148 protein-coding genes, 1 tRNA gene and 2 pseudogenes are annotated in these 180,123 nt (G+C 61.2%); 86 read left to right on the top strand and 65 right to left on the bottom strand.

The genetic code is table 11. The features are described 5' to 3' along the window. The 3 genes from BDB13_RS27400 to BDB13_RS27390 all read right to left on the bottom strand — a co-directional run. Positions 1-193, bottom strand: a 193-nt coding sequence (locus BDB13_RS27400; protein ID WP_141210702.1) for a PepSY domain-containing protein, incomplete at its 3' end; no start/stop codon positions are given. 111 nt (positions 194-304) lie between these two features. After that, positions 305-835, bottom strand: coding sequence for a hypothetical protein (locus BDB13_RS27395; RefSeq protein WP_094274550.1), 531 nt, complete (start codon positions 833-835; stop codon positions 305-307). A 59-nt stretch (positions 836-894) separates the two neighbouring features. Then, on the bottom strand, positions 895-1,104 hold the full coding sequence (locus tag BDB13_RS27390; protein WP_094274549.1) for a hypothetical protein: 210 nt from the start codon (positions 1,102-1,104) through the stop codon (positions 895-897). 332 nt (positions 1,105-1,436) lie between these two features. On the opposite strand from BDB13_RS27390, the gene BDB13_RS27385 reads away from it, so the two are divergent. Further along, the gene (locus BDB13_RS27385) at positions 1,437-2,372 is read left to right on the top strand and encodes a MinD/ParA family ATP-binding protein (RefSeq protein ID WP_206041287.1); all 936 of its coding nucleotides are present in this window, start codon (positions 1,437-1,439) and stop codon (positions 2,370-2,372) included. A gap of 20 nt (positions 2,373-2,392) precedes the next feature. Here BDB13_RS27385 and BDB13_RS27380 read toward each other — a convergent pair whose 3' ends face one another. Next, positions 2,393-3,427: a baeRF2 domain-containing protein gene (locus BDB13_RS27380; RefSeq protein WP_094275251.1), complete on the bottom strand. Its 1,035-nt coding sequence runs from the start codon at positions 3,425-3,427 to the stop codon at positions 2,393-2,395. Positions 3,428-3,539: 112 nt separating this feature from the next. Between BDB13_RS27380 and BDB13_RS27375 the strand changes: the two genes are divergently transcribed. After that, a complete protein-coding gene (locus BDB13_RS27375; protein WP_094274547.1) occupies positions 3,540-3,920 on the top strand; it encodes a hypothetical protein in 381 nt (126 codons plus the stop codon). A 171-nt stretch (positions 3,921-4,091) separates the two neighbouring features. Here BDB13_RS27375 and BDB13_RS27370 read toward each other — a convergent pair whose 3' ends face one another. After that, positions 4,092-5,177 carry a M48 family metallopeptidase gene (locus BDB13_RS27370; RefSeq protein WP_094274546.1) on the bottom strand — a complete coding sequence of 362 codons (1,086 nt, stop codon included), beginning with the start codon at positions 5,175-5,177 and terminating at the stop codon, positions 4,092-4,094. Between the two features lie 203 nt (positions 5,178-5,380). On the opposite strand from BDB13_RS27370, the gene BDB13_RS32300 reads away from it, so the two are divergent. From BDB13_RS32300 to BDB13_RS27355, 3 genes are all read left to right on the top strand, one after another. Beyond that, positions 5,381-5,536, top strand: a complete 156-nt coding sequence (locus BDB13_RS32300) for a DUF6131 family protein (RefSeq protein WP_094274545.1) — start codon at positions 5,381-5,383, stop codon at positions 5,534-5,536. Between the two features lie 270 nt (positions 5,537-5,806). Then, positions 5,807-6,592, top strand: a complete 786-nt coding sequence (locus BDB13_RS27360) for an oxidoreductase (RefSeq protein WP_094274544.1) — start codon at positions 5,807-5,809, stop codon at positions 6,590-6,592. Between the two features lie 154 nt (positions 6,593-6,746). Further along, positions 6,747-7,187 carry a hypothetical protein gene (locus BDB13_RS27355; protein WP_094274543.1) on the top strand — a complete coding sequence of 147 codons (441 nt, stop codon included), beginning with the start codon at positions 6,747-6,749 and terminating at the stop codon, positions 7,185-7,187. On the opposite strand, the gene BDB13_RS27350 is transcribed toward BDB13_RS27355, so the two are convergent. After that, positions 7,171-8,076, bottom strand: a complete 906-nt coding sequence (locus BDB13_RS27350) for a class I SAM-dependent methyltransferase (protein WP_094274542.1) — start codon at positions 8,074-8,076, stop codon at positions 7,171-7,173. The genes BDB13_RS27355 and BDB13_RS27350 overlap by 17 nt on opposite strands. Positions 8,077-8,341: 265 nt before the next feature. Here BDB13_RS27350 and BDB13_RS27345 point away from each other — a divergent pair, with 265 nt between their 5' ends. Then, complete coding sequence (locus BDB13_RS27345) at positions 8,342-8,800, top strand: hypothetical protein (RefSeq protein WP_094274541.1); 459 nt, start codon at positions 8,342-8,344, stop codon at positions 8,798-8,800. Here the strand turns inward: BDB13_RS27345 and BDB13_RS27340 are convergent. Then, positions 8,797-9,378 (bottom strand): hypothetical protein, encoded by a 582-nt coding sequence (locus tag BDB13_RS27340; RefSeq protein ID WP_094274540.1) that lies wholly within the window; start codon positions 9,376-9,378, stop codon positions 8,797-8,799. The genes BDB13_RS27345 and BDB13_RS27340 overlap by 4 nt on opposite strands. A 53-nt stretch (positions 9,379-9,431) precedes the next feature. Here BDB13_RS27340 and BDB13_RS27335 point away from each other — a divergent pair, with 53 nt between their 5' ends. Continuing rightward, positions 9,432-10,865 carry a cellulase family glycosylhydrolase gene (locus tag BDB13_RS27335; protein ID WP_254922982.1) on the top strand — a complete coding sequence of 478 codons (1,434 nt, stop codon included), beginning with the start codon at positions 9,432-9,434 and terminating at the stop codon, positions 10,863-10,865. Between the two features lie 279 nt (positions 10,866-11,144). Beyond that, positions 11,145-11,333, top strand: coding sequence for a hypothetical protein (locus BDB13_RS27330; protein WP_094274539.1), 189 nt, complete (start codon positions 11,145-11,147; stop codon positions 11,331-11,333). Positions 11,334-11,533: 200 nt separating this feature from the next. Here BDB13_RS27330 and BDB13_RS27325 read toward each other — a convergent pair whose 3' ends face one another. Next, positions 11,534-12,496: an HAD family hydrolase gene (locus BDB13_RS27325; RefSeq protein ID WP_094274538.1), complete on the bottom strand. Its 963-nt coding sequence runs from the start codon at positions 12,494-12,496 to the stop codon at positions 11,534-11,536. Positions 12,497-12,673: 177 nt separating this feature from the next. Here BDB13_RS27325 and BDB13_RS27320 point away from each other — a divergent pair, with 177 nt between their 5' ends. Beyond that, positions 12,674-15,034, top strand: a complete 2,361-nt coding sequence (locus tag BDB13_RS27320) for an arylsulfatase (protein WP_094274537.1) — start codon at positions 12,674-12,676, stop codon at positions 15,032-15,034. Positions 15,035-15,049: 15 nt separating this feature from the next. Here BDB13_RS27320 and BDB13_RS27315 read toward each other — a convergent pair whose 3' ends face one another. Continuing rightward, positions 15,050-15,397 (bottom strand): enoyl-CoA hydratase-related protein, encoded by a 348-nt coding sequence (locus tag BDB13_RS27315; RefSeq protein WP_254922981.1) that lies wholly within the window; start codon positions 15,395-15,397, stop codon positions 15,050-15,052. A gap of 142 nt (positions 15,398-15,539) precedes the next feature. Beyond that, positions 15,540-17,009: an MFS transporter gene (locus BDB13_RS27310; protein WP_094274535.1), complete on the bottom strand. Its 1,470-nt coding sequence runs from the start codon at positions 17,007-17,009 to the stop codon at positions 15,540-15,542. Between the two features lie 161 nt (positions 17,010-17,170). Between BDB13_RS27310 and BDB13_RS27305 the strand changes: the two genes are divergently transcribed. The 5 genes from BDB13_RS27305 to BDB13_RS27285 all read left to right on the top strand — a co-directional run bounded on the left by BDB13_RS27305 (position 17,171) and on the right by BDB13_RS27285 (position 22,703). After that, entirely contained in the window at positions 17,171-17,845 is a 675-nt protein-coding gene (locus tag BDB13_RS27305; protein WP_094274534.1) for a TetR family transcriptional regulator, read from the top strand. 147 nt (positions 17,846-17,992) lie between these two features. Continuing rightward, positions 17,993-19,384 (top strand): HNH endonuclease signature motif containing protein, encoded by a 1,392-nt coding sequence (locus BDB13_RS27300; RefSeq protein ID WP_094275249.1) that lies wholly within the window; start codon positions 17,993-17,995, stop codon positions 19,382-19,384. 272 nt (positions 19,385-19,656) lie between these two features. Beyond that, a complete protein-coding gene (locus BDB13_RS27295) occupies positions 19,657-20,448 on the top strand; it encodes a methyltransferase domain-containing protein (protein WP_094274533.1) in 792 nt (263 codons plus the stop codon). A gap of 11 nt (positions 20,449-20,459) precedes the next feature. Continuing rightward, positions 20,460-21,239, top strand: coding sequence for a class I SAM-dependent methyltransferase (locus tag BDB13_RS27290; protein WP_094274532.1), 780 nt, complete (start codon positions 20,460-20,462; stop codon positions 21,237-21,239). A gap of 558 nt (positions 21,240-21,797) precedes the next feature. Then, positions 21,798-22,703 carry a hypothetical protein gene (locus BDB13_RS27285; protein ID WP_094274531.1) on the top strand — a complete coding sequence of 302 codons (906 nt, stop codon included), beginning with the start codon at positions 21,798-21,800 and terminating at the stop codon, positions 22,701-22,703. 10 nt (positions 22,704-22,713) lie between these two features. Here the strand turns inward: BDB13_RS27285 and BDB13_RS27280 are convergent, their stop codons facing one another. From BDB13_RS27280 to BDB13_RS27265, 4 genes are read right to left on the bottom strand one after another with little or no spacing between them, the layout of a single operon-like run. Continuing rightward, positions 22,714-24,324, bottom strand: a complete 1,611-nt coding sequence (locus tag BDB13_RS27280) for an amidohydrolase (protein WP_094274530.1) — start codon at positions 24,322-24,324, stop codon at positions 22,714-22,716. A 46-nt stretch (positions 24,325-24,370) separates the two neighbouring features. Continuing rightward, positions 24,371-25,501, bottom strand: a complete 1,131-nt coding sequence (locus tag BDB13_RS27275; protein ID WP_094274529.1) for a thiolase family protein — start codon at positions 25,499-25,501, stop codon at positions 24,371-24,373. Next, positions 25,494-25,880: a Zn-ribbon domain-containing OB-fold protein gene (locus tag BDB13_RS27270; protein ID WP_169635138.1), complete on the bottom strand. Its 387-nt coding sequence runs from the start codon at positions 25,878-25,880 to the stop codon at positions 25,494-25,496. Before BDB13_RS27270 ends, BDB13_RS27275 begins: the two co-directional genes overlap by 8 nt. Before the next feature lie 46 nt (positions 25,881-25,926). Then, a complete protein-coding gene (locus tag BDB13_RS27265) occupies positions 25,927-27,495 on the bottom strand; it encodes a class I adenylate-forming enzyme family protein (protein WP_094274527.1) in 1,569 nt (522 codons plus the stop codon). A gap of 435 nt (positions 27,496-27,930) precedes the next feature. Here BDB13_RS27265 and BDB13_RS27260 point away from each other — a divergent pair, with 435 nt between their 5' ends. After that, positions 27,931-29,262: an MFS transporter gene (locus BDB13_RS27260; protein WP_094274526.1), complete on the top strand. Its 1,332-nt coding sequence runs from the start codon at positions 27,931-27,933 to the stop codon at positions 29,260-29,262. Here BDB13_RS27260 and BDB13_RS27255 read toward each other — a convergent pair whose 3' ends face one another. The 6 genes from BDB13_RS27255 to BDB13_RS27225 all read right to left on the bottom strand — a co-directional run bounded on the left by BDB13_RS27255 (position 29,263) and on the right by BDB13_RS27225 (position 34,988). Then, the gene (locus BDB13_RS27255) at positions 29,263-29,898 is read right to left on the bottom strand and encodes a TetR family transcriptional regulator (protein WP_094274525.1); all 636 of its coding nucleotides are present in this window, start codon (positions 29,896-29,898) and stop codon (positions 29,263-29,265) included. Positions 29,899-30,564: 666 nt separating this feature from the next. Continuing rightward, positions 30,565-30,819 (bottom strand): hypothetical protein, encoded by a 255-nt coding sequence (locus BDB13_RS31795; RefSeq protein WP_141210701.1) that lies wholly within the window; start codon positions 30,817-30,819, stop codon positions 30,565-30,567. 373 nt (positions 30,820-31,192) lie between these two features. Further along, entirely contained in the window at positions 31,193-32,050 is an 858-nt protein-coding gene (locus BDB13_RS27240) for an alpha/beta fold hydrolase (RefSeq protein ID WP_094274522.1), read from the bottom strand. After that, positions 32,047-33,081: an NADP-dependent oxidoreductase gene (locus BDB13_RS27235; RefSeq protein ID WP_094274521.1), complete on the bottom strand. Its 1,035-nt coding sequence runs from the start codon at positions 33,079-33,081 to the stop codon at positions 32,047-32,049. Before BDB13_RS27235 ends, BDB13_RS27240 begins: the two co-directional genes overlap by 4 nt. A gap of 86 nt (positions 33,082-33,167) precedes the next feature. Continuing rightward, positions 33,168-33,881, bottom strand: coding sequence for an SDR family oxidoreductase (locus BDB13_RS27230; protein WP_094274520.1), 714 nt, complete (start codon positions 33,879-33,881; stop codon positions 33,168-33,170). A gap of 30 nt (positions 33,882-33,911) precedes the next feature. Next, positions 33,912-34,988, bottom strand: coding sequence for an alkene reductase (locus BDB13_RS27225; RefSeq protein ID WP_094274519.1), 1,077 nt, complete (start codon positions 34,986-34,988; stop codon positions 33,912-33,914). Between the two features lie 158 nt (positions 34,989-35,146). Here BDB13_RS27225 and BDB13_RS27220 point away from each other — a divergent pair, with 158 nt between their 5' ends. From BDB13_RS27220 to BDB13_RS32295, 4 genes are all read left to right on the top strand, one after another. After that, complete coding sequence (locus BDB13_RS27220; RefSeq protein ID WP_094274518.1) at positions 35,147-35,749, top strand: TetR/AcrR family transcriptional regulator; 603 nt, start codon at positions 35,147-35,149, stop codon at positions 35,747-35,749. Between the two features lie 220 nt (positions 35,750-35,969). Next, positions 35,970-36,371 (top strand): MmcQ/YjbR family DNA-binding protein, encoded by a 402-nt coding sequence (locus BDB13_RS27215; protein ID WP_254922980.1) that lies wholly within the window; start codon positions 35,970-35,972, stop codon positions 36,369-36,371. Next, positions 36,368-36,766 carry an MmcQ/YjbR family DNA-binding protein gene (locus tag BDB13_RS27210; RefSeq protein ID WP_094274517.1) on the top strand — a complete coding sequence of 133 codons (399 nt, stop codon included), beginning with the start codon at positions 36,368-36,370 and terminating at the stop codon, positions 36,764-36,766. Before BDB13_RS27215 ends, BDB13_RS27210 begins: the two co-directional genes overlap by 4 nt. Positions 36,767-37,044: 278 nt before the next feature. Further along, positions 37,045-37,422, top strand: coding sequence for a hypothetical protein (locus tag BDB13_RS32295; RefSeq protein ID WP_176459683.1), 378 nt, complete (start codon positions 37,045-37,047; stop codon positions 37,420-37,422). An 8-nt stretch (positions 37,423-37,430) separates the two neighbouring features. On the opposite strand, the gene BDB13_RS27195 is transcribed toward BDB13_RS32295, so the two are convergent. Then, positions 37,431-37,504 (bottom strand) — tRNA-Gly (locus BDB13_RS27195). Positions 37,505-37,561: 57 nt separating this feature from the next. Beyond that, positions 37,562-38,521 carry an alpha/beta hydrolase fold domain-containing protein gene (locus tag BDB13_RS27190; RefSeq protein WP_254922979.1) on the bottom strand — a complete coding sequence of 320 codons (960 nt, stop codon included), beginning with the start codon at positions 38,519-38,521 and terminating at the stop codon, positions 37,562-37,564. A gap of 85 nt (positions 38,522-38,606) precedes the next feature. Between BDB13_RS27190 and BDB13_RS27185 the strand changes: the two genes are divergently transcribed. From BDB13_RS27185 to BDB13_RS27160, 6 genes are all read left to right on the top strand, one after another. Continuing rightward, entirely contained in the window at positions 38,607-39,227 is a 621-nt protein-coding gene (locus tag BDB13_RS27185; RefSeq protein WP_094274515.1) for a TetR/AcrR family transcriptional regulator, read from the top strand. A gap of 156 nt (positions 39,228-39,383) precedes the next feature. Next, positions 39,384-40,910, top strand: coding sequence for a flavin-containing monooxygenase (locus tag BDB13_RS27180; protein ID WP_094274514.1), 1,527 nt, complete (start codon positions 39,384-39,386; stop codon positions 40,908-40,910). Positions 40,911-40,976: 66 nt separating this feature from the next. Next, on the top strand, positions 40,977-41,546 hold the full coding sequence (gene dcd, locus BDB13_RS27175; RefSeq protein ID WP_094274513.1) for a dCTP deaminase: 570 nt from the start codon (positions 40,977-40,979) through the stop codon (positions 41,544-41,546). Positions 41,547-41,561: 15 nt separating this feature from the next. Next, positions 41,562-41,843 carry a hypothetical protein gene (locus BDB13_RS27170; RefSeq protein WP_094274512.1) on the top strand — a complete coding sequence of 94 codons (282 nt, stop codon included), beginning with the start codon at positions 41,562-41,564 and terminating at the stop codon, positions 41,841-41,843. A gap of 83 nt (positions 41,844-41,926) precedes the next feature. After that, positions 41,927-42,139, top strand: coding sequence for a hypothetical protein (locus BDB13_RS27165; protein WP_094274511.1), 213 nt, complete (start codon positions 41,927-41,929; stop codon positions 42,137-42,139). A 31-nt stretch (positions 42,140-42,170) separates the two neighbouring features. Next, entirely contained in the window at positions 42,171-43,694 is a 1,524-nt protein-coding gene (locus BDB13_RS27160; protein WP_094274510.1) for a hypothetical protein, read from the top strand. Positions 43,695-43,697: 3 nt separating this feature from the next. Here the strand turns inward: BDB13_RS27160 and BDB13_RS27155 are convergent, their stop codons facing one another. Beyond that, the gene (locus BDB13_RS27155) at positions 43,698-44,450 is read right to left on the bottom strand and encodes an IclR family transcriptional regulator (protein ID WP_094274509.1); all 753 of its coding nucleotides are present in this window, start codon (positions 44,448-44,450) and stop codon (positions 43,698-43,700) included. Further along, positions 44,450-45,976: an APC family permease gene (locus BDB13_RS27150; protein ID WP_094274508.1), complete on the bottom strand. Its 1,527-nt coding sequence runs from the start codon at positions 45,974-45,976 to the stop codon at positions 44,450-44,452. Before BDB13_RS27150 ends, BDB13_RS27155 begins: the two co-directional genes overlap by 1 nt. A 239-nt stretch (positions 45,977-46,215) precedes the next feature. Between BDB13_RS27150 and BDB13_RS27145 the strand changes: the two genes are divergently transcribed. From BDB13_RS27145 to tatA, 3 genes are read left to right on the top strand one after another with little or no spacing between them, the layout of a single operon-like run. Next, the gene (locus tag BDB13_RS27145; RefSeq protein WP_094275246.1) at positions 46,216-47,796 is read left to right on the top strand and encodes a flavin monoamine oxidase family protein; all 1,581 of its coding nucleotides are present in this window, start codon (positions 46,216-46,218) and stop codon (positions 47,794-47,796) included. Positions 47,797-47,850: 54 nt separating this feature from the next. Further along, positions 47,851-48,522, top strand: coding sequence for a Rid family hydrolase (locus BDB13_RS27140; protein ID WP_094274507.1), 672 nt, complete (start codon positions 47,851-47,853; stop codon positions 48,520-48,522). Further along, a complete protein-coding gene (tatA, locus tag BDB13_RS27135; RefSeq protein ID WP_094274506.1) occupies positions 48,522-48,719 on the top strand; it encodes a Sec-independent protein translocase subunit TatA in 198 nt (65 codons plus the stop codon). The genes BDB13_RS27140 and tatA overlap by 1 nt, the downstream gene beginning before the upstream one ends. A 104-nt stretch (positions 48,720-48,823) precedes the next feature. On the opposite strand, the gene BDB13_RS27130 is transcribed toward tatA, so the two are convergent. The 4 genes from BDB13_RS27130 to BDB13_RS27115 form a co-directional block, all read right to left on the bottom strand. Further along, positions 48,824-49,027 carry a cold-shock protein gene (locus BDB13_RS27130; protein ID WP_003943666.1) on the bottom strand — a complete coding sequence of 68 codons (204 nt, stop codon included), beginning with the start codon at positions 49,025-49,027 and terminating at the stop codon, positions 48,824-48,826. Between the two features lie 289 nt (positions 49,028-49,316). Then, positions 49,317-49,769, bottom strand: a complete 453-nt coding sequence (locus BDB13_RS27125; protein ID WP_141210700.1) for an ATP-binding protein — start codon at positions 49,767-49,769, stop codon at positions 49,317-49,319. 211 nt (positions 49,770-49,980) lie between these two features. Further along, the gene (locus tag BDB13_RS27120; RefSeq protein WP_094274504.1) at positions 49,981-50,769 is read right to left on the bottom strand and encodes an ANTAR domain-containing response regulator; all 789 of its coding nucleotides are present in this window, start codon (positions 50,767-50,769) and stop codon (positions 49,981-49,983) included. 23 nt (positions 50,770-50,792) lie between these two features. After that, positions 50,793-51,482 carry a GAF and ANTAR domain-containing protein gene (locus BDB13_RS27115; protein WP_176459682.1) on the bottom strand — a complete coding sequence of 230 codons (690 nt, stop codon included), beginning with the start codon at positions 51,480-51,482 and terminating at the stop codon, positions 50,793-50,795. A gap of 309 nt (positions 51,483-51,791) precedes the next feature. On the opposite strand from BDB13_RS27115, the gene BDB13_RS27110 reads away from it, so the two are divergent. The 4 genes from BDB13_RS27110 to manA all read left to right on the top strand — a co-directional run bounded on the left by BDB13_RS27110 (position 51,792) and on the right by manA (position 55,695). Then, positions 51,792-52,550 carry a GAF and ANTAR domain-containing protein gene (locus BDB13_RS27110; protein WP_094274502.1) on the top strand — a complete coding sequence of 253 codons (759 nt, stop codon included), beginning with the start codon at positions 51,792-51,794 and terminating at the stop codon, positions 52,548-52,550. Positions 52,551-52,608: 58 nt separating this feature from the next. After that, positions 52,609-53,307 (top strand): GAF domain-containing protein, encoded by a 699-nt coding sequence (locus BDB13_RS27105; protein WP_176459681.1) that lies wholly within the window; start codon positions 52,609-52,611, stop codon positions 53,305-53,307. A 231-nt stretch (positions 53,308-53,538) separates the two neighbouring features. After that, entirely contained in the window at positions 53,539-54,462 is a 924-nt protein-coding gene (locus BDB13_RS27100) for a UTP--glucose-1-phosphate uridylyltransferase (RefSeq protein WP_094274500.1), read from the top strand. Between the two features lie 30 nt (positions 54,463-54,492). Then, positions 54,493-55,695, top strand: coding sequence for a mannose-6-phosphate isomerase, class I (gene manA / locus BDB13_RS27095; protein ID WP_254922978.1), 1,203 nt, complete (start codon positions 54,493-54,495; stop codon positions 55,693-55,695). Positions 55,696-55,709: 14 nt separating this feature from the next. On the opposite strand, the gene BDB13_RS27090 is transcribed toward manA, so the two are convergent. Continuing rightward, a complete protein-coding gene (locus BDB13_RS27090) occupies positions 55,710-56,081 on the bottom strand; it encodes a helix-turn-helix domain-containing protein (protein WP_254922977.1) in 372 nt (123 codons plus the stop codon). 1,215 nt (positions 56,082-57,296) lie between these two features. On the opposite strand from BDB13_RS27090, the gene BDB13_RS27085 reads away from it, so the two are divergent. The 7 genes from BDB13_RS27085 to BDB13_RS27060 all read left to right on the top strand — a co-directional run bounded on the left by BDB13_RS27085 (position 57,297) and on the right by BDB13_RS27060 (position 65,757). After that, entirely contained in the window at positions 57,297-58,817 is a 1,521-nt protein-coding gene (locus tag BDB13_RS27085; protein WP_094274497.1) for a sugar transferase, read from the top strand. A 22-nt stretch (positions 58,818-58,839) separates the two neighbouring features. Next, positions 58,840-59,826 (top strand): glycosyltransferase, encoded by a 987-nt coding sequence (locus BDB13_RS27080; RefSeq protein WP_094274496.1) that lies wholly within the window; start codon positions 58,840-58,842, stop codon positions 59,824-59,826. A 4-nt stretch (positions 59,827-59,830) separates the two neighbouring features. Continuing rightward, the gene (locus BDB13_RS27075; protein ID WP_094274495.1) at positions 59,831-60,769 is read left to right on the top strand and encodes a glycosyltransferase; all 939 of its coding nucleotides are present in this window, start codon (positions 59,831-59,833) and stop codon (positions 60,767-60,769) included. 74 nt (positions 60,770-60,843) lie between these two features. Further along, positions 60,844-61,902 (top strand): nitroreductase family protein, encoded by a 1,059-nt coding sequence (locus tag BDB13_RS27070; RefSeq protein ID WP_176459680.1) that lies wholly within the window; start codon positions 60,844-60,846, stop codon positions 61,900-61,902. Beyond that, complete coding sequence (locus tag BDB13_RS32290) at positions 61,899-63,266, top strand: O-antigen ligase family protein (protein ID WP_176459679.1); 1,368 nt, start codon at positions 61,899-61,901, stop codon at positions 63,264-63,266. Before BDB13_RS27070 ends, BDB13_RS32290 begins: the two co-directional genes overlap by 4 nt. After that, positions 63,263-64,516, top strand: a complete 1,254-nt coding sequence (locus BDB13_RS27065) for an oligosaccharide flippase family protein (RefSeq protein ID WP_176459678.1) — start codon at positions 63,263-63,265, stop codon at positions 64,514-64,516. The genes BDB13_RS32290 and BDB13_RS27065 overlap by 4 nt, the downstream gene beginning before the upstream one ends. Before the next feature lie 65 nt (positions 64,517-64,581). Next, positions 64,582-65,757 carry a polysaccharide pyruvyl transferase family protein gene (locus BDB13_RS27060; protein WP_141210699.1) on the top strand — a complete coding sequence of 392 codons (1,176 nt, stop codon included), beginning with the start codon at positions 64,582-64,584 and terminating at the stop codon, positions 65,755-65,757. Positions 65,758-65,814: 57 nt separating this feature from the next. Here the strand turns inward: BDB13_RS27060 and BDB13_RS27055 are convergent, their stop codons facing one another. Continuing rightward, a complete protein-coding gene (locus tag BDB13_RS27055) occupies positions 65,815-67,674 on the bottom strand; it encodes a DUF4012 domain-containing protein (protein WP_094274491.1) in 1,860 nt (619 codons plus the stop codon). A gap of 193 nt (positions 67,675-67,867) precedes the next feature. On the opposite strand from BDB13_RS27055, the gene BDB13_RS27050 reads away from it, so the two are divergent. Together BDB13_RS27050 and BDB13_RS27045 are read left to right on the top strand one after the other, a co-directional pair. Further along, on the top strand, positions 67,868-83,866 hold the full coding sequence (locus BDB13_RS27050; protein WP_094274490.1) for a non-ribosomal peptide synthetase: 15,999 nt from the start codon (positions 67,868-67,870) through the stop codon (positions 83,864-83,866). A 91-nt stretch (positions 83,867-83,957) separates the two neighbouring features. Beyond that, positions 83,958-85,403 carry a polysaccharide biosynthesis tyrosine autokinase gene (locus BDB13_RS27045; protein ID WP_094274489.1) on the top strand — a complete coding sequence of 482 codons (1,446 nt, stop codon included), beginning with the start codon at positions 83,958-83,960 and terminating at the stop codon, positions 85,401-85,403. A gap of 341 nt (positions 85,404-85,744) precedes the next feature. On the opposite strand, the gene BDB13_RS27040 is transcribed toward BDB13_RS27045, so the two are convergent. Then, complete coding sequence (locus tag BDB13_RS27040; protein WP_094274488.1) at positions 85,745-86,263, bottom strand: arsenate reductase/protein-tyrosine-phosphatase family protein; 519 nt, start codon at positions 86,261-86,263, stop codon at positions 85,745-85,747. A 97-nt stretch (positions 86,264-86,360) separates the two neighbouring features. Here BDB13_RS27040 and BDB13_RS27035 point away from each other — a divergent pair, with 97 nt between their 5' ends. Next, entirely contained in the window at positions 86,361-87,680 is a 1,320-nt protein-coding gene (locus BDB13_RS27035; protein ID WP_094274487.1) for a UDP-glucose dehydrogenase family protein, read from the top strand. A gap of 148 nt (positions 87,681-87,828) precedes the next feature. Then, a complete protein-coding gene (locus BDB13_RS27030; protein ID WP_094274486.1) occupies positions 87,829-89,493 on the top strand; it encodes an Hsp70 family protein in 1,665 nt (554 codons plus the stop codon). Positions 89,494-89,498: 5 nt separating this feature from the next. Here BDB13_RS27030 and BDB13_RS27025 read toward each other — a convergent pair whose 3' ends face one another. Next, entirely contained in the window at positions 89,499-90,764 is a 1,266-nt protein-coding gene (locus BDB13_RS27025) for a YibE/F family protein (protein ID WP_094274485.1), read from the bottom strand. Between the two features lie 451 nt (positions 90,765-91,215). Beyond that, a complete protein-coding gene (locus tag BDB13_RS27020; RefSeq protein ID WP_094274484.1) occupies positions 91,216-92,469 on the bottom strand; it encodes a pyridoxal phosphate-dependent aminotransferase in 1,254 nt (417 codons plus the stop codon). Between the two features lie 71 nt (positions 92,470-92,540). Between BDB13_RS27020 and BDB13_RS27015 the strand changes: the two genes are divergently transcribed. After that, positions 92,541-94,478: a prolyl oligopeptidase family serine peptidase gene (locus BDB13_RS27015; RefSeq protein WP_094274483.1), complete on the top strand. Its 1,938-nt coding sequence runs from the start codon at positions 92,541-92,543 to the stop codon at positions 94,476-94,478. Between the two features lie 174 nt (positions 94,479-94,652). On the opposite strand, the gene BDB13_RS27010 is transcribed toward BDB13_RS27015, so the two are convergent. The 6 genes from BDB13_RS27010 to BDB13_RS26985 form a co-directional block, all read right to left on the bottom strand. Next, complete coding sequence (locus BDB13_RS27010) at positions 94,653-97,799, bottom strand: (Fe-S)-binding protein (RefSeq protein WP_094275245.1); 3,147 nt, start codon at positions 97,797-97,799, stop codon at positions 94,653-94,655. 503 nt (positions 97,800-98,302) lie between these two features. Next, the gene (locus BDB13_RS27005) at positions 98,303-99,613 is read right to left on the bottom strand and encodes a S1 family peptidase (protein WP_094275244.1); all 1,311 of its coding nucleotides are present in this window, start codon (positions 99,611-99,613) and stop codon (positions 98,303-98,305) included. A gap of 150 nt (positions 99,614-99,763) precedes the next feature. Beyond that, positions 99,764-101,116, bottom strand: coding sequence for a S1 family peptidase (locus BDB13_RS27000; RefSeq protein ID WP_094274482.1), 1,353 nt, complete (start codon positions 101,114-101,116; stop codon positions 99,764-99,766). Positions 101,117-101,225: 109 nt separating this feature from the next. Then, entirely contained in the window at positions 101,226-102,449 is a 1,224-nt protein-coding gene (locus BDB13_RS26995) for a hypothetical protein (RefSeq protein WP_094274481.1), read from the bottom strand. Between the two features lie 101 nt (positions 102,450-102,550). Further along, positions 102,551-105,034 carry a helix-turn-helix transcriptional regulator gene (locus tag BDB13_RS26990; protein WP_094274480.1) on the bottom strand — a complete coding sequence of 828 codons (2,484 nt, stop codon included), beginning with the start codon at positions 105,032-105,034 and terminating at the stop codon, positions 102,551-102,553. 11 nt (positions 105,035-105,045) lie between these two features. Then, positions 105,046-106,794 (bottom strand): Hsp70 family protein, encoded by a 1,749-nt coding sequence (locus BDB13_RS26985; RefSeq protein WP_094274479.1) that lies wholly within the window; start codon positions 106,792-106,794, stop codon positions 105,046-105,048. A gap of 303 nt (positions 106,795-107,097) precedes the next feature. On the opposite strand from BDB13_RS26985, the gene BDB13_RS26980 reads away from it, so the two are divergent. From BDB13_RS26980 to BDB13_RS26965, 4 genes are all read left to right on the top strand, one after another. Further along, positions 107,098-109,101, top strand: coding sequence for an IniB N-terminal domain-containing protein (locus BDB13_RS26980; RefSeq protein ID WP_094274478.1), 2,004 nt, complete (start codon positions 107,098-107,100; stop codon positions 109,099-109,101). A gap of 115 nt (positions 109,102-109,216) precedes the next feature. Next, a complete protein-coding gene (locus BDB13_RS26975) occupies positions 109,217-111,076 on the top strand; it encodes a dynamin family protein (RefSeq protein ID WP_094274477.1) in 1,860 nt (619 codons plus the stop codon). After that, complete coding sequence (locus BDB13_RS26970; protein WP_094274476.1) at positions 111,073-112,548, top strand: dynamin family protein; 1,476 nt, start codon at positions 111,073-111,075, stop codon at positions 112,546-112,548. Before BDB13_RS26975 ends, BDB13_RS26970 begins: the two co-directional genes overlap by 4 nt. Before the next feature lie 104 nt (positions 112,549-112,652). Then, positions 112,653-114,236, top strand: coding sequence for an MFS transporter (locus tag BDB13_RS26965; protein WP_094274475.1), 1,584 nt, complete (start codon positions 112,653-112,655; stop codon positions 114,234-114,236). A gap of 1 nt (position 114,237) precedes the next feature. Here the strand turns inward: BDB13_RS26965 and BDB13_RS26960 are convergent, their stop codons facing one another. Both BDB13_RS26960 and BDB13_RS26955 read right to left on the bottom strand, forming a co-directional pair. Then, on the bottom strand, positions 114,238-115,242 hold the full coding sequence (locus tag BDB13_RS26960) for a TIGR03617 family F420-dependent LLM class oxidoreductase (RefSeq protein ID WP_094274474.1): 1,005 nt from the start codon (positions 115,240-115,242) through the stop codon (positions 114,238-114,240). Next, complete coding sequence (locus BDB13_RS26955) at positions 115,239-115,799, bottom strand: hypothetical protein (RefSeq protein ID WP_254922976.1); 561 nt, start codon at positions 115,797-115,799, stop codon at positions 115,239-115,241. Before BDB13_RS26955 ends, BDB13_RS26960 begins: the two co-directional genes overlap by 4 nt. Positions 115,800-116,061: 262 nt before the next feature. On the opposite strand from BDB13_RS26955, the gene dnaK reads away from it, so the two are divergent. The 4 genes from dnaK to BDB13_RS26935 are packed head-to-tail and all read left to right on the top strand — an operon-like array spanning position 116,062 to position 120,116. Continuing rightward, positions 116,062-117,915, top strand: coding sequence for a molecular chaperone DnaK (dnaK, locus tag BDB13_RS26950; protein ID WP_094274473.1), 1,854 nt, complete (start codon positions 116,062-116,064; stop codon positions 117,913-117,915). Continuing rightward, entirely contained in the window at positions 117,912-118,520 is a 609-nt protein-coding gene (gene grpE, locus BDB13_RS26945) for a nucleotide exchange factor GrpE (RefSeq protein WP_094274472.1), read from the top strand. The genes dnaK and grpE overlap by 4 nt, the downstream gene beginning before the upstream one ends. 22 nt (positions 118,521-118,542) lie before the next feature. Next, complete coding sequence (gene dnaJ / locus BDB13_RS26940) at positions 118,543-119,709, top strand: molecular chaperone DnaJ (protein ID WP_094274471.1); 1,167 nt, start codon at positions 118,543-118,545, stop codon at positions 119,707-119,709. Continuing rightward, on the top strand, positions 119,709-120,116 hold the full coding sequence (locus BDB13_RS26935; protein ID WP_094274470.1) for a heat shock protein transcriptional repressor HspR: 408 nt from the start codon (positions 119,709-119,711) through the stop codon (positions 120,114-120,116). Before dnaJ ends, BDB13_RS26935 begins: the two co-directional genes overlap by 1 nt. An 82-nt stretch (positions 120,117-120,198) precedes the next feature. Here the strand turns inward: BDB13_RS26935 and BDB13_RS32285 are convergent, their stop codons facing one another. Beyond that, the gene (locus BDB13_RS32285; protein ID WP_176459677.1) at positions 120,199-120,372 is read right to left on the bottom strand and encodes a hypothetical protein; all 174 of its coding nucleotides are present in this window, start codon (positions 120,370-120,372) and stop codon (positions 120,199-120,201) included. Positions 120,373-120,794: 422 nt separating this feature from the next. On the opposite strand from BDB13_RS32285, the pseudogene BDB13_RS26925 reads away from it, so the two are divergent. The 4 genes and pseudogenes from BDB13_RS26925 to BDB13_RS26910 all read left to right on the top strand — a co-directional run bounded on the left by BDB13_RS26925 (position 120,795) and on the right by BDB13_RS26910 (position 125,427). Further along, positions 120,795-122,008, top strand: a pseudogene (locus BDB13_RS26925) (ABC transporter substrate-binding protein). Beyond that, positions 122,005-122,862: a branched-chain amino acid ABC transporter permease gene (locus tag BDB13_RS26920; protein WP_094274468.1), complete on the top strand. Its 858-nt coding sequence runs from the start codon at positions 122,005-122,007 to the stop codon at positions 122,860-122,862. Before BDB13_RS26925 ends, BDB13_RS26920 begins: the two are co-directional and overlap by 4 nt. A gap of 1 nt (position 122,863) precedes the next feature. Next, entirely contained in the window at positions 122,864-124,708 is a 1,845-nt protein-coding gene (locus BDB13_RS26915; protein WP_094274467.1) for a branched-chain amino acid ABC transporter ATP-binding protein/permease, read from the top strand. After that, entirely contained in the window at positions 124,708-125,427 is a 720-nt protein-coding gene (locus BDB13_RS26910) for an ABC transporter ATP-binding protein (protein WP_094274466.1), read from the top strand. The genes BDB13_RS26915 and BDB13_RS26910 overlap by 1 nt, the downstream gene beginning before the upstream one ends. Positions 125,428-125,509: 82 nt before the next feature. Here the strand turns inward: BDB13_RS26910 and BDB13_RS26905 are convergent, their stop codons facing one another. Then, positions 125,510-125,971: a hypothetical protein gene (locus BDB13_RS26905; RefSeq protein WP_094274465.1), complete on the bottom strand. Its 462-nt coding sequence runs from the start codon at positions 125,969-125,971 to the stop codon at positions 125,510-125,512. Between the two features lie 53 nt (positions 125,972-126,024). On the opposite strand from BDB13_RS26905, the gene BDB13_RS26900 reads away from it, so the two are divergent. Beyond that, positions 126,025-126,684, top strand: coding sequence for a response regulator (locus BDB13_RS26900; RefSeq protein ID WP_094274464.1), 660 nt, complete (start codon positions 126,025-126,027; stop codon positions 126,682-126,684). A 7-nt stretch (positions 126,685-126,691) separates the two neighbouring features. On the opposite strand, the gene BDB13_RS26895 is transcribed toward BDB13_RS26900, so the two are convergent. After that, positions 126,692-127,057: a hypothetical protein gene (locus BDB13_RS26895; RefSeq protein ID WP_094274463.1), complete on the bottom strand. Its 366-nt coding sequence runs from the start codon at positions 127,055-127,057 to the stop codon at positions 126,692-126,694. Positions 127,058-127,275: 218 nt separating this feature from the next. Here BDB13_RS26895 and BDB13_RS26890 point away from each other — a divergent pair, with 218 nt between their 5' ends. The 4 genes from BDB13_RS26890 to BDB13_RS26875 all read left to right on the top strand — a co-directional run bounded on the left by BDB13_RS26890 (position 127,276) and on the right by BDB13_RS26875 (position 132,027). Continuing rightward, on the top strand, positions 127,276-128,901 hold the full coding sequence (locus BDB13_RS26890; protein WP_094274462.1) for a flavin-containing monooxygenase: 1,626 nt from the start codon (positions 127,276-127,278) through the stop codon (positions 128,899-128,901). After that, entirely contained in the window at positions 128,898-129,695 is a 798-nt protein-coding gene (locus BDB13_RS26885; RefSeq protein WP_094274461.1) for a mycofactocin-coupled SDR family oxidoreductase, read from the top strand. The genes BDB13_RS26890 and BDB13_RS26885 overlap by 4 nt, the downstream gene beginning before the upstream one ends. 4 nt (positions 129,696-129,699) lie before the next feature. Beyond that, entirely contained in the window at positions 129,700-130,524 is an 825-nt protein-coding gene (locus BDB13_RS26880; RefSeq protein ID WP_176459676.1) for a mycofactocin-coupled SDR family oxidoreductase, read from the top strand. Between the two features lie 111 nt (positions 130,525-130,635). Next, positions 130,636-132,027, top strand: a complete 1,392-nt coding sequence (locus BDB13_RS26875; RefSeq protein WP_094274459.1) for an HNH endonuclease signature motif containing protein — start codon at positions 130,636-130,638, stop codon at positions 132,025-132,027. Between the two features lie 111 nt (positions 132,028-132,138). Here the strand turns inward: BDB13_RS26875 and BDB13_RS26870 are convergent, their stop codons facing one another. From BDB13_RS26870 to BDB13_RS26860, 3 genes are all read right to left on the bottom strand, one after another. Next, positions 132,139-132,639, bottom strand: a complete 501-nt coding sequence (locus BDB13_RS26870; protein ID WP_094274458.1) for a nitroreductase/quinone reductase family protein — start codon at positions 132,637-132,639, stop codon at positions 132,139-132,141. A 229-nt stretch (positions 132,640-132,868) separates the two neighbouring features. Continuing rightward, positions 132,869-134,578 (bottom strand): DEAD/DEAH box helicase family protein, encoded by a 1,710-nt coding sequence (locus tag BDB13_RS26865; RefSeq protein ID WP_094274457.1) that lies wholly within the window; start codon positions 134,576-134,578, stop codon positions 132,869-132,871. After that, positions 134,578-135,414, bottom strand: a complete 837-nt coding sequence (locus BDB13_RS26860; protein WP_441347248.1) for an SDR family oxidoreductase — start codon at positions 135,412-135,414, stop codon at positions 134,578-134,580. The genes BDB13_RS26865 and BDB13_RS26860 overlap by 1 nt, the downstream gene beginning before the upstream one ends. A 506-nt stretch (positions 135,415-135,920) precedes the next feature. Here BDB13_RS26860 and BDB13_RS26855 point away from each other — a divergent pair. Next, positions 135,921-136,664, top strand: coding sequence for an ABC transporter ATP-binding protein (locus BDB13_RS26855; protein WP_094274455.1), 744 nt, complete (start codon positions 135,921-135,923; stop codon positions 136,662-136,664). 28 nt (positions 136,665-136,692) lie between these two features. On the opposite strand, the gene BDB13_RS26850 is transcribed toward BDB13_RS26855, so the two are convergent. The 3 genes from BDB13_RS26850 to BDB13_RS26840 are packed head-to-tail and all read right to left on the bottom strand — an operon-like array spanning position 136,693 to position 141,183. Further along, entirely contained in the window at positions 136,693-138,174 is a 1,482-nt protein-coding gene (locus tag BDB13_RS26850) for a carboxylesterase/lipase family protein (RefSeq protein ID WP_176459751.1), read from the bottom strand. Positions 138,175-138,187: 13 nt separating this feature from the next. Further along, the gene (locus BDB13_RS26845; RefSeq protein ID WP_176459675.1) at positions 138,188-139,735 is read right to left on the bottom strand and encodes a carboxylesterase/lipase family protein; all 1,548 of its coding nucleotides are present in this window, start codon (positions 139,733-139,735) and stop codon (positions 138,188-138,190) included. A 23-nt stretch (positions 139,736-139,758) separates the two neighbouring features. Then, positions 139,759-141,183, bottom strand: a complete 1,425-nt coding sequence (locus tag BDB13_RS26840) for a dihydrolipoyl dehydrogenase family protein (RefSeq protein WP_094274453.1) — start codon at positions 141,181-141,183, stop codon at positions 139,759-139,761. A gap of 82 nt (positions 141,184-141,265) precedes the next feature. Here BDB13_RS26840 and BDB13_RS26835 point away from each other — a divergent pair, with 82 nt between their 5' ends. Beyond that, positions 141,266-142,018 carry an SDR family oxidoreductase gene (locus BDB13_RS26835; RefSeq protein WP_094275241.1) on the top strand — a complete coding sequence of 251 codons (753 nt, stop codon included), beginning with the start codon at positions 141,266-141,268 and terminating at the stop codon, positions 142,016-142,018. Beyond that, positions 142,018-143,340, top strand: a complete 1,323-nt coding sequence (locus tag BDB13_RS26830; protein ID WP_094274452.1) for an NAD(P)/FAD-dependent oxidoreductase — start codon at positions 142,018-142,020, stop codon at positions 143,338-143,340. Before BDB13_RS26835 ends, BDB13_RS26830 begins: the two co-directional genes overlap by 1 nt. A gap of 4 nt (positions 143,341-143,344) precedes the next feature. Here the strand turns inward: BDB13_RS26830 and BDB13_RS26825 are convergent, their stop codons facing one another. After that, entirely contained in the window at positions 143,345-143,848 is a 504-nt protein-coding gene (locus BDB13_RS26825) for a COG4315 family predicted lipoprotein (protein WP_094274451.1), read from the bottom strand. 116 nt (positions 143,849-143,964) lie between these two features. On the opposite strand from BDB13_RS26825, the gene BDB13_RS26820 reads away from it, so the two are divergent. The 3 genes from BDB13_RS26820 to BDB13_RS26810 are packed head-to-tail and all read left to right on the top strand — an operon-like array spanning position 143,965 to position 146,093. After that, complete coding sequence (locus tag BDB13_RS26820; RefSeq protein ID WP_094274450.1) at positions 143,965-144,444, top strand: MarR family winged helix-turn-helix transcriptional regulator; 480 nt, start codon at positions 143,965-143,967, stop codon at positions 144,442-144,444. A 1-nt stretch (position 144,445) separates the two neighbouring features. Then, positions 144,446-145,315, top strand: a complete 870-nt coding sequence (locus tag BDB13_RS26815; protein ID WP_094274449.1) for an ABC transporter ATP-binding protein — start codon at positions 144,446-144,448, stop codon at positions 145,313-145,315. Continuing rightward, positions 145,275-146,093, top strand: coding sequence for an ABC transporter permease (locus BDB13_RS26810; protein WP_094274448.1), 819 nt, complete (start codon positions 145,275-145,277; stop codon positions 146,091-146,093). Before BDB13_RS26815 ends, BDB13_RS26810 begins: the two co-directional genes overlap by 41 nt. Here BDB13_RS26810 and BDB13_RS26805 read toward each other — a convergent pair. Next, entirely contained in the window at positions 146,083-146,547 is a 465-nt protein-coding gene (locus BDB13_RS26805; RefSeq protein ID WP_094275240.1) for a helix-turn-helix domain-containing protein, read from the bottom strand. The genes BDB13_RS26810 and BDB13_RS26805 overlap by 11 nt on opposite strands. A 404-nt stretch (positions 146,548-146,951) precedes the next feature. Further along, on the bottom strand, positions 146,952-148,229 hold the full coding sequence (locus tag BDB13_RS26800; RefSeq protein ID WP_094274447.1) for a hypothetical protein: 1,278 nt from the start codon (positions 148,227-148,229) through the stop codon (positions 146,952-146,954). A gap of 136 nt (positions 148,230-148,365) precedes the next feature. Between BDB13_RS26800 and BDB13_RS26795 the strand changes: the two genes are divergently transcribed. Then, positions 148,366-149,178, top strand: a complete 813-nt coding sequence (locus BDB13_RS26795) for an FAD:protein FMN transferase (RefSeq protein WP_094274446.1) — start codon at positions 148,366-148,368, stop codon at positions 149,176-149,178. Positions 149,179-149,194: 16 nt separating this feature from the next. Here BDB13_RS26795 and pgi read toward each other — a convergent pair whose 3' ends face one another. Both pgi and BDB13_RS26785 read right to left on the bottom strand, forming a co-directional pair. Next, on the bottom strand, positions 149,195-150,850 hold the full coding sequence (pgi, locus tag BDB13_RS26790; RefSeq protein WP_094274445.1) for a glucose-6-phosphate isomerase: 1,656 nt from the start codon (positions 150,848-150,850) through the stop codon (positions 149,195-149,197). 65 nt (positions 150,851-150,915) lie between these two features. Further along, entirely contained in the window at positions 150,916-151,224 is a 309-nt protein-coding gene (locus tag BDB13_RS26785) for a chorismate mutase (protein ID WP_094274444.1), read from the bottom strand. Between the two features lie 374 nt (positions 151,225-151,598). On the opposite strand from BDB13_RS26785, the gene pcrA reads away from it, so the two are divergent. Beyond that, a complete protein-coding gene (pcrA, locus tag BDB13_RS26780; RefSeq protein ID WP_169634962.1) occupies positions 151,599-154,142 on the top strand; it encodes a DNA helicase PcrA in 2,544 nt (847 codons plus the stop codon). A gap of 84 nt (positions 154,143-154,226) precedes the next feature. On the opposite strand, the gene BDB13_RS26775 is transcribed toward pcrA, so the two are convergent. Continuing rightward, complete coding sequence (locus BDB13_RS26775; RefSeq protein WP_441347219.1) at positions 154,227-155,138, bottom strand: M23 family metallopeptidase; 912 nt, start codon at positions 155,136-155,138, stop codon at positions 154,227-154,229. Positions 155,139-155,497: 359 nt separating this feature from the next. Here BDB13_RS26775 and BDB13_RS26770 point away from each other — a divergent pair, with 359 nt between their 5' ends. The 4 genes from BDB13_RS26770 (at position 155,498) to BDB13_RS26755 (ending at position 160,413) form a co-directional block, all read left to right on the top strand. Next, entirely contained in the window at positions 155,498-157,360 is a 1,863-nt protein-coding gene (locus BDB13_RS26770; RefSeq protein ID WP_254922975.1) for a hypothetical protein, read from the top strand. Between the two features lie 193 nt (positions 157,361-157,553). After that, positions 157,554-158,723, top strand: a complete 1,170-nt coding sequence (sucC, locus tag BDB13_RS26765; protein ID WP_094274442.1) for an ADP-forming succinate--CoA ligase subunit beta — start codon at positions 157,554-157,556, stop codon at positions 158,721-158,723. Between the two features lie 15 nt (positions 158,724-158,738). Next, complete coding sequence (sucD, locus tag BDB13_RS26760) at positions 158,739-159,641, top strand: succinate--CoA ligase subunit alpha (RefSeq protein WP_094274441.1); 903 nt, start codon at positions 158,739-158,741, stop codon at positions 159,639-159,641. 130 nt (positions 159,642-159,771) lie between these two features. Beyond that, a complete protein-coding gene (locus tag BDB13_RS26755; RefSeq protein WP_094274440.1) occupies positions 159,772-160,413 on the top strand; it encodes a DUF5336 domain-containing protein in 642 nt (213 codons plus the stop codon). A 24-nt stretch (positions 160,414-160,437) separates the two neighbouring features. On the opposite strand, the gene BDB13_RS26750 is transcribed toward BDB13_RS26755, so the two are convergent. Beyond that, positions 160,438-161,061, bottom strand: coding sequence for an IMPACT family protein (locus tag BDB13_RS26750; RefSeq protein WP_094274439.1), 624 nt, complete (start codon positions 161,059-161,061; stop codon positions 160,438-160,440). 86 nt (positions 161,062-161,147) lie between these two features. Here BDB13_RS26750 and BDB13_RS26745 point away from each other — a divergent pair, with 86 nt between their 5' ends. From BDB13_RS26745 to purH, 4 genes are all read left to right on the top strand, one after another. Next, the gene (locus BDB13_RS26745) at positions 161,148-162,170 is read left to right on the top strand and encodes a DUF5336 domain-containing protein (RefSeq protein WP_176459674.1); all 1,023 of its coding nucleotides are present in this window, start codon (positions 161,148-161,150) and stop codon (positions 162,168-162,170) included. Between the two features lie 108 nt (positions 162,171-162,278). Then, the gene (locus BDB13_RS26740; protein WP_094274438.1) at positions 162,279-163,796 is read left to right on the top strand and encodes a cell division protein PerM; all 1,518 of its coding nucleotides are present in this window, start codon (positions 162,279-162,281) and stop codon (positions 163,794-163,796) included. A 6-nt stretch (positions 163,797-163,802) separates the two neighbouring features. Then, positions 163,803-164,495 carry a phosphoribosylglycinamide formyltransferase gene (purN, locus tag BDB13_RS26735; protein WP_094274437.1) on the top strand — a complete coding sequence of 231 codons (693 nt, stop codon included), beginning with the start codon at positions 163,803-163,805 and terminating at the stop codon, positions 164,493-164,495. Then, positions 164,488-166,047, top strand: a complete 1,560-nt coding sequence (gene purH / locus BDB13_RS26730; RefSeq protein WP_094274436.1) for a bifunctional phosphoribosylaminoimidazolecarboxamide formyltransferase/IMP cyclohydrolase — start codon at positions 164,488-164,490, stop codon at positions 166,045-166,047. Before purN ends, purH begins: the two co-directional genes overlap by 8 nt. Positions 166,048-166,122: 75 nt before the next feature. Here purH and BDB13_RS26725 read toward each other — a convergent pair whose 3' ends face one another. The 3 genes from BDB13_RS26725 to BDB13_RS26715 all read right to left on the bottom strand — a co-directional run bounded on the left by BDB13_RS26725 (position 166,123) and on the right by BDB13_RS26715 (position 168,378). Next, a complete protein-coding gene (locus BDB13_RS26725; RefSeq protein WP_094274435.1) occupies positions 166,123-166,344 on the bottom strand; it encodes a hypothetical protein in 222 nt (73 codons plus the stop codon). A gap of 465 nt (positions 166,345-166,809) precedes the next feature. After that, positions 166,810-167,778: an alpha/beta hydrolase gene (locus BDB13_RS26720; protein WP_094274434.1), complete on the bottom strand. Its 969-nt coding sequence runs from the start codon at positions 167,776-167,778 to the stop codon at positions 166,810-166,812. Positions 167,779-167,805: 27 nt separating this feature from the next. Further along, on the bottom strand, positions 167,806-168,378 hold the full coding sequence (locus tag BDB13_RS26715) for a DUF4126 domain-containing protein (protein ID WP_094274433.1): 573 nt from the start codon (positions 168,376-168,378) through the stop codon (positions 167,806-167,808). A gap of 74 nt (positions 168,379-168,452) precedes the next feature. Here BDB13_RS26715 and BDB13_RS26710 point away from each other — a divergent pair, with 74 nt between their 5' ends. The 3 genes from BDB13_RS26710 to BDB13_RS26700 are packed head-to-tail and all read left to right on the top strand — an operon-like array spanning position 168,453 to position 172,231. Then, complete coding sequence (locus BDB13_RS26710; protein WP_094274432.1) at positions 168,453-168,863, top strand: VOC family protein; 411 nt, start codon at positions 168,453-168,455, stop codon at positions 168,861-168,863. A 55-nt stretch (positions 168,864-168,918) separates the two neighbouring features. Then, positions 168,919-170,292 carry an ATP-binding protein gene (locus BDB13_RS26705; RefSeq protein WP_094274431.1) on the top strand — a complete coding sequence of 458 codons (1,374 nt, stop codon included), beginning with the start codon at positions 168,919-168,921 and terminating at the stop codon, positions 170,290-170,292. A 1-nt stretch (position 170,293) separates the two neighbouring features. After that, on the top strand, positions 170,294-172,231 hold the full coding sequence (locus tag BDB13_RS26700; RefSeq protein ID WP_094274430.1) for a vWA domain-containing protein: 1,938 nt from the start codon (positions 170,294-170,296) through the stop codon (positions 172,229-172,231). A gap of 10 nt (positions 172,232-172,241) precedes the next feature. On the opposite strand, the gene BDB13_RS26695 is transcribed toward BDB13_RS26700, so the two are convergent. The 4 genes and pseudogenes from BDB13_RS26695 to BDB13_RS31790 all read right to left on the bottom strand — a co-directional run. Next, positions 172,242-172,706, bottom strand: a complete 465-nt coding sequence (locus BDB13_RS26695) for a hypothetical protein (protein WP_094274429.1) — start codon at positions 172,704-172,706, stop codon at positions 172,242-172,244. A 19-nt stretch (positions 172,707-172,725) separates the two neighbouring features. Continuing rightward, complete coding sequence (locus tag BDB13_RS26690; RefSeq protein WP_094274428.1) at positions 172,726-173,664, bottom strand: AEC family transporter; 939 nt, start codon at positions 173,662-173,664, stop codon at positions 172,726-172,728. An 83-nt stretch (positions 173,665-173,747) separates the two neighbouring features. Continuing rightward, complete coding sequence (gene rpsR, locus BDB13_RS26685) at positions 173,748-174,005, bottom strand: 30S ribosomal protein S18 (protein ID WP_003946414.1); 258 nt, start codon at positions 174,003-174,005, stop codon at positions 173,748-173,750. A gap of 9 nt (positions 174,006-174,014) precedes the next feature. Then, a pseudogene (locus BDB13_RS31790) lies at positions 174,015-174,117 on the bottom strand (30S ribosomal protein S14); the annotation flags it as partial. 200 nt (positions 174,118-174,317) lie between these two features. On the opposite strand from BDB13_RS31790, the gene BDB13_RS26675 reads away from it, so the two are divergent. From BDB13_RS26675 to BDB13_RS32280, 6 genes are all read left to right on the top strand, one after another. Then, positions 174,318-174,929, top strand: coding sequence for a trimeric intracellular cation channel family protein (locus BDB13_RS26675; RefSeq protein WP_094274427.1), 612 nt, complete (start codon positions 174,318-174,320; stop codon positions 174,927-174,929). Positions 174,930-174,999: 70 nt separating this feature from the next. Further along, positions 175,000-175,686, top strand: coding sequence for a response regulator transcription factor (locus BDB13_RS26670; RefSeq protein ID WP_094275239.1), 687 nt, complete (start codon positions 175,000-175,002; stop codon positions 175,684-175,686). 68 nt (positions 175,687-175,754) lie between these two features. Further along, the gene (locus tag BDB13_RS26665; protein ID WP_254923065.1) at positions 175,755-177,134 is read left to right on the top strand and encodes a HAMP domain-containing sensor histidine kinase; all 1,380 of its coding nucleotides are present in this window, start codon (positions 175,755-175,757) and stop codon (positions 177,132-177,134) included. A 209-nt stretch (positions 177,135-177,343) separates the two neighbouring features. Next, a complete protein-coding gene (locus tag BDB13_RS26660) occupies positions 177,344-178,819 on the top strand; it encodes a S1C family serine protease (RefSeq protein WP_094274425.1) in 1,476 nt (491 codons plus the stop codon). 80 nt (positions 178,820-178,899) lie between these two features. Next, the gene (locus BDB13_RS26655) at positions 178,900-179,397 is read left to right on the top strand and encodes a MogA/MoaB family molybdenum cofactor biosynthesis protein (protein WP_185564609.1); all 498 of its coding nucleotides are present in this window, start codon (positions 178,900-178,902) and stop codon (positions 179,395-179,397) included. Between the two features lie 6 nt (positions 179,398-179,403). Then, positions 179,404-179,577, top strand: a complete 174-nt coding sequence (locus tag BDB13_RS32280) for a hypothetical protein (RefSeq protein WP_169634954.1) — start codon at positions 179,404-179,406, stop codon at positions 179,575-179,577. A 92-nt stretch (positions 179,578-179,669) separates the two neighbouring features. Here BDB13_RS32280 and mscL read toward each other — a convergent pair whose 3' ends face one another. After that, entirely contained in the window at positions 179,670-180,092 is a 423-nt protein-coding gene (gene mscL / locus BDB13_RS26650) for a large-conductance mechanosensitive channel protein MscL (protein ID WP_094274423.1), read from the bottom strand. Between the last annotated feature and the right edge of the window lie 31 nt (positions 180,093-180,123).

Raw genomic sequence — 180,123 nt, 5'->3', positions numbered from 1 at the left:
TTTTCTCGATACTGGGTGCGATTGCATAGAGGCCACCGCTCAATGCTGCGATGAGGATGAAGGGGCCGATCAGGATGCCGGCGTAGAAGTGCAGACGCAGGATCAAGGGCCTGGCGGAGCGAGGTTTTTTCGTCGGGGGAGAACTGTCGTTGGAAGCGCGTTCGGGTGCGCGTTCCAATTCGGGTGCGGACATGCGTGTACTCGATCCCGCTGTGCGCCTTTGTCAACCGCCCAGGGTTAATAAAGGCGCACAGCAAAGTGGCGCACGGGTTTTCGTGCGTGAAGTAATAGGGGAATAGGTGAGTTACACGATTGCCGGCGGACCGCGCGTACCAGTGCCCGAAGTGACAAGTTGTCGCAGAACAACTTTGGCGCGGTAGCGCGTGCGCATCGAGGCGGATGCGGGTTCGGGGGTCTGCGGACTCAGAAGGACGGCAACGATGACAGCGACTGTCGATGCGGCGACAACGTAGCCGTGCTCTGCTGCACGAATCAGCAAGGCGCAGACGCCGATGGCGACAATGTGTGCCGCGAGCATCGGGAAGGACAAGAGAAGCCCGTGCTGATGTTCCGAAGCGATGGTCAGCGTTGTATGGCCGATTGCCTGACCCGCGGCAAGCATGAGTGCAAGTGCGACCGCTGGGGAGCGGCGGATGTCGATGGACGACACAACCGCTCCGACGCTCGCGCACGCGAAGATCAACAAAGCCACTGCACTTTCCGAGGGAGCAGTACCGCCGCCACCGAGTGCGTGGGCAGCGATGCTGACGGCGCCGGATGTGCCGCCCACGAAGGCCCCGCGCAACTGCGCGACGTCTGCGGGCCCTGGGGTCATGGACCACAGGATACGGCATCTACTACGAGAGTTAGTAGTTGCCGTGAGTTTCCGGACCATTACCCGGCGTCGACCCCGGCGTCGACCCCGGCGTCGGCGCTGCCGGAGGTGACGGCGAATTCCTTCCGCGGCGTTGTGTCGTTCGGGGCAACGAATTTGCCTGTCGATTGCGGAACAAGAATTTCCGTACCGTACGAACGGATAAGTGCAGCAGATAGTTCGAATTCTCGAATTGCTGAGTCCTGGACGGCCGATGGGACCAAAGTCATCGAATTGCGGGTGTAACGGACTGGCGCTCGATCACGGTATCGACAGCAGAGAAACAAGGCCGCAGAGTGATAGCGTCCGAAACATTACGTCCGAATGATTCCGAACTCGAACTGGGAAAACGGTGCGCAGCGATAACAACGGCTCGAATGGCGGATTTCTACGAAGCGGTTCAGGGTCGGTCGGGACGGACGATTCCTATGCCAACACGATTCGAACGGTCACCTTCACTCCGCAGTTCGACGAGGTTCCTCCCCGGCCGTTGCCCAGTCAGAGAATGCGGCAGACGCGGCGCGAAGAACCGACCGATTTCCGGACCGCAACACCTGCGGAAATGACATCTGTCGACGATCTGGACATCATCAAGCGCGCGAAGCGTCCTCCCGAACGAGGTTTGGGCAGTGTGTTGTTCAAGCTCTCGGGCGGACGGATCAACACTGGGCAGTCGGCGGCCGAACTCGAACATCAAGCGTTGGTTCGTCGCGCAAATCAGACCGTGCGTGGTGTCTACAAGATTGCGTTCATCTCACTCAAGGGCGGCGTGGGGAAGACAACGGCAGCCAAGACCGTCGGCTCGACATTTGCGTCGATTCGGGGCGATCGGATTGTCGCGATCGATGCCAATCCGGATCTGGGTACCCTGGCTGATCGGGAACGACGTGAACATCACCTGACCGTCCGTGATCTGTTGGCCGACGGAGATATTCGCACCTACAGTGACGTGCGTTATTACACCTCACAAGGGGACAGTCGGCTGGAAATCCTTGCCAGCGAAGCGGATCCGGAGACGTCGGAGTCGTTCAACGAGCAGGACTATCTCGATACCCTCCGCATCCTCGAGGTGCACTACAACATCGTCATCACCGACTGCGGAACTGGCATCATGCACTCGGCAATGTACGGAATCCTCGATGAGGCAGACGCTTTGGTTGTCGTCAGTCCGACAGCGCAGGACGGTGCGCGCAGCGCCGCGGCCACTTTGAGTTGGCTGACCAAGCACGGCTACGGCGATTTGGTGAGTCGGTCGGTGGTTGCGATCAACTCGACCCGGCCCGGGTCTTCTTCACTCGATCTCGATCAACTCGAGGATGTGTTCTCGCAGCGAGGAGTTCGCGCGGTACGCACGTTGCCGTACGACGATCATCTCGGCGAAGGCGGTCCGATCGACTTGAAGTTGTTGAACAAACGCACCGCGCGCGCCTACCTCGAATTGGTTGCCGCCATTGCCGACGGATTTCCCGAGTCTCCGGGTAAGCACGCGTCCAGATGACCGGTGCGTGTAGTTGAGTGTCAGATATGCCTCAGTATTGCCCCGTATCCGTCTGCGAGAGTGAGACGTTCGTCGATTTGTACCAGCTCTGCGCCGGTCCGGATCGCTAAATACGGCAGTAGGCGATCGGCGGGGGCGAAGAGGGAATCGCTGGACACCTCTTTGTCATCGGGATCGGTGAAGAGCAAGGTCTCGACCTTTCCCTGTTCCAAAGCGTCCAGCACGCGGGCGGTACCGTCCACGGACAGGTCGCTGTCTCGGCCCTGTTCTGCCACAAAGCGTTCGGTCTCCACATCCATTCGGCGGAGCCGTTCCGTATCGATGAGTTCGCGGATTTCCTTGGCAACCTCCGTGGGTGAGGAACCCGCCGCACGCGATCCCCTCTCGATTTCGACAGCCCGCAACGACGACGGAAGGTGCTGGGCGAATGCGTTCCGCGACTGTACTTCTCCGATGATCACCACCAGTTGAACGTTGTGCTCGCGCGCTAATGTTGCAGTGCGAGTTGCGGCCTGAGTCAGGTTCTTTCGTACATTCTCCTCGGCCAGGGATTGAGTGTCGATATAGCGGTCCGGGCCACCGACTCGGGCCTTGTGTACCGGAAATCCGTCACCGTCCACGGACTCCCCGTACACGTCACGTCCCCGCGAGTCGCGGACACAGAGATCAGCTCCGGTGTGATCGACCTTCGCGATGATGAACGGTTCGGTGTCGTGACCGTGCGCAATCAGCGGAATCAGATAGGGCAGTGATCCGACCGTCACGATGGTCGACGTCGTGGGCTCGAGCAGAATGTCGTCGACCAGAACAGCGTCGGGCGTCACGATGATTGCTCGGCCGGCGCGACCGGAAATTCCGTGGTGGTTGTCTTTCACGCTGTCGAACTGTTCGATCAACGACGCTGGAGCCTCCTGCTTGGACAGTTGGCTTCGCATCGACCGCCATTCCTGCTCGAAGCGCTCACGTGAATCTTCACGGTTTCTGACGTCCTCGAAGTACACGGAGGCAAATGGTCCTTCGCTCGAACCGACCTTCTTCAGTCGCCCAGCATGCATGGCGACTCCTCTCTTGTCGTCGTATCTGTAGTTGTCTTGCCAGGCGTACCCGCTCGAGGTTGATCCGACACGAGGACGGGGTACCCAATCTGATTGGCGAAGGGAGTGCCCGATGTCTGCTGCGCGGCGCAACGGACGGGACACCGAGAAGCGGTGGTCGGATCCCGAAGAATTCCGTCGGGCTGCGATTTTCACGATCGTGGTGGTCGGCACGGCACTTGCGGTCCTGTTGCTCGACGCGCTCGCAGTAAACCGGCAGTCGGGAGACAGTGAATCCGGAGGCGGCGAATCGGGAATGTCCGGGATCGGCATTCTCGCATTTGCGCCGTCGGCGGTCTTTCTGATCGGAGGATTGGCTGCGTTTGTTCAGACGTATCGGGTCTGGCGACGCAGCGGCACTTGGCCGATCTGGCAGGGTGCGGGCTGGTTTCTGATGGTATTGATGCTGTTCAGCCTGGGGTTGGCAGCCTCAGACTACGGTGGCTCGGAGTAGGTTTCCCGTTCGAGTCGCACATTTGTTCGATAGTTGCTAGTGTCGGTGATCGTGAGGGTGGTGCAGAGGGAAGCCTGCACCACCCACACGCCAAAATCTGGTGCCTGACGCTGACTGCCTTCAGTGTCAGGCACCGATTTACGTCAGGCACCGATTTGCGGGATTCAGCGTTCAGTTGCCTTTGTTGGATTCGTCATTCTTGGTTTCCGAACTCCGACGCCAGTGCGTGAAGCGTTCCTTGATGTCGGACGCGACGTCGCCGACGCCGTTGCCCACGGCCCCCACAGCGCCCCCGAGTCCGCTGCCGATATCGCGGACCATCCGGATCAGTGGATCGTCGGATTCGTCGAAGTTCTGCTTGTACGTCTTGGCGGCGTTTTTGAATTCGTCGCTGATCTTTGCGTCGTCATCGTCGACGCGGCGCGGGTAGTTGCCGCGCAGAACGTCGGAGTACGCTCCACTGTCCACCCACTTCTTCAGTTCGGCGGCCCGCAGTACCGAAAATGGGTGTGTCAGTAGTTCGATGTTGAGAAGTTTGAGCACGCCGTCCCGGAGGTCTCCGCTGGAGTCGTACTCGGCGGCCTGGCCGAGGAAGGCTTCGATGTCGATCTCACTCACTCGCGACCCGCCGGCCAACTTCATCTGCACACGAATAGCGGCGTGAACGTCCTGGCCGCAGAGGAGGCCGGCACGATCGCCCGAGAGTTCGGATTTGCGTTGCCATTCCAATAATGCTGCGATGATCGCACGTAGCGCCCAGCCTCCGACGGGTAGCCAACCGATGGTCCCGGCCAAACGCATCAGATGCATCAGGATCGTGCGATAGACGGCGTGACCGGACAACGCATGTCCGAGTTCGTGCCCGATGACAAATCGCTGTTCCTCGTAATTCATTATGTCGAGAAGGCCCGTTGTCACCACCATGAACGGCCGGTCCATGCCGATGGTGAAGGCATTGACCATCGGAGTCTGCAGAACGAAGAGTTCAGGAGTTTCGTCCGCTCCCAAGATGTCGACACAATCGCGTCGTAGGTCGTGAAGGTCGCGGAACTGGCGTTCGTCCACGCGGACAGCGGTGGCCAGATACATCAGCCGGTGTTGGCGCTCCTGGAGTAGTCCCGACAGTGTGCGCAGCACAGTGTCGAATCCGCGAAGGGTGCGGAGCGTGACCAAAGCTGCGCGGTCTGCCGGATGCTCCCAAGCGCGGGAACTGATGTCGGGAAACTCGATCCTGGTGCGGTCTGGTGCTGTAGTCACGTGCGCCTCGCTTCGGTGTTGTCGAATCACCTCCAGCCTATCGACTAGTTGGTTTGGTACATCGAGAGTTGTGGTTCCGGACTGTGCCGACCGGGAAAATAGCCGGTCAGAGCGAGTATGGAAGGCGAACAGTTCGGGTACTCGAGATTCAGTGCCTTGGTATCGAGCGCACGTAACCGGCCAGTCGACTGAAAAGAACTGCCATGATTGTTCTCGGAATTATCTTGCTGATTATCGGATTCCTGGTGAACATTCCGATTCTGTGGACAATCGGCGTTGTCCTCTTGGTGATCGGATTGATTCTGTTCGTGCTGGGTTCGACGGGACGAGCGGTTGGCGGGAGGCGGCACTATTACTGAAGTGCCTGGTACGCCTATTGCAGTACCGGATCGAGGACAGACCCCGCGCCCCATGGGAGTGCGGGGCCTGTCTTCGATCGGTCTTGCCAACATCTCTTAGAGCGTCAACGAGTCCGAGCACACCGAAGCGCGCGTCAACGAGACTACGACGGACTGCGTCGGTTTGCCCGCGATTTACAGAGAAATCACCCTGGAATTCATCCTTTGGGATTCTGCTCAGCGTTGGTGACCGGCTCAATGCTTGATCCGGTCGGGTAAATCGGAGGTTCCATGGATCTGCATCTGAAAGGTAAGACTGCCGTCGTCACGGGGGCCGGCAAAGGCATCGGGCTTGCGATAACTCGGGCGTTGGCCGAAGAAGGTGCCTACGTGATTGCGGGTTCGCGGACTCGCACGGCAGACATCGATTCGCTCGAGGCCGCCGGCGCCATCACCTTCGTCGAGGTTGATCTGTCGAGTACGGAGGGGGCGGAGACGCTCGTCGCGGTTGCGGCAGAACAGGGCGGAATCGATGTACTGATCAACAACGTCGGTGCCGTGACGCCGCGGACCGGAGGATTTGTCAGTGTCGCGGATGCGGACTGGGAGTCATCACTGAATCTGACCTTCATGTCCGCGGTACGAACTATCAGGGCGGCCCTACCTGAGATGGAGCGTCGCGGCGGCGGAAGCATTGTCACGGTCAGTTCGGTAAACGCATTCCTTCCCGACCCTGCCGTAATTGATTACAGTGCGGCAAAGGCTGCACTGACAAATCTTTGCAAGTCGTTGTCGAAAGAATTGGCTCCGAAGGGGATTCGTGTGAATACCGTCAGTCCGGGTCCGGTTCGAACCGCACTCTGGCTGGCAGAGGGTGGAGTTGCATCGACGCTTGCCGAGGTCAGCGGTGTCAGTGCGCAGGAAGTGGTGGACAGTGCGGCAGCGGGTTCGGAGACGGGTCGATTTACGCTTCCCGAGGAAGTCGCGGATCTGGTGCTGTTTCTCGCTGGGGATCGGGCGGCGAATGTGACAGGTGCGGATTTTGTGATCGACGGCGGATTGATCAAGACGCTCTGAGTGCTGTAGGCGTAAATACAGTGTCAGGATGAGCCTTTGGGCGTCAAGACGACGTCAGTGAGCCGTACGGATCAACGTTTTCGGGGTAGTCCTGAAAGTGAGCTGCTGAAGTACCGGTGTACTCGCAGCTCCGGAGATCCATGAAAGGTCGGTCATGACTATTCTTCGTTTTCTCGCTTCGGAACGTGCAACGACGCGATGCGTCCTGGCCCGCGTCGAGTTGACCGATATCGAATCGGCGGAAACTTACGCCGTGCTGGAATCGATGATTGCGCGGCCGCATCTGAAATTGGTCGGACTGTGCGTCAATCTGGGCGTCGGTCATCGTGACGAAATCGACCTGCGGAAGGCCGCTGACCGCGCCGTAGGGTTGATGGAACGAGTCCATCGTGAACATCGAATCCTGATGTCGGAGTTGATTATCGAGACCGTGGCGCTGACACCGCCAGACCTACTTGTGCAGGTCCGAGACGAAGACGCGTTGTCGAGGGCCTTCGATGACCTTCTCGACGATGCGTGCGCTCGCAATCGATATCCACGGCCGACGTTGATCGTGATGGAGGACCTGGGTGTTCAAGCTAGCTCGCGGTCTTGATCGCCGTGAGATATCCCGATTGTTCGGACAGGTCGGCGAGTTCCGGTGGGAGATCCGGGATCGGTTCGCCGTAGATGTTTGCCAATTCGATGGAATTGAGGCACTCGACCGACCAGTCGTGCTCGGTCAACCACTGCTTCGGATCGGCACGCTCGTCCTCGTAGAACAGCGCAGCCATGTCGAAGTCTCCGAACGGATCCTTGCTGAAATACTTTGCCCGGATGTCCGCGAATCGTTGCGCATCTATACCAGATGGAAAGTAGTTCAACGCAAGTCGGCTACCGGACGACGACAGGTTGTCGATTCTTTCGAACAGTGCGTCGTGTGCGGGGCCAGGGAGGTAGGCCAAGAGTCCCTCCGCGGACCACGCGGAGGGTGTGCTCGGTTCGAACCCCGCAGCTTTGAGCGCAGTGGGCCAGTCATCTCGTAGATCGACTGCGACAGTGCGACGGTCTGCTTTCGGTTCTGCGCCGTGTTCGGTGAGTACCCGCTCCTTGAATTCCAACACCTTTGGTTGGTCGACCTCGAAAACCGTAGTGCCGGTTGGCCAATCCAGTCGGTAGGCCCGCGCATCCAAACCGGACGCCAGGATCGTCGATTGAGATACTCCGGATCGGGCAGCAGTGAGGAAAAAGTCGTCGAAAAATTTGGTTCTGATGCCCATGCCCATCCCCATGAAGCCGGAGAAGGGTAGGTCGTCCAACGACGACGGGCTGGCTAGTAGTGCGGAGAAATGTGGTTCACCGGCGGACTCTACGAACCAGGGCGCGTACGGATCCTCGATCAACGCATTGGGGCGCAGTGATTCGATCGCTCGAAATGTTGCCACTCCCAACGCAGTCAGGCCGACACTGCTGACAATGTCCCAAGTATCTCCATCTGTGCGCATCGTTGAGTTTCCTCCCGATTTTGGTGCACGCCTGTTTCGGTGCACGAGTGTTGTGGGTGCACATCTGCTCTTGCCGTCCGACCATTCTTGATCCTACGCTCGTCGAGAAACGAGGGCAGGCCCGTGGATTTGGCGGAAGTAGGCGAGAATTAATCATATGTTGAAATTGTTGTAGTGCAACACTTTTCGAGTTGAAAACAATATTGTCAGGGACTTGCCAGGGCTGTCCCAGCGGGCAGTCAGGTTGATCGCATTGACTGACTACATGCGTTCACCGCAACATGATTCGCTTGACCGCCTGGCAGCAGCGGCACGCAGTGGAAACGCTGCGTCGATGGCGGGGCTGTATCTCGCTATCCGGCCGATGGTGGTGCAACGTGCACGAGCCGAACTCGATCCCGCCGCGGTAGAGTCCGTCGCCGACGCTGCCTGTTGTGCGGTAGTGAACTCGGTCCCTGACAGGTCTGCGCCGGACGAACCGTTGTTGCACTTGGTGTATTCCACGACAAGCCGGATGATCGCGCGTACGGGAGCGGAGTCTCGGACTCGACTTCCAGCCGGGATCGATGTACTGCCGGAGCGTGAACGTGAGGTGCTGATCTTGCGGGTGATTGTCGGACTCGATGCGGACGACACCGCGATCGCACTCGGAAACACACGAAGTCAGGTATTGCTGGCCCAGTACCGGGCACTGCGAACGCTTGGTGTTTCCCGCGGAGGCTAGGGCGTTGCGCCGTGACGACCGGCGTCCTCGGTTTCCCTTACCGGCGGTGGTCGAATCGCGGCGTGCACTACCCCGGTGAGGATTCCGAGGATCGCACCCCAGATCAACGTGACAAGAATCGTTGCTGTCACCGCAACAATGTACGTGGCCAGATTGTGGTGAGAATCAAAGCTGAGGAACACAATTCGAATGACGTTGCCGATCACTGCCCCGGCGACGGTGGCGGTTATACCGGCAAGGAAGGCGCGAGCGCGACCAGACTGTGGGTGCCGGTTCGCCCACGAATTCAGATACAGCAACACGATCCCGATCATCACGAATGCGGCAAGAACATCGACTGCCCAGTACAGCCAGGTGGTCTCGCCCAACGGGAACAATCGCAGTGGCGGTACTGCGAAGGGTAACCCGATGGCACTCGGAACGAGGGCTTCCGGCATCGACGTCAGCCAACGTCCGGTGAGAGGCCAGAAGCCGAGAAGCGCGGAGATTGCTGCGACCGTCGCTGCGGCCGATACGGCAGGCAGGCGGAGGCTCCGGACCTGCGTCGTTTGTGAAAACGCCACCTCGTTTGCTGACATGGCGCAACATTAACCCAATTGGTAGGACGATCGTCCAACTTTGGAGGGTATTGATGGCACTCGGAATGCGCCGGGGCACGCTGGTCACGTTGGCCACTGTCGGTGCCTTGGTTCTCGCCGGCGGGATCGGTGCCGCTGTGCGTTCGGATCCGGTGTCGCCTGCTTCATACGTCACCGATGACGCCGGTCGCGCTCTGATCTTGCGGGGATTCAATACCGCTTCGAGTTCCAAGAGTGCCCCGGACGGCATGCCCGAATTCACCGAGGCCGACCTCGACCGTGAACATACGGATATGGGGACCAACTTCGTCCGATTCCTGATTTCATGGCGGGCGGTAGAACCGTCGCCCGGTCAGTACGACGACGCATATCTCGATCGAGTTGCCGAGCGGGTCAGCTGGTTCTCCGAGCGTGGATACTCGGTGATGCTCGACATGCACCAGGATCTGTACTCGAGCGCAATCACTCCCAGCGGGCAATCGGGTAACGGTGCGCCGCCGTGGGCCACCTACATGGACGGACTTCCCGTGGGGGAGCACGACATGTGGGAGATGTACTACCTCGATGCCGGAGTGATTCGTGCTTTCGACAATTTCTGGAACACAACCGGGCAACATCCGGAACTGTCCGATCACTATGCCAACGCCTGGAAGGTTGTCGCGCAACGGTTTGCGGACAATCCTGCCGTGGTGGCGTATGACCTGATGAACGAACCGTACGGCGGCACGCTCCAAGGCCCGGCGTTCGAAGCCGGACCACTCACCTCTCTGTACCAAAAGACCGCCGACGCGATCCGAACCGTCGATCAGGACACGTGGGTATGCGTGGCTCCTCAGGCCATGGGTACCAACTGGGGCACGCCGAGCGGACTCGGTGCGGTCGATGATCGACGTGACGGAGATGCGCGAATTGCTTACTGCCCGCACATCTATCCGCTACCGATGGACCTCGGCGGTGGATACGTCGGCAGTTCGCAGAGCGCAGTCGATATCACTGTCGACGCGTGGCGTGACAACGCCCTGAGGACAGCGGCAGCGTTGGGTGACGTGCCGATTATCCTGGGTGAGTTCGGGTTGGATACAACATTGCCCGGAGCGCTCGACTACGTCGACAAGGTGTATTCCACAGCTGCAGACATGGGTGCCGGGGTGGCCTACTGGTCACGCGATCCAGGTTCTTGGGGTCCGTACGAGGAGGACGGAACCGAACGTAATCTGGTTGCGGCGCTGGATAATCCGTACCCACGTGCAATCGCGGGCCAGCCGCTTTCCTTGACCGTCGAGAGTGATCGGCTCGAATTCTCCTACACCCCGGACCGGTCGATCACGGCGCCGACGGAAATCTACTTACCGGCCCGGACCTTCCCGAACGGCGGCGCCGTAGTCGGCGCAGATGTCGGCCGTTGGAGCCCCGAAACCCGCATCCTCGAACTGAAAGCGCCTACCGGCAAGGGGGATAGGACCGTGCTGATCACTCCCACGGCGTGATATTCGCCGAGATGTGACAAGCTCCGGCCTTGATCAGTGTGCGCCGCCGAGTTCGATGAACAGAACGCCGACGAGGATCAAGGCCAAGCCGCCACCAGCAGTATCCACTTCCGCATCAATGTGTCGCGTCTTTCAATAGTGAGCAGCCGGGCAGCGATGATCTGCCTTGGCGAGTGCATGGTCGCTGCGAGCGCGTAACCGAAATTCGTTGGCCGGACCATCGGGTCACATTGCATACTTCGATGTACCTTCGAGAATCGTTACGCCAGGAGAACATTGATGAGAAGCCCGGACCGGATCGACCCGATACTGACCAAGCTCGGCGCCCTCTGGCGCGCAAACCCCGACTTGCGGCTGACACAGTTGGTTGTGGCCCTCGCCGATACCGGCGAAACGATGCCGGGGTTCTTCTACACCGAAGATTCGGCGATCGACGAGGCGCTCGATCGCCGTATCGCGGATCGTTAGCACTCAGAGAATTCTCAGCAAGATTGCGTACGTTAGATTTCGGCTCGTTGACGCCTTCGGGATGTTGCCGTGCCGCGGTATACGGAAGCCGTCGGCACCGATAGGCGTCTGCGGCTTCCGTGTTCCCGTGCTGTGTTCCCGTGCCATTGCCCTCGATACTGGTTGCTGGTCGACTCGACTCAGCGTGAATCTGGACGCAGCTAGAACACTGTGGTCCAGTCGTCTTTGACACTGACCACCGTCCAGTTGTTGTCGCGGGCTAGTTTGAGTGCTTCTTCGGCACCTGCCACATAGTCGAACTCACGGTCGGGATCGTCATGGAGTACTAGAAGACGCAGAGCGGGGCGGTTCGGTTGCTCGGAAAACTTCAGCATGGGAATGTCGCCGTTGCTGTTGCCGGCTGCCATGAGAGGCCGTCGGCCGGTTCTGTTCCAGATCCGAATCGGCTTTTCCGGACCGTCATCGACTACATCTGCCTCTGGCTTGCGCCAGATACTGCCGCTGGTGCCGTCGTCCCGCCAGTCCAGTGACACGCCGCTGCCAATGACTCGCTGTCGCGGGATACCGTACATCTCTTCGCTGATGGGCCGCATGAAGTCACGTCCGCCGCCGGAGACGATGTAGTTTCGGAAACCGTTGTCTCTCAGGTATTTCAGCAACTCGACCATAGGTGCGTAGCTGCACGTCAAGTAGCTGCGGTCAAGGGTGGGATGACGGGCGGCACGTAGAAATGTGTCGGCCGGGGCCTCGAATTCCTCGACGGTTACTTCGGCGAACCCGGTCAACACACCGGCAGCAATGACCTTCAAGGTGGTGTCGTCGCCGCGGTAGTGAGCGGTGATCACGTCGTTCAACCACACATAGTCCCGGGTGTACGCGGCCCGCCAGGGTTGGCGGGTACGGAGTTGCGGGTCGTGTTCGGCCATCTCCACCAGACGGCGCAGGATGAAGTCGAGTTGGATCGGCATCGGCTTCTCACACCACAAGGTGCCGTCGTTGTCGAAAACTGCGATGCGGTCTTCCGGTGGGACTTCGTCAGGATCGCCTCGGGTGGTCACCCGCTCGACGAAGTTCACAATGGCTCGTTTACTCTCGCCGGCTTGCCAGGTCAGGAGGGGATCGTGCGCATCCGAGTTCGCGTCACCGCCGAGAGGATTGCTCATGATGTCGGCTTCCTACTGAACGGGTCGTGACGCCCAGCCATCTCATCATCTGATCCGGCGGCGGATATGGCATCGCCCGTTTCGGGCGAGCTGGGTTTCGGTCACCCGTTTCGGGGGATGCCACCGACTATGCGGCCGCAGAGGCTGGAAGTGAGACCACACACAAGGAGCCAGGTTATGGCCAAAACATTCAACGGCGTCGTCAATCTCGATATTCGTGACTCGGTCCCCGACTGGGGTCCGTACGAGCAACCGAAAGCGGAGCCCGGGACACCGAACATTCTCTACATCGTGCTCGACGACGTTGGCTTCGGCGCACTCGGCTGCTACGGCGGGCCGATCGAGACTCCCAACATCGACCGGATCGCCGCGAACGGATTGCGGTACGGCCAATGGCACACCACTGCGCTGTGTTCCCCGACGCGATCGTGCTTGCTGACCGGCCGCAACCACACCACAAACGGCATGGCCTGTATCAGCGAGTGTGCAGTCGGTTTTCCCGGCGGAAACGGTCACATCCCTCCGGAATGCGCCACACTCGCCGAGGTTCTGGTCGGGCAGGGGTTTAGTACCGCGATGGTCGGAAAATGGCACCTGTGCGCCGAGGACGAGATGAATCTTGCCTCCACTAAACGGAATTGGCCGGTCGGTCGAGGTTTCGAGCGCTTCTACGGATTCCTCGGCGCCGAGACAAACCAGTGGTATCCAGATTTGGTTCACGACAACCACCCCGTCGAACAACCGTCGACGCCGGAAGAGGGGTATCACTTCAGCGTCGACATCACCGACAGGGCCCTCGAGTACATCGGGGATGTGAAGGCGATCGCTCCGGAGCGGCCGGTATTCCTGTACTACGCACCAGGGTGTGCGCACGCCCCGCATCACGCGCCGCGCGAATGGGCTGATCGGTACGCCGGCAGATTCGACGCAGGCTACGAAGCGATGAGGGACGAGATTTTGGCTAGGCAGAAGGCGATGGGCCTGGTCCCACCGAACACCGTGCTGCCGTCGCTCAACCCGATCGGAACCCCGGAGACGAGAACAGGACCCGGCGGCGAGCAGTTTCCGCCGTTGGATTTCACGCGTCCCTGGGACACGCTCTCGGCGGACGAGCAGCGATTATTCGCTCGGATGGCCGAGGTGTACGCGGGCTTTCTCTCCCACTGCGACGATCAGATCGGACGACTCCTCGCCTACCTCGAGGAGATCGAACAACTCGACAACACCATCATCGTGGTGGTCTCCGACAACGGTGCCAGCGGCGAGGGTGGGCCCAACGGTTCGGTCAACGAGAACAAGATCGCCAACGGAGTGCCGGACGACCTGGCCGAGAACCTGGCAATGTTGGACCAATTGGGCAGCACCGAGACCTACAACCATTACCCGAACGGGTGGGCGATGGCTTTCAACACCCCGTTCAAGATGTGGAAGCGGTACTCGTTCAACGGCGGCACCTGCGACCCGTGCGTCATTTCCTGGCCTGACGGAATCGCGGCTCGTGGTGAAATTCGGGACCAGTACCACCACGCCATCGACGTAGTCCCGACATTGCTCGACTGTGTCGGTCTGGAACTCCCCGACACAGTGAAGGGATATACCCAGCATCCGATCCAGGGCGTGAGTATGCGCTACAGCTTCGACGCCGGAAACATTCCGACGGCCAAGCACACTCAGTTCTACTCGATGCTCGGAGGTCGCGGAATCTGGCACGACGGTTGGAAGGCCGTCACGACACACCCGACGCTGAGCGGGTGGGGTCACTTCTCGGAAGATACCTGGGAGCTCTACCATACCGAGGTGGACCGGGCTGAACTCCATGACAGAGCAGCAGACGAACCTGGTCGGCTCGCCGAACTCGTCGGGTTGTGGTTTTACGAGGCAGGTGCCAATCAGGCTCTGCCGCTGGATGATCGCTCCGGCGTCGAACTTCTCACCACGCCTCGGCCCCAACTCGCGCCTCCCCGCAACCGCTACGTCTACCGACCCGGTGGAGCTGAAGTGCCTGAGGCCGTCGCGGTCAATCTTCGCAACCGCTCCTTCTCGATCGGCGCCGTCGTAGATCTACCGGAACCGGACGCGGAAGGAGTTCTGTTCTCGCACGGTGGGAGGTTCGGTGGGCACTCCCTGTATGTCAAGGACAACCGCCTGCACTATGTGTACAACTTCCTCGGTAGCGAACAGGAGAAAATCGACGCCACCGAAGATCTTCCGATCGGTGAAAACCTTTTACTGGCAGCTTCTTTCGACAAGGAGGGTGAGGACCCGCCAGGAACTGCCCACGGGTTGCTGAGCCTCTACTACGGAGACAAGAAGGTCGGTGAGGGCCGGATCCGAACTCAGCCAGGCAAATTCAGTATCGGAGGCGGGGAAGGACTCAACGCGGGCCGAGACAGCGGTGAGCCCGTCACCGACGACTACTCGGGGACGTCTCCATGGGCATTCACAGGTGGGACGCTCAACCGGGTAGCCGTCGATGTCAGCGGTGAACCGTATGTTGATCTGGAACGTGAGGCCGTCGCCATGCTGTCGCGCGAATAGCTGGTGACGGTGTATTCAGTTCTCTTGCAGGATCTTCTGATCGGAGATGCCTGCCGCCGGCCTGCGTAGCAGTGCAAGGGGAGCGGCATACAACTGTTTCTCGATTTCTCCGAGAGTGTGGCCCCGGGTGGTGGTCAGTGTGCGAGCGCGTTCGACTGCCTTGGTCAGAACTTCGGCTTCGGAGGCAATTTTATCGACGAGTCCTGCTGTCAGCGCATCGATTCCGCCGTATCGTCGACCGGTGGCAAGTGCAGTGTGCGCTGTGCGCGTAGGTAGCCGCGACGCGAGCAACGCAATGCTGCCGGGCGTGTAACTTGCCCCGATGGTGATACCGGGTAGACAGCAGTATCCGAGTCTCGGCACCGACGGCATTGGCGACGGTATGAACGTAGATCCGGCGGTGCTGGAGCGGCATCACCGCGATGCACCGGGTCGCTGACGGAATTCTCGCCAGCGACCCGGTCAAGCAAAATGCCCGGAACGTCTATCCGTCCGCGGTTGGAATTCAGTTCGCGTTGGCAGGTTCCCTCACGGCCGAGTTGTCGTGAGTCTCTGTGGCGGAGTTCGGTTTCTGGAACTTGGGGATGAAGGAGGTCAGGATGAGCGCGATAATCGCGGATCCGGCGGCCAGGGCCATGATCACCCGGAAAGCATTTTCGGAGGGCAGCGTTGCGCCGCCGAGCGACATCGTCATCTGGGCGATGACAACGCCGGCAATGGCGCTGGCGAACGACGTTCCCAGTGAGCGCATCAGTGTGTTGAAACTGTTGGCTGCTCCGGTTTCCGACAGTGGGACGGCGCCCATGATGAGGGCAGGCATTGCGCCGTAGGCCATTCCGGTGCCGGCACCGGTGATGATCGCGATCATGATCAGCTGCCAGATCGAATGCATAGCGAAGATGCCGATTGCATAACCGACCGCGACTACAACGGCACCGATCATGAGGGTGATTTTGGCACCGTACAAGTTGGTGATGCGGGAGGAGACGGGTGCGATCAGCATCATGACGATGCCGGACGGCGCCATAACCAGACCCGCGGTGAGCATGGACCCGCCGAGTCCGAAGCCGGTGGCTTCGGGCAGTTGAACAACTTGCGGGAAAACCATGCTCAGGGCGAACATCGCAAACCCGAATACGATGGATGCGAGGTTGGTGAACAGTACCTGTGGACGTACGGATACCCGCAGGTTGACCAGCGGCTGAGGGGTTCGTAGTTCCCACCATCCCCAGATGACAAACGCGACCAGCGAGATGCCGAGCATCGTGAGGGTCTCGGTACTTGTCCAGCCCCAGGAGTTGCCCTTGGATATCGCCAGGAGGAGGGCGATCAGAGCGGCCGAGAGTGATACGGCGCCGACGAAGTCGAACTTGCCACCGGTGCGAACCGTGGATTCGGGAACATTCACGACGACCAACGCTGTCACGAGGATGCCGAGGGCAGCCGATGTCCAGAACAGAACATGCCAGTTGGCATATTCGGCAATAAGAGCTGCAAGTGGGAGACCAAGTGCGCCACCGACTCCCATTGATGCACCCATCGCTGCGACCGCGCCCGCAAGCTTCTTCGGGGGAAGTACGTCGCGCATGATGCTGATGCCCAGTGGGATGACACCGGCGGCCAGTCCCTGTAATACGCGTCCGAAGATAAGCGGTACCAGGCTCGAACTCAGCGCTCCGATAACCGAGCCGGCTACGAGAAGCGCCAGGCTGATCAGAAGTAGTCGGCGTTTGCCGAACATGTCGCCCAACCGGCCCATCGTCGGGACAGCTACGGACGCGGCCAACAATGTGGCCGTCACGGCCCACACGGTGTCCGACGCGGGTGCGTTCAAGTATTCGGGCAGATGCGGAATGATCGGGATGACAAGTGTTTGCATCAGGGAGACGACGATGCCGGCGAACGCCAGAACTGCGACTACAGCGGTAGTGGACGGTGGCTTGGTCCCTGCGGGTGCAGCAGTAGGTATCGACATTGAGGAGGCTCCATCGGAGAAAAGGGGAGATTTCGTGAATTAAGTCAATTGCTTGAACTAAAGTTAAAGCAATTGACTGACTTGATGCAAGGGTGTGATGTTGATGGTGACCAAGATCTCGGGCGCAGGACTGCGCTGGGCTAGCGACTGCGACGGTAGAAATGACGACAAAATCTGAAGACGTAGCGAGCATTCGGAACGCTCCGGCGAATGCCGCTCGGTCCGTTGCGACCCGCGAACGAATACTTGATGCTGCCGAGCAGTTGTTTGCAGAGCATGGCGTCTTCGCGGTATCGAATCGGCAGGTGAGCGAGGCTGCCGGGCAGGGCAACAATGCTGCGGTCGGGTATCACTTCGGTACAAAAACTGATTTGGTGCGAGCGATCGTGAACAGACGTGCCACGCAGATTGAGCAAAATCGCCTCGAACTGTTGGCTGAGATCAAAGGGTCGACCGATGTACGTGACTGGATTACCTGCCTGGTTCGAGCGTCCACTGACTATTACCGAGAGTTGGGGACGCCCACCTGGTATGCGCGGTTCAGTGCCCAGGTATTGACGGATCCGGGTCTTCGTTCCGTTGTCTACATCGAGGCGCTGTCCGCGCCATCGCTGCAGGAGACGCTTGTTTCGCTCGCTGCCTGCCTACCTGACATGCCGACTGAAGTCCGGCATGCCCGTGCCGAGATGGCGCGGCAGGTGATGGTGCACATGTGCGCCGAGCGCGAAAAGATGCTTGCCGATGGGGAGGGGCTAGAGGTCTCCGGGTGGAATGATTTTTCAACGGATCTTGTCGACGCGCTTGTCGGCCTGTGGTGCGCACCGGTTACGCGATAACGGGGAGAGTCTGCTTTTCTGTCGTAGAAGTCTGAAAGTTGGGTGCTGCAACGGCATTCGATGCGCTGTAGAGATTTTCCTATCTGAAACTTTCCCTTGACTCGAATGGATGTTCGAGTATAATTGGGGGCAAGGATGGGGGATCCGATGAGCGTCGATACCGTAGTTGCCGATGTCGTGGCCGGTTCTGCTGTGAATGTGCGCGGCAGGCTGTGGCGGTTGCGGCCGTGCGACGTGCGGGACGTCGCAGTCAAGGCATCGGCGGAAATTCTTCGGCTGGAAGCGATTCGGGTTGCCGCGGTCGACGAGTTGGCGCTTCATCCGGACGAGTCGGTGCTGTGTTACCGCGGCGTCGGCCGCTGGCTGGCCGCCAATACGATGCTGCAGAATGCGGCCGGAATCAAGATCGCCGCCCTCGGGGTGGCCTTGCGAGCGTTCCCGGCTATCGCGGCGCAGTTCGATGCCGGGGACCTCACTGTCGATCATGCCGCGCTGATCATCGCGTTCTGCGAGTCCCCACCCAAAGGGATGCCCGAGCAGGCGCTGCCGCACTGCATCAAAACCTTGCTCGCGGCAGCCTCCGGGGTGGAGGCGACCACCACGAAGTTGCGGTACGCCATCGCGGTGTTGGAGCGGATCTTCGAATCCGAGGACATCCCGGCTGGGGAGGACGAGGACCGCAACGAACTACGCATCGCGCCGACGTTGAACGGTCGGGTGGTGATCAAGGGTGAGTTCGATGCGTTGACCGGCGAAATGCTCTTGTCGGCGTTGTCGGGGTTGTCGATGCCCGTCCCGGCGGCGGACGGAACTCCCGATGCTCGGTCGGCTGCGAAGCGGTCGGCGGATGCGTTGACGGAGTTGATTCGTCGGTATCTCGACAATGCTGCGACGGGGGTGGATGGTGGTCAGCGTCCGCATGTGAATGTGCATGTGACGGCGAAAGATCTTGCGGAGCATCGGGACTGCGCCTCGACCCGGACGACAGCTTCCGGCTCAGACAGTGGAGACGGTGACGTCGAAGACGGGGCCGATGAGGATGCACCGGTGTGGGGCTTCGACGACCTGGAGGACTTCGACGATCTTGATGTCGGGCACATGCCGTGGATGGGCCCGTTGAGTATCACCCGCACCCGGATGTTGGCGTGCGATTGCATGCTCTCGACGGTCCTCCTCGACGAACACGGTGCCCCGCTCGATGTGAGTCCGTTGAAGCGGTTGGTGTCGGCGGCGCAGCGGACGGCGTTGATCGCCCGCGACAAGGGATGTGCCTTCCCCTCCTGTGATGCGGTGCCGGCGTGGTGCGACGCGCACCATATTCGGCCGTGGTCTCAGGGCGGGCCGACGGTGATGGACAACCTCACCCTGCTCTGCCGAGCGCATCACACTTTGATTCACCGCAAGGCCGGGTTTGCCGGGCAGTGGGAGATCAAGATGGGATCCGATCGCAGGCCCTGGTTCGTTCCGCCGGCGGGGATCGATCCGGAGCAGCGGCCGCGGCGGTCAACGCTGCCGCCCGGTCCGGTGCTGCGCACGTGAATTGTGTTGCGGCAGAATCATATGCTTGCCAAAACTGCAGACAGTGTCAAGCTTCGCGTCGGGGATACTCCGCCGCGAAGTTTGTCGTGGGGATTGCCGCCGACCATCAGGATCACTCCGGTCGGGTTTAGGTGCAATTACTACTGGCTACCCAATCGACTTGGTCTACAACGCCGACGGCATGATCATGCCCAGTCGATCCATCAGTCTTGATCAGAGCCTCTCGGGACACACTGGCATATCGGGCCAGACAACGAAGGAGATGGTTCGCGGTGAATCGCAAGTCGGAGTCGAAACCGATCTCGACGATCGCGACTGCTCCGCGGATCGAGGAACTGTTGCGCCCGGAGACCAACTGGGTACCGACGTCGGACGGGTTTATGGACACCCTGCCCGGAGAGACGGTTCCGCCCCCGGGGCGAGCGCAGGCAGCATGGCAAACGCAGCTCGGGTCCTCGATATATCAACGGATGCAACGGTTTATGGCTCTTTTGGCGCCCGGATATGGGACGGTCGCCGCGGAGATCCGGTTGCGGCCAGGGGAGACGGTGGTTGATGTGGGCTGCGGACCAGGCAATGTCACGATCGGTTTGGCTGACGCGGTCGGGCCCCACGGATTGGCCGTCGGAGTGGATCTTTCCGCGCCGATGTTGGCGCGAGCCGCACATCAGGCCCGACCCAACATGGGGCTGATCCGCGCCGACGCCACCCGGCTTCCGATCCGCGACGACAGCGTCGACGCGGCCTGCGCCACCGCGGTAATCATGCTTGTGCCCGAACCAGTTGATGCCCTGACCGAGATGATTCGGATCGTCAAACCGGGCGGGTGGTTGCTGGTGATGGTCCCGTGCAGACCGACCGGACTCACTGCGCCGGTCACCGGTCCGATGATCGACGCTGTCGGACGGCTCGCCGGTGCTCGCATGTTCAACGCGGATGACGTGGCAATCCTACTCGAGTACCTGGATTGCGAGCGTATCTACAGCCGTCAGCAGTTGAACATGCTCACCGTACGAGCTCGAACACCGCGCTCTACGCAGGATCCGAAATCCGCGTCATCCTGAAGGAGTGACTCGTGACCACCGACGACATACAACCTCAACCGCCAGGCCAGCCGCGCCCCGCTGACTTCGATGCCCTCTATCGCGGCGATTTCGACGCTTTCAGGCGCAACGTCGAACTTCCTGATGCCGCCGAGTCCGCCGACTTCGAGTTCGACCGAGTGCCCTGGGATATCGGCGAAGCTCAGCCGGTGGTCCGCGCCTTGGAGGCTGACGGTCGATTCAGCAGCGAGGTGCTCGACATCGGTTGTGGGCTAGGCGAAAACGCACTGTTCCTCGCCGACCGTGGGTACGAGGTGTGCGGACTCGACGCTTCGCCCACCGCAATCGACATCGCCCGCGAACGTGCCCGCCGCCGTGGGCTGGAAAAAGCCGTCGACTTCGGCGTCGCCGATGCCACCGACCTGTCCGGTTACGCCGGTCGGTTCTCCACCGTCATCGACAGTGCCCTCTACCACTGCTTTCCCGAGGACCAGCGTCAGCGGTACGCCGAGTCGGTGCTGCAGGCCTGCCGACCTCAGGCCAGGCTCCACCTGGTGTGTTTTTCGGACCAGGTTCCCGAACAGTTTCCGGGTCCATACCGCATCAGCGAGGACAACCTCCGTCGCACACTAGGTGACGCGGGATGGATAGTTCGACGGCTGGAAAGGGTCACGTATACCACCGCATTCACGCGGGATGATCTTGCGGGTCAGCCAAATTCGCCCTTGGCTGCGATTGTTGACGGCCTTGGCTTCGACTCGAACAACCGACTCCTCGCCCCGGCCTGGCTAGCCACGGCCGAGCATCCTTGAGCGCGGTGAACTGTCCGTGACGGCCATGACTACTGCCAGATCTCCAGACATGAATACTGTGCCCATGAATACTGTGGTCATGAATACCGTGGCCTTGGAGCTGGTTCCGCCCGAGTTGTAGGAGGCCAGTGGGCATTGGCGACAGTCATCTACTGCGTACGCAGTATCGCGGGCACTGTCACGTTGCGCGAAAAGCGCAGCGGTGCGACTGGTTTTGGAGCTCCCGCTACGAATTTCCGGTGCACGGTCCTCGCCGACTGGAAACGAGCTCCGGACAGGTCATGTTCGATGATCAACCGAAAGATGCACTGCACGAATCGTTTACGGTTCTAATTCACAAATACTGTTGGGGGCAATGTAAGAGAGTTCGCCACTGGGTATCCATTCTCGTTCGAGCATCGTTTATTTCCGCTGTGGCAGTTCCGGAATCGTTTGCCTTGTCCCGCCCACGGATAGTGCGCGGGTCAACGCCAGGTCTTGACACGGCATCAGTCGCGGCGTTTGACTGATGTACTTGCTTGTGTTGAATCGCCCGACTGTGTTCTGGGAGGTTGACGTATGCGCGACAAAGGGTTAGCGGGTCCGGTAGATCGACGCGGAGCACCCCACCGCAGGGCCATCTCGGTACTGACATTGGTTGGAGCGTGCCTTCTTGCTCTGGCAGTTCCTCAGACCGTCAGCGCCGAATCAGTAGAGATGATGGGCGACACGGGGTTTGCGATGCCCTTTGTCGGGGCGCCCGGCTACGAGCGATTGGGGCCGACGCAGATGACCAGTCCGGATCAGCTCAACGCGCCACTCGGTCAGCAAGCGGCGGACCAGATCGCCAGTCAGATCGGGCTCAAGCCGGCTGACGCACTATCGGATCAGCAGTATCGAGATCTCATCACCGGAGGTGGAGTCGGTGGCGACCGCGACGCTGCCAAGATGATCGAGGAAAGCATTCTCATTCTCACCAATACGAACGGCCGTCCATTCTTTTCCAACGCTGACGGTCACCTCACGCCGTCGGTTCTGGCCAGCTATGGGCTCTACGTGAACACAAATGGGATGTTGCAAAGTCCGGCTAACGCGGATGCGCCTACCCGGCAGGTGAACGCTTTGATTGCTCCCGGCGGGTATGTCGGAACCTGGTTGCGGAACAACGATGCGACAGACACCCTGATAGCGCTCTATCGGTCGGCCTACACGGTGCAGTTGCCCTTTGGTATTGCATCGCAACAAATTTCGGGCAACGCTCAACTGGTGACGAACACCAAGGGTGGAGTGAGTTCGGAGGTGGGCATGTCAATGGCACCGCCGCTCTGGATAGTGAACTTTGCGTTGCTCTACATTGTGAAGCCCTCCCTTGCGGCCGCGATGCCGGCGCACTGGGCTCCCATTCCTTCAGTGGTTGCCGACGCCGTGAAGTCGAGTCCTACCGGCCAGGTTCCTTTCAGCGACTATGCGTCGTACTTCGAATGATTCGATACCGTCAGGCTTGGTAGACCGTCTCGCCGCCCACCACTGTCCGCAGGACGCCCAGTGTGGACAGGTCAGCCGGCCCCGCGGAGTGGGACTCGTCGGCGAGGGGGTCCGCGTCGAGCACAACGAAGTCCGCCCACAGTCCCGGCTCGATCCGCCCTTTGACGTTGTCCTCGCGGGTGACGCGGGCGGCCTCGCTGGTGTAGCCGGCCAGCGCCTGGCGGGTGCTGGCGCGTTCTTGCGGCCCCAGTACATGGCCGTCGCGGGTGATGCGGTGTACCGCTGTGTTCATTGTGAACAGGGGATCGACGGGAGTCACGGGGCAATCGCAGTGCAGCGCGTACGGCAGGCCCGCAGCAGCGACCGACGCGACAGGGCTGATGCGCTCGCCACGGCCGGGGCCGAGGTAGCGGTCGCGGTGCCGATCGCCCCAGTAGTAAACGTGATTGACGAAGATCGAGGCGAACACGCCGAGTTCGGTCATACGCCGGATCTGGTCGTTGCGCAGGGTCTGCACGTGCTCGAGGCGGTGCGCGACATCCTGTTCCGGGTATGCGGCTTGGGCCCTCTCGATGGCGTCGAGAGAGAGGTCGATGGCTCTGTCGCCGTTGGTGTGGATCGCGACCGAACGACCGGCGGCGTGATTCTCGGCGACGAGTTGTGCGAGATTGCCGGTCGGGATCGCCATCTCGCCGCAGTGGCAGCCGCCGAGGTCGTGGTACGGCTCCGTCAGCGCCGCGGTGTGTAGCTGGATTGACCCGTCGGAGACGATTTTCACTCCGCCGACCTCGAGATAATCAGTGGTGCAAGGTATTTCACCAAGCTGATCGGGTGCATCGCTGCGGAGGTACAGGCGGGCGCGCAGTCGCAGATCGCCGTCCTGGTCCATTTGTCGGTAGGCGGCGTACAGGTTCGCGGGGACCAGCAGGTCGTGGAAACTCGTCACGCCGACCCGGGCCATCTCGTCCTGTGCACGGAGCATCGCGCGGCGAGCGGCGTCGAGGTCGGCCGCGGGCATCAGGCCGCTGAACATCGCCATCGCCGGGATCTCGCGGAGTTCGCCGGTGGGCGTGCCATCCGGGAAGCGGACGATGATGCCGCCCTCCGGTTCCGGCGTGTCCGCATTGATCCCGGCCTCTGCCAGCGCCACCGAGTTGAGGTAGATCCCGTGGTTGGAAGTGTGCCGCACCATGATCGGATGCAGGGTGGAGGCCCGGTCGAGGTCGTTGACGGTCAGTCCCCGGTCCTCCGCGACCAGCGAGTCGTCGAACCCCCAAGCCTCGACGAGTGTGCCCTCGGGAGTCTGTGAGGCTCGCGCCGCCAGGGCCTCGACGACCGATTCGGTAGTCGGGCAGGCGTTTGTCGTCGCGTCGACGCCGGCCAGCATCAGGCCCCACATCAGTGGGTGCAGGTGAGTCTCGATGAACCCTGGTACGACGGCGGCTCCACCGAGGTCCACGACCTCGGTGGCCGGTCCGGCCAGCGCCAGGACTTCCGTGTCGGAGCCGACTGCCGTGAATGTCCCTGCCGCGCAAGCCATCGCGGTCGGCAGAGTGGTTGTACGCTCTTCGGACATAGTCTGGATTGCTCCGTTGACGAACACGCGGTCAGGGACAGTCATCGGCAATTCTCCGTTTGTCGGGGGGGGGGTGAGGACGGCGGACTGGCTAGTCCTCGCCCACCATGATGTGTGCGTAGTTCACGCCGCCGGCCCCGATCATGTGTGCGAAGCCGATGCGGGCGCCCAGCTGCTGGCGGACGCCGGACTGCCCGCGCAGCTGCTGGACGATCTCGACAAACTGCGACATACCGGTCGCGCCGCCCGGGTGTCCGCGGCCGATGAGCCCGCCGCTGGGGCTTACCGCGACGCGGCCGCCGATGTGGAAGTCCCCGTCAGCCATCGCGACGGACGCCTTGCCCTCGGGGGCCAGCCCCAGGTCCTCGATGTACTGCAGCTCCTCGACGCTGAACGCCTCGTGCACCTCCACAATGTCGAGCTGCTCCGGCGTGATGCCGGACTGCGCGAAGGCCTTCGACGAGGTCCTCCGGGTGACGGTGAGGTCCGGCATGAATGCGCCGGCCTTGTGCCACTTGTCGCTCTCCGCGACCGCGGCGGCGATCCGAACCGCGCGGGCGCCGTTCGACGGCTTGCGGCTGGTGATGATCGCGGCGGCGGCGCCGTCGCCGATCGGGCAGGACTCGACGCGCCGCAGCGGGTCCACCAGCATGGGGGCGGCCTTGAGCTCGTCCATGGTGAGGGCCTTGTTGCGCTGGGCCATCGGGTTGCGGCTGGCGTTATAGAGGTTCTTCTCCACCACGAGCAGGCTGGCGTCGGCAGACTCGCCGTACCGGTGCATGCGGGCCTGCTTCATCAGCGCGAACGGCACTGCGGGGACGGACATGCCCGACACGGAGATCAGGTCCGGGGGCCGTGCCTCCTCGGCTGCGCGACTCATCAGGAGGGCGCCGAGGCTGCCGATGCCGACCACCGCCGCGGTCTCGACCATGCCGGAGGCGACAGCGAAGCGCGCCTGCTCGAACGCGGCAGTTCCTGTGGCAGAGGCATTTTCGACGGCATAGGTCGGGATTCCGGTCCAGCCCATCTCATGGAGTACCGAGGGTGCGGCCGACATGTCGGTGCCGATGGCGCCGACGACGAGCACGCCGACCTCGCCCCAGTCGAGACCCGAATCGGTGAGCGCGATCGTAAGCGCCTGCCCGCCCTGGACAGGGGCAGGGGTCGTGGTGCGCGAGACGATGGGAGTCATCCCGACCCCCGCGATGTAGGTTTCACGCATCGGAGGACTCCTTGCCGAAGCCGTAGGTGGTGAATAGGTTGTCGTCGGCGCCCACGACGCGGGGGATTACGGCGACCCGGTCGCCGATGTGCACCGGACCGTCGCTGACGCCGAGCAGTTCGACGCCGCTGTTCTCAAGGCTGACTTGCGCAATGGTGACGGGCGGCTGCGCGCCGGCGATGGGGAACATCGCGGTGGAGTGGGACACGACGGTCCCGGTTCCGGCAAGGTCGATGAGGTTGGCAGGGGCGTAGCAGCTCGCGCAACGCTCGCGGGAGGGGAAGCTCACGGTGTCGCAGCGGGAGCAGCGGGCGCCGCGGAGGGTGACGGCGTCGTCGTCTACGCGCAGCGCGGCGTTGTCAAAGGAGGGATGGCTCACGGGGTTCATCTCTTGTTAGTTCGGTTGAAGGGCAGTCGATTCGGGGCTAGACGCGCCGGTCTTCGTTCGTCCAGTACAGCTCGCGGAGGTCCTTCTTCAGTACTTTGCCGTTGACGCTGCGGGGGAGGCGCTCGATGATGTCGACCCGCTTCGGGGTGCGCACCGAGCCGAGCTTTTCCCGGCAGAGCTCGAGCAACTCGGCGATGTCGATGTCCGCGTCGGGCTTGAGCTCGACGACGGCGGTGACCGCTTCGCCCCACGTGGCGTCGGGCACGCCGATGACGGCGCAGTCCTGGACAGCGGGGTGGGTCCAGATGATCTGCTCGACCTCGGCGGGGAAGACGTTGAAGCCCCCCGAGATGATCATGTCCTTCTTGCGGTCGGTCAGAGTCAGGAAGCCGCGGTCGTCGAGGAAACCGATGTCGCCGGTGTACAGCCAGCCGTCGCGCACGGCCTCGGCCGTGGCCTCGGGGTTTTTGTAGTAGCCCCTCATCACGAGGTCGCCGCGCACACAGATCTCGCCGTGCGTGCCCGTGGGCACCGGGTTGTGCTCGTCGTCGCGGATCTCGATTTTGACCAGCGGGAACGGGCGTCCGCAGCTGAGCAGGCGCTTGTCGTCGGCGATCTCACCGTTGACGAAGTGCTCCTCGGGGCGCAGGAACGCGATGGAGCCGGGGGCCTCGGTCTGGCCGAAGCACTCGATCATGACGGGGCCGAACAGGCCGATGGCCTGGCGCAGCTTCTCCACGGACATGGGCGCCGAGCCGTAGAGGAAGTACCGCAGCGAACTCAAGTCGTAGTTGCCGAGATCGGGGGTCTCGATGAGGCGGTAGATCACTGTGGGCGGCAGGAACACGTCGGTGACGTGGTGCCGGTCGATGGCATCGAGCAGGGAGGTCGGGTCGGGGCGGGCCAGCACGACGACGCTGCCGCCGCGGGCACTGGCCGGCAGGGTGAGGATGCCCGCAGAGTGGGTCATGGGGGCCGCGGCCAGGTTCACCACGGGCTCGTCGGCCCGGTACGGCATGGCCATCATCAGCTGGGTGATGCACATGCCGAAGCTGCGGTGGGTGTTCATGACACCCTTGGGCAGGCCCGTGGTGCCGCCGGTGGGCGAGATGATCGCGAGGGAGTCCTGCGGGATGTCCACGCGGGGGCGGGTGGCTGGTACGTCGCCCAGCCATTCCTGCAGCGGGGTGGCGTACGGGCGGTGTCCGTCGCTGTCGCCGTCCAGGCAGACATACCTGACGGCGTCGCCCACTGCCGCGTGGATCTCGTCGACGGACGCGGCCTTGGACGGGTGGTAGAACAGCACTTCACAGTCGAACCGCTGGACAAAGCCGATGCTGTCGCTGACCGGGCTGTTGGGGTTCAAGGGCACCCAGGCCCCACCGGCGCGCCAGGCGCCGATGACGCACAGCCACGCTGCCGGGTCGTTCGGCGAGAGCACCGCGATCTTCGTCTCGAGCTGGATGCCGTCGCGGAGCAGTGCATTGGTGACTCGGCAGGACAGTTCGCCCGCCTCGTCGAAGGTCCAGGTGGTATCGCCGTGGCGATAGGCGACGGCCTTCGGATTGATGTTCCAACCCTGATCGAAGAAATCAGACAAAGCCAAGGGGTCGTCCTTCCATCGTGTCCACTGTGGCAAATCCAGGACGTGGTTTTTACGGTCCGGGGAGGCAATTGACGCCCGGCGGCGCTGTAGTTTCGTCGGGCATCGCCGACCGCCACTATTCACGTTAAACCGTACGACGTTAGATTAAATCATCATGTGCGAGACATCACAAGTGAACCCAAAGTGGCAGCTCCAGTCAATTTATCGATTGACCAATTAACCGACATGGGTTAGGTTTCCGATGTGATTCAAGGCACAAGCGGACGTGTTTCTGCTGCTGTGTCGCCCCGGTGTGCAGGCCGAACAGGCCGTGCCGCCGCAGCCCTCATCACGTTCCAATGAGGTAGCCCGGACGCGTTCGCGCACTAGGCCTGGCCCCCGATCCCAGTCTCACTGATCTCAGTCTCACGATCCCAGTCTCACGTAAGGAATTCGATGCTCACAGCACGCGAACTGATCGACTCCTCGTCGATCAGCAAACTCCAGATCCGGGTGATCCTCCTCTGCGGACTTGCCGCGATGGCTGAGGGTTACGACATCATTTCCATCTCGCTCGCGGTGCTGCCGATCACCGATGACTGGGGTATCACCGGCACCGAATCCGGGCTGCTGTTCAGCGCCGGGCTGGTGGGCATGGCGGTGGGCTCCATCGCGCTAGGCCCGGTGGGCGACCGCTACGGTCGCCGGCCGCTGTTGGTGGCCTCGCTGCTCATCATTACCCTCGGCATGGCACTTTCGGCGGTAGCCGGGGACGTCACCCAGCTCGCGCTGCTCCGTCTGCTCACAGGGCTCGGCATGGGCGGCATCATCCCCAGCTTGCCGGTGATCGTGGGCGAGTACGCGCCGGCACGCAAGCGCCCGACACTAATTGCGCTGTTCGCCATCGGCATCCCGCTCGGCGGCCTACTGGGTGGGGCCGTCGCGGCCGTGTTGATGAACCACTTCAGCTGGCGGTCCGCGTTCTGGCTCGGTGCGGTTATGACCGGTGTCATCGCGCTCGTTGCCTACTTGGCCATCCCCGAATCGCCGGATTACCTCGAGTCCCGGGGAACCGCCGCCGCGCGTAAGAAGCTCGACGAGCTGGTCCGGAAGATGAACTTGAAGCCCTCCACTGTCGTCGAGGCCGCGGGCGTCGTTCCCAAGGTCGCCGCCGGTTCCGGCAACGCGGCGCTGAAGTCCTGGGCGCTCGTCATCACGTGCCTGGTGTTCTTCCTGGTCAACTCTGTCTACTTCTTCGGGAACTCGTGGACGCCCAAGCTCCTGACGCTCGCGGGCATGTCCCAGAACGAGGGGATCAGCGGCGGGCTGCTGTTCTCCCTCGGCGGCGTGATCGGAACGCTGATTTTCGCTGCGCTCGCAATTCGATTCTCCGCAATGTGGGTGACCTGTGGATTCGCACTCGGAGGTGCGGTGCTGTTCGGCTTCATGTCGATCATCTCGACCCAGCTCAACCCGGTTCTGGTCTCCACCGCACTGCTCGGTGTCTGCCTGATGGCGACCTTCACCGGCCTGTACGTCATGGTGCCCATCCTGTTCCGTCCGGAGGCCCGAGTCTCGGCCATGGGCATCGCTGCAGGTCTCGGCCGGGTCGGCAGCATTGCGACCCCGATGATCGTGGGCGCGATGGTGGACCTCGGCTGGCCGACCAGTTCGATCTTCCTCACGTTTGTCCTCCCGGCCCTGCTCGCAGCGCTCGGGATCGCCTACGCACAGATCCGCAACAGTCGGACGACCGGCGCCGCGACCAAGGAGCTCGCGGCCGTCTAGTCAGTGAGCTATCTCGTCCCGGTCCTCGTGCGTCACGCCGTAGAGAAAACTGCGCAGCATCTGCTCGTGGCGCTGCCGTGGTGTGGCCGTATGCGCTGCCTCTGCCGCGCTGAGGACCGGGTGCGCGGTGGCCTTGACGTTGGCGAAGACCACTGCGCGCTTGGACTCCGGCCGCATCGCCTCGGTGAGCGTGATACCCATCGTCAGCTTTTCCGTGCCGTCGAGGATTGGGACGTGCAGCTGGATCGGGACCCCGGACTCTTCCAGATAGACGGCAGCCTGCTCCCAGACATCGGTAACCATGTCGCGGGGTAGGAACTGCAACAGCACTGGGGCCGCGTTCCGGTGGCGCAGAATCACGTCTCGAAAGTTCAAGTTGTAGGCGATGAGCCAGTCCTGCCATTGGTCCGAGGGCCGGTCGCGGGGGATACGGGTCTCATAGACGATTGCTTTCGCGACCTCGGACAGGATCTCCGACTTGTCGGCGAAGTGGTGGTAGAGCGACGGGGCCTTGACGCCGAGCGCCCGCGCGAGCCGCGGCAGGCTGAATGCCTCCAGGCCCTCGTTGTCGATGATCTCAATTGCCGCGGCAACGGCGGCGGCGCGGCTGATCAACGGCTTTGACGGTCGGGCCATGGCCCTCGGACTCCTCTGGTCAGCTTGAGCGGTCGGGTTGCTGCCGAAGGTAATCCGGCAACGAGCGTTGTGGGTGCTACCGCGACGGCGGTGTCTGGCGATCGTACAAGTCTCGAGCGTTGGCAGGCTTTAACTTAGGGTAGGCGGGGCGTTTCGGGTGTTGCCGGCGGGCGGCGAGGGTGGTGGTGACGTCGTCATGGCCCTGCTCGCCTCGATGTGGCGCGGCTACGCCCGGCAGGCATTGGAATGCTGTCCGAGCAACTCCTCACGCAGGATTCCAATGAAGGCTCGCCAGGCGCCTGAGAAATGGTCCTGCAGCACATCACCCGAAGCGAACAAAGAACTTTCGACGGAGCGCTTACTGTGTAGCCGGAGGAACTCGAATCCCATCTGACACCTGAGTGTTCGATCGTAGCCAGCCAAGAATATGCTGAGCGAATTTTCGGCGGTGGAACCGCGGGCAGGTCTTAGTGGACTGGTCACACGCGCAGTGCGGATCGCCGCATCGAGGGATGTCGACGATCCACCTTGGCGGTCGGCCGGAATCTGCCCCATGTTCGGACGGTGGATGGAGGGGGTGTTCGCAAATGGTGGGTCACCTTGGGGTGCATGCGAATTGGTCGAGGCGAAGGGTCGGCTTCCGGCACGGCAACTGCGCCGTCAGTCCTACGGCCAGTCGGGAAGCTCACCACAGACTGCGACGAAGAAGCACAGCACTCTGATCGGGCCCTGGATCGAACTGTTGGCGAGATCGGTCGATCCGGAGTTGCCGCCGCCAGGGGGCCCGTAGAAGAAGTCGACGCTGCCGGAGCTGCCGCCAGCGGTCGGAGCTGCGAGGTTAGAGGGCGCGGCCGATGCCGAAGCGACGGTGCCGAGAGCGATGGTTGCGCTGGCCAGCGCAACGATGATTGAACGCTTCAAGTCGATCCTCTTCGCTAGTGCTGTTCGACGCCGAACGACGCCTAGAAGACCATATATGTCGCTCGTCCAGTTGGTGCCTGCTTTGATCGCATCGGGTGCATCGAGAATCCGGTTGTGCCGGTGTCGATTTCTCTGAACAGAATGATCGATTTCGCGAGCCCTTGGCAGTTCAGTCACCGAGAGATTGTGGGAGAAGGCATGCGGCGGAGGCGGAGATGGAGGGGTTGTCGCAGCACATTACTTCGGGTCGGCGTCGGGTGAGCTCAATTGCGCGCGAACTGCCTTCTCGTCCTCGCTCCATTGAGCAAGGATCTGGTCAATCGTCACCGGCGGTTCCTTTCGGTTATCTTGGCCTGGAGGTACTTTCGCGCATTCAGTGTGAGAGGAACTCGACGGCAGCCGGGGCGAACGTGTCGTGGTATTGAAATATGCCGCCGTGCCCGGAATCGGGGTAGATGATCAGCTTGCTACCGGGGATTCGGCGGTGTAGGTCGTCGGAGAGGTTCGATGGCACCATGCGGTCGTGGTCGCCGTTGGCGATCAGGGTGGGTGCGGTGATTCTCGAGAGGTCTGCCGGTGTGGAGCGGCCCCATCGTTTGATCGCTTTGAGTTGGGTCAGGAAGGCCTTGACCGAGACGGGTGTATCTCGGTCTTCGGTGCGCTCCTCGAGTCGTTTGACGAATGCGGCAGCGGCACGTTTTCCGGTGGTGTTGCGGTTGAAGAACAGGAATTCCTTCGGGTCGGACCGGGTCAGGGTAGCCCGCAGTATGTCGTAATAGGTTGTGCCGGCGACCTTGTCGATGTTCTTTCCTCCTGCGGGGCCGGTGCCGGTGAGGACGAGCCTGCGGACAAGTTCGGGGTGTTGGACCGTAAGTTCTTGGGCAACCATTCCGCCGAGAGAAAATGAGAAGATGTCGATCTTGTCGAAGCCCAGAGCTTTGATGAAGGTGACGGCGTCGGCAGCCATTGCTTCGATGGTGTCGGGAACTGTTCCGGTGGAGGCCCCGACGCCACGGTTGTCGAAGGTGATGACGTGGTGGTCCTGGGCGATGGGATCAACGATGCGAGGATCCCAGTTGTCCAGGTTCGCGGCGAGATGGACGAAGAAGACGACAGGGATACCGCCCTTCGGGCCCACTTCGCGGTACGCGTAGGTGACGCCGCCGGCGGTGACGGTGCGGGTCGGAGCTTTCGCATAAGACGTGACGACGGAGTCGCTGTCGGTACTCATGGTGATGTCCTTGTGTCGGTTGCGGATTCGGAGTGTCGGGTGTTACTGATGACAGCTTTGCCTCGGATGCCGCCCTTGCTCAGCGCCTGGAGCGCCTGCGGGGTTTGGTCGAACGGGAAGACCTTTCCGACGACGGGACGGAGCACACCGTCGTCGACGAGTTGTGCGATCTTGCGGAGTTGATCGCCGTCGGCACGCATGAAGAGGAACTCGTAGCTCACCCCCAGCTTGCGGGCCCGGCGGCGGACGCCAAAGCTGAGGCCGGTGATCGCCAGTCGCAGTAGCGGATTGAGGCCGTTCTCGCGGGCGAAAGCCGGATCCGGGGGACCGGAGATCCCGATCGCCTTGCCACCGCGCCGCAACACGCGCAGGGATTTTTCGAGGTTCTTCCCGCCGAGGCTGTCGAGCACCAGGTCGTAGCCGTGTAGGAGTTCGGCGAAGTCCTCGTTGCGGTAGTCGATGACGACGTCAGCGCCGAGTTCACGAACGAAGTCGGCGTTGGCGGCGCTTGCGGTGGTTGCCACGGTTGCTCCGAGGTGTTTCGCGATCTGTATCGCAACGGATCCGACACCACCGGCGCCGGCATGGATGAGGACCTTCTGCCCGGGCTGCACGTTGCCGCGCTCGACAAGTGCCTGCCACGCCGTCAGCGCCACCAATGGCATGGATGCCGCTTCTACGAGACTGATCGATGCCGGCCTGAGCGCCAGGTCCGACTCTGCGACGGCGATGCGCTCCGCGAATGTGCCGATGCGGTCTTTGTCAGGTCGGGCAAATACTTCGTCGCCGGGTTTGAACGACTGAACCTTCGGCCCGACCTCGATGACAACGCCGGCGAGATCGTTGCCGAGGATCAAGGGAAGTTGATACGGGAGTATCTGTTTGAATTCGCCGACGCGAATCTTCTCGTCGAGTTGATTGAGTCCCGCCGCGTCAACCCGAACGAGTACGTCGTGGTCTCCGACAGCCGGCTCGGGGACGTCGGTTTCTTGGAGTGGCCCTGTGTATTTGGTGACGACGAACGCTCTCATGACTTTGATTCCTTCTGATACGAGGACGGGTAGCTAGCGGAGGCGTCGCGGCTATTTGTGTTCCGTGACGCCTCCGCGATGGCTTGTCAGGCGTCGGTGGCCTTGAGTTGGGGGTAGAGCGCTTCGACGGGTGCACTGAGTCCCGCTTTGACCTGGACGGTGGCTTCGTCGGCGAGCACTTCGTACTCGCCGGCCTCGACGGCGTCGAACACGATGCGTACGAGGTCCGCGGGATCAGTTTTGGGGTCGGTGGAGTGCGCGGCCATGGGGGTGTCGACCCAGCCGACGTGCACGCCCACGACGTGGACGCCCTGGGGAGCGAGTTCGAGGCGCAGGGAATTGGTTGCCGACCATAAGGCTGCCTTGGTGGCGCTGTAGATACCCGCGACGGCGTACCAGCTCAGTAGCGAGTGGATGTCGATGATGGCCGACTCGTCTTTGCTGCTCAGGATGGGTGCGAAGGCTCGGGCGAGAAAGAGGGGGCCGAGGAAGTTGGTTTCGACGTTGGCGCGGATTTCCTCGTCGGTATGGGTGAGGATCCCGGCACTGGAGGTGGAAGTGCCCGCGTTGTTGATGAGCACCGTCACGTCCGGTGCGGCGGCGACCGCCTCTCGGATAGACGTGGGATCGGTTACGTCGAGGGTCAGAGGGACGATCCGCTTGTCGTCCCACGTGCGAGGGGTGCGGGCGGTCGCATACACCTTGGTGGCACCGCGAGCGAGGGCTTGGTGGACGAAGTGGGTTCCGATGCCGCCGTTCGCTCCGGTGACGAGAACGACGGATCCGTTGAGTGAGGGCATGTCAGGCTCCTTGGGTTGCGTGGCGGGTGGTCAGACGCGTGCGAGGGTCGGGTAGTCGGTGTACCCCGATTCACCGCCGCCGTACAGGGTGGCCGGATCCACAGCGTTGAGTGCGGCATCGGTGCGCAGGCGCTCGACGACATCGGGGTTCGCCAGTGCGAACTGTCCCAGCGGCGCGATATCCGCCAGGCCGGCATCGATGTCGCCGGCGATCTGCTCACGCGTGCGTCCGTACCGCACTACGAGTACTGCGGTCGGCCACACGTCGCGGAAAGTGCGGAGCAGCTCGTCGTCACCGACGTGGTGGAGGTGGAGGTAAGCAAGGTTCAGCGCCGCGAGTTCTCCGACCAGGTGCGTGTACTGGGCGCGGACACTCTCGGTATCGCCCTCGTCGATACCGCCGAGTGGCATCGACGGTGACAGCCGGATTCCTACCCGGTCGGCTCCGATCTCCTCGGCTACTGCGGCGGCAACCTCGATCACGAATCGGGACCGGTTTTCCACCGATCCGCCGTACAGATCAGCGCGGTGGTTTGAATTGGGGGAGAGGAATTGGTGCAGCAGATACCCGTTCGCGCCGTGGATCTCCACGCCGTCGGCGCCGGACGCGATTGCGGATGCGGCGGCGTGGCGGAAATCGGCGATCGTGGTCTCGATGTCCGAGATGCTCAGCTCCTGCGGCACCGGAGTCTTCTGCGGACCGGTCGCGGTGAACATGTCCTGATCGGCCGAGATCGCCGACGGCGCTACCGGCTGGCGGTGGTGGGTTGTGTTGTCGGGGTGCGACATCCGGCCGACGTGCATCAGCTGGATGAACAGTGCCCCACCTCCAGCGTGGACTGCGTCGGCGACGTGCGACCAGCCCTCGATATGTGCCGGGGTGTAAATCCCAGGCGTGTTCGGGTAACCCTGGCCGTCGTCGGAGGGCTGTGTGCCCTCGGTGATGACCAGTCCGAGCGAGGCGCGTTGGCCGTAATAGGTCGCTACGAGCGGGCCCGGGGTGCCGTCCGGGTGTGCCCGGTTGCGGGTCATCGGGGCCAAGGCGAGTCTGTGCTGGAGTTCGACGCGTCCGAGGGTGAACGGCTGCCAGAGTGAAGGTGAGGTCATGAGCTGGGTGTTCCTTAGGTTGATCGGCCAGGGAGGTCACCGGTCCGGAGCAGATGTGTCTTCTCGTGGGACGATCGAGAGGAACGTCTGAACTGCATCAATAGTGACTATACTCAAAACTGAGTCTACTCAGAAATTATTCCCGAAGGATATCCGTCATGTCATCCGTTCCCCAGCCGTCCGGACGGCGCGAGCGAAACAAGCAGCAGAAACTCGACCGCATCACCGCCGCCGCCCGAGAACTTTTTGTCGAACACGGCGTGGACGAGGTCACAACCCAACAGATCGCCGACAAAGCCGACGTTGGCACCGGAACACTGTTTCTGTACGTCAAGACGAAAGGCGAACTACTCCTGCTCGTTCAGAACTCCGCCTACACCGAGGCGCTCGCCCGCGGCCGGGAGGCAGCCGAGATCGTCCCTGACGCACTCGGCGCGATCATGGCGATTGTCCGACAGATAGTCGAATGCAACCGGACGCAGATCGAGAACGGCCGCACCTATCTCAAGGAAATGGTCTTCGGCGATCCGAGCGAACCGCACCATGCCGAGGCCCTCGACCTGACCGTCCAGACGGAGCAGGCGATCGCTGCGGTGTTGCAACGCGACCAGAGCGTGCGGCCCGATTACGCAGCCACCCTGGCGCACATAGTCTCCGCGGTCATGTTCCTGAGCATGTCGCTGACGATCAACATTGCTCGCAGTGTCGACGAGATCGTGGAGGACATCAGGGGCCAGGTGTCCGTCCTCCTGCCGCAGTGACCGCACAGCTGACCTCTGCGACGTCGCTCGGTCGGCCGAACCGGAAGAGCCCCAGTGACGTTTCGAGGCACAACCATGGCGACGACGCGTAGGTGTCGTTCCGCAATGGCGTTGGAAAACAATTGTTCACACGAACATCGGAGCGTCTCGGGACTCAGAAGTTAACCTGTGAAAGTCCATCACCGGTCGCGTGTGACGCAAGGCTACCCAGGACAGCGACATGGCGGGAGCAATTATGAATGGGACGAAGCTTCAGCAGCGAGCGGCCGAGCGAGCGGCGGAACTACCAGGAGCAGGGTTGGAGCACCCGTTCGGGGAGGGCTGGGAGGTTTTCAAAGTCCGTGGAAAGGTCTTTATGCTGCTCACCCAAGTCACGGGTGAACCAATGGTGATCTTGAAAGCGGACCCGGAAGATGCAAAATCGCTACAGGCTTCGCACGAGCACATCACGCCGGGCTATCACATGAACAAACAGCACTGGATCACGCTGACTCCTGGTGGTGGGATCGACGAGAAACTAGTCGACGAACTGGTGACGGAGTCGTACCTCCTGGTACTGGAAAAGCTTCCCAAGAGTCAGAGGCCTGTCGACCCGAAAACATTCGGACAGAGCCGATCATGACGTTGCCTGACACCGACGTTCAACTGGTCGGTCGACGTACAGCGATGCGTCTTCCCGGAGTCAGTCACGGATACCCCTTGACGGAGTTTTTGGATGTCTACAAGGTCGCCGACAAGGTGTTCCTGATCGTCACCGACGACCCCGCCAATCTCATCGTGACCGTGAAAGTGCCACCAGAACGTGGGCGTGCACTTCAAAGAAACCACGAAACCATAACGCCCGGACGCTACTTCGACAAACGACATTGGGTATCCGTCGGCACAGGACCCGGTATTACGGAGGATTTGGTCGAAAGCCTCGTCATCGACTCGTATGACGCCGTCGTCGAGAACGTCCCTCTGTGGAAACGACCGAAGTACCCGGCCAAATCGATCAACAGCCATTTCCAACGCTAGACGCGAACCACGACTGCACATCTGGTTTTGATTTTCCGTCGCTAAGAATGATCGTCGATGTCGGGAGAGTGACCGCGGTGCGGGTCGGTTCCGGAGCTGTTCGTGTGGTCCGGTGCGGGCGCAGTGGGTCGAACGGCTGGAGAAGGATGTTGCTGGTGCGGGGTCGGGTCCGTTGGTGGCCTCGCACCGGACGAGCCGGGATCAGGCGGCGGCGCTGATAGCCACGTTCGAGTACCCGGCGAGACTGCCGCGGTTGGTGGCGGTGCGTTGAGGTCGACGTGGCTGACAGGTGTGTTGACCGACGTTGGTGTGGCGGAGATCTTCTCGGCCGCCGGGATCGTGAGCAGGAAGGCATTCTCGGATCCTCTCCCGTATCTTCCGTCCGGCAGGGCTTCGCGCCTACCCAGCGGTCGCAGGTGGTGATGGACAGAATCGCGACGGTGACAGGGCTGGTGGCGTGGGCTCGAGAGCAAGGGCTACCGCTCGACGTCGGGCAGATCTTTCATCCGGCCACGGTGAACCGCTATGCCGTCACCCCGCGTCTCGGTGTCTCGGTGTCTCGGTGTCTCGGATGCGACGCGTCGCTCCCGCCGCGCGACGGTGACGACGCTCTCGCGGCGGATTACCCGGACGGCGCCGTGAGAGCCGCGTGGTGAACACCCTATGGAGCCGGTGACGGGAATCGAACCCGCAACTCGACCTTGGGAAGGTCACGTGATACCACTTCACCACACCGGCACAACCAGGGATCGGGGACGTTCACATCCCACCCGAAACCCTGCGTTGCGAACATTATCAGACGACCTGCCCATTGTGTGCGAAGCCTGACTGGCGTTGTTGCCGCGGGTGTTTTGCATACGCAGCCAGTCGTTGACCCAAGTGCGTGAGGGCATCATCCGCATCGCGGAGAAATCCGACCTGCAGGTGATAGACATGCCACCGATGCGGATTGTGGAAGTGCTCGACAATGGCGCCAGAGTTGTTGTCGTGGAACAATTTTTCGAGCAGATGGGCATCTGCTGAGATCGGATCTTGCCCGGCTGAATGAAGTACGACGGGCGGTAGGCCGCTCATGTCGCCGTACACGGGGGAGATCATCGGATCTGCCGCGTCGGCACTCCCGACGTAGGCGGGCGCCCAATCGGAGATGAGTGAAGGAATGATTAAGGGGTCGGTTCCGGCTTTCCGACGGTGTTCGACGTCGGCAGCCAGGTTGGCCCACGGGCAGATCAATCCGAGGGCCGCCGGTAGGTGATCTCCGTTGTCACGCAAGGCCATCGCGAGTGCCAGAGCCAAACCGCCGCCAGCAGAATCGCCGGCGATCACCACCTTCGATGCATCTTCCGCGCTGGAGACGAGTGCCCGGTACACGGCCAGTGCGTCGTCGAGGGCGTGCGGAAACGGATGTTCGGGGGCACGTCTGTACTCGACCAGGACGACGTTCATGCCCGCTGCAGCTCCGAGGTTGGCCGCAAATCCGGTGTAGCCGCGGGCACTTCCCAGGGCGTAGCCACCGCCGTGCAGGTACAGGAGTGTGTGGGAGTCCGAAGAATTGGGTGGCCGTACCCGCTCGACTTCGACGCCGCCGATGTGGTCGGTGCCTTGGATTCGGGTTCCTCGGGGTGGCCGCGCACCTTGCGACAGCAGGTCGACGAGTGTGCGTTTGGTCGAAATCGGTAGGCGAGATGAGGTGAAGAGGGGGCGGGCACCGCGAAGTCCCATTCGGAGGAGTGCGGGAGGCATTCGTAGTTTCATGAGATTTCTTTCTGGGAGACGGGCGGTAGGGTCGGATGGTGCAGAACCGGACTAGAACAGTGTCAGTGCGATGGGAGCGTGAACGGTGACCGCGCCGCGCAAGCGTTTGAGCGCCGACGACCGTCGCGAACAAATTGTTCGTTCTGCTCGAACTGTCTTCTCGCGCACCGGGCTCGCCGGAGCCAGAACCCGCGATATCGCTGTGGAAGCCGGCGTCAACGAGGCGTTGCTGTACCGGCACTTCGCATCCAAGGAAGAGTTGTTCGAGGCTGCGGTGGCGGCGCCCCTCGAGGCTGCGGTGATGCGATTGGTCGATGCGTCCGGTGCCCCACCCGAAGAGTTCGACGTGACTGCGGAGGTCATGCGCGCTCGTACATCTGCATTCATTGCCGAACTCCTCGATGTGATGGGGGAGGTTGCGCCCCTACTGGGTGTGATGCTGTTCGGTCAGTCGGAAGCGTCGACCGACTATTTTCGAACTCGAATCATGCCGTCGCTGGACAAGATTCAAGAAGTTGTGGAAATCAATCTGAAAGCCTGGGCGCACAAGAAATTTGATGCCGAGCTGGTTGTTCAGATGATCTTCGGAGCGGCATGGTTTCTCACTGTCTCGGATCAGCTCAATCAACGCTCGCGTGATCGGGTGACCTTGGCGGAACAGATCACCGCGATCGTGATCGACGGTTTGGTCGAGCGAAACCCCTGATCTCAAGTAAGTGTTTGCATACTTATCCCTTTTGCATCCCTTGTCAAGGGCTCTGACGTGCCCAAATTGGCTCTAGACAAGTAAGTGGTTACTGACTAACGTGTGGTGTGCGTCACTTCAATGGCCAGTTTCGGCCGATCGGGAAGGTGAATACACATGCCTACACAGGACCTGAGAATCGCGGAGTCGACTCCCACTGTCGAAGGGCAAGGCGAGCGCGTCGTCGACGTGCTGATTCTGGGCGGGGGACTCTGCGGAATCTCGGCCGCGATCGGCTGCCTACGAAAAGGGATCGACGACATCGTGATCGTCGAACGAGCGCACAGCGTCGGCGGGACCTGGCACCACAACACGTATCCCGGTTGCGCCGTAGATATTCCGTCGCATGTCTATTCATTTTCGTTCGAGCTCAATCCCGATTGGAGCGCCGGATTCTCACCCCAGAGTGAAGTCGAGACTTACCTGAATCGTGTGTGCGAGAAGTACCAGTTGGCGGAGAAATTCGAACTGGGAACGGAAGTGCTCGACGCAACGTGGGACGACGGTCTCCAGCGTTGGCAAATTACGACGAATCAAGGTGTCTACCAAGCTCGTTCGTTCATCGCCGCCGCAGGTCCACTCCACGAGCCGATCATCCCGTCGTTGCCGGGCCTGGAGGATTTCACGGGTGAAGTCTTCCACTCGTCGAACTGGCCGAAAGACTTCGATCCGACGGGCAAGAACGTCGTAGTCATCGGCACGGGCGCGTCGGCAATTCAGTTTGTACCGGCCATCCAACCAGCGGTGAAGCAGATGACGGTTCTGCAGCGAACTCCGTCGTGGGTGATGGCCAAACCAAATTGGAAGACAACAGCATTCGAGCGTCGAATGCTACGCAGATTCCCGGCTTTGATGAAGGCAATGCGACTGGGAATCTGGATTCCGATGGACATCTTCTTTGTTCTCGCGACGAAGTTTCCGCGTTTCGCGCGTGCGATGTCGACCGTGGCGAAGGCACACATCCGGAAGTCGATTACCGACCCGCAGATGATTGCCGATCTCACTCCTGACTACGCGCCGGCGTGCAAGCGATTGGGGTTCTCCAACGACTTCTACCCGGCGTTGGCGAGCGACAATGTCGACCTCTGGACGTCCCCGGCAGCTCGGATAACCGAAAACTCCGTCATTACGGCGGACGGCCGAGAAGCTGTCGCCGATGCCATCGTTCTGGGCACCGGATTTCATACTCTGCAAAATCATCCGGTGGCTGAACGCATTCACGGAAAAGACGGCCGGAGCCTCGCCGACGTGTGGGACGGCAACCCGACGGCCTACATGGGAACCACCATGGCGGGATTCCCCAACGCGTACATCATGTTCGGACCCAACGCGGGAACCTTGTCGGGTTTCGTGATGGCGGAGGCGCAAACCGACTACATTCTCGGGGCGCTCGAATCCTTACGTTCGCACGGACTGACCAGCATCGAGGTTCGGGAGGAAGAGCAGCAGGCTTTTGTCGACGCCGTGGACAAGACAATGAAATCATCGACTTTTGCGCTGGGTGGATGCGCGAGTTACTACCTTGCCGATAACGGCCGGGTGGCGCTGCCGTGGCCGGGATCGATGAGCAACTTGCGTCGTAAGCTCTCACGCTTCGACCTCTCGGCCTACAAGACCAGGGCGGTGCGGCACGTCACGGTGTGATGGCCCTGACCCCTACGGCTGTGACGATTGGTCGGCTCGGAGGGCCTGAACCGGTAACCTCTACGTGTGCTGCTCTCCGATCGTGACCTCCGTGCCGAAATTTCCGTTGGACGCCTGGGCATCGACCCCTTCGACGACACGATGGTTCAGCCGTCCAGTGTCGACGTGCGACTGGACGGTCTGTTTCGGGTCTTCAACAACACGCGATACACGCACATCGACCCGGCGCAGCGTCAGGACGAACTGACCAGCCTCGTCGAGCGGGCGGAGGGCGAGCCGTTCGTTCTGCACCCTGGAGAGTTTGTCCTCGGTTCGACGCTCGAGGTGTGCTCACTGCCCGACGATTTGGCGGGACGCCTCGAAGGTAAGTCCAGCTTGGGGCGTCTGGGCCTGCTGACGCACTCCACCGCAGGTTTCATCGATCCGGGCTTCAGCGGCCACATCACGCTGGAGTTGTCCAACGTCGCGAATCTCCCGATCATCTTGTGGCCGGGAATGAAAATCGGTCAGCTGTGCCTGCTGAGACTTTCGAGCGCAGCCGAGTTCCCGTACGGAAGTTCCGAGGCAGGTTCCAAGTACCAGGGCCAGCGCGGACCGACCCCGTCGAAGGCGTACCTGAACTTCAACCGCGGCTGACGGTGGATCACGGTGATGATCAGTCTCTTTTACGGCCTGATCTTCATGAATTTGCTGTTTGTCACCACCGCTGTGTGTCTGCTCAAGCCTTCGATGGGCAGTGCCGTGGCCACTGCAGTTGCGGCAGTGGCGTGGCTGCTGTTCAACGGACCACTCGAGGGACAAGTGTTGTGGTCGCTCAACTCGCAGCACGGACTAACCATGTCTGATTTGCTGGGTTTTGCGGCATTCGGCATTGCAGTTCGTGAATGGATTCGGATCCGTAGACGCCGAGAATCCAACAATTCGGCCGACTGATGAGTGGCATCTCAGATGTCACATTGTGGACTCATGGGATAGCTGTCGGGATCTTCTCCACTATTCGGGCATAATGGCGTGTTATGTGGTGGATTGTGGGCGGCGTACTGCTCGTGTGGGTGGTGTGTGCCATTCCGATCGCCATTCTTTTCGGTCGGGCCATTGCGAGGCGCGACCGTGCCGAATTCGAAAGCCGCAATCAAGCCTGGGCGGATCGGACTGCCGCGTCCTTCGAAGCGGACGCATCATCCGAACGTCCGCACAATGATCGTCGTAATCCACCGCTGATCGGCTGACATTGCGGGACCTCGCTGGAGGTGAACGTGCATGGAACTGCCTTCTGATACTCCGGCCGACGTCGTGGCCGCAGCAGCTGCCGGGCCGCGTGTTCCACAATTCGATTCCACACTCGGAATCTCGGTAGTCCCGTCTGCCGGCTCCGCCCGCCATCGGTTGGTGGCAATCGGGGACTCCCTGAGCCAGGGATTTCAGAGCGGGGCGGTGTTCAATACCGATCTGTCGTATCCGGCGATCATCGCGTATCAACTGGGCTGGTTCGACCAATTTCGATTCCCTCGATACGGCGGCCCTGGTGGTCTTCCGCTCAACATCGAACTGCTGCTACGAACATTGGAAGAGCGTTTCGGTACCACGACTGACTTGTGGGAGATTCCACTGGCATTGTTCGCGGCACGCGGATTCATGGATCAGGTCGAGGACTATTGGGAACGTGGCGCGGGCAGCTTCGCACCGACATTCTCGGCGATCAATCACAATCTCTCGGTTTACGGTTGGGATTTGCGGGATGCGCTCACCAAAACCGCAGCATCCTGCGAAGCTGCGATGCATCAACCTCACGACGATGTGCTCAGTCAGATCGTCGAGAACAACGGCGAGCGCGCCGCACTGCGGGTACTCCCGCGCGGTACGGATGCCGAGAAACACATGACGGCATTCGACGCGGCAGCAGAACTGGGCAAGGAGGGAATCGAAACTCTGATTGTCTTTCTCGGCGCGAACAATGCGCTTCGGACGGTGACAGAGCTTCGGGTGCAGTGGAGCGGCAACAACTTTCGTGACCAAGATGCCAAGCGTGACTACACGGTGTGGCAGCCGAGTCACTTCGCGTCGGAGTACGCCGACGTACTCACTGCGATTCGGCGAATCAATGCGCAACACGTGATCCTCTGCACGGTTCCGCACGTCACGATTGCCCCGATAGCGCGCGGTCTGGGTGGCAAGGTCGAAACCGGTTCGCGGTACTTCCCGTTTTATGCCCGGCCTTGGGTGCGCGACGCCGACTTCGATCCCCGACGTGATCAGCACATCACCGGAGCGCAGGCCTGGGCAGTCGACACGGCGATCGACCTGTACAACAAGGGGATCGAGCAGGCCGTGGCCAACGCTCGGCGGGTGGGCAAAGACTGGCACCTCTTCGATGTCGCGGGACTTCTCGAGCGCGTGGCATCGCGAAGATACATCGCTGACGTCAACGCGAGGCCGTCGTGGTGGACGCCCTATCCGTTGCCCAAGGCGATCACTGATCTTGCGCCGGTACCGGATTCACGGTTCCTGTCCGCCGACGGGAGGGGAGGTCGAGCGTCCGGCGGCCTGTTCTCGCTGGACGGAGTGCATCCGACCACGGTGGCCTACGGAGTTCTGGCACAGGAACTGGTGAAGATCATGTCGGTTGCGGGGGTGCAGTTCGATTCCGCGACTGTGGATTTTGATCGGCTGGTCAGGCGGGACACACTGGTACGGAACCCGCCGCAGAATCTCGACGACACTCTCGGGCTTATCGGATGGGCTGACGAACATCTCGGTCTTCTCAAACGAATATTCGGGCTGTGACGCTCAGCTTGCGCGGGAGAGTTCCGGAGACACCATTTTGTCGGCATATTCACGGAGCAAACCTGACAGTTCGGTGTCCTCGGTAGATAGTCTGCCAGTCGGTCCGATCGCCGCGAGCGCTCCGACGACGCTGTGTTGCGCATCGTGAATCGGTACGGCGACGGCTGAGCGGCCCACTCGAATTTCGTCGACTTCACGAGCCGGCTCCCCGCGCCTGATTCGCGAGAGCTCCAATTCGAGGCGATCCGCATCAATGATGGTGTATGCGGTAACTTTCCGAAGCGGCAAAACTGCCGGCTCGGCCAGCGAAGCAAGCAAAAGCTTGCCGATGGCAGACGCATGCAGCACGCTCACCAGAGTGCGTTCACCGCTGAGTTCGTGATCAGGATCGCGGTCGACGAGTCTGATCTTTCCGTCGGTATACGACACGAGGTAGATCCCGTAGCGGAGTTGCTCCCGGAGTTCTTCGAGAATCGCGGCGTTGTCCACAGTCGTGGGTTCTCCTGCTGCTCCAGCCAATTCGCGGGTGCGTCGGCCGAGCGCAAATCCGGAAAGGTCCGCGATCCGAACCAGGTATCCATCGGCGACGAGGATGTTGAGCAGCCGATATGCGGTTGCCGGTGGAATTTCGGCAAGTGCGGCAATGTCTTTGGCTCGTGCGCCGGATCCCAGACGGGCAACCGATTCGAGGAGCGCCAGCGCACGCTGCACGGCTCGCGGTTCATGGCCGCCCAGATCTCGAGGTCTACCGACCATCAGCGGGCACCCGTCGCCGATTCGCCCACAACCGATTCGCGTACCAGCACGATGTTTCCGGCTGCATCGGTGGTGAATACCCCCGCGCCCGGAAGTACGTCCTCGGTCTCGGGCCTGTCGAAGGCTCCGATGTGGAGAAGGCTTTTCGGGCTGCGCTGAGCAAGATAGAGCTGCCAGAATGTGCCTGACATCAGGATCGACAGCACGGCAATGGGTGTGACATAGGAATGGTCGATCATGTTGACATACACCAGATAACCGAGAGTCACGCCACCTGCGCCGCTACCGCACGATGCAGCGGCAAGAATGCCGGGAGTGTGTTCGCTGATGCGCGTGAGGAATACGAGGGACGCGATTGCCACCAGAGTGTAGGCGAGGATGACTGCGCCGCGCACCGTCAGACGCAGATCGTCGAAAATCTCACCTCGTCCGAGAACCGCAAATGCGCCGCCACCCAGCAGGACTGCGGTGATGACAGCACTCAATGCGATGTGGGGAGTGCGGAAGACGCTGTGTACGGAGGCGAATCGGCGGGGGATAAGACGTTCGATCCCGAACGAATAGATCAGGCGCGAAGCAGCATTCGACGATGCCATCGACGAAGCCAGCCACGAGCACCCCAACCCGATGTTGAGCGCGATCACCACTGCTGGGCTCACGCCGGTTGCGGTGCCGTGAAGATATGCGTTGACCAGAGTATCGCTGCGTCCGGACCACGCTGCCCATCCGGCAAAGACGAACAGTCCACCACAGATCAAGGGCGTGAGAAGTACTGTGCGCGTGACGGTCACCAGGGGTCTCCGGGCTTCGGGACCGAAGAATGCGGCGCTCTCGAAGCCGGCGAGTGCAAATACGGCAGCCAACGCCGTAAGCAACAGTCCGTGACTTGATGTCGGAGGAACAATCTGTGCTTGTTGACTTCCCGACCGGCCGATCAGCATGAGCGCGATGATGAAGAGCAGTGAACAGGCCTCGACGATCAGGATTGCCCAGGCCGCAAATCTGACGCTGCGGACCAGGGCGCCGAGTATCAGCGCGGAGATGCCCGCATACAGAGCGGTCACCTGAAATGTGTTGTGCAGGTGTATGCCGGCAAACCCGAGTAGCGCAATGGCTGCTTGTCCACCGTGATACAAGGTCATAGCCGCGCTGCCGAGGTACTTGACCAGCATGGCTACGCCAGTTGTGAGGGCGGCTCGGGTGCCGAGTCCTCGGAACACAAAACTGTGAAGTCCGCCCGACGCTGCCATTCGCCTGGTGAATTGAGATACGCAGAACGCGATCAGAGTCACCAACACTGTTGCGACGATGATCGTGATCATTCCGCCGAGCAGGTGTCCATGTGTCAGCATGGTGACGGGCAGGACGACCATCGAGACCGCGGGCGCCGTCGTCGCCACCGATTGCGCGAGTACTTCGGCACCCGAAAGTTGCCGACGCCCAAGAGCGCGCAGCGGCGAGCGAGCCGGTGGCTGCTTGGCGCGCGTCGCGAAGGACTTCGCGATGGCTTCGGTGAGAGCGGACATGTCGCGTCACGCTAGTCGGACTCTGTAACAGCGATATTTCGAACATGCTTCCGCTGATCGCACTCGCCTGAGACAAGGTGGCAACGAAAGCAGAAGAATTCTCACTCGAACATCACGGACCGTTTCCTGCGCGACAAGTTCTCGACCCATCGACCGACCATGCTGGGTTCCGAACCAACCACCCGGGTCGCCGGGCGCACACTTGGGAGCTTGAATTGGCATACACACGTAGATCTTTCATGCGCAGTCTCGGTATCACCGGCGGCGCGGGCCTTGCGCTCGGGGCGATGTCCTCCATCGGTTTGGCACCGGCAGCATCGGCGACCCCGCGTCGTTTTCAAGCGCCGGCGGCAGGCGACCTCATCGGGCAAGTCAAGGGCAGCCACTCCGTCGTCATCCTCGGCGGCGGCCCCGCCGGATTGTGCTCGGCCTACGAATTGCAGAAGGCCGGATACAAGGTCACCGTCCTCGAAGCGCGCACTCGACCGGGCGGGCGAGTCTGGTCCATCCGCAACGGAACCCAGGAGACGGACCTGGGCGGTGAGACCCAAACCTGCACGTTCTCCGAGGGGCATTTCTACAATCTCGGGGCCACCCGAATTCCACAGAACCACATCACCGTCGACTACTGCCGTGAACTGGGCGTCGAACTCCAGATGTTCGGCAACCAGAATGCCAACACGATGGTCAACTACACCGGCACCAAACCTCTTGCCAACCAGTCGATCACCTACCGTGCAGCCAAGGCCGACACCTACGGGTACATGTCGGAACTGCTGCAGAAGGCCACCAATCAGGGTGCTCTCGACCAAGTCCTGAGCAAGGACGACAAGGAAGCGCTGTCGTCGTTCCTCAAGGACTTCGGTGACCTGTCCAGTGACGGACGCTACGTCGGATCGTCGCGCCGTGGCCATTCTGCCGAGCCCGGTGCCGGCCTGAACTTCGGCACTCAAATCGAACCGTTCGGCATGAGTGATGTCATCCAGGGTGGAATCGGACGGGCCTTCTCCTTCGAATTCGGCTACGACCAAGCCATGACGATGATGACTCCTGTCGGCGGAATGGACCGGATCTACTACAAGTTCCAAGACGCAATCGGTATGGAGAACATCGAATTCGGTGCCGAGGTAAGCGGAATGAAGAACGTGCCCGAGGGAGTAACCGTCGACTACGTCGTAGACGGCAAGGCCAAGTCGATCACGGCCGAGTTCGCAATCTGCACCATTCCGCCACACCTGATCAAGCGGCTGGACAACAATCTGCCGGCCGATATTCTGCTGGCATTGGATGCAGCCAAGCCGAGTTCGTCAGGCAAACTTGGCATAGAGTACTCGCGTCGTTGGTGGGAGACGGAAGACCGCATCTACGGCGGTGCGTCCAACACCGACCGCGATATTTCTCAGATCATGTTCCCCTACGACCATTTCAATTCCGACCGGGGAATTGTTGTCGCCTACTACAGTTCGGGCAAGCGTCAGCAGGCATTCGAATCACTGACTCACCGCCAAAGGCTGGCCAAGGCTATTGCCGAGGGGTCGGAGATCCACGGAGAGAAGTACACCCGCGATATTTCTTCTTCCTTCTCGGGCAGTTGGCGACGTACCAAGTACTCGGAGTCGGCCTGGGCGTCCTGGGCCGGTGCGGGAGATTCCCACGGTGGCGTCGCAACTCCCGAATACACGAAGTTGCTTGAACCTGTCGATCGAATCTACTTCGCCGGCGATCACCTCTCGAACGCAATCGCTTGGCAGCACGGGGCTTTCACGTCGGCGCAGGACGTCGTCACTCACCTCCACCAGCGTGTTGCGCAAGACGCATAGCGCGGACCGCGCAGCAGGCCGTCTCCATCAATCACCTTTTCCGAGGAGCACACCATGAAATCTCGCACCACCAAAATTGTCGCTGCTGCATTCGCTGCCACAGTCGTGCTCAGCACGGCCACCGCCTGCACAACGGACACAGCTGAAGCAGATACCGTCAAGAGTTCCTTCGTCTCGAAGTCGGTACTCGAAGCCGGACAAGCGAATCCGATGATCGCACAGGGTGTGGCAATCGGTAGTGACACCGCGATGTACAAGACCAGTGGTATCGGACCGTCGGCCGGAAACAAGACCGCACCCGAAGGCTCTCCCGAGTCGTATATCGACTCTCAGTTCTCGGGCGGAGTTCTGCCGGCCGGAGTGAGCGTCACCGAGGCTCAAGGCATCAACGTACTCAAGAAGATTCGCGACAATCTCGAAGCCCAAGGTCTGAGTCTTGAAGACGTCGTCACTATGCGAGTATTCCTCGACAACGCACCGGGTGCGGACAAAGCCGACTACGCGGGATGGAATCGCGCCTACCGGCAGTTCTTCGCTAACACGAACCTCGATACCGGGGACACGGAGTTGGTTCCGATGGGGACGGCGGCACCAATTGCACCGATCGAACGGAACAGCGCCCGACCCACTCGCTTCGCGCTCGAAGTTGCCGGACTACCGGTAGCGGGGTGGCTCGTCGAGGTCGAGGTCGACGCCGTGTACCCCGAAGGTAAGGAACCCGCCTGATGGGTGCGCTCAGCCCAACCCACTGGGCAATCGTTGCCGTTGTGCTGCTGGTGTTGTTCGGTTCGAAGAAGCTGCCCGACGCAGCCCGGGGATTGGGCAGGTCGATGCGGATCCTCAAAACCGAAGTCGGTGAACTGCACTCCGGTAGCGACCTCGCGCTCGATCTCGAAGAACCACTGAGTCAGAGCCGTAGATAAAACAAATCCCTCGAGGCATGAGACTCGAGACATAAAAAGGCTGGATGCTTGCACTTAGTGCGAGCGTCCAGCCTTTTCAGTCTGAAGTCAGACGGGGATCGAACTCAGATGGCGCGAACGTTCTGAGCCTGGGGGCCCTTCTGGCCCTGTCCGATCTCGAACTCGACCTTCTGGCCCTCGTCGAGGGACTTGTAGCCGCTGCCCTGGATCTCCGAGTAGTGAACGAACACATCCGGTCCGCCACCTTCCTGCTCGATGAATCCGAAGCCCTTTTCACCGTTGAACCACTTGACACTGCCCTGAGCCATAACCAAATTCTCCTGGATCCATCGAGCCGAGCCCTCCCATCGAGAGTTCGGTCTCACCCTTGATCCTGCCATGCTCTTCTTTTTCTGTCTTCGATAACTTGCACTAAACCCTAACGAGTATGGACATTCGGGACCTTGGTGTTGGCGTCCCGCGCTCGCAATATTGCATCTGACCTGCATTAATGATGCTTTTTTGGGGTGTAGTGCTGGCAGGGTGTCGGTAAAGATTTTTTGCTCCCGACGAGTTATCGAAGGCCTTCGATCATGTAGAAAGTGGCCGAGGTCTGTGTTACTCGCCTCGTTGAAGAAGGTTCTTCAGCAGTGTCACTGTCACCGTCGAGCTGTTACTTGCATCACCCGATGGGCTCTTGTCGAGGGGAGATTGTTCGAGTACTGCGTTATCGGTGAGTGCCTCGAGTACAAACCATCCGAACGAGTGTTGAGAAGAAGCCACGCTGGAACTGGTCGTCACGGACATGACTATCCGGAGTGCGTCGACAGGGGCTTCGAAAGTGCAGACAATATCGGTGCCCGGCGTTGCCAGGGGTATCAACATGCCGGCGGTTTCGTCGATGGCAAGTTCGAGATCGGCGACGGCATCGACGTCGAAACCGTGGTTGAGGGCGATAGTGCCGGTAAATCCGCGGAGGGTGCTCAATTGTTCCGCTGCGGCGCGTACGCGAACAGTTGCGATTGTGGGGATGGAAGATCCTGCGTCCACTTCGGTCGGGAAGATGGTCACGGGCATTGGTCTCCTGAGTCGAGTTTTTCGGGGTCCAACCTCTTGGTGAGTCGGCTGGTGGTTAGGTGTCCGCAGGGTGTCGGGCGAGTGTCGGCCGACCCCTACGACTGAGCAATACCCCGTCGAGACTCGGGGTAAACCGATGGTTATGAAAAATGGCGAAAGACGGACTTTCAGTCCGTTTAATGACAAATACTTGTTTTGTCCCAATTTAACGTGCCGCTTCAGCGCGCTTCAGGATCTGCTCGGCGATCACACTCAACTTCTGTTGCGATCGTTGAGACTCCTCCACAAGGACCCGGAACGCCGATTCGGAATCGAACCCGCGTATTGCCATCAGTATCCCTTTGGCCTGCTCGATCGTCGCCCGGGATTTCATAGCGGCGTTGAGGCCGGCGATCTCGTTCCGGGCGAACTCGACTTCACGCGCGATACGAAGCAGGCCTTCGATCGACGTTGTATAGACACGCACGATCAATACGTCGACTTCACTGAATCCATGAGGGCCGCGACCATAGATATTGAGGGCGCCTGCATGTCGCTCGTCGACCCACAACGGCGCAGAAAGGAAACTCTGTACGCCGGCATTACCGAGATGCGCACTGAAAGTTGGCCAGCGCGATTCGGATTCGGCGACGGTGGCACTCACGACGGACCGAGTTCGTGCAGCTTCGAGACATGGCCCCTCGCGGGAGGCGTACTGATCGAAATCGACGTCGATCACGGCGCTGTCGGTATTTGCCGCAGTACGAGGAGAACCAGTTTCGGACAGGAGAGTTACCCCGGCCATATCGGCGCCGGGGATGGTATCGACAATGAGGGTACAGACGTGATGCAAAAGCTCATCGGTCGTGATGTTGCTGCCCAGTCCTGCTGCGATATCGGCCAACGCGCTTGCAAGGGCATCGAGTTGGTCGACTACCTTGCCGTCGACCTTATTACCGTGGATTACGCTGCCGTACTCGGCATCGAGTAGTTCGACTTCAGTTCGTTCAGTCATGGCTACCTCGCACGTGTGTTCTCTCAGATGGACTCATCCTCGGTCGCTCCGAGGATCTTGCGGGCTACCTTGAGTATATTGTCCGATTTTAGATCGGAAAGTGCTTCGAGTTCGCGAAATGCGGTTGCCGCATCACAATCGTGGCGGTACATCAAAACGCCGACTGCGCGTTCGATGTCGACTCGCGCCCCGACGGCATGGCGCAATGTGGCAGCTGCCTGACCCCGCCGCTGATCCTGCGACGCAGCTTCGAGCGCCTGTCCCAGATAGTCGGCTAGTACGGTCACCAGATCTCGGTCGCGAGTGGAGTGGTCGATGCTGGCCTGCGAGTAGAGATTGAGTGAACCCACCGGTGATCGTTCGGAAAAGAGCGGTACTGCCATAAAATCGGTGAGATGCGCGGCGCGGGCGGTTACTCCCAGCGCCGGCCAACGTTCCTCGAGTTCGCCGACAGACATGCGCACGAATTGGCCTGATCGTGATGCGTGCAGGCATGGTCCTTCGTCGAACGAGTATTGGGCGCGGTCGAATGCCTCGACCAGGGGATCTGTCGGCGCGACGGTAAACGGTGTCTTGTCCAACGTCGCTGTCACACCGGCATGGTGAACGCCCGAAATAAGATCAACGGCGGCGCCGGTGCATCGAGTCATCAGCTCGATCACACGATCCGGTGTGTCGGCGGAGATGTCCAGGTAACGCTGGAGTCGTTCCATAGCGATCGGGTCCACGCGATGAGCGCGTCGAAACGAATCGGACCTGTCCGGAGACGAGCGAGGCTCACGGGAAATAACCATTGGAATCGGAACCCGATCTGCGCGCCAGATGACCGCCACCTAATTTTTTCTGTGGCATCGACACGTCCAACCCGGTCGCGCGCCGGAGATGTCCCGATATTCGGTAATCTCGACAGTACGCTTGTTCGGCGTCGTCGCGGGCCTCGTGACGATGTCACCTTGATAGCGCACGCAATGTGGTCATGGTGATCTGAAATTTCGACGTCGGATGCGCGAGGAGGTGAACCCGTGGACACGCATTCTCGCGGCAACGGGCAAGGTAGTCCCGAATCGTACGGGGATGACGCCTCGAACCCGACTTTCAGCCGAAGTGCGCGGGCGGCCGTCGAACTCCCGGTGACAGCGGATCTGTGCAAAAAGTGTGTTTCGCTCGCTTCTGTCGACGGAGCCGCAGTCACGGTACTGAGTAGTTCTTCAGCGCGCGAACTGATGTACGCGACCGATGCGCTTGCCCAACATCTCGACGAACTTCAGTTCACCAGCGGCGACGGGCCGTGCGTCGACGCCTTTCTTTCCGGTCGACCGGTTCTGTGCAACGACACTTCGGATGCCCCGTCAGTTTCTGCGTGGCCCGGATTCTCCAACGAAGCTGAACGTGCCGGCGTCGGCGGGGTGTATGCGTTTCCTCTCCGTGGTGGACGAAGAGTCTTCGGAGTGTTGGAACTGTACCGGCGAGTTCCCGGCGCACTGACTGGCAGTCAGATGACGGTGGCTGCGGTGTCCGCGGAGGCTATCGCCGCAGCGCTGTTGGACGAGTTGTTGCTTGATGATCATCCGGAGGGTGGGGGAGTGACCAACGCTTTTCACCGTCCGGAAGTCAATCAGGCGGTCGGGATGATCGCGGTGCAGCTGAAAGTTTCTGTGGCCGAAGCATTGTCGAGGTTGCGAGCAACTGCATTTTCAACCGGCCAGCCGATTTGGGAGGTGGCCGCCGACGTTGTTCATCGGCGTATCCGCTTTTCCGACCGCGGAGGTGAGGGCGAGTGACGAATCGACCCAGCGAAGTGCAAGTATGGCGAACAGCGACGAGGGAGGAAGTATGCCGATGAACACGCCCTTGGCACAGGTAGCGATAGCCGAGATCACTCATCTGTTGACTACCGATTTCGACTCCCAGCATCTTCTTTCGACCATCACCGAGCGAACGCGTCGTGCCTTCGGTGCAACGTGGTGTGTGCTCGTACTGAAGTCGGTCGACGCGCCCGGAATCGAGCTCGTGTGCGAGTCCATCGAATTGGGCTTCGAACCGCCCCGTGATTTGGTTCATCGTGTTCCGGTTGCACTGAGCGCACTCAACGGATCTGTTGTGATGATCGACGATTTCGATATCGCGAGTCCGCGATGGGCAGCGTTCGCGGAAAGCGCCGCGCTCCACGGACTCGGGGGGTGCCGTGTATTTCCCCTGAAACTGGCGCAGGCCACGCTGGGGTCGTTGGCCGTGTTCACCGTCGACCCGTGGAACTCTCGCGAGCGAAGCAACGCCTACGGGCAATCGATGGCCGATTTGGCGGCGATTGCGCTTTCTATGCGGGGGATAGACAACCGGACCGAGGCCGCGACGGTGGCTGCGCAACAAATTCTGTTGTCTCGATCCACGATCGAACTGGCAGCGGGAATGATCGCCGAACTCGACGACCTCGATATCGGTTCTGCGACGGACACGATGGTCGCGGCAGCGAAGGCGCAGGGAATATCACTGACGCAGTACGCCCGGAAAATGGTCGAGGACCCAGGGTTTCGGTGAGGCAAAGGGCCCGGGACCTACGTCTGCGTGTGGAGTGGACGTAGTGCGCGAGTGTGGTTGCTGCTCTCGCGAGGACCGGTGTGTGTGCGGTAGGTTCGCGGTCTAGTGCTTCTCCAGGCGGCAACATTTGCGGCCGGCTCGCACAAAACGTGCGAATGGTGGGAATCCACACGCTGTTTCGGTCGCGGTACGCAGTAGGACTGTGCGTAGTGCTGCCCTGAAAGGTGATTGATGACTTCGACTTACAGGTGCTCGGTCAAGACTGCCGTCGTACCGGCCGCAGGCCTCGGCACGCGCTTTCTTCCGGCAACCAAGACCGTTCCGAAAGAGCTACTGCCCGTGGTGGATACACCCGGCATCGAACTGGTAGCCGGTGAAGCCGCGCGTGCGGGTGCGAGCCGTCTGGTGATCGTCACGGCGCCCGGTAAAGCCGGGGTGACCGGGCATTTTCTCGAAGATCTTGTCCTCGAAGGGAAGTTGCAGGAGTCGGGCAAGCTTCATCTGCTCGAGAAGGTCCGCAAAGCACCCGCGTTAATTTCGGTGGAATCAGTGGTGCAGGAATCGCCCTTGGGTCTTGGGCACGCGGTGGGACTCGCCGAAACAGTTCTCGGTGACGACGAGGATGCCTTCGCGGTCCTCCTGCCTGATGATCTGGTTCATCCCAGTGGTGTCTTGGACCGGATGGCGAAGGTCAGGTCCGAATACGGTGGATCGGTTCTGTGTGCCTTCGATGTTGCACCTGACGAGGTCAGCGCCTACGGAATTTTCGATGTGGTACCTGCCCACGGAAGCAATGACCGTGACGTGTTGAAGGTTGTCGGTATGGTCGAGAAGCCGGAAACATCTTCAGCTCCTTCCACATTGGCGGCTGTCGGTCGTTATCTCCTCGATCGTGAGATCTTCGATGCGCTGCGCAGGATCGAACCGGGCAAGGGTGGGGAGTTGCAGTTGACGGATGCCATCGCCCTCATGATCGCCGAAGGGCACCCGGTTCACGTGGTCGTTCATCACGGCACTCGGCATGACCTCGGAAACCCGGGCGGCTTCATTCGGGCGTCGTTGGATCATGCGCTTGGTAGAGACGACTACGGCCCGGCCTTACGTGTGTGGCTGGAAGAGCGTCTGCGTCAACCTGATCCGCAACTTACCTACTGATCGGGCACCGCAGTGGAATTGATCGCAGGCGTGATCAAATCGTACGATTGGGGTTCACGGACGGCGCTGGCCGAGCTCACCGGTCGGCCCGTCCCGTCAGCACACACCGAAGCTGAAATGTGGTTCGGTGCACATGAATCAGCACCGTCGCCGCTCCTGGAGAGTTCCGATCCCGCTACGCTCTTCGGCCGGATCGGAGTTGACCCTGCGGCAGGACTGGGTGAGGAATGCAGTGATGCATTCGGTGGAAAGCTTCCGTTTCTACTCAAAGTTCTTGCAGCGCAGAAACCTCTTTCACTTCAAGCGCATCCCACGGAAGAGCAGGCACGTACCGGATTCGATGCCGAGAACCGTGCCGGAATTCCGCTGGATGCAGCGCATCGCAACTATCGAGATGATCGCCACAAGCCGGAATTAGTTGTTGCCCTCGAACAGTTCGAGGTTCTGGCAGGGTTTCGTGGTATATCGGAAACCGTGGATTTCCTGACCGCGATCGACGTTCCGGATCTGGCGGAAGATGTTGCGGCCCTGACGTCCACTCCCACGCCGAAACAGCTGGAACAGGTGGCTATCCGCTGGCTGGGCATGTCGAGTGAACATCATGCGCGCGCGAGCGACGTGGTCCTGGAGCGAATCACCGCTCTGTTAGCTTCCGGGGGAAGCGTCGTGGACCGGTACCGCGCCGAGTTGTCGACTGCGTCGGAGCTTGCGCGAAACTATCGTGGGGACCGTGGGGTCTTGATGTCCTTGCTGCTCAATCGAGTTACCCTCGCTCCCGGAGAAGGTCTGTATCTCCCGGCGGGCAACCTGCACGCGTATTTGAGCGGCACTGCTGTCGAGATCATGGCCAATTCCGACAACGTGCTTCGCGGCGGGTTGACCACTAAACATGTCGATGTCGCCGAGTTGTCGAAAATTCTCGATTTCAATCCGATCTCGGCTGATGTTATTCGGCCCCATCCCACCGCAACGGAATTCACGTATCCCACTCCCGCTCGTGAATTCACGCTCACCCGGTGGGAGCTCGACGACAGTGCCGAGCGCGTAGTGAAAAGTCCCGGACCCTCGATAGTGCTGTGCACGTCGGGGCGAGCGACAATCCGGTGTGGATCGAAGGCACGCAGAATCGGCAGCGGTGAGGCAATCTGGGTTCCGGCCGGCGAGAGTCAACTGAGCGTCGCGGCAGACGGCCCGCATGGGCAACTCTTTGTCGGATCCGTCGGCGGGTTCTGACCGCAGTGGTGGTGTCAGTCGGCAGCGGTCCCAGTGCTGACCGTGGGAAACCTGCTGCCCGGTTGTAGATCCATCCGTCGGGACAGTTCGTTCCTCAGCTTTGGTGTGCTGAGACCTTTGGCGCGGGGCGTCGACGTCGGGACGGTGCGCAGGTCCAACCGTGCCTCCTCTGCCGTCAGGTACTCCGCGGCGATGAGGATCTCCAGGATCGGCACATCGAAGATGCGGCTGGCAGTCCGCATGGTGTCTTGTGTCGGTGGACGTTTGGATGCGAGCCATCGACCCAATTCGGATGGTCGGATTTTCAGCGCACGTGCAGCATCCTGGATATCCCCATGCTGGCGAAGTTCCAGTTGATTCTTGACCCATTCGGAAAAACCACTCATAACGGCCATATTGCCTGAGTATGTCCGCTTATGCCAGTTTGCCCTGTCGGGCTTGTCCGAAATAATGTCGCTTCTGTCACGTTGTGGCAATCTCTTTATACATTTCGCGCATCGCTGCAGTTACAAAACAACTCCGACTATCGGGGCATTTCGCCCAGCGGTTAGTCATGCATGTCATCAGTTTCCAAGTCCATGGAATGTTTATTCCCGATATGGGCGATTGCGAAACAATGGGTACGCGCCCTGGGTTGCGCGATGCTCATCAGAGCCCGCTATCTGGCCGTGCTTTATGTACGCGATCAGATTCGTGTGCAGTCGCTGTCTGTGCGGCACCGTTGCCCGTAGAGCACTATTGTCGCGCCGAGGATGAACGATGCCAATGCCGGAAACTGACGAGGCGACCCTACTCGGGGTGAGATCGCCGGCGTTTCCGATCTTAGGAGCGTAAAAGCGCGGGAAGGTTGTGTACTCGATATTCCGGCCCGCTGCCTGCGGTGAGATTCGCACTGGAAGTTCGATCTGTGCGTACTCGCGCGACGAAACCACTTACGTTCCACATGGTGGGATGACCGCAAACTTTTTTGACCATAATTTCGGTGATCACCTGGACGGCTGACCAGATTGATTTGCCGGCGTCCGCCGTATTGTGAAGTGCCTGAGCGCGATTCGCCTTCAAGTTGCGGGTTCCGGGACCAAATTCCCTGCGTAGGACGTAGGTCCCCGCTCCGCCTGGTCGTTGTCCCACGAAAAATGCTGGGGCGCAGTTACGTTGCCGATCTGTCACTTGTACTGCAGGTTCGGTGACGCCGGTCCGGCTGAGCTATCGCGTACCTGTCGGTAACGTCCCGTCGATCCGAGGTTTTGGGCTTGGTTAACGAACAAATTACTTGAAACCCTCTCTTGGGCCTGGATAGTTGAACGTTCAGTCGGTCTGCGAAAACTGGACAAGTCCGGCAAAGTGTGGCTGGGTTCGACTTTGTGCAACTAGAACCCTCAGCGGGTCTGAACTGCACGATCATCGCATTTGATCCTTCGCTGAGACAGTGTTGAAATGAAGTCCATTCGACTTGCATGTGCGACTCGATCGATCTGAATTCCCTTGGTGAGTACGGGATGCGAACAATTTGCTCCGATCCGTATTGATCGCATGCCGGGGAACATTTCGCTACGAGTCGTCCCCACCCCTGGGTCCACGATGAAGAAGGGACTGATTCCGTGACGGCGCTCGACGTATCCACGCTGCACAACTCCGAGCACAGGCGACCTCGAGCGGTTCCGGATGCGACTCACGATTCCGCGCCTCGGAGTCAATGGGAAGCCGTGTACCGCCGCCGGTTGGTGTGTGGTGATGTGGTTATCGTTCTTGCTTCCGTGTTCCTCGCGCAGTGGTTCCGATTCGGTGGTGACGCAACCTCGATGACATCGGGAGTGCTCGGCCACCTCAGTTACACCGGTGTGTCCCTGGCTCTTGCCGGAATGTGGTTGGCCTCCCTCGACATTTTCCGGACACGTTCTATTCGTGTGATCGGTAGTGGTCCCGAGGAATATCGCCGCATATTCATTGCGACAGTTCGACTTTTCGGGTTGATCGCAATCGTGAGTCTCCTACTTCAGCTCGATATCGCACGCCTCTATTTGGCTTTTGCCTTCCCTCTCGGTTTGGGTGCGCTGATGGTCAGTCGCATGGTGAGTCGAAAGTTGATTGCGCGCAGGCGTGCTCGCGGCGAGTTCCAGACTTCGGTGCTTGTGGTCGGAAGTCGAAGCGCGGTATTGAATCTGGCGGAGAACTTCGAACGTGGAACGGCCGACGGTTTTCGTGTTGTCGGAGTTTGCGTCCCCGGGCATATCGGCGCCAAAGACAAGGTCATTACCGTCGGTGGCCGGGAGATACCCATCCTCGGCGACGAGCACGATGTCATCGGCGCCCTCGATCTTGTCCAGGCCGACACTGTTGCGGTGACCGCAACGGAACGGCTCGGGTGTGACGGCATGCGGAAACTTGCCTGGGATCTCGAAACCAAAGATGTGGATCTTGTTGTTGCGCCGAGCATCCTGGATGTGGCCGGCCCGCGCTTGTCAATGCGACCGGTGGCAGGTCTACCGCTCATTCACGTCGAACGGCCGCGTTATCACGGTGCGCAGCGTTTCGCGAAGACGTCGTTCGACTTTCTCTTCGCTTCGCTGATTCTGCTTGCCATCAGCCCTGTACTCCTTGCTACAGCTATTGCGGTCAAGGCGACAAGCAAGGGCCCGATCTTCTACAAGTCCGAACGTATGGGCCTCGACGGACAGCCGTTCCCCATGCTCAAGTTCCGGTCGATGGTTCAGAATGCAGACAAGCACGTCGAGGCGCTGATGAAAAACAACGAAGGCGCCGGCGTCCTGTTCAAGATGCGTGAAGATCCCCGAGTGACCAAGGTGGGGAAGATTATTCGCCGGTATTCCATCGACGAGCTTCCTCAGTTCGTCAATGTCCTGCGGCGCGAGATGAGTGTGGTGGGACCGCGGCCGCCGCTGCGACGCGAAGTAGAAGCCTACGACGGGACCGTGAAGCGGCGCCTGCTGGTCAAGCCCGGAATCACCGGGCTGTGGCAGGTCAGTGGACGATCGGACCTTTCATGGGAAGAGACTGTGCGACTTGATCTTTCCTACGTCGACAACTGGTCCATGATGGGCGATGTCCTGATCGTCGCCAAAACGCTGAAGGCTGTTGTCGGCAGCGACGGCGCGTACTAGAACGAGGACCGGAGTTAACACCATGCGGCACAACAGGGCAGCCAAGTCAGCTGTTGATGCAGGTTTAGCCAACTCGAACGCGTGCCGCAAACTTGTGCTCGCTGCGTCAACCGGTGGACATCTCTCCGAGCTGGCAAGGTTAGCGCCGCAGTTGCGGGCATCCGACGACTCGCTCTGGATCACGTTCGATACAGATCAGAGTCGATCGCTCTTAGCGGGACGACGCACCATGTTCGTTCCATACATCGCACCGCGTGACTTCAAAGGAGTATTCGGTGCGTACTCGCAGATCCGGAAGATTCTCCGAAACAGCGGTGAAACCTTTGACGAGGCCGTCAGTACAGGCGCCGCTCTCGCTCTGGCGGCACTCCCGGCGGCGCGCTCGGTTCAGATCCCAGCTCGATACATCGAGAGTGTCTGTCGGACAGACGGTCCGTCTCTGACCGGAAATCTCCTGGCGGCATCGAGGATCGCCGCTCTGCGTACCCAACATCAGAGTTGGGCTACCGGTAGGTGGAAGTTCGACGGGAACGTGCTCGGTTCGTACTGCGCGGTTGACAGGCCACCGCTCTCGCGGCCCCTGAAGCTCTTCGTGACTTTGGGGACGATACAGCCGTATCGCTTTGATTCGATGATCGACGCAGTCATCGGTACCGGCCTGGCAGATGGTGACACGGTATGGCAGGTGGGCGCGACGGATCGGTCCGATCTGCCGGGCACCGTGGTGTCGACTATGCGGGACGCTCAGTTCGAGTCGGCGATCCGCGACAGCGACGTAGTGATCACTCACAGCGGAGTGGGCACGATCATCCGGGCCCTCGAGTGCGGTAAGAGCCCAGTAGTGGTCGCACGCCGTAAACACCGCGATGAGCACGTCGACGATCACCAGAGTCAAATTGCGAAGTGGATCAGCGAATCCGGACTGGCTGTATCGGTCGAGTCCGAGCACTTGTCGCGGGACGACATCCACCGTGCCCACATGAAGAAAATCGAGCAGACAGATTGGTAACAACATGTTTCTGAGCTGGATCAGTTATCACGGCCGCAGCCAGGAGTTGGCCGAGCGACTCGGGATCGAAGCCGAGTTCCTGGAACCGGCTGATACACAAGGTAATCTACTGCGCCGGTACAGTTCGGCCATTCGGTGGACCGTCGGAAAACTGCGTGAGTCGGACAGTGCGAGCATCTACCTCATGATGCCCCCCGCTCCGGCGCTGTTGACCGTCCTTATGTTCAAGGGACGGAAGCGTCAACTCGTTGCGGATTTGCATACCGGATTCTTCCTGGATCCGAAATGGAAGTGGTTCACACCGATCGGGCTTCGACTGCTGCGCAATTCGACTGCAATCGTCACCAACGAACCATTGCGCCAGCGGTGCGAGAAGGCCGGGGTTAGGTCCGTCGTTCTTCATGACATCCTTGCGGACCGTTCGAAGGCCCGTCGTAGCGCTGCGGAGCCGACAACGAATATTGTTCTGTGCCCTCTGAGTTACGCGAGCGATGAGCCGATCGACGAACTCCTCGAGGCGGCACGTTTGTGTCCGGAATTGACCTTTGCGTTTACCGGACGCGCACCACAGAAGATCAAGGACCGTGCTCCGAACAACATCGAATTCACCGGATTTCTGGAGACCGAAGAGTATCTCGATCTTCTCGGTAGCTCGATTGCAGTGGTGGCGTTGACTACCCGGGACTTCACGATGCAGCGTGCTGGCTACGAAGCGCTCATGTACGGAAAGCCTCAGGTTACTTCGGATTTCGGTGTCCTTCGGGAATTTCTCGGCGAGGCGGCACACTACGTGGATCCGATGCAGTCGGAAGAGATCGCGAACGCGTTGCGCACGGTGTCGCAGGACAGCGCAGCGCAAATGCGAGTGGCCACCGGCGTGCTCAACGACCGGATACGCGAGCAGTCGCGGTCGATCGACGAGTTGAAGTCCGTTACCTGTTGAGAGTGACTCTGATGCGATCACAGTGATCAACGATCACGACGAAGAACGATCTCGAATGAATGTGGAGTAGTGCAGTGCACAGTGTGAAGTCGTGGGTCGTGAACGGTCTCAAGACCAAGCCTGCAGTGAGAAAAACGAGATCGCTGACGCATCTCGCAGTGTCGTACGTCGCTGATGCACGGCGGTTCTCCCGCCGCTCGGGAGTCGTTTTTTCCGAGCGCCGGGAAATCGTCGAAGCCGAGATCACCATGGACTATCACCGTGTGGAGAAAGGTTTGAGTCTTCCTCAGCCCAAACCGTGGTTCGGACGGGACGTGGTCGAGCGGCTGGTATCGAACCTGGCGCTGTATATGGATACCGACGATTTCGACGTGTCGATTGCAGGCGCTTCGATGGGAGCACTGCTCACTTACGAGAAGACCTTCGGTGACATTGAATGTGATTGGTGGAAAGAGGTTTCCGCTGTCCTTGTTCAGCTCGAAGGCGCTCTCGTCGACGCCGAGGAACACTATGGTGGGGTCAAGAGTCCGCGGGAGGATTCTTCCGATTCGACGGGCAGTTGGAGCTTCGAGCATCTTGCCGAGAGCAGAAGTAGCATTCGAAACTTCTCGGACGAACTTGTGGACCGCGCGCGTCTCGAGCACGCGATTGTCATTGCGCAAAAGACGCCGAGCGTCTGTAACAGACAGTCGTCGAGGGTCCGGATCTATCCGCGCGGCGTGGCTGCGGATTCAGTCTTGGCGCTGCAGAACGGAAATCGAGGATTCGGGCACACTGCGAGTCATGTTCTCGTCGTGACGTCGGATCTGACGGCATTCGTCTCGGCGGGCGAGAGGAACCAGCCATTTGTGGACGGTGGCATGTTCGCGATGAGCTTGGTGTATGCACTGCAGGATCAAGGGATTTCGAGCTGCTGCTTGAACTGGAGCACAGTAAAGGCGCAGGACGCGAAGATTCGGCGGTTGTTGTCGATCGAGGACGACGAGGCGGTTGTCATGTTGATCGCTGTGGGGTTTGCCGCAGACAACGCCAAGGCCACGATCTCGCGAAAGCGATTGCTCAGTCGCGTGATCCTGGAGTCGGGGCCACCGGAGTTCCGCGCGTTGACGACTTCCGGTGAGTCCCGGGGATGAACACCGTTGGGGGTTCGGCTGTTGTTGTTCGTGATGGTGACCTCGAGGCTGATCGCGCTGACGGCTCCGTTCGTTTCATCGCGTTCGCTTTTGTGCTGATTCCGACTCTCGCCGGAACCGCACGCGGGTTGATAGTCCCGGGCTTTCGGATTTCGGAGGTACTTGCCGTAGCACTCGTCGGCATCATGGTGCTTCGACTACACCGGCGAATGATGATCGGTGGTGCGGTGTTCTGGGCGCTTGTCGCGTACGCCGGCACCGTCGCTGCTATCTGCGCCTACCACATCATGGTCTCCAGTTCGCTCTATTCATCGGACTTCATCAACTACGGACTTGGGCCGACGATCCTGCTGTTGATCTACCTGGGTGCGTTCGCCGCCGGTGGATTGCCCGGAATCCTCACCCTCACAGTGAAGTACCTACTCGTGCTCAGCGCAGCGATGGGATTGGTGGGACTTCTCCAGGCGTTCGGCGTCCACTTCGCGAGGGCGCTCGGTTCGGCGATGACGAACAACATGTCCATTCTGAACCCGATTTCGTGGAAAGTCCCGAGAAGCGTCGGAATCTTCAACTCCTGGCACGCCTATGCCGGGTACATGGCGCTCTGTCTGATCATCGCAGGGGCCTGCCTTTCCCGAAACGTGAAGCTGTTCAAGCGCCCCGCGTCCATGTTGGTCGTAACTGCTTGCATCGGTGGGGGATTGCTGTCGAGCCTGACCTTCGGCACTATTGCCTTCGGGTTCATCGGATTCGCCTTCTTCGTTCTCCGGAGTAGACAAAGGTTCGCCCTGCTGCCGGCCGCCCTTTTTGTTCTTGTGGTGGTCAAGTTCAGTCCGGTATCCGACTACCTCGATCGTCGAGTCGAAATGCAGGAAACGTCGACGGTCTCGAGCGGAATTCTGCCGCAGACCATCCAGTTTCGGCTGAACGTCTGGATGCGCGACTACCTCCCGCTGGTCCAAGAGAATCTACTCATCGGATACGGTCCGGTTCGCTCGACGGATCGAGTCTTCTCGTACTTCGAGTCCATGTACATCTATCTGCTGGTGATCGCCGGTGTGCCGGCTTTGCTTCTGTTCCTCGTTCTGATGTGGGCCCTCATCTCTTCATTGCGTAAGGCCGGGCGATCCTTTTCCATGTCCGGTGAGTCGCTCGGCGCGAGTGTGTGTGGTGCGTTGGGATTCGCCATACTCGGGCTGATGGTGCTGATGTTCATTCATCCGTACATGAACGACGCTGGAGCATCTCAGTTGCTGATGATGTTGAGCGGGTTGGCAATCGGAAAATATGTGAACGCTCGATCATCAGGCGAGGACACCGCGTCGGAGACTGCCTCGGCGCGTCGACTCGAGCCTGCATTGTGAAAAATCCACTCGCAGCGGGATCCGGGATTCGTAGAGTCGGATGGTCACTGTCCTCTCAAATCGCCTCCAACGGATCGAATTTCCTGCTCACTGTCCTTGTTGCCAGAGCCGTTTCCGCTGCCGACCTCGGTCTCTTCGCGATCCTCATGGCTGTGAACGGCTTGGTGGTCGGGATCGTTCGGGGTTTCACCTCCGAACCTATGACGTTCGGTGAGGAGTCTGTCTCCCACTACGAAGGGGTCAGACGCCACAACGCCGTTGTGGGATCGTCGGCGTTGCTTGCCGGCGCAGTGTCCTTGCTGTTGTTACCGGTGATCGGACTGATTACAGGCAACTGGATCCTCGCGGCGACATTCACAGTTGCCGGTGCACTGGTGGGAGCGCAGGACGCCATCCGGTTCGTCCTCGTATCAACGCAGCGATCACGCAATGCTCTTGTGCTGGAGTGCGTCTGGATTGCAGTGCAGTTGCCGTTGATCTGGCTGACATACGACCGACATTCGGTGGCCTGGTTGGTTCTGTGCTGGACGATCGGAGCGCTGTGCAGCGTCGTCTACGGTATCTGGTGCCTGCGACTGTCCTTTTCGTGGCGAGACTGTGTTTCGTGGATTCGTGACAGCTTCAGGATCGGTCTCGTGTACGCCTTCGACTACCTGCTCGGCGGGGGAATTGCACAACTGGTGACATTCCTTGTGGCGGCGATTGCCGGATTGGGGGCGGCCGGCGAGTATCGCGGCGCGCAGATGTTGCTGATGCCACTGTCCATTCTCACACTCGGACTGACATTTGCGCTCTCACCAGAAGTGGCACGGATGGCGGGACGCTCGGAGTTCCGACGGCTGAGATCCGTTCCTGCAATGTACGCGACTCTCATCGCAGTGTCCGGGCTGGTCTGTGTCGGGACGCTCAGTTTGCTCCCCAGCAGTGTTATGACGGGACTGCTGGGTGATGCGGCGCCCGGTGCATCCGCGTTGCTCCCCTCTGTGGCTTTGGCGACGTGTCTGGTGTCGATGGGAGTGGGTCCAGGTCTGGTACTTCGAGCGATCGGCAAGGTTAAGGAGGCGTTTGTACTGAAGTCCGTGACAGCGCCGATGTCGATCGGAGCAGTCATTGTCGGTTGTATCTATTTCGGCGTGATCGGTTCACAGATCGGCTTGGCGATAGTTGCCTGTGGCCGGGCAGTAGGGATGTGGGTCTTGATGAATCGGCGTATGCAAACGAAGTTCGATGTGTTGAAGGGTGCGTTGTGATCAGATCGCTCAGGGCGAGAATTTCCGAACTTCTCGGTAGCAAGATTGCTGCGAGGACAATATTTGTGCTGGACGGGATTCTGGTCCGCATTGTGTCCCTGTCAATGAGGGTTTCCGTTCCGCAACGAACCGTCGAATGCCTCATAATTGCACCTCCCGGTCGAGGAAACATCGGTGACCAGGCGCTCCTGGAATCCGCTCTGGACAACACTCCGGGAAGTGCTGTCGTGATGGTGATGGACCGGGAGGACTTTGCGCTGCCGGCGCGCTACCGCGGGCGTGTGGAATTTGTCGAATCACGAAATCTCTTGTCCGGAAACCCAGTTCTTCGGTGGATCGACTACTTCCGATTTTTGCTGGCGGCTCGCGCGGCAAAAAATGTCTGGCTGATCGGTGCAGACATCATGGATGGTGGATACAGCAGTTTGTCGTCCATTGTGCGGTTCTCGGCAGTTCGGGGGGCAGCGAAGGTCGGCGCCCGCACCCGCGTCCTCGGATTCAGTTGGAACGCACACCCGAAGCCGTCTGCGGTGTGGTCTGCGCAACGCGCAAGCGCCGACGTGGAACTCTGGGTTCGAGATCCCGTGTCCTACGATCGTCTGACGAAGGACGGCGTCGAAGGCGTGCAGCTTTGTGCAGACATCGTTTTCGCGCGGGACTGCACGTCCGGTGAAGACAGTGACGCCTCGGCGTGGATCGATGCGCGAAGAAGTCAGGGCAAGAAGGTTGTTGTCGTCAATTGCAGCGGACTCATCGGAGAAGATGATGGGAAACTGGCGCAGTACTCGCATCTTCTCGACTGGTTGATCGAGCATTCGTGGTCGATAGTCTTTGTGCCGCATGTGATGCGGCCGGGCAACGACGACCTCGAACTGATTCGCGTGGTATCGCGTGGCCGGGACGATGACGAGATTTTTGTTGTCGCGCGCTTGCTTTCACCAGACGCGATTCACTCACTGGTCTCGAGGGTCGACGCGGTCGTGACAGGCAGGATGCACCTGGCTGTGCTGTCGGTCTTAGGTGGAGTCATTCCGATTACCTTGACCACGCAGGGGAAGGTTGAAGGGCTCTATCGGCTACTTGGGTGCGAAAACCTTTGCATAGAACCGGTTTCCGACTTCGGGCAACGCATCACCGACGTGTTCGACGACGCGCTTGTCGTCAACCGAAATTTTGGCCGGGACGCTGCATTGCTGACGGAACTTCAGGATCTAGCACGAGTAGGTCTCGTTACCGCCTGACGAATACAGACGAATGGGCACCCAACCCGGGGGGTTGGGTGCCCATTCGTCTACCTGTCAGCAGGTGGGTACGTTCACCGTGATCTTCGGATCGTCTACCAACGGTTGAACCGGAACGCGGGCCGTACCATCCGAACTGGGTTCGGTGAGTTTGAATTCCACCACACTCGTCGCACCTCGAGGTATGGCTGCTCGGATCATATATGCCGGGTGTCCCTGCTCTTTTCCACTGGCGGCAAACGTCATTCGTCCGTCGACGGATACCTTGTCAAGTTTGGCGCCGCGGGTGGCGAGAAGAGTGAGCGCTGCGACGTTCGTGCCCTCCCTCGCATTGATTCGGTTGTCGACCATACCGTCCACGTAGTTCGGTAGATCGCCTTCCGGAGCGTTGTTCGTGAGCCGGATCGTGACGGTCGAGGCGCGAGTTCCGTCCGTGCAACTGCCTGCCGTGTAGTCGATTTCTCGGCTGAGATAATAGTCGAGCTTGTTTCCGGCCTGGTTGTTGACGACAACACCCGCGTAGGGGGCCGCATCGTCCGGAACGGTGTGTCCCAACGGCGTTCCGGCGAGAACACTCTGCTCGTCGGCCTGTGCGCTCCATACCGCGATGCGACCCTCGCTCGCGGCGCGGCCCAACGCGTCGAGCAACGAGGCCGGCGAACGGATCTGCCCCGTCATCTTTGACACGACGCGTGCGGCGATCTCCTGCAGATACTGCTTGCGGGCAGCGTTGTCCTCGGCAAACCGGACGTACGCGGTGGACTCCGTAAGTTCGACGACGTTGTCCGCCGAGACCACTTCACCGTCAGGCATCGTGATGGGACCCAATGCTTTCAGGATGTAGCTCAGCGCGATCGGATCGGTGGCGATGGCGCCGTTCACAACCTCGCCTCCCGATTCCTGGGCCCACAGCGATTGCCAGATCTGCGCGGCATGGGGAAAGTGGGCGCTGAGGTTACTGTTGCGTAGATCTGTGGTCGGTCGACTCTGTCCATAGAGTGCGTTGAAGTCAGGACCAAGGTCTATTGGTCGATTGTCCAGCGAGAGTGCGGAGTTGGAGTTCAGTGTGTTGACGCGAGCCGCGCCGTCCTCGACTCGAATGATCCCGTAGCCGCCGAGAAGGCCACCGGTGCCGCGGGCCTCGGCGTTGGTCTGAAACCCCATGAAGTAGCTACGAGGACCGTCGGCGCCGAGCAGGGCGGGGGCGATGTGCGCTGCGACAGCGGTGTTGTCGAGTAAGTTTGCCAGTTCGCTCGTCTGGGCCTGTAGTTGCGTGCGAGCATCGTTAACTGCCGCGATGTACTCGGAGGTAGAAATTTCCTGGGCCTGCGCAGCAAGGGCCTGCGCAGCGGTAGCTGTCTCGGCCAGTAGAGGAGCGGCGGAACGTAGCGGTGTAAGTGCTATCTTCCCGTTGGGCTGAATCAATGTGCTTGGAGCAAGCGAGGTTCCAGCCTTCACGGCAGGGCCGAGTACATCGTGTGTCAAGCCCGACGCCACGTCGGCCATCTCTTCGGTGGTACGGAAGGGGCTGCCCAGAAACGGTACGGCCGAGGCGATTCTCCACTGTGGTGAACGGGTTTTCGCGTAGGCAGCCGAAGAATAGCGATTGGCATCGGCTGCAGCCTGCTCCGCAGTCTCGGTGTCACCGTCGAGCAAAGCGTCCTTGGCGGCGAGGGCATGGTCTTTTGCGGATTCGAGATCGGACTTCGCCTCGAGAGCGGTGTAGCCGAGGATTGCCCCGAAAGCGGTGACGACCAGTGCTGATATGCCGAGTCCGATCGCGATTTTATGCCGGGATCGCGTGGCCTTGACTCGTACGCGCCGCCTCGTCGAGGGACGCACCTCATCGGTAGATCGGACTGATTCGGAGGTGTGTGATTGATCGTCGGACTTTGGTCCCGACGTATTACCGGTCATGCGTAACGCTCCTGACTTTCGGGTTGGGCAGAGGCTACCGTGAGGCCTTTTCGAGTGGGAGGCGAGTGGTGAAAGGCAGACTGAGACAGTAGGGTTCAGAGTGTTCGTGCGTGGCGTGTGCTCTCGCGATCCCGGGTGATGAGCCGCCATTCTGCAGACACAAATCGAAGGCGACGGAAGAGAGGTGACGGGTATGGATTCGATCCCGTTGTCTCGCGCGCAAGTCGCTCTGTGGCTTGCCCAGCAACTCGAGCCTCAGATTCCGTTCGTGGTTGCGCAGTATGTCGAACTTCGCGGATACGTCGATGTGAGTGCACTCGTCGAGGCGACCGATATCGGTAGCCACGAATTCGATGCGGCGTACACCCGACTCGTACCCACGGATGACGTTCCCCGGCAAGTTGTCGATCACGCCATTGTCGACGGTCTCGATTACCAGGACTTGCGGACCGTCGACGACCCCGTCGGGCAAGCACATCGGTGGATGGTGGAAGCGCATTCGCGCCCGCTCGACGTCATGGCAGACAGGATGATCAGTTCGACGTTGCTTCATCTCGGCGAGGCCCACTACTTCTGGTACACGCACGCCCATCATCTTGTGTTCGACGGTCACGGTGCCATGTCGTTGACGACTCGCATTGCAGAAATCTATTCACATCTGCGCTCGGGTACAGAGATTCCGTATCCGACTCGTCTGAGCGCGCACGAACTTCATCAACTCGACGCCACGTATCGATCATCGACGAGGTTCGAGTCCGATCGGAAGTACTGGTCACAGGTTACGTCGGAGCTTGAAGAATCGGTACGGCTCACAGATCGGCGTGCTTCGACTTCGATGCCGCAGCGGATGTTGACGCGCAGTATGGAACCCGCATTGGTGGAACGCATCACTACCGTTGCGCAACAGTGGAATACCAGCGAAGTCCCGATCATTGCGGGCGCATATGCGGTCTACCTCGCGCGGATGTCCGACACGACCGAGGTGAACTTGAGTCTGCCGGTTTCGGGGCGGACAACGGCTGCAATGCGGCGCTCCGGCGGTACTCTGGCCAACATTGTTCCGCTGTTTGCGAGCGTCAATCCGACGATGACGTCGAAGGAGTTGACGCAGCAACTCGCAGTGCAGATTGTGGGAGCGCTGCGCCATCAACGGTTCCGCTACGAGGACATGGCGGCCGGAAGTCGCGATACCGCCGGACCTTCGGTCAACGTCATGATGTTTCACGACACCATTCGACTCGGCGAGGTTGTCGGCGAGTTTCACGTATTGACCTCGGGGCCTGTCGAGGATCTTTTCTTCAGTATCTATCCGTCGGTCGTCGGCTCGGATCTACGGGTGGGTTTCGAAGCGAACCCGAACGTGTACAGCGAGCACGATCTGGTTGTTCACCACCGTCAGTTCTTGCGCGTACTGCACGAGTTCGTTCACGCGCCCGAGGAGACACCGATCCGCGCACTCGCGGTCCTGTCACCGGCGGAGTCTCGGAATCTGGTGCCCTGTGCGGGAGTGGCCGCGTCCGCACCCCAGACTCTCGGAGACGTGTTCGCGGCCGGGCGCGGGGGCAGTCGCACCGCCGCACTGCGCTTCGCCGGGGTGACACTCACCTATGGAGAGCTGGAAGTTCGTTCGAACTATCTGTGCCGCAGTCTGATCGAGCTCGGTATCGGACCGGGTGATGTCGTGGCGATCTCGGCCGAGAGATCGTTCGACTCCGTGATCGCACTACATGCCGTCGTGCAATGCGGCGCAGCATTCCTGTTCGTGGATCCCGACTACCCGGACGAGCGCATCCGATTCATTCTCGAGGATTCCGTTTCGGCCGCGATGATCGGTTCACAGTTCAGAACGGTGGTAGCGGGGGTTCGATGTGTTGACATCGATACCGCGGGAGCGATTCTGGACTCGAACCAGGGGCACCCGAACGCACGTACTCCGAACATCGACGACGTGGCGTACGTCGTGTACACGTCAGGGTCGACCGGATTTCCGAAAGGCGTGGCAGTCACCCATCGCGGTATGACGTCGCTTCTCCGATCGCACTCGCGGCGTCTCGCCGTCGATGCGTCGGCGAGAGTCGCACATCTCGCGTCCCCTGCCTTCGACGTTGCGGTTCTCGAGATTCTGCTTGCGCACGGCACGGGCGCAACCTGCGTCGTCGTGCCCCGTGATCTGGTCGGTGGTGTGCCGCTGGCCGATTACCTGCGTGACGAGAAAGTGACACATCTTATTGCCACCCCGGCGATTCCGGCGTCGATGGACCCGGCATCGCTTCCCGATCTGCGTATGGTCAATGTCGGAGGCGAGCGCCCGACGCCCGCACTTGTCGAGCGTTGGTCACAGCGCGCCGGAGTGGTGAACTCGTACGGACCCACCGAAGCGAGCGTAGCCGTATTCATGAGTGACCCGATGGTCGACGGCACATCGATCACGATTGGCCGGCCTGTCGACGGTGTGACGGCCGTGGTCCTCGACTCGGGATTGCAGCCGGTGCCTGTCGGGGCGACCGGTGAACTGTATGTCATGGGGCCAGGATTGGCGCGAGGATACCAACGCAGAGAGGCGTTGACCTCGGAGCGCTTCGTCGCGGCGCCGTTCGGGAATGTGGGCGCTCGTATGTATCGAACCGGCGATCTTGTTCGTTGGTCCGATTCGTATCAACTGGAGTTTGTCGGTCGCGTGGACAATCAGGTGAAGATCCGCGGCGTTCGGGTGGAGTTGGGCGAGGTCGAGGCAGCGCTCGAGTCGGTGAGCGGTGTCAGCTCTTCGATCGCACTCGAGTTCAATGGCGGCATTGCCGCCTACGTCGTCTTACCATTGGAAACTGTTGGTGTTTCACTAGTTTCGTCGGAAATCGCGTCGCGGGTCGCCGAGATTCTGCCCCGTGCGCTCACTCCGGCCTCGATCACCGTACTTCCCGAATGGCCGTTGACAGCCAACGGAAAGATTGATCGCCGTGCGCTACCGGCACCGGTCGTCCAGCTTCCCTCGGATCTCCCGGGCTCGGATCAGGTCGAGCGAGTCATTGCGACGGTCATGGGTGATGTGCTCGGTGTCGGAGTATGTGGGTCAGATTCCGACTTCTTTGCGCTAGGTGGCAATTCGTTGGCCGCGGTGCACGTAGTCGGTAGGCTGCGGGAAACGTTGCGCGTCGACATCGGCGTTCGGGATGTGTTCGACGCGCCCACTCCGGCGCTTCTGCGCAAACGCGTCAGAGTGATGCTCGGGACCGCTGCGGAACTCGAACCTACTAGAGTTGCTCGGGAAATTGCGGTGGAACCTGCACTGCCACAGCAGAGAATGTGGCTGATCAACCGGAGAGACCCACAGTCGTCGGCGTACAACATTGCCTTCGAAGTGGCCCTCGGTGGTGCGCTGGACATTGCGCGGTTGGATCGAGCGTTCGCAGAGCTGTCGCGGCGGCACCGGGTGCTCCGTACAATATTTCCGCTCGCTGAGCACGGTGCGCCAATCCAATACTATTCGGACACAGCGTATTTGAAGGAGGTTTCGGCAGACGATTACGGGAAGGCCTCCGCACTGGCGGTGGGTACCGGGTTTGACTTGACGTGCGAAGTGCCACTGCGACTTGTGGTTACCTCGCTGGGAGAAGCCGATCATCGGCTTACCGTTGTAGCTCACCACATCGCGATGGATGGGTTGTCATTCAAGACGATCATTGCCGATCTTGTTCAGTTCTACGAGGACGACACGTCGTCGTCGCGGAGCGATGCAGCCTTGGACTATCGAGACTTCTCCGTCTGGCAGCGGAATGTGCTCGGCGACCCGTCCGATTCACTGTCCCTCGCTTCTCGGCAGTTGCAGTTTTGGACGGAGACGCTGAGTGGGTTGCCCCCGGCCTTGGAACTTCCCACCGACAGAGATCGTTTGTCGGACAAGGGTATCCGGGCTGGTGTGATCGAGTTCGACTTGCCGGCCCCGTTGCACGCTGCATTGGAAGTAGTTGCGCGGAAGAATGATTGCACTCTCTTCATGGCGCTGCATGCAGCCTTGGCGATAATGCTTCACCGAGTCGCCGGGGTGGATGACGTGACGGTCGGTACACCGACGTCGGGGCGTACCCATTCGGCATTCGAGTCCACTGTCGGGATGTTCGTCGGGACGGTGGCGCTGCGTACCTCGGTTGAACCGGACGAGTCGTACTCGGAATTTCTCACCCGTGTTCGAGACGTCGACCTCGCGGCGTTCGCGAATGCCGACGTTCCGTTCGACTGGGTCGTGGATCGACTGAGTTCTGCGGGTAGCGACGTTCGGCAGCCGCTCTTTCGCGTTCTGCTGGCGCTCGATGCTGTCGGTCCCGTCCCGGCGCTGGTGATGGGGTCGATCACTCTGCAGGGCAAGTCGATACCGCCGATTCAAGCTCGATTCGACCTCGAGATCTCGGTTGCCGAACAGCGTTCGGCCGAAGGCACGCCCAGCGGGATTACGGGGACGGTCACCTTTGCATCCGACATTTTTGACGGCGCAACTGTTTCCGTACTGATGGATCGATGGCGGCGGGTCTGTGAAACGGTGGCGAATGACCCCGCGATTTCGGTGCGCGGCGTCGACGTGCTGAGTAATTCCGAACGGCAGGAATTGCTGCCCGGTAATTCCTTACCTGACTGCAGCGCACTGTCTTTGGATCAATTGTTCATGAATCAGGTTGCGCGACGTGGCGAGAAGACGGCGGTGACCTTCGGTGCCGACGCGCTGACCTACGCCGAATTGGAGTGGCGTTCAGCCGAATTGGCGGGCGCGTTGATGGAAGGTGGAGTCCGGCCCGGCTGCAGGGTTGCTGTGGCGATTCCCCGTTCGCTAGACCTCGTCGTGGCATTGATCGCTGTCGTGCGATGCGGCGCCGTGTATGTCCCGATCGACCTCGACTATCCCGAGGCGCGCATTGCGTACCTTCTCCAGGACTCGGTACCGGCCGCCATCGTGTGCGAGGCAGACCAGATGCGCGGATTCCGCAACATGGTCCGGACTGTTGTCGACGTGAAATCTGTGGGAGATCCGGCGCCGGCTCGTACACGGGTCGGTTTTTGTGAACAGCAGGCGTATCTGATCTATACCTCCGGTTCGAGTGGAACGCCCAAGGGTGTGGTCGTTTCTCACGGAAATGTGCTGGCGCTCTTGGCAGCGACGAGTCAAGACTTTGATCTGGGGCCGGCCGATGTGTGGACGATGTTCCACTCGTACGCATTCGACTTCTCGGTGTGGGAACTGTGGGGGCCTCTGACGACCGGCGGGAGTCTGGTCATCGTAGATTCCATGGTGGCCAAGTCTGCCAAAGCTTTTGCCGAACTCTTGGTGCGCGAGCAGGTCTCGGTTCTCAATCAGACCCCGGCTGCGTTCCGGGCGTTGGCTGAAGTCACCACGGACGCCGAACTTTCCGTGCGACTCCTGATCTTGGGAGGCGAACGCGTCGACATTTCGCAGGTGACGCCGTGGCTCGACCAGCATCGGAATATTCGCGCCGTCAACATGTTCGGTATCACCGAGACCACGGTTCACGCTACAGCCTTCGAGATCGAGCACTCGAACAGTCCGGTGCCAGGCGGTCGCGGCTCACCCATCGGCTCCGGGATTCCCGGAATGCGGACGTATCTACTGGACTCGTCGTTGAATCCGGTGCCGCCGGGAACTATCGGTGAGTTGTACCTAGCCGGACCACAGATTGCGTCGGGCTATTTCCAGCGGCCGGCCCTGAGTGCCGTTCGATTCGTTCCCGAGCCGGGATTCGACGGTTCGGTCATGTATCGCAGTGGTGACCTGGCCCGAATGCGACAGGGAAACTTGCTCTACGTCGGCAGAGCGGATGCACAAGTTCAACTGCGGGGGTACCGCATCGAACTGGCCGAGGTCGAAAGTGCACTGCTCACACACCCCGACATCGACCAGGCAGTGGTAGTTCTGCGGGAGTTGGCAAGCGGTCCCGCGCTGGTGGGCTATGTCGCACCGGACAAGAACCTCGACAGCGAACAGTTGATTCGTGACCTTCGAAATCGATTGCCGGGGCATCTGGTTCCGGGGTTTGTCGTGAGCCTGGAGAATTTTCCGGTCACTGTGAACGGGAAGCTGGATCGAGCCGCGCTACCGGATCCGCAACCACTTGTATCCGGGGGGCGTGATGCCCGGAATCCCGTGGAACTTGCCGTAGCCGGAGTGTTTCGTGAACTGTTGAATGCGGAAAAGATCGATTTCACCCGTAGCTTCTTCGATGCGGGCGGAAGCTCCTTGGCGGCAGGTCGGCTGTCTACGCGGCTGAGCGCCGTACTGGACCTCGACGTGGATGTTCGCGACATTTTCGATCATCCGACGGTGGAGGAGTTGTCGGAGTGGATTGGTTCGAGGGCAGGTTCGGGGCGATCACGACCACGGTTGGTTGCGTCCGATGCCGGCACGGATTCCGTGCTTTCACCCGCTCAGCAACGTATGTGGACGCTCAATCAATTGAACTCCGCTGCAGCGAATTACAACATTCCCGTCGTCCTGCGCATTGACGGAGATCTGAACATGGATGCGCTCGAGGCTGCATTCACCGATGTTGTCGAGCGTCATCGCACGCTTCGAACCGTATATCCGATTGTCGACGGCATTGTCCGGCAACAGGTCTTGGCGACCACCGAGGCTGCTCCGCGGTTGGAAGCCGTGGAATTCGGCGACGCTGCGTACGAGAGTCGCGTAGCAGAGTGGGCCGAAGCCGAATTCGACGTGCGGACCGACGCGCCACTGCGAGCCGAGTTGTTGCGGATCGATGCGCAGACTCACATTCTGGTGCTGGTCGTTCACCACATTGCCGCTGACGCCTGGTCGCTGGACACCCTCATTCGAGACACCTCGAGTGCGTACGCGGCGCACATGATCGGGCGCCTACCGATGTGGGCACCAATACCCGTTCACTACACGGATTACGCCCACTGGCAGCAGAATTCCGGATCGACCGAGGTCGACGCGGAGTACTGGGCATCAGCGTTGGCTGGTCTGTCAGAGCAGGTAACGCTTCCGACGGATCGTGGCCGAGCGATGCAGGCATCCGGCCACGGGGCGTCGATTCGTCTCGAGGTTCCGCCGGCGTTGCGCACCCGACTCGGTGACCTCGCAGTTGCACACTCGTCCACCATGTTCATGGTTCTCCACGCCGGGTTGGCCGCACTGCTCGCGCGGTATACCGGGGGCCGGGACATTCCGATCGGAACCGTGGTTGCCGGACGTTCGGATCCGCAGCTGGACAACGTGGTCGGCATGTTCGCGAGTACTGTCGTCCTGCGAACAACGGTGGAACCCGCGCAGTCGTTCTCCCACTTCCTTCGCGACATCCGGGAACAGGACCTGGCCGCCTACGCTCACGCCGAGTTCCCCTTCGAAGCTGTTGTGGACCTGATCAAGCCGACTCGGTCGACGTCGTATCATCCGTTGTTCCAAGTGGCGCTGTCCTTTCAGGAGTCGCAGCGCAGTGAATTGTCCTGGCCAGGTCTGTCCCTGACGCATCTGGACGCCGGCTTCGTGCGTTCGAACTTCGACCTCCAGCTCACGGTGACCGACGGTGAACGGACGGCACTCGACTTTGTCTACAACACAGATCTGTACGACGCCTCGACGATCGCACGATTTGCCGAACGCTATCTCTCTCTCTTGGATCAGGTCTCGATCGATTCGCACATCCGTGTCGGTCGGATCGACCTTCTGGAGGCGTCCGAGCGTGCTGCAACAGCCCCGGCGCGTGGTGCCGTATCGGCGGAAGGTATCTCGCTCGCCCAGATGCTGACCAGGGGCTGCAGTATTGCCCCCGAGGGTGTTGCCGTCCGGTTCGGCTCGGAGCAGTTGACGTACCGCGAACTCGATGTTCGCTCCGATACGGTCGCATCGGCGCTCAGAGCTCGCGGGGCCGGGCCGGAACAACTGATTGCCTGGGCATCCGACCGCACTGTCGAATCCATTGTCGATTTGTGGGCCATCGCGAAAACCGGTGCAGCACCGGTACTGGTCGATCCCGACCAGCCTGCCGCTCGCACTGCAACTGTCCTGGAAGACCTCAGAGGAACCGGACGGGGGTCGAGCACGCTCGAGCTTGCTTCGGCTGCCTACGTGGTCTTCACCTCCGGGACGTCGGGAACACCGAAAGCTGTTGTGGTCACCCATGCCGGTCTTGGTTCCCTCGATTCGGATCTGTTCTCACGGTTCGGGGCGCGTGTGGGCTCGCGAGTACTGCATCGAGGTGCTGCGGGATTCGACATGACGCTGCTCGAAGTGTTGTCGGCGGGGGCGGCGGGGGCGACGCTCGTTATCGCCCCCGTATCGGAGTCTGTGGGCAGTTCACTAGCGGAACTTATTCGGCGAGAAGGCATTACCCATATCTGTGCAACTCCGACGGTCATGGCTACGGTACCGGCGGACGACGTACCGAGCCTTCGGGCGCTGTTGTTCGGCGGTGAAGCGCTCGGCGGCGATCTGGTTGATCGTTGGACGGGTGGTGGAAGGCATGTTGTCAATGCCTACGGACCAGCCGAGGCGACGATGTATGCCATTTCGACCGGGCGACTTGACGGTAACCTGTCCGAAGTGCCGATCGGACAACCGATTGTGGGCGTCGACGCGTTGGTTCTCGACGAATTTCTCGAGCCGGTAGCGACTGGAGTGATCGGGGAGTTGTACCTGTGCGGTAAGTCGCTTGCACGGGGGTATGCCGGGCGTCCAGCGCTCACAGCGGAGAGATTTGTCGCGAGCGCCGGTGGACGCAGAATGTATCGGACCGGTGACTTGGCGGAGTGGAAGGTGTGCGCCGGCGCCTACACCCTTCACTATCGCGGTCGTAGTGACGCGCAGCTCAAGGTCAACGGGGTTCGGATCGAGCCGGGTGAGATCAATTCCGCGATAAGGCGTTTAGCGGACGCCGAATTCTGTGCGACTGTCTTTCGCAGCGGTAGATCCGGATCCGGTGCGCTGGTCAGCTACGTTCGCCCGCGGCTGGGGACGGTGCTCGACACTGACTGTGTTCGTCGTAGTCTGGTCGAGGTTCTCCCGTCGTACATGGTTCCGTCGGCGGTGATCGCAGTGGAACACGAGCTGCCGATGCGAAACGGAAAGCTCGACGTCGATGCCCTGCCTCTACCCGTCTCGGCGGCGGACGAATTGCCGCGTACCGCAACCGAGCGGGTACTGGCGGGGGCATACGCCAGCGTGCTCGGTACTGATGAAATTTATCGGGGTACAAGCTTTTTCGAACTCGGTGGAAACTCGTTGTCGGCCACGATGGTCACGTCGAGGGCGTCTGCGGAGTTGGAGCGCGACGTTCCCCTGAGGCTGCTGTTCTTGTATCCCCGGGTAGAAGAGCTGGCAGCGGTGCTTGACGAGACTGATGGACCCGGTGCTGTTCGGTCCGCTACCGCGGCGGTGCTCGGCCCGCGTCCCGACATCGTCCCCCTCTCTCGCAATCAGCACCGTCTGTGGGCCCTCAACCGGCGCGATATGTCGAGCAGCGCGTACAACATCCCCGTGGCGATCGAAATTCGAGGGAAACTCGAGGTGTCTGCCCTTGCGTCCGCGGCGCTGGATCTGATGGACCGGTACGAAGTGCTTCGTACCCGGTACCCCGGTAATCCTCCGGTGCAGGAGGTACTTCCGGCGCCCGGCCACGTCCTCGAGAAGTGCCGCATCAGCGAGGCTTCGCTGGCAGCGTCTCTGTTGGCATTCGCCTGCGAAGGTTTCGACCTTGCACTCGAACTGCCGATTCGGTGGAGACTCTTCGAATTGTCTGCCACACATCACGTGCTTGCTGTGAGCGTGCACCACATTTCTGCTGACGGGCAATCATTGACTCCCGTTGTCACTGATCTGCTCACGGCCTACCGTGCTCGCTGCGCCGGACAGGCTCCCCGATGGCTGTCGACGCCCGTTCAGTATGCGGACTATGCAGTACTGGAACAGAATTCAGGCGCACCGACTGACAGTGTGGCCACAGACTATTGGCGAACTGCACTGTCGGACGTAACGTCCGTGACGCCACTTGTCTCTGATCACGGACCAGTTCAGGTTCCGTCGACGGCCGGTCGAGTGAAATTCTCGATCGAACCCCGGATCGTGTCCGCGCTGAATGAATTGGCTGCTGAACTGCAGGTGACGCTGTTCATGGTTCTGCATGCCGCGCTGTCGGTGGCGCTGTCGAGGCTGAGCGGCAGCGAGGACGTTGTGATTGCCACAGCCGTCGACGGCCGACGGCACCCGGTTTCCGATGGTGCGGTCGGGATGTTCGTCAATACCGTTCTGCTGCGGGTACAGGTTCGGTCCGGTGAAACGGTCGGCGAACTGATCCGTCGTGTGCGTGATGCCGATGTCGCGGCGTTCCAATACAGCGATGTCGCGTCCGAACTGCTCGTAGAACTGCTCGGTGGATCGACGCCTCAGGTCGCACTGGCCTTCCAGAACTTCGCAGTACCTTCGCTCGATTTCGATGGATTGGTGGTAACGACGGCCGAAATCGATACTCGTGAAGCAAAGTTCCCGCTGCAGGTGGCGTTCGCGCCGGCTACCGACGGCGCTCTCGACGGCACCGTCACGTACGCGGTCGGAACTTTCGACGAAGATACCGCTCGCTCGGTGGCAACACTGCTGGACAGCATCCTTGGGGTGGGTTTCCGGAATCCCGCTGGAGCAGTGGGGGACATCGCAATCGAACGGTCGCCGGCTTGGGTAGCTGCGCCCGTTGATACTTCGCGCACGCTAGCCGAGATATTCACTAGCACGGCAATTCTCCACCCTGACAGGGTCGCGCTCGTTGATGGCAAGCGTTCGCTGACGTATGCAGAACTGGACGCACACTCGGATGCTCACTCGCGTGAACTGGTCGCAGCCGGAGCCGGACCCGGTGCGGTCCTCGAACTGCCGGCCGTACGGGGGATCGACTACGTAATCGAATTGTGGGCAATTACCAAGGCAGGTGCAGCTTTTGCGCCCATCGACCCGGCATTTCCCGAAAGTCGTCTACGGGAGATGCGGTCTGTACTACACGCGCACAGTCCGATAGCCGGATCCCGGATTGCCGACGCGGTCGCCTACGTCATTCACACGTCCGGATCCACCGGTACACCCAAGGGGGTGGCCGTCACACATCGTGGGCTCGGCCCGTTGACCGACGAAGCTGTGCGGAGATACCGAGTATCCTCGAATTCTGTTGTACTGCAAAGCTATAATCCGAGCTTTGATGCGGCGCTCCTCGAGATGTTGCTTGCATTCGGATCGGGAGCCACGTTGGCGGTCGCTCCCTCCGACGTGTACGGAGGCGTTGATCTGGAGCACTTCATCGCGGAACAACGTGTGACGCACCTCTTGTCGACGCCGGCGGTACTCGAGACGATGGACCCGGACCGACTACCGATGGTCGAGGTAGTCGGAGTGGGCGGTGACGTTCTGGCGCCCGAGACGGCCCGCAAGTGGAGCGATCGCGCCACCTTGCTCAATGCCTACGGACCCACCGAGGCCAGCGTCGTCGCCACTCTCGGCGACGTGCGGGAAGTAGTGACGATCGGGGAACCCATTGTCGGTGTCGGCGTCGACGTGCTGGATACGTGGATGCGAAACGTCCCGTGCGCCGGGACGGGCGAGTTGTACATCAGCGGTCCAGGGTTGGCGATCGGGTATGTCGGCGATCCCGCGGCGACAGCCGGTGCCTTTGTTGCGGCACCCGGCGGTACCAGACGCTACCGAACTGGAGATCTTGTGCACCGCCGCGCAGACGGCGCGCTGGGATTTGTCGGACGTACCGATCGCCAGGTGAAGGTCCGGGGCATACGCGTCGAATTGGCCGAGATCGAGTCGGTCCTGCGTCGGTGTGACGGCGTTCGAGCTGCGGTAGTGGTGACGCTCGGGGACAGCTTGGCTGCCTGTGTTGTGGCCAGCGACGAGGGCGACGAGAAGCTTCGCTCCGAGTTGGCGAAATCCTTGCCGCGATACCTGGTACCCAGTCGGATCGCGATCGTCGACGCACTTCCGGTGACGGGAAACGGCAAGGTGGATACCGATGCCGTGTACGAATACTTCCGCGAAACGGCCGATGGTGATACCGCGCTCAACGCCTCGGAAGAGTTGGTCGCAGCTGTGATGGCCGAGCATGCAACGGGCAGTTTCGGTGCACGGCACAACTTCTTCCATTCCGGCGGAGATTCGTTGGCAGCAACCTCGGTAGCCGCAAGACTGTCGTCGATCTTCGGAACTGACGTGCCGGTACGTGCGGTCTTCGACCATCCGACGCCTCGCGAGTTGTCCGGTTGGTTGGAAGCCGGTAACGGCGCACTGGCTCGCCCGGAACTGGTACCGCGCAAAGCCGGGTCGAGGGTGCCGTTGGCGCCCGCTCAACAACGGATGTGGCTGTCGCACCAACTCAATCGGGAATCGGCTGCACACAACCTCGTATTTGCGACGCGACTGGGCGATGACGTAGACCTGACGTTCTTGACCGCGGCAATCGAAGACGTGTTTGTCCGACACGCTGCACTTCGTACGATGTTTCCGTCCGACGAGTACGGTCCTTTTCAGCGCGAGATCCGCTCTGTATCAGTTGATCTTGACACCGTTGAGGTAGTAGACGTAGATCAGGCGATCGCAGATTATGCAGCCACGCCATTTCGGTTGGAGACTGAGGTACCGGTCAGAGTCCAACTTGTGGGCGACGGCTCCGGCGCGAGGACACTGGTGGCGGTTGCTCACCACATCGCGCTGGACGGAAGCTCGGTGGACACTCTCGTCGAAGATCTGGCTACTGCCTATGCGGCGCGGAGCAAAGGGCGCCAACCACAGTGGAGACCCGCTCCAGTCGATTACGCCGATTACAGTTGCTGGATCCAGTCGATTCTCGGCATCGTCGATGATCCGTCGAGCCTGGCGCATCGCCAGTTGAATTACTGGGAAGGGGCTTTGGGCGGAGTGGGCGAGGTTCTGGCTCTGCCCACCGACAAGGCTCGACGGGGAGTCGCGTCCGGCCGAGGCAGCGTGATTTCGGCTTCGGTGAGTAAAGAACTGTACGCGCGATTGGCGGATCTGGCGCGGTCCCGAGGCGTGACGCTATTCATGCTGGTGCACAGCGCAATTGCGGTGTTGGCAGCCCGGGGATGTGCCACCGAGGATGTCGTGATCGGTGCTGCCGTCAGTGTGCGCAACGATCCGGCCCTGCGCGAAACCGTCGGGATGATGGTGGGCACCGTTGCACTGCGCACGGCCGTCAAACCAGGAGACTCGTTCACCGCAGTACTCGACGAGGTTCGTCGGGTCGATCTCGGTGCCCTGGCTAATGCAGACGTGTCCTTCGATCAAGTGGTAGCGCGAGTTTCGCCACCACGACGAGACAACGTGCATCCGCTGTTCACCACGATGCTGGCGTACCGGCGTGGTTCGGCGACGACGATTCCAGGCTTCGCGGCAGCTGAGTTCGAGGGCGCCGGCACGGGACTGAAAAGCGTTGCGGCTGAGTATGACCTGACTTGGGATTTCTCCGACACCGGTGAGTCGATGGCGCTGCGCCTGATCTTCGCCACGGACATCTTCGAAGCAGCGACTGCGGAAGCGTTGGTACGTAGACTATTTCGTTTGCTCGACGCTGTTGTTGTCGAACCCTACAGTCTGGTGGGCGATATCGATCTTCTGGAGTCCGACGAGCGTAGAGATTTGGTTCGGTGCAATCCAAACCTGACCGAGCCCAAGACTTTCGGGCAGATTCTCGAGGCAGCGGCGGCAAGAGTTCCCGAAGCCTGCGCAGTGGAAATCGGCGACGAACTCTGGACTTATCGCGATCTTTTCGAAGCCTCTACACGGCTGGCTGATCATTTGGTGACGCGCGGAATCGGTCCGGATGATGTTGTCGCAGTTGCGACAGCGCGTAGCTACTACTGGATCGTTGCAGTATGGGCGGTTGCGCGGGCGGGCGCCGCCTGGGTTCCGCTTGATCCGGATCAACCGTCGGCGCGACTCGACTGGATACTTGAGGACAGCGGCGCAGTACTCGGTCTCTCTCTGAGCGACACCATTGAGGATCTGCCGCCACGGGTGGAGTGGATTGCCGTCGACGCAGACCTTGCGGCGGTCACCGAGTTGACCGGTGTCAGAACACCTCGAGTCGATAATTTGGCGTATGTCATCTATACGTCGGGATCCACCGGAATTCCCAAAGGCGTTGCCGTTTCGCATCGTGGTCTGATGAATGTGTATTCGTCCCACGCCGAACTGTCAGCCGCGCCGGCGCGAGTTCTACAGTCGGCTTCCCCGACCTTCGACGCATCCGTTATCGAAATCCTCATTGCAGCAGCGGGATTTGGAACTCTCGTGCTCAGACCCGAATTTGTCTTTGCCGGCAGTGAACTCACCGACTTCATCCGGCGCACCGGCGTCACTCACATCACGCTCACCCCGACGGTGCTTGCGACGATGGACCCCACTGCACTACCTCCCGTCTCAGTGGAGTCGATGGGTGAGTCGCTACCCGGTGAACTAGCCGCGGCTTGGTCCAGGCATCACCGGATCTTCAACGGCTACGGACCGACTGAAACCACTGTTGCTGCAACGGTGTCGAAGCTGATCACGGGCTCCGAACGCCCAATCGGAGCAGCGTCAATCGGCACCGAAGTTCTCGGGACGACGGCGCGCGTACTCGACAATCGTCTGCACCCCGTGCCGGCGGGAGTTACCGGTGAGTTGTATCTGGCCGGTGAAAACCTCGCTCGTGGATACGTGGGCCGCGCGGGTCTCACCGCGGAGCGATTTGTGGCCGATCCATTCGGTTGCGGAACCCGGATTTACCGCACCGGCGATGTCGCACGAAGGGCACGGGGCAACGGCGACTTGGATTTCCTCGGACGAATCGACCGCCAAGTGCAGGTGCAGGGGATCCGGGTCGAGCCCGCGGAAGTGGATGCTGTACTCGGAATGCACCGCGCAGTATCGTCTTCGGTCACTGTCGGTTCGACTGACGACCTCGGTAGGACTGACCTACATTCGTACATCTCGTTGATACCGGGGAATGACGATGTCAGCAGTGGAAGTCTCTTGACATTCGTGCGTGGCCGGTTACCACGGCATCTGGTACCGGCTTCTGTCACGATCATGGCGGGCATGCCGTTGCTGGCTTCCGGCAAGATCGATGTGTCGGAGCTTCCGGAGCCTCAGCGCGGATGCAGCGGTGGTGGCGAGCTACCAGCGTCGGACCTCGAGCGGGAAGTCGCCGAGGCATTCGCGGCGACGACGGGCACAGAGAGCGTGTTCCGTGCTGATAGCTTCTTCGCGCTCGGCGGGACTTCGCTGGGCGCCGTCGAGGTCGCCGGACAACTTCGTGAACTGACCGGGCGCGAGATTGCAGTTCAGTGGTTGTTCAGCGATCCGACGGTAGCTGCGTTGGCTGCTCGTATCGAATCCGGAAGCAGAACCGATCCACTCGATACGATCATCCTGCTTGGTGGAGATCCGGATGATCGCCGTGAACCCTTGTTCTGTATTCATCCTGTCAGCGGGATTTCGTGGTGCTACGCCGGTCTCGCATCGCAACTCGGCGGACGGCGTGTGTATGGGGTGCAAGCTACTGGTGTGGGTGAATTGCCCGGCACGGTAACGGCATTGGCGCAGAGATATGTCGACGCAGTTCGCGCGGCGCAGCCGACGGGGAACTACCACTTGCTGGGCTGGTCTGCAGGCGGGACGATCGCACTCGAGATGGCGGTGCAGTTGGAGTGCTCAGGCGCTGGTGTCGACTCGTTGGTCTTACTCGACACTCTGCTTCCCGAGATGCTCCCGGCATCGCAGAAGGCGCCGACACCGTCCGAACTGTATTCGCAGATCGGACTGGGATGCCCTGACAGCGGTTCGAAAGCACTGACTTTCGTAGAAGTTGCCGACGAGATCCGGAATCGAACGAGACTCGACTTCGTCACTCCTGCCGTGCTCGAGTCTGCCGCGTCGAGGGTAGAGAAGCTCGCTCGTATCGTCAAAGATCACGAGAGCGTGCCCTACTGCGGACGGGCGGATATTTTTGTCGCACAAAGGGATTTATGTCGCCATCCGAAACTGATCGATCGCTGGTCCGAGTACGTGAGGGCAGTTCGCCCGCACTTCGTGGACTGCGTGCATTCCGATATGACCACAGCCGGCCCACTGTCGGCTGTCGCACATGTACTACTGGAGCGGGAGGGTATCGATTTCGTCGTGGGGAACTAAAGCGTCAAGAAGTGAAAACGACTCGCTGCGGATGACTGGTGATAACTACTCGGATGCGTTGAGATGTGTTCGAGCCGAAGGAGATTCGAAGATGGAAGTACAGGAATACCTGAAGATTCTGCAGGCGCGGTGGAGGATCATCGCTGTCGTCACCGTAGTTGCAGCGCTGGGCGCTCTTGGTGCGTCGTTGATCTCGACGCCCGTCTATCAATCGTCGACACGACTGTTCGTCTCCACGTCGGTGGGAACGTCGGTGGACGAGGCATTCAGGGGAAATCAATTGTCACAGCAGTTGGTGACGTCGTACACCAAGCTGTTGACCGGTGAAACTCTCGCTCAGCGAACAGTTGATGTTCTCGGTCCGGACAAGGTCGGTGGGATGTCCGGGAAAGAACTCGCAACGAAGGTGAGCGCTACGTCTGCACCCGATACCGTGCTGATCGATGTGAATGTGCAGGACACGTCGCCGGAGCAGGCTCGGGATATCGCCAATGCATTGTCGGATGAATTTGTTGTGATGGCAAAGGAACTCGGTACTCCGGACAACGGTGGGACGCCGCCGGCGCGCGTAGTGGTAGAACAGCGGGCGCAAGCACCCAGTGAACCGGTGTCGCCCAAGACGGAGCGCAACGTGGCACTCGGTATCGCTGTCGGCCTCCTTCTGGGTATTGCGTTGGCTGTCCTCCGAGATCGCCTGGACAACACGGTGAAGGACAGACGGGCAGTAGAAGAGATCGCCGGTTCCGCGATGGTAGGCACGATCCCGTTCGACAAGGATCGGCAGGTCAGTCAAGCGATCGACTTCAACGTCGGAAATTCGACGAGCGCCGAGGCGTACCGCGAACTGCGTACCAATCTGCAATTTCTTGCGGTTGACAACCCTCCACGGGTGATCGTGGTGACGAGTTCATTACCAGCAGAAGGTAAGACGACGACTGCGCTCAACATCGCGTTGGTACTTACTGAAGGTGGAAAGAACGTTTGCCTCGTCGAAGGTGACCTTCGGAAGCCTCGCATTTCGAAGTATCTCGGGATCATCGGGAGTGTGGGGATGAGTTCGGTCCTGTCCGGACAGGCCGAATTGGACGACGTGCTCCAGCAGGACGGCGCTACTGGCTTGACAGTGCTCGCATCAGGTCCGATTCCGCCCAATCCCAGCGAACTGTTGGGAACTGATACTGCACGAACAATTTTGACAGAGCTGAGGTCTCGTTTCGACTACGTCATCATCGACGCGTCGCCACTCTTGCCGGTTACCGATGCGGCTGTGCTGTCGGCGATGTCGGACGGTGCATTGCTGATTGCACGCCACGGGGAGACCAAGCGTGATCAGTTCTCGCGGGCAGTCGGCAACCTGCGCAGTGTCGGTGCTGTCATTCTCGGTACCGTGATCACGATGACGCCGGAACGAGGCCGTGGAGTCTACGAGTACAAGTACTACTACGACTCGGATCCGGTGGTGAACAAGGACTCTGCGGACATCCAGGCACCTGCTACGCCTAGGTCTGATGTGGCGTTGGCGTCAAATACGCACTGAGTGAAAAGATTCGGAGAGAGCGTGGGACTTTGGTCCGGGATCGTCCTCGACTTGTCGAAGTTGCGTGACGTGAGCCATACACAGTTGTTACCATTTTCGCAGTGGCAGTGAGCCATTCAGATCCCACAACTTTCGGAGGAATAGAATGCTAGGTTCTCTCATGGGCATCAGTGAAGCAGTAGGCGCTCCTTCGGTTGACCAGTTGTTCGAATTCGCACGTGTTCTCGTCACAGCACTGTTCGCGTTGAGCTGATCCGTCTTCGTTCACGCTCCACATACAGCGTCGTCTGCGAAACAGCCCCCGCACTCCCTCCCCTGGAGTGAGGGGGCTGTTGTGTGCTTCAGCGTGTAGTCATTCGGAGTATCAATGGCTTGAGGAGCGTTGCAATCTCGTTTCCCACCGCGTGAAAAGTGTTCGAGTCCTTACCTATCGGATCGACGACGTCTTCGATGTCAGTGGTTCGGTGGAGCGGACGGGCCGCAGCGAGATCCGAAACACCCCTCGCATCCGCAGCCCTGGCCAAGCGGGCTGCCTCGCGCAGGGTGAAGGTCCGTTTGAACTGTGCCGGAGCCAGCGTCAGGACCTGGTCACGGTGGCGCTCGGTCATCGTCAGGATCAAATCTGCTTCGGCTGCAATCGACTTCGTGAACAATCGTGCGCGGAACTCGGTCGGATCGCCGCCCAGCCCCTCGAGAACGTCGGCGGCCGTGGGCTCGATCGGGTGCCCGACAACGGCTCTGGTTCCGGCGCTCGATGCGCGAAAATCGGGGATGAGCGCTTCGCCGGCAAACGCAAGCGCCAGCCGTTCGGCGGTAGGGGAGCGGCAGATGTTTCCGGTACATACGAATAGGACGTGCATGGAGTCATCATAGGCGGCACGGTCTCGACTCGAACTGTTCGCCAGTTACCCACTCGGGGTTTCTGTTTCGTCTGCGCACGAGATGTAACAAGTGTTCATGCGACTAACCGTGTTCGGAACCGGGTATCTGGGTGTGACCCATTCTGTGTGTCTGGCGGAGCTGGGACACGAAGTCCTGGGGATCGACATCGACGCCGCGAAGATCGAGATGTTGAGGGAAGGTCGGGTTCCGTTCTATGAGCCTGGGCTGGAGCAACTCTTGCTTCAGAATCTCGAATCGGGACGACTGCGTTTCAGTACGTCGTACGCAGATGCTGCGGAATTCGCCGACCTTCATTTCTTGTGTGTGGGCACTCCACAGAAGCGGGGCGAGAATGCGGCGGATCTGAGCCATGTCGACGCTGTCATCGACACCTTGGCGCCGTTGTTGACGAGGCCGACGGTGATCGTCGGAAAATCGACCGTCCCGGTGGGTACGGCAGCACGGTTGGCATCCCGAGTTCGTGGCGCTGCTCCGGCGGGTGAAGGCGTCGAAGTTGCGTGGAATCCGGAATTCCTGCGTGAAGGATTTGCTGTAGCCGACACCTTGCGTCCGGATCGGCTGGTGTTCGGAATCGAGCGTGATCGGCCGGGGACCGCGGAAGGGGCGCTACGGGATGTCTATGAGTCGCTCCTGGCCAACGGTGTCGCGCTTGTTGTCACCGATCTGGCGACGTCGGAACTGGTCAAGAGCTCTGCCAACGCCTTTCTGGCTACCAAGATTTCCTTCATCAATGCGATCGCAGAAATTTGTGAGGCCACCGGAGCCGATGTGACCGTGCTTGCCGACGCGCTCGGCTACGACGCGCGTATCGGTCGCAGCTTCCTCAATGCAGGGTTGGGGTTCGGGGGAGGTTGCCTGCCGAAGGACATCCGTGCGTTCGCGGCCCGGGCCGGGGAGTTGGGTGTGGATCAGGCGCTGTCATTTCTCCGGGAGGTCGACAGCATCAATATGCGAAGGCGCACAAAAGTCGTTGAACTTGTTGCCGAGGCTTGTGGTGGAAGTTTGCTGGGAATGAACGTGGCCGTACTGGGGGCCGCATTCAAGCCGGAATCGGACGATGTTCGTGATTCGCCCGCGCTGAATGTCGCGGGCATGATGCAACTTCATGGTGCTGCAGTGTCGGTCTACGACCCGAAGGCGATGGCGAATTCGCGCAATCTCTTTCCTACCCTCGATTACGCAACTTCGACGTCGGGAGCCTGTAATAACGCTGATGTCGTGCTTGTTGCAACAGAATGGGCCGAGTTTGTCGCTCTGGATCCCGGTGAACTCGATTCGGCAGTTCGGACTCGGGTGATCGTCGACGGGCGAAATTGTCTCGATCCCTCGGTCTGGCGGTCGGCGGGATGGATCTATCGCGGACTAGGTCGATGATAGCTAAGCTGACATTAGCTGATAGATTGCCGAGAAGTTGGTTCGGCGCGACTCGACACATTTCCTCGATGCAATCGAATGGGTAGACTTCGCGCCGGGGAGTGACGGATCTGATCATGGATTTGTCTGCGGTCGACGAAGGTGGCTCATGAACTTGGTGCTGGGTGTAACAGTGGGGGCGAGTGCTGTCCGCTTGGCGCGCCCGGGTACGCCCGACAACGGTGGTCCGGTGTTCCGCTCGAGAGCGATCGAGCGCGGACGCGAGATACCTGAAGACATAGCGGCCGACTCGATTCGTGTGGCTCTCGCGGAGTTTACCGGGCAGGACAACGTCGTCGCAGTCGTCTACCGCGATCAGAATCAGGCCGGTGCATTGACCAATGCGCTCGATCGCGGTCTGATCGACCACTACCAACTTGTTCCCGAATCGACCGCGATACTGCGAATGCTCGAGGAACCGGGAACACTCGGGACGCAGAACACCCTGGTCATCGTCGACCTGGGTAGCACCGGATCAACTGTGGACGTGATTGATCGGGCGAGCGGTTCGACAGTGGTCACGGCGCGATCGAGCCAGGTCGCCGGAGATCGTTTCGACGCGCTCGTCTACCGCGATCAGACCGAACGACGTCGGATCGTGCCCCCGACAGATCCGGAGAGCATCGCTGAACTTCAGTCCCGGTGCAGGCTCGCCAAGGAACAGCTTTCGACACGCAGCGCAGTCTGCCTTCCGGGACCGGGCGGATTGCTTCTGCTCTCCCGTGAAGTATTCGATTCCTTGGTCGCGCCCTTCGTCGAGGCACTGGCCCGTGAGGTCCGGGAGGTTGTCGCGACTTCCGGCAGGCACCCGGACGCAGTTGTACTGATCGGCGGCGGTGCAAGAATTCCTATCATCCGCACGGTTCTGGAAATGTGGCTCGAAGTCCCGGTTATCGCGCCGGAACAACCCGACCTGTTGGCCGCCCAAGGTGCAGCCTTGCTCGCCGAGGGGCCTACGGACCGGACAGTTGCCGTGGCACCGGTTGCGCAGACTGTTTCGGCGTCGGCCGTCGCACCGATCTTTGCTCCCTATCCGATACACACGCCGGCGGCTGTGCCCGAACCCGTTGAAGCATTCGCCCACGGTGGACTGGCGAGGACCAGTCGCGTGAACACGCACCATCGACGGCCGAGTGTCGAGCCGACGGTTCCTTCGGTGCCCGATGCGCCCGCTGTTGTCGAAGTAGCCTCCGAAACCGAATCTGCGGTTGTGGCCGTCGCACCTCTCCGCGGAGCCGTCGACGAACACGCCGGACAGGCTCCCGTCGAAGTCGAATCGGTCATGGTCGACGCCCCCGCTTACTCGGCTATGCCTCCGGACGCGATGCCTCCCGAGTCCATAGCTGCGGATGCCAGCGGTGGACAACCGTCGTGGGTGGCGTCAACCATCCGTGAGGAAACAACGACCGAAGATTCCAGAAAACCTTTCCGGTTTGCCGGGCTGGGTGCCGGCGTGGTGGCTGCAATTGTCATTGTCGGACTGGGAATGGGATATGGCGGAAAGGTCTTCGGAGATTCGGGTGAAGCCAATCCCGTCGTGACCGAGGTGACCACCACCGTCGCGCCGTCGACCACTGTGCCCCCGCCGACCACAACGACACCACCGCCGTCGACTACGACGGTGGAACCGCCGCCGGTCGTGGAGCAGCAGCCCGAGGCTGAGGCCCCGTACGTAGCGCCGTACGTTCCGCCGCCACCGCCTCCGCCGGCGGTGTACATCCCCGGGTTGCCGCCGATCTTGCTGCCCGTGTTGCCCCGCATCCCAGGTTTCTGAGCCGTTCAGCGTTTGGAATGCCGGCCCCCGGTGGCGGTGGATGCCGTCGACGCTCCCGGTGGCCGGGCCAGAAGGACGGCAATGGCGGTTGTGAGGGGCACTGACAACGCAAGAGCGATACCGCCGACGGCTGATCGCACGATTTCGATGGCCACGGCGTCGCCGACCAGTACGTCGCCGAGCGGTCGTCCGCTGACGCTGAAGAGCAGAAGTAGCGGTAAGGCGCCGCCGGCATATGCCAGTACCAGGGTGTAGACGGTGCTGGCGATGTGATCGCGACCGACGCGCATCGAACTAGCGAAGATCTGGCGCCGGGTGGCAATTTTGTCGAGTTCCGCCAGTTCGAACGCCGACGACGCCTGAGTGATCGTGACGTCGTTGAGCACACCGAGCGAGCCGATGATGAATCCGGCGAGAAGTAGCCCGGTGATGTCGACGTGCTGAATGTAGGTCTGCACGTTGGTGTTCTGCTCTTCGGAGAGCCCGGTGAGGTGTGTCAGTTGAATTGCCAGATACGACAGCAGTGCGGCCAGGACCATTGCGGCGAGCGTTCCGAGGAGCGCGGAACTTGTCCGCAGCGAGACTCCGTGCGCCAGGTACAGGACGGCATACAAGATGACTGCGCCGGAGACCAGCGCAAGCGGTATCGCAGGTTTTCCGTCCAGCAGTGCGGGCAGAAGGAACCCGACTACAACACCGAAGGCAACCACCAATCCGAGCAGAGCCCGCAATCCTCGCCACCGGGCTACAGCGATGACTACCACTGCGAACATCGTGACGATCAGCGCCAGCGGCAACCCTCGGGAGTAGTCCTCGAATGAATATTGGGTCGCACCAGTCGGATCGGTCTGACGGACCAGTCGTATGTGATCGCCGACGCGTAGATCGGGCTGGCCCGGGCCGGGAATGATCTCCAGGAGAGTCTGGGTCCCGGAATTCGGCCCCGATTCGATATCGACAATGCTGCGCTGGCATTGATAACTCGTGTTGGCCGGAGGCGCGGGCTCGCCGACGAATGGTCTTCCCGCCGAGAGGCTTCCGCAGGCGCCGATGTTCTGGTTTGTCACGGTACCGGCTTCTGTCACCACGGATCCGCCGTCGGCATTCTGGAACGGCATGGGGATTGCAGTGGTGGATTTGTCAGGCCACAGTGCAATCAGACCGATGACCACCGCCAGTCCGACGACGGCGAGAATTCCTATGACAATCCGGGATGCAGCGGCTCCGATGCGAAGCGGACCGTCGTGATTGTGGCCGTGACCGTGGCTCATCGGAAACTGTGTGTCGGACTGTGGATTTGCACCGCTGCCATGCTAGCGGTTGTCGCGGTGAATCGGCCTCTTGAAGCAGTGATGTCGAGCGATGATGCGGAAGCGGATGGTCAGCTTCGCGAAAGTTTTCGAGCTGGGTGGCGGGGAACAGGGGGGTTGTCCCCGCCACCAACCTGGTATCCACAGGGGGGGGAGGGATACCAGGTGCTCGCGGCACCGAAGTGCTTTAACCAATGTACCCAATTCCAAACCGATGTGGTGCATTGTCCAACTACCAATTTGGCAACGATCACGCAGACCGATTGGCCCTTTTTGTCATCGTGGCAGGTCACTAATTAGTTAAATGCTCAACCAAACCAAGCGGTTTGCGAAATGTGTGACGAAGGTCGCACAAATGCCCCGCAACTTTACGTTTGCGGGGCATCTGTATATCAAGAAATTTATCCGATTTTCACTGCTTGTAGCTGGTGAGGAAGTTGCCGAACCGTTCGATGGCCACCGCGAGGTCTCGAGCCCACGGCAAAGTCACGATGCGTAGATGATCATGATTGGGCCAATTGAAACCGGTTCCCTGGACCATGAGTATCTTTTCCTGAAGAAGAAGATCCTGAACCAACTTCTCGTCGTTGTGAATTTCGTGCACATTCGGATCCAGGCGAGGGAACGCGTACAGCGCACCGCGCGGCTTCACACAGGAGACGCCCGGAATCATATTCAGACGTTCCCAGGCGACATCGCGCTGTTCGAGTAGGCGCCCTCCCGGGAGAATCAGATCCTCGATGCTCTGATGGCCACCCAGCGCGACCTGGATGGCGTGCTGCCCCGGAACATTCGGGCACAAGCGCGTCGACGCCAGGAGGTCGAGACCCTCCAGGAAGCCTGCCGCGTGGTCCTTGGGGCCGGTGATGGCAACCCAGCCCGAACGGTAGCCGGCGACGCGGTACGCCTTCGAGAGGCCGTTGAACGTCAAGCACAACAGATCGGGAGCCAGCGTAGCGAGCGAGATGTGCTTCGCGTCGTCGTAAAGGATCTTGTCGTAAATCTCGTCTGCCAGCAGCAACAGTTGATGCTTGCGTGCCAGATCGACCAATTGCTGGAGAATTTCCATCGAGTACACCGCACCCGTGGGGTTATTCGGGTTGATGACCAGCAGCGCCTTGGTCTTGTCGGTGATCTTGGATTCGATATCCGCGATATCGGGATTCCAATCATTGCCCTCGTCGCACAGGTAGTGGACCGGGGTGCCACCGGACAGGCTGGTCATGGCGGTCCACAGCGGGTAGTCGGGAGCTGGGATCAGCACCTCGTCGCCGTTGTTGAGCAATGCCTGCATGGTCATCGTGATCAACTCGGACACGCCGTTGCCGAGGTAGATGTCATCGACATCGAGCTCGGGGAATCCCGGTACCAATTCGTAACGCGTCACGATCGCGCGCCTGGCTGACAAGATTCCCTTGGACTCCGAATATCCCTGTGCGTAGGGGAGGGCGGCAATCATGTCGCGCATGATCACATCGGGGGCATCAAAACCGAACGGTGCCGGGTTGCCGATGTTGAGCTTGAGGATCCGGTGCCCTTCCGCCTCCAACCGGGCGGCATGCGCATGCACCGGTCCACGGATTTCGTACAGGACGTTCTGGAGCTTCGACGACTGCTCCAGCTCGCGCGGCGGCTGACGATGGCGGACGGGTTCTGGTGTGCTCACGACTTACATGATTCCACTTCTGCGCAAGTGGATTGTTCGGGGCACGGCCGACGTGTCCTATCCTCGACAAGATGACGCAGACCGACGTGATCGCAGCACCGTACGGATCGTGGACTTCGCCCATCATCGCAGCGGATCTTGCCGCTGGTGGTCATCCCGTCGAAGGCGGCCGCTACGTGGGCGGCGACGTCTGGTGGTCGGAGTTGCGGCCGACCGAGGGCGGACGCGTCGCCGTCCGCCGCATCGCAGTAGACGGCCTGCCCATCGATGTCCTGCCTGCGCCGTGGAACGCCCGAACACGGGTCCATGAATACGGCGGCGGTGCGTGGACAGTCACGGATACGAGGCAACTCGTGTTCAGTGAATTCTCGGACCAGCGGGTGTACATCCTCGAAGGCCACACTCCACGGGCCTTGACGCCGGAGCCCACTGCGCCCGCAGCGTTGCGCTACGCGGACCTGTCGATTGTCGGCGACGAAGTATGGGCGGTGCGGGAGTCACATGCGGCGGACGGTTCGATTACACGAGATATCTGCGCCATCCCGCTCGACGGCAGCGGCGATATTCGCTCCATCGTCGGAGGCTCGGATTTCCTGGCGTATCCACGTCTCTCGCCGGGTGGATCCAAGATCGCCTGGATTGCTTGGAACCATCCGCAGATGCCCTGGGACGGAACGGAACTGCGAATCGCAGATCTGGTCGACGGAGTTGCCGGGCCGTCTCGAGTTGTCATCGGTGGCGCCGAAGAGTCTGTGCTGCAACCTGAATGGATCAACGAAGACGAACTGTACGTAGTCAGTGACCGCAGTGGCTGGTGGAATATCTATCGAGTCGGGGCCGGGGTTACTTCACTCTGTGCCGCGGACGCCGATTTTGGTGGACCGTTGTGGCAGTTCGGTGCTCGCTGGTACGAGGTGCTCGAGGACGGGAAACTGTTGACGGTCCGGACCGTCGGCACGGACACCCTTGCCGTGCTCGACCCGGAGTCGGGGAAGTTGCGAGATCTCGAAATTTCCGGAGTTACGAGCATCAGCATTCTGCAGGTTCGCGGGGATCGTCTCCTGCTCAAGTGCGGTGGCGCCAAGGTTGCTACCGGAGTGCGCGAATTCGATTCGAGGACAGGAGATCCCAGAGTAATTCGGTTGTCTGTCGAATCGTTGCCCGACGACGCCTATCTTCCGGAAGCGCAGACGGTCGTCGCGCATGGTCAGGGCCGTGAGGTTCATGCGGTTGCGTATCCGCCGCGCAATCCCCGATACGTTGGTCTCGACGGGGAGTTGCCGCCGTACGTCGCGTTTGTCCACGGCGGGCCCACCGCGCACGTGGCGCCGGCACTCAACCTCGTCTACGCGTACTTCACCAGTCGCGGAATCGGTGTGGTGGACGTCAACTACGGCGGATCCACCGGCTACGGCCGCGAGTACCGCAATCGCCTTCGGGGGCAGTGGGGTGTCGTCGACGTCCAAGATGTGATCACCGCGGTGACCGGACTGGCTGAACAGGGCCTCGCCGACGCGAACCGTCTGGCCATCGAAGGTGGTTCTGCCGGCGGATGGACAGTTTTGGCGGCACTGACAACTTCAGAGGTCTTTGCTTGTGGCACTTCCTACTACGGAGTCGCGGAGCTCGACGGATTTGTCAAGGAAACCCACGATTTCGAATCGCGGTACATCGACGGACTGATCGGTCCACTGCCGGAATCTGCAGCACTGTATGCAGAACGTGCGCCACTGAACAATGTCGGCGGACTGAACTGCCCTGTCCTATTGCTTCAGGGTCTCGACGATCCCATCGTTCCGCCCTCGCAAGCTGAACGCTTCCGGGATGCGCTGGTAGCCAAGGGTATTCCGCACGCATATCTGGATTTTGCCGGTGAGTCGCATGGCTTCCGTCAACTGTCCACGATTATCAGTGCCCGGAACGCCGAACTGTCCTTCTACGGCCAGGTTATGGGATTCACACCGCCGGGCATTCCGGAGCTGAAACTGTGGACTGCTTCAGGTTCCTGAACGCTGTAGGGCTCAGGCGCGAAGCGGGGGGAGTGAGCACCGCCTGTGCATAGTGAGCACCGGTTTCAGCATGCTGGAAAGGGTGCTCACTACGCAGAAACGGTGCTCACTAGCCGGGGCCGGGAAATACGAACGCCCCCACCGTTGAGGTGGGGGCGTTCGCGAGCGGAACTGTTACTTCTTGCGGCCGGGAGCCTTGGCGCCCGACTTGAATCCGAGTCCACCGGGCTTGGCAGCCGGGGGAGCCGGAGTCTCGGTAGCAGCAGCCTTCGGTGCCTCAGCAGGTGCTTCAACAGCGGGTGCTTCGACGACCGGTGTTTCGACGACCGGTGTTTCGACGACCGGTGTTTCGATGGCCGGTGTTTCCGCGACGGGTGCAGCAGCAGCCGGAGCTGCCTTACGTGCACCGGGAGCCTTTGCGCCCGACTTGAATCCGAGACCACCGGCCTTGGCAACCGGAGCTGCCTTGGGTGCTTCGACAACAGGTGCCTCAGCGACGGGTGCTTCGACAACAGGAGCAGCAACAGGAGCAGCGGCAGCCGGAGCGGCCTTTGCGCCCGGAGCCTTCGCGCCGCCCTTCATCTGCAGACCCTTACCGCCGGGAGCCTTCGCGCCGGACGCAAGGCCCAGGCCCTTCGGCTTGGCAGCGGGAGCCGCAGTTTCCGGTGCAGCAGCAGCCTCTGCGGCCGGTGCAGCGGCAGCCGGAGCGGCCTTTGCGCCCGGAGCCTTGGCAGCGCCCTTCATCTGCAGACCCTTACCGCCGGGAGCCTTCGCGCCGCCGGCCAGGCCGAGACCCTTGGGCTTTGCGACCGGAGCGACCGGAGCCGCCGGTGCAGACTCAGCAGCTTCGGCGGATGCAGCCGGAGCCGCAGCCTTCTTGGCGCCCGGAGCCTTTGCTCCGCCTGCCATTCCGAGTCCCTTGCCGGGAGCCTTGGCGCCGGGAGCCTTGGCCAGACCCTTCATTGCGAGACCCTTGCCGGCAGCCGGTGCAGCAGCTGCAGCCGGAGCAGCGGTCTCTTCGACTACTGGTGCGGCTTCCTCCACGACAGGCGCCGGCGCAGCAGCAACCGGTGCCTTCTCCCGCGGGATCACCTTGATGTTCTCGGTGAGCTGTGCGGATTCGAGGCGGGTGACGGAATTGAGCATCAGCTGAGCGACGTCCACAACCTCGACGCCTTCACCCTTGCCCTCTTCCTGACGAGCGGTGACGCCGTCGGTAAGCATGACGCGGCAGAACGGGCAACCCGTGGCGATCTTCTTGGGGTTGGTCGAGAGTGCCTCGTCGACGCGGTCGACGTTGATGCGCTTGCCGATGTTCTCTTCCATCCACATGCGGGCGCCACCGGCACCACAGCACATGGAACGTTCGCCGTGACGCGGCATTTCGATCAGCTTGGCGCCGGATGCTTCCATGAGTTCACGGGGAGCGTCGTACACCTTGTTGTGGCGGCCGAGGAAGCACGGGTCGTGGTACGTGATGTCTTCGCTCACGGACGCGACGGGGATCAGCTTCTTCTGGCGAACCAGGCGGTTGAGCAACTGGGTGTGGTGAACGACCTCGTAGTCGCCGCCCACCTCCGGGTACTCGTTGCCGAGGGCGTTGAAGCAGTGCGCACAGGTGACGACGATCTTGCGCTTCTTCTGCTCGACGCCTTCGAAGACCGAGTTCAGCATCTCGATGTTCTGCATCGCGAGCTGCTGGAACAGGAACTCGTTGCCGGCGCGGCGAGCGGAGTCACCGGTGCAGGTTTCGTCGGCACCGAGGACCATGAACTTGACGCCCGCGGTGGCGAGCAGTTCGGCGACGGCCTTCGTGGTCTTCTTGGCACGGTCCTCGTAGGCGCCGGCGCAACCGACCCAGAAGAGGTACTCGTAGTCCTCGAAGGTGTCGGCGTCCTGGCCGTAAACCGGGATCTCGAAGTCCATCTCGTTGATCCAGTTGAGGCGATCCTTGGAGTTCTGACCCCAGGGGTTGCCCTTGTTCTCGAGGTTCTTGAACAGGCCGGCGAGCTCGGACGGGAATTCCGATTCGATCAGGACCTGGTAGCGGCGCATGTCGATGATGTGGTCGACGTGCTCGATGTCGACGGGGCACTGCTCGACACAAGCGCCACAGTTGGTGCAGCTCCACAGAGTCTCGGCGTCGATGACCGGGGCCATTTCACCTTCGACGGTTTCGCCGACGAGCTTGCGCTCGGCTTCGCGGCGGGCAGCTTCGGGAATTGCGGCGAGGGCAGCTTCGTTGACGTTGCCTTCGGCGTCCACCAGGCCGACCTCGTCGCCGCCCATGTCCTTGCGGCCACCGGCGAGCAAGTACGGAGCCTTGGCGTAACCGTGGTCACGCAGCGACATGATGAGGAGCTTGGGGGAGAGCGGCTTTCCGGTGTTCCAGGCGGGGCACTGGGACTGGCAACGGCCGCACTCGGTGCAAGTCGTGAAGTCCAGCCAGCCCTTCCATGAGAAGTCCTCGATCTGACCGGCACCCAGAGTGTCGGTATCCGGATCGACGTTGTCCATGGTCAGGGCAACGCCCTTGCTCATCATCGGCTTTGCGGCGCCAAGTGCGACGGTTCCGTCGTCCTCACGCTTGAAGTAGATGTTGAAGAACGCGGAGAAGCGGTGCCATGCAACACCCCAGGTGATGTTGCGTCCGACCATGTACAGCCAGATCATGCCGGACATCAGCTTGATGAACGCGAAGATGGCGACCATGGTGGCGCTGGCGGGGAGCAACTTGGCCAGGTTCATCGTGAAGAAGTCGGTCCACGGGTTGGAGTGTCCGTACGTGGCGATCTTGCCGGCCTTCACGAAGATCATGCCGAGGCCCTCGATGAGGACGACAGTTTCGACGAAGTAGGCGGCCTTGAAATCCGATCCGCCGAATCGGGAGAGTCGAGTGGGGATCCGCGGGTGGTTGAGTTGGCGAATGACGATCAGCGTCGTGATGCCGATGACGGTGCCCAAGCCCAGAATTTCGTCGACCAGGTGGTAGATGGCCCAGTTTCCGAAAATCGGCCAGTGGAACTCAGGATTGAAGGTCTGACCGTATGCCTCGAACCAGACGATGGCACCGAGTAGGAATCCGACCATGACAAGCCAGTGAGCCCAGCCGACGGTACGGAATTTCGCCATTCGTGTGTGGGCGATGAACTCGATGACCATCTGCTTGAAGCGCGGGAAGAACGGGCGCCAGCGATCCGGTGCCGATTGACCGATCTGGACGGTCTTGACCATCTTGAGCGCGCCGCCGATGAAGGAATACCAACATACGAGGCTCAGCAGCACACCGATGGTGCCCAACGTGATCGTCAGGGCATTCATGTCGCGGCCTTTCATTTCAGGGCGACACGTCGGCCACCTGCGGAACAGCCCACTGATAGTAACCTGCCATATGTTACCCGCCAGTAACTATGCGTGTCGAGCATGTCTACCGGTGGGTAACCATGCTTGGCCTGGCGGGATCAAACATCCGCGCAACGACGGGCTGGGCCGTCGCGCAGACATATCTACCGTCACGTTAGGTGGTGCAGCTCTCACCCCCGCCAATCAGGGCGTCCTAACCTGATGGATTCGTTGGTCTCGACCCGATTTGGACAGACCGGGCGTCCCTTTCCGGAGCGAACGGATCATTCATCGCCTTGGATGCGCTGAACGATCCGTTCGCACCGGGTGGGGGGTGGGAAACGCACCAGACCGGGGTGGGAAACGCACCAGACCGGGGTGGGAAATGCACCGGATGGGGGTGGGAAATGCACCGGATGGGGGTGGAAATACAACTGTGGCCCCACCTCCAGGAGGCGGGGCCACAGCGGAGACGATGGAACTCAGTAGTCGCGAACCTTCAAGCCGGGATTAGCGGCGAGGATGTCCTTGATCGGTGTTGCGTACTGCGTCGGCGCTGCCTGTCCGAACAAGGCGGCAGCCCGGGCTACCTCGCACAGTGAGGAGGTGGCGACGTTGGAGGCGCTGGTGATGCCCAGTGCTCGGGTGCCGGTCACGATCGGGCCACCGCTGTCACCCTGGAGAACGCAGATGTCGGTGGTGAACAGGTTGACCAGTTCTTGGCCTTCGACACGCGCTATCCGGTCGACGCTGGTGACGATGCCGCAGCTGTACCCGGTGGTCGATCCGGCCTTGCATGCCGGGGCGCCGACAACGGGGTCGGCCACGCCGTCGATGTTGACCGACCGGTTGAACGGAACGCGGATGCTGTTGTTGTCGAAACGATATTTCGCGTTGTCGTCGATATTGATGATCGAGTAGTCCTGCTGGTCGAACCGGCTCTTCGCGAAGTAGCCGACCCGGGGTCCGGGTTGGTTATTGACGAGAGGGAAGACTTCGCCGGCATGTTCGGTTCCGGCACCGGCGCGGTTGGGATCGCAATGGCCGGCGCTGATGTTGACTGTGCGGCCGGATGCGTCGGTTCCGTTGAATCCGAACGAGCACTTGAATCCGAAGTAGCCGGACATTGCGTTGTAGCCGTCGCCGCCGAGTGCCGCGTCTCCGGTTGCGGATCCGGTGGCGGGGATCAGGTCGGCGAGGATCGGCGGAACCGTGATCGGGGCTGCGGTGTGGACGATTGTCGACTTCAGGAAGTCCGGCAGCGCCAGTCCGGCGGTGGTGTCGGCAGTAAGTGCGATGCCGTTTCCGACCACGTCGATGGCGATTCCGCGAACAAGATCAGCCACACCGGCAGGCTGCGAGTCGAGCCAGTCGTTGAGTGCCGATATTTCGGTGCGCAACGATGTTTCGCTTTGTGCGACATCCTGGACCGTGAAGCCTGCCTTCTCGGCAGCTGTTCGCGCGTCGGCCTTGTTCGGTCCGTCGGCCAATGCGACTACGGCAGCTCCGACCTCATTGAGCCAGACTCCACCGAATGCATCGGGGAACTGGACCCGCGCGATCGCGGCGAACTCGGCAAGTTTCTGCGCCAGTTCGGAACGTGACACATACTCGGCCGGCGTCAGCGCCAGATCGTGCTGGAGTGCCTCGGCGAGTTCGACCGGCAGACGTGCAGCCTGATCGGATACGCCGGACGCAGTTGGTTCGGCATTCGCAACGGCGGTAATCGGTCCGAGGAGCAGCAGCGCGGCCGAGCCGAACACTGCGGCGCGACGTGCGATGGAGCTTCGCATGAGGGCCTTTCCGCTTCGTTGACCGCGCACCACCCCCCTGGGAGTACGCGGATACGGCCCGCCGGAGTGGCGAGCCGTATCGCAGTCGTCCATGACTATATGGGTTCGCCGCTGCGAATCCCACCAGTTACAGGGGTGAGTTTATGTAGATCAGTTGACGGTGCGGACCCGGATTCCGGACCCGACGCCACCACCGGAGGCTGCGTCGGCGGCCTTTGTAATGTCGTCGACAGGGATTCCGAGGTTGGAGGTTCCGCCTGATGTCGCGAGTACGAGATTTGCTTCGTTGCAGCTCGGAGCGCCGCTGCTGTTGGAGCCACTGGTGATGCCGAGCGCCAGGGTTCCGGTAACGATGGCGCCGCCACTGTCACCGGCAAGGGTGCACGCTGTTCCGTAGAATCCTCGAACTGTCCGTGAATCGCCGTCGGCAACAACGAGTTGGGTCTCGACGTGATCGGCCGAGACGATTCCGCAGGTGAACGACGACGTCTGACCGGACTTGCAGATTGGTGCACCGACTACGGGGCGTGCCGTTCCTGTGATTTCGAGGGTGGTGCCGCTGGCGCCGCGCACGGAGGGGCGATCGAGCCCGGCGTCGACACCGGCCTTGTTGAACTTGATGACGGAATAGTCGAGGGCTGCTGCGTCCTTGCCGACCGAAGACTGAGCGAAATTACCCACCTGGACGCTGTCGTCGACGTTCGCCCGGTTGGGGAGGTAGACGGGCGAGGGTGTTCCCTGGGTTGGATTACAGTGTCCTGCACTGATATTGAGTGCATTGTTCTGGTTGTCGACGGCATTGAACCCGAAGGAGCACACCGAGATGTTCTCGGTTGCGGTCTCGCGGATCGGGCCTGCCGACGTGATGTAGGTGTCGCCACCGAGTGGGCGCGAATCGACTGCACCGGCGCCGTCCGGACTGAGCCTGATCTTGGTGTTCTCGAGCAAGGTGGGCAGGTCGAGTGCCTTGCCGACGGGACTGTTGGCGACGTCGATCACTACCCGGTTGTTCAGTACGTCGATCGACGCGGAGTTGATCGCCATCGCGATATCGCCGGGCAGTGCCGCGATCCACCCGTTCGCGTCTGCCAGAGCCTTTTCGAGACTGTCGGCGGATACGGGCGCTACATGCGTACGAAAACCGTCCGATGCTGCAATGCGCGCTGCTTCGGTGGTGGTGACCGCCACGACAGGCTGACCGTCGAGGCTCATCCACGAGCCGGCGTAATCGCCCGGTCGTTCGGATTTGAAGTTTGCTGCGTACGCTCCGAGCTCCTGAGCCTTGGCAGCGCGATCGAGATACTCCTGCGGGGAGATCTTCAGATCACGGGTGACGGCTTCGACCAGTTCTGCGGGTAGCTGATCGGCAGAGAGCTGTTCGACGCGTGAATCAGGGTTGGGCGCCGCTGACGCTGTAGCCGAAAACGTTGTGGCGAGTGGAACTGCGAGCAGAAGTGCCGAGGCGCCGACCAAGGCAGTACGGATCGCCGACGAGTTGCGCATGAAATCCCTTCGAGTCTCCGGCCGTGGAGCCGGATGGTACCGCCCCACCATAGGTGAAAGTGCCGACACGGCGGGAAGCGACCTTGAAGGAAATGCGTACTACGCGCAGCTAGTTGGGCATATCGGGGCGAGGGGCGGGCTCACCGGGTAGCTCGGGGCGAGGGGTGTCGATCACGTCGGTCGGTGGTGCGGTGGGTTCCGGATCGGGGGTGCCGGGAGTGGTTTCGCCCGGGTTCGTGCCGCCGGTGTCTGTCCCGCCGGGAATGACAGCGCCGGGAATGACAACGCCGGGAATGACAGCGCCGGGAATGACGGTGCCGGGATAGATCAGGTCCGAAGGATTGATGCCCGCGCCGGAATCTCCCCGTGTCGGCAACGCAGGCTTCACCACCGGACTGCTGTTCACTGCAGTCGGGACTTGGTCGAACTCGTCGACCAGCTGACTGTCCGGTGTGGTGGTCCACTGACGTTCAGCGGGGTTGATGTTCGGTGGAACTGTAGTGGCCGGGACACCGGTGGGGAATTGAATCGGGACTTCGCGCGGAGTGACGGAAATATTCGCCTCGTCGATCGCTTCGGTACGTACGGCCACAGTGCCGTCATGAATTTCCGGGACCTGTGTTGTGGGGGTGTATCCGATGAAAATCGCTACGGCGCACCCCGCCGCGGTGAGAAGACCCGCAATGGATGTAGCGATGACGAGCGGCCTTCGACTCGGGTGCGCCTCGGAAAGCTCGACAGGTTCGGATTGGATCGGAATATCGGAAAGCTCTTCGCCGGGCCCTGTCACGTTTGAATTAGCCATGTCTGAATCAGCTACGTCTGAAAGAGGAATGTCTGAAACGGGTACGGCCAAGATTGCGGCTCCGCGCGCGGCACACTCACCCGTACTCGTGTACGGATCAGAATCGCACGCATCGAGGGCGTCGGATTGGGGTATCAGCTCGACATGGTCGAGATCCATATTGTCGAGCGCGATCCGCAGCAACTCGACTGATGCGGGTGTGAAGTTCGGTGGAATTGCGGCAATGACGGAGAGCGGTTGGTCGGTGAGCTCGCTTACTTCCTGGACCAGGCAGTACAGGGCAGTGGCGACCAAATCTTCGCCGCGGGTCCGGTGCGAAGGGGTTGTGGTGTCACTGTCTGAGGGAACCCGGTCGAGGAACCGTCGTACGCCCGGTGAATTGGTCTCGACTTCGCCCAGCTCGATGGTGCCGTCCGGTGCGTGATGCAGCACGGATTCATGTTCGATGACTACCGGTGCGGCATCGGGCGCTGCGATAACCGCAGTGCAATACGTGTTGCCGACGTAGAGTCCGACTCCCCAGTTCACAACTCTCTACCCCTCAGTTACCGATCCAAAACCTCGAAAAATTCCGTTCTTGCTGTGGAAACTACCACTATCGAGGCGGCGCCGGTCGGGATGGGCAATATTCAGCTAATAGTTGGATGTGGAGTAATCATGGCTCGAAGGATGACCATCAGGTCAGACCGTGACTGCGCGTCGACCTTCCGTTTGATCCGGGCAACGTGGTGTTCGACGGTCTTTGCGGATATGTAGAGGCGTTCGCCGATCTCTCGGTAGGTGAGGCCGAGAACGACAAGTTCGGCAACTTCCTGCTCGCGTTCGGTCAACACCGACGGTGGCGCGATTGTGTCGGAGGATTCGAACGCGTCAGTCCGGTTGATCGACGATTCGATGCGCAGTGAGCGGGCCACGTGGAGCAGTGCAGTGGCCGATTTTGTATCGGGCGCGCGCAGTGCCGCTTCGCCGGCCAAGCGCGCTGCATCCCACGGCAGGCCGATTCGCTTCAACCCTCGTGCAGCAGGCTCGACTTCGTCGGCGTCGACGATTCCCTGCATGAGGAGTAGCCATTGGCGGCCGGCATTTGCCAATCCTGCTGCGTACGTGTGGGTTTTGGCTGATTCTGCCAGGATGCGGGCGTGGGGAAGTAGGTCTGCCGGGGATTGCGACAGGATTGCAGCTTGGACGCCGTACCAGTGGAACGGCGAAGACCACAGTGGAGGTTCGCCGAGGGAGCGCAGTAGCAAGCGGGCATCGTCGACGAGATGCTCGATAGGCTCGCATTCGTCGAGACGTACTGCCGCGAGCCATAACTCACCGATCGGAAGCAATGCGAAAAGGTCGACGTTGCAGGCAGATAATGTGTGTTCTGCGCTGGACCAGGCTCGGCGCAATTGCGCGAGGTCTCCGGACCGTCGGGCAACGCCCACGATCAAGGACTGTAGGAAAAGTGTGTCACGTTCGCGCAGTGGACCGGTCAATATCTCCTTCGGCAACTTCTCGAGGACATTGTCGTGACCGCTCAGCATGGCGATCCACGCGCCGAGGATGTGATGACGTGCCCAGGTGTGACTATCGGCATCGTCTATTGCGATCGCTGCACTGATGGCGGATGCAGCGCGCTCGTGCGCGCCGTTGTGCAGAAGCGCCAACGTGACGAGGGCGGGGGCTGAATCAGGTTGGAAGACAGAGCTGTCCGTTCCTCCCGGCAAGGCCAGAGCGCGCGACATCGTGTTGAGCGCGATCGGTGCAACTCCGGTGATCGACTGCATCAGTCCGCCGGCCAGTGTGGTTGCGCCGACGGTGACGCTCGACGGCGATCCCGTGCCGTTGGCGAGTGCAGCGGTCGCCTCGTCCAGCTGTCCGGTTCCGAGGAAAGTGATAGAGGCGAAGGCGGACTCGGCTCCGAGGCGGTCGGGGCCGAGCCAGGAATACAGATCAGCGGCAGCTCGGAGTTGGCCGCACGCTGCGGATGCACCAGCGCGGATCCGCACTGCTCCAGCCAATGACGCATAGTCGGCGGTGCCTTCTGAATCGGTAGGGGTATCAGTGAGGACGGAATCTGCCAGGCGGCAAGCGCTCTCGAGGTTTCCGCTGCGCGCCGCAACCTGTGCGTATCTCAGTGTGTCTGCGACGCTCAGATCCTCGACCGACTGCACCCGTCGAAACAGATCAGTGGCGATCGCAGCTGTGGAGTTGTCGATGTTTTCTCGGAAGTACGTGGTGAGGCCCTTGTGTCGCACACCCGAATCGAACAGTCGTGTCGCAGTGTCCATGTCGAGTGTCCCGGATTTGATGCGCCGATCGACAATTTTGACCAGTTCTGCGCGGATTCGTCCGGCATTCGTCGATTCTGCGAGTACGTCGGCAATGATCGGTGACTGTGACGTGAATAGTCCGGTGCTCACAGCTCTGTCGAATGCGACTGTGAGAGTGTCTCTTTCCTGATCGAAATGGAGTTCATGCACATCGACGTCCGAAATAGTGAGTGAGATTTTCACGATGTCGCGTTCGAGTGGAGGGATCGCGGTCACCTGGTGGAGGAAGTGGGCTCGCAACACCTCGGTCATATCCCTGCCGTTCGCCGGTACCGATTCGAAGTAGGCTTCCAGCGCTCCGAATGAACCGGCGGACAACAGTTCCAGCTGACTCAGAGTCGTGTCGTTGATGGCGACACCACGCTCCGTGGCAAGTTTTCGGATGTCCGAACGATGTGCCGTGGTCAGATGCAGGACTGTCCCGGTCGTCGAAATCTCGGAGTGGATGGGGCCGAGTGTCGGGGTGATGCGTCCGGAGGCGATCACCACCCCGATGTCGTTGCAGCGCAGCAGGTTCGTCAGAGTCTGCAGTTCGATAGGCGACAAGATCTGAGCGTCGCTGATCAGTACGACGCAATTGTCAGGAGGAGAATTCGGCGGGGCGAGTCCCGTCAGCGACGTGATGACAGTTCTGCCACAAGCGGTGATTCTGTTGACCAAGGCTGCTGTCAGGTGAGGTCGAGCCGTTGCATCGTTGCCGACGACGAACAGGCGCAGGGATGTGTCGAGAACGTCGACGCGTCGGAGAAGGTCAGTGACATGAGAAGGTTCGTTTTCCAGGCGCTGGTTCGGCATACCGGCCCCGATCAGCGGTTCGGTATGACAGCGCCGACAACGCCGCCGAGTACTCCGCCGACACCTCCGAGTACTCCGCCGACCGCATTGCCGGTGCCGTCGACTACCGCGCCCAGGCCGTTGCCGATGCCGGTCGCAGCGTCGCCGACAGCATTCCCCGCGCCGCCGGTCTGACCGCCCGGAGCCGGAGCTGGAGCCGGAGCTGGAGCCGGAACGGGTGCGGGGACTGGCGCCGGTACTCCGACGGGAGCGCCGGGTGCCGGTGCGGAAACCTCGGGAGCTCCGGGTGCGGGCGCAGATGCCGGGGGAGCCGCGGGCGCAGTGACTCCGGCGCCCGTTGTCGCGCCGGACTGCGAGGCCGGTGATCCAGGTTGTCCGACCTGAGCGTTGCTGCCGGATGCAACGGCGTCGGAACTGCCAATCACACTGTTACCGAGGCGTTCACCCGGGGGAAGACCGGATACCGTCGAACCGGTTGGCGCAGGCATTTCGCTCGTCGTGTCTGCGGAACTGGATGGAACATTGATCTTGTCCATGGCCGTTCCGATGCCGAGTCCACCGGCGGCCAGAACGATGAACGCGCCCACGACCGCAGCGACGACACCGACACGTGAAGAACGGCGGGTGGTCGAATCTTCCGCAATGGGTGCGGTGATCAACGGCGTCGAAAAGGTAGGAACCGGAGCCGGTGTGCGAACAGGAAGGAGTGAGACCAGCGTTGCGTCGGTCTTCGTGGCCGAGAGACGTTCGACAGCGATGATCGCGGCGCCCACGGCCGCGCATGATCCCGGATCTGCAGCGGCGATCACCGGAACACGCAATTCCGATGACAACAGCTCGGCGACAAGGGGACTGGCCGATCCTCCCCCGGCCAGTACGACGTGATTGATGTCGCTCGATTCGACGCCGGCGCAGCGCAGGCACTCTCTCACCAGCGCGACTGATTCGGTGAGCGCGGGCCGGATCAAATCCTCGAGTTCCGATCGGACCAGGCGAATGTCCTGGGATTTTCCGGGAAGCTCTACGTGGACAACGGTTTCGGTATCCGTCGACAGCTGTTCCTTTGCCTGACGCGCACGAGTGCGCAAGACCTCGAGGGCTGAGATTGTCTCGGGAGCGAAGGCGTCGAGTGTTCGGAAATGGTCCGCGACTGCGCCCAGGAGGTGCACGGTGACGGCGTGGTCGAATTCGTCGCCACCGATGTCGGCACTTCGGAGTGGTTTACCGAAGACGGTGCTTCTTCCGTCAGCAGTGGACATCATGGTGACATCGAGCGAACAGCCGCCGAGGTCGTAGATCACGGTGAGTCCGTCCGGTACTGCGTTTCCGGAATCGCGAAGCCACGTCATGACGGCTTCGGGTTCGGAGACAAAACTCGCGCCGGGGATGCCGCGGTCGTCCAACGCCGATTCCAGCGTGAGGGTCGTGTGGCGATTCCAACCTACGGGGTGGGCGACGACGACGCTGTCGAATGTTTCGCCGTCGGATCTGGCGGCGTCGACAAGTCGGCCGATCGCTGACGCTGTGAGATCCTCGCCGCGGTGCTCACTGCCGTCGGCGGCAAGAATGGCGACCGAGTCGCCGACGCGGTCGATAAATCCGGTCAGGATTGCGCCGTCGGCTGCGTCTACCGCACTGGGGTGGTGCACCGGTTCGCCTGTTTGTCCGGTCGAATTCGCGGTGACCGCTACGAGAGTGGCAGAACCGATGCCGATGCCGAGTCCTGCCGTCGTAAGTGAACTCGCCTGGTCGTGGTCCATGAACGAACTCCCCTGATCGCGGGCGACAGATTAGACAGATGAACTGTCGCGGTTGTCTGCGATGTCGGTTTCGTGACCAACTTCGTTACCGGGTTGGCGGCGTTTTGGGGAAGTAGGGGACGGATCCCCTAACCGGGCCGAATCCCCTAACGTGGCCGACGCGTGATGGTGGGGGATATCCCCGTCGGGCCCTCGGAAGGAGGGGGATGCACCCCGTTGGCCCCGTGCTCGAAAGTTCGTAGCGTTGATTCCAATCGCTCCATCTATCAGCGCACCAGTCGCCGAACTTTCAGGAGAAATGTCATGGCAACGAACGCCGTACTCGAATTCATCCTCGGGCTTCTTCGTGACGACGAGGCCGCCGCCAATTACTGCGCAAACCCGACTGCTGCACTGAACGCTGCAGGTCTGTGCGACGTGAGCCATGCGGACATCGTTGCCGTTGCTCCCTTGGTCGCCGAGTCAGGTCTCTTTGTCGGCGGCGCCGCAGGACTGTCCACGATCGTCAATGCCGGTTCCGCTGCTGCCGGAGCACTCGGCGGCGGCTTGGGTATCGGCGGCGGACTTGCCGGTGGTCTCGGTGGAAGCCTCGGCGGCAGTCTGGGTCTCGGCGCCGGCGCAGGATTGGGAGTCGGCGGGGCGTTCGGCGGACAGTTCGACTTCGTCGGCGATTTTGCGACTGCGCTCAGTGCCGCTCTCGCTATCGGCGGCGACATCAGTGCAGATCTCGGAGCGGCATTCGGTGCCGTGATCGATGCGGGGCTGGGTCTGGGCGGCGCGCTCGACCTTTCGGGAGCTCTGGATCTGGGTACTGCGATCAGCGCAGCACTGGGTGTGAGCGGCGGACTCACTGCGGAGTTGGGCGCCGCTCTCGATGCGGCAATCAACGCAGCCGGTGGCTTGGACTTGAGCGCGGGCCTCAGTGGCGCCCTCGCGCCGGTCTTTTCGATCGGCGGAGACCTCGGCGCAGATCTGGGACTGGCACTCGGCGGTCTTCTCGGCGCCGGCGCAGACCTGAACGGACTCCTTGCTATCGGCGGCGAGCTCGGTGCGAGCCTGGCCGGTGCCCTGGAATCTGCCTTGGCACTGGGTGGCAGCCTCGACCTAGCCGGCTCTTTGACTGCAGATCTCAGCACAGCACTGTCCGGTGCGCTCAGTGCCGGCGGGACGATCGGAGCCGACCTCGGTGCGTCGCTCGGCAGCGTTCTCGGCGCTCTCACCGATGTGAGCGCACTGACCGACATTGCCGGCAGCATTGATCTGAGTGCAGCCCTGAGCGGCGCTCTCGGCAGTGCTCTCGGGGTTGGTGGAAGCCTCGAAACCACCCTCGCCGGTGCGCTCGACACGGCCCTCGGCCTCGGCGGCGGTGTCGACCTGGACGCAATTCTGGGTGGAAGCGCAGACCTCGGCGCCCAGCTCAGTGCCGCTCTGTCCGGCGCTTTGGGTGCGGGTGGTTCGGTAGGTACGGACCTTGGTGGCGCACTCGGCGGGATGCTGGGCAGCTCGCTGGACGTCAACGGAAGTTTGGGCGCAGACCTCACTGCAGCCTTGGCCGGCGGAGCGAATCTGTCGACAGCGCTCGAAGGTGTTCTGGGCTCTGCACTTGGTGCCGACGCCGGACTCGCCGGTGGGTTCGGCGGTGCGCTGGACGCAGCGCTCGGCGGTGCCCTGGATACAGCGCTCGGCGGCACCGGCAGCCTCGGTTCGATCGGATCCGTCGACACGGATCTCGGAGCTGTGCTGGGAGGCACCGGCTCACTCGGAACGTCGCTCGACACCATGCTCGGTGCACAGGGATCACTGGGCGGTGCACTTGATGCAGCCCTGAACACCGGTGGAATCGGCACCGGTTCCATTGGGGCAGACCTGCCCAACGTCGATCTCGGTTCCGTGAACATGGGTTCGATGGCAGTGGATCTCCCGTCCGTGGACTTCGGCAGTATCGGCGCCGACGGCCTGAACTTCGGTTCGGTTGCCGGAGATCTGGGAGCTTCTGCAGGACTCGACGCGGCAACTCATGTGGTGGCCGGTCTGGGGAGCTCGGTCAGCGGCGCTGTCGATGGGGGCAGCGCCGCCGACTTGGGTGGATCTCTCAGCGGTGCGGCTAGCGCAATGTCCGGTCTGACCAGCTCGTTGAGTGGTGCGCTGAACCCGTGGACGTCGATTGATGCTGCCGACGCGTTCGGCGCGGGATCGAGTAGTTCGATGGGGGCCGACTCGTCGCATTCGCTGTTTGCCGGCGATTCGATCACGTCGCCCGTCGAGCACATCGACCCCGTCGCGATTATCGATCACCTGCAGCCCTGATCACCGGGGAACAAAGTTGGTCAAAACGACCTGATGTAACAAATCCGGCCCTGCACGCGTTATGCGTGCAGGGCCGAATATTCGAGTCGGGAAGAATTGCGGGTCAACGTAGCTCATGAGTACTTCAGCGGGGCAGGTAAGCATTCGGAAAGCACGCGGCGCTTCGGCGACGGCGGCGTTGCTCGATCGAACAGTGGCAGTCGCGAAGGATTTCGGACGCTCCGATCTGGTGCGACGCCTCGAGAACGCGCAGGTGCGAGTCAGCGATCCGCGTATTCGCATCGTGGTCGTCGGCCCCCTCAAACAGGGCAAGAGCCAGTTCGTCAATTCATTGCTCGGCATCGACGTGTGTTCGGTGGGTGACGACGAGACTACTGCTGTGGCCACCGTCGTCCAGTATGCGGAAACTGCGGGCGCCGAACTGATTCTCGCCGACCCCGGCGCTGCGCCCATTCGGGTGCCGCTGCCGCTGGACGAACTGATGGGAATTACGCCGGCCACGGTGAGAGCTGAAGGACGAGAAGTTCTTCGAGTAGAGGTCGGCGTTCCCAGTCCGCTGTTGGCGGATGGACTTGTGCTTATCGACACTCCGGGGGTGGGTGGTCACGGAAACCCTCATGCTGCAGGAACATTGGGTCTCATCACGGCCGCCGACGCGGTACTGATTCTTTCGGATTCGAGCCAGGAGTTCACCGAGCCCGAATTGGGTTTCATCCGTCAGGTGATGAACCTGTGCCCGGCTGTTGCAGGTTTGATCAGCAAGACGGACCTGTATCCGCATTGGCGTCGGATTCTCGATGCCGATCGCGGGCACCTGCAGCGAGCGGACCTCGACCTGCCGCTCATCCCGATCTCGTCAGTACTTCGGTCTCACGCATTGCGTTTGGGGGACAAGGAACTGGAGGCAGAATCCGGATTCATGGATCTCTATCAGTTCCTGCGCGACAACGTGGTTGCTCGCGCAGAAACGAATACCCGGCGCTCCGTCTCAATGGATGTGAGATCCGCTGCCGCGCACCTGTCATTGGAAATGGGCAGTGAGCTTGCTGCGCTGAAGGATCCAGCTACGGCCGCTGCAGCAGTGGCCGGACTTCATCGGGCGAGAGCAGCAGCGGAGGAACTCCACAAGAAGACGTCACTGTGGCAGCAGAGCCTCGGCGACGGTATCGCCGACCTCGCGGCAGATATCGACCACGACCTTCGGGATCGTCTGCGCCGAGTTACCCGGCAGGCGGAAGAGACGGTCGACGAGGGCGACCCGGGCAAGGACTGGGACGTGGTGGGCGAGTGGCTCGAACAGGAGATCGCCACTGCGATCGGCGACAACTTCGTGTGGGCTCACGATCGGGCTCTGTGGTTGGCAGAAGTTGTGGCGCAACACTTTGCCGATACCGGTGAAGTAGCGCTACCGCACCTCGACGTCGCCGACACGGATGAATTCCTGGAGCCGGTAGGCGCGTTGTCCGATCTCGAATCGGGCCGCATCGGCATCACACAGAAGGTGTTGGTGGGCATGCGCGGCTCGTACGGCGGCGTACTGATGTTCGGCTTGATCACCACGATGATGGGCATGGCGCTGGTCAATCCGATCTCGATCGGTGCTGGGGTCCTGTTGGGCACCAAGGCTTATCGTGAGGACAAGCAGGCCCAGGTACTCAAGCGTCGGGCCGAGGCCAAAAATGCGATTCGCCGATTTGCCGACGACGTCAGCTTTCAGGTCGGCAAGGAATCGAAAGACAGATTGCGATTGGTGCAGCGACTTCTGCGCGATCACTTCACCGATATCGCTGAGCAGGCACTGCGCTCGATCAACGAATCGCTTCGGGCAACGCAGGAAGCGACCCAATTGGAATCGAGTGAACATGCCGCGCGGATCAGGCAATTGGAGACAGACATGCGCGTCGTATCCGAATTGGATTCGCTTGCAGCGGCATTGACAGTTGTGGACAAGCGGAACGTGGCGGTCGAAGCATGAACGCAATCACCGCTGTGGAATCAGTGCATACTCTGATCTCGCAGGCCCGAGAACTGTACGCGGACCAGCCTCAGACACACAGTCAACTGGAAGTGTGTGCGGCCCGACTCGACGAGCCTCTGCGAGTGGCATTGGCAGGTTCTCTGAAGGCCGGTAAGTCGACTCTTCTCAATTCACTTGTCGGGCAAGATATTGCACCCACAGATGCCACGGAATGCACTCGGGTTGTCACGTGGTATCGCAATGGCACCACACCACAGGTGACGGCGACGGCCGACGACGGTGACACTTTCAACGTCCCGGTGACACGGCGCGACGGCAGGCTCACCTTTGATCTGGGGGAGCGCACGGCAGACTGCGTCGATCGTATCGATGTCGACTGGCCGTCGTCGGCCTTAGCTCGTACGACGATCATCGACACTCCGGGAACGTCGTCGTTGTCGACTGAGGTATCGGCTCGAACCTGGAACATGCTTGTACCCGAAGGCGGTGCACCCGGCGCAGATGCCGTCGTTTATCTGTTGCGGGCGTTGAATGCGAGCGACATGCAGTTTCTCGGGCGGATCGCCGATCATGTCGGCGGTGAATCCGGACCGCTCGGAGTGGTCGGCGTGCTTTCTCGCGCCGACGAGGTGGGCGCCGGACGGATGGACGCGTTGACGTCTGCCAAGGACGTTGCTGCCCGGTTCGCCGAGGAACTCGAGCGAACAGGATTGTGTCAGTCGGTTGTTCCGGTGGCGGGATTGCTGGCCCTGGCGGCGCGGACGATGAGGCAGAGCGAGTTCGCGGCACTCACTGCGCTAGCCGAGGTTCCGGCCGACGATCTCAGTCTCGCGCTCCTGTCCGCGGATCGCTTTGCCAAGGCGGACAGTCCACTACCCGTCGACGCGGCGATGCGGGCGCAACTTGCAGATCGATTTGGTCTGTTCGGAATTCGGCTCGCGATAACGTCGATAAAGTTGGGCGCCACAGACTCTCCGACTTTGGCAGCAGAGCTGCTCGAACGTAGTGGGCTCGAGGAGTTGCTTCAGGTGATCGACGTCCAGTTCGGGCAGCGGGCTGATCAACTCAAAGCCCACACCGCCTTGGTGACGCTGGTGCGAATCCTCGAGAGCAATCCACTCGCGGGTTCGGATTCGGTTGTGGAAGCAGCGCAGGGCTTGCTTGCCGACGTCCACGGTTTCCATGAACTGCGACTGTTGGGACGACTCCGTTCCGTGCGTACGGACTTGTCCTCGGAGGATCTGGCGCAGTTGCAGCGACTGATCGGCGGTTCCGGAATCAGGGTGAACGATCGACTGGGTTCCGAAGCGGACGGATGCGTCGACGACCAGCGAGCGAAAGCGGTCAGTGCAGCGCGCCATTGGCGTGAATTGTCGACGCACCCGCTCTTCGATCGCTTCACTGCCCGCGCCTGCCTGGTCGCGGCGCGTAGTGCCGAGGGGATTTTGGCTGAAATCGTGGCCGAATAGGTACGTCGTTCCTCTGCACTACGTTGTCGACCGATCTATGTTGAGATCGGAATGATCCGGACAGAACGAACCGGTTCGGATTCAGCCTCGAGGGGAGAACCCGCATGGCGAATGACATCAAGTCGAAGTCACCGGAGCGAGCGACGTATGTTCTGGGCACACTCATCCTGGTTGCGGCGGTAGCCAACCTCAACCTCTCGGTCGCCAATGTGGCACTTCCCGACATCGGACGAGCATTCGACGCGAGTCAGACGCAACTGAACTTGATTGCCGTCGGATATTCCCTGGGTCTGGCCGGCACGGTGCTCTATCTCGGTGCTGTCGGTGACCGGTACGGGCGCAAGATGCTGCTGGTCACCGGTATGGCGTTGTCGATTCCGGCATCTCTGGTGGCTGGATTCTCCGGCAGCTTCGAGGTGTTGTTCGCGGCCCGAATCGTGGGCGGTATTTCTGCTGGTCTCGCATTTCCGACGACGCTGGCGATCATCACAGCCTTGTGGGCCGGCCCCGCTCGGACCAAAGCGATTGCCCTGTGGTCCGCGATCGGTGGCGCGATTTCGGCATTGGGCCCGATCGTGTCGGGGGCTCTGCTCGAGAAATTTCACTGGGGTTCGGTCTTCTTCGTGACGCTCCCGTTGGCGCTTCTCGCGTTGGTCTGTGCCCTGGTGTTGGTGCCCGCGCACGTCAACGAGACGACGGATCCTGTCGATCACCTCGGCGGCATCGTGTCCATCGTTTTCATCGGGGCACTGATTTTGTCCATCAACTTTGCGCCGGTCAAGGGTTCCGGAACTCTGGCACTGGTTTTGGGGGCCATTGCGCTGGTCGCCGGAATCGGGTTCTTCCTGCAACAGAAACGAGCCGTCAATCCACTGTTCGATTTACCCGTGGCCGCTCGCCCGACGTTCTGGGTCGCAGCCGTGGGCGGGTTGGTCGTCTTCGGTTCGTTGATGGGCGCGATGTTCATCGGTCAGCAGTTTCTGCAGAACGTGCTCGGCTACTCGACGCTTGATGCCGGTGCAGCCATCATCCCCGCTGCCCTTGCGATGGTCATTGTTGCGCCTCGATCGGCAACGATGATCGAAAAACATGGCGCGCGAGCAACACTGTTGTCCGGCTACCTGTTCGTTGTTCTCGGACTCGTTGTGGCGCTGACCATGTGGAACGAGAGCACACAGTACTGGCAGGTGGCGCTGGCCTACGGTCTCGTCGGCATCGGTGTCGGTCTGGCAGGTACCCCGGCATCGCGTTCACTCACCGGATCAGTTCCTGTTTCCCGGGCCGGCATGGCGTCGGGAACCTCTGACCTTCAACGTGATCTGGGTGGGGCGATCATGCAGTCCATTCTCGGCGGAATCCTCACCGCTGGGTACGCGAAATCACTGGGAGCGTCGATAGCGTCGTCACCCGATGCCTCGCAGATCACCCCCGAGACGCAGTCGGCACTGACAAAGTCGTTCTCCAGCGCGGAAGTTCTCGCGGAACGATATCCGCAATACTCGGAGCAGATCATGTCGGCCGCGAAACATGCTTTCCTGGACGGAGATACGAAGGCGTACATCGCCGCAATCATCGTGGTGTGCGCCGGCGCTGTGGTGGTGACGTTCTTCTATCCCCATCGAGAGAGGGAACGTGAACTCATGGCGGAATACGCCGCCGACTCAGACCTTCTGGAGAAGAAGGCCTGAATCACTCGAGAGCCGCGATCATCGCCGCCACGTCCGCCGGGTCCTGGGTGTAACCCGGGAAATAGCAACATACCTCGTCGGCATGCTCGCCGAACCTGCGACGAATCTCGGTAGCGCACTCTTCGGGAGTTCCGACAACGGCGAGTGCCTCCAGCATGGGATCCGTGATGAGAGACGTCATTTCGGCATAGCCGCCTCGCTTGGAGAGTGCATTGAGTTCGCCTTGAATATCGCCCCAGCCCTCGATGTCGAGTACCGGCCGATAGGCGGGAGTCGAACCGTAGAAGGAGAGCAGGCTCCGGACACCGCGTGCAGCCGCGTCGAGTTGCTCGGCGCTGCGGCCAACCCCGACGATAACCTGCGGAATGATTGCGAATTCGTTTCGTGCCCGACCGGATTCGCGTAACCCCGCATCAACGGCGGGGAGTGTTCGTTCGAGGAAATGTCGTTCGGTGTGGAATGGCATGACCAGTAGTCCGTCGGCTACTTCCGCCGCGGTGCGCGTCATGATCGGTCCGAGAGCGCCCATGAGAATCGGTGGTGGACCGTAGGGATTGGGTCCGGGATCGAACGTCGGTGGCATCAACGTGTGGGTGAAGAACTCGCCGCGAAAGTTCAACGGTGTGGTGTTCTCCCACGCATCAAGGATTGCCTTGATCGCGGAGACTGTTTCCTTCATTCGCGCAGCGGGCCGTGACCACGTTGCGCTGTAACGCTTTTCGATGTGCGGCTTGATTTGTGAGCCGAGCCCGAGGCGGAACCGGCCCCGGCTGAGAAGCTGGAGATCGTTTGCGGAATTGGCCAAGTGCATGGGACTGCGCGGAAAGGCGATGGCGACGTTGGTCATCAGATCGAGGTCCACCGCCGAGGCCGCTTCGACGAGGGGGAAGAACACGTCGTGCTGGCCCTCGAACGTAAACAGGCCTGCGGCGCCGGTTTCGGCGAGTTCGAGGCTGCGGGCCGCGCCTGCCCCAGGCGAGGAGTCGAGTTGAACGTGAACCTTCATCGGCGCACCCGCAGCCAGGTGCTGACGCTGGGGGCGAACGGGGCAATTGCTGCGACGGCAACGAGGGCGCAGTAGAGGAGGGGTGCCAATTTCAGTACGCCGCCGCTGATGCCGTCGGCGGCGGACGTCAAGGACATGAAGCCGAGTCCGGCCGCAATACTGACGACGCCGACGATTGCCGTCATGATGCGTCCGGCATTTTTTCGGGCGCGCAGGAGTTGCAGGCTCAGGAGGGCTAGTAGCGCCAGGACGAGTGCACCGCCGCCGCTACCGGCAAGCACGACGGTGACGGCGTCGGCGATATCGGTGGGTGAGTATCCCGGGTTGTCTTGGGCTGTCGAAGCCTCGAGTACAGCTCGGACGTCGGTGAGGTTCGAGACCACGACTCCGGCAATTCCGGCGAGGACAACAAACGAACCTGTCCAGGCCGAGGCTGATACGAGCACTGCCTTCGGCGTCTGATCGCTGGGGGCGGTGCGCAAGGGGCGAATCACAACCTCAGGCCGCGGTGGCGCGGGGCGAGCCGGAGGAGTCAGCGATATGTCGGGATCGGTCACTGCCCGATCGTATCGATTCGGAGTGCTTCGACGTGATGTGGCGCACTTTTTCGGTTTTTCGGGGAAGGTGGGAACAAATTTACGTGGGCTGTAGTTGACCATTTCGACAAGCTTGAGCGCCCTCGGCTCAACTTCAAGTTGACTCACGGCCTCGGTCGGAGGCAAACTTGAGCGGAGGACGCTCACCAAGCGAACAGACTCGCGGTCAGGTTCGAGATCAAGCACTCGAACCGGACGGCCGCAGAACGAAAGGTAGAACACTATGGCTCGTGCAGTAGGTATCGACCTCGGTACAACCAACTCGGTAGTAGCAGTGCTGGAGGGTGGCGAGCCCGTAGTGGTCGCCAACTCCGAAGGCTCCCGCACCACGCCGTCCGTCGTCGCATTCGCAAAGAACGGCGAGGTCCTCGTCGGTCAGCCTGCGAAGAACCAGGCGGTCACCAACGTCGATCGCACCCTCCGCTCCGTCAAGCGCCACATCGGTACTGACTGGAACGTGGAAATCGACGGCAAGAAGTACACGCCGCAGGAAATCAGCGCTCGCACGCTCATGAAGCTCAAGCGTGACGCAGAGGCTTACCTCGGCGAGGAAATCACGGATGCCGTGATCACCGTCCCCGCATACTTCGAAGACGCACAGCGTCAGGCCACCAAGGAAGCCGGCCAGATCGCCGGCCTCAACGTCCTCCGTATCGTCAACGAGCCCACCGCGGCTGCACTGGCATACGGCCTGGACAAGGGTGACACCGAGCAGACCATTCTGGTCTTCGACCTCGGCGGCGGCACCTTCGACGTCTCCCTGCTGGAAATCGGCGACGGCGTCGTCGAGGTCCGTGCAACGTCCGGTGACAACCACCTCGGTGGCGACGACTGGGACGAGCGCATCGTTTCCTGGCTCGTCGACAAGTTCAAGGCTCAGAACGGCATCGATCTGACCAAGGACAAGATGGCGCTCCAGCGTCTGCGTGAGGCTGCGGAGAAGGCGAAGATCGAGCTCTCCAGCTCGCAGAGCACCTCCATCAACCTCCCGTACATCACGGTCGACGCGGACAAGAACCCGCTCTTCCTCGATGAGCAGCTCACGCGCAGCGAGTTCCAGAAGATCACCTCTGATCTGCTGGATCGCACCCGCGCACCGTTCCAGGCAGTGGTCAAGGACAGCGGCATCGCTGTCAAGGACATCGACCACGTCGTGCTCGTCGGTGGCTCCACTCGTATGCCGGCAGTCTCCGACCTGGTTCGTGAGATGACCGGTGGCCGTGAGCCCAACAAGGGCGTCAACCCGGACGAGGTTGTGGCCGTAGGTGCCGCACTGCAGGCCGGCGTGCTCAAGGGTGAGGTCAAGGACGTTCTGCTCCTCGACGTCACACCGCTCTCGCTCGGTATCGAGACCAAGGGTGGCGTGATGACCAAGCTCATCGAGCGCAACACCACCATCCCGACCAAGCGCAGCGAAACCTTCACCACAGCTGACGACAACCAGCCTTCGGTGCAGATTCAGGTGTTCCAGGGTGAGCGCGAGATCGCTTCGCACAACAAGCTTCTCGGCTCCTTCGAGCTCACGGATCTGCCGCCGGCACCGCGTGGCGTCCCGCAGATCGAGGTCACGTTCGACATCGATGCCAACGGCATCGTGCACGTGACGGCCAAGGACAAGGGCACCGGCAAGGAAAACACGATCAAGATCCAGGACGGCTCCGGTCTGTCCAAGGAAGACATCGAGCGCATGGTCAAGGACGCCGAGGTTCACGCCGAGGAAGACAAGGCCCGTCGCGAAGAGGCAGAGGTCCGCAACCAGGCCGAGTCGCTCGTTCACCAGACGGAGAAGTTCGTCAAGGAACAGCGTGACGGCGAAAACGCGGGCAAGGTCTCCGAGGAGATCCTGACCAAGGTCGAGGCAGCGATCAAGGACGTCAACGACGCCCTGGCCGGCGCCGACATCTCGGCAGTGAAGACCGCTGTGGAGAAGCTGGGCACCGAGTCGCAGGCTCTGGGCCAGGCAATCTACGAGTCTTCCGCTGCCAACGAGGGCGGAAACGCTGACGGCGCAGGCAATGACGACGATGTCGTCGACGCCGAGGTCGTGGACGAGCCGACAGATTCGGACAAGAAGTGACCTCGGACAACACCGAGAACAACCCGGTCGACCCCGAGACCGGTGCACAGGGAGAGGCGGCCGGCGAAGGCCGGCCGTCGCTCGACTCGGAAGACACAGGGGTAGTGCAGGAAGCGGAGGTCATCGTGGAAGAAGCTTCTGCAGCTGACCAATTGGCTGAGCGCACTGCGGATCTGCAGCGGTTGCAGGCGGAGTACACCAACTACCGTCGTCGCGTCGACCGCGACAAGCAGGCCAACATCGAGACCGCGAAGGCATCCGTCGTGGGTGCGCTCGTCCCGATCCTCGATGATCTGGATCGCGCTCGCTCACACGGCGACCTCGTCGAGGGACCGTTGCGGGCCGTCGCGGACAAGCTCAACGACACCCTCACCGGTCTGGGTTTGACCGTGTTCGGTGTCGAAGGTGACGCTTTTGATCCGGAATTGCACGAAGCCGTGCAACATGAAGGTGAAGGATCGGACCCGGTCTTGAGTGTGGTCATGCGTAAGGGCTACAAGTTCGGTGACCGCGTCTTGCGCCACGCGATGGTAGGCGTTGCAGATCGAGTGGGCGAGCAGCCCGCCGACGGCAGTGCCGCAGGCGCAGAAGAAGAATCAAAGTAACAGCGAGAGGAGGAGACGCCCAGTGAGTCAACGGGAGTGGATCGAGAAGGACTTCTACAAGGAGCTGGGCGTCTCGTCCACCGCTTCGGCCGACGAGATCAAGAAGGCATATCGCAAGCTGGCCCGGGATCTGCATCCCGACGCCAACCCTGACGACAAGAAGGCTGAAGAGCGCTTCAAGGCCGTCAGTGAAGCGAACACGATCTTGTCGGATCCGGAAAAGCGCAAGGAATACGACGAAGCTCGAAGGCTCTTTGCCAGTGGTGGTTTCGGCCCCAGCGGGCAGGGCGGCGGTGGATTCAATCCAGGCGCCGGAGGCTTCGATGTCAGCGACCTGTTCGGCGGCGGCGCCGGTGGGCAGGATTCGGGACTCGGCGACATCTTCGGCGGATTGTTCAACCGTGGCGGTCAGCGAACCGCTTCACCGAATCGTCCGCGCCGAGGCAAGGACCTCGAAACCGAAACCACTCTCGGGTTCCGTGAAGCGGCACTCGGCGAAACGATTCCGCTGAGGATTACCAGCCCCGCATCATGCACAACCTGTCACGGTAGCGGCGCAAAACCGGGCACCAGTCCGCGAGTATGCCCGCACTGCAACGGAACCGGTGTCATCAACCGCAACCAGGGCGCCTTCGGATTCAGCGAGCCGTGTGACGACTGCCGGGGTACCGGCTCGATCATCGACTCGCCGTGCGACGACTGCCATGGCAACGGCGTCACCAACCGCACTCGTACCATCACGGTGCGCGTGCCGGCCGGTGTCAGTGACGGGACGAAGATCAGGCTCAAAGGTAAGGGCGAAGCGGGACTCCGCGGCGCGCCGGCCGGCGACCTCTTTGTCAACATCCGGGTACGTCCCGATTCGGTATTCGGACGCAACGGCGATGACCTGACTGTGACGGTTCCGGTGAGCTACGGCGAACTGGTTCTCGGTACCACTCTCTCGGTCCCGACGTTGGAAGGTCGTGTCGGGGTGAAGATTCCGGCGGGGACCGTCGACGGACGCGTCCTGCGCGTACGGGGACGCGGTATCCCGAAGCGGCCCGAAGGTGCCGGCGATCTACTGGTCACTGTGAAGGTGTCGGTTCCGCAGAAGTTGGACGATGCCGCGATCGAAGCGCTCGAGACCTATCTCGAAGCAGAGAAGGCGAGCGGATTCGATCCACGGGCCGGGTGGGCCGGTGTGTGATGACCGAACGTCCGAAGAATCAACGAGACGTATCGCTCGATCCTGACGCTCAGATTTTCGTGATTTCGGTGGCAGCTGAACTGGCGGGCATGCATGCGCAGACTCTGCGCAACTACGACCGCCTCGGTTTGGTGACGCCGCATCGCACTACCGGTGGCGGACGACGTTACTCACCGCGAGATGTTGCACTTCTCCGTGAGGTGCAGCGACTTTCTCAGGACGAGGGCGTCAATCTCGCCGGTATCAAGCGGATCATCGAACTGACGAATCAGGTTGAGGCACTTCAGCATCGGGTACGAGAACTGGCGGAAGAGGTAGCCAAGGTTCATGCCGGCTATCGCCGTGAACTCGTCCCCATCCCACGCAACAATGCGCTGGTGGTGTGGAAGCCTCGCAATCAGCGGTAACGCTTCAACGTACAACGGTCCGGTACCCTTTCGAATCATGTGATTCGAAAGGGCACCGGACCGTCTTTGTATTCCAGGCGTTCTAGCCGTGGGAGATGCCGTTGATGAAGGCGAGCGATCCGCTGGCAATCAATGCCGGTATCGCGGTAAACGATCCGAACGACGTCTCCAGGATGGGAGTATCGCTACCCGTCTGTAGGAACTCCACGTAAACGCTCACGACATTGCCAATTCCGGCAATGAGCTTTGAAATCATGTCGATCGAACCCATCGAACCCATTGAGCGCTCTCTTTTCACATCGAAGAAGACGGACTGGCTGGTTTGTCGCAATCGGATTGCCGGCTGTTACAGGGTGCCGTGACGAATGCGTTGCGCTACGAGTATCTTCGCCGAAAATTTGGGCGGTAGTGCACTTTCGTGGCAAATGTTCCATGTAGTGGACGGCGATATTTCAGCGCTCCTGATTTGTACTTATCGTCCTGTTTAACGCCGACCGGTTGCCCGTTTGACGTTAGCCAGATCACACAATATGCTCCAAACCTAGCAACCGCTTGATTGATCTTCGAGCGCTTGCTTGGCTTGTCGATACAAAAATCCGGTATCTCTACCGGTCAACCATTCTCACGTCAGGTATTTGCCTGACGTTCGGTGCATACGTGTGTTCTAGGAGTACTGACATGAATCGTCGGCCCATTCTGCTTGCGGCAGTAGCAGTCACGGCTCTGGCCCTCACCGGTTGTAGCGGCAGTACCGATTCCGAAGCCGGAGCGGACTCGCCCTATCGAGTGCTGCTCACCGGTGGTCTCAGCGCGCAGGGCGCCCTCGCTGCAAACTCGCAGACGGCGTCGCTTGCAACCAAAGCCGGTGTCCAGGTACAGAACGCGGCCGGTGGAATCGGTGGGCGTCAGATCGAACTGACGACGGTCGAGGATGCGGGCGACGCTACGATTGCCGTCACCAAGTTGCGCGAAGCTATCAACTCCGGCAAGAAGCCTGATCTCTACCTCAACTCGGGTCCGTCCTCCATCGCCGCTGCCGTTCTGCCGATTCTCAAGCAGAACAACATCTTGTCGATGAGCCTGTCACCCGCTCCGGATTCGACGGATCCGGCCAAATTCCCGCTCAACTTCGACTTGGCGCCGGGTTCGACGGATACTGCACGCGGAATTTCCGAATACGTAAAGTCCAAGGGCTACAGCAACGTCGGAGTTCTGCACGGCAGCACGGCCTACGGTGAACTGTTCGGTGCCCAGATGACCAAAGAGCTCGAAAAGGTCGGTGTCAAGGCAGCCGGAAATGAGGAGTACGACTCCGCGGCCCTGGATATGACGGCACAGTTGCAGGCACTCAAGAACTCGGGCGCCAACGCCATTGCCCTGGACGCATATGGTGCGCCTCTCGGATACGTGCTCCAGAGTCTCGAACGTCTCGGGTGGGACGTGCCGCTGATCGGAAACACGTCGGTGTCTGCGACCAATCTGATCGCCAATGAACCGCCGGCCGGTGTTCTCGGCACGCCGCAGGTCAAAACCTTGTGACGCAGGTATTCACGAGCACCGTTTTCGATCCGAACAACGCCCTCGTCAACACGATGGTGAACACGATGGCATCGCTGGGTTCGATCCCGTCGACGCTGATTCTCGCGGACAACTACGACGCTTTCCCGTTGGTTGCCGCAGCTGCCGAAAAGGTCGGTAGCTCAACAGATCCGAAGAAGTTGGCAGAAGCGCTCGAAACCTCCGAGGTTCAGGAGAACGCGAAGACCGCATTCCTCTCGCGTTACAACTTCACCGCGGACAGCCATGGCCCGAACCCGAACACCAGCGAACTGAAGTTCATCAGCCCGACGAAGATCCTCAACGGCCAGTTCGGAAACCCGGCCGCCTCATGACCATTCTTTGGTCCGGTCTGGCGCTCGGCGCGGTCTACGTGCTGGTCGCCATCGGGTACAACATAGTTTTCGTTTCTTCCAACACCTTCAACTTCGCTCAAGCTCAGCTGATGATGGTGGGCACGTTTGTTGCCTACACCGGTTTGGTCACCCTGAAACTGCCGGTTCTCGTGGTGGCGGTGATGGCAACCGTCACGGTGATGCTGCTGGCCTCGATCGAGGAGATCGTTGCCATCCGTCCGGTGGCCGACCATCAAAATCAGTTGGTCACGACTATGGGCGTGGCGACGCTCCTCAACGGCGCAACTCAGTTGATCTGGGGTAGTGAGCCACTGACTGTTCCGTTCTTCGGGTCGAACGATCCGATCACGTTGCTCGGTGGACGTGCATACCCGGTCGAGATAGCGCTGCTGGTTACCGCGATCGCGCTGGTCATCGGTTTGAGCTACGTCTCGAAGAAGACCATGACAGGCTTGGCGTTGATCGGTATCTCCGAGGATCGCGAAGCGGCGATGCTCCGTGGTGTCAATGTCCGTCGACTCGCGTTGGGCGCCTTCGCGTTCTCCGGTGCTTTGGCCGGCGTTCTGGGACTCTTTGTGGGGCCCAAGACATTTGCCGTCGCAACATTGGGTGCAGCATTGGCGCTCAAGGGTTTCGTTGCCTTGGCGATCGGCGGATTCGGTTCTCTCCCCGGCGCTTTGATCGGCGGACTCACGGTCGGTCTCGTCGAGTCGTTTACCGCGCTTTACCTCGGAAGTCAGTACAGCAACATTGCCGTATTCACGGTCCTCATCATCGTTCTGATGGTCAAACCTGCCGGCCTGTTCGGCAACGTACGAGAACGGGTGGTGTGACATGGTGACACTGTGGCGGAACTTCCGTTCCCTTCCGAGTTGGATCATCCCGCTGGTTCTCGGTGTGGTGATCATGTTGCTGCCGACTCTCGGGCTCGACCTGTCCACGTCCCGTCAGATTCAGTTGGCCTGCATCCTTGCGCTGGTCGTCAGCGGCCTGAACCTCAGCCTCGGATTTGCCGGCGAACTGGCACTCGGCCAGGCTGCGATGTACGCAGCCGGCGCATACACGGCGGGCTTGATGTCGCAGGCCGGCCACACCGATATCGTGTTGCAGCTTGCTGCTTCAGGTGCGGTGGCACTGGCAGTCGGCATCCTCACCGGCGTTCCCGGTCTGCGACTGGGCAACTGGTCATTGGCAATGACGTCGTTCTTCTTGGTGCTGCTCGTGCCGGACGTGCTGGCAATTTTCGGCGGCAAGACCGGTGGGCGTAACGGCCTGACCGGAATGGAACCGCCGACGCTGTTCGGATCCGAACTCGACACTCAGCAGTACTACATCGTTGTTGTCGTCGTGACCATCCTCTGGTTCGTCGTCATGCGGAACCTGGTGGTGTCGCGCCACGGAATCGCGTTCCGCACGCTCAAGCAGTCGCCGGTTCTGGCGTCGTCGCAGGGTGTCTCGGTGTTCCGGATGAAGCTGCTGGGGTACGCGATCGGTGCGTTCCCCGCCGGTCTCGCGGGAGCGTTGTTCGCAAATACCGACCTCTTCATCTCGCCGGAAGCCTTCGGGTTTACCTTTGCCACAGCAGTTCTGGCGGCTTCGATCCTGGGCGGTGCTGCGAGTGTCTACGGCGCGGTGGTCGGCGCTGCGATCATGCAGCTCGGCCCCAATCAGTCGACGGCGTTTCAGGAGTATTCGCTGATCTTCTACGGCGGTTTCCTCATCGTGGGTGGCGTTCTACTCTCGGGTGGTTTGACTAAGGTCGGTCGAACTTTGGTGGCCAAGCTTGACCGCAAGGCGGGGATCGGCGTTGTCATTGCGAAGGAAAGGGGCGGGGCCACACCAGAACTCGCTCCGATCAAGGGTGCGACCCTCGTCGTGGACAATGTGTCCAAGGCATTCGGCGGAAACCAGGCCCTGAATGCGGCAACTCTGACGGCGGAAGCCGGCAAGGTTACCGCGCTCATCGGACCTAACGGCTCGGGCAAGACGACGATGCTCAACATGATCTGCGGGTTCTATACCGCCGATACCGGAGTCATCCGGATCGGTGACACTGTTGTGTCGCAGTCGTCTCCGCACAAGGTGGCGCGTGTGGGTGTGGCGCGTACCTTCCAGACTCCGACGATTCCCGAGAACATCACCGTTCTGGAAGCTGTTGCATCAGGACGATACTCGGTTCACCGGGCTTCGATGGCCTCGGCTGTTCTGCGGTTGCCCAGCTTCCGCAAGGTAGCGAAGGCTGACATCGTCGAGGCCGAGCGAGTGCTCGAACTCGTCGGAATGTCGCATCTGCGCAACGAAATTGCGACATCGCTGCCCCTGGGTATGCGTCGTATGCTCGAAGTTGCGCGAGCGATCGTCGCCGAACCCCGAGTGGTTCTCTTCGACGAGGTGGCATCGGGACTCGACGAGGACGAACTCGAACGTCTTGCCGATCTCATCAGAGTTCTCCGTGACGCCGGCGCAACAGTTGTGTTGGTAGAGCACAACTTCCGGCTCGTTCTGTCCCTGGCGGACGAGATCGTGGTCCTGGCTCAAGGTCAGGTCATTGCCACCGGTGATGCGGCGACGATCGAGCGTCATCCCCGCGTTCTGAGTGAGTATCTCGGCGTGAAGGCCGGCGACGAGGATATTCTTCTCAGCGACATCGGTCTTGCAGAGATCAGTGAGGTGAAGTGATGGAACCGATTCTCAAGGTCCGGAATCTGCAAACCGGATACGGTGATCTCCGGGTCGTCTGGGACGTGTCCTTCGACGTATATCCGGGGCAGGTCACTGCACTGCTCGGCCGCAACGGCGCCGGCAAGACCAGTACCTTGCGTGCACTGTCCGGACTCAACAAGGTGGCGTCGGGAACCGTCGAGATGGACGGCGCTGACATCACCGGCATACCGCCACACAAGCGGGTGCGTCAGGGAATGGCGTATGTCCAGGAAGGGAAGCGGGTCTTCCACAAGCAGACCGTCGAGCAGAATCTCCTGCTCGGTGGGTACACCCGCAAGGTCAAACGCGCGGAACTCATGGAATCGGTGGAGTCCATGTACGAGATGTTCCCGATTCTGGGGGAGAAGCGCGCTCTGCCGGCAGGTTCCATGTCCGGTGGCCAGCAGCAGATGCTGGCGATCGGTGCAGCCCTCATGGCGCAGCCACGACTCCTCCTGCTGGACGAGCCTTCGGGCGGTCTGGCACCCGTGATCGTGGGCGAGGTGATGGATCGCGTGCAGCAACTCAAGGAGACGGGGCTCGCAGTTCTGCTGGTGGAACAGGCCGTCGAGGCAGCGATGAGCGTCGCCGATCACGTGACGGTTCTCGACATCGGCAAGGTGGTTCTGGACGCAGACGCCAAGGATATCGACGATCTTGCAGTGCTCAAGGACGCGTACTTCGGCCGAGTCTGACCCGTTTCTACCAGGCGCGCTGCAACTTCCACGGCCCGGCATCCAATCGGATGTCGGGCCGTGGGCCGTAGCGATGCAAGTTTCAGTTGGCAGTGAAGACGTCGTACGACGCGTTCATCGTCGGATAACCGGTGGACAGGTAGTTCGTGAGGATGACGTGGGTGGGGTCGCCGATGATGCGGGTTCCGTCGAGGGTGGGGTTGCCGGCGTAGTTGTTGGCAGCCATGACGGTTTGCACTCCGTCGGCCACGTTGTAGGTGACGTCGACGCCGATGCCCCGAGGATCGCTGCTGTACGCGGTCACGATTTCGGTGGTGTGCGGCGCGAGGTACGAACGGGGGCCGTTGATCCACTCGCCGTAGGGGTTGGATGCGCTGTCCAGGAGCATGGGATTGTCGGTGTTATTGGTGATCGTCATGGCGACGGTGGGGCCGTCGGTGGGCATCGTCCCGGCGTTGGCAATGATTGCGGCTCCGAGTACCGAGCCGCCGACTGCGAAGGCGATTGCGGTGATTGCTGCAATGCGAGTGGAGTTGGTACGCATGACGGTTGCTCCTGAGGGTGTCGGAAAAGACGTTGTTTGTGGGAAAGTGAGCAATGCGAGAAGGCTCAAAACTGCAAGCCGGCAAGGTTTCGGTGGTGGTCGGTGACGACCACCCGCTGTTTCGTGAGGGCGTTGTCCGGGCCCTCTCCGGGAGCGAGAGCATCGACGTCGTCGGTGAGGCCGACGACGGTGCGGCGTCGCTGGCATTGATCCGGGAACTGAAGCCTCAGGTAGCGCTACTTGATTTCCGAATGCCGATTCTCGACGGAACGCAGGTTGCTGCGGCCGTGACTCGGGACGAACTCCCGACCCGAGTGTTGCTACTGAGTGCTCACGACGAGGCATCGGTTGTCTATCAAGCATTGCAGGCGGGGGCTTGCGGGTTTCTGCCCAAGGAATCTACTCGGGCGGAGATTGTGAGCGCGATACTCGATTGCGCTGCGGGTCGAGATATCTTGCCGCCCAGTGTGGCTGCGAGTTTAGTGGGGGAGGTGCGTCGGCGAAGCGAACCTTCGGGGCCGACGCTCAGCGCCAGAGAACGCGAGGTGCTGGGGTTGATCGCCCAGGGCGCCAGCATCCCGGTAATTGCAGGGCAGTTGTTCCTCGCGCCGTCCACTGTCAAAACCCACGTGCAGCGCCTCTACGAGAAACTCGGAGTCAACGATCGCGGCGCTGCCGTCGCTGCCGCGATGCGGCAGGGCCTGCTGGAGTGATCGGGAGTCAGGCGAGCACGTAGGCCACGTTCAGGCTCGGATACCCCGACGTCATGGTGGTGGAGACACGGTGTGGCAGCGATGCGGAAGTGCCGAGTGTGCCGGCGTCCTCACGTGAATTGGTGGAAGCGAAGACAAACTCGGAGCCGTCCTCAGTGCGGTAGGTCAAGGAGATCGGGAACTCGCGGGTTCCAATACTGGTAGCGACGACATGGACATTCGTATTCGGCAGAATGTAGTCGGCCGGCGGAACGATCCAACGTCCGTTCGGGTTGGACTCCTTGATCAGATAGAGTGCCCGGCCGCTCGAGTTGGCGATCAATGCGCTGGTGACCGAAGTGGCGGTGTTGCTGCGAAGTGTTGTGGTACTCATGATGTTTGCTCCTGAAGTTTCTCGTTGTGTCGGTCTCGGTGACCGGCGTTTTCGGTGATGACACAACTATGGTCGGTAATTGCCGGGAGGTCTGTCCGCTGACCGGACCGAGTGCGGGATGAGAGCGTTGTCCCCCGATCGGGGGACACGGCAGATACTGTCCATCCAGCGGGAGGGTCTGTTCCGGATGCAGTGCGCAGAATCGTAGCGTGGCAACCATGACCGATCCTGATTTCTCCACCGCACCACTCGACGTCGTAGTCATCGGCGCCGGGGTAGCCGGCTTGTACGCGATGCACCGACTCCGTGCACAAGGGTTGAGCGTCCACGGCTTCGAAGCCGGATCCGGCGTCGGTGGAACCTGGTACTTCAATCGTTATCCGGGCGCCCGTTGCGACGTCGAGAGTTTCGACTACTCCTACTCCTTTTCCGAAGAGCTACAACAGCATTGGGATTGGAGTGAGAAGTACGCCGCGCAGCCGGAGATTCTCGCTTACCTGGATCACGTAGCGGAACGATTCGATCTGCGGAGCGGATTCACCTTCGATACTCGGGTGGAGAGTGCACATTTCGACGAGGAGTCGGCGCGCTGGCGCGTACGTACCGACTGGGGCCACGACGTCACCGCGCGATTTGTGGTGTGCGCCACGGGCAGTCTGTCGACAGCGAATATCCCGAATATCGAAGGACGTGAATCCTTTACCGGCGAGGTCTTTCATACCGGCTTCTGGCCGCACGAGGGCGTCGACTTCACCGGAAAACGAGTGGGCGTCATCGGAACCGGATCTTCGGGAATTCAGTCGGTACCGCTGATCGCGGAGCAGGCCGAGCAACTGTACGTATTCCAGCGATCAGCGAATTACAGTGTGCCTGCTGGAAATACGCCGCTCGATGACGCTCGGCGCGTCGAGATCAAGGCGGGCTACGCCGAGCGTCGTGCGCTCAGCAAACGCAGCGGCGGCGGTTCACCGTTCGTCTCCGACCCGCGAAGCGCTTTGGAGGTATCGGAAGCCGAAAGGACGGCGGCATACGAGGAACGGTGGAAGCTCGGCGGAGTTCTCTTCGCGAAGACCTTTGCCGACCAGACCAGCCGTCTTGAAGCCAACGAAACGGCACGTCAGTTCGCCGAGGTGAAGATCCGTTCGGTAGTGGAGGATCAGTCCGTCGCAGATCTCCTGATCCCGAACGACCACCCCATCGGAACCAAGCGGATCGTCACGGACACGAACTACTACCAAAGTTACAACCGCGACAACGTCAGCCTGGTGAACCTGAAGAAGGCACCGATCGAGGAGATCGACGCCACCGGAATCAGAACCGCCGATGCCCATTACGAGCTTGACGCTCTGGTATTTGCCACGGGGTTCGACGCCATGACCGGCGCGCTCGATCGCATCGACATTCGCGGACGCGGCGCAGAAGCCTTGCGGGAGAACTGGAATGCCGGACCGCGAACCTATCTCGGGCTGGGGATCAACGGTTTTCCGAATCTCTTCATCGTGACCGGGCCGGGAAGCCCCAGTGTTCTGACGAACATGATTCTGGCGGCGGAGCAGCACGTGGACTGGATTGCGGACGCAATTGCCTACCTCGACGCAAACGAACTGACCACAATCGAACCCAGCGCCGAGGCAGTCGAAGGTTGGCTCGAAGAATGCTCGCGCCGAGCGTCGGCAACTCTGTTTCCTTCGGCCAACTCTTGGTACATGGGCGCCAACATTCCCGGAAAAACCAGGATCTTCATGCCCTTCATCGGTGGATTCGGTGTTTACAGCGATATCTGTGCGGAAGTCGCGTCGGCCGGATATCGAGGCTTCGAGACAGCCAGCGTGGTTCGAGCATGAGGCGACTCGAGGGTCAGCGCGTACTGGTGACGGGCGCGGCCGGCGGAATGGGTCGTGCGCACTGCATCAGGTTGGCGCAAGAGGGCGCGTCGGTGATTGCGCTCGACGTGGCCGAGGCTGCCAGTGCACTCGAGGAGACTGCGCAGGCGGTCCGGGAGCTCGGCGTCGTTGCGGTTACCGGCAGCGCGGACATCAGGGATTTCGATACTCTCGCCGAGGTGGTGGCGGACTGTGTGAAGACGGTCGGCGGACTCGACGTCGTCGTCGCGAATGCCGGCGTGTACGACACACCCGGGCCCGTCTGGACGATAGATCCGGCGATCTGGAATCGTTCCCTCGACGTCAACCTCACCGGAGCCTGGCACACGGTCAAGGCGTGTGTTCCACATTTCCGCGATGGCGGATCAGTGATCCTCGTGAGTTCGACTGCCGGAATCAAAGGTATTGCGGGAGCTGGACATTACAGTGCCGCGAAGCATGCCGTGGTCGGCTTGTCGCGGACTCTGGCCAATGAATTGGGGGCGCAGAGCATTCGCGTCAACTCGGTACATCCCGGATCGGTGCGGACTCCGATGATTATCAACGAGAAGGTCTTCGCGAACCTGTGCCCGGGCATCGAGAACCCCACCGAAGCTGATGCGGCGGCAGTGCTCAGCGCACGGAACCTCCTTCCGGTCCCGTGGGTGGATCCAGTGGATGTGAGCAATGCCGTCCTGTTCCTCGCATCATCCGAATCCCGATACATGACCGGTTGCCAATTGGTGATCGACGCCGGCCTGACCCAGAAGGTGTGAACTGATGAGACTGGAAGGAAAGATCGCGCTGGTTACCGGTGCCGCTCGGGGAATTGGACGGGCCCAGGCTGTGCGATTCGCCGAGGAGGGCGCGGACATCATCGCCGTGGATGTCTGTGCCTCCGTCGAGACGACGGTGACGCCGCCGTCGAGCGTCGACGATCTGGCCGAGACGGTATCCCTGATTCGGGCACAAGGGCGTCGAATCGAAACAGCCGTCGTGGACGTCCGCGATCTGGAAGCGCTTCGTAGCGCCGTTGATTCAGCGGTGAAATCACTCGGTGGTCTCGATATCGTCTGTGCCACAGCTGGAATCACGTCATCCGACGCATCCATGACGATGTCGGAAACAATGTGGCAGACCATGTTGGACGTCAACCTGACCGGAGTGTGGCACACGTGTTCTGTTGCGGCGCCTCACTTGATCGAACGCGGCGGCGGAGCAATGACGTTGACCAGTTCCATTGCCGGACTACGCGGACTCGTCGGCGTTGCGCACTACACCGCCGCCAAGCACGGCGTTGTGGGTCTGATGCGTTCGCTGGCAAAAGAACTGGCGCCGTACAACGTCCGAGTAAATACCGTGCATCCGACAAATGTCGATACACCGATGATTCAGAACCCGATGGTACGAGGCAAGTTCCGCCCGGACCTCGAAAATCCGACGCGGGAAGAGTTTGCCGCTGCCGCCATGACCATGAACATGCTGCCCATTCCCTGGATTGAACCAGTCGACGTGGCCAACGCGACGCTTTTCCTCTCGTCCGACGAGGCCCGCTACATCACGTCCGTCGCTCTGCCCGTGGACGCGGGGAGTTCGTCTCGTTGACCATCTGAGGGGGTAACCCTCGAGTGGCGACGTGATCCACTGCCGGCCCAAGCTTGCCCTTGACTCGAATGGATGTTCGAGTATAATTGGGGGCAAGGATGGGGGGATCCGATGAGCGTCGACACCGTAGTTGCCGATGTCGTGGCTGGTTCTGCCGTGAATGTGCGCGGCATGCTGTGGCGGTTGCGGCCGTGCGACGTGCGGGATGTCGCGGTCACCGCATCGGCGGAAATTCTTCGGCTGGAAGCGATTCGGGTTGCCGCAGTCGACGAGTTGGCGCTTCATCCGGACGAACCAGTGCTGTGTTACCGCGGTGTCGGCCGCTGGCTGGCCGCCAATACGATGCTGCAGAATGCGGCCGGAATCAAGATCGCCGCCCTCGGGGTGGCCTTGCGGGCGTTCCCGGCTATCGCGGCGCAGTTCGATGCCGGGGATCTCACCGTCGACCATGCCGCGCTGATCACCGCGTTCTGCGAGTCCCCACCGAAAGGGATGCCGGACCGCGCCCTGCCGCACTGCATCAAAACCCTGCTCGCGGCAGCCTCCGGGGTGGAGGCGACCACCACGAAGTTGCGGTACGCGATCGCGGTGTTGGAGCGGATCTTCGAATCCGAGGACATCCCGGCTGGGGAGGACGAGGACCGCAACGAACTACGCATCGCGCCGACGTTGAACGGTCGGGTGGTGATCAAGGGTGAGTTCGATGCGTTGACCGGCGAAATGCTCTTGTCGGCGTTGTCGGGGTTGTCGATGCCCGTCCCGGCGGCGGACGGAACTCCCGATGCTCGGTCGGCTGCGAAGCGGTCGGCGGATGCGTTGACGGAGTTGATTCGTCGGTATCTCGACAATGCTGCGACGGGGGTGGATGGTGGTCAGCGTCCGCATGTGAATGTGCATGTGACGGCGAAAGATCTTGCGGAGCATCGGGACTGCGCCTCGACCCGGACGACAGCTTCCGGCTCAGACAGTGGAGACGGTGACGTCGAAGGCGGGGCCGATGAGGATGCACCGGTGTGGGGCTTCGACGACCTGGAGGACTTCGACGATCTTGATGTCGGGCACATGCCGTGGATGGGCCCGTTGAGTATCACCCGCACCCGGATGTTGGCGTGTGATTGCATGCTCTCGACGGTGCTCCTCGACGAGAATGGTGCCCCGCTCGATGTGAGTCCGTTGAAGCGGTTGGTGTCGGCGGCGCAGCGGACGGCGTTGATCGCCCGAGACAAGGGATGTGCGTTCCCCTCGTGTGATGCGGTGCCGGCGTGGTGCGATGCGCACCATATTCGGCCGTGGTCGAAGGGTGGGTTGACGGTGATGGACAACCTGACTTTGCTGTGCCGGTCCCATCACACTTTGATTCACCGCAAGGTCGGGTTCGCGGGGCAGTGGGAGATCAAGATGGGATCGGATCGTAAACCGTGGTTTATTCCGCCGGCGGGGATCGATCCCGAGCAGCGACCGCGACGTTCGACGACGCATCAGGGTCCGGTGCTGCGCACGTGAAAATTGTTGCACCACAACTACGGACGTGTCCGTATTCGCATCAGAATCTTGCCGATGCGAAGCCCACACGCATGGGCCTGTGCTGGTTGCTCATCGCTAAGCGTCAGGGCGTCAGGGCATCAGGGTACCGGGGGCGAGCAGGACTGGAGTGAGACTGAAAACTCGAATTTCCCGCGAGTACGCGCGATCCGCGTAGGTGGTGTATGCCGGCCAGGAATCGGTTGCGAGTGCCCAGAGTCGTTTCCGCAGAGCACCTTCGGCAAGTTCGGCCAGCACTGGCGTTTTCACACCTTTGATCGTTACCGTCGCCCGCTGGTCGGCGATCAGATTGTAGGTCCACTGGGGATGTGCTGTCTGGCCCCAATTGGAGCCGACCACAACAAATGATCCCTCGTCAGGTGCGTACAAGAGTGGCGTCGTATGGGATTGTCCGCTCCGACGCCCGGTCACGGTAAGGAGCAGTTGCGGGACTGTGCCGTTCCCGACGAGAGAGACCTTGCCCCGTGTCGATTTCTGCACTGCACGATCGATCGTGACCAAATCCTTGCCCAGATCGGAGAACCATTGAGTGTGGCCCACGGAGCGCATCAATGACCGGTAGGGATTGCGCATGGTGCTCCTGATCTCGGTGGGACAGAGAATCTCGGTGGGGCAGAGAATCTCGGTAGGACAGGGATCCGCCCGTCGGCGGATGTCGTCTGTTGGGTTCGAGCATGTCGGAGAAGATTGTGCCACGCGTGGTCACACCTACACGAGGGAAGTGGAATTTTGTCGAACAGCCAAGATTCTGCGAGTTTCGTTCCTGTCGAGGATAATTGGGACTATCTACACGAACAGGGAACTATCGTTCGGACGTCAGCACATCTGGTTCGAGCCATTCGACCCCCAGGAGTTCGGCGAGGCTCCGAAGTCCCGATTGATCGCCACCCTTCAATCCGGTTACCGATTGGAGGTTGCGGAGCATAGTTGTTGCAACGTCCTCTTCTTTGGTTCCGACGCCGAAGGGGATCAGCCACGGGCACGTCTGGTAGTCACGGTGCGACCTACCGAAGGTCTGCTCGGCGGCGATCCCGGAGTACCGGGGTTGATGGAAAATTCCGGTCCGAGGCAGTGGAGACGCGTAGGTGCCGTCCGGTAACGCTTCGTTGGCATGGAGTGAAATCGAAGTCGTGACGTTGAAGACGACAACCGGCGCGTCTCCTCGTTGGAAGCGAAGCCGTTGCTGTTCTTTGTCCGGCACGGCGCCAAAGAGTTTTGCGACGGATATTCCGGCATCCTCGATCATCTCGACGAGCGGATCACCTGCGGTGGAGACGAACTCGACGGCAACTAGTACCTGTTTGCCCGACTTGACCTGAGCCCCCGCCCACTGGGCAGTGGACTCTGCGCGAATCATCCCGGCTTTCTGCCGGTACCGCAGGACGAGCGCACGCCCGCGGGCGATGTTGCGACTCTTGCGGGCCAGACCCATCTCGTAGGCGTATTCGGCCCATTCGGTCTCGTATTCTGCGCGTTGGGCAGGGGTGAGGTCGATCGGCATTCCGTCGAGGGGTACCGGACCCCACGGTGTAGGCCGGTGAATCATCAACGGTGGCTTACTGTTCGACAGCCAACCGCGGACAGTTTCCAGAGCGTGTGCCTGCAGTGCCGGTGACTCTTTGGCTTCCGCGCTCCAGGTCCATTTGCCGTACGACTTGTCCAAGGGAAGGCCCGATTCCAGAAGGCGCGCACCCAAATCTTGCCAATGCTCGGGCGATTCACCATGTACCTGAGCGAAAAGTGGTGCAAGGTAACGCTGATCGGCGGGCGTGTGACCCGGCGTTGCAGTCACGGACAGAACAAACGGGGCCTGATCGTGGGCGTTGGAGAACCGCGCGACCTTCTCGAATGCCGCTGTGCGCTGCGTATCGTTGCTGTACAGCTGAGCTTCGTCTGCAATTACCACGCCGAAGGTGTACTTGGGCCGTCCGTTTCGTGCGATGAGCTTCTTCAATTGGTCCGGGGACATTATCAACCAACGGAATCCACCGTCACCCACGGATGCGATGGAGTAACGCCAGTGCGGGATGGTGATCTGGGCCGGTCGATCAACGAGAACAAGGATGTTTTTCTCACCGCGCTCCTCGGCAATTGTCTTGGCGGACATGATGGCGATCAGGGTCTTGCCCAGACCGGCGTTGTCGGCAAGCAGGAAGCCTCGTCGGCCTGCGCGAGCGGCATCGACCACTGCGGCGGATCCTGAAACCTGCTCGGATCGAGGAGTTTTGGGCGACGCGGTTGGGCGCTCACCCGTCGAGTTGTTGATGTCGTCCTCGACCCACTGCTGGTACGAGAACGGCAGAGCCTTGAATGGTGCAAGCTCCGTGGGTAGTTCACTGCCCATCCAGGCATAGCTCTTCCACTTCTTCACGAACTGCGCGCCCGGCGCTGCCGTTCGAAACGGGACGTCGAGAAGCCAGATCCGTTCCCCCGGACCGGCAGTGGGAGCATCAGGAGTTGGTGTGGTTTTGCGTTTTGCGGTACGAGTACTGGATCGCTTGCGTGGAGGCATCAGGCGCCGGCACCTGCCGTGAGAAACTCTCGCAAGGTCAACGGCGGAACACCGGTAATGTCCTCTACCGCAGTGCTTATCGACGACAGTTCGCCATTCGCGATTGCGGTATATGTCGATACCCAGGCATCAACTTCCCAGTCCGGGGCGTTGTACGACGCACGGGAGGCGTAGGCCTCTTCGATGGTTTCTTCGACGTACGCCGTCGGTGCGCCCGTGACTTCGGTGATGATTGCGGCTACTTCGGTCAATGTGAGGGCTTCACGGCCGGTGAGATCGTACGTCCGGTCCGCATGCGAATCGAGATCTTTCAGAACAGAAACTGCGACGCGGGCGATGTCGGACCGAGATACCGCACCTACCACTCCGTTACCAGCCGGCCCGCGAATAACTCCGTCCGCGCCCGCCAGAGACGGAAGGAAATCGATGTACGCACTATCGCGAAGAAATGTAAAAGCCATTCCGGTTGAGCGAATATATTCTTCGGTTGCCCAATGATCGCGGGCCAGTGTAAATGTGGCGTCCGGAGCCGCGCCGAGGTACGAGGTATAGACAATATGGCGGACACCGGCAGTGGTCGCAGCGTCGATGAAGGTGCGGTGCGCAGTGAGTCGATCGGCACTTTCCGCCGCCGAGACCATGAACAGTGCGTCGATTCCGGTAAGCCCGGATACTGCGGCGCCGAGGTCCCCATACGACGTTTCCACCGCGTCGGCACCGGTGAGTTGGGGGAGGCGGGTCACCGAACGTGCAAGTAGTCGTTGGCTGATGCCTTCCTGCGCCAGTGAACGAGCAACCAGACCGCCGATATGGCCGGTTGCACCGGTTACTGCGATCGAGCGTGCACGAGCAGACCGTGCGGATGACGAACGTGGCTGAGCAGACAGTGGACTACCTCCGGCGCGGATGACTTATCAGGCCGAGCCTACGGGGCCGACTACTTGCAGTTCCGGAAGACTCGACCATTTGCCGTCGCACAGTTTTCGGAAATGGCAAGAAATGGGTGGTTCCAAACCACTAGTACTTTAGGTGGATCTTCGCGAAATAGACAGATTCTGGCGGCATCGTTGTGTTATAGATTTACCAGTAGTGCCGAATAACTAAACGTGTTGACTATCGACTGAATCGGCGGTTTCCCGTTGTGGGATCCCTTTCACTGAGGAGCGTCTGCTGTGCATGGTGGATTACGTTAGCTGCGACTTTTTGCTGCCCCGAAGGAGTCATCGAGTGGGCCGCCGGGTTTGTCGACGGCGGCGAACGGCGCTGAAGATGCAGGTTCCGCAAGGTTGGTTCGAGGAATTCCTCGAGATTTCAGTGAAGTAGATAGGTTAGGGGTGCGTGGATGATTTCTCTCGATACTGTTTACAAGACATATCAGTCGGACAGCGAGCACAGTGTCCGACTGGGCGGTGTCGGATCAGGTGGTGTCGCGGTCCCTGCGGTGGAGCGGGTCTCGTTCAATATTGCGACGGGCCAGCTGGTGGCGATCTATGGCGTCAGTGGATCCGGAAAGACGACCTTGATCAATATGATTGCAGGACTAGATGATCCGGATTCTGGGACCGTGAATGTGGCAGGCGTCGAAGTAACCGCATTGTCGGCCGATCAGCGTGCGGCGTTTCGGCGCGAGAGTGTCGGTGTGGTGTTCCAGGAATACAATCTGATCGCGAATGCGACAGTCGCGGACAATGTCTCGCTGGCGCAGGTAGCTGGAGGTATGCGGCGGTCGGCAGCGAAGCGGGCTGCTGAGGAAGCGCTGCGACGGGTTGGTCTCGATGGATTGGGCGGGCGTTTCCCGCAGCAGCTCTCCAGCGGTCAGAAGCAGCGCGTCGGCGTCGCTCGCGCCCTGCTCGGGGCCCGGAAAGTAATGCTGGTCGACGAACCGACGGGCGCTCTCGATGCCGTGAACTCGCTGGCACTGTTCGCGCTGTTTCGCGAGCTCGCAGACGACGGGATGACGGTGCTCGTCGCTACGCATGACCCAATGGCCAGGGGGTATGCGGATCGTGTGTTCTCGATTGCCGACGGCAAGGTCGTTGAAGAGTTGAGAATTGAAAAATTGAGAATCGAAGAGTTCGAGAAATGACGCGCTCGGTGCCCGAGGGGACCGCAGTTCACCGTCGGTGCTGATAGCCGATCCAGGCGCGTCGGCGATCGGCGAGGGGATCGTTCTCGACATAGCTGGTGCTGTCGAAGATCATGGTCTCGCGGTTCGCCGTGGAGTATTGGGGCCAATCGCTTCCCGGGATACCTTGACGGGCGAAGTGAATCCAATGATTCTGCATAGTTTCGGTGACAGCGTGTAGCGAACGGCGTCCGCCGAAGACGGTGAGGCACTTGATCAATGCATCCGATCGGCCGAAGACTGCAAACAGTTCAGTGGCATGTGTTGCACCGATGCCGAGCAACCGAAGTAGTCGAGGCGCAAAATCGTAGCGGTAACTGTACGTTGGCGCCACAGTGCAATGGCCTTGTGCGCAGAGGATCGCCGGCTCCCAGAATGTAATGTCGCCGCCCAGATCCGCAGCCGCATAACGGTGCGGATACGTTGGATAGGCCGCCAGCGCACGCTCTTTCACGTCCGGTGAAGTGTGAGAAAACATCTTCTCGATCCGTTCCGGATCTGTGGGCAAGATGTTGAGGAAGCGCGGAAAAATCCGTCCCTCGTGGAGATTCGACCCCACCAAAAAGGGGATCGGGTGCGCATTTCCCGCGGCAAATACGTCGAGTGGATGTTGGGGAAGGAAATCGTCGCCCACAACAGGAGCGAACGCGCGCGTTCCCGGTTCTTCGTCGGCGCCGCGGCGAGCCAGTTCCTCGCCGGCGTCAACCAATTCACCCACTGAAGCCGAGCACAGCCAGGACGCCGGATCTGTGGCCGACGCCTGGGCGATCTCGAGAAATTCCTGTGCCCAGCGGTTCGCTCGATCCTTGCCGTATGCCGAAGCGGCGGGGGGACTTTGAGCGATTGCTTGCGCGAACAAACCCGTTGCCGTCGGTGTGGCCATCAGCGTGGTGACGGCATTCGCACCGGATGATTCACCGAACACTGTGACATTGTGCGGGTCGCCGCCGAATGCAGCAATGTTTCGCTGCACCCATTCCAGCGCAGACACTTGATCTCGGAGACCCAGGTTCGATTCGAATAATCGCTTGTCGGTGGATAACTCACTGAAGTCGAGGTACCCCAGGGCTCCGAGGCGATACTGAATGGAAACGTAGACGATGTTGCCGCGCTCCACCAAGGATGTGCCGTGGTACATCGGCGTCGACGGGTTGCCTCCGTTGTACGCGCCTCCGTGAATAAACACCATGACCGGACGCGGTTCATCGGAAGTCTGGCTGGGCGCAAGAACATTGAGAAGTAAGCAGTTCTCGTCGAGATTACCCTTGCTCTGTGGTGCGGGCGAACCGAATTCGGCAGCCGAGCGGATACCCTGCCAGGGCTCTACGGGTTGCGGCGCTCGAAACCGCAGTGGGCCGACGGGCGGTGCGGCGTACGGAATCGCCCGCCACGTCCTGAGATTACCGGCTCGCCGTTCGAGTAGACGACCGCGGATTTTCCCGGAATCGACAACTACTTCAAGGTGGTCCATCACTCGTCGACCGTCACGAGAGAACTTGGCTCGGTTGGTAGTTGCGGTAGCCCGCGTAACCGGACCAGGCAAGACGTTGCTCGCGTCGCGGATCGTTTTCGACGTGGGTGATCTCGTCGAAGATCAAGGTGCGGCGCGCGCTGTCGTCGTAGCGGGGCCACGAACTACGCGGAGCGCCGTGCTTCGCAAAATGGAGCCAATGTTCCTGAACCGCATCGGTGACGACGCGGAGTCCGCGCCGGCCACCGGGCAGAGTGAGTGCTCGGCCGATCGAGGTGTTTCCGATACCGAAGACTGCAAACATCTCGAAACCATGTGTCGCGTCGAGTCCGAGCCAGCGCATCAACGGTGGGGCAAAGTCGAATCGGTACGCATACGTCGGTGCACTCTGGGCGTGCGCTTGCATCAACTCCACTGACGGATGCCAGAATGTCACGTCGCCGCCGACATCGATCGCAGAGTCCTCGGCTGGATACTCCGGATACGTTGCAAGGATGCGCTTTCCGGCTTCGGGATCGGTGAGCGTGAACATTTTCTCGATGCGCGGCGGAGAAGTGGGCAGTGCGTCGAGCACCTTGGGAAAGAGCGTGCCCTCGCGTTTGTTGGTTCCGATGATCAGTGGCACCTGATGGGCCAACCCACGAGCAAACGCGTCGACGGGTGAGACGGGGAGGAAGTCACCGTCGACGCTGGGGCCGAACGGATGCAGTCCCGGTGTGGCGGAAAGAACTTCAGTGCCCAGGACGGATCCGATACGGCTCAACTGCCGAGCGGAGGTCAGGCGCAGAGCCTGGGACGGAGGGGCATCGGAACTGAGGAGCTCGATGAATCTTTTTGCCCAGATGCGTGAGAGTTCTTGGTTTACCACCAGATCCGGAGCCGGACTCTCGGCAATCGCGCCGGCAAACAGTCCCTGTGCCGCGGGTGTCGCCAACAGCGTGGTGACTGCGGTGCCGCCGGCTGACTCACCGAACACTGTCACTCGATCAGGGTCGCCGCCGAATGCAGCAATGTTGCGCTGCACCCATTCCAATGCGGCTACTTGGTCTCGAAGTGCGAGATTGGAATCGAAAGGATGTTCCGGGGTGGAGAATTCGGAAAAGTCCAGGAATCCCAACGCGCCCAGGCGGTAGTTGATCGACACGTAGATGATGTTGCCTCGCGTGACGAGCGAACGTCCGGAATAGAGTCCCGTCGCGGATGTTCCGATGGTGTTGGCGCCTCCGTGAATGAAGACCATCACCGGAAGTGGTTCGACGGCAGCCTGCTCGGGCGCAAGAACATTGAGGGTGAGGCAATCTTCGCTACTGGGTTGGTACTTGCCCGGGGCCAATGCAAGGCCCTTCTTGCTCTGCACCGACGCGTCGCCGAATGCCGTCGCCGCCCGTTCGCCTTTCCATGGCAGTACCGGCTGGGGTGCTCGCAGACGCAATGCCCCGACCGGGGGACGGGCGTAGGGAATACCTCTCCATGCACGGAGTTTGCCGACACGTAGACCGCGCAAAATTCCGTCGGCCGTGGTCACGAGTACTTCTGAGTTGATCCGTGCGTCTGCCGCCATAGCCGCGACTATACGTAACTACGTCATCGTCGCGCCTCCAACAATCGCAGCCAGACCTCGCTGACGGTCGGATACGACGGGACCGCATGCCACAGCATTTCGAGTGGGACTGCCGCAACCACAGCGATTGTCGCGGCGTGCAGCAACTCCGACACTTCGGGTCCGACAAACGTGGCACCGACGATGATGTCCTCGAGTTTGTCGATCACCAGTTTCGCGCGGCCCTCGTAGCCGTCCCGGAGGAGTGACGACCCGGCGACGGCAATCGGAATTTCCACGACTTCGACGTCCAGACCGGCCTTGCGCGCTTGCACTTCCGTCCGTCCTACCCACGCAACTTCGGGTGAGGTGAACACGACTTGAGGAACTCGGCCGTTGTCTGCTGACGCGGTGCACCGTAGGGCTACCAGCGGACTACCCGTCGCGCGGGCCGCGATGACGTCGCCGCACACCCTCGCCTGGTACTTGCCCATGTGGGTCAGGGGGGAGCGGCCGTTGATATCGCCGACCGCATACAGCCATTCACCCTGCGCGCACAGATGATCGTCGGTCGGCACGTACTTACCGTCCTCTAATCCGACGGTCGAGAGGCCCAGGTGAGCCGACGTCGGAACGCGTCCGGCGGCAACGATCACCTCGTCTACTTCGATCACGCCGGACGACGTGTCGAGAGTGACCGGACCGCCGTGAATATTTCCTTCACCGGTGTCCTGGGCATCGGGCCGGGACACGGAATTGACGGTGGTACCGAAGCGAATGTCGGCGCCGCGGCTGGTCAGATGACGGGCCACCATCTCACCGGCAAACGGTTCGGCAGACTTCAACACCGCGTTGCCGCGAACCAGCAGAGTCACTTCGGCGCCGAACGACAACATCCACGTCGCACATTCCGTCGCGACGACGCCGCCGCCGATGACAGCAACACGCCGCGGAACCTCATGGAGGTTGGTGGCATCGCGAGACGTCCAGGGGAGCGCCGCCCGCAGCCCCGGGGTGTCCGGCACCGACGCAGCGGTTCCCGTGGCCAGTACGACGGCTTGGCGGGCTAGAAGTGTTCGGGTGCCGTCGACCACGACGGTTTTCTCGCCGTCGAGTGCACCGTGGCCTCGGATCACGGTGATGCCCGTCGACTTTGCCCACTCCACCTGCGAAGAATCGTCGTGATTGTGCGTGATGGAGTCGCGTCGGGCCAAGGTCGCACTGATCGAGGGAGCCGCGCTACCGGGCGGTTCGATCGCCATCCCGGGCAGGCCACTCACGGCGTCGCGCACCTGCTCCGGCCGGAGCAGCGCTTTACTCGGCATACAGGCCCAGTACGAGCATTCACCGCCGACAAGTTCATGCTCCACGATTGCTGCCGTGCGGGTGCTACCGGCGATGGCATAGGCCGCGGCATTTTCGCCGGCTGGTCCGCCACCGATGACTATGACATCGAATTCGTCGGTCATTGTTCAACGGTAGGCCGAAACGGGTGCAGTTCGCTGGGTAACAGCCCGGTGGAAGCTCGCCTTGGTGGCTACAGTTGCGTCCATGACACGGCAGAGAATTCTGATCACCGGCGCAAGTTCAGGTCTGGGTGAAGGGATGGCCCGAAGATTTGCCGCCCAAGGTCGCGATCTGGCGTTGTGTGCGCGGAGGACAGACCGTCTCGACGCCTTGCGCGAGGAATTGGTGGCGCACAATCCCGCCATCACGGTAGCCGTCCGGGGTCTGGACGTGACCGAACACGATTCCGTTGTACGAGTATTCGGTGAACTCCGTGACGAACTCGGCGGACTCGACCGTGTCATCGTGAATGCCGGAGTCGGTAAGGGCGCCAAGATCGGCACCGGCAAGGCCTACGCGAATCTGGCGACGGCGCAGACGAACTTCGTCGGAGCGCTGTCACAGTGTGAAGCCGCCCTCGAAATCTTCCGTGAACAGAACGCCGGCCACCTTGTGCTGGTGTCGTCGATCAGTGCAGATCGAGGATTGCCGGGCAGCAAAGCCACGTATTCCGCAAGCAAAGCCGGAGTTGCGGCACTCGGAGAGGCATTGAGTATTGAGTTGGCGCGCACACCGATTCGAGTGACAACGCTTCTTCCCGGCTACATCAAGACCGACATGTCCGCCGGTGCCGGTGACGATTCTTCTTTGATGGCGGACCTCGACGAGGGTGTCGACGCGATGGTGGGTGCCATCGAAAAGGAGTCCACCAGAGCGGCTTTGCCGGGCATCAAATGGCAAGGTATCGATGCCGCGCTCCGCTTTCTGCCCAACTCCGTGACAGCGAGGTTTGTCTGATGAGCATGTACATCTCGAACGGCAAACCCCGAGTTGTCATCGTAGGTGGGGGATTCGGCGGACTGTACGCCGCGAAGCGCCTCAAGAAGGCCGACGTCGAGGTCATTCTGATCGATCGCGGAACAAGCCACGTTTTTCAGCCACTGCTCTACCAGTGCGCTACCGGACTGTTGTCCGAAGGACAGATCGCCAGCCCACTCCGACATCTGTTGGAAGATCAGAAGAACACGAATGTAGTTCTGGGCGAAGCGAAATCGGTGGATGCTGAAGTCAAGGTGCTGACAGCAAGCCGCTTCGACGGCTCCACCTTCGACCTCTCCTACGACTACCTGATCGTCGCGGCCGGCATGCGGCAGTCGTACCACGGGCAGGAAGACTTCATCAAGTGGGCGCCGGGAATGAAGACCCTTGACGACGCGCTGGCAATCCGCCGCAGTCTGGTTGCCGCGTTCGAGATGGCGGAATCGCTGCCCACCGCCGAGGAACGACGGCCCTGGTTGACCTTCGCTGTGGCCGGCGGCGGACCCACCGGAGTCGAGATAGCTGGACAGATCCGCGAATTGGCGATGCATGCGCTCACCAACGAGTTTCGTGCTATCGATCCGGAGGAAGCGCGCGTGCTGCTCTTTCACGGCGACGACCGAGTATTGCCGTCGTTCAGCCGATCACTGTCCGCAGCGGCCGGACGCACCCTCGAGAAGATCGGCGTCGAAACGCATCTCGGCGTGCATGTGACCGACGTATCCGAAACCGAGGTGGAGACCACCGACAAGAAGACAAAAGAGAAGCAGCGGTACGAGACTCGAACAATCCTGTGGACTGCCGGCGTCGAGGCAGTCCCGTTTGTGGAAGCACTGGCGGGCGCACTCGGAGTCAAGCAGGTCGGGGGCGGCCGCATCGAAGTCGGCCGCGACCTGACAGTGCCCGGACACCCCGATGTGTGGGTGGTGGGCGACATCATGTCCCTCGACAAACTGCCGGGCGTCGCAGAAGTCGCGATGCAAGGCGGGCGGTACGCCGGGAATCAAATTGCGGCGATCGTCGAAAACGGCGTACCCAACGGGAAGCACTTCAAATACCGTGATCTCGGTACGGCCGCCTACATTTCGCGTCGACACGCACTACTGCAGGCCGGTCCGATTCGGATGTCAGGCTTCCTCGGCTGGGTGTCGTGGGGAGTCATCCACATCGCGTTTCTGGCAGGATTCCGCAACCGCGTCAGCACGGCACTCAACTGGGGAGTCACCCTGGCGTCGAAAACTCGCCGGGAACGAGCGATAACCTACGGCGACCCGGAAACCGCACGGCAGCCGTACAACTGAGCTCCTACTCCGTAGCGAACACCGGATTTCCGGACACGTCGATCATGAACCACAGGCTGCCGACGCCTTGCCCCAACATGTCGCCGGGGACCTGGTCGTCCAAGTATCGATAGACCGGCTTACCGTTCACGGTCACCTGGAAGGATCCGTCCGGACCGGGCACGGTGCCAATTGCGGCGTCGATGCCCTGTACCACCGGCGAATCGGTGGTAGACGTGACCGCCGGCCAGTGCCGGAGGCAGTTCTCGTCGCACGAACTCGAGGTTGAGTTCTCCTTGTCCGGGTTGTAGGTGTAGACGGTCATGCCTTCACCGTCAACGGCAATCGTTCCCAGCGGAGAACTGGCAGTTTTCAGCAACACAGCACCGGCTGCAGCAGGAGGGGACAGCGACGTCGATATCTCGGTGACGTTATCTGCATCAGTGCCGGAATCGGTGGCGTCGTACGAACAACCGGACACGGCAAGTGCGGCACTGGCGACAATCGCGAACAACCACTGTCTGCGCATGATCGCTCCATTTCACGGGTGGGCGGTGCTAGCAGTGGGGGATACCCGACGCAGCCGATTCGGAAACCCTGCCGAACGTCGTCGACAATAGCTCTGTTACAGAGGTATTGTGATATATGGATGTAGAAGATGAAGTACCTCATCGTTTATCCGATGACGTACTCGAAACGCTCGGCCAGTTGCGGCGCGGCACACGAAAAGCGTCGGGGCGCCCGTTTGCCGAGCATCCATTGGGCGGCGCCCAGATCGAACTTGTGCGGTTGCTGAGAAGGAATCCCGGACTCTCGGTGGCCGAGGCAGCCACCAAGCTCGGTGTCGCCGCGAATACGGTGTCCACGTTGGTTCGTCAGCTTGCCGACGACGGTGTGATCGAGCGGGTCGTTGACGGTGCGGACCGGCGCGTGGCGAGGCTTGCGTTGTCGAATGAAGCCCGTGAACAGGTTGAATACTGGCGAGATCGGCGCAGCGCAGTAGTGGGACAGGCGTTGTCGAGTTTGAGCGCCGAGGATCAAGTGCACATCGAAGCTGCCCTGCCGGCGCTGACTCGGCTCGCAGTTGCGCTGGCCAAGGCCGGCGCCGAAACCGAGGAGGCCTGACATGGCTGAACACTGGTGGAATCGCCGAGGTATCGCGGAAGCGCCGGCTCCGAACGTGCCTGCGGTTGAGGTCGCAAGTCTCTCGTACAGATTCGGTTCCAGCCGTGCGGGCGGCAACCTGGCGGTGGACAACTTGAGTTTGACCATCGAGCCGGGCGAATGTTTCGGTCTTCTCGGGCCGAACGGAGCGGGAAAGACGACTACGATTCGACTTCTCAACACCCTGCTTCCCTTGCAGGGCGGTGATATCCGCATCCTGGGAAAGTCTGTACGGACAGACGCGATGAACATCAGACGTCATCTTGGCTATGTACCGCAACAACTTTCGATCGAGAGTGCATTGACGGCCCGGGAGAACGTCACGTGGTTTGCTCGACTGTACGACGTGCCGAGATCCGAGCGGCGTGAGCGCGTGGATCAAGCTCTGGAGATGGTGGATCTGCTCGACTCCGCAGACCGAGTCGCCGCCGGCTTCTCCGGCGGAATGGTCCGGCGATTGGAATTGGCGCAGGCGCTGGTCAATCGGTCTGCGCTGCTGGTCTTGGACGAGCCCACGGTAGGGCTGGACCCCATCGCGCGTGAATCCGTGTGGCGCAGAGTATCCGACATGCAACAGCAATACGGAATGACGGTTCTACTGACTACGCACTACATGGAGGAAGCCGACGAGTTGTGTGATCGTGTTGCTCTGATGCACCACGGTGAACTGAGGGCAGTCGGAAGTCCGAGCGAACTGGCCGCGTCACTCGGCCCTGACGCCACCCTCGAAGACGTCTTTCGTCACGTTGCCGGAGACAACCTCACCGGCCGGGAGTCAGGAGGTCTCCGCGATGTCCGCAGCACCCGTCGCACAGCGCGCCGCTTGGGCTGACCCGAGCGTCAACGGATTCGCCCGATTGATGTCGCGGATCTACACTTTTTGTCTCGTCGAAGTGCAGAAATTGCGTCACGATCGATCCGAGTTGGTCACGCGCGCAATCCAACCGATCCTTTGGCTTGTCATTTTCGGGCAGACGTTCAGCCATATCCGAGCGATACCCACCGGCGATGTACCGTATCTGGACTTCTTGGCTCCCGGTATCATCGCGCAGTCGGCGCTCTTCGTCGCGATCTTCTACGGCATTCAGATCATCTGGGAGCGCGACGCCGGCGTCCTCACGAAACTCATGGTCACTCCGACACCACGGGCAGCGCTCGTCACCGGAAAAGCATTTGCCGCCGGGATTCGCGCCGTCGCCCAAGCCGTAGTTGTCGTGATCGTCGCAGCGCTACTCGGCGTGAGTATGACGTGGAACCCGATCAAGCTCCTCGGCGTCGTCGTGGTTGTCGTACTGGGCGCAGCCTTCTTCGCCTGCCTGTCTGTTGCGATCGCCGGCATCGTCCTCAAACGAGATCGACTGATGGGCATCGGACAAGCCATCACCATGCCGTTGTTCTTCGCGTCGAACGCACTGTATCCGGTGGAACTGATGCCGGGATGGGTGCAGTGGCTCAGTCGAATCAATCCACTGAGCTACGAGGTATCGGCGTTGCGAGGCTTGATGATCGGGATGCCTACCAACTACATCGTCGACTTCGCGGTACTGATCGGAGCGTCGCTGGCAGGAATCGTCACGGCTTCGGCACTGTTGGGCCGGCTCACGCGTTGAGTGTGGGATTCACTTCGCGTGAGACGGGCGCTGTGTACGTGATGCAGTCCGGCGGCACCGACGGCAGACCCTCGGAGGATCGGAGCCTTTCGGCAATCGAGGACAGCAGACTCTGCGATTCGGGCGAGAGATCCACGGCTTTACGTGTCAGGGAACGCAATTCGGGGTCGATGAACTCTTCGGCGACCGAACGGTCTTCTTCCGGAATGAGTTCGGGATCCTGGCGCGGAGTCGGGCTGAAGAAGTACTCGGCCTGGACGTTGAAGTACTCGGCGAGCGCCAATACGACCTGCTCCGACGGATTGGTCCGAACACCACTGCGCAGTTGTGAAAGGTACGGCGTCGAGATGCGACATCCCCGCTGTGAAAGCGCCTCTACAACTTGAGCATTGGTCAATCGGGGAGGCGTGTCTGGGTACAGGGCATTGAGTCGCCCTTGGAACGAATCTGCCACGGTTCCTCCCGTTTCCACAGTTCATCCCTTCGTTCGTGACCATGCATCGATATCTGCGCCGTGGTCGTGCGGCGGCAGGTTTCATATAGTAGACGACCGAAAATCGGACACTAGTACCGAGAGTGCTTTCACCTGGGGATATTTGGTGGCACAGGAAATGAAAGTGTTTGTTAACTATGTGATTTACGCCGCGAACTGACCGTTCGTTATTTGCCGCGTGTCATTTGTTCTGCATATCTGACTTTATGGTCAATTACTCTGCTGTGCAGTGTGTTCGGTCGCTGAATTGACGGAACCTTTCCGAGCGAACGTACCTTTCGGCGCATCCAAGGCGACGAAAGGTACGTTCGCTCGGAGAGGAATGGGTACGGGCGTACAGGTACCGCAGTTCTGCCGATATCTGTTTACCAGACGCGGGCAGTGATTCCGAAAGTGGCGAGGGATTGTAAGGCTTGCTCGCGCAGTGCGCTACCGTCGACAGCTTCGAAACTTACCAGGGACAGCGTGTACGTGGTGCCGATTCGGCAAAGGTATCCGGAGATTCGGGTGGATGTGCTGTTCAGTTGGGCTGGCGTCGCTCCGGGATGAACTGCTCGAAGAGCTAATCCGCTGGTGGGATGTCCATCGAACGCGCTGATGTCGACCGTTCCGATGTTGGAACACAAGGCATCTCGCTGCCCGGGACCGTCGGCCAGGCGGTGAGCGAGACGATCCGGAACGACCTGTAGAAGTTCGGCCGGGAAACCCGCGGGGCTGGACATCGGGGGAGACGTGAAGGCTTCTCGGCACAGCCTGCGGATCTCAGCGAGAGTAGTGAGGGGAGTGAGCGGGACGGCGACCATGGCGACCGCATTGTCGACCGACGTCATCGTGACATCCGGGCCCTTCGCGATTCTGACATTCATGGGAACACTGAGTATTACTGTGCCGGTTTCATTCTCGCGCCGAGCCAGGTGGCCTACACACGCCAGGAACAAGCTGTTGGGGGTGCCGCCGGCCGTGCTTGCGGCCTCGTCCCATTGTGCTGCGTCAACCTCCACAACTGCGCTACTCATCCGGTGACGATCCAGACCACGAGCGGAGGCAGGCGATGCACTTAATCCGTGAAGTTCTGCCCTGCGCGCCGGACTGACGATCAGTCCGAACACAGCTCGGGTTAGTCCTCGCAGAACCCGCGTCGTAGTTGCCACCGCATCAGCACGGTCGGACACCGGGGCCGAATCGGCTGGTGCTGAGCTTGTTCGATTCATCGCGTCGTGCAGGGCGTTGATCAACCCCCGAGCATCGGCGAGGACATGGGAGCACGTCACGGAAACAACAGTTCCGCCGTCGGAATCAAGCGTTGCGGCGACGCACCACCCAGGTCCGCGTTCGGGATCGAGCGTGATCAAGGCTTGGGCATCGGCCCATTCGATCACCTGCTCGATACGAACTGGCTCCGTACGGAAACTGAGCGGGTACCGGCTGGTGTCGACGATGAACTCCGGGCGAGCACCGGGCAACCGTGGACGACGCACTCGCCGACCGAGCGGTCCGGACGCTATCCGATCGCACAACTGCTCGAGCGCATCCACGTCGACGACGCCGTCGGTACGCCAGAGCCCCTGCATCACTATCGGCAGACCGAGGCCACGGTGGGTCCACAGAAACATCTCGTCAATGACACTCAGGCGTGATCCCACCTCCGAAGTGTAGGTGGGAGGGATTGGACCAGCGGGTTCTGGCAGAGGGGTTGCAGTACGGCGCATACTGGTGTTTAACGCAGCAGGGTTTGATGCAGCTGGTTTCGGATACAGCAGTTCGAAGGGCAGGGCTGTCATGGTCAGTGTCGAGAAATGGGCGATGTGGGATTCCGCCGTCGAGGTGGATGTCACCGAAGGCGCTGCGCTGCCCACTGCGCACGCATTGATCGCCGCTGCTATCGAGGACACCGAAGCCGTGTGCGACCTCCGGCGCGGAGATGCCGAAATTCACGCCGTCAATCTTGCTCAAGGCACGCCGGTGAAAGTCACTCGACGTATGTCGGCATTGCTGCGCTCGGCGCTGTGGGCAGCCCGGATGACGGCCGGCGAGGTGAATCCGCTGGCCGATAATTTTTCGGAGGACGAATCAATTCCCCCCGTGCATCCGACGCCCACGTTCGAGGACGTGCAACTGGACGGCGACGTCGTGTACGCGCCGTGGGGTGCCTCCTTCGACATCACTGGAGTTGCGAAGGCGGACACTGTGGATCGGGCGGCACAAACCGTCGCCGCGGAACTGCAATGCGGCGTCGCCGTGCGGATCGGGGACGTGATTGCCACAGCCGGACACGCCCCAGCCGGTGGTTGGCAGATTCCGGTTCCAGGCGGCGAGGAAGTGGAATTGAGCAACGGAACGGCGATGGCAACGGCGCATGCTCCCGACGCGCCCTCGTGGCAGCCGCATGAAGCTCGTCCGTCAACCGAATGGGTTCAAGTGTCGGTGATCGCAGACGATGCGGTGTGGGCATATGCCGCCAGCGAGGCAGCACTCGTACGGGGAATCAGCGCGATCATTTGGGTTGAACAACAAGGGCTTCGGGCTCGGTTGGTGGACCGTTCCGGGCGTATTTACACCACAGAGAACTGGTTCGGGCCAGCCGCAGCGTGACCGCTCAGGTCTTCGGTCAGGCCCGGCCCCGCTGATGGCGGTACCACTCGACCAGCGCGTCGGTGGACGTGTCGCCGAGATCGCCCGGAGGATCTTCCGCGGAGAGTGCAGGCCCGAGTTCCAAGGCTTGTGTCTTACCGAGTTCGACGCCCCACTGATCAAACGGATTGACGCCCCACACCGCACCTTCGACAAAAACCTGATGCTCGTAGAGGGCGATCAACTGCCCGACCACCGACGGCGTGAGTTCCTTGGCCAGGATGGTGCTGGTAGGACGGTTGCCCGGCATCACCTTGTGCGGCACCAACTCCGGGGGTGTGCCCTCGGCCGCGATTTCCTCGGCCGTCTTACCGAACGCGAGAACCTTGGTCTGCGCAAAGAAATTGCTCATCAAGAGGTCGTGCATGGAACCCGTGCCGTCGGCGGTGGGTAGATCATCCGTCGATTCTGCAAAACCGATGAAATCGGCAGGCACCAGCCATGTTCCCTGATGAAGGAGTTGATAGAAAGCATGCTGGCCGTTGGTTCCCGGCTCGCCCCAGAAGATTTCGCCCGTCGACGTCGTGACGGGGGTGCCGTCGGCGCGCACGGACTTGCCGTTGGATTCCATGGTCAACTGCTGCAAATACGCCGGAAAGCGCAGCAGGTCATTGGAATACGGCAGCACAGCACGTGATTGTGCGCCGAAGAAATTGGAGTACCACAGGCCGATCAACCCGAGAAGTACGGGCGCATTCTCCTCGAGCGGGCGGGTACGGAAATGCGTGTCGATCTGATGGAAACCGTCGAGGAACTCGGCAAAGCGCTCCGGCCCGACAGCGCACATGACGGACAATCCGATCGAGGAGTCGACGGAGTACCGGCCACCCACCCAATCCCAGAAACCGAACATGTTGGCAGTGTCGATACCGAATTCCGAGACACGTTCGGCCTCCGTTGACACTGCGACGAAGTGCTGCGCGACAGCGGAGGCGTCGTCACTACCCAAGCCGGCAAACAGCCACCGCTTGGCGGCAGTGGCATTGGTCAATGTCTCGAGCGTGGAGAAGGTTTTGGACGCCACGATGAACAACGTCGTCTCGGCATCCAGATCGGCGAGCTGCCCGACCAGATCCACGGGATCGATATTGGACACGAAGTGGACGCTGATGCCGGCGTCGGCGTAGTGGCGCAGAGCGCGGTACACCATGACCGGGCCCAGATCGGATCCACCGATACCGATATTGACGATCGTGCGGATGCGCTTGCCCGTAGCGCCGGTCCACTCCCCGCTACGGACGCGATCGGCAAACGAGCCCATTGCGTCCAGAACCTCGTGGACGTCGGCCACGACATCTTGGCCGTCGACAGTGAGCGCAGCATCCCGGGGCAGTCGCAGCGCGGTATGCAGCGCAGCGCGGTCCTCGGACGTGTTGATGTGATCGCCCGCAAACAAGGCGTCACGGCGCGATTCGACGCCCGCTGTACGAGCCAGATCGATCAACAGATCCAGAGTTTCGCGACTGACGCGGTGCTTGCTGTAGTCGATGTGAAGATCACCGGCATCAACCGTCAACTCGGTGCCGCGCGCAGGGTCGTCGCGAAAGAGTTCACGTAGGTGAACGGCTTCGAAATCGGCGTGATGAGCGCGCAGTTTCTGCCAGGCTGAAGTTCCGGTGATGTCAGTGCTCACAATTATCGACTTTAGTGGCACCGTCTGGAAACTTCTGGACGAGTCTCGCTGACTGCCGGAGGGCGCTAGTGTCCCAAACGTCCGCGGCCGAGGCGGAGAAGCAACATAGCGAGCGTGTGGCCTTCCTGGCCCAACTCGTTGAAGCGCTCGAGTACCTTCATTTCACGGCTGTGAACCAGGCGCGGTCCACCCGACGCCATCCGGGTACGGCCGATGATCTGCGAGACCTCCGAGCGGCGCTTGATAGCCGCGAGGATCTCGGCGTCGAGTCGGTCAATTTCCTTGCGGAGTTCGTTGATCTCGGCTTCGCTGCGCGGAACCTCGACGTCACTCGGAGTGGCATTTCCCTCGGGTGCTGCTGCCTGGGTGCTCATGAGTATTCGTCTCCTCTTTCTACTGCGTGGATCGTATTGTCGGCTCGGGTCGTTACCGATCCAGGTGCACGGACGAAAAAAGCCCCGGATCCGATTCGGACCAGAGGCAGGTGAGCAGTTCGGTTCACGTCCACCGGGGTCCGGTGCACGTAAAGTATCGCCCCACCGGGCTGACAGCGTCAGCTGGGGTATTAGGTGCGGCGAGGCTGAACATAGCGTCCAGTTTGCCATGTCGGGTACGTCAGTTCCAAGTGCTGCCCGTCACGGTGTGGAGAGCGGCGCGACAAGTGCTGTCCCGTCGAGGCGTGACCTTGTCCACCTGTCACGCATGCATTGATACTTCTGTCGGTAGACGCAGGTAGCGTGGACAGGCGATGAACACGTATCCAGCTCTCGGTGAGCAAGGTGGCCTTTTCGAGCACGGTGACTACTCCCAACAGGACCCTCACCAGGAGGGTCATCCGCCTCGGCACGGCCATTCCCAGCAGCACGGGGCCCAGCAGCCTGGAGACAGCTCGGCCACCGAGGCGCTCCTCGAGGGACTCAATCCGCAGCAACGCGAAGCCGTCGTACACGCCGGTTCGCCGCTGCTCATCGTCGCGGGCGCAGGCTCGGGCAAGACTGCGGTGCTGACGCGTCGGATCGCCTACCTGTTGGCCGAGCGCGGTGTCACGCCCGGACAGATTCTTGCCATCACCTTCACCAACAAGGCTGCCGCCGAGATGCGTGAGCGTGTGGCCGGGTTGGTCGGGCCGCGTGCCAACAGCATGTGGGTGTCCACATTCCACTCGAGTTGTGTGCGAATTCTGCGAGCTCAGGCAGCGTTGATTCCGGGCCTGAACTCCAACTTCTCGATCTACGACGCCGATGATTCGCGTCGACTTCTCACGATGATCTCCAAGGATCTCGAGATCGACACCAAACGGTTCACCGCCAGGCTGCTTTCGACGCACATCTCCAACCTCAAGAACGAACTGATCGATCCCGAGGAAGCCGTCGCAGCCGCCAATCAGGATCCGGCGGAATTGCCGCGCCTGGTTGCCAAGGTCTACGGGCATTATCAGCAGCGTCTGCGCTCGGCCAACGCTCTCGACTTCGACGACCTCATCGGCGAGACGGTCGATTTGCTGCAGAACTTTCCTCAGATCACCGAGTACTACCGCCGACGCTTCCGCCACGTACTCGTCGACGAATACCAGGACACCAACCACGCCCAGTACATGCTGGTGCGCGAACTGGTCGGTGGCGCAGGCGAATCCGATCATGCTGTTGCACCGGCCGAACTGTGTGTGGTCGGCGACGCCGACCAGTCGATCTACGCTTTCCGCGGCGCAACCATCCGCAACATCGAGCAGTTCGAGCACGACTACCCGGACGCACGCACCATCCTGCTCGAGCAGAATTACCGCTCGACGCAGAATATTCTGTCGGCCGCCAACGCCGTCATCTCGAAGAACACGGGCCGACGCGAGAAGCGGTTGTGGACCGATTCCGGTGAAGGTGAACTGATCGTCGGATACGTTGCGGACAACGAGCACGACGAAGCATCGTTTGTCGCGTCCGAGATCGATCGTCTGGTCGACAACGGCGATGCAAAGTTCTCTGATGTCGCAGTCTTCTACCGCACCAACAACTCTTCGCGTGCGCTCGAAGAAATCTTCATCCGCCTGGGCGTGCCGTACAAGATCGTCGGCGGTGTTCGGTTCTACGAGCGCAAGGAAGTTCGCGATATCGTCGCCTACCTGCGCGTGCTTGCCAACGAAGACGACACTGTGAGCTTGCGTCGTATCCTCAATACTCCGCGCCGCGGAATCGGCGACCGCGCCGAAGCCTGCGTGGCCGTGCACTCCGAACATCGCAACATCAGTTTTGCGGCAGCACTTCGCGACGCAGCGGAAGGCAAAGTTGCACTGCTCAATGCGAGGTCACAGAAGGCAATCGTTGCATTCGTCGACATGATGGACGGCCTGCGTGCCATGCTTCCGGTCGAATCTGCCGACGGCGCAGCAACTTCCGAGCTCGGTGACATCGGCGAAATAGCCGAGGCTGTTCTCGAGCGCAGCGGCTACCGCGCTGAACTTGCAGCCAGTAGTGACCCGCAAGACGGCACCAGGCTCGATAATATCGACGAACTCGTCAGTGTGGCAAGAGAATTCAGTTCCGATGCCCGCAATGCCGCCGGACTGATCGATCCGGACGACGAGGAAACTGCGGCAATGCGTGAAGGTGAACCGGATCCGGGTTCGCTGGCCGCGTTCCTCGAACGAGTGTCATTGGTGGCCGATGCGGATCAGTTGCCCGACTCCGACGAAGGTGTCGTCACCATGATGACGCTGCACACTGCCAAGGGACTCGAGTTTCCGGTCGTCTTCGTAACCGGTTGGGAGGACGGCCAATTCCCGCACATGCGCGCACTCGGTGACCCGGCAGAACTCTCGGAGGAACGGCGCCTCGCCTACGTCGGCATCACCCGTGCACGGCAGCGGTTGTACCTCACGCGAGCGATCATGCGCTCCGCCTGGGGGCAGCCGATCCAGAACCCGGCCTCACGTTTCATCAGCGAAATTCCCGAAGACCTGATCAACTGGCGTCGCGAAGACCCGGGTATGGGGATGAGCGGTGGATTCGGTAGTGGTCGACCCGGTTACGGAAGCGGCGGCGGGTACGGCAACAAGGGCGGCGGGTACGGAAGTACTTCCCGAAATGATGCTCCCGCACCCACTTTCGGTGCCGCGCGTGGACGCAACAACAACCTGGTTCTCGCTGTGGGAGATCGTGTCAACCATGACAAGTACGGACTGGGCAGAGTTCTCGAGACGAAGGGAACCGGCCCGACCGCGACAGTGACCATCGATTTCGGTAGCGCCGGAAAGGTGCGTCTGATGCTCATCGGTGGCGTGCCCATGGTCAAGCTGTAGAAACGCGGGCCGAGAAGCCTGAGAAAAACTTTCGGCCCGCACCTCGAGAAGGTGCGGGCCGAAAGTTGTAGGAACTGGAGTGAGCTAGTCCTGCTCGATACCCAGGCTGATGCCGCGTGACGCGAGCCAGGGGAGCGGATCGATCTTGTTCTCGCCCGCGAGGTGAACCTCGAAGTGCAGGTGCGGTCCGGTGGAGAAGCCGCGGTTACCCATCGTTGCGATCTGATCGCCGGCCATGACCTGCTGGCCGACGGTGACAACCGAGGTATCGATGTGGCCGTACACGGTGATGGTGCCGTCGGCATGCTGCAGGCGAACCCACATTCCGAAGCCGGAAGCCGGGCCGGAGTCGATGACGGTGCCGTCGGCGACAGCGAGAATGGGAGTTCCGATGGGTCCGGCGATATCAACACCGGCATGCAGGGTGCCCCAGCGGCTACCGAAGTTGGATGTGAAGGTTCCGGCGGCGGGAAGAACGAACAGCGGGCGACGGGCAGCGGACTCGCGGGCTGCGCGCTCTTCGCTGAATCGCTGGCCCTTGGCAAGGAGATTGCTGAACTGCGACAGGTCGGTGGGTGCTGCGACGTTGAGTACCTGCGGCGCATCGGCAGCCGTTGTGAGGGACGCTGCGGCGGTGGGCGCGAACTGGGCGGCCTGCGGCAGTGCGGTGGTTGCGATCGCGGAGGACTCGTTGGCGAGTGCGACGTCCGAATGATCGACTGCGTTGGCTGAGCCGTTGTTGACAACTGCCTGACCCGCTGCGACCACTGCGCCGGCGGCTACAGCGAGAACTGCGGCGCGGCCCTTCAGTGCAGACGGCGGGGTGGGGATGCGATGGGCGCCGGTGCGACGAACCGGGGAGGTGACATCTGCAGATGCTGCCGGGGTGGAAGCGTGGACGCTGGTCACATCGGACTCGACGCTCTCGAAGTCTGCCGGGAAGGCATCTGCCGAGTCGGAATCTGACGATGTGGGGGAGGAGGTGCGAGTGAACATAATGGAAGAAATCTCAGAACTTTTGGTCTCGGTGTAACGCCGGGCCGAGTGCGTTGGATAAGAGGGCGTGACCTCGTCTTGTTCTGATTCCGTGAACCTGCTGGTGGTGAACTGGCCGTGTCGCATGTGCCTGCTCGCTCCTAGGGATTCGTAATCAGTCTGTGACTTAGCTGGACCAACGGTAACGAAATGGTTGCGACACGTGCAACCCATAGAGCAAACGAGTCTCGGTTTGTGATGTGGCTCACAGTCTGACCAGGCGAAACGTGCCTACGGACAAATGAGACCAATTATCTCGTTTGACGATCGAGCGTGTCACAACCTGATTACCGGCCGGCGCACGCACTACCGTCGAGCGCGTGTCGTCAACACCCCGAAACTCACCGATACAACGCGCGGACTCTGTCCGCCTGCCCCCGCGGGTCCCGCCGATTGTTGTTCTGGCGCTACTCGTTGCAGTCCTCGGCGGCGTCGCCGTTGCCGGGGCGCCACTGATCGGCGTCGGTAGCGGTCCAGGGGCTTCCGGTTCGATCGTCTCGGCGTCCGTCTTCGCCGCTCTGTGCGCTCTGACGGTTCCGGCTGTTGCGATCGGGGCGTGTCGTCGTAGCCCATCCCTCGCGGGTGCGCTTCTGGCCGGCATCGGTGCGATGTCACTGGGCGTGGCGATCCTCGACGTTCAATTGTTCGTCGACGCAATCGATGCAAACCGCTTGGAACTTTTCCGTCCGATTTCTGCCGGATTGATCAACGCCGGGGTGGGGGCGTACGTCGCGCTCATCGGTCATGGATTGTTGGTGGTCGCCGGTGGACTCGGGCTTGTGGTCGTGCACCGTGAATCCGAACGTGACGGCTACGGCAGTGCGCTTGCCGCCGAATACGACGGCAGATCGGTCGGCGCGCGTATCGGAACCTGGCCGACGGCGGCCGCGATCTTTGCGGCTATCGCCTACGTGCTGGCTCTGTTCGGACCAGCCTTCGACTCGCAGGATCCGATCTTTCTGGTTCGTCCGCTCGTGGACAGTCCCGCGGCGAGCGCGCTCGGTGCCGGTCTGGTTGCCGTCGCCCTGCTGATCGTCACCGCGGCGGCTCTGACATCGATCTCGTCGTGGGTCGGGGCCGGAGCGCTTGTGGGGGCCGGCATCGGTGCCTTGAGTGTCAGTGGCACCCGAGTTGTTGCAGGTTTGGCCGGGGGTGATCGAATCGGCGTCGGAGTGGGCTCGATCGTGGGAGCGCTCGCGGCTGTTGCCATCGTCGGTATCGGCGCGGCAGTGCCGGCTCTGGCGGCGCGGCGCGAGTCCCGTGCTGCCGCTGAAGCCGAACCGACGTCGGCGCAACGAGGGACAGACACCAAGAGTGCCCGCAAGGCCGCGACGGTCGCACAGTCTCGCGCAGAGCAGGCTCGCGTCGGAAAACTGCATAACGTGGCCGGCGCCCTCGGCGTGATCGCTGCAGCTCTCGCGGCAGCGGGAGCCTCGCTGCCGGTGTTGTCGCTTCCCGAGGGAGTTCCCGAACCGTCGATACTCGCCACCCGCATCGTGCTTCTCGCTGCCGGCGTCCTTCTGGTCGTCTCGCTCGGGCTTTTCCTACCAGGCCGGGCCAACATGATCCGGCCCGTCCTGGGAACACTGTGGACCACCGTCGTCATGGGCGCGGCGGCAGTTCTGCAACCAGTCGTCATCGCGACCGACGTTCCCGGCGTCGGGCTCGGTATCGGGGTGTTCGTGCTGGGAGCGGCATCCGTTGTCGCCGCTGCCACCGGCATCGCGTTGTGGCTCGCCGGCACTGCCGAACGTGAAGACGTCGACACCTCCGTCGACTACGCCGTGAATCGAGCAGTGCTCGTCGTCGGTGGCATCGGCGGAGTTCTTTCACTAGCCGGTACGGCGCTGCCGCTGTATCGCGGTGAAAGATATTCGGCTGCCTCCGTCGGAGACTGGCCGTGGGGAATCAACACGTGGGGGCAACTGCTCGTGGGAGTGGCGGTGCTTGTTGCCGTACTGATCGCACCGCGTGCGCGGCCGGCTCGGGCCAAGGCGCTCCTGATCGGGTCCGCCACCACAGTGCTGGTCTACGTCGTCTCCGGACCGTTGACGTCTTCGCGCATTCCGGACGCAACGGTGGGGGTGGGTGCGATCACAGCAGGGACGGGCCTACTCTTGCTAATCGTTGCTGTGCTTCTTGTCCGGGCCACGCAGAGTTCGGCGCAAGCCGGCAAACAGTGAGACTGGCACTTGACAAAATCGGTGTGAACAGCCTGCGGTAACCCGTGAGGCGTCACTCACCGGGCACATATGCGTGACATGGGCCACATAGCATGTATGCGGGCGCAAACCCAACGCAGCAACTGGTTAAAGTCCAGAACAGACCCGCTCCTACCCCTCGAGCGGGTGTCAACGCAGACGAGACGGTGAGCAGATGGATCTCTTCGAATACCAGGCGAAGGAACTCTTCGCCAAGCACGGAGTGCCGACTTCGGCTGGACGTGTTACAGACACGGTCGAAGGCGCACGCGAGATTGCCGAAGAAATTGGCAAGCCCGTGATGGTCAAGGCACAGGTCAAGGTCGGCGGCCGCGGCAAGGCCGGCGGCGTCAAGTACTCGCCCGACGTGGATGCCGCAGTGGCAAACGCCGAGGCAATCCTGGGCCTGGACATCAAGGGCCATGTTGTCAAGAAGCTGCTGGTCGCAGAGGCAAGTGACATTGCCGAGGAGTACTACATCTCCTTCCTGCTGGACCGCACGAACCGCACCTACCTGGCCATGTGCTCGGTAGAGGGTGGCGTCGAGATCGAGGTCACCGCCGAGGAGAACCCCGACGCTCTCGCCAAGATCCCCGTCGACGCAGTCAAGGGTGTCGACCTGGCATTCGCGCGCAGCATCGCCGAGGCAGGCAAGTTGCCCGCAGAGGTGCTCGACGCAGCAGCCGTCACCATCCAGAAGCTGTGGGAAGTTTTCATCAACGAAGATGCAATCCTCGTTGAGGTCAACCCCCTCGTTCGTACGCCTTCCGACGAGATCCTCGCCCTCGACGGCAAGGTCACGCTCGACGAGAACGCTGCATTCCGTCAGCCCGGCCACGAGGCTTTCGAGGATCGCGACGCAACCGATCCCCTCGAGCTCAAGGCCAAGGAAAACGACCTCAACTACGTCAAGCTCGACGGTGAGGTCGGAATCATCGGCAACGGCGCAGGCCTGGTCATGTCCACCCTGGACGTCGTCGCTTACGCCGGCGAGAACCACGGTGGCGTCAAGCCCGCCAACTTCCTCGACATCGGCGGCGGAGCTTCCGCTGCAGTCATGGCTGCCGGCCTGGATGTCATCCTGAACGACGCGCAGGTCAAGAGCGTGTTCGTCAACGTCTTCGGTGGAATCACCGCGTGTGACGCAGTTGCCAACGGCATCGTCGGCGCACTGAAGACCCTGGGCGACGAGGCCAACAAGCCGCTCGTCGTGCGCCTGGACGGAAACAACGTCGAAGAGGGTCGCCGCATCCTCGCCGAGGCCAACCACCCGCTGGTGACGGTCGTCGCAACCATGGACGAGGCCGCCGACAAGGCCGCCGAGCTCGCTAACGCAGCGAAGTAAGGGACTCACAGAACAATGGCAATCTTCCTCACCAAGGATTCAAAGGTCATCGTCCAGGGCATCACCGGCGGCGAAGGCACCAAGCACACCGCTCTGATGCTCAAGGCCGGCACCCAGGTCGTCGGCGGCGTCAACGCACGCAAGGCCGGCACCACGGTCAAGCACGTTGCAGCTGACGGTTCCGCTGTCGAGCTCCCCGTCTTCGCGACGGTCGAAGAGGCAATGAAGGAGACCGGCGCAGACGTTTCCATCGCGTTCGTTCCCCCGGCCTTCTCGAAGGACGCCATCGTCGAGGCTATCGACGCGGAGATCCCGCTCCTCGTGGTCATCACCGAAGGCATCCCGGTCCAGGACTCCGCTTACGCTTGGGCGTACAACGAGTCCAAGGGCAAGAAGACCCGCATCATCGGACCGAACTGCCCCGGAATCATCACCCCCGGCCAGGCACTCGTCGGCATCACGCCTGCCAACATTGCAGGCACCGGCCCCATCGGCCTCGTCTCCAAGTCGGGCACCCTGACCTACCAGATGATGTACGAGCTCCGTGACTTCGGCTTCTCCACGGCCATCGGCATCGGCGGCGACCCGGTCATCGGTACGACGCACATCGACGCTATCGAGGCGTTCGAGAACGATCCCGACACCAAGGTCATCGTCATGATCGGTGAAATCGGTGGCGACGCCGAAGAGCGTGCAGCCGATTACATCAAGGCTCACGTCACCAAGCCGGTCGTCGGCTACGTGGCAGGCTTCACCGCACCCGAGGGCAAGACCATGGGCCACGCCGGCGCCATCGTCTCCGGCTCTTCGGGAACGGCTCAGGCCAAGCAGGAAGCTCTCGAAGCTGCAGGCGTGAAGGTCGGCAAGACGCCGTCCGCGACCGCTGCACTCGCACGCGAGATCCTCCAGAGCCTCTAGGTTCTCAGTTCGCGGGGTCTTCTGCTCCGCGTGTTGAAAAGACCACAACGCCCGCAACCAGGTATTTTTCCTGGTTGCGGGCGTTGCTCGTTTGTTCTGCATTCGAGTCGGCAAGGGAGAAAATAAAAAGATGTCGTTCACACCTGATTCCGGGGGCTACGGTGCGCCCCAACCCAATCCGAATCAATCGAATCCGTACCAGCCCAATCCGTACCAGCCCCAGCAGCAATATCAGCAGCCGCCGCAATATCAGCAACCACAGCAGCACCCGTTCCAGCAGTTCCAACAGCGACCGGTGCGTAGTCGCGGCCTCGGATCAATGCTGACAATCGGTGTTGCGGGTCTCGGCGTCGTCAATTTCCTGCTGGGTTTCGCTCCGTTCGCCAAAGAGGATCCCAAGGCCACGTCGTCCGGCATCTTCGGCTCCGGCAGCATGAATTTCTTCGATAATGCTTCGCTCGGTGCCGGTATCGTCGGCATCGCGCTCCTGCTGTTGGCCGGGGTGATTGCCGGTCTCGGTCTGCTCCCGAATCAAGTGCCGAACAACATTGTCGTGGCTGCCGCCTCGATCACGGGATTCATCACACTTCTATTCACCTTGATCGGATTGTCCGAGGGCCTCGAAGTGGGCGTCGGGCTAATCTTCGTCATCGTCTTCGGATTTATCCAAGCTGCCTGTGCCGTCGCTGTACTGGTCCTGGGTTCCGCAGCACTCACGCCGTCGGCTCCCGTCATGAACTACAACGCACCGCCTCCGGGATTCGGTCAGTAAGGCTGGTTCTCAGCCGCGTGGGCGTCAGACGTCCACCCACATATCTCCCGCGGGTTCGAGTTGACCGGAACCCGAGGTGACCGAGGCAACTGTGGACTCCAGTTGCGTCGGATCATCTGAGGCAAGGGTCAAAACAGCTTTCGAGCCGTAGTCGGTTCCCCGGACGACAACACCGCGCGCCCGTAATTCAGCCTCGACCCGACCAGCCTCGCCGTGCCGAATAGCCAAGGTGAACAACATCCGTCGTTCGCGACCGACCAACCGCGCCGAGTCCACCGCCACGGACACCGCACCCGAATAGGCACGAACCAATCCACCCGCGCCCAGCTTGATTCCGCCGAAATATCTTGTGACAACCACAATTACATCGACGAGATCGCGGGCCTTGAGAACCTGCAGCATCGGAACGCCGGCCGTGCCCCCGGGCTCGCCGTCGTCGTTGGCACGTTCCATCCGTGAATTCGCGTCGTAACCGAGCACATAGGCGGAGCAATGGTGGCGTGCATCGGGATACAGAGATTTCTGTATCCCGAGAAACTGTTGTGCCGCATCGACGTCGTCGATTCTGCGTAGTGACGCAATGAACTTCGAGTGCTTCACCTCGGTTTCGACGGTGTGATCCACGCCGGGGGCGAGAGTGAAGGGCATCCTCTTATTGTCTCCTGTCGGTGTTACCGTGCGAAGGCGGCACACATAGGCTGGGGTATACCGAAGCCAGTCTGCGAGGAGAAGTCATGACATTCACACCGCCAGAGTCAAATTTCGGAGGGTCCGGATATGGGCCTCCGCAGCCCCCAGCTGGATCTTCGCAGCCGCCGGCCGGACCGTCACAGCCGCCGGCTGGACCGTCGCAGCCGCCGGCTGGGTATTCGCCGCAACCGGGAGGCAGTGGGGCACCGAATATCGGGTTCATCCTCACCGTGGCCGTAGCCGCGCTCGGTATCGTCAACTTTCTGCTCGGGTTCACGCCGTTCACCTCCATCTCGAGTGCCGGTATCAGCGGCGACGAGAGCACTACCTCCAGCTTCTTCGAAGCCGGTGTCTACGGTCTTGGATTCCTTTTCGCGGGTGGCGTCCTGGCAGCAGTATCGCTGCTGCCAAAGCAGGCGCACGCCGCCGTTGTGGCCACGCTGTCTCTGACAGGGTTCGTGTCCCTCGTCTTCACGGCGTTCACACTCGGTTCGACGGACTACATCACCATCAGCCTCGGGTGGGGTTTGATCGTTGTCCTCATTCTCGGCTTCGTCCAGACCATCGCGGCCATTGCGTCACTGCTGTTCGACGTCGGAATTCTCAAGGCGCCCTCGCCTCGAGCTGCCGCGCCGCAGCAGTTCGGCCAGGGTTACCCGCAGGGCCAGCAGGGTTACCAGCAGGGGCAGTACGGGCAGCCTCAGCCGCCGACGTACCCGCAGACGCAGGGCCAGTCGTACGGGCAGCCGTACGGGCAGACGCCCCAGCAAGGTTCGACCCAGGGGTATGCGGCCGGTTACGGTTCTGCACCCACAGAAGCAAGTGGCACTGCTGCCCAGCAACCTGCTCCCCAGCAGCCTTCTGCTCAGCATTACGGCGGGTTCACGCCGCCGGCAGCGCCTCAGTACCCGGCCGCACCCCAATACCAGTCCGGTCAGTACCAGCCGGGTCAGTATCAGCCCACAGGTTTCGAGCCACCAGCAGCGCCCGAAACCGGCCAGGACACTGATGCTGCCGCCGAGACTCGAGCGTTCGATTCTCGTAACCCAGACGATCAGAAGCAGTAACGGTCTTCAAGAATGTGGCCTCCGACCAGAGCGGTCGGAGGCCACATTCTTCTGGCCGGGCGGCGCGCCTGACTGCGCGTCGGCAGTTCGAGTGAAACCCTCGAGGGGATGAGTTTTTTGATTGATCGCACACGACCCGAACCCGCCAGGGGCCGCACGTCACTCCGCGCACCAGCGCCGGACTCGGACCAGGCACGAACCCTCCTGACAGTGGCCTTCCGCCCCTCCGGGATGACGATCCTGCTGATTTCCGCGGTCGTGGTGGTGACACTCGTATCCGCGAGCAGCGACCTGACGGGGACTTTCGGTGCCATCGCAACGACCTGGCTGGCGATCCATCAAGTGCCCGCAACAATCGACGGAGTCCAGCTGGGCGTACTGCCACTGCTGCCCACCGCCGTGATGATGTGGGTGGTGGCGCGCCGATGTGCGTCGGCGTCGCAGCTCACGGATTCGCGGGATGCGACTGTGCGTTTGTTGGGAGCTGCAGTTGCCGGCCCGCTCACCGTCACCGCGATAAGTCTGGCCGTCGTCGCCGACGCTGCCGCTGCGCTCCCGCTGTCGAGTCCCAATACGTTGAGCGCCTTGGGGTGGGTCGCCGGAATTCATCTTGTTGCAGCGGTGTTCGGTGTCGCGATAGCGCACTGGCAGACCTTCGAGCTGAACATTCCGTACTGGGCATCGGCTGCGGTTCGGCCGGCGGCCGGCGCAATTGCGACGCTGCTGGCAGCGGGATCGATTGCAGTCCTCGCGGCACTGCTCATCTCGTGGACCACCGTGGGCGATCTCCTCTCACGCGGTGGTGGATTTGTCGGCGTGCTCGGCTTGACCGTGCTGTCGCTGCTGTACCTGCCGAACCTCGTTATCGGTGCCGCCGCTGTACTGACCGGCGCCACCGCGAATATCGGTGACGTATCGATCAGTGTGTTCGGCAATGTGGGCGGGGACTTGCCGCCGTTGCCCCTCCTCGGAGCAATTCCCGAAAGCGTGGGCGGCGGACTTTGGGCGGTACTGCTGATCGTTCCGGCCGTGGTCGGAATTTTGTCGGGTCGTGACTGCGCGAAGCGCGTCGAGGTTCACGGTGCCGACGGTCAGGATGCTGTGTTGGCAGCACTGACCGCTGCCTTCGCAACCGGAATCACCATGGCACTTCTTGCTCTGGCCAGTGGGGGAGACTTGGGGCGTTTCGGCGCCGTCGAGGTGACGTGGTGGGCATTCGGATTATTGACGTTCGGATGGTTGTCACTGTTCGGAGTGGTGTCTGCGCTGGTAGTGACGTGGACGGCGCACCGTGCCGCGCAGGAGGTCGAGTTCGACGATTCTGATTTGGACGATTCTGATCTGGATGTGCCTGATCTGGGTGTGCAGTCTGCCGAGGTTCTGGACGACATCGAGTCCGAGGACGGCGACGGCGAGGATGACGATGTCGCGGACACGGCGGTCGAAGAGACTGTTGAAGAACCCGAACCAGTCACGGAGCCGGAGCCGCTCGAAGAACCCGCGGCCGCAGTTGCCGACGATTCCGGTGATTCCGACGATTCTGACGGCGAAGAACCCGGCGAGGATCCCAGCGACGAGGAGCCTGGGACGGACCTGCCCTCACCTCCGAAAGACACAAGCGACTAGGCTGTCGTGTGGTCGATTCTCCGGCCGCATCATCTTCTAGTTCTCAGGAGTAGAGCGCTGACTGCCTCGGCCGACAACCTGCAGCCGACGACGCCTACACGCGTCGTAGTTCTTGCGTCCGGCGCCGGTACCCTCCTGAAGTCGCTGATCGACGCGTCGAGGGCCGACGGATACCCCGCGCAGATCGTTGCCGTCGGTGTCGATCGTGACTGCGCAGCCACCGAGCATGGCGAGTCTGCCGGGATTCCTGCATTCAAAGTGTCGATCAAGAATTACGATGATCGCGCAGACTGGGACAAGGCTTTGACCGCGGCCGTTGCCGCGCATCGCCCGGATCTTGTGGTCAGTGCCGGATTCATGAAGATCCTTGGTCCCAGCTTCCTCGCGGAGTTCGGTGGACGAATCATCAACACTCACCCCGCGTTGCTGCCTGCCTTCCCCGGCGCGCACGCGGTTCCCGACGCGATGGCGTACGGCGTGAAGGTCACGGGATCGACCGTGCACCTGGTCGATGGTGGAGTGGACACCGGGCCGATTCTGGCCCAAGAACCTGTGGCAGTGCTACCGGGCGACACCGAGTCGACGTTGCACGAGCGCATCAAAGTTGTAGAGCGTCGGTTGTTGGCGGACGTTATCGCCGCTGTCGCTACACACGGAGTAGTTTCCGATGGACGAAAGGCCGTGATCCCCAGTGAGTGAACGCAAGGCTGTGCGCCGCGCACTTGTCAGCGTCTACGACAAGAGTGGTCTGATCGAGCTGGCCACAGGCCTGCACGAGGCCGGTGTCGAGTTGGTGTCGACCGGCTCGACCGCGTCGAAGATCGCCGACGCCGGTATCCCCGTGACGCCGGTCGAGGCTCTGACCGGATTCCCCGAATGCCTCGAAGGTCGAGTGAAGACGCTGCATCCGCGCGTTCACGCCGGCGTTCTGGCCGACACTCGCAAGCCGGATCACCTCGCTCAGCTCGAGGAACTCGGTATCGCGACGTTCGAACTCGTCGTCGTCAACCTGTACCCGTTCACTGCGACGGTTGCCTCGGGCGCCACGCCGGACGAGTGCGTCGAGCAGATCGACATCGGCGGTCCGTCGATGGTGCGTGCTGCCGCCAAGAATCACCCGTCGGTGGCAGTTGTCGTCGATCCCGCTCGTTACACCGACGTGTTGGCTGCTGTTGCCGGCGGCGGATTCACGTTGCGTGAGCGCACTGTTCTTGCGGCGCAGGCGTTTCAGCACACCGCGTCCTACGACGTGGCTGTTGCGAGCTGGATGACCAGCACCATTGCTGCAGACGAAGACGGTTCGCAGTTCCCCGCCTGGGTTGGAGCTACCTGGAACCGCAGCGCTGTTCTGCGTTACGGCGAGAACCCGCACCAGGATGCTGCACTGTACGAAAACCCGGCTGCGCCTGCAGGTTTGGCTCAGGCGGAGCAGTTGCACGGCAAGGAGATGTCGTACAACAACTACACGGACTCCGATGCCGCGTGGCGTGCAGCGTACGACTTCGCTGATCCGGCAGTTGCAATCATCAAGCACGCCAACCCGTGTGGCATCGCTGTGGGCACCGACATCGCCGACGCTCACCGCAAGGCTCACGCCTGTGACCCCGTCAGCGCATTCGGTGGCGTCATCGCTGCCAACCGTGAGGTCACAGTCGAACTGGCCGAGCAGATCGCCGACATCTTCACCGAGGTCGTCATCGCCCCGTCCTACGCAGACGGAGCAGTTGAGGTTCTGCAGCGCAAGAAGAACATTCGTGTTCTGAAGGCTGCTGCGCCGACAGCAACCGGCATCGAACTGCGCCCCATTTCGGGTGGCACGTTGCTGCAGCAGCGCGACGTTCTCGACGCGGATGGCGACAACCCGGCCAACTGGACCCTCGCCAACGGTGAAGCTGCAGACGCCGAAACGCTCAAGGATCTCGAATTCGCTTGGCGCGCAAGCCGCTCCGTGAAGTCCAACGCAATCCTGCTGGCTTCCGGCGGTGCATCGGTGGGCGTCGGCATGGGCCAGGTCAACCGCGTGGATGCAGCGCATCTCGCTGTTCAGCGTGCCGGTGACCGCGTCGTAGGTTCGGTAGCAGCATCGGACGCGTTCTTCCCGTTCCCCGACGGCCTTCAGGTTCTCCTGAATGCCGGCGTCAAGGCTGTGGTTCAGCCCGGCGGTTCGGTTCGTGACAACGAGGTGATTGCGGCGGCCAAGGAAGCCGGCGTCACTCTCTACCTGACAGGTGCGCGCCACTTCGCGCACTGATCATTTTCTCGTGCAAGCGGGCCTCGACTTCATTGTCGGGGCCCGTTTTGGTTTCGGGTGACTCGCAATCGGCAGTCAGGCAGCTTGAATGTGTGTTCCCTGAAGTTCGCGCGGGGTGCCGGTGATGACAACCCGTGACGCGCCGCGGTTGCGGATCTCGCCGATCAATGCAGCGAGGGTGGCTTCGTGGGCCGCGTCGGAGTGCGAGAGGTCCAAGGTGACGGCGTAGCCGGTGAGGTCGGACGGGAGATCGGTATACGGGGGTGCGGTGGACAACTGGTTGATTCGAAGTTTCATCTGTCTCTCCTGGATGTGAAAGGTAAAAGAAAAGGCACCCGCGGCGTATGCCCTGGGTGCCCGAAAACGGATCCGATCAATCTGTGGATCATTCTCGGGGGACACCGCGCTTGACGCTCATGTGCTTGCTGGTCATGCGATGGGCCGATAGGGAGGCCGAAAAAATGTGCACGTGCGCTGTGCAACTGCGCCACGAAGGTGCAGATGCAAAGTCTGGGTGAAGCGACATGGAGTCCGTACCTTTCGTGCTCGGCGTAGCTGGTTAATGGATGACCGTACAGCACCGATCGAGGGTTCGCACCAATAAATTGCATCGCGAACGTAAACTCCACGTGACTTTTGTCCCGGCGGCCGATCCCGGTTGTGTCAATACCGTGCAGGTCAGAGGGTAAATACAAAAGTCCCCCACGATGACTCGCGGGGGGACTTTTGATCTTAAAACAAGGACGTTCGGTCTGTATGTTGTCAGGTGAGTGAACGGACCCACTCGGCAAACGGTTTCGCGAACTCGTCCGAGTACGGCAGGGGTGCGACGTAATCGGCGCCGGTCGACTGCTCGTCACCGAGTTCCTTGAGTACAAAACTGGCGTTCCGCATCCGCACCGACGTCAGGGACGTGTGGGACAACGCGTCGTCGAGTGCCGCGACGTCGGACGGAACAATCTGAATGTCTTTCGCCGAGCAACTTGTCAGCACCGGTATTCCAGCGGGGAGCATAGCCGCGAGTGCAACGGGATCCAGGGCGTCCTCTTCCGCCAGTGCCTTCGCGTTTGCGTAAACCAGACCGGCGTTCCGCAGCGGCTCGGGAAGATCATCCGGAACAGTGCCGTCGGTGCGTAGCGATTCCACAGCCCCGGCGAGCGCTACCCGGAGTTCGTCGGCCAATTCGACCGGCAGTTGCCCGGCCCCGACAACGGCGTCGAGCTGCCCGTGGATCTGGTTGGTCAACAGGTCGAGGAGACGGATACTCAACGGCTCGACGAGTGCGAGCGAACTCACCCGGGCACCCTCACTCGCAGTTGCCACGGCGAGCGCGACGATCGCCCCGTCGCTGTGGCCGACGATGATGAGTCGATCAGCGTCGACGCCCGGTTGCTGCGCCAGAAAGTCGAGTCCGTCGGACGCTGCGTCGACGTAGGTGTTGAAGCCGAGATCGGCGATCTCGTCGATCTCGTAGGGACCCAATCCGGTTTCGCCGCTGCCGATCTTGTCGTAGCGCAGACTTGAAATGCCCTGTTCTTCAAGGATATCCGCGATGAAGCGGAGCGTTCCGATATCGCCTTCGAGAAGTGTGCTGTCGCCGTTGCGATCGGTGGGGCCGCTACCCGCGAGGATGAGCGCCGCCGGCGCCTTCCGGTCGGGACCGGCGACCAGTCGCAGGCTCCCGAAGAGGGTGACTGGCCCTGATTGAAAAGTGATCTCGGTGTCGGACATGACGACCTGTCTACCAGGTTCGCGGGCTCACGCGGTACGCAGACTGCGGACGCGTCGCCATCCGCGCCAACTGAACCACAAGAGCGCGGCGAGCAGCGGAATGATCAGGAGCGGAAGGATCATCGCGATCAGCGACGTGAAGAATGTCAGTACGTCTTCGACTACGGAAATGACCGGGTTGGCGAGCCCGCCGGTAGTCGCGGTGCTGACGGCCCGCGTTCCGGTTTGGGCGGCGCTGAAGGTCAGAGCCGTGGGCGCCCCGACGATGATGCCGGCTATCGCGGCGATTGCCGGATCGAAATGGCTGAACGCAGCCCACGCTGCGATAGCTCCGGCGATGGGCCCCGTGACGTTACCCACGACAGAGAGCGCGTTGTCCACGAAGGGGATCAGATCGGCACACAGTTCGACGACGGCGGCGATCGCCAGAGCCACTAGTGCGCCGGTGGATCCGATCCACCGCATCGACTCACCGACGGTGATGCCGAACAGTTCGAAATGGACGGCCGTGCTCAGCATCAACAATGGCAGGAAAGTTCGCATACCCGACGCGGCAGCAAGGCCGAGGCCGAGCATCGCGGGCAAGACCCAGGAATCCATGGGTGGAGTTTAGGTCTGCGTTCACAGTTCGCGGGTATAAAGGGCACACACGAGATCATCGGAAAGGAACTTCCATGCCGACACCGACCATGTTCTTCCTCAACCTCCCCGTCAAAGACCTGGGCAAGGCCACCGCGTTCTACGAGGGACTGGGCTATGCCAAGAACCCGCAGTTCTCCGACGACAATGCGTCGTCGATCGTCATCAGCGACACCATCGTCGTGATGTTGCTGGCCGAGCCGTTTTTCAAGACATTCACGTCCAAGGAAATCGCCGATACGACGGTGTCGACGGAAGCGCTCCTCGGGCTTTCGGCGGAGACCCGCGAGGCCGTGGATTCCATCGTCGACAAGGCATTGGCAACCGGCGGCAGCGCCGGAAATGCGACGCAGGACCACGGATTCATGTACTCACGGAGCTTCCAGGATCCGGACGGCCACATCTGGGAAATCATCTGGATGGACCAGTCTCAAGTAGAGAGTTGAGTGCGGATTCTCCTCAGCGCGTGCCGAAACCGGCAAATGCTCGTAGCTTGGTGGGGTGACTGTCGCCAAGACCCTCGGGGAGCTACGGGCCTCCGGACACGTACAGCGAAGTGTCAAAGAAGAAATACGCGAGAACCTGCTCGCCGCGTTGCGGGACGGCCGTGATCCCTGGCCCGGGATAGTCGGGTTCGAGGAAACAGTCGCCCCGCAACTCGAGCGGGCACTGATTGCCGGCCACGACGTCGTGTTGCTCGGTGAACGTGGGCAGGGCAAGACTCGGGTACTGCGCACACTTGCCTTGTTGCTCGACGAGTGGACGCCCGTCATCGACGGCTCGGAACTGGGGGAGCATCCCTACGAGCCGATTACTCCGGCCTCGATCCGGCGTGCGCGTGAACTCGGTGATGAATTACCGGTTCTGTGGCGCCATCGCAGCGAGCGGTACTCCGAGAAACTTGCGACCCCGGATACGTCCGTCGCCGACCTGATCGGTGACGTCGATCCGGTCAAGGTCGCCGAAGGCCGCAGTCTGGGTGATCCCGAGACCATTCACTTCGGACTCGTGCCGCGCGCGCATCGTGGAATTGTTGCGATCAACGAACTTCCCGACTTGGCCGAGCGCATTCAGGTATCGCTTCTCAACGTGATGGAAGAGCGTGACATCCAAGTCCGTGGATACACGCTGCGACTCCCGTTGGATGTGCTGTTGGTAGCCAGTGCGAACCCCGAGGACTACACCAATCGCGGACGCATCATCACGCCGCTCAAGGATCGTTTCGGAGCTGAGATTCGCACGCACTACCCCGTTGAATTGCTTGACGAGATTGCCGTGATCGACCAGGAAGCGCATCTGGCGGCAGAAGTCCCCGATTACCTACTCGAGATTCTGGCTCGATTCACGCGGTTGTTGCGCGAATCCACTTCGGTGGATCAACGATCGGGGGTGTCGGCTCGTTTTGCCGTGGCCGGTGCCGAGACTGTCAGCGCTGCCGCAGTGCGCCGCGCGGCAATCCTGGGCGAGGCGGATCCTGTTGCGAGGCCGGTGGATCTGGATTCGGTCGTGGAGGTGCTTCGAGGCAAGGTGGAGTTCGAATCCGGTGAGGAAGGTCGCGAACTGGAGGTGCTCGAACATCTGCTCCGCCGGGCGACGGCCGATACCGTTCGCGTACGTCTGGGCGGAATCGACTTGTCGACGTTGGTGAGTGCCGTGGAGCTGGGCAACACGATTGTCACTGGCGAATCCGTCACGGCCAAAGCATTTTTGGACGAACTGCCCGAACTCGATGTTCTGGACGAGATCGCGGAGCGGTTGGGGGCACGATCCGACGGTGAGCGTGCTGCGGGCGCGGAGTTGGCGCTCGAAGGGCTGTATTTGGCCCGACGGATCTCGAAAGATCAAGGCCCGGGCGGACGCTCGGTGTATTCCTGAAATGACACATAACCCGCGTTACCGGCCGTACGACGGAGGTCCCGATCCATTGGCCCCGCCGGTGGATCTTCGTGAGGCGCTGGCGGCGATCGGCGACGACGTTCTGGCGGGGACGTCGCCGCGGCAGGCGTTGCGAGAGTTGCTGCGGCGCGGTAACCGCGACATGCGCGGGCTCGACGAACTCACGGCGGACGTGAATCGTCGTCGACGAGAGATGTTGCGTCGCAACAACCTCGGCGGAACCCTCGACGAGGTACGCAAACTCCTCGACAAAGCAGTACTCGAGGAGCGTAAGGAGTTGGCTCGGGCGCTCGATGATGACGCACGATTCAACGAGATGAGGATCGAGGAGTTGCCGGCGTCGACGGCGCACGCGGTTCAGGATCTGGCAGATTACAACTGGCGTAGTGAGCAGGCGCATGCCGACTACGACAAGATCCGTGACCTTCTGGGACGTGAAGTTCTGGATCAGCGGTTCTCCGGTATGAAGCAGGCTCTCGAGGGTGCCACCGACGAAGATCGGGAGCAGATCCGGGAGATGCTGGCAGATCTCAATCAATTGCTCGACGCTCATGCCCGCGGCAAGGACACTCCGCGACAGTTCTCGGAGTTCATGGACAAGCACGGGCAGTATTTTCCCGACAATCCGAGGAACGTCGAGGAACTACTCGACTCGCTCGCGCAGCGGGCGGCGGCGGCGCAACGATTGCGAAATTCGCTCTCTCAGGAGCAGCGTGACGAGCTGGATGCTTTGGCACAACAGGCTTTCGGTGATCCGAGTTTGATGAGCGAACTCAGTCAACTCGATCAGTTCCTGCAGGCAGCGAGGCCCGGCGAAGACTGGGAAGGTTCGCAGCAGTTTCGCGGCCAGCAGGGCATGGGTTTAGGGGAGGGCACCGGCGCACTGTCGGACATTGCCGAGTTGGAATCGCTGGCTGACCAACTGTCGCAACAGTATGCGGGCGCCGGTCTCGACGATATCGATCCGGAATTGTTGGCCAGGCAACTCGGCGAGGAAGCAGCGGCCGACGTACGTACCCTTGCTGACCTCGAAAAGGCTTTACAGGAGCAGGGTTTCTTCGATCGAGCACCCGACGGTCAATGGCGGTTGTCACCCAAGGCGATGCGGCAACTCGGCCAGACCGCGCTCCGCGACGTTGCCGGTCAGCTGTCTTCACGGACCGGCCAGCGGGATACGCGTCGGGCCGGGGCGATGGGTGAACCCACCGGAGCGTCGCGGGAATGGGAGTTCGGTGACACCGAACCTTGGGATGTGACACGGACGATCACGAATGCGGTGTTGCGTGATCCGGGTCGAATTCCCGTGCGGCTCACGGTTGCCGACGTCGAGGTGGCAGAAACCGAACAGCGCAGCCAGGCCGCAGTGGCCTTGCTGGTGGACACGTCGTTTTCCATGGTGATGGAGGATCGCTGGGTTCCGATGAAGCGCACGGCGCTTGCGCTCAATCATCTTGTCAGCACACGGTTTCGCAGCGACGAACTGCAACTCATCGCCTTCGGACGTCACGCTCACGTCCTCGACCCGTCGGAGCTGGCCGGGTTGGACGGAGCGTGGGATCAAGGAACCAACTTGCACCACGCGTTGTTGTTGGCGGCCAGGCACCTTCGACGCCATTCCAACGCCCAACCGGTGGTATTGATCGTCACAGATGGTGAGCCGACCGCACACCTCGAACCCGACGGCGAGGCACGATTCGACTATCCGCCGAGCGCGCGAACCCTTGGATTGACGGTTCGTGCTCTCGACGCCGTAGCCAGGTTGGGCGCCAAGGTGACGTTCTTCCGGCTCGGTGAAGACCCCGGCCTCGCTCGGGTGGTCGACCGTATGGCCCATCGGGTTGGTGGGCGTGTCATCGCTCCCGACGTGGAGGGTCTGGGAGCGGCCGTGGTCAGCGATTACATGCGCGGGCGGCGATAGCGGACTTCGATCAGCCGCTGACCACCTGACGGTCACCGAGTGGACTACTCAGATGCACGTCCAACGAGCCGAACACCGCTACGAGAATGCACATTCTATTTGCAGCCTCCGGAAGCGCACCCGTTTGAAGCGTGACGGTGACCGTGGAATCGGTCTCCTCGACGCTGGCGTGCGCGCCGTAACATTCCGGTGTCCCGGTCACGAAATGGACGGCAACGGTGGTCTCGTCCACCTCCGACCACGACTCGAACATGGTGTCCGACGCCCCGACGATGTCTGCGCGATCAGCGAAGACCGTACCGATATCGGAGTCGTCGACTTGCGTGGGAACGGGTGGTCCGCGTCCCCAGTCGGCCGGAACCGCACCCTGCGCCGCAAGTACTTTCGGCAGCGCGGGAGTTCCCGTGGACTGCGTGCCGAAAGAGCACCCTGCCAATGCCAGGGTGGCCAAAACTGCGAGGACGATTACGCGCATGCATCCACCGTAACCCTGGTCAAGCGAGCAACGCTGTGACCAGCGCAATCGCCGGAATTGATGCCAAAGTGGTGACAAAAGCACTGTCGCGAGCCAGCACCATGCCGCGGCGGTAGCGACTCGCGTAGATGAAGACGTTCTGAGCCGTCGGCAAGGTGGAGACGACGACGATCGCGAACAATTGGTGGCCGTCGATGCCGAGTAGGAAATGCGCCATCAGATAGGCGAGCACCGGTTGAACCACAATTTTGAGCGTCGACGCCAAGGCGACATCACGTCGGGGGCTCGAGCCCTTTTCCAATACACGCACGCCGTACAAGGACAGCCCGAACGCGAGCAGAGCGCCGGGAACGGACGTGGCCCCGATCAGTTCGAACGGCTGCATCAGCGCCCGCGGTGGTGCCCAGCCGACAAGTGCAACCGTCAAGCCTGCCGCACCGGCCAACACGATCGGGTTCTTGAACGGAGCGGTCACCGTGTCGATGAGCGACAGCTTCTCGGCGTCGTGGCCACGCAAGGCAGTGAGATCGAGAATCGTCAACGCGATGGGGGAGTAGACAACGATCTGGAACAGCAGCAGCGGAGCAACAAATGTGGCGTCGCCCAGCACAAAAACAGCGATGGGAATACCGAGGTTCGCAGAGTTCACGTACGACGCGGAGAGCGCGCCGATCGTCAGTTCCGGTAGCGGCCGATCCAGCCAGATCTTGGCCACAAGGACGTACAACGCGCCGACGGCAAAGGCAGTGGCCGACGCTACCGCGAGGGTCGGGGAGAAGATCACCGACAGATCCGACGACGCGAGTGTCGTGAACAGCAGAGCCGGCGTAGCGACAAAGAACACGAGGCGGCCCAGAACGAACTGCCCGTGATCGCCCAGAGTGCCCAGACGCCCCAGCAGGTATCCGATTGCGATCACCACGAAGATGACGGTGAAACCCGCAACAACTCCCGACACGCTGCGGACACCTCTCTGCTAGGGAAATACGGGCAAGAAAAAGGCCGCGCAGTCGATGACTGCGCGGCCTTTCCTGAAACTGATTACCGTGCGGCGGTGAAGGGGAGCAACGCCATCTCGCGTGCGTTCTTCACTGCAACGGCGACCTGACGCTGCTGCTGCGGGGTCAGGCCCGTGACACGACGGCTACGGATCTTGCCACGGTCCGAAATGAACGTGCGAAGCAAGTTGATGTCCTTGTAATCGACATGCGTGATCTTCGCTGCGAACAACGGGTTCTTCTTGGGCTTACGTCCCTCTACGGGACGTGGCTTCTTCGACGGTGAACGCTTGACTGCCATCCGACTTCCTTACCAGCTCGACTTGTGTACGCCAGGCAGTTCCCCGCGGTGCGCCATTTCTGGCACGTGTCCGGGAGAGCCCGAACTTCCGCAGGTGGCCGCGCGGACGTCCATCCGCAGCGTCTCGATTGCGTAATCCTACCGGACTCGCGCCGCCGTGAGGACGTTGCAGGGTCGCCTGGGCTTTTGTGTGCTTTTCCGGGGAGCTTTTCGGGGAGTGAATCCGCTGCACCGGCGACGCGCAGACTGGTCGGAACCATCCGATTCGGGGTGTTGGATCTCAATCGAATCCGGCCGTGGGATCCTTGGCCGGTGCTGCTGACGATCCTCGAACTGGTGGGCATCGTGGCGTTCGCGGCGTCCGGTGCTCTGGTGGGCGTCACCAAGCGACTTGATATTTTCGGGGTGTGCTCGGTGGGAGTGTTCACCGGTATCGGCGGCGGTATCGTCCGAGACCTCCTCCTCGGTGTCCATCCGCCGAGTTCCTTGAGTAGTTGGCCGTACTTCGGTACCGCCGCGGTGACGTCGCTGGTCGTCTTCTATCTGCACGAGCCGCTCAACAGATTGCGTCGTGAAATCCTGGCGCTCGACGCACTGGGAATGGGGCTGTTCGCAAGTACCGGCACCATCATCGCGCTGGAGAACAATGCCAGTTCGCTCGCCGCGACGTTGATCGGCGCTACCGCCGCGATCGGGGGCGGCGTGATCCGTGACGTTCTCGTCAACGAGGTACCGCTCCTGCTCCACAAGGATCTTTACGCGGTGCCGGCTCTCCTCGGCGCTGCGTTGGTGGTCACAGTTTCGGAGTTCGGACTGTCTACGAACGGCGCGCTGGTGTGCGGCACCGTATTTGCCGCAGTGTTCAGATTGCTTGCGTTATGGCGTCATTGGAGCCTGCCCGGACCCCGGCGTACCGAAGACTGACCGCGACACGCCGAAGAGCAGAATGGGCCCCTCTCAGCCCAGTCTCAGCACATACGTCCAAACTGTCGGTATGCGTATTTTGGTGGTCGACGACGACCGAGCGGTTCGCGAGTCGCTGCGGCGGTCGCTCAGCTTCAACGGCTACACGGTCGAGCTCGCGGTCGACGGACTCGACGCACTCGAAAAGATCATCGCCAACCGTCCCGACGCCGTTGTTCTCGACGTCATGATGCCGCGCCTCGACGGTCTCGAAGTGTGCCGCCGTCTGCGTAGCGCCGGCGACGATCTGCCCATCCTCGTGCTCACCGCCCGTGACTCGGTCAGTGAGCGCGTCGCCGGCCTCGATGCGGGTGCCGACGATTATCTCCCCAAGCCGTTCGCTCTGGAAGAGTTGCTCGCCCGCTTGCGTGCGCTGCTCCGCCGGACTGCGCCGGATCCGGACGCCGATTCCGAGATGATGAGTTTCGAGGACCTCACCCTCGACCCCGTCACCCGCGAGGTCAAGCGCGGCGAGAGGTCCATCAGCCTCACCCGGACGGAGTTCTCACTCCTCGAAATGTTGATGGCGAACCCGCGCCGAGTCCTCACTCGGGGGCGCATCCTCGAAGAGGTGTGGGGATACGACTTCCCGACCTCCGGAAACGCACTCGAGGTCTACGTCGGGTATCTGCGTCGTAAAACCGAAGCAGACGGTGAACCGAGGTTGATCCACACCGTCCGCGGAGTTGGCTATGTCCTTCGGGAGACGCCGCCGTGATCACCGCTCCGTTCGGGAAGAGTGCCGAACCGAAGAACTCACAGATCCCCGCCGGTACGTCGGCGGGGATGCGCCCCCCGATGCAACTGACCCGATCGGTGTCGTTGCGTTGGCGGGTCACACTGCTCGCGGCGTCCGTCGTGGCGATCGCTGTGGCTGTCATGGCCATCGCGGCCTACGCCGTTGTCTCACGCGCGCTCTATGCCGATGTCGATCACCAATTACGCACCCGCGCATCCGTTCTCATCGACAGCAACGTCGTGCGGTTCGATCCGCGATACATCAGCGGCGCGACGCTCTACACCACCGATATCAGTGTTGCTCTGATCTTCTCGAATCTCGATACCTACCAGCCTCCCGGCTCCGACGTTCCGATCGGTGACGCCGAAATTGCGGTGGCACGTGGAATTTCCGACTCGTCGCTACGTACCGTCGACGGGCAGCGTGTACTCGCGCAGCGGACTCACGACGGAAGCGCTTTGGTGATCGCGCAACGGCTCGAGCCCACCGTCGCAGTGCTCGATCGGCTTGCCTGGGTGCTGTTCGTCGTCGGCGGATGCGGTGTCATCCTGGCCGCGGTGGCCGGGACAACAGTGGGACGCACAGGTTTACGGCCGATCGCACGATTAACGGCTGCGACCGAGCGAGTGGCCAGAACCGACGATCTGACCCAGATCCCGGTAACCGGCAGTGACGAATTGGCGCGTCTGACCGAGAGTTTCAACACGATGCTCCGGGCCCTCTCCGAATCTCGGGAGAGGCAAAGCAGACTCGTCGCCGACGCCGGCCACGAATTGCGCACACCGCTGACATCGCTCCGGACCAACATGGAACTTCTCATCGCGTCGAGTCGGCCGGGTGCACCGCAGATCCCGGACGAGGACATGAAAGAACTGCGCGCCGACGTCGTCGCACAGATCGAAGAACTCTCTACCCTCGTTGGCGACCTGGTCGATCTCGCTCGGGAGGATGCACCCGAAACTGTCTACGAGAGAGTCGATGTGAGTGACGTCGTCGAACGCTCACTCGAACGAGCGCGTCGGCGCCGCAACGAAATCGAATTCGATGCCGTGACCACACCCTGGTTTGTCTACGGCGATCAAGCCGGTCTCTCGCGCGCAGTCCTCAACGTCCTCGACAACGCCGCGAAGTGGAGTCCGAAGGGTGAAAAGGTGCATGTCGACATGCGTCCCGTCGGCCAAGGCTTGTTGGAATTGACGGTCAGCGATGCGGGACCGGGTATTCCGGAGGAGGATCGGGAGTTGGTGTTCGATCGTTTCTACCGGTCCACGGCGGCGCGTTCCATGCCGGGATCCGGACTGGGACTGGCGATTGTGCGTCAAGTCGTGATCAAACACGGCGGCACTATCGCGATCGACGAATCCGATCGGGGTGGGGCACTGGTTCGGATTGTGCTGCCAGGTGAACCGGGGCCGACCGCCGCGTAAGCATTCGAGCGGGAATGATTGAGTATTATGTTCGGGGCTAAGGCTTTTCGTCGCCCCTGAGCCAAAGTTCGAGCCAAAGATTGTGAATTCACTGCAAACTCTGGGCAAAGTGACAGGTACGTCTCAGCGCCTTCTCAGCCGCGCAAGGCAGGCTTGTCGTCAACACAGTTGTGACCGCCGTGGGTGGTCACCGAGACGAAAGCGAGCCGATGACCGACGACCGCAATATCGACCCGACCCGGCCCGAGCAGCCCAACAGCGAACCTACCCAGGCGTACCCGACGCAGCAGCCGTACCCCGCGCAGGGCTACCCGACCCAGCAGAATCCGACCCAGCAGACTCCCGCGCCGGAGTCCGGGGTACCGCGCAGTCCGTACCAGCCCACCGAATCGTTCGGGCAGCAGCAGGCGGCACCCGGTTACGGTCAGCAGCCCACCGCATCGTTCGGACAACCGCACGGTGCGCACGAGGCCGCATACCAACAGCAGGCGCAACAGCAGTCGCCGTACCAAAGTGCGGGTAGCCCTGGCGGACCGGGAACCCCAGTCCCCCCAGCGCTTCAGGGACCGAACGCTGGTGAACCCAAGCCGAAATCGAAGCGCATGGCGCTGGTCGCCGGAGCGCTCGCTCTGGTGTTGGTCAGTGGTGGCGTCGGCGGCGCTGTCGGTGCGATCGTGGCTGACAACAACAGCGGCGGTGCCGCCGTCACCAATTCGCTCAACGCTCCCAAGCCGAGCGCAACCAACACGTCCAACGCGCCGGCCGGATCGGTGCAGGCAGTGGCCGCGAGGGTTGTCCCCAGCGTCGTTCAGATCGAGGTTGCAACAGCGCAGGGGCAGGGCGGTGAAGGTTCCGGCGTGATTCTGTCGTCCGACGGACTGATCCTGACCAACAACCACGTTGCCGGCGCTCAGGGCGCGCAACTTCGCGTCGCGTTCTCCGATGGAACCAAGGCTTCGGCAACCCTCGTCGGTGCCGACCCGGTTTCCGATATCGCCGTCATCAAGGTCGACGGCCGCAATGACCTGACACCGATCGACCTCGGCACGTCCGCGGACGTCCAGGTCGGGCAGCAGGTTGTGGCGGTCGGATCTCCACTCGGCCTGGCCGGCACGGTCACCGAGGGCATCATCTCCGCTCTCGACCGTCCCGTCTCCACCAGCGGCGAGTCGGGCAACCAGAACACCGTCATCGACGCTCTGCAGACCGATGCGGCCATCAACCCGGGTAACTCCGGTGGCGCGCTGGTCAACATGGACGGTCAGCTGATCGGCATCAACACGGCGATCGCTTCACTGGGAGCATCGTCGGGTGGCCAGGGCGGCTCGATCGGCCTCGGCTTCGCCATCCCGATCGATCAGGCCCGGCGGGTGGCCGACGAGTTGATCAAGACCGGCAAGGCAACGCAGGCCATGATCGGCGTGACAGTGCCTTCGCAGGACAACGCGGATGGCGCAACCGTCATGGATGTCACTGCTGGCGGTCCGGCAGACAAGGCCGGTATCCCCAAGGGCGCTGTGATCACCAAGGTCGACGATCGTGTTGTCGCAGACGGTGATTCGCTGATCGCGGCAGTGCGTTCACATGCGCCCGGCGACAAGGTTTCGATCACGTACACCGACGGCGGACAGAGCAAGACCGTCGACGTGACGTTGGGAACTGCTCCGGCGCAGGGCGTCCGATGACCATCGGCGATCTGCCGACGATCACCCCGATCTTCGGCCGGATCGCAACCGATCCGGAGCGCGGCACTACGGTAGAAGGTATGGAACTCGAAGCCACCTCGGCCGGCCGCGCTCTGGTCGTCATCGTCGACGATCGCACAGCCCACGGCGACAACACCGACTCCATCGGTCCACTGGTCACGGAGTTGCTCAATGAAGCGGGATTCCTCGTCGACGCGACGGTCGCCGTCGCTGCTGACGAGGTGGAGATCCGCAACGCTCTCAACACCGCGGTGATCGGTGGTGTCGACCTGGTGATCTCGGTCGGAGGCACCGGAGTGTCGCCGCGTGACGTGACACCCGACGTCACGGCCGAGGTACTCGACCGTGAGATCCCGGGAATCGCCGAAGCACTCCGGGCGTCCGGCCTGTCAGCCGGATCCCTCGAAGCGGGCTTGTCCCGCGGACTGGTCGGAGTTTCGGGCAGCACTCTCGTCGCCAACCTGGCGTCGACGCGCCCCGCGATCCGCGACGGCATGGCGACCTTGACGGCATTGGCGAGTCACGTCATCGCCGAGCTTTCCAGCCTCGAGGGCTGAGCTGCGGTGTCCGAGCACAAGGATCCCGGCAAGAAGGCGGTCGACAAAGACAAGCTGGCGCGCATTTTCGGGGACGTGTTCCCGGAGACGACGTCGGACGAACGAGGTCCCGAAGGATCGTCGAGTTCGTCCGACGACGACTGGTTGCGCGGACAGGTACCGCCTCACCACGGTGGATAGATACAGCGGCGGATAGACACAGCGGCGGATAGACATGAATAAGGCCCTCGCGGACGTAAGTCTGCGAGGGCCTTATCTGTGGTCGAGCCGCTTTACTCCAGAGTCTTGGCGTGAGCGCCGCTGTCGGTGCCGTCAGCGTTGGAAGCGAGGATGTCGCGGATCTGGATGAGCAGATCCGTTTCGCTGGCTTCCTTGTCCTCGGGTTCGGTCGCAAACTTCTTCTTCGCTGCATTTGCGGGCAGGATCAACACGAAGTAGACGACGGCGGCGATGATGATGAAGTTGATGATCGCGGTGACTACGGCGCCGAAGTTGAGAAACGTCTCGCTGGTGTCGCCGGTGAGCTGAATACCCCAGCCGTATTCGTTTCCTCCGCCGATCGAAGCGATGAGGGGGTTGATGATGTTGCTCGTGAAGGCGGTCACGATCGCTGTGAAGGCCGCGCCGATGACAACTGCGACGGCCAGGTCCAGCACGTTCCCGCGGAGTAGGAAATCCTTGAATCCCTTGAGCATTTCGGTCTCCCTGAATGTGGTGTGACTAGTC

It is taken from the genome of Rhodococcus sp. OK302 (genome assembly GCF_002245895.1).
GTDB lineage: Bacteria > Actinomycetota > Actinomycetes > Mycobacteriales > Mycobacteriaceae > Rhodococcus_F.
This window is presented reverse-complemented; position numbering and strand designations above follow the sequence as displayed.

What these genes read in the sequence shown, in the direction of transcription:
- BDB13_RS27190 (WP_254922979.1), bottom strand. Translation starts at nt 38,521, where the DNA reads ATGAAACTACGAATGCCTCCCGCACTCCTCCGAATGGGACTTCGCGGT.
- BDB13_RS27375 (WP_094274547.1), top strand. Translation starts at nt 3,540, where the DNA reads ATGTCTGCTGCGCGGCGCAACGGACGGGACACCGAGAAGCGGTGGTCG.
- BDB13_RS26920 (WP_094274468.1), top strand. Translation starts at nt 122,005, where the DNA reads ATGACCATTCTTTGGTCCGGTCTGGCGCTCGGCGCGGTCTACGTGCTG.
- BDB13_RS26890 (WP_094274462.1), top strand. Translation starts at nt 127,276, where the DNA reads ATGACCGATCCTGATTTCTCCACCGCACCACTCGACGTCGTAGTCATC.
- BDB13_RS27130 (WP_003943666.1), bottom strand. Translation starts at nt 49,027, where the DNA reads ATGGCTCAGGGCAGTGTCAAGTGGTTCAACGGTGAAAAGGGCTTCGGA.
- BDB13_RS26710 (WP_094274432.1), top strand. Translation starts at nt 168,453, where the DNA reads ATGCCGACACCGACCATGTTCTTCCTCAACCTCCCCGTCAAAGACCTG.
- BDB13_RS27170 (WP_094274512.1), top strand. Translation starts at nt 41,562, where the DNA reads ATGATCAGTCTCTTTTACGGCCTGATCTTCATGAATTTGCTGTTTGTC.
- BDB13_RS26655 (WP_185564609.1), top strand. Translation starts at nt 178,900, where the DNA reads ATGGAACTCGAAGCCACCTCGGCCGGCCGCGCTCTGGTCGTCATCGTC.
- sucD (WP_094274441.1), top strand. Translation starts at nt 158,739, where the DNA reads ATGGCAATCTTCCTCACCAAGGATTCAAAGGTCATCGTCCAGGGCATC.
- BDB13_RS27385 (WP_206041287.1), top strand. Translation starts at nt 1,437, where the DNA reads ATGACATCTGTCGACGATCTGGACATCATCAAGCGCGCGAAGCGTCCT.
- BDB13_RS27260 (WP_094274526.1), top strand. Translation starts at nt 27,931, where the DNA reads ATGCTCACAGCACGCGAACTGATCGACTCCTCGTCGATCAGCAAACTC.
- BDB13_RS27275 (WP_094274529.1), bottom strand. Translation starts at nt 25,501, where the DNA reads ATGCGTGAAACCTACATCGCGGGGGTCGGGATGACTCCCATCGTCTCG.
- BDB13_RS27080 (WP_094274496.1), top strand. Translation starts at nt 58,840, where the DNA reads ATGCGGCACAACAGGGCAGCCAAGTCAGCTGTTGATGCAGGTTTAGCC.
- BDB13_RS27010 (WP_094275245.1), bottom strand. Translation starts at nt 97,799, where the DNA reads ATGAATGCCCTGACGATCACGTTGGGCACCATCGGTGTGCTGCTGAGC.
- BDB13_RS27235 (WP_094274521.1), bottom strand. Translation starts at nt 33,081, where the DNA reads ATGAGAGCGTTCGTCGTCACCAAATACACAGGGCCACTCCAAGAAACC.
- pcrA (WP_169634962.1), top strand. Translation starts at nt 151,599, where the DNA reads ATGAACACGTATCCAGCTCTCGGTGAGCAAGGTGGCCTTTTCGAGCAC.
- BDB13_RS27305 (WP_094274534.1), top strand. Translation starts at nt 17,171, where the DNA reads ATGACGACAAAATCTGAAGACGTAGCGAGCATTCGGAACGCTCCGGCG.
- BDB13_RS27100 (WP_094274500.1), top strand. Translation starts at nt 53,539, where the DNA reads ATGACTTCGACTTACAGGTGCTCGGTCAAGACTGCCGTCGTACCGGCC.
- BDB13_RS26810 (WP_094274448.1), top strand. Translation starts at nt 145,275, where the DNA reads ATGTCCGCAGCACCCGTCGCACAGCGCGCCGCTTGGGCTGACCCGAGC.
- rpsR (WP_003946414.1), bottom strand. Translation starts at nt 174,005, where the DNA reads ATGGCAGTCAAGCGTTCACCGTCGAAGAAGCCACGTCCCGTAGAGGGA.
- BDB13_RS26900 (WP_094274464.1), top strand. Translation starts at nt 126,025, where the DNA reads ATGCGAGAAGGCTCAAAACTGCAAGCCGGCAAGGTTTCGGTGGTGGTC.
- BDB13_RS27240 (WP_094274522.1), bottom strand. Translation starts at nt 32,050, where the DNA reads ATGAGTACCGACAGCGACTCCGTCGTCACGTCTTATGCGAAAGCTCCG.
- BDB13_RS26820 (WP_094274450.1), top strand. Translation starts at nt 143,965, where the DNA reads ATGGATGTAGAAGATGAAGTACCTCATCGTTTATCCGATGACGTACTC.
- BDB13_RS27335 (WP_254922982.1), top strand. Translation starts at nt 9,432, where the DNA reads ATGGCACTCGGAATGCGCCGGGGCACGCTGGTCACGTTGGCCACTGTC.
- BDB13_RS26785 (WP_094274444.1), bottom strand. Translation starts at nt 151,224, where the DNA reads ATGAGCACCCAGGCAGCAGCACCCGAGGGAAATGCCACTCCGAGTGAC.
- BDB13_RS26885 (WP_094274461.1), top strand. Translation starts at nt 128,898, where the DNA reads ATGAGGCGACTCGAGGGTCAGCGCGTACTGGTGACGGGCGCGGCCGGC.
- BDB13_RS32290 (WP_176459679.1), top strand. Translation starts at nt 61,899, where the DNA reads ATGAACACCGTTGGGGGTTCGGCTGTTGTTGTTCGTGATGGTGACCTC.
- BDB13_RS26985 (WP_094274479.1), bottom strand. Translation starts at nt 106,794, where the DNA reads ATGGACCACGACCAGGCGAGTTCACTTACGACGGCAGGACTCGGCATC.
- BDB13_RS26870 (WP_094274458.1), bottom strand. Translation starts at nt 132,639, where the DNA reads ATGCGCAATCCCTACCGGTCATTGATGCGCTCCGTGGGCCACACTCAA.
- BDB13_RS26815 (WP_094274449.1), top strand. Translation starts at nt 144,446, where the DNA reads ATGGCTGAACACTGGTGGAATCGCCGAGGTATCGCGGAAGCGCCGGCT.
- BDB13_RS26935 (WP_094274470.1), top strand. Translation starts at nt 119,709, where the DNA reads ATGACCGAACGTCCGAAGAATCAACGAGACGTATCGCTCGATCCTGAC.
- BDB13_RS26975 (WP_094274477.1), top strand. Translation starts at nt 109,217, where the DNA reads ATGAGTACTTCAGCGGGGCAGGTAAGCATTCGGAAAGCACGCGGCGCT.
- BDB13_RS26670 (WP_094275239.1), top strand. Translation starts at nt 175,000, where the DNA reads ATGCGTATTTTGGTGGTCGACGACGACCGAGCGGTTCGCGAGTCGCTG.
- BDB13_RS27120 (WP_094274504.1), bottom strand. Translation starts at nt 50,769, where the DNA reads ATGACTGAACGAACTGAAGTCGAACTACTCGATGCCGAGTACGGCAGC.
- sucC (WP_094274442.1), top strand. Translation starts at nt 157,554, where the DNA reads ATGGATCTCTTCGAATACCAGGCGAAGGAACTCTTCGCCAAGCACGGA.
- BDB13_RS27345 (WP_094274541.1), top strand. Translation starts at nt 8,342, where the DNA reads ATGCGTTCACCGCAACATGATTCGCTTGACCGCCTGGCAGCAGCGGCA.
- BDB13_RS27035 (WP_094274487.1), top strand. Translation starts at nt 86,361, where the DNA reads ATGCGACTAACCGTGTTCGGAACCGGGTATCTGGGTGTGACCCATTCT.
- BDB13_RS27180 (WP_094274514.1), top strand. Translation starts at nt 39,384, where the DNA reads ATGCCTACACAGGACCTGAGAATCGCGGAGTCGACTCCCACTGTCGAA.
- BDB13_RS26970 (WP_094274476.1), top strand. Translation starts at nt 111,073, where the DNA reads ATGAACGCAATCACCGCTGTGGAATCAGTGCATACTCTGATCTCGCAG.
- BDB13_RS27160 (WP_094274510.1), top strand. Translation starts at nt 42,171, where the DNA reads ATGGAACTGCCTTCTGATACTCCGGCCGACGTCGTGGCCGCAGCAGCT.
- BDB13_RS27150 (WP_094274508.1), bottom strand. Translation starts at nt 45,976, where the DNA reads ATGTCCGCTCTCACCGAAGCCATCGCGAAGTCCTTCGCGACGCGCGCC.
- BDB13_RS27395 (WP_094274550.1), bottom strand. Translation starts at nt 835, where the DNA reads ATGACCCCAGGGCCCGCAGACGTCGCGCAGTTGCGCGGGGCCTTCGTG.
- BDB13_RS27050 (WP_094274490.1), top strand. Translation starts at nt 67,868, where the DNA reads ATGGATTCGATCCCGTTGTCTCGCGCGCAAGTCGCTCTGTGGCTTGCC.
- BDB13_RS32300 (WP_094274545.1), top strand. Translation starts at nt 5,381, where the DNA reads ATGATTGTTCTCGGAATTATCTTGCTGATTATCGGATTCCTGGTGAAC.
- BDB13_RS26880 (WP_176459676.1), top strand. Translation starts at nt 129,700, where the DNA reads ATGAGACTGGAAGGAAAGATCGCGCTGGTTACCGGTGCCGCTCGGGGA.
- dnaK (WP_094274473.1), top strand. Translation starts at nt 116,062, where the DNA reads ATGGCTCGTGCAGTAGGTATCGACCTCGGTACAACCAACTCGGTAGTA.
- BDB13_RS26755 (WP_094274440.1), top strand. Translation starts at nt 159,772, where the DNA reads ATGTCGTTCACACCTGATTCCGGGGGCTACGGTGCGCCCCAACCCAAT.
- BDB13_RS27140 (WP_094274507.1), top strand. Translation starts at nt 47,851, where the DNA reads ATGAAATCTCGCACCACCAAAATTGTCGCTGCTGCATTCGCTGCCACA.
- BDB13_RS27055 (WP_094274491.1), bottom strand. Translation starts at nt 67,674, where the DNA reads ATGACCGGTAATACGTCGGGACCAAAGTCCGACGATCAATCACACACC.
- BDB13_RS26830 (WP_094274452.1), top strand. Translation starts at nt 142,018, where the DNA reads ATGAGCATGTACATCTCGAACGGCAAACCCCGAGTTGTCATCGTAGGT.
- BDB13_RS27115 (WP_176459682.1), bottom strand. Translation starts at nt 51,482, where the DNA reads ATGGAACGACTCCAGCGTTACCTGGACATCTCCGCCGACACACCGGAT.
- BDB13_RS26910 (WP_094274466.1), top strand. Translation starts at nt 124,708, where the DNA reads ATGGAACCGATTCTCAAGGTCCGGAATCTGCAAACCGGATACGGTGAT.
- BDB13_RS26915 (WP_094274467.1), top strand. Translation starts at nt 122,864, where the DNA reads ATGGTGACACTGTGGCGGAACTTCCGTTCCCTTCCGAGTTGGATCATC.
- BDB13_RS27350 (WP_094274542.1), bottom strand. Translation starts at nt 8,076, where the DNA reads ATGCGCACAGATGGAGATACTTGGGACATTGTCAGCAGTGTCGGCCTG.
- BDB13_RS26725 (WP_094274435.1), bottom strand. Translation starts at nt 166,344, where the DNA reads ATGAAACTTCGAATCAACCAGTTGTCCACCGCACCCCCGTATACCGAT.
- BDB13_RS27090 (WP_254922977.1), bottom strand. Translation starts at nt 56,081, where the DNA reads ATGAGTGGTTTTTCCGAATGGGTCAAGAATCAACTGGAACTTCGCCAG.
- BDB13_RS26740 (WP_094274438.1), top strand. Translation starts at nt 162,279, where the DNA reads ATGAGTTTTTTGATTGATCGCACACGACCCGAACCCGCCAGGGGCCGC.
- tatA (WP_094274506.1), top strand. Translation starts at nt 48,522, where the DNA reads ATGGGTGCGCTCAGCCCAACCCACTGGGCAATCGTTGCCGTTGTGCTG.
- BDB13_RS26835 (WP_094275241.1), top strand. Translation starts at nt 141,266, where the DNA reads ATGACACGGCAGAGAATTCTGATCACCGGCGCAAGTTCAGGTCTGGGT.
- BDB13_RS27325 (WP_094274538.1), bottom strand. Translation starts at nt 12,496, where the DNA reads ATGAGCAATCCTCTCGGCGGTGACGCGAACTCGGATGCGCACGATCCC.
- BDB13_RS27360 (WP_094274544.1), top strand. Translation starts at nt 5,807, where the DNA reads ATGGATCTGCATCTGAAAGGTAAGACTGCCGTCGTCACGGGGGCCGGC.
- BDB13_RS26865 (WP_094274457.1), bottom strand. Translation starts at nt 134,578, where the DNA reads ATGCCTCCACGCAAGCGATCCAGTACTCGTACCGCAAAACGCAAAACC.
- BDB13_RS27220 (WP_094274518.1), top strand. Translation starts at nt 35,147, where the DNA reads ATGTCATCCGTTCCCCAGCCGTCCGGACGGCGCGAGCGAAACAAGCAG.
- BDB13_RS27390 (WP_094274549.1), bottom strand. Translation starts at nt 1,104, where the DNA reads ATGACTTTGGTCCCATCGGCCGTCCAGGACTCAGCAATTCGAGAATTC.
- BDB13_RS27380 (WP_094275251.1), bottom strand. Translation starts at nt 3,427, where the DNA reads ATGCATGCTGGGCGACTGAAGAAGGTCGGTTCGAGCGAAGGACCATTT.
- BDB13_RS26825 (WP_094274451.1), bottom strand. Translation starts at nt 143,848, where the DNA reads ATGCGCAGACAGTGGTTGTTCGCGATTGTCGCCAGTGCCGCACTTGCC.
- BDB13_RS27215 (WP_254922980.1), top strand. Translation starts at nt 35,970, where the DNA reads ATGGCGGGAGCAATTATGAATGGGACGAAGCTTCAGCAGCGAGCGGCC.
- BDB13_RS26750 (WP_094274439.1), bottom strand. Translation starts at nt 161,061, where the DNA reads ATGCCCTTCACTCTCGCCCCCGGCGTGGATCACACCGTCGAAACCGAG.
- BDB13_RS26695 (WP_094274429.1), bottom strand. Translation starts at nt 172,706, where the DNA reads ATGCGCGTAATCGTCCTCGCAGTTTTGGCCACCCTGGCATTGGCAGGG.
- BDB13_RS27230 (WP_094274520.1), bottom strand. Translation starts at nt 33,881, where the DNA reads ATGCCCTCACTCAACGGATCCGTCGTTCTCGTCACCGGAGCGAACGGC.
- BDB13_RS26660 (WP_094274425.1), top strand. Translation starts at nt 177,344, where the DNA reads ATGACCGACGACCGCAATATCGACCCGACCCGGCCCGAGCAGCCCAAC.
- BDB13_RS32285 (WP_176459677.1), bottom strand. Translation starts at nt 120,372, where the DNA reads ATGATTTCAAAGCTCATTGCCGGAATTGGCAATGTCGTGAGCGTTTAC.
- BDB13_RS26720 (WP_094274434.1), bottom strand. Translation starts at nt 167,778, where the DNA reads ATGTCCGACACCGAGATCACTTTTCAATCAGGGCCAGTCACCCTCTTC.
- BDB13_RS26840 (WP_094274453.1), bottom strand. Translation starts at nt 141,183, where the DNA reads ATGACCGACGAATTCGATGTCATAGTCATCGGTGGCGGACCAGCCGGC.
- BDB13_RS27145 (WP_094275246.1), top strand. Translation starts at nt 46,216, where the DNA reads ATGCGCAGTCTCGGTATCACCGGCGGCGCGGGCCTTGCGCTCGGGGCG.
- BDB13_RS26905 (WP_094274465.1), bottom strand. Translation starts at nt 125,971, where the DNA reads ATGCGTACCAACTCCACTCGCATTGCAGCAATCACCGCAATCGCCTTC.
- BDB13_RS26855 (WP_094274455.1), top strand. Translation starts at nt 135,921, where the DNA reads ATGATTTCTCTCGATACTGTTTACAAGACATATCAGTCGGACAGCGAG.
- BDB13_RS26965 (WP_094274475.1), top strand. Translation starts at nt 112,653, where the DNA reads ATGGCGAATGACATCAAGTCGAAGTCACCGGAGCGAGCGACGTATGTT.
- BDB13_RS27165 (WP_094274511.1), top strand. Translation starts at nt 41,927, where the DNA reads ATGTGGTGGATTGTGGGCGGCGTACTGCTCGTGTGGGTGGTGTGTGCC.
- BDB13_RS26745 (WP_176459674.1), top strand. Translation starts at nt 161,148, where the DNA reads ATGACATTCACACCGCCAGAGTCAAATTTCGGAGGGTCCGGATATGGG.
- BDB13_RS26960 (WP_094274474.1), bottom strand. Translation starts at nt 115,242, where the DNA reads ATGAAGGTTCACGTTCAACTCGACTCCTCGCCTGGGGCAGGCGCGGCC.
- BDB13_RS27300 (WP_094275249.1), top strand. Translation starts at nt 17,993, where the DNA reads ATGAGCGTCGATACCGTAGTTGCCGATGTCGTGGCCGGTTCTGCTGTG.
- BDB13_RS26990 (WP_094274480.1), bottom strand. Translation starts at nt 105,034, where the DNA reads ATGCCGAACCAGCGCCTGGAAAACGAACCTTCTCATGTCACTGACCTT.
- BDB13_RS26875 (WP_094274459.1), top strand. Translation starts at nt 130,636, where the DNA reads ATGAGCGTCGACACCGTAGTTGCCGATGTCGTGGCTGGTTCTGCCGTG.
- BDB13_RS27210 (WP_094274517.1), top strand. Translation starts at nt 36,368, where the DNA reads ATGACGTTGCCTGACACCGACGTTCAACTGGTCGGTCGACGTACAGCG.
- BDB13_RS27285 (WP_094274531.1), top strand. Translation starts at nt 21,798, where the DNA reads ATGCGCGACAAAGGGTTAGCGGGTCCGGTAGATCGACGCGGAGCACCC.
- BDB13_RS27155 (WP_094274509.1), bottom strand. Translation starts at nt 44,450, where the DNA reads ATGGTCGGTAGACCTCGAGATCTGGGCGGCCATGAACCGCGAGCCGTG.
- BDB13_RS27045 (WP_094274489.1), top strand. Translation starts at nt 83,958, where the DNA reads ATGGAAGTACAGGAATACCTGAAGATTCTGCAGGCGCGGTGGAGGATC.
- BDB13_RS27040 (WP_094274488.1), bottom strand. Translation starts at nt 86,263, where the DNA reads ATGCACGTCCTATTCGTATGTACCGGAAACATCTGCCGCTCCCCTACC.
- BDB13_RS26850 (WP_176459751.1), bottom strand. Translation starts at nt 138,174, where the DNA reads ATGGACCACCTTGAAGTAGTTGTCGATTCCGGGAAAATCCGCGGTCGT.
- BDB13_RS27025 (WP_094274485.1), bottom strand. Translation starts at nt 90,764, where the DNA reads ATGAGCCACGGTCACGGCCACAATCACGACGGTCCGCTTCGCATCGGA.
- BDB13_RS26715 (WP_094274433.1), bottom strand. Translation starts at nt 168,378, where the DNA reads ATGGATTCCTGGGTCTTGCCCGCGATGCTCGGCCTCGGCCTTGCTGCC.
- BDB13_RS27105 (WP_176459681.1), top strand. Translation starts at nt 52,609, where the DNA reads ATGAACACGCCCTTGGCACAGGTAGCGATAGCCGAGATCACTCATCTG.
- BDB13_RS26775 (WP_441347219.1), bottom strand. Translation starts at nt 155,138, where the DNA reads ATGTTCACTCGCACCTCCTCCCCCACATCGTCAGATTCCGACTCGGCA.
- BDB13_RS27355 (WP_094274543.1), top strand. Translation starts at nt 6,747, where the DNA reads ATGACTATTCTTCGTTTTCTCGCTTCGGAACGTGCAACGACGCGATGC.
- BDB13_RS26845 (WP_176459675.1), bottom strand. Translation starts at nt 139,735, where the DNA reads ATGGCGGCAGACGCACGGATCAACTCAGAAGTACTCGTGACCACGGCC.
- BDB13_RS26700 (WP_094274430.1), top strand. Translation starts at nt 170,294, where the DNA reads ATGACACATAACCCGCGTTACCGGCCGTACGACGGAGGTCCCGATCCA.
- mscL (WP_094274423.1), bottom strand. Translation starts at nt 180,092, where the DNA reads ATGCTCAAGGGATTCAAGGATTTCCTACTCCGCGGGAACGTGCTGGAC.
- BDB13_RS27075 (WP_094274495.1), top strand. Translation starts at nt 59,831, where the DNA reads ATGTTTCTGAGCTGGATCAGTTATCACGGCCGCAGCCAGGAGTTGGCC.
- BDB13_RS27255 (WP_094274525.1), bottom strand. Translation starts at nt 29,898, where the DNA reads ATGGCCCGACCGTCAAAGCCGTTGATCAGCCGCGCCGCCGCCGTTGCC.
- BDB13_RS27030 (WP_094274486.1), top strand. Translation starts at nt 87,829, where the DNA reads ATGAACTTGGTGCTGGGTGTAACAGTGGGGGCGAGTGCTGTCCGCTTG.
- BDB13_RS27280 (WP_094274530.1), bottom strand. Translation starts at nt 24,324, where the DNA reads ATGACTGTCCCTGACCGCGTGTTCGTCAACGGAGCAATCCAGACTATG.
- BDB13_RS27310 (WP_094274535.1), bottom strand. Translation starts at nt 17,009, where the DNA reads ATGTCGATACCTACTGCTGCACCCGCAGGGACCAAGCCACCGTCCACT.
- BDB13_RS26980 (WP_094274478.1), top strand. Translation starts at nt 107,098, where the DNA reads ATGGCAACGAACGCCGTACTCGAATTCATCCTCGGGCTTCTTCGTGAC.
- BDB13_RS26795 (WP_094274446.1), top strand. Translation starts at nt 148,366, where the DNA reads ATGGTCAGTGTCGAGAAATGGGCGATGTGGGATTCCGCCGTCGAGGTG.
- BDB13_RS27340 (WP_094274540.1), bottom strand. Translation starts at nt 9,378, where the DNA reads ATGTCAGCAAACGAGGTGGCGTTTTCACAAACGACGCAGGTCCGGAGC.
- BDB13_RS27005 (WP_094275244.1), bottom strand. Translation starts at nt 99,613, where the DNA reads ATGCGAAGCTCCATCGCACGTCGCGCCGCAGTGTTCGGCTCGGCCGCG.
- BDB13_RS27330 (WP_094274539.1), top strand. Translation starts at nt 11,145, where the DNA reads ATGAGAAGCCCGGACCGGATCGACCCGATACTGACCAAGCTCGGCGCC.
- BDB13_RS27015 (WP_094274483.1), top strand. Translation starts at nt 92,541, where the DNA reads ATGACGCAGACCGACGTGATCGCAGCACCGTACGGATCGTGGACTTCG.
- BDB13_RS26895 (WP_094274463.1), bottom strand. Translation starts at nt 127,057, where the DNA reads ATGAGTACCACAACACTTCGCAGCAACACCGCCACTTCGGTCACCAGC.
- BDB13_RS27000 (WP_094274482.1), bottom strand. Translation starts at nt 101,116, where the DNA reads ATGCGCAACTCGTCGGCGATCCGTACTGCCTTGGTCGGCGCCTCGGCA.
- BDB13_RS27225 (WP_094274519.1), bottom strand. Translation starts at nt 34,988, where the DNA reads ATGACCTCACCTTCACTCTGGCAGCCGTTCACCCTCGGACGCGTCGAA.
- BDB13_RS27320 (WP_094274537.1), top strand. Translation starts at nt 12,674, where the DNA reads ATGGCCAAAACATTCAACGGCGTCGTCAATCTCGATATTCGTGACTCG.
- BDB13_RS26665 (WP_254923065.1), top strand. Translation starts at nt 175,755, where the DNA reads ATGCGCCCCCCGATGCAACTGACCCGATCGGTGTCGTTGCGTTGGCGG.